This is a genomic window from Paenarthrobacter aurescens (genome assembly GCF_025421775.1).
Lineage (GTDB): Bacteria > Actinomycetota > Actinomycetes > Actinomycetales > Micrococcaceae > Arthrobacter > Arthrobacter aurescens_B.
Genome location: NZ_JAOEFX010000008.1, coordinates 1 through 230,686, shown reverse-complemented (window position 1 = coordinate 230,686; position 230,686 = coordinate 1). Strand labels below are relative to the sequence as shown.

General features: G+C 63.5%; 194 protein-coding genes, 3 tRNA genes and 1 riboswitch (1 of these 198 cut by a window edge). Of the genes, 64 read left to right on the top strand and 133 right to left on the bottom strand.

The window, feature by feature from the left end:
* The 4 genes from hisH to N7568_RS17625 form a co-directional block, all read right to left on the bottom strand.
* Positions 1–402, bottom strand: partial view of an imidazole glycerol phosphate synthase subunit HisH gene (gene hisH / locus N7568_RS17640; protein ID WP_261611076.1) — the 5' portion only. 351 nt of this gene lie to the left of the window's left edge; only the first 402 of its 753 coding nucleotides appear in the window; the start codon lies at positions 400–402; its stop codon lies beyond the left edge, outside the window.
* Positions 399–1,025: an imidazoleglycerol-phosphate dehydratase HisB gene (gene hisB, locus N7568_RS17635; RefSeq protein WP_089594411.1), complete on the bottom strand. Its 627-nt coding sequence runs from the start codon at positions 1,023–1,025 to the stop codon at positions 399–401. The genes hisH and hisB overlap by 4 nt, the downstream gene beginning before the upstream one ends.
* 45 nt (positions 1,026–1,070) lie before the next feature.
* Positions 1,071–2,189 (bottom strand): histidinol-phosphate transaminase, encoded by a 1,119-nt coding sequence (locus N7568_RS17630; RefSeq protein WP_261611075.1) that lies wholly within the window; start codon positions 2,187–2,189, stop codon positions 1,071–1,073.
* Between the two features lie 88 nt (positions 2,190–2,277).
* The gene (locus tag N7568_RS17625) at positions 2,278–2,637 is read right to left on the bottom strand and encodes a LysM peptidoglycan-binding domain-containing protein (protein ID WP_261611074.1); all 360 of its coding nucleotides are present in this window, start codon (positions 2,635–2,637) and stop codon (positions 2,278–2,280) included.
* 348 nt (positions 2,638–2,985) lie between these two features.
* Here N7568_RS17625 and lexA point away from each other — a divergent pair, with 348 nt between their 5' ends.
* Positions 2,986–3,729 carry a transcriptional repressor LexA gene (lexA, locus tag N7568_RS17620; RefSeq protein WP_261611073.1) on the top strand — a complete coding sequence of 248 codons (744 nt, stop codon included), beginning with the start codon at positions 2,986–2,988 and terminating at the stop codon, positions 3,727–3,729.
* A gap of 108 nt (positions 3,730–3,837) precedes the next feature.
* Here lexA and N7568_RS17615 read toward each other — a convergent pair whose 3' ends face one another.
* Together N7568_RS17615 and hflX are read right to left on the bottom strand one after the other, a co-directional pair.
* Complete coding sequence (locus tag N7568_RS17615; RefSeq protein WP_261611072.1) at positions 3,838–5,898, bottom strand: ATP-dependent DNA helicase; 2,061 nt, start codon at positions 5,896–5,898, stop codon at positions 3,838–3,840.
* A complete protein-coding gene (gene hflX / locus N7568_RS17610) occupies positions 5,891–7,453 on the bottom strand; it encodes a GTPase HflX (RefSeq protein WP_261611071.1) in 1,563 nt (520 codons plus the stop codon). The genes N7568_RS17615 and hflX overlap by 8 nt, the downstream gene beginning before the upstream one ends.
* 516 nt (positions 7,454–7,969) lie before the next feature.
* On the opposite strand from hflX, the gene N7568_RS17605 reads away from it, so the two are divergent.
* Positions 7,970–8,584, top strand: a complete 615-nt coding sequence (locus N7568_RS17605; protein WP_261611070.1) for a class I SAM-dependent methyltransferase — start codon at positions 7,970–7,972, stop codon at positions 8,582–8,584.
* On the opposite strand, the gene dapF is transcribed toward N7568_RS17605, so the two are convergent.
* From dapF to N7568_RS17575, 6 genes are all read right to left on the bottom strand, one after another.
* Complete coding sequence (gene dapF / locus N7568_RS17600; protein ID WP_261611069.1) at positions 8,565–9,533, bottom strand: diaminopimelate epimerase; 969 nt, start codon at positions 9,531–9,533, stop codon at positions 8,565–8,567. The genes N7568_RS17605 and dapF overlap by 20 nt on opposite strands.
* Before the next feature lie 37 nt (positions 9,534–9,570).
* On the bottom strand, positions 9,571–10,497 hold the full coding sequence (miaA, locus tag N7568_RS17595; RefSeq protein WP_261611068.1) for a tRNA (adenosine(37)-N6)-dimethylallyltransferase MiaA: 927 nt from the start codon (positions 10,495–10,497) through the stop codon (positions 9,571–9,573).
* An 18-nt stretch (positions 10,498–10,515) separates the two neighbouring features.
* Positions 10,516–12,045: a tRNA (N6-isopentenyl adenosine(37)-C2)-methylthiotransferase MiaB gene (gene miaB, locus N7568_RS17590; RefSeq protein WP_261611067.1), complete on the bottom strand. Its 1,530-nt coding sequence runs from the start codon at positions 12,043–12,045 to the stop codon at positions 10,516–10,518.
* Positions 12,045–12,518: a regulatory protein RecX gene (locus tag N7568_RS17585; RefSeq protein WP_439898995.1), complete on the bottom strand. Its 474-nt coding sequence runs from the start codon at positions 12,516–12,518 to the stop codon at positions 12,045–12,047. Before N7568_RS17585 ends, miaB begins: the two co-directional genes overlap by 1 nt.
* A gap of 58 nt (positions 12,519–12,576) precedes the next feature.
* Positions 12,577–13,617 (bottom strand): recombinase RecA, encoded by a 1,041-nt coding sequence (gene recA / locus N7568_RS17580; protein ID WP_261611065.1) that lies wholly within the window; start codon positions 13,615–13,617, stop codon positions 12,577–12,579.
* A 247-nt stretch (positions 13,618–13,864) separates the two neighbouring features.
* Positions 13,865–14,089: a DUF3046 domain-containing protein gene (locus tag N7568_RS17575; RefSeq protein WP_439898993.1), complete on the bottom strand. Its 225-nt coding sequence runs from the start codon at positions 14,087–14,089 to the stop codon at positions 13,865–13,867.
* Positions 14,090–14,130: 41 nt separating this feature from the next.
* Here N7568_RS17575 and N7568_RS17570 point away from each other — a divergent pair, with 41 nt between their 5' ends.
* Positions 14,131–14,670, top strand: a complete 540-nt coding sequence (locus tag N7568_RS17570) for a MarR family winged helix-turn-helix transcriptional regulator (protein ID WP_261611064.1) — start codon at positions 14,131–14,133, stop codon at positions 14,668–14,670.
* 91 nt (positions 14,671–14,761) lie between these two features.
* Here N7568_RS17570 and N7568_RS17565 read toward each other — a convergent pair whose 3' ends face one another.
* The 8 genes from N7568_RS17565 to N7568_RS17530 form a co-directional block, all read right to left on the bottom strand.
* Positions 14,762–15,196: a helix-turn-helix domain-containing protein gene (locus N7568_RS17565; RefSeq protein ID WP_014921288.1), complete on the bottom strand. Its 435-nt coding sequence runs from the start codon at positions 15,194–15,196 to the stop codon at positions 14,762–14,764.
* A gap of 137 nt (positions 15,197–15,333) precedes the next feature.
* Complete coding sequence (locus N7568_RS17560) at positions 15,334–15,846, bottom strand: CinA family protein (protein WP_261611063.1); 513 nt, start codon at positions 15,844–15,846, stop codon at positions 15,334–15,336.
* Entirely contained in the window at positions 15,843–16,445 is a 603-nt protein-coding gene (pgsA, locus tag N7568_RS17555) for a CDP-diacylglycerol--glycerol-3-phosphate 3-phosphatidyltransferase (RefSeq protein ID WP_261611062.1), read from the bottom strand. Before pgsA ends, N7568_RS17560 begins: the two co-directional genes overlap by 4 nt.
* A 38-nt stretch (positions 16,446–16,483) precedes the next feature.
* Positions 16,484–19,351 carry an FtsK/SpoIIIE family DNA translocase gene (locus N7568_RS17550; protein WP_261611061.1) on the bottom strand — a complete coding sequence of 956 codons (2,868 nt, stop codon included), beginning with the start codon at positions 19,349–19,351 and terminating at the stop codon, positions 16,484–16,486.
* Positions 19,352–19,425: 74 nt separating this feature from the next.
* Entirely contained in the window at positions 19,426–21,117 is a 1,692-nt protein-coding gene (locus N7568_RS17545; RefSeq protein WP_261611060.1) for a ribonuclease J, read from the bottom strand.
* 27 nt (positions 21,118–21,144) lie between these two features.
* Positions 21,145–22,056 carry a 4-hydroxy-tetrahydrodipicolinate synthase gene (gene dapA, locus N7568_RS17540; protein ID WP_261611059.1) on the bottom strand — a complete coding sequence of 304 codons (912 nt, stop codon included), beginning with the start codon at positions 22,054–22,056 and terminating at the stop codon, positions 21,145–21,147.
* Positions 22,057–22,114: 58 nt separating this feature from the next.
* On the bottom strand, positions 22,115–22,975 hold the full coding sequence (locus N7568_RS17535) for a carbon-nitrogen hydrolase family protein (RefSeq protein ID WP_261611058.1): 861 nt from the start codon (positions 22,973–22,975) through the stop codon (positions 22,115–22,117).
* 9 nt (positions 22,976–22,984) lie between these two features.
* The gene (locus N7568_RS17530; RefSeq protein ID WP_261611057.1) at positions 22,985–23,350 is read right to left on the bottom strand and encodes a hypothetical protein; all 366 of its coding nucleotides are present in this window, start codon (positions 23,348–23,350) and stop codon (positions 22,985–22,987) included.
* Positions 23,351–23,542: 192 nt separating this feature from the next.
* On the opposite strand from N7568_RS17530, the gene N7568_RS17525 reads away from it, so the two are divergent.
* A complete protein-coding gene (locus tag N7568_RS17525; RefSeq protein WP_261611056.1) occupies positions 23,543–24,778 on the top strand; it encodes a DUF1624 domain-containing protein in 1,236 nt (411 codons plus the stop codon).
* Here the strand turns inward: N7568_RS17525 and N7568_RS17520 are convergent.
* Genes N7568_RS17520 through N7568_RS17480 form a run of 9 tightly spaced genes read right to left on the bottom strand, consistent with a single transcriptional unit; the run spans position 24,754 to position 32,509 of the window.
* The gene (locus N7568_RS17520; RefSeq protein WP_261611055.1) at positions 24,754–25,242 is read right to left on the bottom strand and encodes a hypothetical protein; all 489 of its coding nucleotides are present in this window, start codon (positions 25,240–25,242) and stop codon (positions 24,754–24,756) included. The two genes, N7568_RS17525 and N7568_RS17520, sit on opposite strands and share 25 nt — an antisense overlap.
* A gap of 3 nt (positions 25,243–25,245) precedes the next feature.
* Positions 25,246–26,004, bottom strand: a complete 759-nt coding sequence (gene dapB / locus N7568_RS17515) for a 4-hydroxy-tetrahydrodipicolinate reductase (RefSeq protein ID WP_261611054.1) — start codon at positions 26,002–26,004, stop codon at positions 25,246–25,248.
* 51 nt (positions 26,005–26,055) lie between these two features.
* Complete coding sequence (locus N7568_RS17510; RefSeq protein ID WP_261611053.1) at positions 26,056–26,511, bottom strand: molybdenum cofactor biosynthesis protein MoaE; 456 nt, start codon at positions 26,509–26,511, stop codon at positions 26,056–26,058.
* Positions 26,501–27,004, bottom strand: a complete 504-nt coding sequence (locus tag N7568_RS17505; RefSeq protein WP_261611052.1) for a MogA/MoaB family molybdenum cofactor biosynthesis protein — start codon at positions 27,002–27,004, stop codon at positions 26,501–26,503. Before N7568_RS17505 ends, N7568_RS17510 begins: the two co-directional genes overlap by 11 nt.
* Positions 27,001–27,534, bottom strand: coding sequence for a cyclic pyranopterin monophosphate synthase MoaC (moaC, locus tag N7568_RS17500; protein ID WP_306422992.1), 534 nt, complete (start codon positions 27,532–27,534; stop codon positions 27,001–27,003). The genes N7568_RS17505 and moaC overlap by 4 nt, the downstream gene beginning before the upstream one ends.
* Positions 27,522–28,748: a molybdopterin molybdotransferase MoeA gene (locus N7568_RS17495; protein ID WP_261611051.1), complete on the bottom strand. Its 1,227-nt coding sequence runs from the start codon at positions 28,746–28,748 to the stop codon at positions 27,522–27,524. The genes moaC and N7568_RS17495 overlap by 13 nt, the downstream gene beginning before the upstream one ends.
* 59 nt (positions 28,749–28,807) lie before the next feature.
* Positions 28,808–30,499, bottom strand: a complete 1,692-nt coding sequence (locus N7568_RS17490) for a molybdopterin-dependent oxidoreductase (protein ID WP_439898992.1) — start codon at positions 30,497–30,499, stop codon at positions 28,808–28,810.
* Complete coding sequence (locus N7568_RS17485; RefSeq protein ID WP_261611050.1) at positions 30,496–31,779, bottom strand: sensor histidine kinase; 1,284 nt, start codon at positions 31,777–31,779, stop codon at positions 30,496–30,498. Before N7568_RS17485 ends, N7568_RS17490 begins: the two co-directional genes overlap by 4 nt.
* On the bottom strand, positions 31,766–32,509 hold the full coding sequence (locus tag N7568_RS17480; protein WP_261611049.1) for a response regulator transcription factor: 744 nt from the start codon (positions 32,507–32,509) through the stop codon (positions 31,766–31,768). Before N7568_RS17480 ends, N7568_RS17485 begins: the two co-directional genes overlap by 14 nt.
* Before the next feature lie 134 nt (positions 32,510–32,643).
* On the opposite strand from N7568_RS17480, the gene moaA reads away from it, so the two are divergent.
* Positions 32,644–33,771 carry a GTP 3',8-cyclase MoaA gene (moaA, locus tag N7568_RS17475; RefSeq protein ID WP_261611048.1) on the top strand — a complete coding sequence of 376 codons (1,128 nt, stop codon included), beginning with the start codon at positions 32,644–32,646 and terminating at the stop codon, positions 33,769–33,771.
* 4 nt (positions 33,772–33,775) lie between these two features.
* Positions 33,776–34,042 carry a MoaD/ThiS family protein gene (locus N7568_RS17470; protein WP_261611047.1) on the top strand — a complete coding sequence of 89 codons (267 nt, stop codon included), beginning with the start codon at positions 33,776–33,778 and terminating at the stop codon, positions 34,040–34,042.
* 13 nt (positions 34,043–34,055) lie between these two features.
* Here N7568_RS17470 and N7568_RS17465 read toward each other — a convergent pair whose 3' ends face one another.
* The 8 genes from N7568_RS17465 to truB form a co-directional block, all read right to left on the bottom strand.
* On the bottom strand, positions 34,056–34,517 hold the full coding sequence (locus tag N7568_RS17465; RefSeq protein WP_261611046.1) for a DUF1579 domain-containing protein: 462 nt from the start codon (positions 34,515–34,517) through the stop codon (positions 34,056–34,058).
* 106 nt (positions 34,518–34,623) lie between these two features.
* Positions 34,624–35,967 (bottom strand): M16 family metallopeptidase, encoded by a 1,344-nt coding sequence (locus N7568_RS17460; RefSeq protein ID WP_261611045.1) that lies wholly within the window; start codon positions 35,965–35,967, stop codon positions 34,624–34,626.
* Positions 35,968–36,056: 89 nt separating this feature from the next.
* Entirely contained in the window at positions 36,057–38,309 is a 2,253-nt protein-coding gene (locus tag N7568_RS17455; RefSeq protein ID WP_261611044.1) for a polyribonucleotide nucleotidyltransferase, read from the bottom strand.
* Between the two features lie 238 nt (positions 38,310–38,547).
* Positions 38,548–38,817: a 30S ribosomal protein S15 gene (gene rpsO / locus N7568_RS17450; RefSeq protein ID WP_261611043.1), complete on the bottom strand. Its 270-nt coding sequence runs from the start codon at positions 38,815–38,817 to the stop codon at positions 38,548–38,550.
* 158 nt (positions 38,818–38,975) lie between these two features.
* Positions 38,976–39,959, bottom strand: a complete 984-nt coding sequence (locus N7568_RS17445) for a bifunctional riboflavin kinase/FAD synthetase (protein WP_261611042.1) — start codon at positions 39,957–39,959, stop codon at positions 38,976–38,978.
* A gap of 88 nt (positions 39,960–40,047) precedes the next feature.
* A complete protein-coding gene (locus tag N7568_RS17440; RefSeq protein ID WP_261611041.1) occupies positions 40,048–40,482 on the bottom strand; it encodes a hypothetical protein in 435 nt (144 codons plus the stop codon).
* A 20-nt stretch (positions 40,483–40,502) separates the two neighbouring features.
* Positions 40,503–40,856, bottom strand: coding sequence for a hypothetical protein (locus N7568_RS17435; protein ID WP_261611040.1), 354 nt, complete (start codon positions 40,854–40,856; stop codon positions 40,503–40,505).
* 2 nt (positions 40,857–40,858) lie between these two features.
* Positions 40,859–41,836, bottom strand: coding sequence for a tRNA pseudouridine(55) synthase TruB (truB, locus tag N7568_RS17430; RefSeq protein ID WP_261611039.1), 978 nt, complete (start codon positions 41,834–41,836; stop codon positions 40,859–40,861).
* A 34-nt stretch (positions 41,837–41,870) separates the two neighbouring features.
* On the opposite strand from truB, the gene N7568_RS17425 reads away from it, so the two are divergent.
* On the top strand, positions 41,871–43,025 hold the full coding sequence (locus tag N7568_RS17425) for a pyridoxal phosphate-dependent aminotransferase (RefSeq protein WP_261611038.1): 1,155 nt from the start codon (positions 41,871–41,873) through the stop codon (positions 43,023–43,025).
* Positions 43,026–43,038: 13 nt separating this feature from the next.
* Here N7568_RS17425 and N7568_RS17420 read toward each other — a convergent pair whose 3' ends face one another.
* The 4 genes from N7568_RS17420 to N7568_RS25970 all read right to left on the bottom strand — a co-directional run bounded on the left by N7568_RS17420 (position 43,039) and on the right by N7568_RS25970 (position 47,458).
* A complete protein-coding gene (locus tag N7568_RS17420; protein WP_261611037.1) occupies positions 43,039–43,521 on the bottom strand; it encodes a nucleoside deaminase in 483 nt (160 codons plus the stop codon).
* Between the two features lie 84 nt (positions 43,522–43,605).
* Positions 43,606–44,109, bottom strand: a complete 504-nt coding sequence (gene rbfA / locus N7568_RS17415; protein ID WP_261611036.1) for a 30S ribosome-binding factor RbfA — start codon at positions 44,107–44,109, stop codon at positions 43,606–43,608.
* 77 nt (positions 44,110–44,186) lie between these two features.
* A complete protein-coding gene (gene infB / locus N7568_RS17410; RefSeq protein ID WP_261611035.1) occupies positions 44,187–47,051 on the bottom strand; it encodes a translation initiation factor IF-2 in 2,865 nt (954 codons plus the stop codon).
* A gap of 152 nt (positions 47,052–47,203) precedes the next feature.
* Positions 47,204–47,458 carry a YlxR family protein gene (locus tag N7568_RS25970; protein WP_261611120.1) on the bottom strand — a complete coding sequence of 85 codons (255 nt, stop codon included), beginning with the start codon at positions 47,456–47,458 and terminating at the stop codon, positions 47,204–47,206.
* Here N7568_RS25970 and N7568_RS25965 point away from each other — a divergent pair.
* Positions 47,378–47,641, top strand: a complete 264-nt coding sequence (locus N7568_RS25965) for a hypothetical protein (protein WP_261611126.1) — start codon at positions 47,378–47,380, stop codon at positions 47,639–47,641. The genes N7568_RS25970 and N7568_RS25965 overlap by 81 nt on opposite strands.
* A gap of 101 nt (positions 47,642–47,742) precedes the next feature.
* Here the strand turns inward: N7568_RS25965 and nusA are convergent, their stop codons facing one another.
* Together nusA and rimP are read right to left on the bottom strand one after the other, a co-directional pair.
* On the bottom strand, positions 47,743–48,723 hold the full coding sequence (nusA, locus tag N7568_RS17395; RefSeq protein ID WP_261611034.1) for a transcription termination factor NusA: 981 nt from the start codon (positions 48,721–48,723) through the stop codon (positions 47,743–47,745).
* Positions 48,723–49,334: a ribosome maturation factor RimP gene (gene rimP / locus N7568_RS17390; RefSeq protein ID WP_261611033.1), complete on the bottom strand. Its 612-nt coding sequence runs from the start codon at positions 49,332–49,334 to the stop codon at positions 48,723–48,725. The genes nusA and rimP overlap by 1 nt, the downstream gene beginning before the upstream one ends.
* Positions 49,335–49,364: 30 nt before the next feature.
* On the opposite strand from rimP, the gene N7568_RS17385 reads away from it, so the two are divergent.
* The 4 genes from N7568_RS17385 to N7568_RS17370 are packed head-to-tail and all read left to right on the top strand — an operon-like array spanning position 49,365 to position 53,121.
* Positions 49,365–50,504: a ferritin-like domain-containing protein gene (locus N7568_RS17385; protein ID WP_261611032.1), complete on the top strand. Its 1,140-nt coding sequence runs from the start codon at positions 49,365–49,367 to the stop codon at positions 50,502–50,504.
* A gap of 51 nt (positions 50,505–50,555) precedes the next feature.
* Positions 50,556–51,284 (top strand): VIT1/CCC1 transporter family protein, encoded by a 729-nt coding sequence (locus N7568_RS17380; protein WP_261611031.1) that lies wholly within the window; start codon positions 50,556–50,558, stop codon positions 51,282–51,284.
* A 34-nt stretch (positions 51,285–51,318) separates the two neighbouring features.
* The gene (locus N7568_RS17375; protein WP_261611030.1) at positions 51,319–52,341 is read left to right on the top strand and encodes an aminoglycoside phosphotransferase family protein; all 1,023 of its coding nucleotides are present in this window, start codon (positions 51,319–51,321) and stop codon (positions 52,339–52,341) included.
* 3 nt (positions 52,342–52,344) lie between these two features.
* Positions 52,345–53,121 (top strand): aspartate dehydrogenase domain-containing protein, encoded by a 777-nt coding sequence (locus tag N7568_RS17370; protein WP_261611029.1) that lies wholly within the window; start codon positions 52,345–52,347, stop codon positions 53,119–53,121.
* Between the two features lie 17 nt (positions 53,122–53,138).
* On the opposite strand, the gene N7568_RS17365 is transcribed toward N7568_RS17370, so the two are convergent.
* Together N7568_RS17365 and N7568_RS17360 are read right to left on the bottom strand one after the other, a co-directional pair.
* Positions 53,139–53,936: a sulfite exporter TauE/SafE family protein gene (locus N7568_RS17365; protein WP_261611028.1), complete on the bottom strand. Its 798-nt coding sequence runs from the start codon at positions 53,934–53,936 to the stop codon at positions 53,139–53,141.
* Complete coding sequence (locus N7568_RS17360; protein ID WP_261611027.1) at positions 53,933–55,744, bottom strand: proline--tRNA ligase; 1,812 nt, start codon at positions 55,742–55,744, stop codon at positions 53,933–53,935. The genes N7568_RS17365 and N7568_RS17360 overlap by 4 nt, the downstream gene beginning before the upstream one ends.
* Before the next feature lie 506 nt (positions 55,745–56,250).
* On the opposite strand from N7568_RS17360, the gene N7568_RS17355 reads away from it, so the two are divergent.
* Genes N7568_RS17355 through N7568_RS17345 form a run of 3 tightly spaced genes read left to right on the top strand, consistent with a single transcriptional unit; the run spans position 56,251 to position 58,360 of the window.
* Positions 56,251–57,000, top strand: coding sequence for an ABC transporter ATP-binding protein (locus N7568_RS17355; RefSeq protein ID WP_261611026.1), 750 nt, complete (start codon positions 56,251–56,253; stop codon positions 56,998–57,000).
* A gap of 8 nt (positions 57,001–57,008) precedes the next feature.
* The gene (locus N7568_RS17350; protein WP_261611119.1) at positions 57,009–57,752 is read left to right on the top strand and encodes an ABC transporter permease; all 744 of its coding nucleotides are present in this window, start codon (positions 57,009–57,011) and stop codon (positions 57,750–57,752) included.
* Complete coding sequence (locus tag N7568_RS17345) at positions 57,749–58,360, top strand: TetR/AcrR family transcriptional regulator (protein WP_261611025.1); 612 nt, start codon at positions 57,749–57,751, stop codon at positions 58,358–58,360. The genes N7568_RS17350 and N7568_RS17345 overlap by 4 nt, the downstream gene beginning before the upstream one ends.
* Before the next feature lie 12 nt (positions 58,361–58,372).
* On the opposite strand, the gene N7568_RS17340 is transcribed toward N7568_RS17345, so the two are convergent.
* The 5 genes from N7568_RS17340 to dxr all read right to left on the bottom strand — a co-directional run bounded on the left by N7568_RS17340 (position 58,373) and on the right by dxr (position 63,334).
* Positions 58,373–59,251, bottom strand: coding sequence for a GNAT family N-acetyltransferase (locus tag N7568_RS17340; protein WP_261611118.1), 879 nt, complete (start codon positions 59,249–59,251; stop codon positions 58,373–58,375).
* Entirely contained in the window at positions 59,214–60,380 is a 1,167-nt protein-coding gene (gene ispG, locus N7568_RS17335; protein WP_011774258.1) for a flavodoxin-dependent (E)-4-hydroxy-3-methylbut-2-enyl-diphosphate synthase, read from the bottom strand. Before ispG ends, N7568_RS17340 begins: the two co-directional genes overlap by 38 nt.
* 46 nt (positions 60,381–60,426) lie before the next feature.
* Positions 60,427–60,720 (bottom strand): YciI family protein, encoded by a 294-nt coding sequence (locus N7568_RS17330; RefSeq protein WP_261611024.1) that lies wholly within the window; start codon positions 60,718–60,720, stop codon positions 60,427–60,429.
* 64 nt (positions 60,721–60,784) lie between these two features.
* A complete protein-coding gene (locus N7568_RS17325) occupies positions 60,785–62,116 on the bottom strand; it encodes a M50 family metallopeptidase (RefSeq protein WP_261611023.1) in 1,332 nt (443 codons plus the stop codon).
* A gap of 33 nt (positions 62,117–62,149) precedes the next feature.
* Positions 62,150–63,334, bottom strand: coding sequence for a 1-deoxy-D-xylulose-5-phosphate reductoisomerase (gene dxr, locus N7568_RS17320; RefSeq protein ID WP_261611022.1), 1,185 nt, complete (start codon positions 63,332–63,334; stop codon positions 62,150–62,152).
* A gap of 103 nt (positions 63,335–63,437) precedes the next feature.
* Here dxr and N7568_RS17315 point away from each other — a divergent pair, with 103 nt between their 5' ends.
* Positions 63,438–64,898: a lipase maturation factor family protein gene (locus N7568_RS17315; RefSeq protein ID WP_261611021.1), complete on the top strand. Its 1,461-nt coding sequence runs from the start codon at positions 63,438–63,440 to the stop codon at positions 64,896–64,898.
* Here N7568_RS17315 and N7568_RS17310 read toward each other — a convergent pair.
* The gene (locus tag N7568_RS17310; RefSeq protein ID WP_261611020.1) at positions 64,870–65,937 is read right to left on the bottom strand and encodes a LacI family DNA-binding transcriptional regulator; all 1,068 of its coding nucleotides are present in this window, start codon (positions 65,935–65,937) and stop codon (positions 64,870–64,872) included. The genes N7568_RS17315 and N7568_RS17310 overlap by 29 nt on opposite strands.
* Before the next feature lie 283 nt (positions 65,938–66,220).
* Here N7568_RS17310 and N7568_RS17305 point away from each other — a divergent pair, with 283 nt between their 5' ends.
* The 7 genes from N7568_RS17305 to N7568_RS17275 are packed head-to-tail and all read left to right on the top strand — an operon-like array spanning position 66,221 to position 73,503.
* Positions 66,221–67,540 (top strand): extracellular solute-binding protein, encoded by a 1,320-nt coding sequence (locus N7568_RS17305; protein WP_261611019.1) that lies wholly within the window; start codon positions 66,221–66,223, stop codon positions 67,538–67,540.
* A gap of 4 nt (positions 67,541–67,544) precedes the next feature.
* Positions 67,545–68,483, top strand: a complete 939-nt coding sequence (locus tag N7568_RS17300; RefSeq protein WP_261611018.1) for a carbohydrate ABC transporter permease — start codon at positions 67,545–67,547, stop codon at positions 68,481–68,483.
* Positions 68,483–69,382, top strand: a complete 900-nt coding sequence (locus tag N7568_RS17295; RefSeq protein ID WP_261611017.1) for a carbohydrate ABC transporter permease — start codon at positions 68,483–68,485, stop codon at positions 69,380–69,382. Before N7568_RS17300 ends, N7568_RS17295 begins: the two co-directional genes overlap by 1 nt.
* A 12-nt stretch (positions 69,383–69,394) precedes the next feature.
* Complete coding sequence (locus N7568_RS17290) at positions 69,395–70,624, top strand: Gfo/Idh/MocA family protein (protein ID WP_261611016.1); 1,230 nt, start codon at positions 69,395–69,397, stop codon at positions 70,622–70,624.
* A 10-nt stretch (positions 70,625–70,634) separates the two neighbouring features.
* Positions 70,635–71,639 (top strand): sugar phosphate isomerase/epimerase family protein, encoded by a 1,005-nt coding sequence (locus N7568_RS17285; RefSeq protein WP_261611015.1) that lies wholly within the window; start codon positions 70,635–70,637, stop codon positions 71,637–71,639.
* A 47-nt stretch (positions 71,640–71,686) separates the two neighbouring features.
* A complete protein-coding gene (locus tag N7568_RS17280; protein ID WP_261611014.1) occupies positions 71,687–72,388 on the top strand; it encodes a ThuA domain-containing protein in 702 nt (233 codons plus the stop codon).
* A gap of 2 nt (positions 72,389–72,390) precedes the next feature.
* Positions 72,391–73,503, top strand: a complete 1,113-nt coding sequence (locus N7568_RS17275) for a Gfo/Idh/MocA family protein (RefSeq protein ID WP_261611117.1) — start codon at positions 72,391–72,393, stop codon at positions 73,501–73,503.
* A gap of 87 nt (positions 73,504–73,590) precedes the next feature.
* Here the strand turns inward: N7568_RS17275 and N7568_RS17270 are convergent, their stop codons facing one another.
* The 7 genes from N7568_RS17270 to N7568_RS17240 are packed head-to-tail and all read right to left on the bottom strand — an operon-like array spanning position 73,591 to position 81,451.
* Positions 73,591–74,448 carry an HpcH/HpaI aldolase/citrate lyase family protein gene (locus tag N7568_RS17270; RefSeq protein ID WP_261611013.1) on the bottom strand — a complete coding sequence of 286 codons (858 nt, stop codon included), beginning with the start codon at positions 74,446–74,448 and terminating at the stop codon, positions 73,591–73,593.
* 39 nt (positions 74,449–74,487) lie between these two features.
* Positions 74,488–74,973, bottom strand: coding sequence for a MaoC family dehydratase (locus N7568_RS17265; RefSeq protein WP_261611012.1), 486 nt, complete (start codon positions 74,971–74,973; stop codon positions 74,488–74,490).
* Positions 74,970–75,722, bottom strand: a complete 753-nt coding sequence (locus N7568_RS17260; RefSeq protein ID WP_261611011.1) for a CoA transferase subunit B — start codon at positions 75,720–75,722, stop codon at positions 74,970–74,972. The genes N7568_RS17265 and N7568_RS17260 overlap by 4 nt, the downstream gene beginning before the upstream one ends.
* A 2-nt stretch (positions 75,723–75,724) precedes the next feature.
* Complete coding sequence (locus N7568_RS17255) at positions 75,725–76,507, bottom strand: CoA transferase subunit A (protein WP_261611010.1); 783 nt, start codon at positions 76,505–76,507, stop codon at positions 75,725–75,727.
* Between the two features lie 20 nt (positions 76,508–76,527).
* Complete coding sequence (locus N7568_RS17250; RefSeq protein WP_261611009.1) at positions 76,528–77,691, bottom strand: acyl-CoA dehydrogenase family protein; 1,164 nt, start codon at positions 77,689–77,691, stop codon at positions 76,528–76,530.
* A complete protein-coding gene (locus tag N7568_RS17245) occupies positions 77,688–79,838 on the bottom strand; it encodes an acetyl/propionyl/methylcrotonyl-CoA carboxylase subunit alpha (protein ID WP_261611008.1) in 2,151 nt (716 codons plus the stop codon). Before N7568_RS17245 ends, N7568_RS17250 begins: the two co-directional genes overlap by 4 nt.
* A 2-nt stretch (positions 79,839–79,840) precedes the next feature.
* A complete protein-coding gene (locus tag N7568_RS17240; RefSeq protein ID WP_261611007.1) occupies positions 79,841–81,451 on the bottom strand; it encodes a carboxyl transferase domain-containing protein in 1,611 nt (536 codons plus the stop codon).
* Between the two features lie 137 nt (positions 81,452–81,588).
* Here N7568_RS17240 and N7568_RS17235 point away from each other — a divergent pair, with 137 nt between their 5' ends.
* The 3 genes from N7568_RS17235 to N7568_RS17225 all read left to right on the top strand — a co-directional run bounded on the left by N7568_RS17235 (position 81,589) and on the right by N7568_RS17225 (position 85,705).
* Positions 81,589–82,221, top strand: a complete 633-nt coding sequence (locus N7568_RS17235; protein ID WP_261611006.1) for an SACE_7040 family transcriptional regulator — start codon at positions 81,589–81,591, stop codon at positions 82,219–82,221.
* Positions 82,222–82,300: 79 nt separating this feature from the next.
* On the top strand, positions 82,301–84,454 hold the full coding sequence (locus tag N7568_RS17230; protein WP_261611005.1) for an HNH endonuclease signature motif containing protein: 2,154 nt from the start codon (positions 82,301–82,303) through the stop codon (positions 84,452–84,454).
* Positions 84,455–84,832: 378 nt separating this feature from the next.
* A complete protein-coding gene (locus N7568_RS17225) occupies positions 84,833–85,705 on the top strand; it encodes an NAD-dependent epimerase/dehydratase family protein (RefSeq protein ID WP_261611004.1) in 873 nt (290 codons plus the stop codon).
* An 84-nt stretch (positions 85,706–85,789) separates the two neighbouring features.
* Here N7568_RS17225 and N7568_RS17220 read toward each other — a convergent pair whose 3' ends face one another.
* From N7568_RS17220 to pdhA, 3 genes are read right to left on the bottom strand one after another with little or no spacing between them, the layout of a single operon-like run.
* Complete coding sequence (locus N7568_RS17220) at positions 85,790–87,190, bottom strand: dihydrolipoamide acetyltransferase family protein (protein ID WP_261611003.1); 1,401 nt, start codon at positions 87,188–87,190, stop codon at positions 85,790–85,792.
* On the bottom strand, positions 87,187–88,197 hold the full coding sequence (locus N7568_RS17215; protein WP_261611002.1) for an alpha-ketoacid dehydrogenase subunit beta: 1,011 nt from the start codon (positions 88,195–88,197) through the stop codon (positions 87,187–87,189). The genes N7568_RS17220 and N7568_RS17215 overlap by 4 nt, the downstream gene beginning before the upstream one ends.
* The gene (pdhA, locus tag N7568_RS17210) at positions 88,197–89,366 is read right to left on the bottom strand and encodes a pyruvate dehydrogenase (acetyl-transferring) E1 component subunit alpha (RefSeq protein ID WP_261611001.1); all 1,170 of its coding nucleotides are present in this window, start codon (positions 89,364–89,366) and stop codon (positions 88,197–88,199) included. Before pdhA ends, N7568_RS17215 begins: the two co-directional genes overlap by 1 nt.
* Positions 89,367–89,561: 195 nt before the next feature.
* On the opposite strand from pdhA, the gene N7568_RS17205 reads away from it, so the two are divergent.
* From N7568_RS17205 to N7568_RS17185, 5 genes are all read left to right on the top strand, one after another.
* Positions 89,562–90,032 carry an Lrp/AsnC family transcriptional regulator gene (locus tag N7568_RS17205; protein WP_261611000.1) on the top strand — a complete coding sequence of 157 codons (471 nt, stop codon included), beginning with the start codon at positions 89,562–89,564 and terminating at the stop codon, positions 90,030–90,032.
* A gap of 146 nt (positions 90,033–90,178) precedes the next feature.
* On the top strand, positions 90,179–90,901 hold the full coding sequence (locus tag N7568_RS17200) for a hypothetical protein (RefSeq protein ID WP_261610999.1): 723 nt from the start codon (positions 90,179–90,181) through the stop codon (positions 90,899–90,901).
* Between the two features lie 128 nt (positions 90,902–91,029).
* Positions 91,030–91,437, top strand: a complete 408-nt coding sequence (locus tag N7568_RS17195; protein ID WP_261610998.1) for a DUF4383 domain-containing protein — start codon at positions 91,030–91,032, stop codon at positions 91,435–91,437.
* Positions 91,438–91,481: 44 nt separating this feature from the next.
* A complete protein-coding gene (locus N7568_RS17190; protein WP_261610997.1) occupies positions 91,482–92,087 on the top strand; it encodes a hypothetical protein in 606 nt (201 codons plus the stop codon).
* A gap of 76 nt (positions 92,088–92,163) precedes the next feature.
* On the top strand, positions 92,164–93,183 hold the full coding sequence (locus N7568_RS17185; protein ID WP_261610996.1) for a PHP domain-containing protein: 1,020 nt from the start codon (positions 92,164–92,166) through the stop codon (positions 93,181–93,183).
* An 82-nt stretch (positions 93,184–93,265) separates the two neighbouring features.
* Here N7568_RS17185 and N7568_RS17180 read toward each other — a convergent pair whose 3' ends face one another.
* Both N7568_RS17180 and N7568_RS17175 read right to left on the bottom strand, forming a co-directional pair.
* The gene (locus N7568_RS17180) at positions 93,266–94,885 is read right to left on the bottom strand and encodes a solute symporter family protein (protein ID WP_261610995.1); all 1,620 of its coding nucleotides are present in this window, start codon (positions 94,883–94,885) and stop codon (positions 93,266–93,268) included.
* The gene (locus N7568_RS17175) at positions 94,882–95,262 is read right to left on the bottom strand and encodes a DUF485 domain-containing protein (RefSeq protein ID WP_261610994.1); all 381 of its coding nucleotides are present in this window, start codon (positions 95,260–95,262) and stop codon (positions 94,882–94,884) included. Before N7568_RS17175 ends, N7568_RS17180 begins: the two co-directional genes overlap by 4 nt.
* 179 nt (positions 95,263–95,441) lie before the next feature.
* Between N7568_RS17175 and N7568_RS17170 the strand changes: the two genes are divergently transcribed.
* From N7568_RS17170 to N7568_RS17150, 5 genes are read left to right on the top strand one after another with little or no spacing between them, the layout of a single operon-like run.
* A complete protein-coding gene (locus tag N7568_RS17170) occupies positions 95,442–96,644 on the top strand; it encodes a sensor histidine kinase (RefSeq protein WP_261610993.1) in 1,203 nt (400 codons plus the stop codon).
* Between the two features lie 21 nt (positions 96,645–96,665).
* A complete protein-coding gene (locus N7568_RS17165; protein ID WP_261610992.1) occupies positions 96,666–97,385 on the top strand; it encodes a LytR/AlgR family response regulator transcription factor in 720 nt (239 codons plus the stop codon).
* Complete coding sequence (locus N7568_RS17160) at positions 97,382–97,744, top strand: hypothetical protein (RefSeq protein WP_261610991.1); 363 nt, start codon at positions 97,382–97,384, stop codon at positions 97,742–97,744. The genes N7568_RS17165 and N7568_RS17160 overlap by 4 nt, the downstream gene beginning before the upstream one ends.
* Positions 97,741–99,207 carry a sodium/solute symporter gene (locus N7568_RS17155; protein WP_261610990.1) on the top strand — a complete coding sequence of 489 codons (1,467 nt, stop codon included), beginning with the start codon at positions 97,741–97,743 and terminating at the stop codon, positions 99,205–99,207. Before N7568_RS17160 ends, N7568_RS17155 begins: the two co-directional genes overlap by 4 nt.
* A 60-nt stretch (positions 99,208–99,267) precedes the next feature.
* Positions 99,268–99,957: a hypothetical protein gene (locus N7568_RS17150; protein ID WP_261610989.1), complete on the top strand. Its 690-nt coding sequence runs from the start codon at positions 99,268–99,270 to the stop codon at positions 99,955–99,957.
* 16 nt (positions 99,958–99,973) lie between these two features.
* Here N7568_RS17150 and N7568_RS17145 read toward each other — a convergent pair whose 3' ends face one another.
* From N7568_RS17145 to rpsB, 6 genes are all read right to left on the bottom strand, one after another.
* Positions 99,974–100,558, bottom strand: coding sequence for a DivIVA domain-containing protein (locus N7568_RS17145; protein ID WP_261610988.1), 585 nt, complete (start codon positions 100,556–100,558; stop codon positions 99,974–99,976).
* Between the two features lie 22 nt (positions 100,559–100,580).
* Positions 100,581–101,516 (bottom strand): phosphatidate cytidylyltransferase, encoded by a 936-nt coding sequence (locus tag N7568_RS17140; RefSeq protein WP_261610987.1) that lies wholly within the window; start codon positions 101,514–101,516, stop codon positions 100,581–100,583.
* Entirely contained in the window at positions 101,516–102,073 is a 558-nt protein-coding gene (frr, locus tag N7568_RS17135) for a ribosome recycling factor (protein ID WP_026541491.1), read from the bottom strand. Before frr ends, N7568_RS17140 begins: the two co-directional genes overlap by 1 nt.
* 101 nt (positions 102,074–102,174) lie before the next feature.
* Positions 102,175–102,912 (bottom strand): UMP kinase, encoded by a 738-nt coding sequence (gene pyrH, locus N7568_RS17130; RefSeq protein ID WP_261610986.1) that lies wholly within the window; start codon positions 102,910–102,912, stop codon positions 102,175–102,177.
* Between the two features lie 121 nt (positions 102,913–103,033).
* Positions 103,034–103,870, bottom strand: a complete 837-nt coding sequence (gene tsf, locus N7568_RS17125) for a translation elongation factor Ts (protein WP_011774217.1) — start codon at positions 103,868–103,870, stop codon at positions 103,034–103,036.
* A 121-nt stretch (positions 103,871–103,991) separates the two neighbouring features.
* The gene (rpsB, locus tag N7568_RS17120; protein ID WP_261610985.1) at positions 103,992–104,846 is read right to left on the bottom strand and encodes a 30S ribosomal protein S2; all 855 of its coding nucleotides are present in this window, start codon (positions 104,844–104,846) and stop codon (positions 103,992–103,994) included.
* A 408-nt stretch (positions 104,847–105,254) separates the two neighbouring features.
* On the opposite strand from rpsB, the gene N7568_RS17115 reads away from it, so the two are divergent.
* Both N7568_RS17115 and N7568_RS17110 read left to right on the top strand, forming a co-directional pair.
* Positions 105,255–105,749, top strand: a complete 495-nt coding sequence (locus N7568_RS17115; RefSeq protein ID WP_261610984.1) for a M23 family metallopeptidase — start codon at positions 105,255–105,257, stop codon at positions 105,747–105,749.
* Positions 105,750–107,023: 1,274 nt separating this feature from the next.
* Complete coding sequence (locus tag N7568_RS17110; RefSeq protein WP_261610983.1) at positions 107,024–107,302, top strand: hypothetical protein; 279 nt, start codon at positions 107,024–107,026, stop codon at positions 107,300–107,302.
* 74 nt (positions 107,303–107,376) lie between these two features.
* Here N7568_RS17110 and N7568_RS17105 read toward each other — a convergent pair whose 3' ends face one another.
* The 6 genes from N7568_RS17105 to N7568_RS17080 all read right to left on the bottom strand — a co-directional run bounded on the left by N7568_RS17105 (position 107,377) and on the right by N7568_RS17080 (position 112,590).
* A complete protein-coding gene (locus N7568_RS17105) occupies positions 107,377–108,567 on the bottom strand; it encodes an acyl-CoA dehydrogenase family protein (protein WP_261610982.1) in 1,191 nt (396 codons plus the stop codon).
* 134 nt (positions 108,568–108,701) lie between these two features.
* A tRNA-Ile gene (locus N7568_RS17100) sits at positions 108,702–108,775 on the bottom strand.
* A gap of 84 nt (positions 108,776–108,859) precedes the next feature.
* A complete protein-coding gene (locus N7568_RS17095) occupies positions 108,860–110,056 on the bottom strand; it encodes a glycosyltransferase (protein WP_261610981.1) in 1,197 nt (398 codons plus the stop codon).
* Between the two features lie 109 nt (positions 110,057–110,165).
* Positions 110,166–111,071 (bottom strand): DMT family transporter, encoded by a 906-nt coding sequence (locus tag N7568_RS17090; RefSeq protein WP_261610980.1) that lies wholly within the window; start codon positions 111,069–111,071, stop codon positions 110,166–110,168.
* Positions 111,071–111,694, bottom strand: coding sequence for a CDP-alcohol phosphatidyltransferase family protein (locus N7568_RS17085; protein WP_261610979.1), 624 nt, complete (start codon positions 111,692–111,694; stop codon positions 111,071–111,073). Before N7568_RS17085 ends, N7568_RS17090 begins: the two co-directional genes overlap by 1 nt.
* Positions 111,695–111,741: 47 nt before the next feature.
* On the bottom strand, positions 111,742–112,590 hold the full coding sequence (locus N7568_RS17080) for a phage holin family protein (RefSeq protein ID WP_261610978.1): 849 nt from the start codon (positions 112,588–112,590) through the stop codon (positions 111,742–111,744).
* A 174-nt stretch (positions 112,591–112,764) separates the two neighbouring features.
* On the opposite strand from N7568_RS17080, the gene N7568_RS17075 reads away from it, so the two are divergent.
* From N7568_RS17075 to N7568_RS17055, 5 genes are all read left to right on the top strand, one after another.
* A complete protein-coding gene (locus N7568_RS17075; RefSeq protein WP_261611116.1) occupies positions 112,765–113,994 on the top strand; it encodes a multidrug effflux MFS transporter in 1,230 nt (409 codons plus the stop codon).
* A gap of 36 nt (positions 113,995–114,030) precedes the next feature.
* Positions 114,031–114,210: a glycine zipper domain-containing protein gene (locus N7568_RS17070; RefSeq protein ID WP_017199401.1), complete on the top strand. Its 180-nt coding sequence runs from the start codon at positions 114,031–114,033 to the stop codon at positions 114,208–114,210.
* A 132-nt stretch (positions 114,211–114,342) separates the two neighbouring features.
* Positions 114,343–116,841 (top strand): bifunctional lysylphosphatidylglycerol flippase/synthetase MprF, encoded by a 2,499-nt coding sequence (locus tag N7568_RS17065; RefSeq protein ID WP_261610977.1) that lies wholly within the window; start codon positions 114,343–114,345, stop codon positions 116,839–116,841.
* Between the two features lie 22 nt (positions 116,842–116,863).
* A complete protein-coding gene (locus tag N7568_RS17060; protein ID WP_261610976.1) occupies positions 116,864–118,147 on the top strand; it encodes an alpha/beta hydrolase in 1,284 nt (427 codons plus the stop codon).
* A 44-nt stretch (positions 118,148–118,191) separates the two neighbouring features.
* Complete coding sequence (locus N7568_RS17055; RefSeq protein ID WP_011774207.1) at positions 118,192–118,599, top strand: hypothetical protein; 408 nt, start codon at positions 118,192–118,194, stop codon at positions 118,597–118,599.
* Positions 118,600–118,646: 47 nt separating this feature from the next.
* On the opposite strand, the gene N7568_RS17050 is transcribed toward N7568_RS17055, so the two are convergent.
* The 9 genes from N7568_RS17050 to N7568_RS17010 all read right to left on the bottom strand — a co-directional run bounded on the left by N7568_RS17050 (position 118,647) and on the right by N7568_RS17010 (position 128,807).
* A tRNA-Asn gene (locus tag N7568_RS17050) sits at positions 118,647–118,719 on the bottom strand.
* Between the two features lie 117 nt (positions 118,720–118,836).
* Positions 118,837–118,909: transfer RNA gene (locus N7568_RS17045), tRNA-Asn, on the bottom strand.
* A 53-nt stretch (positions 118,910–118,962) separates the two neighbouring features.
* On the bottom strand, positions 118,963–120,846 hold the full coding sequence (dnaG, locus tag N7568_RS17040; RefSeq protein ID WP_261610975.1) for a DNA primase: 1,884 nt from the start codon (positions 120,844–120,846) through the stop codon (positions 118,963–118,965).
* Positions 120,847–120,895: 49 nt separating this feature from the next.
* On the bottom strand, positions 120,896–122,212 hold the full coding sequence (locus N7568_RS17035; RefSeq protein WP_261610974.1) for a deoxyguanosinetriphosphate triphosphohydrolase: 1,317 nt from the start codon (positions 122,210–122,212) through the stop codon (positions 120,896–120,898).
* A gap of 64 nt (positions 122,213–122,276) precedes the next feature.
* Positions 122,277–123,458, bottom strand: coding sequence for a tRNA dihydrouridine synthase DusB (gene dusB / locus N7568_RS17030; protein WP_261610973.1), 1,182 nt, complete (start codon positions 123,456–123,458; stop codon positions 122,277–122,279).
* A 113-nt stretch (positions 123,459–123,571) separates the two neighbouring features.
* Entirely contained in the window at positions 123,572–125,077 is a 1,506-nt protein-coding gene (locus N7568_RS17025; protein WP_261611115.1) for a YibE/F family protein, read from the bottom strand.
* 233 nt (positions 125,078–125,310) lie between these two features.
* Positions 125,311–126,273 (bottom strand): GNAT family N-acetyltransferase, encoded by a 963-nt coding sequence (locus N7568_RS17020; protein WP_261610972.1) that lies wholly within the window; start codon positions 126,271–126,273, stop codon positions 125,311–125,313.
* 2 nt (positions 126,274–126,275) lie between these two features.
* Positions 126,276–127,661 (bottom strand): glycine--tRNA ligase, encoded by a 1,386-nt coding sequence (locus N7568_RS17015; RefSeq protein ID WP_261610971.1) that lies wholly within the window; start codon positions 127,659–127,661, stop codon positions 126,276–126,278.
* A gap of 141 nt (positions 127,662–127,802) precedes the next feature.
* Positions 127,803–128,807: a DMT family transporter gene (locus N7568_RS17010; protein WP_261610970.1), complete on the bottom strand. Its 1,005-nt coding sequence runs from the start codon at positions 128,805–128,807 to the stop codon at positions 127,803–127,805.
* 23 nt (positions 128,808–128,830) lie between these two features.
* Here N7568_RS17010 and N7568_RS17005 point away from each other — a divergent pair, with 23 nt between their 5' ends.
* Positions 128,831–129,058, top strand: coding sequence for an RNA-binding S4 domain-containing protein (locus N7568_RS17005; RefSeq protein ID WP_261610969.1), 228 nt, complete (start codon positions 128,831–128,833; stop codon positions 129,056–129,058).
* A gap of 67 nt (positions 129,059–129,125) precedes the next feature.
* Here N7568_RS17005 and N7568_RS17000 read toward each other — a convergent pair whose 3' ends face one another.
* Positions 129,126–129,776, bottom strand: coding sequence for an alpha/beta hydrolase (locus tag N7568_RS17000; protein ID WP_261610968.1), 651 nt, complete (start codon positions 129,774–129,776; stop codon positions 129,126–129,128).
* 70 nt (positions 129,777–129,846) lie between these two features.
* On the opposite strand from N7568_RS17000, the gene N7568_RS16995 reads away from it, so the two are divergent.
* From N7568_RS16995 to N7568_RS16985, 3 genes are all read left to right on the top strand, one after another.
* Complete coding sequence (locus N7568_RS16995) at positions 129,847–130,689, top strand: SGNH/GDSL hydrolase family protein (protein ID WP_261610967.1); 843 nt, start codon at positions 129,847–129,849, stop codon at positions 130,687–130,689.
* A gap of 35 nt (positions 130,690–130,724) precedes the next feature.
* Positions 130,725–131,885 (top strand): winged helix DNA-binding domain-containing protein, encoded by a 1,161-nt coding sequence (locus tag N7568_RS16990; protein WP_261610966.1) that lies wholly within the window; start codon positions 130,725–130,727, stop codon positions 131,883–131,885.
* A gap of 61 nt (positions 131,886–131,946) precedes the next feature.
* The gene (locus tag N7568_RS16985; RefSeq protein ID WP_261610965.1) at positions 131,947–132,441 is read left to right on the top strand and encodes a hypothetical protein; all 495 of its coding nucleotides are present in this window, start codon (positions 131,947–131,949) and stop codon (positions 132,439–132,441) included.
* Between the two features lie 3 nt (positions 132,442–132,444).
* On the opposite strand, the gene metX is transcribed toward N7568_RS16985, so the two are convergent.
* Both metX and N7568_RS16975 read right to left on the bottom strand, forming a co-directional pair.
* Positions 132,445–133,566: a homoserine O-acetyltransferase MetX gene (gene metX, locus N7568_RS16980; RefSeq protein ID WP_261610964.1), complete on the bottom strand. Its 1,122-nt coding sequence runs from the start codon at positions 133,564–133,566 to the stop codon at positions 132,445–132,447.
* A 14-nt stretch (positions 133,567–133,580) separates the two neighbouring features.
* Positions 133,581–133,697, bottom strand: a riboswitch (SAM riboswitch).
* A 185-nt stretch (positions 133,698–133,882) separates the two neighbouring features.
* The gene (locus N7568_RS16975) at positions 133,883–135,223 is read right to left on the bottom strand and encodes a bifunctional o-acetylhomoserine/o-acetylserine sulfhydrylase (RefSeq protein ID WP_261610963.1); all 1,341 of its coding nucleotides are present in this window, start codon (positions 135,221–135,223) and stop codon (positions 133,883–133,885) included.
* Between the two features lie 202 nt (positions 135,224–135,425).
* Here N7568_RS16975 and N7568_RS16970 point away from each other — a divergent pair, with 202 nt between their 5' ends.
* On the top strand, positions 135,426–136,064 hold the full coding sequence (locus N7568_RS16970) for a VOC family protein (RefSeq protein WP_089594306.1): 639 nt from the start codon (positions 135,426–135,428) through the stop codon (positions 136,062–136,064).
* A gap of 139 nt (positions 136,065–136,203) precedes the next feature.
* Here the strand turns inward: N7568_RS16970 and N7568_RS16965 are convergent, their stop codons facing one another.
* Positions 136,204–136,977, bottom strand: coding sequence for a CPBP family intramembrane glutamic endopeptidase (locus N7568_RS16965; protein ID WP_261610962.1), 774 nt, complete (start codon positions 136,975–136,977; stop codon positions 136,204–136,206).
* A 62-nt stretch (positions 136,978–137,039) separates the two neighbouring features.
* Between N7568_RS16965 and N7568_RS16960 the strand changes: the two genes are divergently transcribed.
* A complete protein-coding gene (locus N7568_RS16960) occupies positions 137,040–137,720 on the top strand; it encodes a histidine phosphatase family protein (RefSeq protein WP_261610961.1) in 681 nt (226 codons plus the stop codon).
* A gap of 23 nt (positions 137,721–137,743) precedes the next feature.
* On the opposite strand, the gene N7568_RS16955 is transcribed toward N7568_RS16960, so the two are convergent.
* The 5 genes from N7568_RS16955 to N7568_RS16935 are packed head-to-tail and all read right to left on the bottom strand — an operon-like array spanning position 137,744 to position 142,222.
* Positions 137,744–138,535, bottom strand: a complete 792-nt coding sequence (locus N7568_RS16955; protein ID WP_261610960.1) for a DeoR/GlpR family DNA-binding transcription regulator — start codon at positions 138,533–138,535, stop codon at positions 137,744–137,746.
* Positions 138,536–138,558: 23 nt separating this feature from the next.
* On the bottom strand, positions 138,559–139,413 hold the full coding sequence (locus tag N7568_RS16950) for a class II fructose-bisphosphate aldolase (RefSeq protein WP_261610959.1): 855 nt from the start codon (positions 139,411–139,413) through the stop codon (positions 138,559–138,561).
* Complete coding sequence (locus N7568_RS16945) at positions 139,395–140,363, bottom strand: 1-phosphofructokinase family hexose kinase (RefSeq protein WP_261610958.1); 969 nt, start codon at positions 140,361–140,363, stop codon at positions 139,395–139,397. The genes N7568_RS16950 and N7568_RS16945 overlap by 19 nt, the downstream gene beginning before the upstream one ends.
* Positions 140,360–141,295 carry an ROK family protein gene (locus N7568_RS16940; RefSeq protein ID WP_261610957.1) on the bottom strand — a complete coding sequence of 312 codons (936 nt, stop codon included), beginning with the start codon at positions 141,293–141,295 and terminating at the stop codon, positions 140,360–140,362. The genes N7568_RS16945 and N7568_RS16940 overlap by 4 nt, the downstream gene beginning before the upstream one ends.
* Before the next feature lie 9 nt (positions 141,296–141,304).
* Positions 141,305–142,222: an SIS domain-containing protein gene (locus N7568_RS16935; RefSeq protein ID WP_261610956.1), complete on the bottom strand. Its 918-nt coding sequence runs from the start codon at positions 142,220–142,222 to the stop codon at positions 141,305–141,307.
* Positions 142,223–142,497: 275 nt separating this feature from the next.
* Here N7568_RS16935 and N7568_RS16930 point away from each other — a divergent pair, with 275 nt between their 5' ends.
* Positions 142,498–146,886, top strand: coding sequence for an endo-alpha-N-acetylgalactosaminidase family protein (locus N7568_RS16930; protein ID WP_261610955.1), 4,389 nt, complete (start codon positions 142,498–142,500; stop codon positions 146,884–146,886).
* A gap of 76 nt (positions 146,887–146,962) precedes the next feature.
* Here the strand turns inward: N7568_RS16930 and hutI are convergent, their stop codons facing one another.
* The 4 genes from hutI to tdh all read right to left on the bottom strand — a co-directional run bounded on the left by hutI (position 146,963) and on the right by tdh (position 151,979).
* Entirely contained in the window at positions 146,963–148,201 is a 1,239-nt protein-coding gene (gene hutI, locus N7568_RS16925) for an imidazolonepropionase (protein WP_306422985.1), read from the bottom strand.
* 11 nt (positions 148,202–148,212) lie between these two features.
* A complete protein-coding gene (locus N7568_RS16920; RefSeq protein ID WP_261610954.1) occupies positions 148,213–149,310 on the bottom strand; it encodes an NAD(P)/FAD-dependent oxidoreductase in 1,098 nt (365 codons plus the stop codon).
* A 381-nt stretch (positions 149,311–149,691) separates the two neighbouring features.
* Entirely contained in the window at positions 149,692–150,885 is a 1,194-nt protein-coding gene (locus N7568_RS16915) for a glycine C-acetyltransferase (protein WP_261610953.1), read from the bottom strand.
* Positions 150,886–150,932: 47 nt separating this feature from the next.
* Positions 150,933–151,979, bottom strand: coding sequence for an L-threonine 3-dehydrogenase (tdh, locus tag N7568_RS16910; protein WP_026547146.1), 1,047 nt, complete (start codon positions 151,977–151,979; stop codon positions 150,933–150,935).
* Positions 151,980–152,087: 108 nt separating this feature from the next.
* On the opposite strand from tdh, the gene N7568_RS16905 reads away from it, so the two are divergent.
* Positions 152,088–153,026, top strand: coding sequence for a LysR family transcriptional regulator (locus N7568_RS16905; protein ID WP_261610952.1), 939 nt, complete (start codon positions 152,088–152,090; stop codon positions 153,024–153,026).
* A 10-nt stretch (positions 153,027–153,036) separates the two neighbouring features.
* On the opposite strand, the gene N7568_RS16900 is transcribed toward N7568_RS16905, so the two are convergent.
* From N7568_RS16900 to N7568_RS16880, 5 genes are all read right to left on the bottom strand, one after another.
* Positions 153,037–154,221, bottom strand: coding sequence for a Gfo/Idh/MocA family protein (locus N7568_RS16900; RefSeq protein ID WP_261610951.1), 1,185 nt, complete (start codon positions 154,219–154,221; stop codon positions 153,037–153,039).
* Positions 154,222–154,247: 26 nt separating this feature from the next.
* Positions 154,248–155,300, bottom strand: coding sequence for a LacI family DNA-binding transcriptional regulator (locus N7568_RS16895; protein ID WP_261610950.1), 1,053 nt, complete (start codon positions 155,298–155,300; stop codon positions 154,248–154,250).
* Between the two features lie 104 nt (positions 155,301–155,404).
* The gene (locus tag N7568_RS16890) at positions 155,405–157,063 is read right to left on the bottom strand and encodes a sugar ABC transporter substrate-binding protein (protein ID WP_261610949.1); all 1,659 of its coding nucleotides are present in this window, start codon (positions 157,061–157,063) and stop codon (positions 155,405–155,407) included.
* An 81-nt stretch (positions 157,064–157,144) separates the two neighbouring features.
* Entirely contained in the window at positions 157,145–158,068 is a 924-nt protein-coding gene (locus N7568_RS16885; RefSeq protein WP_231339495.1) for a carbohydrate ABC transporter permease, read from the bottom strand.
* A 42-nt stretch (positions 158,069–158,110) separates the two neighbouring features.
* On the bottom strand, positions 158,111–159,145 hold the full coding sequence (locus tag N7568_RS16880) for an ABC transporter permease (protein ID WP_261610948.1): 1,035 nt from the start codon (positions 159,143–159,145) through the stop codon (positions 158,111–158,113).
* A gap of 316 nt (positions 159,146–159,461) precedes the next feature.
* Between N7568_RS16880 and N7568_RS16875 the strand changes: the two genes are divergently transcribed.
* Entirely contained in the window at positions 159,462–160,475 is a 1,014-nt protein-coding gene (locus N7568_RS16875) for a formylglycine-generating enzyme family protein (RefSeq protein ID WP_261610947.1), read from the top strand.
* A gap of 17 nt (positions 160,476–160,492) precedes the next feature.
* Here the strand turns inward: N7568_RS16875 and N7568_RS16870 are convergent, their stop codons facing one another.
* The 5 genes from N7568_RS16870 to N7568_RS16850 all read right to left on the bottom strand — a co-directional run bounded on the left by N7568_RS16870 (position 160,493) and on the right by N7568_RS16850 (position 166,587).
* The gene (locus N7568_RS16870; RefSeq protein ID WP_261610946.1) at positions 160,493–161,050 is read right to left on the bottom strand and encodes a DUF5666 domain-containing protein; all 558 of its coding nucleotides are present in this window, start codon (positions 161,048–161,050) and stop codon (positions 160,493–160,495) included.
* Between the two features lie 73 nt (positions 161,051–161,123).
* Positions 161,124–162,632 carry an Asp-tRNA(Asn)/Glu-tRNA(Gln) amidotransferase subunit GatB gene (gene gatB, locus N7568_RS16865; RefSeq protein WP_089594286.1) on the bottom strand — a complete coding sequence of 503 codons (1,509 nt, stop codon included), beginning with the start codon at positions 162,630–162,632 and terminating at the stop codon, positions 161,124–161,126.
* Positions 162,632–164,185, bottom strand: coding sequence for an Asp-tRNA(Asn)/Glu-tRNA(Gln) amidotransferase subunit GatA (gene gatA / locus N7568_RS16860; RefSeq protein ID WP_261610945.1), 1,554 nt, complete (start codon positions 164,183–164,185; stop codon positions 162,632–162,634). Before gatA ends, gatB begins: the two co-directional genes overlap by 1 nt.
* Positions 164,186–164,189: 4 nt before the next feature.
* Positions 164,190–164,486 carry an Asp-tRNA(Asn)/Glu-tRNA(Gln) amidotransferase subunit GatC gene (gatC, locus tag N7568_RS16855; protein ID WP_089594284.1) on the bottom strand — a complete coding sequence of 99 codons (297 nt, stop codon included), beginning with the start codon at positions 164,484–164,486 and terminating at the stop codon, positions 164,190–164,192.
* Between the two features lie 598 nt (positions 164,487–165,084).
* Positions 165,085–166,587 (bottom strand): CitMHS family transporter, encoded by a 1,503-nt coding sequence (locus N7568_RS16850; RefSeq protein WP_261610944.1) that lies wholly within the window; start codon positions 166,585–166,587, stop codon positions 165,085–165,087.
* Between the two features lie 198 nt (positions 166,588–166,785).
* Between N7568_RS16850 and N7568_RS16845 the strand changes: the two genes are divergently transcribed.
* Both N7568_RS16845 and N7568_RS16840 read left to right on the top strand, forming a co-directional pair.
* The gene (locus tag N7568_RS16845) at positions 166,786–168,480 is read left to right on the top strand and encodes a sensor histidine kinase (RefSeq protein WP_261610943.1); all 1,695 of its coding nucleotides are present in this window, start codon (positions 166,786–166,788) and stop codon (positions 168,478–168,480) included.
* Positions 168,473–169,132 carry a response regulator gene (locus N7568_RS16840; protein ID WP_261610942.1) on the top strand — a complete coding sequence of 220 codons (660 nt, stop codon included), beginning with the start codon at positions 168,473–168,475 and terminating at the stop codon, positions 169,130–169,132. The genes N7568_RS16845 and N7568_RS16840 overlap by 8 nt, the downstream gene beginning before the upstream one ends.
* A 70-nt stretch (positions 169,133–169,202) precedes the next feature.
* Here N7568_RS16840 and N7568_RS16835 read toward each other — a convergent pair whose 3' ends face one another.
* Together N7568_RS16835 and N7568_RS16830 are read right to left on the bottom strand one after the other, a co-directional pair.
* Positions 169,203–169,595 (bottom strand): RidA family protein, encoded by a 393-nt coding sequence (locus N7568_RS16835; RefSeq protein ID WP_261610941.1) that lies wholly within the window; start codon positions 169,593–169,595, stop codon positions 169,203–169,205.
* A gap of 57 nt (positions 169,596–169,652) precedes the next feature.
* Positions 169,653–170,165 (bottom strand): GNAT family N-acetyltransferase, encoded by a 513-nt coding sequence (locus N7568_RS16830; protein ID WP_261610940.1) that lies wholly within the window; start codon positions 170,163–170,165, stop codon positions 169,653–169,655.
* A 299-nt stretch (positions 170,166–170,464) separates the two neighbouring features.
* Between N7568_RS16830 and N7568_RS16825 the strand changes: the two genes are divergently transcribed.
* Positions 170,465–171,832, top strand: coding sequence for an LLM class flavin-dependent oxidoreductase (locus N7568_RS16825; protein WP_261610939.1), 1,368 nt, complete (start codon positions 170,465–170,467; stop codon positions 171,830–171,832).
* Positions 171,833–171,865: 33 nt separating this feature from the next.
* Here the strand turns inward: N7568_RS16825 and N7568_RS16820 are convergent, their stop codons facing one another.
* The 19 genes from N7568_RS16820 to N7568_RS16730 all read right to left on the bottom strand — a co-directional run bounded on the left by N7568_RS16820 (position 171,866) and on the right by N7568_RS16730 (position 209,762).
* Positions 171,866–173,074, bottom strand: a complete 1,209-nt coding sequence (locus N7568_RS16820; RefSeq protein ID WP_261610938.1) for an AAA family ATPase — start codon at positions 173,072–173,074, stop codon at positions 171,866–171,868.
* A 24-nt stretch (positions 173,075–173,098) separates the two neighbouring features.
* The gene (locus tag N7568_RS16815) at positions 173,099–173,923 is read right to left on the bottom strand and encodes an inositol monophosphatase family protein (RefSeq protein ID WP_261610937.1); all 825 of its coding nucleotides are present in this window, start codon (positions 173,921–173,923) and stop codon (positions 173,099–173,101) included.
* A complete protein-coding gene (ligA, locus tag N7568_RS16810) occupies positions 173,920–176,208 on the bottom strand; it encodes an NAD-dependent DNA ligase LigA (protein WP_261610936.1) in 2,289 nt (762 codons plus the stop codon). The genes N7568_RS16815 and ligA overlap by 4 nt, the downstream gene beginning before the upstream one ends.
* Positions 176,209–176,250: 42 nt before the next feature.
* Positions 176,251–176,847 carry a hypothetical protein gene (locus tag N7568_RS16805; RefSeq protein WP_261610935.1) on the bottom strand — a complete coding sequence of 199 codons (597 nt, stop codon included), beginning with the start codon at positions 176,845–176,847 and terminating at the stop codon, positions 176,251–176,253.
* A 98-nt stretch (positions 176,848–176,945) separates the two neighbouring features.
* A complete protein-coding gene (locus tag N7568_RS16800; RefSeq protein ID WP_261610934.1) occupies positions 176,946–181,400 on the bottom strand; it encodes an FtsK/SpoIIIE domain-containing protein in 4,455 nt (1,484 codons plus the stop codon).
* Positions 181,397–182,101, bottom strand: a complete 705-nt coding sequence (locus tag N7568_RS16795; RefSeq protein ID WP_261610933.1) for a hypothetical protein — start codon at positions 182,099–182,101, stop codon at positions 181,397–181,399. Before N7568_RS16795 ends, N7568_RS16800 begins: the two co-directional genes overlap by 4 nt.
* A gap of 45 nt (positions 182,102–182,146) precedes the next feature.
* Positions 182,147–183,865 (bottom strand): serine/threonine protein kinase, encoded by a 1,719-nt coding sequence (locus N7568_RS16790; protein ID WP_261610932.1) that lies wholly within the window; start codon positions 183,863–183,865, stop codon positions 182,147–182,149.
* Complete coding sequence (locus N7568_RS16785) at positions 183,862–185,811, bottom strand: hypothetical protein (protein ID WP_261610931.1); 1,950 nt, start codon at positions 185,809–185,811, stop codon at positions 183,862–183,864. The genes N7568_RS16790 and N7568_RS16785 overlap by 4 nt, the downstream gene beginning before the upstream one ends.
* Entirely contained in the window at positions 185,798–186,733 is a 936-nt protein-coding gene (locus N7568_RS16780) for a PP2C family protein-serine/threonine phosphatase (protein ID WP_261610930.1), read from the bottom strand. Before N7568_RS16780 ends, N7568_RS16785 begins: the two co-directional genes overlap by 14 nt.
* Positions 186,730–188,316 (bottom strand): RDD family protein, encoded by a 1,587-nt coding sequence (locus tag N7568_RS16775; RefSeq protein WP_261610929.1) that lies wholly within the window; start codon positions 188,314–188,316, stop codon positions 186,730–186,732. Before N7568_RS16775 ends, N7568_RS16780 begins: the two co-directional genes overlap by 4 nt.
* Positions 188,306–190,801: a transglutaminase family protein gene (locus tag N7568_RS16770; protein ID WP_261610928.1), complete on the bottom strand. Its 2,496-nt coding sequence runs from the start codon at positions 190,799–190,801 to the stop codon at positions 188,306–188,308. The genes N7568_RS16775 and N7568_RS16770 overlap by 11 nt, the downstream gene beginning before the upstream one ends.
* Entirely contained in the window at positions 190,798–192,201 is a 1,404-nt protein-coding gene (locus tag N7568_RS16765; RefSeq protein WP_261610927.1) for a DUF58 domain-containing protein, read from the bottom strand. Before N7568_RS16765 ends, N7568_RS16770 begins: the two co-directional genes overlap by 4 nt.
* Positions 192,202–192,283: 82 nt before the next feature.
* Positions 192,284–193,255: an AAA family ATPase gene (locus N7568_RS16760; RefSeq protein ID WP_261610926.1), complete on the bottom strand. Its 972-nt coding sequence runs from the start codon at positions 193,253–193,255 to the stop codon at positions 192,284–192,286.
* Positions 193,256–193,312: 57 nt separating this feature from the next.
* Positions 193,313–199,510: an Ig-like domain-containing protein gene (locus tag N7568_RS16755; protein ID WP_261610925.1), complete on the bottom strand. Its 6,198-nt coding sequence runs from the start codon at positions 199,508–199,510 to the stop codon at positions 193,313–193,315.
* 157 nt (positions 199,511–199,667) lie between these two features.
* Positions 199,668–205,784 carry an Ig-like domain-containing protein gene (locus N7568_RS16750; protein ID WP_261610924.1) on the bottom strand — a complete coding sequence of 2,039 codons (6,117 nt, stop codon included), beginning with the start codon at positions 205,782–205,784 and terminating at the stop codon, positions 199,668–199,670.
* Between the two features lie 354 nt (positions 205,785–206,138).
* Positions 206,139–207,317, bottom strand: a complete 1,179-nt coding sequence (locus tag N7568_RS16745; RefSeq protein WP_261610923.1) for an adenylate/guanylate cyclase domain-containing protein — start codon at positions 207,315–207,317, stop codon at positions 206,139–206,141.
* Positions 207,307–207,900: a PH domain-containing protein gene (locus tag N7568_RS16740; protein WP_261610922.1), complete on the bottom strand. Its 594-nt coding sequence runs from the start codon at positions 207,898–207,900 to the stop codon at positions 207,307–207,309. Before N7568_RS16740 ends, N7568_RS16745 begins: the two co-directional genes overlap by 11 nt.
* Positions 207,893–208,816 carry a biotin--[acetyl-CoA-carboxylase] ligase gene (locus N7568_RS16735; protein WP_261610921.1) on the bottom strand — a complete coding sequence of 308 codons (924 nt, stop codon included), beginning with the start codon at positions 208,814–208,816 and terminating at the stop codon, positions 207,893–207,895. Before N7568_RS16735 ends, N7568_RS16740 begins: the two co-directional genes overlap by 8 nt.
* A gap of 67 nt (positions 208,817–208,883) precedes the next feature.
* Positions 208,884–209,762 carry an SDR family oxidoreductase gene (locus N7568_RS16730; RefSeq protein WP_261610920.1) on the bottom strand — a complete coding sequence of 293 codons (879 nt, stop codon included), beginning with the start codon at positions 209,760–209,762 and terminating at the stop codon, positions 208,884–208,886.
* A gap of 212 nt (positions 209,763–209,974) precedes the next feature.
* Between N7568_RS16730 and N7568_RS16725 the strand changes: the two genes are divergently transcribed.
* The 3 genes from N7568_RS16725 to N7568_RS16715 all read left to right on the top strand — a co-directional run bounded on the left by N7568_RS16725 (position 209,975) and on the right by N7568_RS16715 (position 213,562).
* Positions 209,975–211,558 carry an acyl-CoA carboxylase subunit beta gene (locus N7568_RS16725; RefSeq protein ID WP_105693983.1) on the top strand — a complete coding sequence of 528 codons (1,584 nt, stop codon included), beginning with the start codon at positions 209,975–209,977 and terminating at the stop codon, positions 211,556–211,558.
* The gene (locus tag N7568_RS16720; RefSeq protein WP_261610919.1) at positions 211,555–211,812 is read left to right on the top strand and encodes an acyl-CoA carboxylase subunit epsilon; all 258 of its coding nucleotides are present in this window, start codon (positions 211,555–211,557) and stop codon (positions 211,810–211,812) included. Before N7568_RS16725 ends, N7568_RS16720 begins: the two co-directional genes overlap by 4 nt.
* Before the next feature lie 67 nt (positions 211,813–211,879).
* Positions 211,880–213,562 (top strand): DUF885 domain-containing protein, encoded by a 1,683-nt coding sequence (locus N7568_RS16715; RefSeq protein WP_261610918.1) that lies wholly within the window; start codon positions 211,880–211,882, stop codon positions 213,560–213,562.
* 58 nt (positions 213,563–213,620) lie between these two features.
* Here the strand turns inward: N7568_RS16715 and N7568_RS16710 are convergent, their stop codons facing one another.
* The 5 genes from N7568_RS16710 to N7568_RS16690 form a co-directional block, all read right to left on the bottom strand.
* Positions 213,621–213,956 (bottom strand): hypothetical protein, encoded by a 336-nt coding sequence (locus N7568_RS16710; protein WP_261610917.1) that lies wholly within the window; start codon positions 213,954–213,956, stop codon positions 213,621–213,623.
* 1,012 nt (positions 213,957–214,968) lie between these two features.
* Complete coding sequence (locus tag N7568_RS16705) at positions 214,969–215,535, bottom strand: RNA 2'-phosphotransferase (RefSeq protein ID WP_261610916.1); 567 nt, start codon at positions 215,533–215,535, stop codon at positions 214,969–214,971.
* A 127-nt stretch (positions 215,536–215,662) separates the two neighbouring features.
* Positions 215,663–215,998 (bottom strand): hypothetical protein, encoded by a 336-nt coding sequence (locus tag N7568_RS16700; RefSeq protein ID WP_261610915.1) that lies wholly within the window; start codon positions 215,996–215,998, stop codon positions 215,663–215,665.
* A gap of 21 nt (positions 215,999–216,019) precedes the next feature.
* Positions 216,020–221,701 carry a DUF6531 domain-containing protein gene (locus N7568_RS16695; protein ID WP_261610914.1) on the bottom strand — a complete coding sequence of 1,894 codons (5,682 nt, stop codon included), beginning with the start codon at positions 221,699–221,701 and terminating at the stop codon, positions 216,020–216,022.
* 151 nt (positions 221,702–221,852) lie between these two features.
* Positions 221,853–222,134 carry a hypothetical protein gene (locus tag N7568_RS16690; RefSeq protein ID WP_026547649.1) on the bottom strand — a complete coding sequence of 94 codons (282 nt, stop codon included), beginning with the start codon at positions 222,132–222,134 and terminating at the stop codon, positions 221,853–221,855.
* 255 nt (positions 222,135–222,389) lie between these two features.
* Here N7568_RS16690 and N7568_RS16685 point away from each other — a divergent pair, with 255 nt between their 5' ends.
* The 6 genes from N7568_RS16685 (at position 222,390) to N7568_RS16660 (ending at position 230,555) form a co-directional block, all read left to right on the top strand.
* Positions 222,390–223,823: a dicarboxylate/amino acid:cation symporter gene (locus tag N7568_RS16685; protein ID WP_261610913.1), complete on the top strand. Its 1,434-nt coding sequence runs from the start codon at positions 222,390–222,392 to the stop codon at positions 223,821–223,823.
* A gap of 92 nt (positions 223,824–223,915) precedes the next feature.
* The gene (locus N7568_RS16680; RefSeq protein ID WP_261610912.1) at positions 223,916–224,419 is read left to right on the top strand and encodes a YbjQ family protein; all 504 of its coding nucleotides are present in this window, start codon (positions 223,916–223,918) and stop codon (positions 224,417–224,419) included.
* 137 nt (positions 224,420–224,556) lie between these two features.
* Positions 224,557–225,273, top strand: a complete 717-nt coding sequence (locus tag N7568_RS16675; RefSeq protein WP_261610911.1) for a TetR/AcrR family transcriptional regulator — start codon at positions 224,557–224,559, stop codon at positions 225,271–225,273.
* A gap of 1 nt (position 225,274) precedes the next feature.
* Positions 225,275–227,800, top strand: a complete 2,526-nt coding sequence (locus N7568_RS16670; protein WP_261610910.1) for an MMPL family transporter — start codon at positions 225,275–225,277, stop codon at positions 227,798–227,800.
* Between the two features lie 151 nt (positions 227,801–227,951).
* Positions 227,952–228,623 (top strand): Maf family protein, encoded by a 672-nt coding sequence (locus N7568_RS16665; RefSeq protein WP_261610909.1) that lies wholly within the window; start codon positions 227,952–227,954, stop codon positions 228,621–228,623.
* Between the two features lie 60 nt (positions 228,624–228,683).
* Positions 228,684–230,555, top strand: a complete 1,872-nt coding sequence (locus tag N7568_RS16660) for an acetyl/propionyl/methylcrotonyl-CoA carboxylase subunit alpha (protein WP_261610908.1) — start codon at positions 228,684–228,686, stop codon at positions 230,553–230,555.
* Positions 230,556–230,686 lie beyond the last annotated feature (131 nt).

Genomic DNA, 230,686 nt, shown 5'->3' with positions numbered 1-230,686 from the left:
TTCCACCTTGCCGGGCCACTCAGCCATGCCCTCGGATTCCGTTCCGTGTTCAACACCGGCTTCGAAGAGGACCTGGAGGCCCACGCAAATGGCGAGCACTGGGCGCCCACCGGCAACCCTGCGCCCAATCATGCGGATGGCATCGACGGCCTTGAGTTCCTTCATGACGGTCTCATAGGCGCCGACTCCGGGAACCAGCAGCCCATCGGCGTTGAGCACATCCTCCGGCTTGGCGCTCAGCACCACGTGGGCACCGGCACGCTCAAGTGCGCGGACAGCGGAACGAACGTTGCCCGATCCGTAATCCAGCACCGTCACGGTGGGCTTGCCTTCCGGTGACTCCGGCTTGACCGAAGCGATCGCGTCGACGACCGCCCCTTCTTTCAGGATCTGGCCGCTCACAGTGCCCCCTTGGTGGAGGGAATGCCCTCGACCCGGGGATCGGATTCCACGGCGGCACGAAGCGCCCGGGCAAAGGCCTTGAACTGGGCTTCGACGATGTGGTGCGGATCCCGGCCCGCAAGCACGTTCATGTGCAGGCAGATTCCGGCGTGCAAGGTGATGGCCTCAAAAACGTGACGCGTCAGCGAGCCGGTGAAGTGGCCCCCGATGAGGTGGTACTCCTGGCCGGCAGGCTCTCCACCGTGCACCAGATACGGGCGTCCCGAGACATCCACCACAGCATGGGCCAAGGCTTCATCCAATGGAACTGTGGCTTCACCAAAGCGGCGAATACCGGCCTTGTTGCCCAATGCCGTGCGCAGGACTTCGCCGAAAGTGATCGCCACGTCTTCCACCGTGTGGTGGGCATCGATGTGGGTGTCGCCAGTTGCTTTTACGGTCATGTCAATCAGCGAGTGCTTGCACAAGGCGGTCAGCATGTGGTCGTAGAACGGAACTGAGGTGCTGATGTCCGAGACACCGGAGCCGTCCAGGTTGATCTCCACCAGGACGGAGGATTCGCTGGTGGTGCGCTCCATGCGCGCAGTGCGGGCAGCGGACGGCGTGGCGCCGGTTTCGCTCATTGGGACGTCCTTATACACGGAGGTGGGTTGGGTCTATGGACAAGTTTAGGCGGGCTTCGAGCCTTGGCCGTCCAGCAGCGCTTCAAGAGCCACCAGGAAGGCCGTGGTTTCAGGCTCGGTTCCAGCGGTAACCCGCAAGTGGCCGGGAATGCCGACGTCGCGGATCAGCACACCGGCATCAAGCAGGCCCTGCCAGATTGCGTGCGGGTTTTCGAGGCCGCCAAAAAAGACATAGTTGGAATCCGATGCCGCGGGCTTTAGGCCGAGGCGAAGGAGTTCGGTCACAATGCGGTCGCGCTGGATCTTGATGTCTTCGACGTCGGCCATGAGGGCTTCGCGGTGGTTGAGCGCTGCGAGAGCGGTTGCCTGCGTGACGGCGGACAGGTGATACGGAAGGCGGACCAACCTGATGGCGTCAGCGACCTCCGGAGCTGCGGCCATGTAACCGAGTCGGGCACCCGCGAGGGCGAAGGCTTTGCTCATGGTGCGGGAAACAATCAACCGCTCCCGGCCGGGCAGCAGAGTCAGGGCGCTCGGCGTATTGTCGTGCGCGAACTCGTGGTAGGCCTCGTCCACGATCACTATGGCCTGGCTCGCTTCGCCGGCTTCGTACACGGCTTCGACGACATCCAAGCCAAGCCCTGTACCCGTTGGGTTGTTGGGCGAGCACAGAAAGACGATGTTGGCTCCGGTTTCCCGAACCTGGTCAGCGGCCGACTCAGCGTCCAGCCCGTAGTCGTCCGCCCGCACTCCACGGACATATTCGGTGTCGGTCCCGCTCGCAAGCAACGGGTACATGGAATACGTGGGCGGGAAGCCAAGGGCCTTGCGCCCCGGACCGCCAAAAGCCTGGAGGATCTGCTGCAGGACTTCATTGGATCCGTTGGCCGCCCAGATGTTGTCCGGGGTGAGTCCGTGTCCGAGGTACTCGGCCAGCGACTCGCGAAGTTCGGTGAACTCACGGTCCGGATAGCGGTTCAATCCTGTAGCTGCAGCTGCTACGGCTTCGGTGATGGCGGCCTGAACATCCGCAGGGACACCATGGGTGTTTTCGTTGACGTTGAGCAAAATGGGGACATCAAGCTGCGGTGCGCCGTAGGGGCTCAATCCACGCAGGTTGGTCCGGAGGGGAAGTCGGTCAAGTCGCTCAAGCTGGTCACTCACCACCTCAGTTTAAGGGGCGGTAGGGAATGCCCACTAACTGTGACGCCGGGCCGCGGCATTTCCCCGTAGTTGAATGCCGCCTCGTGCCTCAGTTTGCGGGAACGAACAGCTGCTGGCCGGGCTGGATGCGGCCCCCACGGAGGTCGTTCAACTGGATGATCTCCGCGATGACATCGCGAGGGTCCCGCTCGGGAGCGGCCGCCCCGGCGATACCCCACAGTGACTGGCCAGGCTGGACCGTGACGGTTACCGCTACCGGCGGCTGCATTTGGGCCTGCGAGTCCGAGGCTTTGGCCGGCGAGGTGATGACACCGGCAAGGCTCAGCAACGCGGCCACCAGCAGCATTGCAGGAATGCCGAAGAAGACCATCCGTCCCCGCCTGGTGAGCCGCAGGCGGGAGGGAGCCTGGGTAGTGCGGAAATCAGCGAACGTAGTGATTGCGGACATGAGCTGAGCCCTTCTGAGCTATTGCTTTGCGCCGGAGTGCCCGGCGCTTGGCTGCCAATTCTCTTTGTGTTGCCGTCCGCCGATCCGTATGTTCGAACACTTTCTTCGAACATCCGGCTTCAGCATCAGGTTTTTAGAACACATATTCGAACCTTGCTAAGACATTTTTAGCACTTATCAACGAACGGTGTCGAGACTCGCTAGAACAAATGTTTGATAAACGCCTGTGCCTGCCCTACGTTTGAGTGAAGAAACGGCACTGTTTCAGTGGAACAGGAGGGTCTGACATTTTTCAGGCCTGACATCCCCGGGCACACCTCGGGGCGGAATGGAAAGGCATTGGCGAACATGGCAGCGAAAGCCACCGGCGGCGGGGCACCCCTGCGGAGCCAGCAGCCTCAAAAAAGTCCCAAGAGCCTGACCGTCCGGCAGAAGAAGATCCTGGAGACCATCCAGCGCTCAGTCAATGACAACGGCTACCCGCCCAGCATGCGCGAGATCGGCGACACCGTGGGGCTCGCCAGTTTGTCCAGCGTCACCCATCAGCTTTCCCAACTCGAGAAGCTCGGCTATCTTCGCCGGGATCCCAAGCGGCCGCGAGCCATGGAAGTCCTGATGCCGCTGACCCTCGACGGCGGACCCATCCCTGGCGTGGAGGCCGCTACGACGCTTCGCAGCGCGGGCGGCTTTGCCGTGACAGAACTTGCCAGCGCCAGCGATACCGCGATGGTCCCCTTGGTGGGCCGTATCGCGGCCGGTGGTCCCATCCTGGCTGACCAGACCGTGGAGGACGTACTCCCGCTGCCCCGGCAGCTGGTAGGGCACGGCGAACTGTTCATGCTGAAGGTGGCTGGTGATTCCATGATCGATGCAGCCATTTGCGATGGCGACTGGGTTGTTGTCCGCAGGCAAAACGATGCCATCAACGGTGACATCGTGGCTGCACTTCTGGACGACGAAGCTACGGTGAAGACCTTCCGTCAGCGCGACGGCCATACCTGGCTGCTTCCGCAGAACACCCAGTACGAACCAATCCTCGGCGACCAAGCCACCATCATGGGCAAGGTCGTCTCTGTTCTGCGTTCCCTCTAGGCTTCTGCGTTCCCAACAGGTTCCTGCACCCGACAAGATCTGTGGGCGCAAAGAGGCGCAAAGAAAGGCCCCGCTCCCAGCGGGGCCTTTCCCATGTCAGCCTTACCTCTAAGGCGCTGTGGCAGATCCCAGGCGCTCCAGGACCCCACGCACCACTGCACGGTCCGTGGTGGCCCAGAACGGCGGCAGGGCAGCCCTCAGGAAACCGCCGTAGCGTTCTGTCGACAACCTGGAGTCGAGCACCGCCACAACGCCTTTGTCGCCGGTGGAACGAATGAGTCGTCCAGCGCCCTGTGCCAAGCGGATGGCTGCGTGTGTTGCCGAGACTGCCATGAAGCCATTGCCACCTGACTGCGCGACTGCCCGGGAGCGGGCAGTCATCAGGGGATCATCGGGCCGGGGGAAGGGAATGCGGTCAATGACCACCAGGCGGCACGAACCACCGGGTACGTCCACGCCCTGCCACAAGGACATGGTGCCGAAAAGGCAAGTGTCCGGCTCGTCTGAGAACTGCTTCACCAAAGCCGCCATGGTGGATTCCCCCTGGCAAAGGATGTCCACGTCGAGGCGGAGTCTCATGGCGTCAGCGGCCTCTTCGGCAGCACGCCGTGAGGAGAAGAGACACAGCGCTCCCCCGCCTGATGCCCTGATCAAATCTTCAAGCTCATCGAGAGCCTCAGGTGATGTTCCCCGGCCCGGCTTGGGCAGATGCTTCGCTACGTACAGCACACCCTGTTTGGGGTAATCGAAAGGCGAACCGACGTCGATGCCGGTCCAGCTGGGCGCTCCGTCGCCGATCAGGCCAAGGCCCCCTGCCGCCGGTTCGAAGGCTGAGCCGATGGCAAGCGTGGCAGAGGTGAGCACCACCGTGTGGTCGGCGAACAAGCCCTCACGCAGCCGTCCCGCGACGCTCAGCGGGGCGATGTTGATGAGCGCGGGTGCGGTATCGTCCGGCGGCGAGTAGCCCTGCTGGGGGTCAAAGGTGCTGTTCCGCGAGAACCAGACGACTTCCCGGTTCTCCTTGGCCGCGAGCATCCGTTCACACAGTTCAAGAATGAGCATGAGGCGTGAACGCGCAAGCTGCCTACCGCCGTCGACCGCGTTCGAAGAGTCCGTCTTCGAGTCGGACAGTGCCGCGCGGGTGGCGTCCCGCAGCTGGTCCAGGCAATCGAGTTGTTCGTCGTTGAGCCCGTTGGGCAATAGCCCGTTCGGCACGCCGGCGATGGCCATGTCCAAGCGGTCGGCCGCGGCATTGAGAGCATCCACCGTAATGGCCGTATGTTTTCGTGCGCTCGACGCAGCGGCATGGACCATGGCCACGGACAGCTGACCGGAGACAGCGCCGGTCACACGGTCCTGCAGCTCGTGGGCCTCGTCCACCACCACCACGTCATATTCAGGCAGCACAGCCAACCCCTCGAAGGCGCTGACGGCCAGCATGGCATGGTTGGTGACCACGACGTCGGCCTCGCCCGCGCGGGACCTGGCAAGCTCGCTGAAGCACTCCTCGGCGAGGGGGCACTTCTGGGCGCCGAGGCATTCCATGGATGTCACCGAGACCTGCCTCCATGCCCGGTCCGTGACACCGGGCATCAGTTCGTCACGGTCGCCGGTGGTCGTCTTTTCGGCCCACTCGCGGAGGCGGACCACTTCCTTACCGAGCTGTGATTGCGGTCCGCCCATCGAAGCTGCAAAGTGTGGCACGCTGGTGTCCTCGCCCAGCGAGAACAGCTGTCCTTCAGAGGGCTCTTCGCTGGGGAACCCGCCTTCAAGTTTCTGCAGGCAGACGTAGTTGGCCCGGCCCTTGACGAGCGCCACCTTGACGGGCCGTTCAAGGGCAGGGTTGATGGTTTCCAGCAGGCGGGGAAGGTCCCGGCCAACAATCTGCGTTTGGAGTGCCAAAGTGGCGGTGGAGACGAGAGTCGGTTTGTCACTGTCCATGGAATGTGCGATCAACGGAATCAGGTACGCCAAAGACTTACCTGTTCCCGTGCCGGCCTGGACCAGCAAGTGTTCCCCGGTCTCGATGGCCCGGGTGACATGCTTGGCCATTTCGTGCTGGCCAACACGGCTTTGGCCGCCCATGCCGGCAACAGCCCGGTCCAACAGCTCAAGGGTGGCCTTCTCCCCCACCGACTCGACGGCGTCCGCCGCCACTTTCTCAACCATTGCTGACGAAAGACTCCAGTTCGGCCGCCAGTCCTTCGCGGACCATGACAACCACCCGCGTCCCGTTTTCCTCATGGTCAAGGCTGAGGATCTCCGAATCGGAGCTGTGCAGCTTGCTGATCATTTCACCGCGGTCATACGGAATGAGCAGCTCAAGGCGCACACCCGGCCGGGGAATGGACTGGCTGATGTCCTCCAGCAACTCCGCGATGCCTTGGCCTGTGCGCGTGGAAACAACCGCATGACGCGGTTCCTTCTGCTTGAGGCGCTCCACAACAAAAGGATCCGCCACATCGACCTTGTTCAGGACGATGATCTCGGGAACCTTGCGTGCATCGACTTCAGTAAAGACAGCCCGGACAGCGGCGATCTGGCCCTCTGGATCAGGGTGCGAAGCATCCACGACATGGAGGATCAGGTCCGCGTCGGCAACTTCCTCCAGCGTGGACCGGAACGCCTCGATCAGCTGCGTTGGCAATGAACGGACGAATCCAACCGTGTCCGCCAGTGTGTACCCAATGCCATCTGGAGTTTGGGCCTTACGGACAGTGGGATCCAACGTGGCGAACAGTGCGTTCTCCACCAGGACACCGGCGTCAGTGAGGCGGTTCAGCAGCGACGACTTGCCGGCGTTCGTGTAGCCGGCGATTGCCACTGAAGGAACAGCATTACGACGGCGGTTGGCGCGCTTGGTTTCGCGTGCCGGCTTCATTGCGGCGATTTCACGCCGGAGCTTTGCCATGCGCGTGCGGATGCGTCGGCGGTCCAGCTCGATCTTGGTTTCGCCGGGACCACGCGAGCCCATGCCGGCACCGGCCCCACCCACCTGGCCACCGGCCTGGCGGGACATGGAGTCACCCCAACCACGGAGGCGCGGGAGCAGGTATTCGAGCTGGGCGAGCTCTACCTGGGCTTTGCCTTCACGGCTCTTGGCGTGCTGGGCAAAGATATCGAGGATCAACGTGGTGCGATCCACGACCTTGACTTTCACGATGTCTTCAAGGCCACGACGCTGGGAAGGTGCCAGCTCGGTGTCCACCACTACGGTGTCCGCCCCCGTGGCAGCAACGATTTCCTTGAGCTCCTGTGCCTTGCCCGATCCCAGGAATGTCCCGGGGTCCGGCTTCATGCGCCGCTGGACCAAGCCGTCAAGAACCTCCGAACCGGCGGTCTCTGCCAGTGCTGCGAGCTCCCGGAGCGAGTTCTCCGCATCGGCAAGAGTTCCCTCGGTCCACAGCCCCGCCAGGACAACACGCTCAAGGCGCAGTTGCCGGTATTCGACCTCAGTGACATCTTCAAGCTCAGTGGAAAGCCCTGCAGTACGGCGAAGGGCACGACGTTCGGCCAGGTCTTCCTGGTCGCCGTCGTAGATGCTGTGCTCCTGGTCAAGCGTGGAAATCGCCTGCGCCTTGCCGAACACACCGTTGGCATCGTTGTCATCAGATGCCTGCGTGGGTACATCCTTGGAAAGAATCCGGTCGATGACGGCCTGGATTTGTTCAGGACTCATGTCCTGGGCGTCGGAATCGGATCCGGAGTGCTTCTGGGTGGTCATGGTCTCCTTAGACTGTTCGGCTATTCCAGAATAGTGCTGTTTGCTGCTCAATGGGGCGCTATTCGCGCTGGGCTGACGGGCTTGGGCCAAAAGGGGCCTCCTGTGCTGAACGGCCACCCCTGATATGGGCGGCGGTTGCTGTGATCTGGTGTGGTTGGATCCGCGGGGAGGTTCCTGGGCATCTGGAGAGTGCACTGCCAGCCCGGCCCTGAACCGCACAGTAGCTGGCGTTACAGGACTCTTGCTGGGTGATGTGATCTTCAAAGCGTCCGTGGCGGAAAGCGAAACAACGGACTGTGCCGGTGGTACCTGCCTGGCGGAAAGACCTGGCTTGGCTGATATGCCAAGGGCGGGCCTGCATCGCGGGCGGTGCCGTGCAACGCCTGATGACTCAGGCGGTTTCGGCTGATTACTCGAAGATCAAGAACATGCGTTCCACATTATCATCCGGTGTCAAACCGCCCCTTCGCGGGGGCAGTTTCCCATGACGTCAATAGCCAACTAATCTGGCAAATTATGGAGTCTGCACACTATTTCACTGCCCAACCAGCTGGACCGTTCACCAGAAAGCCCTTGACGGTGGAACTCGCTGGAGCAACACGCCATCTGCAGACCTCCTCCGGAATCTTCAGCCCCGACGGTGTGGACAAAGGCACAGCGATACTTCTCTCGGAAGTTCCGCCACCGTCGCCCAAGGGAAACCTGCTGGACATCGGCTGCGGCTGGGGCCCCATTGCCTTGACCCTGGGGTTGATGGCGCCGAACGCCCAAGTCCATGCGGTGGACGTCAACGAACGGTGCGTCACGCTGACGAACGAAAACGCGGTGGCGCTGGGCTTGGACAACGTGACGGCCAGCCTCCCGCACGAGGTGGATCCCGCCGTCGAGTTCGACACGATCTGGTCCAACCCGCCCATCCGGATCGGCAAGGACGAACTTCACTCGCTGCTTTTGACGTGGCTGCCGCGCCTCGCGCCAGGCGGCAACGCCTGGCTGGTGGTCCAAAAGAACCTTGGCTCGGACTCCCTGCAGCGGTGGCTCGCCAATGAGCTGGACAAAACCTACACGGTCTCCCGCGAAAGTACGTCCAAGTCCTTCCGGATCATCCGCGTCAGGAAAGCGTCCCAGTAGCCACAATGACGGCCGGGCCGCTCAGCTCTACATGCTCGCGGCCACCCGCACCGGGGAAGAACTTAACATCCACGACGCCGCCCGGCACGTTGACGTGCCAATCGTTGGGAGCCGTGGTGCCGGCCCAGTGGCGGATGGCGACTGCGGCGGCGCAGGCTCCTGTACCGCATGACTGGGTTTCCCCCACGCCGCGTTCGTGGACGCGCATGGTGATGGATCCGACACCGTCTTCAACCAAAGGCTCCGCAGGGACAACGAATTCGACGTTGGTTCCGTTGGCGGGTTTGGGATCAACCACGGGCGCCTTGAACAGTTGCGTGGCCGAAAGCTCGCTCAGTTCGGCGAGGGCGACCACTGTGTGCGGGTTGCCCATGCTGACAGAGAGGCCCGGTCGTGCCACTTCAAGACCTTCTGCACTGACCAGGGCATCCATGGCCTTGCTGGTGGCTTCCTGCGGGAAGATGAACTCCCACGGACCCATGTCCACGGCATAGCCGTTGGCCGTGCGGACTACTTTCTTAATGCCGCCGCGTGTGCCGATGGTCAATGTTTCGCCGGGACCAAGGTCCACCAATTTCTCTGCAATGAGAAAGTGCACGAAGACGCGCACACCGTTACCGCACATCTCCGACAGGGAACCGTCACCGTTGCGGTAGTCCATGAACCATTCAGCATCCGGATCCTGCTCGAGCAGATCGCGGCCCTCCGGAAGGAACCGTGAAGGGACGGCACGGATGAGGCCGTCTCCCCCAATCCCTACATGGCGGTCGCACAGCTGGGCAACCTGCTCCGGCGTGATCTCGTGGGCGTCCCCGGGATCAGCGATGAGGACAAAGTCATTGCCCGTTCCATGGCCCTTGGAAAATGCAAGCCCGGCAAGGCTCGAAGCGGGCACGGGAGCGCCGGCGGCTGCGGACTGCCGGGCGGGAACTGAGGCGGTTTCATCCATGGATCTAGGCTACCTGCCACGCCTGTTTGGCCTGAAATTACGCGGGCAGTTTCATTGCTGCGGCCACTGCCTTGGCCACCAGTTCAGGATCTTTCCAGTCAAGCCAGGTGATGCGGGGATCCGCCCGGAACCAGGTGAGCTGGCGCCTGGCGAACTGCCTGGTGGCGACGATGGTTTCTTCAGCAGCTGTAGCAACATCAGCTTGGTGGTCCAACACTTTCAGGAACTGCGCATAGCCCAGGGCTCGGGAGGCCGTTTTGCCGTTCCGCAACCCTACGGCGTCGAGCCGTTCAACTTCGTCCAGGAGTCCGGATTCAACCATCCGATGCACCCTCAGCGCCAGGCGTTCCCTCAGTTCCTCCCGGTCCACCGCCAGCCCGATCTGCGAGGCAGGCTGGAAATAGTCGCGCTGCGGCATGAACGAGCTGAAAGCTCTTCCCGTGAGCTGGTGCACCTCAAGCGCACGGATCACTCGACGCGCGTCTCCCAGACGGGCGGCCGACACAGGATCAACTTCCTCAAGGCGGGCCCGCAGGGGTGCGAGGCCCCGCACTTCACACTCCTCTTCCAGCGCCTTTCGGATCATGGGATCGGTGCCGGGGAATTCAAGGACATCGAGCGCTGCGCGTACATACAGGCCGGAGCCGCCCACAAGAATGGCGCGCTTGCCCCTTGAATGGATTTCCCGGATGGCAGCGCGGCATGCTTCCTGGAAGTCCGCCACGCTGGCTTCCTGTGTGACGTCCATGATGTCCAGCAAGTGGTGTGGCACACCCCTGCGCTCGTCCGCGCTGATCTTGGCTGTTCCTATGTCCATGCCGCGGTAGAACTGCAGGGCATCTGCGTTGATGACCTCGCCGTCCAAGGCCAACGCGAGGTTTACACCCAAATCCGACTTGCCGGAGCCCGTAGGGCCAACCACGGCAACTACAGGCTGGGGAACTTCCTGGCTGGAGATCGACATGTGATCCTGGGCCCGGCGTTACGCGCGGCGAACCGGCAAAGATGGCATGCCCAATGACACGCCGGCTTTGCTGGATGCTGTTCCTGGTGCGGGTGCACCACAGGAATCAGCCTGCGAACGATCCCACGCATCTCCCGCACGGGAGCGGCGCAGATGGTAGTCCTCTACGCTGGCTGGATCAGCAACAAGGTGGAAGGCTGCGGCCTCGGTGATGATCACGGTGACAAAATCGCCGGGGCGGGGAGTCTCAGCACCGACGGGCACGGAGAAGTGGACCAGCCTTTGGTCCTTGGACCGACCCGACAACCGATGGGTTTCATCGGCCTTTCGTCCGGATTGGGCGGTGACAAGGATTTCCACCTGACGGCCGAGTTGGTTGGCGTTCTCCTCCGCCGCAATGCGGTCCTGGAGTGCTGTCAGCCTTTCGAAACGCTCCTGCACCACAGCTTTGGGAAGCTGCTCAGGTAAATCCGCCGCAGGTGTCCCTGGACGTTTGGAGTACTGGAAAGTGAACGCCGACGCGAAACGGGATTTCTCCACGACATCAAGGGTCGCCTGGAAATCCTCCTCGGTCTCGCCGGGAAATCCAACGATGATGTCTGTAGTGATGGCCGCATTCGGAATCCGGGCACGCACCTTGTCCAGAATCCCCAGAAACTTGCTGGAGCGGTATGAGCGCCGCATGTCCTTGAGGATTTTGTCCGAGCCTGACTGCAGCGGCATGTGCAGCTGTGGCATCACATTGGAAGTCTCAGCCATGGCATCGATGACATCGTCTGTGAAGGCTGCAGGATGGGGGCTGGTGAAGCGGACCCGCTCCAGGCCCTCGATTTCGCCGCAGGCGCGCAGGAGTTTCGAGAACGCCTGGCGGTCGCCGAATTCCACGCCATAGGAGTTCACGTTCTGGCCGAGCAGCGTCACCTCCACCGCGCCATCGTCTACCAGCGCCTGGATTTCGGCGAGGATCTCGCCCGGGCGCCGGTCCTTTTCCTTGCCGCGGAGCGAGGGCACAATGCAGAAGGTGCAGGTATTGTTACAGCCCACCGAGATGGACACCCATCCCGAATAGACCGAGTCCCGCTTGGTGGGAAGCGTGGAGGGGAACACATCCAAGGACTCGAGGATCTCAAGTTGTGCCTCATTGTTGTGCCGGGCACGGTTCAGCAGCGCAGGCAAAGCCCCGACATTGTGGGTGCCAAACACGGCGTCTACCCACGGCGCCTTCTTCACGATGGTCTCGCGATCCTTTTGGGCCAGACACCCGCCCACCGCGATCTGCATGCCAGGATTGGCGGCCTTGACCTGCCTGAGCTGGCCAAGGTTTCCGTAGAGCTTGTTGTCCGCATTCTCCCGAACAGCACAGGTGTTAAAAACCACCACATCGGCGAGCTCGCCATCGGCCGGCACGTAGCCGGCATCCTCGAGGAGTCCCGCCATGCGCTCTGAATCGTGGACATTCATCTGGCAGCCGAAAGTCCGGACCTGATAGGTCCTGGGCTCAGCCGAAGAAGGGGTGGCAGCTGTTGGGGAAGGAATGGTCAAACTCACTACTCAAGGGTACCGGCTTCTGCCAGTACCTCACCGACGATCCTGAAGGCCATGGATGGCGCGTAGCCCTTGCGTGCGAGCATGGACGCAAGCCGGCGCGTGTACTTGTCCCGCTCCGCGCGGTCGCTGAGGTCGACGCCCGGCCGGAGCTTGCGCTGAACGAGCTCTCGCGCCGCGAGTTCTTCATCCTCATCGCTCAGCTGCGACAGCGCGTCCTCGGCTGCGTCCAGCTCTATGCCCTTGTCCGTCAATTCCCGCCGCAGCGCACCCTTGGCAAGCTTCTTGCTTTGCGAGCGACTGCGGACCCACATCCTGGCGAACTCTGCATCGTCGATCAGCTGAACCTCTTCAAAGCGGTCCAGGACCGCTTCGGCCACGTCCTCGGGAACATGACGTTCCGCCAGCTTGCGGGACAGCTGCAGCCGGCTCCGTGGCGCCATGGTCAACTGCCTCAGGACGATGGCACGCGCCACAGACTCGGGATCGGGCTCTGGGTCGGCGGCTACTGACGAGCCCGGGTCCGGCCCTCTCCTAGCCGTCAACGGCCTTCAACTTTGGGGAGTCTTCATCCGGCTTGACGCCAACGCCAAGCTTCTCCTTGATCAGGCGCTCCAGTTCCTGGGCGAGCTCCGGGTTGTCCCGCAGGAATCGCCGCGAGTTCTCCATGCCTTGTCCAAGCTGATCGCCGTCATATGTGAACCACGAGCCGGACTTCTTGATGATGCCGTGCTCGACACCCATGTCAATGATGCCGCCCTCGCGGGAGATGCCCTGGCCGTAGATGATGTCGAATTCAGCGATCTTGAAGGGCGGGGCCATCTTGTTCTTGACGATCTTTGCCTTGGTGCGGTTGCCAACGGAGTCCGCACCTTCCTTCAGGGTCTGGATGCGTCGGACATCAATACGCACTGAGGCGTAGAACTTCAAGGCCTTGCCACCAGTGGTGGTTTCCGGTGACCCGAAGAAGACGCCGATCTTTTCACGCAGCTGGTTGATGAAGATCGCGGTGGTCTTGGTCTGGCTCAAGCGGCCGGTGATCTTACGCAGGGCCTGGCTCATGAGGCGCGCCTGCAGACCAACGTGGGAGTCACCCATTTCGCCTTCGATTTCGGCGCGGGGAACCAAAGCCGCGACGGAGTCAATGACGACGATGTCCAATGAGCCGGAACCCACCAGCATGTCCATGATTTCCAGCGCCTGCTCACCGGTATCAGGCTGGGATACCAAGAGGGCATCGGTGTCCACACCGAGCTTGGCGGCGTAGTCGGGATCGAGGGCGTGCTCGGCGTCAATAAAGGCGGCGATGCCGCCGGCCCGCTGTGCGTTGGCTACAGCGTGGAGCGCCACGGTGGTCTTACCCGACGATTCCGGGCCATAGATTTCCACCACACGGCCACGGGGCAGGCCGCCAATGCCAAGGGCGACGTCCAAGGCAATGGAGCCGGTCGGAATGACCTCAATGGGTGCGCGGGTGTCGTCACCCAAGCGCATGATGGAGCCTTTGCCGAACTGCTTGTCGATCTGGGCTAGCGCTGCTTCAAGCGCCTTCTCACGATCCGGGGTTGCCGCCATGGTTCACACCTCTGATGCTTTCTCGCTGTGGAGTGGCCCTTAGGGCCGCTTTCCTGTCATGTCAGACGCTATTACGGTGCTGTGACATTTTTAGAAGCCGGTTCCGGCTATGTGGATAACCGTGGCTGCCGGATGCTCTGGAATGCGTCCTTCGGGATCAATTTTCCTCTCACAGGAGCATATCCCCATCCGAACAGATATTCGAACAATGGCGCGGCGTGTCACCGCCCTGCCGGCCGTAGCCGGGTCAATTGGAGGCTGGCTTGATGTCCCGGCCCAACCTGCGTTCCGGCGGAACGTCCTGGACCTCGCACATGGCCAACCACACCTCGCGGGGCTGATAACCGGAGGCCAGGGCTTCCACCGCTGTCCGCCCGCCCACTCCGGCAAGTACCAAGGAGTTGGCCAGGACCCGGGAATAGCCTGCCCCGAATTCGTCGTCCATCAATCGCCAAAAGTCACTTGCCCTCACGGATAGAGTCTCTCATGGAGCCGGACTCTAGAATGGTTGCCATGAGCAATCCTCTTCCGAGCACGCCAGGTCAGGCCGTGCCAGGCGACGCCGTGGACGACGCCCTCCAGCAGGTGGAACACCAGCTGAGCCTGCTCTGGCGCCGCGCCCGTTCGATCTCCCATCAGTTGTCACGCCAGGTCCACCCTGACATGGAGCCAGCCGCCTACGGGCTGCTCACTGTGATCCGCAGGGAAGGGCCCATCCGCCTCACCGAGCTCGCGACCTGCATCGGGGTGGGCAAGCCGTCCGTTAGCCGCCAGATCGCCTTCCTGGAGAGCATCGGCCTCGTCTACAAAGAGGCGGATCCACAGGACGGACGGGCACAATCCATTCGCCTGACGGACAAGGGCGAAGAAAAGATGCACCAGGTCCAGGACGCCCGCAGGCAGGTATTCCGTGAACGCTTGGGCGAGTGGCCCCTGGAAGACGTTCAGACGCTGGCCGACTACATGGGCCGGCTCAACGCCATCTACGGCGATGGCGTACTCAACGTGAGGGAGCCAGAGGTCGACGCCCAGGACAAGCCGGCAGGCGTCTGAGCGGGTTCCGGGGCTATCCCTACTCATTCGACGACAAAGAAGGTCCCCAGCCTTGGGCTGGGGACCTTCTTCATAATCCTTATGGAACGGTTTAGCGGGCTCCGGAGAGCATCCCTTGCGGGAAGTCGTCCGTGAGGTCCAGATCGCGACCGTAACGCTGGGAGAATTCCTGCGGAACGGTGTCGGGTACGGCCACGCCCTCGGCAACCGCTACGCGGTCGCTGACTTCGCGCAGCATGTGGGACAACGGAACATCCAGGGCTGTGCAGATAGAAGACAGAAGCTCGGAAGAAGCTTCCTTCTGGCCGCGTTCAACTTCACTCAAATAACCAAGTGAGACACGGGCGCTGTGCGAAACCTCGCGGAGGGTACGGCCCTGACGCTGGCGGACATCGCGCAGTACATCACCGATCTCGTGGCGTAGTACGACCATTTTGCGCTCCTTCTGTTCGCTCTGTGCCTGATCAGCCAAGCCCACATCCTTCCAGCGGACAACGCCGTTTACGGATACGGGCTGCTTTACCATCTGTATCGCCTTGCTCCCTCGTTCATCCGGTTCGCTGGCTGGCGGACCGGGTTGGTTTCTACATCCTAGGCGCCCCGGCTCTTCCGAAGCGACACAATGACACAACTATTGGCAATCAGTTTTTGTTCCCGGCTACTTTACGAACGGTAACCAATGCCACCCAGCGCGGCAAGAAGACGCGCCAAAGCGGCCTCGCAGGCCTGCTCCCGGACTGACTGCCGGTCCCCCTCAAAGCTGTATTCAAACGCTTCGGTTCCAGCGTCCGCAGCGATGCCAACGAACACGGTTCCTACGGCTTTGCCGTCGTGGGGATCAGGTCCGGCCACTCCGGTTGTGGATACTCCAATGCTGGCACCGCAAGCGCGCCGGGCACCGTCGGCCATGGCTTCCGCAACAGCACCGTCAACGGAGCCGACGTCGGCAAGCAGCTGTTCCGATACCCCCAGGACTCCGGCCTTGACGGAGTTTTGATACGCAACAACTCCGCCCTGAAGCATCCCTGAAGCGCCAGGAGTATTGGCCAGGGTGGCCGCTACCATTCCAGCGGTGAGCGACTCAGCCGTGGCCACCGTGAGCTTCCTTGCGATCGCCGCGGCGACCACCGCCGTCGACGTCTCTGCTGCGGCGGTGACGGCGTCACCGGACGTCATGCGCGACGCCCCGCTGCCCGCAGCTTAAGGGCTTGGATGACGTATTCGACGCCGGTCCACAGGGTGATGGCAAGCGCCAGCATCATGACCCAGAAGGCGACGTCGCCCAGCCAGGGGGCGATCGCCTTGAGGGGAAGGATGTACAGGAAAATAGCCACGGTCTGGACCACCGTCTTCAGCTTTCCGCCCCTGGAGGCCGGCATGACGCCGTACCGGATCACGACGAACCGAAGCGCGGTAATCCCCCACTCGCGGACGAGGATGAGGATGGTGACCCACCACGGCAGTTCCCCCAGGATGGACAGGAGCACCAGCGCGGAGCCGATCAGCAATTTGTCGGCAATGGGATCGGCGATCTTGCCGAAGTTGGTGATGAGGCCGCGCGCCCTGGCGATGTCGCCGTCGAGCTTGTCCGTGTAGATGGCTATCGCGAAGGCCACCACGGCTGCCCAGCGCCACAGGCCGTACTCGCCGTTGTCGGCGAGCAGGAACCAGACGAAAAACGGAACCAGGACGATGCGGAGCATCGTGAGGATGTTGGGCAGGTTCCAGACATCGGAGTTGCTGGACGTCGCGTTATCACCCTCGGCTGTAGTCACCCCTCTAGGCTACCGTCTTTGGGCTGACGCCTTTGAAGCTAGCGCCCCGTCAGCGACCAGGCGTCTTCGCCGCCTTCGTCGTCGTCATCCGGGCCGTCAGCGCCATCGTGATACTCAATGGCCTGCGTCCGGTTATCCAGGTCCGCCTGGACCAGGTCTTCCGCGTAGCCGCCGACGGCGATATTCGAGTTCGCGTTATCGCTCAGTGCCGCGGTATGAGCGTCGGGCGCAGCGGGTGATTCCTGGCCCTTCATCGCGGCAAGTACGGCAGCGAGGTCATCGGGCTTGACCAGGACATCGCGCGCCTTGGAACCCTCCGAGGGACCCACAACTCCACGGGATTCGAGGAGGTCCATGAGGCGGCCGGCCTTCGCGAAGCCCACACGCAGCTTGCGCTGAAGCATGGAAGTTGAGCCGAACTGCGTGGTGACAACGAGCTCAGTAGCCTGCAGCAGGACTTCGAGGTCGTCTCCAATATCATCGTCGATCTGCTTCTTGGGCGCCTCTGCGGCGACATCGTCCCGGTAGACGGCCTGGAGCTGGCCCTTGACGTGCTCCACCACCTTGTGGATCTCGGACTCCGTCACCCAGGCACCCTGGACACGCATGGCCTTGGAGGCGCCCATGGGCAGGAACAACGCGTCACCTTGGCCAATGAGCTTTTCGGCGCCCGGCTGGTCCAGAACGACGCGGGAGTCCGTCACGGAGGACGTTGCGAACGCCATGCGGGATGGGACGTTGGCCTTGATCAGGCCCGTGACGACGTCCACGGATGGACGCTGCGTCGCCAGGACCAGGTGGATACCGGCGGCACGGGCCAGCTGGGTGATGCGGACAATAGAGTCTTCGACGTCCCGGGGAGCGACCATCATGAGGTCGGCGAGCTCGTCCACGATGACCAACAAGTACGGGTACGGCTTGATGACGCGCTTGGAATCAACAGGTGGCACCACTTTGCCTGCCCGGACGGCCTTGTTGAAGTCGTCAATGTGCTTGTAACCGTAGTTGGCGAGGTCGTCGTAGCGCGCGTCCATCTCGCGAACCACCCATTGCAGGGCCTCCGCGGCCTTCTTCGGGTTGGTGATGATGGGTGTGATGAGGTGCGGGACACCCTCGTATGCCGTGAGCTCCACACGCTTGGGGTCAACCATGACCATGCGGACCTCGTCAGGCGTGGCGCGCATGAGGATGGACGTGATCATGGAGTTCACGAAGCTCGACTTACCAGCACCGGTGGCGCCGGCCACGAGCAAGTGGGGCATCTTGGCGAGGTTTGCCACCACGTAGCCACCCTCAACGTCCTTGCCGACACCCATGACCATGGGGTGGTCGGTACGGCGGGCATTCTGGCTCCGCAGCACGTCTCCCAAGGAGACGGTTTCGCGGTCCGTGTTGGGAATCTCGATGCCGATTGCGGACTTACCGGGAATGGGGCTGAGGATACGAACATCGCTCGACGCCACCGCGTAGGAAATGTTCTTCGACAGAGCAGTAACCCGCTCAACCTTGGTGCCGGGCGAGAGCTCGATCTCGTAGCGCGTCACAGTGGGACCACGGCTGAAGCCAGTCACAGCGGCCTCGACGTTGAACTGCGTCAACGTGTCCGTCAGGGCGGCGACGACGGCGTCGTTCGCTTCCGTGCGCTCCTTCGGAATGGAGCCCGGCGTCAGGTAGTCCGAGGCCGGGAGGGTGTAGGTGACATCCCCGGCCAACGACAACTGCTCCGTGCGCTGCGGAATCGGCGCCTGCGGGAGCGGCGCACCAGCCGGCTTCGCGGGAACCTGGGCGATAGTGGGTGCGGGAGCGCTCACTTCCGGGATGATGACCGGAATAGCCTCGGTGGGGTTGTCGATGCCGGGAGCAGCCCCCAGACCTTGGGCGGCCTTGATCTTACCGACGGCAATCTCAGCCTGGGTGGGGCGCCGTACGCCCGGCGGAACGCGCGGTGCCGACGCGCCGGGAGTTTCGTCGTCGTCCACTATTGCGTGTTCAAAAGCTTCGTCCCCCACATAGCCTTCAAGACCGGCGTCGGGTTCCTCGTCCTTGCCAAAGAAGCGCATGCGCTTTTTCTTTTTGGGCTTTTCTGTTCCGTCGTTTTCGTAGAGGTAGCTGCGGTCGTGGGCGTCCTTGCCCGACTCGTCCAAAAGGTCAACACCCATGAGGTGCTCATAGGCGCCCCGGATCCGGGCCGGAATGGCACCGAACGGTGTTGCAGTGACGATCAGGAAAGAGATGAACGCCAACAGACTGTAAAGGACCACCGGAACAGCCACATGGATCGCGGCCAGGGGCGCAGCGGCAAGGAAGCCCAGCATGCCCCCTGCCCGGCGCAAGCCGTCGAAGCCGTCCGCCACTGTGGGCAGCCCGCCAATAACATGCGCCAGACCGGAACCGGCCAAGGTCATGATCATGAAACCAATGCCCACCCGGTTGTTTCCGCGGCCATCCTGCGGCTTACGGAACAAGCGGAAAGCGCAGACAAAAAGCATGAAGGGCAGGAGCAATGACATCCACCCAAAGGTTCCATTGACCACGCCGTAAACGATGTCGGGAAGCCAGCCCGTGAGACCCCACCAGGCAAAGGTGGCGATCGCGATGCCCAACACGAGGTTGAACAAGGCCGCGCCGTCCCTGCGCTCTGCGGGGTCGAGGTCGCTGACGTCGTAACCGATTCGCCGGACTCCGGCGCCGACCACATGTCCGATCCCCTGCCAGAAACCGGACAGCATGCGCAGCGGCAGCGGAGCCTGGGTCTCGACGACGGCTGCTTGCTTGGTGCGGGCAGTGCTTCCGCGACCATTCCTGGCTGCGGCCGAGCTGCTTTTGGATGCAGCTGCGCCCCGGCCTGTGCCGCCGGATTTACTGCTGGAGCTGCCTCGTGGCGTGGAGGTAGTACGGGTCGCCATAAGTGCCACGGTACCGCAAGGGGGCCCGAAATCCGCGGATTTCAGGCCCCCTTGGGATGCATGTTGCCTCGAGGCTACGCCTCCAGGACCACCGGGATGATCATGGGACGGCGGCGGAGCTTGCGGTTGACCCACGTGCCGATGATTCTGCGCACCACCTGCTGCAGCTGGTGATTGGTGTGGTCTGCGTGATTCAGCACAGCATCTTCCAGCGCGGCGTTGATCTTGGGAATGATCTCGTCGAAGACGGAGTCGTCCTCTGCTACACCGCGGGCATGGATCTCCGGTCCGGAGACGATCTTCCCGGTAGTGCGGTTAATGACAGTGATGATGGAGATAAAGCCCTCATCACCGAGGATGCGGCGGTCCTTGAGGTCCGCGTCCGTAATTTCGCCCACGCTGGAACCGTCCACATAGACAAATCCAACCTCCACCTGCCCAACGATATTGGCCTTGTGGTCCTTGAGGTCGATCACGGTGCCGTTGTCGCTGAGGATAATGCCATCGGACGGCACACCGGATTCCAGCGCGATGTTGCCGTTGGCGATCAGGTGGCGGGTTTCGCCATGCACAGGCATCGCGTTCAGGGGCTCGAGGATGTTGTAGCAGTACAGCAGCTCGCCAGCCGCTGCGTGCCCGGACACGTGAACCTTCGCAGTGCCCTTGTGAATCACGTCTGCGCCCAGCTTGAGGAGCCCGTTGATAATGCGGAATACGGCGTTCTCGTTGCCCGGAATAAGGCTGGAGGCCAGGATGACTGTGTCACCCTGTCCAACTACCACCCGGTGGTCGCCGTTGGCCATCCGGGAAAGGGCAGCCATGGGCTCGCCCTGGGAACCAGTGGACATGAGGACCACACGGTCGTCCGGCATGTTGTCGATGTTCTTGATGTCCACCAGGATGCCGTCCGGCACATCCAGGTACCCCAGCTTGGCCGCGATGGCCATGTTGCGCACCATGGACCGGCCCACGAAGGCCACCTTGCGGCCATGCTTGGCTGCGGCGTCAAGGACTTGCTGGACCCGGTGAACGTGGGACGAGAAGGAAGCCACGATGATGCGCTTCTTGGCCTGCCCAAACAGCCGGTCCAATGTTGGACCGATTTCCTTCTCTGCCGTGGTGAAACCTGGAACGTCAGCGTTGGTGGAATCGGCCATAAAAAGGTCGACGCCCTCTTCACCCAGTCGCGCGAAGTGGCGGAGGTCGGTGATGCGGCCATCCAGCGGCAACTGGTCCATCTTGAAGTCGCCAGTGTGGAGTACCGTGCCGCCCTCCGTCCGGATGAAGACTGCCAACGCATCCGGGATGGAGTGGTTTACGGCTATGAATTCGCACTCGAACGGGCCAAACTGCTCCACCTGGCCCTCAGTAACGGTGAGGGTGTACGGCTTGATCCGGTGTTCCTGGAGCTTTGCTTCCACCAAGGCCAGGGTGAGCTGTGATCCGATCAGGGGAATATCGGCTTTGAGACGCAACAGGTAAGGAACGGCACCGATGTGGTCCTCGTGACCGTGTGTCAGCACGACGCCTACTACATCCTGGAGACGGTCCTCGATGTACGAGAAATCGGGCAGGATCAGGTCGACGCCGGGCTGGGTCTCTTCGGGGAAGAGTACGCCACAGTCAACGACCAGCAATTTGCCGTCGATTTCGAAGACCGCCATGTTGCGGCCGATCTCTCCCAGGCCACCGAGCGGAACAATCCGCAGTGTGCCTTTCGGCAGTTTCGGCGGAGTAACCAGTCCGGGAAGGGCGGTTTGGGTCATATTGTGCTACTTTCCGGCGGTACCGGCCTAGACGTTGAAGTCCATTCCGGCTTCCGCCAAATCCCCGCGGATGATTTCGATCTCGGCCGCGTCCGGCTCCACGAGGGGCAAACGGACAACCGAGTTGGGCAGGACTCCCTGCCACTTGAGAATCTGCTTGGCGGCTACTGCGCCCTGGACCCGCGTCATGGTTCCACGAACCACCGGTTCCAGTTCAAAGTTGATGGTCCTCGCTGTAGCGAGGTCGCTGGCGTTCACGGCGTCGATCAGGTCACGGAAGCGACGAGTGGCCACGTGGGTGGTGACGCCCACCAGGCCGACGGCGCCGAGGGCCATCCACTGGAGGGTCAGCCCATCATCGCCGGAGTAGAAGACCAGGTCCGTTTCAGCCATGACCCGGGTTGCGGCGGCGAAGTCCGCCTTGGCGTCCTTTACGGCCACGATGTTCTGGTGCTTCGCGAGGCCGATCATGGTTTCGGGAGCGATTGCGATGGAGGAACGGCCCGGGATGTCGTAGAGCATGACCGGCAGGTCCGTGGACGAGGCAATGGTCTCGAAGTGCGCCTTGACACCTGCCTGGCTGGGCTTGTTGTAGTAGGGGGTGACGATCAGGAGACCATCGACGCCTACCTCGGCCGCACGCTGCGAAAGGTGCACTGAGTGGGCGGTGTCATTGGTGCCGGTCCCGGCAATGATGGCAGCCTTGCCGCCGACGGCTTCTTTGACCGCCCGGAACATGCCAAGGTTTTCATCGTCCGTGAGGGTTGAAGTCTCTCCAGTGGTGCCGGTGACCACGAGTCCGTCGCAACCATCCTGGACAAGCTTCTCTGCAAGTGCGGCGGCTTGGTCGTAGTCCACCTTGCCGTCCTCGGTGAACGGGGTGACCATGGCGGTCAGCAGGGTACCAAGGGCGGGAACAGGGGCGCGCAAGTCAGACATAAGAAAAACGTTACCCTGTCGCGGGCTTGTTACAAGAATGGGTACCGCGTGATGGTCCTCATGCGCGGGGTCCGGACCTGTAACCATCGAGGCGGGACCGGTCCAGCGTCACCATCACGACCTCCGTTCCAGTGCCGGCCGCCTGGGCCAGCGCTGCACCGTCCGGACCCCAGGCTCCGCTGAACCCGCACGAGGCGCCCAACGGAGTGGCCCCGCCAAGGTTGGCCAGGAGCCCATACATCCGGTGGTCCATGGAACGGGCCCCCAAATGCAAGCCAAGCCGCAGTTCCTCGCCGCGTGAGTACAGCGCAGACACTGCATAGACATCGGCTCCCGCCTCGGCAGCAGCGCCGGCGTGGGTAGGATGAGCCGCGTCGGCGCAGACAGCGATCGCGACCCGCCATCCGTCAACATCGACTGCTTCAGGGCCGTCTCCGGGGACGAACAGTTGACGCTCCGCACCATGCAAATGCGTTTTGAAGACCGGCGTTACGGAACCGTCCGGGTCGATGACGAGCGAAGCAAGCCGGGGAGTCCGGCCGGACTCCCGCCATGCCGCTCCGATAATGGTGGTCGTTTTGGTGCGGACGCAGGCCTCTTGAAGTGGCTTGAGCCTCGTGTCACCGTCGCTCAGCCACGGAGTCGGCTGACCGGATGCGCCAAGCCCTTCGAAGGCTCCGAGGTCGTAGCCTGTCAGCGAGAGTTCGGGAAACAGCACCAACCGTGCACCAAGGGCATGGGCTTGCTCCACCAACACCACGTGGGCCACGACGTTCGCCTCTACGGCCACTCCCCCACCACCGGGCGTCAGGGCTTCGTATTGAACGACGGCGGCCCGCAAAGTTGCCGCGACCGTCGCCTCTTCGGCTGGTCCCGGCATGGTCACGGGGGCATGGGCTTGCAGCTGCGTCCAAGTCACCCGACCATCCTATTCCGCCGGGGGCTGCCTCCCATGAAGCTGGGCGATACCGGGGGTCCGCGCCGGCTGCTCTGAGCAGTACTGCGCCACCGCCCGCTCTTTGAGTTGCTCAGCCCACGAAACCAATCGCTGGGAGGCGCGAACATATTCGAACAGTTCCAGCGGTGTCAGGGATTCCAGGTCAGTCTCCGACAAGCGCCGGGCAAGTTCAGCTCCCGGCGGTTGCTCGGCCAGGACCGTGCCCTCGCGGCGCCACTGGGTGTCTTCGGGAGGTTCGCCCGCGACGAGTTGCCTGAACAGAAAGTCGACCACGCCGGGACTCATTGCTTTCATGGGTCCGGAAAGGCCTTCCGGCGACTTGGGAAGATCATTCATCCCGCTATGTTATTCGAACATATATTCGAAGACAAGGGCGTCGAAGCCCCAAGACCGGCGGCACGGTCAATTTCGTGCGTTTGGCGCCCGCCACCAACGCCTGCCATGCCCCGGGTGGAACATCGGCCTGTCACGGAATCCTGCGGTGGAACTTTACCGTTGCTTCCCAGCGGGCCATGAGACGATCGCTGCATGACTTCGCAAGAGACGGCGCCTCCGCGGAAAGCACCAGGCGGCGGCTCGGTTTCCGCCCGTCTCACGGGGATCGATGCAGCCAGGGGTGCGGCATTGCTGGGCATGATGTCCACGCACCTGATGCCGACATTCGGTCCCTCACCTCAGTGGGAGCCAACGTTCGTGGGCCTGGTGTTCTCCGGCCGGTCCGCGGCACTGTTTGCTGTCCTTGCCGGCATTGGACTGGCGCTGAGCACGGGAAAACAGGAGCCCCGCAGAGATGCCGAACTATGGGCGGCCAGAGGCGGCGTGGCCATGCGCGCCTTGGTGATCGCCGTCGTCGGCCTCACCCTGGGAGGCCTGGACGTCAACGTCGCCGTGATCCTGGTGCACTACGCCGTACTGTTCCTGTGCGTCCTGCCGTTCCTCGGCTTGCGGCTCAAGTCGCTCTGCGTCTGGGCGCTCGGGTGGATCCTTGTCTCGCCGGTACTGGCCTACTTGGTCCGGCCTTTGCTGCTCGATGCAGACCCGCCCCTGCAGTTGGGGCACAACCCGAACACCGAAGATCTTGGGACACCCGGACGCCTCTTGGCCGACCTGTTCTTCACGGGTTACTATCCCGTATTCCAGTGGATCTCATATCTCCTGATCGGACTGGTGATCGGGCGTTTGGCTTTAACCAAGGCCAAGGTGCAGCTCCTGCTGCTGGCCTGCGGATCCGTAGTGGCAATCCTGGCGAAACTCGTTGGCGTCCTCGCCATGAAGGTGTGGGGCGGGCAGGCCGCCCTGGAGGCACTCCCAGCCACGCGGGGGTACCCTCTGGACAGCATGCTCCAAGTGAATCTGACCGGCCTCCAGCAGGTGGACTCGTGGTGGTGGTTGGCCACGGCCGCCCCGCATGCCGGTACCACCCTTGACCTGCTGCACACCGGGGGTGTCGCCGCTGGAGTGGTAGGTCTCTTCCTCCTGCTCGGGAACTTGGCCGAACGCCTGAAAGTCAATTTCCTGATAGTGCTCAGCGGCCCGGGCGCCATGACGCTGACCCTCTACTCAGCCCACGTCTGGGTGATATCCGGGTTCACCAACCGGCCGCTGCCTCCCGGCTGGACCGACGAGGGCATGTATTGGGCACAGGCCTTCACTGCCATCGCCATTGGGGTCTGCTTTGCGTTGCTTCGGCGCCGCGGGCCACTTGAGTGGGTGGCCCACACGGCGTCGAGGCTGGGCAGCTACCGGCCCGCGGCTGTGGGCTGAGAACGGAAGAGCTTCACAGCGTCACGCATGGAGGCGCGGGCACGCTTGCGGTCTCCTGAAGCGTCATAGGCACAGCTCAGGCGGAACCAAGAGCGCCAATCCTCCGGCGCGGCTTCGGCTTCGGCACGGTACTTCTCGAACTCGGCGTCAGCGGCAGCGCGGACAATCCGCCCGCCGGGAGTGCGGGGCAGGGTGTCCTCGGGAAGCCCGCCTTCGGCCTCCAGAACCTTGGCCATTTGTTCGGTCCGGGCGCCGAAAAGCAATTCGCGGATGAGGGCCCACGCGCCGACGATGGGCAGGACCAAGTAAGCCGCTCCGATGCCCTTGGCCACCAGGTTGGGATCACCAAGCAGCAGGAAGGAACGCTGTACCGAGACCACCAGATACAGCACCAGCAGCAAGGTGATGGCGCCAACCCAGATTTTGGTGCGGTTCTTCTTCAGTGACGTCCAGAAGTTAGCCATGGCCTAGAGCCCCAGGTCCAAGTAGCCGTCCAAGCCCACAGTGAGGCCCGGGTTGGCTGCGACCTTGCGCAGACCCAGCAGAACGCCGGGCATGAAAGAGGCACGGTCAAAGGAATCGTGGCGCAGCGTCAGTTGTTCGCCAGGACCGCCGAAAAGCACTTCCTGGTGGGCAACCAGACCGCGGAGGCGGACGCTGTGCACACGGATCCCCTCCACGTCACAGCCTCGCGCGCCGTCCAACGACGTTTCGGTGGCGTCCGGGCTGGCCGGGACACCGGCTTCCTGCCTCGCTTCGGCAATCAACTGTGCCGTGCGTACTGCCGTGCCGGAGGGCGCATCCACCTTATTGGGGTGGTGCAGTTCGATGATTTCCACGGACTCGAAATACTGCGAAGCCTTGGCCGCGAACGCAGACGCCAGTACTGATCCAAGGGCAAAGTTCGGGGCGATCAGGACACCAGTGTCAGGCTTCTGCTCCAACAGCACACGCAGGGAATCCAGTCTGCCGGCGTCCCAACCAGTGGTGCCCACGACAGCGTGGATACCGTGCTCCACAGCGAAGCGGACGTTGGTCTCCGTGATGTCCGGGACGGTGAGGTCAACAACGTACTGCGCGCCGGCGTCGAGCAGGGTTTCCAAGGAATCGCCGCGGCCCAAAGCGGCCACGAGCTTCATGTCGGCAGCTGCTTCCACAGCCTTCACGGCTTCGATTCCCATGCGCCCGTTGGCGCCCAGCACTGCAACAGCAAGTTGTTCGGTCATGACATTAACCCTACCGCCGGGCCGGAGCCCGGCAGGAACCGTTACTCCGGCCTACTCCCCCGCGCCAACCCACTCCACGGTGCCGTCGGCGAAGAACTGTTCCTTCCAAATGGGGACCTGCTCTTTGACCCTGTCCACCAGTTCGGAGCAGACGGCGAACGCCTGTCCGCGGTGGGCAGCCGCTACGGCACACACCAGTGCGGGATCGCCGATTTCCAGCGTCCCGATACGGTGGGCCGCCCAGATGCGGACGGGTTGGTCGGCTTCGCCTGAGTGCTCGGCGACCAACTGCGCCACGACGTCGGACATGACCTGGTGTGCCGTGGGATGGGCGCTATAGCTGAGCCGGTCCACGGCCTTGCCGCCATCGTGGTTCCTTACGACGCCGCTGAAACTGACCACAGCACCGGCAGTATCCGATTCGACAGCCTTGATGGCTTGGTCAACGGAGATGGGCTCGGCGCTGAGGACGGCGCTGACTACTTCGAAGTCCGTTTCAATGCCCATGGCTTCCTTCCAATTGCTCGCACAGGTGCCCGATGACCGGGTCAAGGACGGCCAAACCGTCCATGACGCCTTTCGGAGATCCCGGCAGGTTGATGATAAACGTCTTTCCCGCGGCGCCGGCATGGCCCCGGCTCAGCATGGCCATGGGGGTCTTCACAGTGCCTGCGCGCCGGATCCCCTCCATGATGCCTGGAATCTCGCGGTCCAGGAGTGGAAGCGTCATCTCCGGGGTACGGTCGTCCGGGCTGAGGCCCGTGCCACCGCTGGTGATGACTACCGCTGGTTCCTGTGTCAGGAGTGCCCTCAGGGCAGCTCCCACCGGTTCACCGTCCGGCACCACCATGGTGGGAAACGTGTCGAAGCCGTGTTCGTTGAGCCAATCCAGGATGATTGGGCCCGTCTCATCGGCGTAGACCCCTGCTGCTGCCCGCGTAGACGCAATGACGATGCCGGCCTTACGCGGCCCGTGCGCGTTCGGCTCGCACGCGCTCATGCGCCGGCCTCCCCTTGTGCGCTCCCGGCGACGGCCCAATCGCCACTCTTTCCGCCGCTCTTGGCAAGCACCCGGATATCCGTCAACACGGCATGCTTGTCCACGGCTTTGATCATGTCGTAGACGCTCAAGGCCGCTACCGATGCCGCAGTCAACGCTTCCATTTCGACGCCGGTCACGCCCCGCGTCTTGACGGTCGCCAGAATTCCAACGGAGTCAGCCCCCAGTTCGAAATCCACGGTGACCTTTGAGATCGGCAACGGATGGCACAAGGGGATCAGCTCCGGGGTCTTCTTCGCAGCCATGATCCCCGCAACACGTGCCACGGCGAGCGCATCGCCCTTGGGCAACTCACCCGCACCCAGCAGGGCCAGCACTTCGGCTGTGCTGCGGACCGTGGCCGATGCTGTGGCTTCACGCGTGGTGACGGCTTTCCCAGATACGTCCACCATCTGCGCGGTGCCGTCCTGCCGGAGGTGGGTCAGGCCGTTGTGTTCTGTGGTCCCGGAAGTTTCATTCACAGCATCCATACTTCCACTTCGGCTCCTGCGGCGAGTTCCGTGACGCCGACGGGGATCTGGACCAACGCATTGGCTCGGGCCAAGGCATGGACCAGGTGCGAACCCGCACCACCTTCCATGCGCAGCATGCCGTCCGCGCCGACGCTGCCGCGTCGGACCTGGTGCTTGCCCTCGGGCGAGGTCAGTGGTTCGGCCAGGATCGCCGTCCGGACGGCCCGCAGCGCAGGCGTACCCATCACCTGTGAAAGGGCTGGCCGGAGGAACATTTCGAAGGACACCAGGCAACTGACGGGGTTCCCGGGAAAGCCAAGGAAGGGAACACCGTTGAACGTCCCCAGACCCTGCGGTCCGCCGGGCTGCATGGCCACAGGCAGGAAATCAACGGGATGGCCGGCCATGGCCTGGCGGACTACTTCGTAGGCACCCTTGCTGACGCCCCCGGTGGTGACCACGAGGTCAACGGGGTTGTCAGTATTACGGGTGTGGCGGTGAAGTTCGGTCAGCAGGCTTGCGGGATCGTCGTCGGAAATGCCTGTACGAACCACCCTCAGGCCAGCCTGCCGCATGGAGGCTTCGAGCAGTGTTCCGTTGGAGTCATAGATCTTCCCTGCCGAGAGTTCTTCTCCCGGCTCCACCACTTCGTCTCCAGTGGTAACCAGGAGGACCAGCAGCGGCTCACGGACGTCAACGGCCGTCAGGCCCAAGGCCGCCAATAAGCCAAGCTGCGCCGGTCCCAGCAGGGTACCGGCGGGCAGGGCAAGCGCACCCTTCTCGATGTCACTGCCCCGGTTCCGCACGTATGTACCGGGAGCGACGGCAGGAAGGTCCACGACCGCGTCCCTGGCTGTCGCGTCAGGAAATGCGTTCGGCGTCGCCTTCTCGATAGGTACGACGGCGTCAGCCCCGTCAGGGATCATCGCCCCGGTCATGATGGGGGCCGCGAAGCCGGACTTCAGAGCTGCCGGTTCGGCACCTGCCGGGACGGGCGCCGCTACCCAGAGCTCCGCGCCGTCGTCGGGAATATCCGCTGAACGGACGGCAAAGCCGTCCATCTGGGAATTGGCGAACGGCGGCAGCGAAAGCGGCGCATGGACATCGGCGGCGAGCGCCTTTCCCAGCGCTTCCAGCAACGGCAATCGGAGGCGGCCGTTGCTGGTGGTCGCGCCGGTCAGCAGTTCCACCACTGCCTGGCGGTGGGCTGCAACTGATCTGGGCACGGACATCCTCCTGTGTGGGCACGCTGGCAAACGGGGAATTCCCCGGACGTACCCAGACTAGGGCCTCAGCCCACCTTCACGCTGATGGTGTGGTACCCCGTGGCGCCGTCGGGAGCCACGGGGGCTTTGTCTTCAGTCTGGGGTTCGCCGGTGGAATCGGTGGCCCGCACTTGTACTTCATAGTCGCCTGGGGTGAGATCCATGCCGAGTTGCCACTGGCACCACGTGTCGGTGGATATGGAGCCCGCCAGGTTTGCCTGTTGCCAAGGACCGCGGTTGACCCGGAGCTCTACGCGGTTGACGCCCCGGTGTTGGGCCCAGGCAACACCACCGAATTGCACCTTGCCCGGTTGGACCGTCCGGCCGCTTCGGGGAACGTCGATGCGCGACTGCGTCTTGATGGGTCCGTGATCACTCCAGCCCCGGGGAGTCCAGTAGGCCGTGTCGTCGGCAAAGCGTGTGACTTTCAGTTCGGTCAACCACTTTGTGGCCGAGACGAATCCGTAAAGTCCTGGCACGATCATCCGCACAGGGAAGCCGTGCTCCAGCGGCAGTGGCTCACCGTTCATGCCGACGGCCAGCAGTGCGTCCCGGTCGTCAGTGAGTGCCTCCAAGGGGGTGCTGGCCGTCCAACCGTCATTACTGGTGGACAGCACCATGTCCGCGCCGGGCTTTGGGCCGGCCATCGCCAGCAGTTCGCGGACAGGCCAGCCGAGCCACAGGGCGTTGCCGATGAGGTCGCCGCCTACGTTGTTGGACACGCAGGCGATGGTGATGTGGCGCTCGGTCATCGGTTTGGCGAGAAGCGTGGCGAAGTCCAGTTCGATTTCCCGCTCCACCAAACCGGTGACCTTCAGCTTCCAGGCAGGTGGGTCGATGGCGGGAACCGTCAGGGCCGTGTCAATCCTGTAGAAGTCGGTATTCGGGGTCACCAAGGGGCTGATGCCGTCTACAGGGAGGGTCGCGCCTGCGGGGACGGGTTGGGGTGCTGTGGCGGGCTCAGGAAGCGTCATCGAACCGCGGAATCCTGAAGCCACGGCCGTCGCCCGGGTGAGGATGGCGGTAACGGTTCCTGCCACGACTGCGGCGATGGAAGTTCCGGCGAGCGCGTTCAGGAAGCTCCGCCGGGCAAGGGGCGCAGGATCATCGTCCTGTCGCGCCGGCCGTTCATCGGTCGGGGCCCAGGTTGCGAGCCGCCGGATCATAGCCCGCAACAACAGCATCGTGACAACTGCCGCGACGATCGGAGCAAGGGCGGCCTGCGGGCTTGCCTGCGCACGCGTCACGACGGCGGTCAGCCCCGCCGCTCCAGCCAGTCCTGCCAGTGCCAGCCCCCACCCGGTGCGGCGATGCTCCAGGACACCCGCGAGGGCCGCCAGAATCCCTGCGACCAACCCGATGGTCGCTACCAACACGATCTTGTCGGCCGTACCAAACAGTTGAACTGCCAGATCCTTCACACCCGGCGGCACGGCATCGATCACGGCTCCGCCAAGGGCCGTGACCGGCGAGACCAAAGGGCTCAGGAGACCGGCGGTCAGCTCTCCTGCGGCGATTCCGGCACCGCCCGATGCCACTCCAGCGGCTGCAGCCCAAAGTGTGGACCTCTTCAGAACCCGTCGCGGTCTGGCAACTCCGGGTCCCGGAGTGGCCAAGCCGGGATCCGGAGTGGCCAAGCCGGGATCCGGAGTGGCGAAGCCGGGATCCGGAGTGGCGAAGCCGGGATCCGACTTGTTCGTGCTGCCGGGAATGCTCATGATGCGCCTCCTGGGCGTTTGTCAGCTGAAGTCATGGGGGTGGGCGGCAGGGATGCTGCCGGAGGAAGGCTGGCTGGAGGCACCACGGCCGCGGGCACCACGGCCGAGGGCACCACGGCCGGGAGCGAACCTGCCGGAAGTGACAGGGCAAAACGGCAGCCGCCGTCGACGTTGTCCACGGCGACCGATCCCCCATGTGCCTTGACGATGCCCGCCACCATGCTCAGCCCGATGCCGGCGCCACTGTAGCTGCCCGGCAGCGCTTCGGCAGTGCCGCGGGCAGGGTCCTTCTGCCAGCCTGTCTCAAACAAGTGCGGACGGTCTTCGTCCGGGATGCCGCCGCACTGGTCCTGCACGGCAACCACGGCGTTTCCGTTATCCCTTCCCACGCTGACATGCACCTCGGTGCCAGGCCGGCTGTAGATGATGGCGTTGAGGAGTATGTTCCGCACAGCCCGGGCAACACTGGGGCCATCAGCGACGGCCATGCACTCACGGTCTCCGCCGCCGTCGAGTCTGATGCCGCGTTGAGCGGCCACGGGAGCCAGGTCCGAGAGCGCATCGCTGACGAGGTCATAAAGGTCCAGGGGTTCAGCGCGCAGACGGAGTGTGCCGGCCTGGATCTTGGACAGTTCCAGGAGGTCGTTGACCATGGCGGTCATTTGCTCGGTCTGCCCGATGATCTTCCGGTAATAGCCCGGCACATCGGATGCCATGCCATCTTCCAGTGCTTCGGTCATGGCACGCATGCTGGCCAAGGGGGTTCGGAGGTCGTGCGAAATCCACGACACAAGTTCACGCCGGGCAGTTTCGATGGCTGCTTCCCGCTCCCGGGACTCTGCAAGGCTCCGGCTGCTGGCCTCAAGTTCCTGGGCAAGTTCAGCGAGTTCGGACGTCATGGCTGGAGCGGTCCCCCGCCCCTCGCCCGTGGTGTGGTCCAGGGTTTCACCACGCCCGAGTCGACGGGCGGCGTCCACCAGGCGGGCAGCGTTACGGGAGACCCCGGCACCAAGCATGAGCGACAGTGCAACGGCTACGGCCGATGCCATGGCAAGGATGTACCACATGACCTCGAGGTCCCGCGCGGAGATGAACATCGCGTTGAAGGCACTGACCATGCCCGCCACAAGAACAGCAACAGTGGCCACCACGACCAGGCAGATCTGGGCGAGCACCGAGACCCTGCGAAGCAGGCGCAGGAGCACCAACGTGGCGGCACCGATGAGCACGGCCCAAAACAGGACCCAGGCGAGGATGGTCCAGAGCTCACTCCCCTCCACGGGCACTCTCCTTGGCATCGGCGAGGGCATCGAACCGGTAGCCGACACCCCACACGGTTTTGAGAAGCTCCGGCTTGGTGGGGTTGGCTTCGATCTTCTCCCGCAAACGGCGAACATGGACCGTCACCGTGGAAAGATCGCCGAAGTCCCATCCCCACACGGCCTTGATGAGTTCCTCCCGGCTGAAGACCTGGTTGGGCCTGCGCATCAGGAACGCCAGGAGATCGAATTCACGGACCGTGAGCGCCAAGGCCGCACCGTCATGGGCGACCGTCCGGGAGGCGGGGTCGAGCCAGAGGCCTGCGGCTTCCACAGGGGGCTCCGGCGCGAATTCCTTGACACTCCGGCGCAGCACAGACTTCACCCGAAGTACCAGCTCCCGCGGCGAGAAGGGTTTGGTGACGTAATCGTCCGCTCCCATCTCCAAGCCCAGGATCCGGTCATCTTCGGTTCCCAGCGCCGTGACCATGATGACTGGCACGCTCATGGTTTGGCGGAGCCGGCGGCACACCTCTACTCCGTCCAGTCCGGGCAACATCCGGTCCAGGATCACCAGGTCGGGTTGGCGCGACTCTGCGACCTTGAGGGCGGTGAAGCCATCCCCGGCCATATCCACCTGGAAACCTGCCTTCATCAGGTAGTCGCGGACAACGTCGGCGATGGTCTGCTCGTCCTCGACCAGGAGGATGCGACGATTGCCCGGCTCCGCTGGCGAAGTATTTGTGGTCACGCCTTCAGCATAGGTTTGCCGGCGGCGCCCGGCACCCGATCCGGGCCGCTGGAGCGCAAGTGTATGGAATCCGTAAGAACTGTGTGACTGTAATCGGTGTCACTGATCGAGCCATGGTGGCGTAGCCTGAATTCATGAGTGTTCAGCTTGGAATGCCGGTACCCCCTTCGGGCGGCGCCGTGGGGGGCGTCGCAGTACCGCCCCCGCGTCCGGCAGGGACGCCCGCAGGTTTGTGGGACCGTTATGGTCGCCGCGCAACGGACATGCGTCTGTCCCTCACGGACAAGTGCAATCTGCGCTGCACCTATTGCATGCCTGCCGAGGGGCTGGAATGGCTGTCGAAACAGGCAGTCATGACCAGGGACGAAATCATCCGCATCGTGCGTATCGGGGTCACCTCACTCGGCGTGCGGGAACTCCGCCTCACCGGTGGCGAACCGTTGGTCCGCGCGGACTTGGTGGACATCATTTCCGGCATTCGAAACAATCACCCGGACCTCCCCATCTCCATGACCACCAACGGCGTGGGACTGGACAAGAAGGCCGCAGCGCTGAAGGCCGCGGGCCTCACCCGGATCAACGTCTCCCTGGATTCCCTGCACGAAGAGACGTTCACCAAGCTCACGCGCCGCCCCTTCCTGGACCGCGTCCTGGCAGGCGTTGATGCCGCTTGGGCTGCCGGGCTGGGTCCGGTAAAACTGAACGCTGTCCTGATGCGTGGCATCAACGATGCCGAATCGCCGGACCTCTTGGCCTGGGCGTTGGGACGCGGCTACGAACTTCGCTTCATCGAGCAGATGCCCTTGGACGCCGATCACGGCTGGACCAGGCGCAACATGATCACTGCGGCAGAGATCCGGGAACTGCTCTCCCGCGACTTCGTGTTGGGCCACGACCCCCGCGAACGGGACGGCGCTCCTGCGGAGCGCTTTGAAGTACGACGCCGTGACGCGGCAACAGGAGTAGCCGCGGGGCCGGTCCTCGGTACAGTGGGCATCATCGCCTCCGTCACAGAGCCGTTCTGCTCCGATTGCCGCCGTACCCGCATCACCGCAGAGGGCAAGATCATGAGCTGTCTTTTCTCCCGCGAAGAATTCGATCTCCTGGGCCTCCTGCGGGAGGGTGCCACCGACGACGAACTGGCTTCGCGGTGGCAGGACGCCATGTGGGTCAAACCCAAAGCCCACGGCATGGACCACACCGGTCTTGGTGCAGCGGACTTCGTCCAGCCGGACCGCAGCATGAGCGCAATCGGAGGCTGAATCCTTGCTTGTCCGTTACTTCGCTGCCGCACGCTCTGCCGCAGGAGTTGAAGAGGAAAACCACCCACTGCCGGAAGGGACCAGCCTGGAAGCTCTGCTGGAAGCCGCCCTCGCCGTCGAACGCCCCCTGCCTCCCGAAGGAACCCCGACGCTGGCCCGGATCGTGGCGCGGAGCAGTTTCCTTCGCAATGAAGTGGCCGTGCGTGACCGTTCAGCTCCGCTCGGTGCGCAGGACGTCATCGACGTCCTGCCTCCCTTCGCCGGGGGCTAGGACCGCTCCAGGTTCAGGTCTTACGGAAGACGCTCTTCAGCAGCGGACTGAAATCGGACGTGCCTTCGAGTCTCAAATCGGCTGTGTGCACCAAAACGCCATCTTCCACCCTGAACGTGTGCCTGGCTACGCCGTCGGCCGTTAGCCGATCCAAAGTGAGCGTGCCTGCATTCCATGATCCACGGACCGGGCTGGCGGGTGGCCTGCCCATGCTGTCCACGTAATACCACAGCGTGTCACCGTGGTCGCGGTCGACGGTGAACATGCCGTGCCCCTCGAAATGTGCCCCGTCGGCTTCACGGTGCCTGTAGCTCTGGACCACCGCATAGCCACCGGCGGCCTTGGTGAACACCACCTCAGCCTCAGCTGTCCTGGCACTCCCCCACGGCGAAGCGGCTATCTCCGTGATGCCCCTCCAATGACCTATGAAGTCCCGCAGCATCTCCGCAGCATGGCCGCTCGAGGGCTGATCCATCACGTCTCCAAAGTAGTCAGGGCAGCATCATCATTGTGTGATCATGCTGCCCTGTTGACAGTGCCCGAGTCCAGAGGTCCGTGGACGGACTTGGTCTCCGGAGATATCAGAGGCCGAACGTCTCGGTTTCCTCGAATGGACCGACCACCGTGATGGTGCGGGGCGCTGCCGCAAGTTCCTTGGCGAGTGCCTGTACTTCATCCACCGTGACAGCCTGGATCCGGGCGAGGGTCTCGTCAATATCCTGGAACTCACCTGACACGAGCTCGGCCCGGCCCAAGCGGGACATCCGCGAGCCGGTGTCCTCAAGCGCCAGGACAATTCCACCGCTGAGCTGACCCACTGCCTTACGGAGTTCTTCCCCCGTGATGCCATCCTTCGCGAGCTTTTCCAGTTCCGCACCAAGGAGTTCGAGCACCTGGCGGACCTTGGACGGCGTGCACCCGGCATACATGCCGAAGTATCCCGCGTCAGCGTAAGCGGCAGTGAAAGAGTACGTGGAGTACACCAGGCCGCGCTTCTCGCGGATCTCCTGGAACAGCCTGGAGGACATTCCACCGCCCAGAACGGCATTCAGTACGCTCATGACGAAGCGGCGATCGTCCGTGGCAACGATGGTCGGGCAACCCATGATGATGTTGGCCTGCTCCACGGGGCGCTTGACCACGTGAAGGCCCGACGTGCCGGTGATGACGGCCCTGTCGGTTCCGCGGCGATCCACCGGCGCTGCTTCGGGATCGAGCCGCCAACCGGCGGCGGTGAGGGCATCGAGGACGAGTTCGCACACGACATCGTGGTCAAGTCCGCCGGCAGCGGTGATGACCAGCTCCTCCGGACGGTAATAGCGCTGGTAATGCTCCCAGACGGAATCCCGGGCCACGGCTTTGATGGCGGCCGGCGTCCCCCCGATGGGGCGGGCCAAGGGGTGGTTGCCGAGCACGGCTGCCACGAATTTTTCGTGGGCGACGTCCGTGGGGTCGTCGCTGTCCATGGCGATTTCCTCCAGGATGACGTCGCGTTCCTGCTCCAGTTCCGCAGGATCGAGGACCGCTCCGGTAATCATGTCGGCAATGACATCAATGGCCATGGGAAGGTCTGTGTCCAGGACCCGTGCAAAGTAGCAGGTACTTTCCTTGGCCGTCGCCGCGTTGGATTCGCCGCCTACCTCGTCAAAGGCGGACGCGATCTCCAAGGCTGTACGCCTCTTGGTGCCCTTGAACAGCAGGTGCTCAAGGAAGTGTGTGGAACCGTGCTGGCCGTCCGCTTCATCGCGCGAACCTACTGCCACCCAGAACCCTATGGTGGCCGAACGCTGACCGGGCATTGCCTCAGTCAGGACGCGCACGCCGCCGGGAAGGACTGAGCGCCTGACGACAGAACCGCCCTCGGCACCATGGATCAATTCGCCACCAGGAAGTGTCTGCTCCAGCGGCAAGGGTACGACAGTCATTAAGACCTTTCAGGTTTTCGGGTTAAGGCCGGAAGGGCCGGTGGAGCTTTTTCAAGCCCACCGGCCCTAACGGGTGTACTGCTTACAGACTACTCTGCGGACTCTTCAGCAACCTCGGCCGGAGCGTCCTCGGAAGCGGCGCCCTCTTCCTCGGCAACAACCGGGGACAGGGAGAGCTTTCCGCGGTCGTCGATCTTGGTGATCTCGACCTGGACCTTCTGGCCCACGGAGACCACGTCATCAACGTTATCCACGCGCTTGCCATTGGCCAGCTTGCGGAGTTCGGAGATGTGCAGCAGTCCGTCCTTGCCCGGGGTAAGGGAAACGAAGGCACCGAAGGTGGTGGTCTTGACGACCGTACCCAGGTAGCGCTCACCGATTTCCGGCACCTGCGGGTTGGCGATGGCGTTGATGGCGGAGCGTGCTGCATCGGCAGACGGACCGTTGGTGGCACCAATGTAGACCGTGCCGTCATCTTCGATGGAGATGTCCGCGCCAGTGTCTTCCTGGATCTGGTTGATCATCTTGCCCTTGGGGCCGATGACCTCGCCGATCTTGTCCACGGGGATCTTGACGGCGATGACGCGCGGAGCGAACTCGGAGAGCTCATCCGGGGTGTCGATCGCTGCGTTGATGACCTCGAGGATGTGGAGGCGGGCTTCGCGGGCCTGCTTCAGTGCTGCAGCCAGCACGGAAGCCGGGATGCCGTCGAGCTTGGTGTCCAGCTGGATGGCCGTGACGAACTCGGACGTACCGGCAACCTTGAAGTCCATGTCACCGAAAGCGTCTTCGGCACCGAGGATATCGGTCAGCGCTGCGTAGCGGGTCTGACCGTCAACCTGGTCGGAAACCAGGCCCATGGCGATACCGGCAACAGCTGCCTTCAGCGGCACACCCGCGTTGAGCATGGAAAGCGTCGAAGCACAGACCGAGCCCATGGACGTGGAACCGTTGGAGCTGAGGGCCTCGGATACCTGGCGGATGGCGTACGGGAACTCTTCACGCGTCGGCAGAACCGGAACCAGGGCGCGCTCTGCGAGTGCACCGTGGCCGATTTCGCGGCGCTTCGGGGAACCGACGCGGCCGGTCTCACCGGTGGAGTACGGCGGGAAGTTGTAGTTGTGCATGTAGCGCTTGCGCGTTACCGGCGACAACGAGTCGATCTGCTGCTCCATCTTGAGCATGTTCAGCGTGGTGACACCCATGATCTGGGTCTCGCCGCGCTCGAAGATGGCCGAACCGTGGACGCGGGGCAGAACCTCTACCTCGGCGGTCAGCTGGCGGATGTCCGTCAGGCCACGGCCATCGATGCGGATCTGGTCCTTGAGGATGCGCTGGCGCACAACCTGCTTGGTGACCGAGCGGAAAGCTGCGGACAGTTCCTTCTCGCGGCCTTCGAAGGTACCGGCAAGTGCGCCCAGGACTTCGTCCTTGAGCTCGTCGGAGGCGTTGTCGCGCTCCTGCTTGTCAGCGATCTGGAAGACAGCAGCCAGTTTGTCGGCAGCTGCAGCTTCAACAGCGGCGTAAACATCGTCCTGGTAGTCCAGGAACACGGGGAACTCGACAGTGGGCTTGGCAGCGCGTGCAGCAAGGTCCGCCTGTGCTTCACAGAGTGCCTTGATGAACGGCTTTGCAGCCTCGAGGCCCTCGGAGACAACCTCCTCGGTGGGAGCCGTGGCGCCCTGTTCCTTGATGAGGTTCCAGGAGTTGTCCGTGGCTTCGGCTTCAACCATCATGATGGCGACGTCGTCACCCGTGATGCGGCCGGCTACCACCATGTTGAACACGGCGTTCTCAAGCTGGGAGTGCTTGGGGAAAGCAACCCACTGCGAACCCTGTTCGTCGGCGATGAGGGCGACGCGGACGCCACCGATCGGGCCGGAGAACGGCAGGCCGGAGAGCTGCGTGGACATCGAGGATGCGTTGATGGCGACGACGTCGTAGAGCTCATCGGGGTTGATCGCCAGAACGGTGACCACGATCTGGACCTCGTTGCGGAGGCCCTTGACGAAGGCGGGGCGCAGCGGGCGGTCCATGAGGCGGCAAGCCAGGATGGCTTCCGTGGAAGGACGGCCTTCGCGGCGGAAGAACGATCCCGGGATACGGCCGGCAGCGTACATGCGCTCTTCGACGTCAACCGTCAGCGGGAAGAAGTCGAAACCTTCACGCGGCTGCTTGCCTGCGGTGGTTGCGGACAGCAGCGCGGTGTCTTCGTCGATGTAAACCATCGAAGCGCCGGCTGCCTGCTTGGCGAGGCGGCCGGTTTCGAAGCGAATGACGCGCTTGCCGAAACGACCGTTGTCGATAATGGCTTCGGAGAACTGGATTTCGGGACCCTCCATAGAGAGTCACCTCCGTTTCTGTTAGCGGAAGTCCGCCGCATCAACCCAGGCCTCTTCTTTTTTCCTGGCCTGTACTACACCCGGTCATCGATCGAGATCCACGGGCCAATCGTCACCGATTGTTCCCGGGAATCACTACCGAGGACCGCGAATGCGCGATGCGGTTGATTCCTGTTTTTAGTTGTTTTTGAAGAAGGCGGCCCGTTCCGCAAGGGACCGGGCCGCCCCTAAAGGCAGACTAGCGGCGCAGGCCGAGGCGCTCGATGAGCGAACGGTAGCGGGCAATGTCAGTGTTCTTCAGGTAGGTCAGCATGCGCTTGCGACGACCAACCATGGCCAGCAGACCGCGCTGGGTGTGGAAGTCGTGCTTGTGCTCCTTCATGTGCTCAGTCAGATCCTTGATCCGCTGGGTCAGGACCGCAACCTGCACCTCGGGCGAACCGGTGTCGCCTTCAGAGGTTGCGTATTCCTTGATGATGGACTGCTTTACAGCGGCTTCAAGTGCCACGTGAACTCCTAGAGTTGTGCCGTGCCTCCCGGTGCAGCGCCTCGCTGACGGGTTGTCTCAAGTGCGTTGCCGCACACAAAACAGGTCCAGCCGCCACGGACTGCAGCCGGATCCACTCACCAGTTTACCGGCAGGTAAGCAGTGTTGTCGAAACCCGCCTAGCGCTTGGCCAGTAACTCGTGCGCCTGGGCCACGTCGAGGCACATTTGTTCCACCAGCGCTTCGGGTCCGCGGTACGCCACCATGCCACGCAGGCGCTGGGTGAATTCCACGGCAACAGTCTGCCCGTAGAGGTCGAAGTCCTCCACGTTTTCCTCCGGACGGTCGATCACATGTGCCTCCACCTGACGGCTGACGCCATCGAAAGTGGGGTTGGAGCCAACCGAGATTGCGGCCGGCCATCGCGTACCGGACTGGTCGATCAGCCAGCCCGCGTAGATGCCGTCCGCGGGGATATACCCCGTGGAATCGTGGGAAAGGTTCGCAGTGGGGAATCCGAGGTCACGGCCACGGGCAGCACCGTGGACCACTTCGCCGCGCATGCGGTGTGGCCGGCCCAACACTGCGGCAGCAGTGACGACGTCGCCCTCGGCCAAGGCTTCCCTCACCCAGGTGGAGGAGCAGCGGCGGTCGGTGTCGCCGTCGTCGTGGACCGGGAAGCCGCCGGCGCCGAACTCGTTGACCACCTGGACCCCAAATCCGAGCTGTTCGCCCAACTCCTGCATGGTGACAACGTCTCCGACGTTCCCGGCACCGAACCGGAGGTCGTGACCCACAACAAGGTGCGCGGCGTGCAGCCCGTCCAGGAGGATGTCGCGGACAAACTCGATGGGCGTCATCGCAGCGAGATCCAAGGTGTACTTCATGACCAGCACCGCATCAACGCCGGCATCGCCCAGGGCCTCCAGTTTGTCCTGGAGCCCCATGATCAGCTCCGGAGCAGAATCGGGCCTGTGGACCTGGGCGGGGTGGGGATCAAAGGTCACGGCAACAGACGGGAAATTGTGCCGCTTGGCGGTATCGGTCAGTTGAGACAGAACATGCTGGTGTCCACGATGGACACCGTCAAAGTTCCCGATGGTAACGACAGTAGGTCCGAAGTCCTTGGGGACTTCAGTGGGATCGTTCCAGATGTGGACCATCAACCTCGCCTTTTACTGCAGATATTCGTTCCGTCCGGCAACCTCCCGGCGCCGGAACATTCTAAGGTTACCCGCAAGGGCAGGTGGCTCAGGACGGCCGTCGCTTGTTGAGCCAGAGGAGCCCAAGGATTGGCAGGACCAGTGGAACGAATCCGTAACCGCGACCGAACAGCGACCACACAGTGTCGTGTGGGAAGGCGACCGGATCGAAGAGGCTGATTGCTCCCACGACCAATACACCCACGAGCTCCGTCAGCACGGCAGCCAGCGATACCTTGAACCACGTGCGGCCCGGCTTGGCCAACGAGACAGTCGCCACGATATAGACGACGGCGGCGAACGCCGAAAGGATGTGCGCCAACGGAGCTTCGCCGAACTTGGTGGCGATCTGGTAACCCGCACGGGCCGTCGCTGACAACGCGAACACGGCGTACACCGCGATCAGCAGGCGGCCTGGGCCCGTGTTGCGGGTGTCCTTCTGCTGTGGCTGCTGACTCGCAGGGTTTGTCTCGGTTCCAGTCACGTTGTGTTCTTCCTTCAAGGTCAGTACCAGATCTGGTTCATACGGGCAGCCATCACCAGCACGGTAACGCCCACTGCCGCAAGGACGAAGTTGCTCCAGCGGGTTCGTTCAAGGATGGCCCAATAGACGGCCCCCAACGGAATCATCAGGGCAACGATGAGGTAGCCCCAGAACTCCCACGCTTCACCGGCCATCTGCTCGCCCATGGCTACCCGCACGATCGAACCCACCAGATACACCAGGAGCATCAGCTCAACGGCGAGCACAGAGAAAATGGTGGGATCGTTCGGTGCTTTCTTCATCAGGCCGGCCACGATGCACATGATCGTGGACACCAATCCGATGATCAGGATGGCGTAAAAGTATCCGTCCATGACTACTTTTCCTGCCCTGTTTTTTCGTGTCCTGTCTTTTCCTGCCCTGTTCCAGCACCAGTGACCGAACCCGGTCCTGTTCCCGGCGCAAAGACCAGCACAGGTTTGGCGAAACTCCCGGTATCGGCCAGCAGCGCTACCAACTCCCCCGACGGCGCGAACGCTGCTGCGGGCTTCTCGGCAGTGGCGGCATCCGCGGTGCCCGCTCCCGGGCCGGCAGCAATACGCCGGCCAAACGAGATCTCGGTTGTTTCTTCGTCGCTCAATTCCCTGTTGGGCATCAACGAGCGTGCCGCCAGGGACATTTCCAGGACCTCAAGCTCTTCTGCAAGTTCCTCCAGCGTCCGGGCCTGCTCGAGCGTGTACGGACCTACCTGTGTCCTGCGAAGGGCCGTGAGGTGTCCCCCAACCCCCAAAGCGGACCCCAGGTCGCGGGCCAGGGCCCTGATGTACGTGCCCGATGAACATTCCACGGTGACGTCGACGTCCACTACCCTGCCGCCGTCGATCCTCCTGGTGGAGTGGATATCGAAGCGGTGGATGGTGACCGGACGGGCCGCGAGCTTGACTTCCTCACCTGAGCGGACGCGGGCATAGGAACGTTCGCCGTTGACTTTGATGGCACTGACGCTGCTGGGCACCTGCTGGATGGAACCGGTCAAGGCGGCAACGCCGGCAGCTATGGCAGGGTCGGTGACGTCCGCAGCGCTGCGGGCCTCGGTGACTTCGCCCTCAGCGTCGTCGGTAATGGTGGTTTCGCCGAGCCTGATGGTGGCGGTGTACGTCTTGGACGTTCCCACGATGTAGGTCAGCAGGCGGGTCGCTTTATTGATGCCGAGCACCAGCACGCCGGTTGCCATGGGATCAAGCGTCCCTGCGTGCCCCACTTTCCGGGTACCAGCCAGCCGCCGCATCCGGCCAACCACATCATGGCTGGTCCATCCCTGCGGTTTGTCAACGATTACCAGTCCAGAAAGCACGCTTACCAGTATATGGGTGGCTAGGATGGCTCCCATGCCTGAGCTTGCCCCGCACGTGCGCGACGTCCCCGTGAACCAGATCCGCGAAATCACTGAAGCCGCCTGGGCCACCCCAGGAGCGATCGTCCTCAGCATCGGCGAACCGGGCTTTGCACTGCCCCGCCATGTCCTCGACGCGGGCATTGCCTGCCTGGACCGGGATGAGACCAACTACACACCGAACGCCGGGATTCCCGCACTCCGCGAAGCCTTCGCAGCACGCTTCCGCGAACAGCAGCGAGTGCAGATCGGCGCGGAACGGGTCTACGTGGTGGACGGTGCGCAGCAAGGCCTGCACTTCGCCATGAGCCTTCTGCTCTCCCCCGGCGATGAGATCCTCATCCCCAACCCCGGCTATCCCACCTTTGCCATGACGAGCCGTCTCCTGCACGCAGTCCCGGTGCAGTATCCCCTGTACCCCCACAACGACTTCCAGCCGCACATTGAGGATATCGAGGCCCTCATCACGCCACGGACCAAGGTCTTGATACTGAACTCGCCCTCCAACCCGCTGGGCGCGGTCATCAGTGAAGAAGCCACGCGCCAACTGATGGAGCTGGCAGTCCGGCACGACCTCTGGATCATCTCGGACGAGTGCTATGAAGCCTTCACTTTCGATGTCCCCCACGTCAGTCCCGCCCGGTTCGACAGTGAAGTCCCCGGCGAAGCCCGGGTTTTCACGTCCCTAACGTTGTCCAAGACCTACGGACTCACAGGCCTTCGGATCGGGGCGCTGATGTGCCCGCCAGGGTTGGAACAGAAGATGAACAACGTGATGGAGTCCATCGTGTCCTGCGTAGCGTCGCCTTCGCAGTATGCTGCCCTGGCGGCGCTGACGGGCCCACAGGACTACGTTTCCCAGGCACGCGATCACTACCGAAGTAACCGGGACGCAGCGTCCGCCCTGCTGGCGGAGAAGGGAATCCCGTTCCTGGGCGCACAGGGTGCGTTCTATTTGTGGGCCGACGTGTCCCATGTCAGCAACGGAGACGTCCGCACTTGGGTGCGTAAGTTCCTGGCGGAATCGGGCGTGTCCTTCGCGCCCGGCACGGCGTTCGGGTCGATTGGCGAGGGTTGGATCAGGATCGCCCTCTGCGGTGGGCAGCAAGACCTGCTCGACGGCGTCGGCCGGCTCCCAGCCAAGCTCTAGTTTTCGCGAGTTTTCAGTACGCCGTCCGGTGGACATGATGACGCCAGGCCTCGAAGGGTTCCTCTGAGGCGGCCAACGCGGCGTGCTCCACTGGCAGTAGTTCCGGCCTGGTGCCTGCGAAGTATTCATAGAACACGGCGTCGTCGAAGCCGGCTTTTGCCGCACCGTGCCGGTCTGCCGCGAAGTAGACGCGCCCGATCCTCGCCCAGAGCGTGGCTGACAAGCAGAGCGGGCACGGCTCGCAGCTCGCGTAGAGAACGGAACCCGTCAGGTCGAAGCTCTTGGTGGCAGCCGCGGCGCGACGAATCGCCACCACTTCCGCATGTGCCGTGGGATCGTGGTCCCGCGTTACACGGTTCACTCCCTCATGGACAGTTCCGTCCGGGGTGACCACAACGGCACCGAACGGGCCGCCGCCGTCGGAAACGTTCTGCACGGCCAGTTTGATGGCCTGGTTCAGGTATTCATCACGTTGCTGAGGACTGTGCGCCGACATGCACTGATCCTAACGAGTTTGAGTACAGCTAATGCCCCTAAAACGCAGTCTTAGGGGCATTAGCTGTACAAAAACGCTGAACTTCTAGCGGTTGGCGTCTTCGTCGAGTTCGTTGTCGCCGGAGAGGTCAGTGTCCTCTTCGTCGAAGTCGTCCTCGTCGATGTCCTCCGGGGAATCGCCCTTGTAGGGGTCTGCTTCGCCTGCGTGCTTGGCGCTGGCAGCCAAAGCAGCTACTTCGGCGTCACGACGCTTGGCTTCACGCAGCAGCTCCTCCAGGTTGGAGGCGTTGACCGGGATCTGGTCAGCGACGAATTCGAGCGTCGGAGTGAGACGGACCGTGATGTTGCGGCCAACTTCCTGCCGCAACACACCCTTCGCCTTCTCCAATGCCCTGGCAGCATCTGCGTGGGCTACTTCGTCACCAAACACGGTGTAGTAGATGGTGGCGTGCTGAAGGTCGTTGGTGACGCGGGCGTCGGTGACCGTGATGGACTCTACGCGCGGATCTTTGACGCGACGTCCGAGGGCTTCCGCGACGACGACCTTAATCCGCTGTGCCAATTTGGCAGCGCGTGCGGGATCAGCCATGACTTCCTCCTGGAAAGTAGAAACGGGGACGGAACGGGCCCGCCGGGGTTACCCGACGGACCCGTTCCAAACGGAACCTAGACGCGCGGCTTTTCGCGCATTTCGAAGGTCTCGATGATGTCGCCTTCATTGATGTCGTTGAAGGAGCCAAGACCGATACCACACTCGAAGTCTGTACGGACTTCGGTGGCGTCATCCTTGAAGCGCTTGAGCGTCTCAACGGTGAGGTTGTCACCGATGACCTTGCCGTCGCGGCTGACACGTGCCTTGCTGTTACGGCGGATGATGCCCGAGCGGACGATCGAGCCTGCGATGTTGCCGAACTTGGAGGAACGGAAGACTTCGCGGACCTCGGCAGTGCCGAGCTGGACTTCTTCGTATTCCGGCTTGAGCATGCCCTTGAGAGCCATCTCAATGTCATCGATTGCTGCGTAGATGACCGAGTAGAAGCGCATGTCAACGCCTTCACGGTCAGCCAGTTCAGCAACGCGCTCGGCCGGCTTGACGTTGAAGCCGATGATGATGGCGTTGTCCACCGTAGCGAGGTTGACGTCGTTCTGCGTGATGGCACCCACACCGCGGTGGATGACACGGAGCTGAACGTCGTCGTCTCCGACGTCGATCTTGAGCAAGGCGTCTTCGAGGGCTTCAACGGCACCGGACACGTCACCCTTGAGGATGAGGTTGAGGGTATCGATCTTGCCTTCGGCGACGGCCTGGTCGAAGTCTTCCAGGCTGATGCGCTTGCGGCGCTTGGCAAGTGCGGCGTTGCGGTCGGCAGCTTCACGCTTCTCAGCGATCTGGCGCGCCGTACGCTCGTCCGGGGTCACCAGGAAGGTGTCACCTGCACGCGGCACGTTGGACAGGCCGAGGACCTGGACCGGGCGGGACGGCAGTGCGACATCAAGTGCCTCGCCGTTCTCGTCAAACATGGCGCGAACGCGGCCGTGAGCCGTACCGGCCACGATCGTGTCGCCCACGGCCAGGGTACCGGACTGAACCAGGACGGTAGCAACAGCACCGCGGCCCTTGTCGAGGTTCGCTTCGATGGCAATGCCTCGAGCGTCCTTGTCCGGGTTGGCACGCAAGTCCAGGGCAGCGTCGGCCGTCAGCAGGACGGCGTCGATCAGTTCGTCGATATTGAGGTTCTGGCGGGCAGAGACCTCAACGAACATGGTGTCGCCACCGTACTCTTCGGGAACCAGGCCGTACTCGGTCAGCTGGCCCTTGACCTTGTCAGGGTTGGCGCCTTCCTTGTCGATCTTGTTCACCGCGACGACGATCGGCACGTTTGCTGCCTGTGCGTGGTTGAGTGCTTCCACCGTCTGCGGCATGACGCCGTCGTCGGCTGCGACAACCAGGATCGCGATATCGGTGACCTTGGCACCACGTGCACGCATGGCCGTGAAGGCCTCGTGACCGGGGGTGTCAATGAAGGTGATGTCGCGGGCAGTGCCCTCGTGGACGTGGCTGATCTGGTAAGCACCGATGTGCTGGGTGATGCCACCGTGCTCGCCGGCCACAACGTTGGAGTTGCGGATGGCGTCCAACAGGCGGGTCTTACCGTGGTCAACGTGACCCATGACCGTGACAACCGGTGCGCGGGCCTCAAGGACGTCGTCGCCTTCGGCGTCGAGTTCGTCCTGGATGTTGATGTCGAACTGGTCGAGCAGCTCGCGCTCTTCGTCTTCCGGCGAAACAACCTGGAGCTTGTAGCCAAGTTCGGCGCCAAGCAGGCCAAAGGTGTCCTCGTCGAGGGACTGCGTAGCCGTAGCCATCTCACCAAGGTGGAACAGCACGGTTACCAGCGATGCGGGGTTCGCGTCGATCTTCTCGGCGAAGTCCGTGATGGACGAGCCACGACGCAAGCGGATGATGGTCTCGCCATCACCGCGGGGTACCGATACGCCGCCCAGCGACGGAGCACTCATCTGCTCCAGTTCCTGGCGCTTTGCACGCTTCGACTTGCGCTGCTTGCCACGACCGGCGCCGCCCTTGCCGAAGGCACCCTGGGTGCCACCGCGACCGCGGCCACCCTTGCCAAAGCCACCGCCGGCGGGAGCTCCGCCACCGGTACCTGCACCTGGTGCGCCACCGGGACGACCCGGTCCGCCACCCGGACGGCCTGCGCCACCGGGACGGCCTGCGCCACCCGGAGCCGGACGCTCAGTGCGGTTGGGCATCATGCCCGGAGTAGGACGGTTTCCGCCACCGGGACCGCCGGCAGGACGCGGAGCGCCCGGACGGGGTGCGCCTGGACGCGGAGCGCCCGGACGGGGACCACCGGTACCGGCTGCGGGACGGGGTCCGCCTGCGCCGGCCGCGGGACGTGGACCACCGGGGCGTTCGCCGTCGTTGCGGCGTTCGCCTCGGGGCATGCCCTGGGACGGTGCGAACGGGTTGTTGCCCGGACGCGGCGGACGGTCTCCGTCGCCTCCACGGCCACGGGGCATGCCCTGGGACGTAGCGAACGGGTTATTGCCCGGACGGGGACCGCCCGGACGCGGAGCCTGGCCACCTTGACGTGCCGGAGCCGGGGTCTCTGCCTTGGGAGCAGGACGGGCGCCAGGCTTCGCGGAAACCGGGGTGGACGCGGCGGGAGCAGCCGGCGCCGCAGGTGCGGCAGGTGCTGCCGGTGCCTGTGCTGCGGGAGCCGGAGCTGCCGGAGCGGGTGCTGCAGGTGCCGGGGCCGGAGCCTTCGGTGCTGCAGGTCCGGGAGCCGGAGCTGCCGGACGGGATGCTGCGGGGCGGGTTGCCGCGGGAGCGGCAGCCTTGGCAGCGCCTGCGCCCGGGTAGGCGTCGCGAAGCTTCTTCACGACGGGGGCCTCAATGGTGGAAGAGGCGGAGCGAACGAATTCGCCCAATTCCTGCAGTTTTGTTACTGCATCTTTGGAAGTAATACCGAGCTCTTTGGCGAGCTCATGTACGCGGACCTTGGCCACATTTCTCCTGTCTCGGTCCGCACCGAGCCAGGCACGAACCGTCTACTTCTTACTGCGGGCCCCTGCCGCTAGCGCGACTGAAAGGCCCATTGCAGAGCGCAACAAAGTTGTCATCGTTACGCACTCATCGCTGGGAACTCATCGGGTTTCCATCAGTTTTCTGACCCGCTTTCAGGTTTGGACGGTTTTCCTGCGGTGGCCTGGGCCTCCACAAGTGGCGTGCCTGGCATCAGGTAGCGTTCAACGGCGCCCGTATCGGTAACGCCCGCAAGGGCCCTTCCAAATGCGCGCCGCTTGATTGCCAATGCCAAGCACTTTTCGCTGGGGTGCAGCCACGCACCCCTGCCGGCCATCCGGCGTCGTTCATCCACCAGGACAGCGGAGGAACCGCTGCCTTGGGCGACCAGCCGGACAAGCTCGGACCGGGAGCCTTGCTTCCGGCATCCGATGCACGTGCGAACAGGCCCGTGGCCATGTTCAAGCAGTTCAGCCACGACGTGTCCAACCTGCCTTACGTTACTGGCGCCCGACGGGCCCCGGTCCTGCAGATGCAGCTGAGGCACGCCAAAGCGCGCGGATACCGGACGTAAGCCCGGTTCCATCTAGTCTAGCCCCCCGGCCCCGCACTCCCGAAACCAGGTACGCCGCCAGCGTGGCGCGAAACCGGCGGCATACACCGCCGGCTGAACGGCTAATCGACCTTGGCCGGAGCGGCGTCGGAGACGATATCAATGCGCCAACCGGTCAGCTTGGCCGCGAGCCGGGCGTTCTGGCCTTCCTTGCCGATCGCCAGAGAAAGCTGGTAATCGGGCACCACGACGCGGGCCGAGCGGGTTGCTTCGTCAGTGATAGTGACGGAATTCACCCGCGACGGCGACAACGAGTTGGCAATGAAGGTTGCGGGGTCGTCACTGAAGTCGACGATGTCGATCTTTTCGTCGTTGAGTTCAGTCATGACTGCACGCACCCGCGAACCCATTTCACCGATGCAGGCGCCCTTGGCGTTGACGCCGGGAGTGTTCGCCTTGACTGCGATCTTGGTGCGGTGGCCGGCTTCACGGGCGAGTGCAACAATCTCCACGGAGTGGTCCGCGATCTCCGGAACTTCCATTTCGAACAGCTTGCGGACCAGACCGGGGTGCGAACGGGACAGCGTGATGGACGGCCCTTTGGCTCCACGGTGGACATCCACAACAAAGGCGCGAAGACGGCTTCCGTGGAGATACTTCTCGCCGGGAACCTGCTCGGGCGGCGGCAGCAACGCTTCAACGGATCCCAGGTTGACCTGGATCATGTGGGGGTTGTTGCCCTGCTGGATCATGCCGGCAACAAGCTCGCCCTCACGGCCCTTGAACTCGCCCAGCACATTGTCGTCCTCAACGTCGCGAAGGCGCTGGAGGATGATCTGGCGTGCGGTGCTGGCGGCGATACGGCCGAAACCGGCAGGGGTGTCCTCGAACTCGCCGATGGGCTCGCCGTCGTCGTCGATTTCCGTTGCCCAGATAGTCACGTGACCGCTCTTGCGGTCCAGCTCCGCGCGGGCCTTCTCGAAGGCACCGGGCGTCTTGTGGTACGCCACCAGCAGGGCTTGCTCGATGGTGGGAATCAGGAGATCCAGCGGGATTTCACGCTCACGCTCCAGGAGTCTCAGTGCGCTCATGTCAATATCCATTAGGCCTCCTCAGAAGGTCCGTTGTGCTCGTCTTCCAGCGCAGCCTCGGGGAGGTGGCTGAATTCAATCTCGACTTTTCCTTGGCGGATCCTGTCGAAAGGAATAGTAATGGGGTCGCCTTGCTTGGGCTTCATGCCCTTCTTGACCTCGTGTTCGGGGATCAACGTCACTGCGTCTTCCTCCACGGAGGCGATCCGGCCCAGGAGGTTGTCCCCCTGGATGACGTTGACCCTGACCATACGGCCCCGGGCGCGGTGCCAGTGACGCGGTTCGGTCAGGGGGCGGCTTACTCCCGGGGAAGAGACCTCGAGGTCATATGGACGCCCATCGTCGTGCGGATCGTTGTCCAGAATATCGGACAGCCCACGCGAGACGTCCGCAATGGCGTCGAGGCTGACGCCGCCGGTTTCCTCCTGCGGCAGATCCACGACGACGTGGACCGTGCGGTGTGAACCGGCTACGTGGATGGAAACATCCTCGAGGTAGAGCCTGCTGGCAAGGACAGCCGGTTCGAGCAGCGCCTTAAGCCTGCTCTCTTCCGGGTTGTGGATGGTGGCCGTTGAGTTCGATTCAGAACGGTCTGTTGAAGTCGTGGCTTCCGAGTCACTCACGTTGCCCGCCGCCTCCCGATAGATGTTGTTGTGACTACTAGCCTAACGATTTTCCCGGGAACATGGTGCACGGAGTTCGCCGCGCACGTGACACCATGGTCTGTTGTGAACGGGCAGACAAGCGAAAAACGACGAACACCACCCTGGGGCCGGGTTTTGCTCGTTGCCGTGGTGGCACTGCTCGTGGCGGGCACCGGGATAGTGCTTATTCCGCGTGATTCCGGGACTCCCCCGCCTGTCCCCTTCTCCGAGTCCGCCCGCCTTTCGGCACTGGAGGACGCCTTGCTGCTCCATGAATCAGCCTCCGGGCTCGCGGAGGCGGCCGGTCCTGGTGCCGGAGAGCCCGCGCTCGGGGCCGCTGTGACTTTGCTGACAACGCATGCGCGTGCCCTCTTGGATCCGGCCGGCTCGACGTCCACAGCCACCACCAAGGCACCATCGCCGGACACCACCCGCGCATCCTTCGTTGCAGCTTTGTCCGGGAGCGGACTGAGGCGGCTGGAGGACGCACGCGAGGCCGACGGCGGGATCTCCCGCCTGTTGGCGGCTGTCGGATCCGCCCAACTGCTGCAAGCTGAAAAGCTGGCCATTGCATGGCAACTGCCAGCGCCGAAGCGGCCGTCCGTACCGGACACCGAAGTGCCTGCGGCAACGCCATCGGCGGCAGCTTGCCCCTCTGTGAGTCCGACCCCCGCAGCGGCCTCCGCAACCACGGACGCAGCCCTGGCAGCCATGGTCCGCTCCCAGCAGGAAGCCATCTACGCATACCAGGTGGCACTCAAACGGCTGGACAGTCCGGCCGCGGCTACCGCGGCCAAGGACCTGCAAACGCATGAGCTGGCGCTCCAGCACTCAGAGGCGCTGACCCGCGCCAATTGCGGCGACGTGCCTGCCAGCGAAGCCGGTTACCGGCTGCCGGCGCAGTTCGCGAAAGACCCCGCCGCTTCCTTGGCCGCACTCGAGTTGTCCTCCTTGCCGGTATTCGGGGACCTTATTGCCTTGTCCACAGGTGAAGCCCGGACGTGGGCCGTGGACGGGCTCCTGGCCGCCGCGCGCAGGAGCATGGCCTGGGGCGCAGACTTGCCAGCGCTACCAGGACTAGAGGTCGACGCCGGCGGGTTGCCTCCCCTGCCGACGCCCGGCGCATCGTCCCCTTCCGCTGGCGGATAGGCCAGCCTAGCCATGCTGGCCCTGACAGCCTGCCAGTGATTGGCTTGATGCATGGCTTCCACGGACACTGCCACCACGCATGAGAACGAACCCCACCGGGATGATCTGGCCCACCGGTTGAACTGGTTGCGGGCCGGAGTCCTGGGCGCCAATGACGGCATTGTGTCCGTCGCTGCCATCGTGGTGGGCGTGGCGGGTGCCACCACCAGCACGGGCAGCATCCTGGCCGCAGGCACCGCCGGCCTGGTGGGTGGCGCGATCTCCATGGCTTTGGGTGAGTATGTGTCCGTCAGCAGCCAGAGCGACACCCAAAAAGCCCTGATCGAAAAGGAAAGGCGCGAGCTTGCGGAGCAACCTGAGGATGAGCTTAACGAGCTGGCCGCGATCTACGAATCCAAAGGGCTCAGCGCCAAAACGGCCCGGACCGTTGCACAGGAGTTGACCGAGCACGACGCCCTGGCCGCCCATCTTTCGGCAGAGCTGAATATCCATGAAGATGACATTGTCAGCCCGTGGAACGCAGCTTTGGCTTCCGCCGTGGCCTTCACCTTGGGAGCGATACTGCCGATGCTGGCCATCCTGCTGCCTCCCACGGAACTGCGGGTGCCCCTGACATTCGTTGCAGTCCTGCTCGCACTGGCGATAACCGGGGCTGTAGGTGCGTGGATAGGCGGCGCTTCCCGCATCCGTGCGGCCGCCCGGGTGGTGCTCGGCGGGGCCTTGGCACTGGCCGCGACGTTCTGGATCGGAACCCTGTTGGGAGCCAGCGGCGTTTTCTAAGGGGCACGCGTTGACGCGGAGTTAGGCTGTTGGCGTGACCCTTCACGCGATGATTCCCATTCCGGGCGACCTCCACGCCCGGTACAACCGCGACTCCGCCGGGCGTGACTGGCTGGCCAGCCTCCCGGGCCTTATCTCAGACTCCCTTGACCGCTGGGAACTCTCAGTTGATCTGGTTCCCGGAACAGAGCCGTGGAACGGCCATGGCGCCCTGGTGGTGCCCGTCCTGCAGGACGGCATGCCGGCTGCCCTGAAAATCGCCTTCCCCCACGACGAAGCGCTGGTGGAGCGCCACGCCCTCGCGCTCTGGGAGGGCCACGGAGCGGTCCGTCTTTTGGCAGCGGATGCCCCCAGCTGCTCAATGCTCCTCGAACGGCTGGATGCTTCACGCTGGCTCCACAGCGCCCCGATGGACGAGGCCCGGGACGCCTGGGGTGCCATTATGCGCCAGCTCTCCATCACGCCCGATGAGCGGCTCGAGTGGAGGGCATTCGAGCATATTGCAGCCACAGCCGAACGGTGGAGTGACGAAATCCCCGCGGAATGGGAGCGGTTGGAGCACCCCTTCCCCCGGTGGTTGCTGGAGGCCGCACTGGAAGTGTGCCAAACGCGCGGAGCTGTGGGCCGCCGGTCCGGCACCGATGTGCTGGTGCACACGGACCTGCATTTCATGAACATCCTCGCCACCACGGCTGAAAGCCGCCCCCGCCGTGGCGGCTACCTGGCTATCGATCCGCAACCACAGATAGGCGAGGCAGAGTTCGCTTTGGCACCGGTCCTCTGGAACCGTATCCATGAGCTTTCCCGAACAGACCCGGAAGCCGCCTTGCGTGAGCGCTGCAACGATTTCAGCCTCGCCGCTGGACTTGATCCTGAGGCCGCCCGGCAATGGAGCATCGCCCGGGAGGTGGAGAACGCCTTGTGGTACGCCGCGAAGCCCGGGCACGGCGGAGACCTTGCCCGCTCACTGTGGGTGGCCAGCACCCTCGCCGGAAAAACCTTGGACAACCTGCCGCATGCGCACCAACTCCCTGCGCCCGGGGATGCGGTTCAATAGGCCATGGCCCTTACAGTCGCGCTGATTGGCTCAGGCGCCATCGGCTCACGGATCGCACAACTGCTCGACGCCGGAACTGCACCTGGCGTCCAGCTCGCCGGAGTGGTGCCCCACGGAGACGCCCGCACGGGCTTCAGCTTCGACGATGCTGTCGGCGTGGCGGACGTGGTGGTTGAGTGCGCCGGGGTGGCGGCCGTTGCAGAATTCGGCCCCCGGACTGTCAATGCCGGACGGGACCTGCTTGTCACCTCGATCGGCGCCTTATGTGACAGCTCCTTGCGGGACACACTGCTCGACGGCGGTCCAGGCCGGACATTCCTGACCACCGGCGCGTTGGGCGGATTGGACGCAATCACTGCGGCCTGCGCGGGCGGAAGCATTCACCGCATCACCGTCGAATCACGGAAACTGCCTGCCACCCTGCTTCAGCCCTGGATGGACGGCGAAACGAAGGCGGCGCTGCTTGCGGCCACCCAGCCCGTGGAGCTCTTGCGGGGTGGCCCGGCGGAGCTGATCAGGGCCTTCCCAAAGTCCACCAACGTGGTGTCCGCGCTCGCCCTGGCCGCGGGCAACTGGGAGGTGGTGGAAGCTGTGCTCATCGCCGACCCTGCGGCCAAGCACACAACCCACCATGTGGTGGCGGAGACCAGCCTGGGTACGTTTGATATCCGCGTGACGAACGAGGCGTCCCCCGGGAACCCGGCATCAAGCGCTTTGGTGCCCCACGCCGTCGTGCGTGGCTTGAAGACGCTGGCCAATGCCAGTGGCAGCTTTATCTGACGCCTGCCGCCGCAGCCCTACGCTGCGAAGTTCTCGTTCCACACATCCATGCCGAGCTTGATGATCAGGGCGGCCACCACGATCAGGAAAACGATCCGCACAAAACTGCTTCCCCTGGCGACGGCAGTCCTGGCACCGAGGTAGCCACCAGCCATGTTGGCCAGTCCGAGAACCAAGCCCACGCCCCAGAGCAGGGAGCCGTGCGGGAGGAAGAAGATCAACGCCCCCGCGTTCGTGGCCATGTTGACGATCTTGGCCTTGGCACTGGCTTCGAGGAAGGCATAGCCCATCGCCGACACGAGGGCGATCACCAGAAAGGAGCCGGTCCCGGGGCCGATCAGGCCGTCATAGAAACCGATGACCCCGCCGATCAGGCAGGCCACCACATAGTGCCTGTGACCATCATGGCGGAGTGCCGTCAGTTCACCGGCGCGGGGGCGCAGGGCAGTAAAAGTGGCCACGGCGATCAACGCCACCACGATGATCGGCTTGAACACACTGGCGGGAAGCGAAGCAGCCAGGATGGCCCCTCCGAAGCTCCCCGCCAACGCGATGACGGCCATGGGAATGGCCGTTTTGAGATCTGGCCCAACACGCCGGTAATACGTGACGGCGCTGGTGGTGGTGCCGAAAATAGACCCCATTTTGTTGGTGGCCAAGGCCTGCACCGGGGTGATTCCAGGAACCAACAGCAGCACAGGGAGCTGGATCAAGCCACCGCCCCCAACCACGGCGTCAACCCAGCCAGCAGCGAATCCAGCCACCACAATCAGGATGAGAGTGGTGAGCTGGATCGACTCAAAGCCGGATATCACCGGTTTCGTACGGCGTTGACCACGTAATCCACGGCCTTGTCCACCGCGATGTTCTCAGCTTCGCCGCTGCGACGGTCCTTGATTTCCACGACGCCGTCCACCAGTCCGCGGCCAACGGCAAGGATGGTGGGAACGCCGACCAGCTCGGCATCGCCGAACTTGACGCCGGGGGAAACCTTGGGGCGGTCATCCAAGATGACGTCCAGGCCGGCAGCTTCCAACTCAGCCGAGAGCTTCTCAGCCGCTTCGAAGATTTCGTCGCCACGGCCCACAGCCACCACATGGACGTCCGCCGGAGCCACGGAGCGCGGCCAGACGATGCCACGGTCATCGTGGTTGGCTTCAGCCAGGGCGGCCACGGCACGCGTAACGCCAACGCCGTAGGAGCCCATGGTGACAACTACCTGCTTGCCGTTCTGGTCCAGGACCTTCAGGTCGAGGGCTTCGGCGTACTTACGTCCGAGCTGGAAAATGTGGCCCATTTCGATGCCACGCGCAGTTTCCAGGGGGCCCGAGCCGTCCGGAGCGGGGTCGCCCGCACGCACTTCGGTACTCTCGATGACGCCATCCCATGCAAAGTCGCGCCCTGCCACCAACCCGAAGACGTGCTTGCCCTCGGCGTTGGCGCCGGTGACCCAGCTGGTGCCGGCAACAATCCGGGGGTCGACAAGGAAGAGCACCTTGGAGGAGCCCTCAAGCCCCAGCACGGGTTGGTCCAGGGACAGGCCGGGGCCAATGTAGCCCTTGACCAGCCACGGCAGCTTCTTGAGGTCTTCCTCGTTTGCAGCTTCGAGGCCGATTTCGCCGGCAATCGGCAGGTGGGAGCCGATGTTGGCTTCCACGCGCTTAAGGTCCACGGCGCGATCGCCCGGCACTCCGATGACCACGATCTGGCGCTCACCGGTGGGCAGCGTGACGGCGAGGACAACGTTCTTGAGCGTGTCAGCGGCGGCCCAGGCACCGCCGTCGGACTCGCTGCGGGGCGCCAGCTGGTTGGCGGCGTCCACAAGAGTGTCGATGGTGGGGGTGTTCGGGGTGTCCAGGACCTGGGCGGCCGGGGCGTTGCTGTAGTCGATCTCGTCGGGAACCACGGTGGTCACGGCTTCGACGTTGGCGTAGTAGCCTCCGGCCGAGCGAACGAAGGTGTCCTCGCCGATTTCGGTGGGGAACAGGAATTCCTCGCTCTTGGAACCGCCCATGGCACCGGCAGTCGCAGCGACAGGGATGACCTCCAGGCCCAGGCGCTCAAAGATCTTCAGGTACGCGGCACGGTGGGCGGCGTAGCTGGCGTCCAGGCCGGCGTCGTCAACGTCGAAGGAGTAGGAGTCCTTCATGATGAACTCGCGGCCGCGGAGGAGGCCAGCCCGGGGACGGGCTTCATCGCGGTACTTGTTCTGGATCTGGTACAGGCTCAAGGGCAGGTCCTTGTACGAGGAGTACAGGTCCTTGACCAGGAGCGTGAACATTTCCTCGTGGGTGGGGGCAAGCAGGTAGTCCGCACCCTTGCGGTCCTGAAGGCGGAACAGGCCTTCGCCGTATTCCGTCCAGCGATTGGTGGCCTCGTATGGTTCGCGGGGAAGCAGCGCAGGGAAGTGGACTTCCTGGGCCCCGATGGCAGACATTTCCTGGCGGATGATGTCCTCCACCTTACGCAGGACGCTCAGTCCCAGCGGCAGCCACGTGTAGATGCCTGGTGCGGCGCGGCGGATGTAGCCGGCACGGACCAGGAGCTTGTGGCTGGCGACCTCAGCGTCGACGGGATCTTCACGCAGAGTGCGCAGGAACAACTGGGAAAGGCGAAGGACCACGGGTACGTATCCGTTTCTATGGCAGATGTGGCAAAAACAACTGCCTACTAATCTACCGGCTGACTGCCGTTCGCCTTGAACGGGTATTGGAGCGGCGGTGAGGCTGTGCTCGCAGAAGAGCCACGCCGTCGCGTTCGGAAGCCCCTGGCCGCAAGCGGCTGGTCATCCTGCGATGGCGTGGCTCAGCGGCCGGCCGGCCGCAGACTCTGTCCGGGGACTAGTTCCCCGTTCCCTCCAGCGGAACGGGTTTGCCTGCGGCTGGGAAGAATTGCTCATTGCCGAACTCACGGATGATGTGGGCGCCCATGGCGCCCTTCAAGGTCATTGTCACGATTCCCCCTCAACCATCCGCACCCCAACGACACGGCTTGGGTAGAACCTATGTGATCGCAGACACATTTTCAAGGATCTTGCGCCCCTGCGTTGCTGCACCCTTGACCACCATTGGCGACAGTCCTACTTTTAATTCATCAGTCGGTGAATTATTTGAACCTTCGGAGGCCCGCATGCCACCCCTTCCAGCGGCCATCGAAGCGACTGGACTTCGTGTCTCCCGTTCACGGACCGAGATCCTGCGGGGCCTCGACTTCACCGTGGACTCCGGCCGCATTACCGGCTTGCTGGGCCCTTCCGGAAGCGGCAAGACAACGCTCATGCGCGCAATAGTCGGTGTCCAACGGCTAACGCAGGGACACCTCACCATCCTCGGCCGTCCGGCGGGCAGCGCGACACTCAGGCACGACGTCGGATACGTCACCCAAGGTGCCAGCGTCTACGCGGACCTCACCGTCGAAGCGAACGTCCGCTACTTCGGCGCCATGCATGGAGCGGCGGCGGCAGACGCCGCTGAGGCGATCGCCGCCGTCGGGCTTGAACCATTTGCACGTCAGAAGGCGGCGGACCTGTCCGGTGGACAGTTCAGCCGCGTGTCCTTGGCCTGCGCGCTGGTGGCCCATCCAAAGCTCCTGGTCCTGGACGAGCCCACTGTTGGGCTTGATCCGGTGCTCCGCGCCGAATTGTGGGAGCGTTTCGCCGCCATGGCCGCCGCTGGAACAACGCTGCTCGTATCCAGCCACGTCATGGAGGAAGCCTCCCACTGCTCGTCGCTCCTCCTGCTGCGCGACGGACAGTTGCTCGCACAGCTGTCTCCCGGCGAGCTGGCTGAGCGTGGCCGCAGCAGCGATCTGGAGCGGGCTTTCCTGACCATCATCAGAGCCGCTGATGATGGTCAGGAAGAACGTCAGGTGGCCTCATGAACCTCCGCATGACCCTCGCCACGACCACCCGCGTCCTGGGTCAGCTCCGGCACGACCACCGCAGCGTCGCATTGATACTGGTGGTCCCCGCACTGCTGCTGGCAGCCGTCTATTTCCTCTTCGAGAACGAGTCACTTCCACCGGGATTTCCGCGCACGTTCGATCGCGTGGGCCTGATGATGCTGGCCATCTTCCCGTTCGTGGTGATGTTCCTGGTCACGTCCGTCACCATGCTGCGGGAACGGACATCGGGGACTTTGGAACGCCTCCTGACAACTCCCATCCACAAAGCCGATCTTCTGTTCGGCTATGCGCTGGCTTTCTCCATCATGGCCGCACTGCAATCCTTGGTGGCGACGGCTGTCGCCTACTGGGTTTTCGATCTCGACATCAAGGGAAGCCCAGGATTCGTGGTGATGGTTGCCGTCATCAACGCCGTCCTGGGTGTAGCACTGGGCCTGTTGTGCTCAGCCTTTGCCCGCACCGAGTTCCAGGCCGTGCAGTTCATGCCCGTGGTGGTGGTGCCCCAGATCCTGTTGTGCGGCCTGTTCGTGGCCCGGGAGGACATGAACCAGGTCCTTGAATCCATCTCGGGAGCCCTCCCGCTGACATTTTCGGTAGATGCGTTGAAGGAAATCGCCGGGAATGCAGAAGCCACGGCAATGATGTGGCAGGACACCTTGGTGATGGGCGGGATCGTGCTCGGGGTCCTGGTCCTGGCATCCCTCACCCTCCGACGGCAAACCCGGTGAGCCTGCCACAGGTCCGCCGTGGCCGTCGAAGTGCCGGCGACCATTCGCGGGAAGCCATCCTCGCATCCGCACGGAAACTGTTCGCCGAGCATGGGTTCGAGGGGACAAGCCTTCGCCAGGTCGCCCGTGAAGCCTCGGTGGACCCGGCCATGGTGCACCACTTCTTCAGGGGCAAGGATGAACTCTTCGCAGCCAGTGTGGAGTTGCCCGCGGATCCGGCCGAGGTTCTGGCCGGCGTCGAAAACACGGACCCCGGGGCCAGGGCTGAAGTGATTGTCCATGCGGTCCTGCGCCTCTGGGAGGGCCCCGCCCAGAATGGCCTGGTGGCATTCGTCCGGGGAACCCTCGGGTCCAGGGCCAAGACGGCCTTGCTCCGGGAAATGGTGAACCGGACCATCCTGTCCAGGGTCATGGCCGGAGTTCCGGGCCCTGCCGGGCAGGTGCGGCTTCGGGGCAACCTGGTCGCGTCACAGGTGATGGGTTTGATGCTGACCCGGTACGTCATCCGGCTTGAGCCTTTGGCATCCGCTACCCAGGACGACGTGGTCCGTTTGGTGGCCCCGAACATCCAGCGCTACCTCACAGGGGACCTGGACTCCCCCACGTAGCTCGCAGTTGGGCTAGAAAAGGACCGTTGCGAACGTGCCAACTTGTTCGAAGCCCACTCTTTCGTAGGTGGCCCGGGCTTTGGCGTTGTAGTCGTTCACGTACAGGCTCGTCACCGGGGCGAAGGTCTTGGAAAGATTCACGACGGCGGCCATGTAACCAGCGCTCTGGCCGCGTCCACGGAGTTCCGGATTCATCCACACGCCCTGCACCTGGGTCACGTCCTGCGTGACGGCACCCAACTCGGCCTTGAAGACCACAGTTCCTGCTGCATCGATATGGACCAGGGAATGCCCTTGCCGAATGAGGCCGGCAACACGCCGGCTGTAGAACTCCTGGCCGCCGAGGAAGGGCGAGTATCCGACTTCTTCCTCGAACATCGCAGCGCAAGCGGGCAGGATGCGGTCGAAGTCCTGCATGGTGCCAAAAGACAGTGCCGGGTTGGCGTCTGTGGCCGGTCCGCCGGAGATGGTGAGGAGGGGTTGGTGCGACCGGACTTCGTGGGCCGCATGGCCCAACTGCTCAAACCGGGAGTAGAGCGCCAGCACAGTGTCGGCCGGTCCAAAAATGGACGCGTAACGGCGTCCGGTTTGATGGGCAGCCGTGGCGACATATCCGGCAAGTCCTGGATCGAGCTGCACGGGAACCAGATTGGCTCCGGCCCAGCACGCGCCAAGGAGGGTATCGCCGTCGAACACGCCGAAAATACTGGCGCCGCCACTGGTGGGCGCTGCCGTACCTGTACTGTCCAAATGGGCCAGGATGAAGACGTTGGCTACTACGTCTTCCCTTGCCAGCGCGCGAAGAGCCAGGGTGTCGGCACTGCCGAGCACCCTGACTCCCAAGCCGTTCTCGTTACGAGACGCTAACCACGGGGCTACCCTTGACAGCATCTTCGCCATCGGCCTCCCCCATCTCTTCGGCGATGCGCATGGCCTCTTCGATCAGTGTCTCAACAATTTCGCTCTCAGGCACAGTCTTGATGACTTCGCCCTTCACGAAAATCTGGCCCTTGCCGTTTCCGGAGGCCACACCGAGGTCCGCTTCGCGGGCCTCACCGGGTCCGTTGACGACGCAACCCATGACGGCAACGCGCAGCGGAATCTCCATGCCTTCGAGCCCGGCGGTGACCTGCTCGGCCAGCGTGTAGACATCCACTTGGGCGCGGCCGCACGACGGGCAGGAGACGATCTCGAGCTTGCGGGGGCGAAGGTTCAGGGATTGCAGGATCTGGTTGCCCACCTTGATTTCCTCTACCGGCGGGGCCGAAAGGGAAACGCGGATGGTGTCGCCAATGCCACGGGACAAGAGCGCACCGAACGCCGTGGCCGACTTGATGGTCCCCTGGAATGCCGGACCGGCCTCGGTCACACCGAGGTGGAGGGGCCAGTCGCCCTTCTCGGCGAGCATCTCGTAAGCGGCCACCATGATGACGGGGTCGTTGTGCTTGACGGAGATCTTGAAGTCGTGGAAGCCGTGCTCTTCGAACAGCGAGGCTTCCCAAACTGCGGACTCAACCAGCGCTTCAGGCGTCGCCTTGCCGTACTTTTTCATGATGCCGGGTTCCAGGGAACCAGCGTTGACGCCGATGCGGATGGACGTGCCGTGGTCCCGGGCCGCTGCTGCGATCTCCTTGACCTGGTCGTCAAACTTGCGGATATTGCCCGGGTTGACGCGGACCGCGGCACATCCCGCCTCAATCGCAGCGAAGACGTACTTCGGCTGGAAATGGATGTCCGCGATAACGGGGATCTGGGACTTGCGGGCAATGATGGGCAACGCTTCGGCATCATCCGCGGAGGGGCAGGCAACACGCACAATGTCGCAGCCGGACGCCGTCAGTTCAGCGATCTGCTGAAGCGTGGCGTTGATGTCCGTAGTGGGCGTGGTGGTCATGGACTGAACGCTGATGGGCGAATCAGAACCAACACCAACGGAGCCAACCTTGATCTGCCGCGTCTTACGGCGCGGGGCAAGGACGGGTGGTGGGGCTGCTGGCATTCCCAGGCTGACCGAGGTCACGTGGACTCCTTGGATTGGGGTGGATCGTAGTGTTTGAGGACGCCGGTTAGGACGCGTGGGCGGCCAGGACGCCGGTGTTGGGGGCCCATTCCGTCGTGCGGATGCCGGCGATAACTCCGGCTTCAGCAAACGGGTCCTGCTTAAGGATTTCATTGAGCCCGGCTTCGTCTGCGGACTTGAAGATGAGCAGCGCGCCGGCTCCGTCTCCATAGGGGCCGCTGGCAAGCAACTTGCCTTCCTCGGCCAGTTCGCCGAGCCAGGCACGGTGTGCTGGGCGGGCTTCGTCGCGGAGGGCGCCGGAATCGGCGACGTATACGTACTCAACAGCGAAAACAGTCATGGAGCTAGCCTATCCCGCCTGCTCCGCCCAAAATGTTCATGGGTCTGCCGAAAACGTCCCCCGATCAGCCAAAGATGTTCACGGGCTTCACGATGTCCGCGTAGATCAGGAGGGCGCCCATGGCCATGAGCAGTGCGGCGACCACGTAGGTGACCGGCAACAGTTTCGCGATGTCGAACGATCCCGGGTCCGGTTTGCCCCGCAACCTGGCCAGCTGGCGTCGTGCTCCTTCGTACAGTGCACCAGCCACATGGCCGCCATCCAGGGGAAGCAGCGGGATGAGGTTGAAGATGGCCAACGCAAAGTTGAGGCCTGCAAGCAGACCGATCAGGGTCCCGACGCGGGCCTGCATCGGCACCTGTTCCATGGCTGCCACTTCGCCCGCAACCCGCCCGACGCCCACCACGCTGATGGGACCGTTCGGGTCCCGGGGCTCCTCGCTGAAGGCTGCTTTCGCCACGCCGGCCACCCTGGCGGGCAGGTTGAAGATCACACCGGAAATCTGTTTGATGTTCTCCCCTGCCATGGGCAGAACAGCCGACGCCGGTTGGGGAACCAACGCACTTTGGGCACCGATTCCCAGGAAGCCAACCTCCTGGTACTTCAATACTCCGCTGGCGTCCTGTTCCTGACGGCCATCAGGGCCTACAACGGGACGGGAGGAGAGCACCGGCGTCACTGTTGCGGAGACCTCTGCTCCGTTCCTCGTCACCGTGATGGGGACATCCTTGCCGGCTGAGGCACGGATCCAGCTGGTCAATTCGTCCCAACTGGTGACCGGCTTTCCGTCGAAGGAAGTGATGGTGTCGTTGGGCTGGAGGCCAGCCGCTGCTGCTGGCGTGAGCTTGCAGTCCGCCGAGTCAGGATCGACGCTTTCCCCGGCCGCCACCTGGCACTTGGACACGTCCGCGATGGTGGTGGTCGCCTGGGCCGTACCGAAGCCCATGAGCAGGACAGCCAGAAGGATGAGCCCGATGATCATGTTCATGGCGGGGCCACCGAGCATGATGATGATCTTTTTCCAGACGGGGAGCTTGTAGAACACCCGGTTTTCGTCCCCGGGCCCCACTTCCTCGTGCGCCATGGAACGCGCCTCAGTGGCGAGTGTCTGGAACATTCCCGTACTGGAGGGGCGTACTGCGCCATCGTCCTTGTTCGGCGGATACATGCCGATCATCGACACGTAGCCACCCAGAGGGAGAGCCTTGAAACCGTACTCGGTCTCGCCCTTCTTCTTGGACCAAAGGGTGGGTCCAAAACCGATCATGTACTTGGTGACGCGCACTTTGAAGAGCTTGGCAGGCACCAAGTGGCCTACTTCATGCAGCGCGATGGAGACGGCTACGCCGATAGCGACGAAGACGACTCCGAGAATGAAGAGAAGGACGGGACTCATGCCGGGGGGACTGCTTCCGTAAGGGTTTGTGAGCTACTGGGCGCTGCTGGCTAAACGATCAAGGGTACGGGCGCGTGCCCACTTCTCAGCATCCAGCACAGACTCCACCGTTAGCTCAGAGGAACCTGAATGTTCGCTGAGGACGGACTCAACGGTATCCACGATGTCCGTGAAGCGGATGCGCCCGGCATGGAACGCCTGGACGGCTTCCTCGTTGGCGGCGTTGAACACGGCAGGGAAGGTACTCCCCTGTTTGGCTGCGTCCTTGGCGAGGTCCACGGCCGGGAAGGCCACGGTATCCAGGGGCTCGAATGTCCAACTGGTGGCCTGGGTCCAGTCGCATGCCTGGGCTGCGCGGGGGACGCGATCGGGCCAACCCAGCCCAAGGGCGATGGGAAGCCGCATATCCGGTGGCGAGGCTTGGGCAATGATGGATCCGTCCACGAACTGGACCATGGAATGGACTACCGACTGGGGGTGGACCACGACGTCGATCCTGTCCAGGGGAACATCGAACAGCAGGTGCGCCTCAATAACCTCCAGGCCCTTGTTCACCAGGCTGGCTGAGTTGGTGGTGACCATGAGGCCCATGTCCCAGGTGGGGTGGGCGAGCGCCTCCCTGGGCGTGACGTCATGCAGCTGTTCGCGCGTGCGGCCCCGGAACGGCCCCCCTGAGGCAGTCAGGATCAGCTTTTCGACTTCCTGCTCAGTGCCGGAACGAAGGCATTGGGCAATGGCGGAATGCTCGGAATCGACGGGAACGATCTGACCGGGGCGGGCGGCCGCTTTCACCATGGCACCACCAACGATCAGGGACTCCTTGTTGGCGAGGGCCAGCGTGGCTCCAGTGCCGAGCGCGGCCAGCGTTGGCGCCAGGCCGATGGACCCTGTGATTCCGTTGAGGACGACATCACATTCGATGGCCGCGATCTGCGTGGATGCGTCGGGTCCGACGAAAATCTCCGGCGCGAAATCCCGCACCCCCGCTGCTGAGGCTGCGGCGTCAATCAGTTGCCGCAGGGTGGCTGGATCTCCCTGCGCGATACCCACGGCTTGCGCCCGCGTGTGGACGGCCTGCTGCGCCATGAGCTGGAGGTTCCCTCCACCGGCGCTCAGCGCCACCACCTCGAAACGATGCGGAGCGGCATCAACGACCTCAATCGCTTGCGTGCCGATGGAACCGGTGGACCCGAGGATGACGATCTTGCGCGGCTGCATTGCTTAAGTATCCCAGCCAGTAAAGAGCGCCGCGAACGGAGGAGGGCGTCAGGGGAAAACCCGGACTGCTTGACCACCGACCTGCCGCGCGTACGGTGGAATCGTGGAATGGCTGTCCTGGTTCGATGCGCGGGACTATGAATTGGCCCGGCAGGTGTTGCAGCGCGGAACAGCTGCGCTCTTTGCGGTTGCCTTCCTCTCAACGTTGAACCAGTTCCCGGCCCTCCTCGGCGAGCGGGGGCTGTTGCCCGTACCGGACTTCCTGGATCTGGCCCGTCGATTGGGACGGCCCACCCTCTTCCGGTGGCACTATTCCGATGCGCTCCTCAAGGCCGTCTGCTGGGCGGGTATCACCATCGCCGTCCTGCTGGTCGCAGGACTCCCCCAAACTGGCCCCCCATGGCTGCCCATGGTGGCATTCCTCGCCCTGTGGCTCCTCTACATGTCCATCGTCAACGTCGGCCAGACGTTCTATGGGTTCGGCTGGGAAATACTTCTCCTCGAAGCTGGATTCACGGTGGCGTTCCTCGGCTCGAACCAGACTCCGCCGCCTACGACCATCCTTATCCTGATCGCGTGGCTGGTGTTCCGGCTCGAATTCGGTGCGGGCATGATCAAGATCCGCGGTGGTCGCGAATGGCGCGACATGACGGCAATGTTTTATCACCACGAGACCCAGCCGATGCCCGGGCCGCTCAGCAGGCAAGCGCACCTCCTGCCCCGCCCGTTTCACAAAGCGGAAGTGGTGGGCAACCATTTCGCGCAGCTGGTGGTTCCGTTTTTCCTGTTCGCTCCGCAGCCCCTGGCCAGCATTGCCGCGGGGATCATCATCGTGACCCAGCTGTGGCTGGTGGCGACCGGAAACTTCGCATGGCTGAACTGGGTGGCCATCGTCCTGGCTTTCGCGGCCGTCAGCGACCCCGTGGCGCATGCCGTTTTCCCGTTCATCCCGCTCGAGTGGCACGCAGGTGCCGAAACCCCGGTCTGGTGGCTCGCCGTCGTCGGCCTTGTCACCGTTCCATTGCTGGTGCTGAGCTACCGGCCGTTGCTCAACCTGTTCTCGCGCCAGCAGCTCATGAACGCCAGTTTCAACCGTTGGCGCCTGGTCAATGCCTACGGAGCCTTCGGGACGGTGACGAAGCAGCGGATCGAGATCGTGGTGGAGGGGACGCTGGTCGAGGATCCTGACGCTCCGGATGACCGCTGGCTGGAATATGGATTCAAGGGCAAGCCCGGCAACGTCCGGCGACTCCCCCGGCAATGGGCGCCGTACCACCTCCGGCTGGATTGGCTCATGTGGTTCCTGCCTCTCCGGACGGTCCACGAGGACTGGTTCTACGCTTTTCTGGACAGGCTGCTGGAGGCCGACCAGCCAACGCTTCGGCTGCTTCGCCAGGACCCGTTCGACGGCGAACGCCCGCGTTGGGTGCGTGCGCGCAGCTACCTTTACCGTTTCGCGAGCCGCGCGGAGTTCCGCGAAACAGGCGACCGGTGGGTGCGGGTGTTCCTGTATGACGCCATTCCGCCGGTGTCACTTAATCCTCGACGGCGGCGACTCCCCTGACGCTCGACGCCCGTGGTGGAGCTGTGGACTCGCGGACAACGAGGTGCGTGGCCAGTTCCACTCTTCGCGAGTCTATTTCTTCGCCATTTTTTTGGCGCAGGATGAAGCGCAGCGCAGAACGACCCATCTCCTGCAGCGGCTGCGACACGGACGTGAGCGGCGGCACGGATTCCTCAGCCTGGTGGGTACCGTCGAAACCCACCAGGCTCATTTCCTCGGGAATTCGAACATCCTGCCGCCGCGCTTCTGCGAGGACCCCCAACGCGATGCTGTCGCTGCCGGCAAAGATCGCCGTAGGAGGATCGTCGAGTGCCAGCAAGGCTTTCATGGCGCGCACACCGTTTTCCGGTTTGAAAGGACCCGAGGAAATGTACTCGTCGTCCACGGCGACTCCTTCTGCCATCAAGGCGGCCATGTAACCGTGCAAGCGGGCTTGGCTGCACTCCGCGGTGGAGGGGCCGCCTATATAGGCGATTCTCCGATGCCCCAACTCCAGCAGGTGGGATGCGGCGGCCTTGGCGCCGGCCCAATTGCTGGCGCCAACACTGAAGACGTCGGCGGGCGGCGGATTCAGTGGATCAACCACCACGATGGGAATCTGGCGACGCTTGAACGCCTCCAATTGGGCGGATCCGAACGCAGACGTCACCACGATCATGCCGGCACGGCCTTCGTCGATCATGCGCTGTGCCCGTTCCTCAGGTCCGAGCGGCGACGCTGCCTGTCGCCCGGTGATGGAGAGGATGACTTCCATTTCGGACACTGCCGCGTGCTCCATCACCCCGTTGAGGACTTCCACCCCGTAGGCCGAATTCAAGGAATCAAAGACAACTTCCACCGCACGGTGCTCCGGGATGCTCTTGCGCTGGAGCGGCGATTTGTAGCCAGTGCGCTGCAGTGCTGCCAGGACCCTGGCCCGGGTGGCTTCTGCCACGTCCTCGCGGCCATTGACCACTTTGGAAACGGTGGGCGCCGAGACACCCACCTCTGCGGCAACCGCGGCCAGAGTGAGCTTGGACGGGCGGAGATGACGTTCCACAACGCTCCTGCTTTCGAAATATTTCGGACGAGACCAGTGTGCTTGATGCGAAGCAGGTTCGTCAACGAAAGTTCAAAATCCTTGAAATTAGCCCATATTGGGTCTTGACGGTGATGCGGCTCACGGCTAAATTTGGTGGGCACTTCCGAAAGGACCTTCGAAATATTTCGAAAAATCAACATGTTTGGATGATCGCAGTCGATCTCCTCATCGCGAAGTGTGGCTTTTTACACGAACAACCGGGCCATCAGCGTCGAGCCCGAAGGACGAATGGAAACTGCACATGAAAAACCTTAAGTTGCGTACCGCCGGAATGGCCGTTTCTGCAGCCGCACTCTCGATCGCGCTCGCAGCCTGTGGGTCCTCCGGCCCGGCCGGAACGGGAGCCTCGGCGGATTCTGCAACCATGTGGGGACTTACAGGCGGCGACCAGCCCGTGTTCCAAGCATCCATAGACTCCTGGAACAAGGCGCACCCGGACTCTGCCATCAAGCTCGACTTCTTCGCCAACGATGCCTATAAGACCAAGGTCCGCACCGCCGTCGGCGCGGGCCAGGGGCCCACCCTCGTCTACGGCTGGGGTGGCGGCGTCCTCAAGTCCTACGTCGACGCCGGCCAGGTGGATGACTTGACGGGATTCCTCAAGGAGAACCCCGATGTCCAGAGCCGCTACCTTCCGTCCATTCTTGAAAGCGGCGTCATCGACGGAAAGACCTATGCACTGCCCAACAACAAAGTGCAGCCCGTCGTGCTCTATTACAACAAGGAAGTCTTCGACAAGATCGGCGCCGAAGCCCCCAAGACCTGGGATGAGCTCATGGCCCTGGTGCCCAAGTTCAAGGCGGCCGGCGTGGCACCTTTCTCCTTGGGCGGGCAGTCGAAATGGCCTGACCTGATGTGGCTCGAATACTTGGTGGACCGCATTGGCGGCCCTGAGGTCTTCGCCAATATCGCTGCCAACAAGCCGGACGCCTGGTCGGATCCCGCCGTGATCGAGGCCCTGACCAAAATCCAGGAACTGGTGGATGCCGGCGGTTTCATCAACGGTTTCTCCTCCATCGCCGCTGACAGCAACGCCGACCAGGCCCTGCTCTACACAGGCAAAGCCGCCATGATCCTGCAGGGCAGCTGGATCTACCAGGGCATGAAGAAGGACGCAGCCGACTTCGTCTCAAGCGGCAAGCTTGGTTACACACCGTTCCCCACCGTCGAGGGTGGCAAGGGTGATCCGGCGAACGTCGTAGGCAACCCGTCGAACTTCTGGTCTGTGTCTTCCAAAGCCACCGAGGAGCAGAAGAAGACAGCACTGGAGTACGTCAAGGACGGAATGTTCAATGATGAGAACGTCCAAGGCCTGATCGACTCCGGCGCCGTACCTGTGGTCACCGGCATCGAAGACAAGCTGGCAGCATCCCCGGACAAAGACTTCCTGACCTACGTCTATGGAATGGCCAAGGATGCTCCAGACTTCACGCTTTCCTGGGACCAGGCATTGACTCCGGCGCAGGGCGATGCGATGTTGGCAAACCTGGACCAGATCTTCCTCAAGAAGATCACCCCCGAACAATTCGCTTCCACCATGAACGCGACGATCGGGAAGTAATCCAGTGTCTTCAACCACGACGTCCCCGCAACGGGCATTGGGCGTTGAACACGCTCCAGGCACCCGACGGACCCTGGAAAAGGGTCCGTCGGGGTGGCTGGCCGTCCCCGCGCTCGCTTTCTTCATGCTTTTCGCCATCCTCCCGCTCTTGGGAGTTCTGTTCCTCAGCTTCACCCGGTGGGACGGACTTGGTGAGATCAAACTCGACGGCCTGTCGAGTTGGAACACGGTCCTGGCCGATCCCGTCACAGGCAACGCACTGTTGGTCACGGCAAAGATCATGTTCTTCTCGTTCATCGTCCAGGCCCCCATCAGCCTGCTGCTCGGCGTCTTCACCGCAGCCAGCCAGAAGTATCGCGCCGCGTTGGCCGTCCTCTACTTCGTGCCACTCCTCCTTTCCTCGGCTGCCGTGGCAATCGCTTTCAAGGCGCTGCTCGACCCGAACTTCGGGCTTGGCCCTGGCCTGGGACTGCCCTTCCTCGCGCAGGATTGGCTGGGAAACTCGGATCTGGTGCTCTTTGTGGTGGTCTTTGTCATCGCATGGCAGTTCGTGCCATTCCACACCCTGATCTACCAAGGCGGCGTACGGCAGATCCCTGCCTCGCTGTATGAAGCTGCACAGATTGACGGTGCCGGCCGTGTCCAGCAGTTCTTCAACATCACCCTCCCGCAGCTGAAGTACACCATGATCACCTCCTCCACCCTCATGGTGGTGGGTTCCCTGGCGTACTTCGACCTTGTCTTCGTGCTGACCGCCGGTGGGCCTGGCTACTCCACCAGGCTGCTTCCGCTCCACATGTACCTCACAGGTTTCAAGGCCAACGACATGGGAGCGGCGAGCGCCCTGGGCGTGATCCTGGTGGTCATCGGCCTGGCACTGGCACTGTTCCTGCAACGACTCGGCGGCAAGAACCGCAACGCCAGCCAATTGGAAGGTGCGTAATGGCTTCCACCACCCAACTCCCCACAGCCCCCTCCCCGCTTCCGGCGCCGGTGACCACCCGCCGTCGGCCCCAAAAACTTGGCCGCTCACGGCCAAACTTCCTGGGCGGCCTGGGCGGCTGGCTCTGGCTGGCGGTCATCATCGTGCCCGTCTACTACGTGGTGATCACCAGCCTCAAGAACCAGGCGGGGTTCTTCACGTCCAACCCGATGCTGCCACCGGCCGAGCCAACCCTGGACAACTACAAGCTTGTCCTGGAGAACGACTTTGCCAAGTACTTCACCAACAGCCTTATCGTCACCGTTGGCAGCGTGGTTCCTGCACTGTTCGTGGCGTTCATGGCCGCTTACGCCATTGTCCGCGGCAAGGGAAGGTTCCTCAGCTGGACCAACAATGTGTTCTTGCTCGGCTTGGCCATCCCCCTGCACGCAACGATCATCCCGATCTACTGGATGATCACTAAAGCCCACATGTATGACACCTTGTTGGCCTTGATCCTGCCGTCCATTGCGTTCGCAATCCCCGTATCTGTGCTCATCCTGTCCAACTTCATGCGGGACGTGCCCAACGAACTGTTCGAGTCGATGCGGCTGGACGGATGCTCGGACTGGGCCATGATGTGGCGCCTTGCACTGCCCATGACCAAGCCCGCTGTCATCACGGTCGGCATCTACAACGCACTGCATGTGTGGAACGGATTCCTGTTCCCGCTGATTCTTACGCAAAGCCCGGACACCCGGGTTCTGCCCCTTTCGCTGTGGACCTTCCAAGGTGAGTTCAGCGTCAATATCCCTGCCGTGCTCGCATCCGTTGTCCTGGCAACACTGCCCCTGCTGGTGATTTACATTGTGGCCCGTCGGCAGCTGCTCAGCGGCCTGACCGCCGGCTTCAGCAAGTAGAAAGGAATACTCATGACCACACCGAAACCACTGCGCGTGGGCATGGTGGGCTACGCATTCATGGGTGCCGCGCACTCCCACGCCTGGCGCACGGCGCCGCGGTTCTTTGACCTTCCGCTCGCCCCGGAACTTGCCGCCGTGGCGGGCCGAAACCCCGAGGGTGTACGGGCAGCAGCCAGGAAGTACGGCTGGGACTCTGTCGAAACCGACTGGCGTCGCTTGATGGAACGCGACGACATCGACCTCATCGACATCTGTACTCCCGGCAACACCCACGCCGAGATCGCCATTGCCGCCCTTGAAGCCGGTAAGCACGTCCTCTGCGAAAAACCCCTGGCCAATTCCGTGGAAGAGGCGGAGAAGATGACCGCCGTGGCCGAGGCTGCCGCCGAGCGGGGTGTGCTGTCCATGTGCGGCTTCAGCTACCGACGGACACCTGCGCTGGCCCTTGCCAAGCGCATGGTGGACGACGGCCGTTTGGGCGGGCTTCGCCACGTCCGCGCACAGTACCTGCAGGACTGGCTCAGCGACGCCGATGCCCCGCTGACCTGGCGGTTGGACAAGTCCAAGTCCGGGTCCGGCTCACTTGGTGACATCGGCGCGCACAGCATCGACGCCGCCCAATGGATCACAGGGCTCAACATCACCGGCGTCTCCGCGCTCCTGGAAACCTTCGTGAAAGAGCGTCCGGTGGGCGGCGACTTTGTGGGGTTGGGTGGCCACGGTGGTACGGACGGCCCGCGCGGTCCAGTGACCGTGGATGACGCAGCACTGTTCACGGCCCGTTTTGAGGCCCGGCACGACGACGGCGCTGACGCCGGCTCAGGCGGCTCCGGTCATGGGGCTCCTGCCGGCCCGATCGGTATTTTCGAAGCCACCCGATTTGCCCTGGGACGCAAGAACGCCATGCGCCTGGAACTGAACGGCACCAAAGGGTCCATCGCTTTCGACTTCGAAGACATGAACTCCCTCCAGTTCTACGACTCCGCATTGGAACCGGACGCCGGTTTCCGGAAGATCATGGTCACTGAACCGTCCCACCCCTACACCGCAAACTGGTGGCCCACCGGGCACGGTCTCGGCTATGAGCACGGCTTCACGCATCAGGTAGTGGATCTCGTGAATGCCATTGGCGCAGGCGAGCAGCCATCGCCGTCGTTTGCTGATGCGCTACAGGTGCAGAAGGTACTGGCAGCAGTCGAGGCGAGCGCGGATAACTCAAGCCGCTGGCAGAACGTCTGAAAGGAAGATCATGACCCGACCCATTACCCTCTTCACCGGTCAGTGGGCTGACCTGCCCTTTGAGGAAGTGGCGCGGCTGGCCGGCGAGTGGGGCTTTGACGGCTTGGAGATTGCCTGTTGGGGCGATCACCTGGATCCGCAGCGCATTGTGGAGGACGACGCCTACTTGCAGGGCAAGCTGGACGTTTTGGAAAAGCACCAGCTGAGCGTCCACGCGATCGCCAACCACCTCACCGGACAAGCGGTGTGCGACGACCCCATCGATGAGCGGCACAGGGATATCCTTGCTCCGGCAGTGTGGGGCGATGGTGAACCGGAAGGCGTGAGGCAGCGGGCCGCCGAAGCCATGAAGACCACAGCCCGGGCAGCTGCGAGGCTTGGGGTCAAGACCGTCACGGGATTCACCGGCTCTTCCATCTGGAAATGCGTTGCGATGTTCCCACCTGCCTCGGACGCCATGATCGAGCGCGGGTACCAGGACTTTGCCGACCGCTGGAATCCCATCATGGACGTATTCGACGAAGCAGGGGTCCGTTTCGCCCTCGAAGTCCACCCGTCGGAAATTGCCTATGACTACTGGACGGCCAAGCGCACGCTGGACGCGATCGGGCACAGGGAAGGCTTCGGCCTGAACTTCGATCCCTCCCATTTCATCTGGCAGGACCTGGACCCGGTGATGTTCCTGCAGGACTTTGCGGACAAGATCTTCCACGTCCATGTAAAGGAATCCGTCCGGCAGCTCAATGGCCGGAACGGCCGTCTTGGATCCCACCTGCCGTGGGCAGATCCCCGCCGCGGTTGGGATTTCGTCACGGCCGGCCACGGCGACGTGAACTGGGAGCCGATCTTTCGCACGCTGAACGCCATTGGTTATGAAGGACCCACCAGCATTGAGTGGGAGGACGCTGGCATGGACCGGCTGGTCGGCGCTCCCCAGGCATTGGACATGGTCCGCAAACTGGCCGCCATCCGCCCCCCGGCTGCCGCTTTCGATGCCGCTTTTGCGACGCGCTGAACGCAACAAACCCTGACTCCAACAAACGCCCCGAAACGAAGGAAACCATGACAAGCAACAACAAGACAGCGCTGGTGGTTCGCGGCGGCTGGGACGGACACCAGCCGGTGGAAGCCACCGAACTGTTCCTCCCCTACCTGAAGGACAACGGCTACGACGTTCGAGTGGAGGAATCCCCCAAGCTCTACGCCGATTCCGACTACATGGCCGGCGTGGACCTGATCGTGCAGTGCATGACCATGTCCACCATCGAGAAGGACGAGTTCGAGGGGCTCCGCACCGCCGTCGAAAATGGCACAGGCTTGGCTGGCTGGCACGGTGGCATCGCCGATTCCTACCGCAACAACTCCGACTACCTGCACCTGATCGGTGGACAGTTTGCCTGCCACCCGGGTAAGCACGCTGACGAACGGATCGGCGAGCAGCCAGACAATTACGTGCCCTACACGGTGAACATGCTCCCCCATGCGGCCGCGCATCCCATCACCGAGGGCATCAGTGATTTCGACCTCGTCACGGAGCAGTACTGGGTCCTCAGCGACGACTACATCGATGTCCTTGCGACCACCACCCAGAAGGTCCGTGAATGGGACCCATGGAACCGCGAAGTCACCTCACCTGCCATCTGGACCCGCCAGTGGGGCAAGGGGAAGATCTTCGTCTGCACTCCCGGGCACCGCGTGGAAATACTCCAGGACAGCAACGTCCGCACCATCATCGAAAGGGGCATGCTGTGGGCAACCCGCTAGGCATCGAAGAGCCACTGAGGGTAGGGATCATTGGCTGTGGTGCCATCATCGCCCAGTACCTGACCAACTTCCGCCGGCTGGATTCCATCAACCTCGTAGCGGTGGCGGACCTGGATCCGGCGCGGGCACAGGCGGTGGCCGACTCGTACGACGGCGTTCGGGCCCTGACTGTGGACGAACTGCTGGCCGCAGAAGACGTAGACCTTGTCCTGAACCTGACCATCCCTGCAGCCCACGCGGACATCGCGCTCAAGGCCATCGCAGCCGGTAAGTCGGTCTACGGCGAGAAGCCGCTCGCTGCCACCACAGCGGAGGCGCAGGAGGTCCTCGACGCGGCCTCAGCTGCCGGAGTAGTGGTGGGATGCGCCCCGGACACGGTGCTGGGAACCGGCATCCAAACGGCCCGCAAAGCGATCGACGACGGCCTGATCGGCGCTCCCATTTCGGCTACGGCCACCATGGCCACTCCAGGCCACGAGCGCTGGCACCCGAACCCCGACTTCTACTACCAGCCCGGCGGCGGACCGCTCCTGGACATGGGCCCGTATTATGTTTCGGCTCTGGTCACCCTGCTCGGACCCGTAGCGTCAGTGATGGGCGCGGCGAGCCACACGCGCAGCGAACGCACCATCGGTTCCGGCCCGCGGGAGGGCCAAAAAGTCCCGGTGGGCATCGACTCCCATGTCACCGGTGTCCTGGTGCACGCGTCCGGAGCCCTTTCCACGCTGTTCATGAGCTTCGACGCGGTGAAGACGAAGAGTCCCAACATTGAGATCCACGGTGAGACGGGTTCTCTCATCGTGCCGGACCCCAACCATTTCGACGGCGACGTGCAGCATTTCGCGCTGGGCGCCGACAACTGGGAGACCCTCCCTGTTTCGGCTGGCTACGTGGACTCGGGCCGCGGCTTTGGCATTGCCGACCTGGCGGCCACACCCGCAGGACAGGAACCCCGCGCCGGTGGCCGGCTGGCGTTCCATGCGCTGGAGGTCATGGAATCGGTGCTGGAATCAGCCCGGAGCGGGCAGGCGGTGGCCATCAAGAGCACGGCCGAACGGCCCGCCACTGTTGAGCTGACGGAACTCGCGGAACACTCGACGGCGGTTCGCGCCTAGCGCTCAGGCCGCTCCAACGAATCCGGCCCCTGTTTGCTCATCCCACCGTTCTACGGTGTGTGGGGCGAACAAGGGCCGGATTGGTCGTTAGCGCCGTGCCCGGCGAAGTGTCGCTTCCGCGTGCTTGAGGATGGGGCCGTCGATCATTTTGCCCTTGAACTGGAACACTCCCGTGCCCGCGGCGGCCGCTGCGTCCAGAAGTTCGGTCGCTTGGGCTACGGCTTCGGGGGTAGGCGCGTAGGCTTCCCTGACCACGGCAACCTGGTTCGGGTGGATGCAGGCCTTCGCACCGAAGCCACTGGCCACCGCATCCCGGGACTCCACGCCCAGGCCTTCAAGGTCCGGGATGTTCACATACACGGAGTCGATGGCTTCCTTGCCCGCGGCCTTCGCGGCGAGCAGTACAGCGGAACGCGAGTGCAGTGCGACAGCCCGGTACCCGCCGTCGTCGTTCCGGCTGGAGAGCCCGCCCAGGGAAGCCAGCAGGTCTTCGGCACCCCACATGAGTCCCACGACGTTGGGTTCGGCGGCGATCGAGGCAGCATTAACGATGCCGGCCGCCGTCTCGCAGAGCGCGATGACCTGATAACCCGCCAATGACCTGAGCTGCTCTGCGCTCTCCGCCTTGGCCAGCATGACGGTTCGGTACTGCGTGTTCGCCAAGGCCTGGAGATCCAGGTCGAACTCCGGTGTTCCCACGGGGTTTACCCGAATAATGGTGCGGCTTGGCTCCAGTCCACCACTGCCGGGCTGCTCGAGGATCGCCTCCCGGGCCGCCGGCTTGTCTGCGGGAGCGACGGCGTCTTCCAGGTCCAGGATGACGGCGTCAGACCGGTCAGCTGCCTTTCCGAAGCGCTCCGGCCTGTCCGCGGGGCAGAACAGGAGAGCTGGACCCATGGTGAACGGCAAAGCCGCTGTGGTGGAGGACAAGTCGGGAGAAGGCATGCGGATTCCTTGCTGGTGAAGTGCTGACACGAACAGAAACTAGGACTGCGCGGCGTGCGCTTCCTTGGTCCACATCAAGCAGGTCCGGGTGGCCAACGCCACCACAGATCCGTCCTGGTTGCGGCCGGTGTGCTGCATGGTCACCACGCCCTGTCCTGGACGGGATGACGACAACCGTTTTTCGGTGATCACCGTTTCCGTGTACAGGGTATCCCCGTGATACAGCGGGTGCGGAAAGGTGACGTCGGTCAGCCCCAGCTGCGCGATGATGGTCCCTTGCGTCAGTTGGGCCACGGACTGCCCCACCATGGTGGACAGGGTGAACATCGAGTTCATGAGACGCTGCCCGAACGGCTGCCCGGCACTCCAGGCCGCGTCCAGGTGCAGCGCCTGGGTGTTCATGGTCATGGTGGTGAAGAGGACATTGTCCGACTCGGTGACGGTGCGTCCGGGCCTGTGCGCATAAATCACGCCCTCTTCAAGTTCATCGAAATACAACCCTCGCTGTTCCACCACCCGCGTCATACGGTGAGTTCCTGGTCTTCTTCGAACAGCTCGGCGCCGGTTGCTGCCACGACATCGTCGAGGGTGACATTGGGGGCCAGTTCACGGAGGACAAGGCGCGGGTCCCCTTCGTCCTTGACGACGTCGATCACTGCAAGGTCCGTGATGATACGGTCCACGCATCCCTTTCCCGTGAGCGGCAGGGAACAGTCCTGGACGATCTTCGGCCTGCCGTTGCGGTCCACATGTTCCATCATGACGATGACCTTCTTGGCACCGAACACCAGGTCCATGGCGCCACCCATGCCCTTCACCATCTTGCCGGGGATCATCCAGTTGGCCAGATCGCCGTTCGCGGCCACTTCCATAGCGCCGAGGACAGCAACGTCTACGTGCCCACCGCGGATCATGCCGAAGGACGACGCCGAGTCGAAGAACGCGGCGCCGGCATTGACCGTGACCGTTTCCTTGCCCGCATTGATGAGGTCCGGATCCACCTTGTCTTCCGCCGGATAAGGTCCAACGCCCAGGATGCCGTTCTCGGAGTGAAGAATGACCTCCACGCCGTCGGGGATGTAGTTGGGAATCAGGGTGGGCATGCCGATACCGAGGTTTACATACTGGCCATTGGTCAGTTCCTGGGCCACGCGGGCGGCCAGTTCGTTGCGGGTCCAGCCCTTTGATTCGTGATGTTCGACGTCGGCGCGACGGTATTCGTGCCGCACGGCTTCGGGGCGGGGCGGCAGGTCCTGGAGGCTGTTTGATTCCATGGCTAGGCTCCTGCCTGTTGGCTGCTTGCCGATCCGGATAACGCCACCGTGCGCTTCTCGATCCGCTTCTCGTTGGACGGTGCCACCACTACGCGCTGCACGAAAATGCCGGGTGTGTGGATGTGTTCCGGGTCCAGCTCACCGGGTTCCACGAGCTCCTCCACCTCGGCGATGGTGGTTTTGGCGGCCATGGCGCAGAGCGGGTTGAAGTTCATGGCCGTCGCGTGAAAGACAAGGTTCCCGTGGCGATCGCCTTTCCAGGCATGGACCAGCCCGAAGTCCGGCGTCAGGGACTCTTCAAGGACGTAGTCGGAATCATTGAAGGTGCGCACCTCCTTCGGAGACGAGGCGAGCGCAACGTTACCGTCGGCGTCGTACTTTTGCGGAAGGCCGCCGTCGGACACCTGGGTTCCCACACCCGCCTTGGTGTAAAAGGCCGGGATGCCCGCACCGCCGGCGCGCAGTTTCTCGGCCAAGGTGCCCTGCGGCGTGAGAACCACCTCCAACTCCCCCGCCAGATACTGCCGGGCAAACTCTTTGTTCTCGCCCACGTACGAGCTGATGGTCCGGCGGATGCGTCCGTCCCTGAGGAGGATCCCCAACCCCCAGTCATCCACGCCGCAGTTGTTGCTGACTGTCTCAAGATCGGTGGTGCCTTGGCCGTGGAGCGCGTCAATCAGCGAGACAGGGATACCGCACAAGCCAAAACCACCAACGGCCAGCGAAGCTCCGTCCGGGATGTCCTTCACCGCTTCAGCGGCGCTGGCAACAACCTTGTCAATCATCCTTGATCCTTCCCGTACGGTTACAGACCCAGCTCGCGGGCGATGAGCATCAACTGGACCTCGGTGGTGCCCTCCCCGATTTCAAGGATCTTGGAGTCGCGGTAATGCCGTGCCACCGTGAATTCGTTGATGAAGCCGTAGCCGCCGAACACCTGGGTGGCGTCCCGCGCGTTATCCATGGCTGCCTCGCCTGCGACCATCTTAGCGATGGCCGCTTCGGTCTTGAACGGCTTGCCGGCGAGCATCCTGGAAGCGGCGTCGTAGTACGCCAAACGGGCTGTGTGGGCCCTGGCCTGCATCCGTGCGATCTTGAACTGGATGGCCTGGTACTTGCCGATGTTCTGGCCAAAGGCGCTGCGTTCCTTGGCATACTTCACGGACAAATCCACGCATCCCTGGGCCGCACCGGTGGCCAGCGCAGCGATCGCGATGCGGCCTTCATCCAGGATGGACAGGAAGTTCGCGTAGCCCCGGCCGCGCTCGCCCAGCAGGTTCGCTTCAGGGACGCGGACGTTGTCCAGGGTGAGCGGGTGGGTGTCGGAGGCGTTCCACCCCACCTTGTTGTACGGCTTTTCCGCAGTGAACCCGGGCGTGTCCGTGGGCACCAGGATGGTGGAGATTTCCTTCTTGGTGCTGCCGTCAGCGTTTTCCTTCCGGCCCGTGACTGCCGTGACGGTGACCAGCGTGGTGATGTCAGTACCGGAGTTGGTGATGAACTCCTTGTTGCCGTTGATCACCCATTCGCCGTTTTCCAGGTGGGCGTTGGTCTTGGTGCCGCCGGCATCAGAACCGGCCTCGCGCTCGGTCAAACCGAAGCCAGCCAGCGAACGCCCGGACGCCAGCTGCGGCAGCCACTCTTCTTTTTGCGCGTCCGTCCCGAAGCGGTACACCGGCATGGCACCCAAGGAAACCCCGGCTTCCAGGGTGATGGCCACCGACTGGTCAACACGGCCCAGCTGTTCCAGTGCCAGGGCCAGCGCGAAGTAGTCTCCGCCCATGCCGCCGAACTCCTCTGGGAACGGCAGGCCGAACAGGCCCATCTCCCCCATCTGCTTCACCACTTCGTAGGGGAAGCTGTGCTCTTCGTCGTGCTTGGCGGAAACCGGAGCCACTACCTCGTCGGCGAACTCGCGGACGGAGTCGCTGAGGTCCTGGTATTCCTCATTAAGTTCGAAGGTGCTCATGGCTGGATTTCCTTGTCTGTGTTCTTGCCGGCCGTGTCTTCGGGGGCGGCTACGTGAATGGTGGCGAGTACCTGGTCTGCTTTGACCAGGTCCCCGGGTTTGCTGGTGAGGCGGACAGTGCCGGATACAGAGGCCAGAAGTTGGTGCTCCATCTTCATGGCCTCCACGGACAGGAGCGCCTGCCCTTCATCAACGGTGTCTCCGTCGGCCACGGATACCGACACCACGGTTCCAGGCATCGGCGAGCGCACTTCCGGATCCGCTTGCCCTTCTTCGCGCTGGATGCCGGCGAGCAAGCGGCGCAGGCGCTCCGTCCGGTCCAGGACTTCCAGCCGGCAGGACCAGCCATCGTTGCCCAGATGGACGGCGTCGCCGGCCACGCCCACCGCGAAGGTGGCGGGACCGTCGTCGAACTCAACCACAATGGTGTCCGCAGTGCGGTCCAATACCTTGACGCGTGCAGCGGCGCCGGCACCGTCGTCGACGGTGGCTGTCACGGTACCGTCCGCCTCGGTGATGGACACTGTGGCGAGTCCGCCGCCCGGGACGCCGAGTGTGATAGTCCACGCCCCGCGGCCACTGACGCGCCAGGAATCAGGCTTCCTCCACGCGTCACCCGCGAGCGCCGGGCCCGTGCGTTCAAGCCACAAAGTGAGGCCGGCGGCGATCAGTTCGCGGGGGCCGGCATGCCTGAATTCCATGGCCGGCAGCTTGCGCTCAATCAGCCCGGTGTCCAGGTGCCCTGCCCGGACGTCCGGATCGTTGATCAGCAGGCGCAGGTACTCGACATTCGTATCAACACCCAGCAGGGTGTACCGACCAAGGGCAGCGTCCAAGGTATCCAGCGCCGCTGCCCTGTCCACCCCCCACGAAATGACCTTGGCGAGCATGGGATCGTAGTCGCCCGTGATCTGCAGGTTGTCCCGCATGGCAGAGTCGATCCGCACATTGGCGTGGGTCCGCTGCTGACCGGACACGGTTGCATCGGCCGCGCCTTGCTCGGCGAGCGCCACGATGCGCCCCATCGATGGCATGAAATTCCGCTCGGGCACCTCTGCGTAGACCCGCGCCTCCACAGCGTGGCCGTCAAGCACGACGTCGGACTGCGCCACGGTGAGCACCTCACCGGCGGCGATCCTCACCTGCCAGGCAACGAGGTCGATGCCCGTGACCATCTCGGTGACCGGGTGCTCCACCTGCAGCCGGGTGTTCATCTCCATGAAAAAGAACTCGTCCGGGTGTTCATCAGATACCAGGAACTCGACGGTGCCCGCGCCGCTGTAGTTGACGGAGCGAGCGGCATTGCAGGCTGCCTCACCGATCCGTGCCCGCTGGGCGGCACCGTCCGGCAGTGATTCGAAGAGAGCGGATGGGGCTTCCTCAATGACCTTCTGGTGCCGGCGTTGGAGTGAGCACTCGCGCTCGCCGAGGTGGATGACATTGCCGTGGTTGTCGGCCAGGACCTGGACCTCGATGTGCCGGGGAGCGCGGATAAGCCGCTCCAGGAAAAGGGTGTCGTCTCCAAAAGCGGATGCAGCCACACGCCGTGCGGTGACCAGCGTGGAGGCCAGGTCTTCGGCCCGTTCCACCACATGCATGCCTTTGCCACCGCCACCTGCAGAGGGTTTGATCAGCAAGGGGAAGCCGACTTCGGGCGCCGCCGCGATCAATTCCTGGTCGGTGAGTCCGGGCTTGGCAATGCCGGGAACGCACGGGACGTCGTAGGCCATCACGTGGTTCTTGGAGCGGATTTTGTCTCCCATCACTTCAATGGCCCCAATACCGGGCCCGATGAAGGTGATGCCCGCGGCGTCCAGTGCTTTGGCAAACTCCACATTCTCGGAAAGGAAGCCGTATCCCGGGTGCACGGCCTCGGCCCCACTGCGGCGGCATGCATCGATGATGGCGTCGATCTTCAGGTAGCTCTCAGAGGGCGCCGTGCCACCAATCGCAACGGCGGTATCAGCGAGGGCCACGTGCCTGGCATCTTTGTCCGCGTCCGAGTACACCGCGACGGAGCGGATACCCATCTCCTTCAGGGTCCTGATGACCCGGCAGGCGATCTCACCGCGGTTGGCAACAAGGACGGCACTGAAGTTTCGGACTGCCGCCTGGGGAGGGGCTGTGGCTGTTGTTGGCAGGGTCATGGTCACATCCTGAAGAGGCCGAAGGAGGTCTCGGGCAGTTGTTGGCGGGAGACGATGTCCAGGGCCATGCCCAGGACCCGCCGGGTGTCGGCGGGGTCGATAATGCCGTCGTCCCAGAGCCGGGCCGTGGAGTAGTAGGGGCTCCCTTGGTCCTCGTACTGCTGCTTGATGGGAGCCTTGAAAGCTTCTTCGTCCTCGGCGGACCATTCCTGGCCAGCCGCCTCATACTGGTCCCTTTTGACGGTGGCCAGGACGCTGGAAGCTTGGTTTCCGCCCATGACCGAGATGCGGGCAGCCGGCCACATCCACAGGAAGCGCGGCGAGTACGCCCGGCCGCACATGGAGTAGTTGCCGGCACCGAACGATCCACCGATCACCACTGTCAGTTTGGGCACTCGCGCTGTGGCCACCGCGGTGACCATCTTGGCCCCGTTCTTGGCGATGCCGCCCTGCTCATAGTCCTTGCCCACCATGAACCCGGAGAGGTTCTGCAGGAAGATCAGCGGAATACCGCGCTGATCGCAGAGCTCAATGAAGTGCGCGCCTTTGAGCGAGGATTCGCTGAAGAGGACGCCGTTGTTGGCTACGATGCCCACAGGATGGCCATGCAGGTGCGCGAAGCCGGTCACCAGGGTGGTGCCGTAGTTCTTCTTGAACTCGTGGAATTCGGAGCCGTCCACCAGCCTGGCAATAACTTCGCGGACGTCGTATTGCGCGTTGACGTCCGTGGGAACTACACCGTAGATCTCTGAAGGGTCGACGACAGGCGGCAGGACGACGTCGGACACGTCCCAGGCCGGCTGGGCCGGCTTCGGCAACGTCGCGACGATGTCCCGGACGATTTCCAGCGCGTGTTGGTCGTTCTCGGCCAGATGGTCGGTGACACCGGAAATCCGGGAGTGAACGTCGCCGCCACCCAGTTCCTCGGCAGTGACGATCTCGCCAATGGCTGCTTTGACCAACGGCGGGCCACCCAGGAAGATGGTGCCCTGGTTCCTGACGATGACCGTCTCGTCGCTCATGGCCGGCACATAGGCGCCACCCGCGGTGCAGGAACCCATCACTGAAGCAATCTGCGGAATCTTGGCAGCAGACATCCTGGCCTGGTTGTAAAAGATCCGGCCGAAGTGTTCCTTATCCGGGAAAACCTCGTCCTGTTTGGGCAGGAACGCTCCCCCGGAATCCACCAGGTAGATGCAGGGAAGCTTGTTCTCCAGGGCGATTTCCTGCGCCCGGAGGTGCTTCTTCACCGTCATGGGATAGTAGGTGCCGCCCTTGACCGTAGCGTCATTGGAGATCACCAGGACGGGCCGACCATGGACCAAGCCAATGCCTGCAATCACACCGGCCCCTGGGGAATCGTCGTTGTACATGCCGTTCGCGGCCAAGGGTGCGATCTCGAGGAACGGGCTGCCGTCATCCAGCAGGTAATCGATGCGTTCCCTCGGAAGAAGCTTTCCGCGGGCGATATGCCGCTCCCTGGACTTTGCCGGGCCACCGAGGGCCGCCGTCGCCAGGCGCTCCTTCAGTTCCTCCACCAACGCCAGTTGTGCCGATTGGTTGGCATCAAAGGTGCCGCTGGCGGCTCCCGTCAGGCTGGCAATTGTCTCCATCGACCCCTGTTCCATTCCCGGCCACAGGCCATTTCGGTTAGTGCCACGTAACTGAAATTTAGGTTAGTCTTTATTAACTGTGATGTCCAGCACAGCGGAGCGCCCGCCGCGCCGGGACTGGCGCCTAGGAGGAGAACGTGACCGGAGGCCCGGAAACAAGCATTGATGGCAACCGCCCTGCCGCCACGCAGCGGGGGCAGGCCAAGGAGCTCCGACGCCTCGCTTTGTTGTCGGCTGCTGCAGCACTCTTTGCGGAGAATGGCTTCACCAGGGTGTCGCTCGAAGACCTCGGTGCTGCCGCGGGAGTCAGCGGTCCCGCCGTCTACCGTCACTTTCCCGGGAAGCAAGCGGTCCTGGGCGAACTTCTGCTCAGCGTCAGCCGCGACCTCCTGGACGGCGGATTGCGGGTGGTATCGGAATCGGACGATCCCCGGTCCGCGCTCAAGGGGCTCATCCAGTTCCAGGTCGATTTCGCCCTTAGCAATCCCGATGTCATCCGGGTCCAGGACCGGGACTTCGGAAGTCTCAGCGACGCAGACCAGGCAGAGGTCAGATCCCTCCAGCGCAGTTACGTCGAAACGTGGGTTGACGTCCTGGCCCGCATTCATACGGATGCAGATGTCCCCGGCCTCCGGGTCCGCGCACACGCCGCCTTTGGGTTGATCAACTCCACACCCCACTCCGTGCGCCACCACGGCAGGAAGATCGCAGTGAAGTCGGCCCGCCCGATCCTGGAACAGATGGCCTTGGCGGCTCTGACTTCAGAATAATTCCGGGGTTGTTCGGGAGGTTGGAGCGGTCATTCAACGTCCCGCTAAAAATGTCAGACCCCGATGAAAAGATTTATTCATGGAGAAACCGGCGGAGTGGACGGCATCGTGGGCGGAATCGTCCCCTGCTGTGGCTGCCCTGGCCAGGGTTCGTTCACAGCGCATTCTGAGCATGCCGGACTTGCTCAAGGCCGGGTTTAAGGATTCGACGGCGCCCATCACCGTGATCGGACAGTTCCATGGCTCTGGACTGGCCAAAAGTACTCGCCGGTTCTACGGCGACTGGCCACACAAAGACGCTGGGCGACTCAACGGTACTGGCCTATTCAAGGGTGCTGGCGGGTTCAACAGCCCAAAGCAGCTCAACGGCAAGGCCAAGTCAGCCCGGGCTTCAGAGTCCACCGACGCCAACCCCGCAGATACCGGGCACAACGGCGCCCCGAGGGTTGGCACGGCGGCAGACAACGCCGAATCGACGCCCGTCCCCCGGCGGGAAACCTGGACCGGCTCCAGCGAGGACTATGATCAGCCGATCCGACGTTTCGACACTCAGCGTCCTGGTCCCAAGGCATCTGGCGGGCTGAACCTGACAGAGCTTCTTAACGACAGCGCTGTACTTCTGGACTCCGCACGCTTGTCCGCCTCGGATGAGGCTTCTCTGTTGGGGTTTGTTGAGGCTGCTGATTTTGCCGGCCGGGTGGAGGAGATCTCCCGGTGTGTGGAGTACTTGCAGGTTGTTGCGGCGCAGGCGGTGGAACGGTCCCGGACGGAAGCTCAGCAAACGAAGCCGGGGTCCTCGGCTGCCGCTCCGGAATGGCGGACGGGCTGGAGTGAAGCACCGGAAGAGCCAACGAATGGAACCGACACGGGCGCAACGGTTCCGGGGGCAACAGTTCCGGGGGCGGCCAGTGTTTTGGATGATGGGTACCGGAACGCGGCCGAGTTCCTGCGGGCACGGTTGCGGATCGGCATTGGCGAGGCCCGGCGCAGGCTTGCCCTCGCCCCCGACATCCTCCCCCAGACGGGCATGACCGGACAGGAAATCCCGGCCCGCCGCGAAGTCCTCGCCGCAGCCCTCTCCTCAGCGCTGGTGCCGTCCCGGTCCGCGACCATCATCAGCACCGCCCTGGACAAAGTCCGGAACCTCACCGACCAGGACACCATCGCCCGGATGGAACACGCCCTCACCACCACCGCCATCGAAACCGACCCGGACTTCGTCACCAAAATGGCCAAACGCTGGGCCGACAGGATCGACCAAGACGGCCCCGAACCCACCGAAGAAACCCTCCGCCAATTCCAAGGCGCGTTCCTCCGCCGCCGACGCCGCCACGGACTCCACCACCTCGAAATCTTCGCCACCGACGAACAATACGAAACCCTCGCCACCGCCATGAACGCCGCCACCAACCCCCGCCTCACCACCCACCAGCACGAGGCGAACACCGTAACCGGGACTGCCAGCCCGGACCTGGACCGCCGCACCCGGCCCCAGAAACACCTCAACGGCCTCACCGGCGCCTGCAGCGTCGCGATGAGCACCGGGAAACTGCCCTCCAACGGCGGACTCCGACCCCAACTCACCGTCACCATCGACCACCGCGACCTCTTCGAACGAGTCCAAGACCACCAACAGCACAACCAGCACGAAAGCACCGGAACGGCACCGAAACAGCCCGGCACCAGGACACACACAGACACAGACACAGACACAGACACAGGCACAGGGACAGGGACAGGGACAGGAGCCGCAACGTTCACCGGCCCCGTCCACCCGGACACGGACACAACCCGGGACCCCCTCAGCACAGGAACAGCGACGTTCACCGGCCCGATCCACCCTGACACCATCCGCAAAATCGCCTGCGACGCCGACATCATCCCCGTCCTGCTCGGCAGCGACTCCCGGATCCTGGACATCGGCCGGACCACCCGGATCTTCCCACCCCACATCCGCAAAGCCATCACCGCCCGCGACGGCGGCTGCGCCTTCCCCGACTGCACCATCCCCGCCCCCTGGTGCGAAGCACACCACACCACCTACTGGTCCCACGGCGGCACCACCTCAACCAACAACGGCACCCTGCTCTGCAGCCACCACCACCACCTCATCCACAAAGAACAATGGCGCATCAACATGACCACAGGCGTCCCCTGGTTCATCCCCCCACCCCACATCGACCCAAACCAAACACCCCGACGCAACCACCACCACACACCCCACAGAACATAAACCCGCCCGACGAGGGTGGGGGGACTGTCTGAATAACGGTGTGTGGGGTCCAGACCTGACGCAGGGTGCGTCCGGTTCTGTGCTGCGAAGGTGAAAGTTGTGTCTGTGCTGTGCTGTGCAGGTGAAAGTTGTGCCAGGGCAAAAGAAGCTGCCCCGTGAAAACTGCCGAGCGAGAGGCAACCCTTTTGGTGTACTCGAATTGGTGTACTCGAATTCCCTTGGGTCGGTCGTGTCTTCCTAGGACTCGCAGGGCCAGCCTGTGAGGCTGTTTTCTGCCGCCTCCCCGCCTAGGCTGAAACTCGAACCTTGCTGACTCTACTCAGCAGCTGAATCGACAGGGCACAGGGTCAAGGTCCAGCCACAATCAAGGAGCACACAATGAGGATTGCCGTCACCGGCGGAAGCGGAAAACTGGGTAGGAGCGTGGTCCGGCGACTCACGCAGGATGGCCACCAAGTGCTCAACATTGACCGTGCCGGCACCCGTGGCAAGGGCTATGTCAACGTGGATCTCCGCAACTACGGGCAGGTCCTTGACGTCATCATGGGCCTGGACGACCAACATGACGGCCTGGACGCAATAGTTCACCTAGCTGCCATCCCGGCACCAGGGCTGGCCCCCGACGCCGCGATTTTCGAGAACAACATGGTCTCCACCTACAACGTCTTCCAAGCGGCACGACGCGCGGGTATCAAGAAGGTGGTCTATGCCTCCAGCGAGACCGTACTGGGCCTCCCCTTCGATATCGACCCTCCATACATTCCCGTGGACGAGGAGTATGCAGCGCGCCCGGAAAGCACTTACTCACTTGTCAAGCACCTCGAGGAGCAGATGGCCATCCAGCTCACCCGCTGGGACCCGAAGCTGAGCATCACGGCACTGCGGTTCTCCAACGTCATGGACCCCGAAGACTACGAGGCTTTCCCGTCCTTCGACACCGATGCCACACTGCGCAAATGGAATCTGTGGGGTTACATTGATGCCCGGGACGGTGCCCTCGCAGTAGTACGTGCCCTTGAACACGGGGAACCGGGCTTCGAGACGTTTATCATCGCCGCCGCCGACACCGTGATGAGCCGAAGCAGCGCCAAACTGGCCGCGGAAGTGTTTCCCGGCGTCGAGGTCCTCAAGGAACTGGGCGAGCACGAAACCATGCTGTCCATCGACAAGGCGCGCAGGCTGTTGGGCTTCGAACCGGAGCACAGCTGGCGCAACGTTCACTCCAACCGCACCACGCCAACCGAGGATTGACACCTGACGCGCGACGGCCCATCCCCTAACCGCAGTTTCCTGCAAGCACTCGTAAAGGGATGGGCCGGCGCAGCTTGGGACGCGTCAGATCATGGTCATGACCATGGCGGGGTCGGACAAGATGGCGCCCAGATCCGCAAGGAACCGCGAGCCCTGTTCGCCATCCACCAGGCGGTGGTCAAAGGACAAGCTGAGAGACATGACCTGCCGTACCGCCAGCTCATCATTGACCACCCACGGTGCCTTCCGCACGGCGCCGAGGGCCACAATGGCGGCCTCGCCCGGATTGAGGATGGGCGTCCCGGCGTCGATACCGAAAACACCGATGTTCGTGATGGAAACAGTGCCGCCCGACAACTCCGACGGCGACGTCTTGCCTGCACGTGCGGTATCAGTCAGATCAGTCAGCGCCGTGGAGAGCTCCCGCAGCGACAAACGGTCCGCGTCCTTAATGTTTGGAACGGTCAGGCCACGTGGCGTTGCTGCGGCGATGCCCAGGTTCACGTAATTGAACTGAACAATCTCCTGGTTGGCTTCGTCCCACCGTGAGTTCAATGTGGGATGGTTCCGCAGCGCTACCAGGACAGCTTTGGCCGCGATGGTCAGCGGAGTCAGCTTGTAGCCTTCGAACGACTTGTTGCCTTTTAGCCTGGCCAGCAAGTCCATGGTCGCTGTGACGTCCACCGTGAGGAACTCCGTCACATGCGGCGCCGTGAAGGCACTCTGCACCATGGCCGCGGCCGTGAATTTCCGAACACCCTTGATGGGTGTGCGCGTTTCACGCCCGCCCTGCGTCGCTGGAGCCTCGATGGCCGGTTTCGGTGCGCCGGAGAAGTTCTGGACATCTTCCCGGGTAATGAGTCCCCCAGGCCCGGTCCCGGGAACCGACTGAAGGTCCACCCCCAGGTCTCGGGCCAGCTTGCGGACAGGTGGCGTAGAGCGGGGTCGCTCTGCGACGTCAGCCTCAGGCGTGGCAACCGCTGCCGACTCAGGAATCACCGAAGTCTCCGGGGCCACCGTTGCGGACCCAAGTTCCTGAACCTGGCCGCGGGCGCGCCGGGTGGGACGGCCGGTATGTTCGACGACGGCGCCATACCCCACCAGGTTCGGCTCACGTTTTGCAGGCGCCCCCACCGCTTCAACCCCGCCGGCGGCAGGCGCGCTTTTCGCAGAAGTCTCGACGGCGGACCCGTCACCAGTGGAAGGGGCGCTGCCTCCGTTGGTTGATCCGGCGTCGTCCACTTCGAACGAAACGATCGGCTTACCAACCTCAACCACGGTTCCTGGCTGTTCGTGAAGGGCTGCCACCGTCCCGGCGAACGGCGACGGCAACTCGACGACGGCTTTGGCTGTTTCCACCTCGGCGATGACCTGGTTGAGCGTGACGGTGTCCCCCACCGCCACTTTCCAGCTCAGGATCTCCGATTCGGTCAGGCCTTCGCCAAGGTCCGGCAACCTGAATTCCTTGATCATGGTGGCGGTCATCCTTCCAGTCCACTCAGCGAGTTGGGGCGGCCCAAGGCGCGGTCGACGCCGTCGAGAATCCTGTCCAGATCCGGCAAGTGGTGCATTTCGAGCTTCGAGTAAGGGTACGGAACATCGAAGCCGGTAATGCGGACGGGAGCGGACTCCAAGTAGTGGAAGCAGCGTTCGGTGATGCTGGCGGCAATTTCAGCGCCGAGGCCACCGGATTGGCCGGCCTCGTGGGTGATGACCAGCCGGCCGGTCTTGCGGACCGAGGCTTCCACGACGGGATAGTCCACGGGGGCCAGGGAACGGAGGTCGATAACCTCCACTGAAATGCCTTCGTCGGCCGCGGCCATGGCAGCATCCTTCGCGGTTTTTACCAGGGGACCGTACGCAACCAGGGTGACATCCGAGCCGGAGTTCACCACGGCGGCTTTGTCCAAGGGAAGGGCAGCGGACAAATCGATGGTCTCGTCCACGTCGCCCTTGTCGTGATAGCGGCGCTTGGGCTCGAAGTAGAGCACGGGATCATCGGAGGCAATGGCCTGCTGGATCATCGTGTAGGCGTCTTGCGGGTTCGACACCGCCACGACACGGAGACCGGAGGTGTGCGTGAAGTACGCCTCCGGTGATTCGGAGTGGTGTTCCGGCGATCCGATGCCGCCGCCGAAGGGAACCCGGATGGTGATGGGCATCTTGACGCGTCCCTGGGTGCGGTAATGCATTTTGGCCACTTGGCTGACGATCTGGTCGAACGCAGGGTAGATAAAGCCGTCGAATTGGATCTCGCACACCGGACGGTAGCCGCGATAGGCCAACCCAACGGCGGTGCCGATAATTCCGGATTCAGCCAGCGGAGAATCGATCACCCGGTGTTTCCCAAAATCTTTCTGCAGACCGTCCGTAACGCGGAAGACGCCACCGAGCGAACCAATGTCCTCGCCCATGAGGACCACCTTGGGATCGTTTTCGAGCGACTTCCGGAGTCCGGCGTTGATGGCCCGGGCAAAAGTAAGCTTGGACATCAGAGAGCACCTTCCTCGACGGGCTGGTTGAAATTGTTCAGGTAGCGGGAATAGTGATCCTTCTGGCGTTCAATCCAGGAGTTGGGCGTGCTGTAGACGTGGTTGAAGACGTCCAGTGGCTGGGGATCCGGCATGTCGATGCAACTGGCCCGGAGTTCCGCCGCCACGGCGTCGGCTTTGGCCTTGACGCGCCCTTCCACGTCCTCGGTCAGCAGGCCCTTTGCCTCCAGGAGCTTGCGGAGCCTGAGGATGGGATCCTTGGCGGCCCAATCTTCCAACTCGATGGGATCACGGTAGCGGGTGGGGTCATCTGCCGTGGTGTGTGGGCCCATGCGGTAAGTGACCGCCTCGATGAAGGTAGGTCCCCCACCCTTGCGTGCCCGGTCCAGCGCTACACGCGTTGCCGCCATGACAGCCAGGACGTCGTTGCCGTCCACCCGCATGCTGGGGATTCCGAACCCGGTAGGCCTGTCGGCCAACTGGACATGCGACTGTATGCGGACGGGCTCGGAAATTGCCCAATGGTTGTTCTGGCAGAAGAACACCACGGGAGCCTGGTAACTCGCGGCGAACACCATGGCCTCGTTCACGTCGCCTTCACTCGTGGCGCCATCTCCAAAGTACGCAAGGACCGCGGTGTTGGCACCATCCAACTGGACACCCATGGCGTAACCGGTGGCGTGCAGGCTCTGGGAACCAATGATGATCTGGGGCGTTGCCAAGTTGATGCGCAGGGGATCCCACCCGTAGGAGGCGTTTCCACGCCACACCCTGGCAATCTCGGAGAGGTGGGCTCCCCGGACGTATGCCACGCCGCTTTCCCGGTAGCTGGGGAACACAAAGTCATCGTCCCGCAGCGAGCGGCTCGAGCCAATCTGGGCCGCTTCCTGCCCCAGGAGCGGCGGCCACAATGCCAGTTCCCCCTGGCGCTGGAGCGCCGTTGCCTCGGCATCAATGCGACGGATAACCGTCATGTCCTCATACAGGGAGCACAATTGCTCGTCGCCGATGTCTTTAACCCAGACGTCGAATTCGGGATGGCTGATGCGCTCGCCTTCCGGCGATACCAGCTGGAGCAGATTGCCGCCAGTCCTCAGGGAATTTTGTGCACTATGTCCTGGGCCCGGAGTGTCATGGTGCACTCCTTTGCCCGCCTGATCCGTCAACACAGGTGATCGCAACCTTCCGGCTCGTTTTCGTCGGCGCTGGCGGGACTTGTGATCCTGCCGCAGACCGGCCCTCCGGCACCTTCGCCGGAGTTAATTGTGACCCTACTCACAACAGGCATCGGGTACAACTACCCCCGCAGAAGTTGAGCATTCTGCCCTGTTTCCTTGGTGTGGGCCGTGCTAATCTTGCGCATTATGCAACCCTTGGATGGCACTGACACCAGGCTCCTTTCCGCCATGGCGAAGGACCCCCGCGGGACTGTGGTGGCACTCGCCCAAAAGCTGGGGTTGTCCCGAAACACTGTCCAGGCGCGGATGGCCCAACTCGAGAAGAAACACGCCTTCCTCTCCTTCGAGCGGAGGATCAACCCCGCGGCCCTCGGCTATCCGTTGACTGCATTCATCACTGTCCACGTACAGCAGCAAAAACTTGCCTCGCTTGCCCAGGACCTGGCCGACATTCCCGAAATCCTGGAAGGATTTGGCCTGACAGGTTCAGCGGACTTGCTGTTGCGCGTCGTTGCCCTGGATGCGGAGGACCTCTACCGCATCAACGGAAAGATCCTGGGCTGCGACGGAGTGGAACGGACCGATACTGCGCTGGCGATGCGGGAGATGATCCCCTACCGCGTCCAACCCCTGCTGGGACGCCGCTCCGAGGCCTGAATTCCCTTTTCACCTGCGGCTATTCCCGGCGCGGCACTTGCCCGTGGAACCTGCATGCGATTTGATGCAAGTGGACGAATCAGGGGCCGGCCAGAGGTCCCCGGCCATGTGGTGGCGCTGCGAAGGCTACCGAGAGGGGCACAACTGTGAGCAACCCGCAAGAACCGCACCAGCCCAACCAGAACCAACCCAACCAGAACCCGCCTGGCCAGAACCCGCCACCGGTTCCGCCCGGGCCAGGCTACCCGCCGCAGCCTGGTGCCTCACCGCAGTGGCAGCAGCCGCCGTCGTCCGCTTCCCCCCAGACGGGCGGCCCGCAGTACGCCGCACCGGGCCAGGAACCGTACGTCCAGAACCCGTACCCGCAAGGGCAGAACCCCTATCCACAGGGTCAGCACCAACCCAGCCAATACCCGCCAGGTCAGTATGGCCAACAGGCACCCAGGAAGAGCCGAAAAGTCCTGTGGATCGTCCTGAGCATCGTTGCGGGAGTGATCGTCTTGGCGGTGGTGGGTGTCCTTTTGCTGGTCAACCTCGTGGGCAACGCGACGTCCAAGGCCAGGTCGCTGGCGGACGAATTCACCAATCTGGTGGTGTCCGGGCAAACAGAACAGGCATACGACAATTACCTGAGCCAGCCATTGAAGGACGAGCTGGACAAACAATCCTTCGTGGATGGCATTGCCAGCCTGCAGCTGGACAGCTCATGCAAGCCGAACTATAACTCCGTGAACGTGAACTCCAACAACGGCAACAACAAAGCCGACCTCGCGGGCACGTTGCAATGCGACGGCAAGACCATCGACCTTCAGTACGTCTTCGAGGGAACCAACGACCTCAAAATGAGCAGCATCCGCCTCCGCCCATAGCCACCAAAAGAAATTCCAGGCTCACACCCATCCACACCCGCGCATGGTCCGAATCACTGCTTGAGAGCCCCACCCGGGGCTCAGCAGGACGGCCGGGACACCCGGCCATCACCGGAAGGTTCGGACCAATGCGTACTTCGCCCAATCGCTTGATCGCCACCATTTTCGGAGCCGTCTACCTCTTGGTAGGCGTGCTCGGATTCTTCGTCACCTCGGGAATCGGCTTCTTCGCCACCGAGGGTGCCAACTTGATCATCTTCGCGGTGAACCCTCTTCACAACATCATCCACTTGGCCATTGGCGCCGCACTTCTTTACGCCGGCATGAACGGTGTCACGCTCTCCAAGTCCGTCAACACGGCTGTCGGAGGCGTCTACCTGCTGGTCGGCATTCTGGGGCTTTTCCTGGTTGGCTCCTCGCTGAACATCATCGCCCTCAACGGCGCGGACAACGTGCTGCACCTTGCCAGCGCCGTCGTCCTGCTGGGCGTAGCACTGTCCCAGGACAAGGCAGCCGTAGCTTCCGCCCGCGCCTGATCCGCCTGATCACCGAGTAAAGCAGCGAGAGGACGGCAAGGACCATGGAAAGCAAACACCACCCCACACTGAACGCAGCGACCCTCCTGTTCGTGTACTTCGCAGCAATGGCCGCTGGGATGGTTGAGCTTTCCCTTGCCGCCGGATATCTCACCGGAACGGCGTCAGCGACACCCGGAATGGTGGTCGCCGGCGTCGCAACCCTCGCGGCGGGCTTGGCCTTTTTGGCCTGGTCCCTGCGGGGGTTGCACCGCAACGCCCTGGTCGTCGCACGATTCGCGCTTCCTGTCCTCGCCGTTGCTGCTGCTGCGCACCTCGCAGTCACAGTCACCGGGATCAGCTCCCTGCGCTCACTGGACGTGAGCCACTTCGCCGCTCTCGGCCTGACGCTCATGGCACTTGCCGGAGCTGGCTGGCTGAGGCGGCAGCACAAGACCAACGACGGCGGCACCCACGGCCAGCCAAGGACCGGGCGGCTTCTGGCAGCCGCGTTCGGAGCCGCCGTCGTTGTTGCAACAATTGCTACACCCGGACTGGCCGCATCGATGGCCGGACAGCATGCAGTCCCGCACGGAGAGCACGGCCAGGCACCCAGCGGAGAAGACGGCCAGGGCTCCAATCCCGCCCTGGACCCGGGTCGCCACCACTAGCTGACGGCGACCGAACCGGCGCACCATTGACACTGCCCACTGTTGATGGTGCGCCTGGTTCGTGGATCATGGAGCCATGGATCCCGTAGAGGCGCTCGACGAAATCTCCTTCTGGTTGGAACGCAGCCAGGCCCCCACCTTCAAGGTCCAGGCTTTCCGGAAAGCTGCCGACGCCGTTCGGCAGCTTTCGCCCGAAGAGCTGCCGAAACTGATCCGGGCCGGACGGCTGACCAGCATCAAAGGCGTAGGCAACCGAAGCGCTGAAGTCGTTACCCAGGCCCTGGAAGAGAAAGTCCCGGACTATCTGGCCGATCTCCGGGAGCGGGGCACAGAATCTTTGGCCTCCGGCGGTGACACCCTGAGGGCCGCACTGCGCGGAGACCTTCACAGCCACAGCAACTGGTCCGACGGCGGCTCCCCCATCGAATCCATGGTGGCCGCCGCACGCACACTCGGCCGCGAATACCTGGCCCTCACAGACCACTCCCCCAATCTCACTATCGCCAATGGCCTCAGCGTGGAACGCCTCGAGAAACAACTCGACGTAGTGGACGGGATCAACGCGGCCCGTGACGGCTTCCGGTTGCTCAAGGGCATAGAGGTGGACATTCTTGAGGACGGAACCCTGGACCAGACTCCCACCATGCTGGACAGGCTGGATGTAGTGGTGGCCAGCGTCCACTCGAAGCTCCGGTCAGACGCAAAGACCATGACCAAGCGAATGCTCGGCGGGATCAGCGATCCCCACACCAACGTCCTGGGGCATTGCACCGGTCGGCTCGTCCAAGGATCACGGGGTACCCGGCCCGAGTCCGAGTTCGATGCCGCGAGGGTCTTCAAGGAGTGTGCGGAGTGGGGAGTCGCCGTCGAAATCAACTCCCGGCCCGAACGGCAGGACCCACCGGACAACCTCATCACGCTGGCCCTGGACGCCGGCTGCCTCTTCAGCATCGACAGCGACGCCCATGCTCCGGGCCAGCTCGACTTCCTGCAGTACGGCGCAGAGAGGGCCGAAGCCCTCGGAGTGCCGAAGGAACGGATCGTCACCACGTGGCCGCTGGAACAGCTGCAGGAATGGCTGAGCCTGAAGAAGTAATGCAGACACACAGAGCGGCTCCTCCTGCGGTTCGCAGGAGGAGCCGCCCTTGGCATGTGCTGCTCGGCAGGCGCTGCGGACTCTAGTGATCGACCGCCTTCTCGGCACCGACACCGGTCAGCGAGCGCACCTCCATCTCCGCCTGCTTGGCCGGATCCTCGCGCCGCTTGTCCAGCACCGTTCCGAGCCAGCCCAGGAAGAAGGCCAACGGAATGGACACGATGCCGGGGTTGCTCAGCGGGAAGAGGGCAAAGTTTGCCCCGGGGATCATGGACGTCTTGGCGCCGGAGACCACGGGCGAGAAGGTGATCAGCAAGATGGCCGCAGCGAGGCCGCCGTACATGCTCCAGACCGCGCCCTGGGTGGTGAACTTCTTCCAGAACAGGGAGTAGACAATGGTGGGCAGGTTCGCCGATGCTGCAACTGCGAAGGCCAGTGCCACCAGGAAGGCAACGTTCTGCCCGTTGGCGAAAATTCCGCCCAGAATAGCCAGGACACCGATCACCACGACCGTGCGTCGGGCGACCTTCACCTCGGTGGTTGCGTCGGCCTTGCCCTTGGAAATGACGTTGGCGTAAATGTCGTGGGCGAAGGAAGCGGCTGCGGTGATGGTCAGGCCGGCCACCACAGCCAGGATGGTTGCGAACGCGACGGCCGAAATGAAGCCCAGGAGCAGCGGGCCACCCAGGTGGAACGCGAGCAGCGGGGCCGCGGAATTGACCCCACCGGGGGCGGACTTGATGGTTTCAGCGCCCACCAGGGCCGCTGCGCCATACCCCAGCACCAGGGTGAAGAGGTAGAACAGGCCGATCAGCCAGATGGCCCATACGACGGACTTGCGTGCTTCCTTGGCCGTAGGGACAGTGTAGAAGCGCATCAGCACGTGGGGCAGTGCTGCTGTACCGAGGACCAGGGCAAGGCCGAGGGACATGAAGTCGAGCTTGGACGTTTCGGTCTTTCCATATTGGAGCCCGGGGTTCAGGATGGCCGGGTTGTTGGCGGCTTCAGCTGCAGAGCCCAGCAGGCTGGACAGGTTGAAACCGTAGATCGCAAGCACCATTGCTGTCATTACACCTGCACCGGCAATGAGCAGGATGGCTTTGATGATCTGTACCCAGGTGGTGCCCTTCATGCCGCCGATCAGTACGTACATGATCATCAAGGCCCCGACGACGATGATCACCAAGGCCTGACCGCCCCAGTCGCTGATGCCCAGCAGGAGCGAAATCAGGCTGCCTGCTCCTGCCATCTGGGCGAGGAGGTAGAAGAAGCAGACGGCCAAGGTGGAGAGGGCGGCCGCAATGCGGACAGGGCGCTGACGCAAGCGGAAGGACAGGACGTCAGCCATGGTGAACTTGCCCGTATTGCGGAGCAATTCAGCCACCAGGAGCAAAGCGACGAGCCAGGCGACGAGGAAGCCGATGGAGTACAGGAAGCCGTCGTAGCCGTTGATGGCGATGGCGCCGGTAATGCCGAGGAAGGATGCTGCCGACAGGTAGTCTCCGGCGATGGCCGTGCCGTTCTGCGAACCAGTAAACGACCGGCCAGCTGCGTAGTAATCTGCTGCGGTCTTGTTGTTCCGGCTGGCCCGGAAGACGATCACCATGGTGACCGCCACGAAGAGGGCGAAAATGCCCATGTTGAGCAGGGTGGTGTCTTTCAGCGCTGCGACGTTGACTGCTGCCGGGACCATGGTGTTCATTTGACTCCCCCGCTGATCACATTGCCGTCCTTATCAAATTCGTGGCCCTCGATCTCGTTGCGGATCTCCGCCGCGATGGGGTCCAGTTTCCTGTTGGAGTAGCTCACGTACCAAGCCGTGATGCCGAAGGTAGTGACGAACTGGAGCAGGCCGAGAATCAGGCCGACGTTGATGTTGCCCCAAACCTTGATGGACATGAAGCCAACCGCATAGTCAGCCAAAAGAACGTACGCGAAATACCAAAGCAGGAATACGACTGCCATCGGGAAGACAAAGCTGCGGTGCCGCTTCCGCAGTGTCTTGAACCGTTCCGTTTGTTGGACTTCCCGGAAGTCCACGGACGCTGTTGCGTCCTGGTTTTGGGCCTCATTACCCATGGTTCCTCCTGATTGTGATGTGTCCACATCGGCTCCGCACGCATTGCCCATGTGACTGCAATCACTATCGAACGCCGTCGGGGGTCGGTTCCAGAGAATCCGCTGGTGCCGTCGCTCAACGGTTGCGACCCTGCGCCAAACGGCAAGGACAGCGCCGGCAAATTGGCTACGCTGGCCTTATGCCCGACTCTCCGCTCCTCACCGTTGCCGCGATCGCCGTGATCGTGCTGGCTGTCGCCGTCGTGGTGGGTGTTGGCCTGAGGGTGATGCGCTCTTTCCGGGACCTGGGCACGGATGCCGAGCGCGCCACTTACAACACGCTGCACGCGGCCTCCCGGGCCGGTCAGCACCTCCGTGGCGGGCTCCAACCTGCCGGCGCAGCCAAGGCCAGCAAGCAGCTGCGGGTGCTGCTGGGCTGCGATGCCCTGGCCATCACGGACACCCATTCGGTGCTCGCATGGGATGGTGCAGCCGAGGAACTCCGGCCATTACTTATGCGCCTCGCTGCCGAGGTCCTTGCCACCGGTCGAACAGCCGTCGTGCCTCACGCCGGACATTCGCCGGCCGCGAAAGCCGAGCACGGGAGCCACGATTTCAGCGCCGTCATAGCTCCGATCCGGGCAGGCTCCAAAGTAGTGGGCTCAGTTGCCGCCCTTGCCCCAGCGGCGGGGGCGGGATTGGTGCGAGCCACCAGCGAGGTTGCTGACTGGATTGCTGCCCAACTGGAACTGACCGAACTCGAAGCTTCCCGCACCCTGCTGATGGAAGCGGAAGTCAGGGCTTTGCGCGCACAGATCAGCCCGCACTTCATCTACAACTCGCTGAATGCGATCGCGTCTTTCATCAACACGGACCCGGCACGGGCGCGGGAGTTGGTGGTGGAGTTCGCCGACTTCACCAGATACTCGTTCCGGCGGCATGGAGACTTCACCACAGTCGCCGAGGAACTGCGATGCATCGACCGCTACCTCTTGCTGGAACGGGCACGCTTTGGCGAGCGCGTCCAGGTAAGCCTTAGGATCGCGCCCGAGGTCTTGAGCACGGTTATTCCGTTCCTCAGCCTTCAACCGCTGGTGGAGAACGCGGTCCGGCACGGTTTGGAAGCCAAGGAAGGCCCGGGACACATCACCATCTGCGCCAACGATTCCGGAGCGTTCGCTGAAGTTACCATCGAGGACGACGGCGTGGGCATGGATCCCGAGCACCTGCGGTCAGTGCTCGCCGGGCATACGGACGGCATCCATGTGGGGCTGCGCAATGTTGACGCCCGTTTGCGTCAGGTCTACGGGGACGAACACGGTCTCGTCATCGACACGGCTCCCGGGGAAGGAACCCTGATCACCATGCGGGTGCCCAAATCGCAGCCCGACCACGACGCATGATGTGCCGGTTAGTCTTTAATCATGATCAACGTGCTCGTCGCTGATGACGAACTACCCGCCGTGGAAGAGCTGGCCTTCCTGCTGGGCCGGGATGAGCGGATTGGCGCCATCCACCGGGCGTCGTCGGGCGCCGAGGCGCTGCGGACCTTGGAAACAGAGTCGGTCGACGCCGTCTTCCTCGACATCCATATGCCGGCTCTGTCCGGCCTGGACATCGCGCGGGCGATATCCCGCAGCAGCAACCCACCCGCCGTCGTGTTCGTCACCGCTGATGAAGACTGCGCATTGGAAGCCTTCGACCTCGCCGCCATCGATTACTTGCTGAAGCCGCTGCGCGCGGAACGGCTATCCCGTTCGGTGGACCGGATCAGCGATCTGATCAAGGAAGGCACGCCCGCCCCTGAAATGATCACAGTGGACCTCGGCAGCACCACCCGCATGATCCGCCGTGACGATGTCACCTATGTGCAGGCCCAAGGCGATTACGCCAGGCTGCACACGTCCGAGGCCAGCTTCCTCATCCGGGTTCCGCTGAGTGATCTTGAACAGAAATGGGCTGACGCGGGGTTTATCCGGATCCACCGCTCGTATTTGATCGCACTGAAGCATGTGCAGCACCTGAAGCTGACAGCAACGGGCCCGAGCGTGGCTGTGGCAGGCGCTGAACTGCCGATCAGCCGACGACACTTGCCCTCCGTCCGGGACAAGCTGCAGTCCACGCGTATCCGGCCACAGGGATGACGCGCGTCCGTGTCACGGCTCCCCGCCAGTCGGCCACGGCGGCTCCGGGACAGTTGCCGTACCCCCGCGAGGCGGCCGAGGACTCCGATGCCGGCAAGATCTTCATCCGTTCCCTGATCCGCTCACAGTTGCGCCTGGCACTGGTGGTGGCCTGCGGATTCCTGGTCATTCTCGCTGTGTTCGCGCTGTTCCTTGTGTATGGGCCAGGCGTGGCCGAGACCCGGATCCTGGGCATTCCGCTTGACTGGCTGGTGCTGGGCGTCGGCATTTACCCAGTGATTGGCTTGAGCGCCTGGCTCTACAACCGCGCGGCCGCCCGCAATGAGGCCCGATACCGGGACCTTGTGGAGGACAAGTGAACCCTGCCGTCGGCCTGTTCGCGTTTCTTGCCGTCACCCTCGCGACGGCGGTCATAGGCTTCTACGGTCTGCGCATCTCCCGGACAACGGGCGACTTCTACGTAGCCTCGCGCACGGTTCCGCCGTGGTGGAACGCCTCGGCGATCGGTGGCGAGTACTTGTCCGCCGCCAGCTTCCTGGGAGTTGCCGGCCTGATTCTCCTATCAGGAACGGATGCGCTGTGGTTCCCCGTGGGCTACACGGCCGGCTACCTGATGCTCCTGCTCTTCGTGGCTGCTCCCCTCCGGCGCTCAGGCGCCTACACCATCCCCGATTTCACCGAAGCCCGGTTGGATTCCAAACTGGTCCGCCGGGTGACAAGCCTGGTTGTGGTTGCCGTGGGCTGGTTGTACATCGTGCCGCAACTCCATGGGGCCGCCCTCACCATCCGGATCACCACAGGCCTGCCGTCGTGGGTAGGTTCGACGGCGGTGGTGGTGGTTGTGTGCCTCACGGTAGTGGCAGGTGGCATGCGTTCAATAACCTTTGTCCAGGCGTTCCAGTACTGGCTGAAACTGACCGCCTTGGCAGTGCCTGTGGTCTTCGTTGCCATGGTGCTGGCCGGCAACGGTGTGGAACCGTCCGCGCCTCTGCCCATCAACCCCACGGGCCAGGCTTCCGCGGGGGCCTATAACCACATATCCCTGTTGGTGGCTTTGCTGTTCGGAACCTTGGGCCTCCCGCATGTGCTGGTGAGGTTCTACACCAACCCGGACGGGCAATCCGCGCGCCGGACCACGTTGATTGTGCTGGGGCTGCTCTCGGTCTTCTACCTGTTCCCCACCATCTCCGGCGCTTTGGGCAGGATGTTCGCGCCGGAGCTGGCCCAGTCCGGCCAAGCCGATGCCCTGGTGCTTTTGCTGCCGGGCAAGCTCGTGGGCGGCACGGCCGGTGATCTGTTGTCTGCCTTGGTGGTTGCCGGGGCCTTCGCCGCGTTCCTGTCCACCACGTCCGGCCTGGTGGTTTCGCTGTCCGGCGTCATCAGCCAGGACCTCTTCGGCGGAAGCGTCAGGGGCTTCCGCCTCGCAGCGGTGATTGCCGCCGTCGTACCTTTGGGTTTTGCCTTCATGACCGACACCTTGGCCCTGGCCGGAAGTGTTGGACTGGTTTTCGCCTTCACGGCGTCCACCATCTGCCCGGTACTGCTCTTGGGCATTTGGTGGCGTGGTTTGACCGATGCCGGGGCGATTGCCGGCATGCTGACCGGTGCGCTGCTGTGCGGTGGCGCCATGGTGGCGGGCACCCTCATGGGGACGGGCAACGCACCCGCGTGGCTTGCGCAGCCCGCTGCGTGGAGCGTACCGGCAGCGTTCGCCGTGACAGTGGTGGTCTCGGTGTTGACCAAGAACCGCGTGCCGGCTTCCGTGAACCGCGTGATGTCCCGCCTGCACGTACCGGAGCGGCCCGTGGCGACCGAACGGTAACAGCCGCAAAGGCACCCACACCCTGTTGTCCGCACAACAGCGAGGGTGGACAATGACGCCATGTCCGAGGAACCGGGTGCCGCCGGACCAGAACCGCCGGTAAGCACGCAGGAGTTATCGCCAAGCGTCCGAGCGCAATTGTTGGCCACAGAACACTGGAGCCTGCTCGCCTCGCGCAGCACCACACAAGGCGAAGTCCTCACCCGCATCAGCATGTTCCTGACGTTCACGTCGGCCAGCCTGCTGAGCGTGGCGCTGGTGGGTAACGCCACCCAGTTTTCGGATGCGTTCAGGGCCTTCGCCCTGACTGTCCTGAGTATCGATCTGGTGGTTGGCCTGCTCACCCATGTCCGCGTCATGAGCGTGGGCATGGAAGACCTGATGTACGTCCTTGCCATGAACCGCCTGCGTGCGGCCTACCTAGACCTGGACCCCGGCATCAGGCCGTACCTCATGGCCGGCTTTCACGACGATGAGGAAGGTGCCAAGCGGACGTACTACTTCCTTGGCGGGCGGAAAGACTTCAGCCAGGTGGCAGGCAGCAGCATGGTCTTCATGGGGTTCGTTAACGCAGCCCTGATCGCCTTGCTGCTGGGGTCAGCAATGCTGGCAGCCGGGCTTCCCACAGTGGCAGCAGTTCCTGTGGCGGTTCTGGCCGCCTTGGCGTTCTTCGGTACCTCGCTGGCGCGCGGTCACCGACGCTACTTGGACGTGTGGAGGAACAACACGGCCATCTCCCCCAGCGCCTGACGAGCGTTGGACGGAACTAGTCGATGGCCGCCATAAGCTCTACGACTCGCGCGAGGAACGCATCCACCTGAGCTTCTTCGTAACCTTCGTCGCCCTTTGCTGCACGGAAAACAGCGCGGCGAACGGTGTCCACGCTGAGGACCTGATCGTGTTCAAGGTACCCGACCAGCTCAGCACACAGGGCGTCAACGTCCTGGATGTTGTAGCTGCGTGCCCTCTTCCTGGACGGACGACGGAACCGTTCCCCGTCTGGGCGGTGAAGCCGTCCACGCAGGATGCCGGAGAGCTTGCCGATCTGGCGCAACCAGGCTTCTTCACCCTGCTGGCTGATGAGGTCGTCCCGCTCACGGCGGGCAAAGGCATCCTCCAGCCGGTCCAGGGCGGCGTCAACGCTGTGGGCGTCATAGCCGCCCTTGACGGGGTCAAAGGCCACGTCCCGGACGTCAACGCTGGCCACCTGGTCGGCCGTGCCGACCGGGTTTTCAAACGATGTCCTGGCGCGCTGGAGGAACTCGTCCACTTGCTTGGCGTTGTAGCCGTATTTGCTACGCTCCACGCGGTCGAACGTTGCGGGAATCTGGCGTCGAATATCCACTGACACTAATTTTCCTTCATTGGGTTTGTCAGACGCCGCTTAGCAGCGCGAACAAAACATAGGCTACAGGGGCCGCGAACACGATGGAGTCCAATCGATCCATCACGCCGCCATGACCGGGCAGGATGCTGCTCATGTCCTTGACGCCAAGTTCGCGTTTGACCATGGACTCGGCGAGGTCCCCGGCTGTTGATGCCGCCACCATGCCAACGGCCAGCACCAGCCCCACCCACCACGGTTTGTCCAGCAGGAAGATACAGGCGAGGACACCAATTACCATGGCCCCACCGACGGATCCCGCGAAGCCCTCCCAGGACTTCTTGGGACTGATCTTGGGGGCCATGGGGTGCTTCCCGAAGGAAGCCCCAACGATGTAGCCGAACGTGTCATTCGAGACAACCAACAGCAACATCGAAGCGATCTGCCATGCGCCGTCAGGAATCCCGTCCGGCCAGAAGCCGACGGGGGTGGCACCACCCGTGGCGTGGAGCGGCAGGGCCGCGAAACTGATGAGGAACGGAATCCAGGCCAGGGTGAAAACACCGGCAAACACGCTGCGCGGCGCGCCTGCAGCACTCTCGATGGAGCGCCACAGAAGAACAGCCACGGAGCTGGCCGTCATCGTGAACAACAAACCTTCGAGTCCGCCAAAGTAGGCAGAAACCGGCATCACCAGGCTGCCAATCATCACAGGAACGATCGGCATCCTGGTGCCCTGGGCTTCAAGTGCCCGGAAGACTTCCCAGACACCCAGCACCGCGAAGGCGGTGGTGAGCAGGACGAATCCCAACGGGAGGAAAAGCAATCCACCCAGAACGGCCAAAAGCATGGAAAGCCCGACGCCGATGGCAGCAGGAAGATTACGGCCGGCCTTGGGTGTGGGGTTCTCCCGAACACGCCTGGCGCGTTTGGGGGTGTCGCGTGTCGGGACCCGCTCAGCGGGTGCCGGCTCAGCCTGGTTCATCAGACCTCGAGCAGCTCGGCTTCCTTGCGCTTGAGCAGTTCGTCGATGCTGTCGACATGCTGCTTGGTGAGGGCGTCAAGTTCCTTCTCAGCGCGTGCGCCTTCGTCCTCGCCGGCTTCGCCGTCCTTGACGAGCTTGTCCAGCGTGTCCTTGGCCTTGCGGCGGATGCTGCGGATGGAGACCTTGGCGTCTTCACCTTTGCCCTTGACGATCTTCACGTATTCCTTGCGACGCTCTTTGGTGAGCTCCGGGATGGTCACGCGGATGACGTTGCCGTCGTTGGAGGGGTTGGCGCCGACTTCCGAGTCACTCAGGGCCTTCTCGATGTCACGCAGTGCGGTCTTGTCGTACGGCGTGATGAGGATAGTGCGGGCATCAGGAACACCAAAGGAGGCCAGCTGCTGGAGGGGTGTGGGGGTGCCGTAGTACTCGACGATCACCTTGTTGTAGAGACCGGGGTTTGCCCGGCCCGTACGGATCGTGGCGAAATCGTCCTTGGCTACCTCAACCGCCTTGTCCATCTTCTCGCCGGCTTCGAGTAAGGTCTCTTCGATCACGGGTTTCTCCTCAGAAAATAGTTGCTGCCTAACTACAGGCGGCAATGCACAGTAAAGATCCGCCACAAGGGCGGACGGTCCTAGAAATATCCTAGCCCTTGCTAGGGAGTAACCAGGGTTCCCAGCGTTTCGCCGAGGATGGCGCGGGTAACGTTGCCCTCGCCTTCCATGCCGAAGACCACCATGGAAAGGTTGTTGTCCTTGCACATGGTCATAGCAGTCTGGTCCATGACCCTGATGTCACGGCGCAGGGCGTCGTCGTAGCTGAGGACATCGAGCTTCTCGGCGGCCGGATCCTTCTTGGGGTCGGCGGTGTAGACGCCGTCCACCCCACTCTTGGCCATGAGGACCACGTCCGCGTGCACTTCGAGGGCACGCTGCGCGGCAACGGTATCTGTGGAGAAGTACGGCAGGCCTGCGCCTGCACCGAAGATGACCACGCGCCCCTTTTCCATATGGCGGATGGCGCGGCGGGGAATGTAGGCCTCGGCAACCTGGCCCATGGTGATGGCGCTCTGGACGCGGGTTTCAACACCGGCCTGCTCCAGGAAGTCCTGCAGGGCGAGGCAGTTCATCACTGTCCCCAGCATGCCCATGTAGTCAGCGCGGGAGCGGTCCATGCCGCTCTGGGACAACTCGGCGCCGCGGAAGAAGTTACCGCCACCGACAACGATGGCTACCTCGACGTCGGAGACTGCCGCCGCGATCTGCTTGGCAATGGCCCGGACGGTTTCAGGATCGACGCCGAGCTTGCCTCCGCCGATGACCTCACCGGAAAGTTTCAGAAGTACACGTCGGCGGGTCTTCTCGGGCTGGATTGCAGTGTTGACGGTTTCCATGGTGCCTCCCGTTGGTGGACTCTGGCTAGATTATCGTGCTGTGGGTCCGCGCAGGTACTGCCCCGGACGGGTGCATGAAAAAGGGGCGGCCACCGAAGTGACCACCCCTTTTCATGAATTACTAGTTTCCGACGCGGAAACGGGTTACTGCGGTTGCCTTGACGCCGGCTTCTTCGAGGACCTGTGCAACAGTCTTCTTGGAATCCTTGGCGAATGCCTGGTCAACCAGAACTTCACCCTTGTAGAAGCCCGTCACACGGCCTTCGACGATCTTCGAAAGAGCAGCTTCGGGCTTGCCTTCAGCCTTGGCGGTCTCTTCGGCGATGCGGCGCTCGGACTCGACCAGTTCGGCCGGGACGTCCTCGCGGGTCAGGTAGTTCGGAGCCATGGCTGCAACGTGGACAGCGATGTCGTGTGCGGCGGTGGCAGCGGCTTCGCCTTCACCGTCAACAGCGAACAGGACGCCGACCTGGGCCGGGAGGTCCTTGGACGTCTTGTGCAGGTATGCGTCAACCGTGGTGCCCTCAACGCGGGAGATGCGGCGGACAACAACCTTTTCGCCGAGGACAGCGCCCTCTTCGACGACAACCTCGGACAACGGCTTGCCGTCGACCTCGGTGGCCAGCAGGGTCTCGAGGTCGGCTGCGCCGGACTCGACTGCAACGTTGAGGACCTTGTCGGCCAGCTGGATGAACTTGTCAGCCTTGGCCACGAAGTCGGTCTCGCAGTTGACCTCGATCATTACGCCAACGCCGCCGTTGACCTTGGCAGCAACCAGGCCTTCAGCGGTGGAGCGGCCTTCGCGCTTGGTAGCGCCCTTGAGGCCCTTGATGCGGATGATCTCGATGGCCTTCTCGGCGTCACCGTTGGCTTCGTCAAGAGCCTTCTTGACGTCCATCATGCCGGCGCCGGTGCGCTCGCGCAGGGCCTTGATGTCAGCAGCAGTGTAGTTCGCCATGTGAACCCCTCTGTCTAGAAATTTGTGTGTTTACGGACTGACAGGACGGCAGCCCACCGTGTGAGCCGCCATCCTGTCAGTTGCCCCCGACGCCGTTTCCGGCATCAAGGAAGGTCCAGATTTACTTGGCTTCAGCTTCGCCGGCTGCAGCTTCAGTTGCCTCGGGAGCCTCAGCTGCCGGAGCCTCGGTTGCCGCTGCTTCTTCGGCCTTGCTGCCTTCGAGGAGCTCGCGCTCCCACTCGGCCAGCGGCTCTTCCGGAGCTTCGGTGGTGCCGGTTGCGCGCTGGTTGCGGGCGATGAGGCCCTCAGCTACGGCGTCGGCAACAACGCGGGTGAGCAGGTTGACGGAGCGGATGGCGTCGTCGTTGCCCGGGATCGGGAAGTCAACTTCGTCGGGGTCGCAGTTGGTGTCCAGGATGGCAACAACCGGGATGTTCAGCTTCTTGGCTTCGTCAACAGCAAGGTGTTCCTTCTTGGTGTCAACAACCCAGAGAACCGAGGGAGCCTTGGTCAGGTTGCGGATACCACCGAGGTTGGACTCAAGCTTGGTGAGTTCGCGCTTGAGGAGCAGGAGCTCCTTCTTGGTGTAAGCGGAGCCTGCGACGTCGTCGAAGTTGATCTCTTCGAGTTCCTTCATGCGCTGGATACGCTTGGCGACGGTCTGGAAGTTGGTGAGCATACCGCCCAACCAACGCTGGTTGACGTACGGCTGGCCAACGCGGGTAGCCTGTTCGGCAATTGCTTCCTGAGCCTGCTTCTTGGTGCCGACGAACAGGACGGTGCCGCCGTGGGCGACAGTAGCCTTGACGAACTCGTAGGCGCGGTCGATGTAGGACAGCGACTGCTGGAGGTCAATGATGTAGATGCCGTTGCGTTCCGTGAAGATGAAGCGCTTCATCTTCGGGTTCCAACGACGGGTCTGGTGTCCAAAGTGGACGCCGCTGTCAAGCAGCTGGCGCATAGTTACGACGGGCATGCCGACGCTCCTTCCGGCAGGTCATTCATGAGAGAGCCCATGGGGCTGCTCTTACCCTGCCAATAGTTGACGGTTGTTTAGCCTTTGCCCGGACGGGCGCGGCTCCTGGCATCCATTGCGCTTCTCATCCGGCGTGGAGCCATGGGCTCAGCCGGACCGCAAGAGGCACAATCCTCCGCAGCCTAAAGCCAAGAGGCTTCGCTGGTGGAGGGCTGGATACGCGTAGTCAGCCTGGGACCCCCGCATATCTGAATGAGACATGCTCCTGAACAAGCTTGAGGGCACAGCAAACTGCTCCACCAAGTGTACTACAGCGGCCCCACCAGTTTGACCGCGCATGACAAGCGGTTGTCCACATACGGAAGCCCGGGGATCGCTCCGACCCGGCCTTCCGGGAAGGCTGTTTCCATGGCCCTTTTGAAGATCCCGATTGCCACTGTTGTTGTTGCCGCCGTTCTTGCGGGCACGGCCGGCGCCCCGTCGCGGGCGGACCCGCGGTGGAGCTGGCCCCTCTCCCCCAAGCCCTCCGTCCTGCGGACGTTCGACCCGCCGGACAAGCCGTGGCTAAGCGGGCATCGCGGCGTGGATCTGGGACCAGCGCCCGACGGCGGCCCGGTCACCGCACCGTCGGACGGCGTGGTGACCTTTGCCGGCGTCGTCGTCGACCGCCCAGTGATCACCATCGATCAAGGCGATGGCCTCAAGAGCAGCTTCGAACCCGTGTCCAGCGAACTGAAGCCCGGAGATGTTGTCACCAGGGGGCAACCCATCGGCTCTTTGGAGACGGGCCACTGCGGCAGCACCACCTGCTTGCATTGGGGCGTCCGCCGCGGCGGGGACTACGTCAATCCCCTGGGCTTCGTGGAGGATATGAGGCCCTCCGTCCTGCTGCCACTGGACTAAGTTGCCGGACGAATCATCCGCCAATCCTTCATTGTCCGGGGGTGCTGACAGACTCAGACACTCATCGAGGAGAAGAGGGGGAATTTGCGATGGATATAGCCTTCGTGCTGGGAATACTGGGAACGCTGGCAGGCAATGTGCTTGATCTGCTGGCTTGGCCGGCGGTCAGCGCGTGCTCTTTGTTGAACGCGCAGAACGTCGAAGAGAGGTTCCTGACGGCATTCCTGGCAACTGCCTTAGCCTGGGTCGCTGTGGCCTCCACCGCGCATTGGACATTGAGGACCCTATTGGTTTCACTCCGATACTCGCTGCTCCCGCTCGCGTGCAGCACCGGTTCCATCTCCACTCTTCGTTCTACCGTGCGCGGGTCTTACCGGCTGCACGGTGCCATCAGCTACATCGCGTCAATCTTTGGAGCCGTGGGTACAGGCCCGCGAGGTGACACCGAACAGATGGATCAGTTGCGCGCCAAATGGCCTACGGCTCCCGGACTATGGTTGATCCGTCTGATACTTCGCCTACCAAACGCCGCGGTCGTCGCTGCCATGCATCTCGCCCGGATGGCCTCGAGGCCCCCTGGCCTCCTCTTCCTGGCAACCGTGACATGGGCAACCGTGAGGCCGCCGACGACTTTTTGGGCGCCAGGGGTTGACGTGTCTCGCGCGATTCTGGATCTTCTTGCTCAAGCGACTTTCATAGCGTGGGTACCAGTGGCCCTGCTGCTCTTCGCGGTTGTCTCATCAGCGCGCGTCCGGGGCGCCTATGCCTGGCGAACCGAGAAGTTCAAACAAGCGCACTCAGCGTTGGACTCCCTTGCCCACAAAGCCGAACCCCTCTTACAGAGCCTCCATGATGCCATCGATGACACGGCGCGGTTTTGTTCGCACACTGCCATCCGAAAGGCCACGGAAAGACTCACCTCTGGACACGGGAGCTGGCGGGACGGACAGCTGGTCTTTCAATCGCCTCCGGGGCGCTCCCCGTCTGTCGAGCGCTGGCAGGAGCCATCCCTTTCATCTGTCGATCGTCCATGGAACTGGCAAGCAAACCAGAAAACAGCCGCCAGGGGTGGCGAACTCATCAAAACCGCTGGCGATTTGCTGACCGAGTACAAGCGCGTATGCGTCAGAGGCAGCCTGGTTAGCGAAGTTCACAACATCGCGCCCCGGAAGATACGCGTCCTCCTCTCCTACCTCAGGCCCATCAGTCCCAATGTTGCAACCGGTGCCCGCAGGTCAGACTCGCTGCCCTACCTCGGGGTAAATATGCGAATCTTGACACTGGATGGACTCGAAAGCTTCATAGCTCACTGGACCACCCAGCACGATCATCTCCGTGCCCAATTTCTGCAGCTCGAACACGGTGCCCCCTGCAGCCCCCGGCTCATGGCCGACGCTACGAAGGCCATCGAGGGTCTTATCCGCGAACTTCGCGAGTGCTTGGTCGAAGCCTGCTGGCTGGAGGCGCAGGTCAAAGACCTCAGGGACATTGGCTGGCGAAACAGATATCCGGGCAGCGTCAAAGCCGCATGGCAGTCCATCAAAGCGCGATAACTCCAGCCAGCTTGACCCCTGGGGGCCGTGAGCCCTTCAACGCGCTGAGGCCGCCCCGACGCATCGGTTGGTCGCTAGACGATTGCGGATACCCCAGTGATGGCACGGCCCGTCACGAGCGTGTTGATCTCGTGGGTTCCTTCATAGGAATAGATGGCCTCGGCATCGGAGAAGATCTTCGCCATGCCATAGTCGGTGACAATACCGTTGCCACCCAGGATGCTGCGGCCCAAGGCGACACTTTCGCGCATGCGCGCAGTGGTGAAGGCCTTGGCAAGGGCTGACTGCTCGTCCTTGGCCGCTCCGGCATCTTCAAGCTGGGCCAGGCGGACCATCATCCCCATGGAGGCGACGGTGTTGCCCAGGATCTGGACCAGCTGGTTCTGCACAAGCTGGAAGGCCGCCAGGGGCCGTCCGAACTGCTGGCGTTCCACTGCGTAACTGCGGGCGACATCGAAGGCTGCCATCTGCAAACCCACCGCCTGCCAGGCGACGGCCAAGCGGGTGACCTTGAGGACCTTGTTGGTATCGCGGAAGCTGTTGCCGTTGGCCAGCTTGAAGAAGTCGGGCACCACGACGTTATCCAGCGTGATGTCCGCGTTCTGCACTGTTCGCAAGGAGATCTTGTTCTCGATCTTGCTGGCGGAGTAGCCCGGCAGCTTGGTGTCCACCAGGAACGCTTTCACCTGGTTGTCCGCCACATCCTTGGCGTAGATGACTACCCAGTCGGAGAAAGTGGCATTGCCGATCCACCGTTTGGCACCGTTGAGGATCCAGGTGTCGCCGTCGCGGCGGGCCGTGGTCCGCGTACCGCCGGCGACGTCGGAACCGCCCAGCGGCTCGGTCAGGCCGAACGCACCGATCTTCTTCAAGGAGTAGATATCCGGCAGCCAGGCGTCCTTCTGCTCCTGGGAAGCAAGGGCCTCGATGGATCCCGTGAAGAGACCGTCGTGGACACCCATGAAGGTTGCAATCGAGGCATCCGCCCGGGTCACCTCCGCATGGAGCATGCCCGCGAACAGGTTGGAATAACCCTGGCGGCGCACCGGGCTGACGAGGTCCAGTTCGCCGAGCTTGGGGATGAGGTCCATGGGGAATTCACCACGGTTCCAGCAGTCCACGGCGATGGGCTTGACCTCGCGGGCCAGGAATTCGCGGACCTCAGCCAGGCGATCCTGCTCTTTGCCGGTCAGCATCTGCTCAAAGGCGTAAAAGTCACCATCCGCATAGGGAAGGGTGGTGGCGTCGAATGCAGCGTTGGACATGCTCGCTCCTTCAAGGGTGGTCACCTGCGACCAAGACTAAGTTACTGATGAGTAACATACCGCACCATAGTGGGAACGCAAAAGAGCCGTGGCCGACGAAGATGAATCGTCGGCCACGGCTCCCGTGTGAAAAGTAGGGCTACTCGGACTTGAACCGAGGACCTTAGGATTATGAGTCCCGCGCTCTAACCAGCTGAGCTATAGCCCCGTGACGCCCGGAAAAGCCACCGCAAAGCAGCTGTTCCGGGCAAAGCACTCTAGCAATACTAATAGCTAAAGAGGAGTGCTCTGGTCACACTACTTTGTCCTCGTAGGAAGCTCCGCGGTAGAGGTCCTCGAACGTCTGGAGTGTGCCGTTGATGCTGTGCGGCCCAACCATCTCCCGGCTCAACTTGCCCATGGCTTCCAACTCGTCCTTGGGAAGCTCCACCAGCTTGGTGATCTTAGCGGCGAGCTCGTTGCTGTCATTGGGTGTGAACAGGTAACCATTCTCGCCATCACGAACCAGGTGGGGCAGCGCCATGGCGTTGGCCAGAAGTACGGGAGTGGAAGCGGACATGGCCTCCAACGTCACCAGTGACTGCAGCTCGGCTGTCCCGGGCATGCAGAAAATGTCGGCCTTGATGTAGGCCTCACGCAGATCTTCGTCGCTTGCGAGTCCAAGGAACTTGACCCTGTCCCCCAGCCCAAGCCTTGCAACCTGCGCCTCCAGGGCAGGACGAACTTCGCCCCCGCCAACAATCTCCAGGTGGACATTCAGCGCGCGGGGAGTCTTGGCAACGGCATCGATGAGGACATTGATGTGCTTCTCTTCGGCCAGGCGTCCCACGAAAAGTACTGTGGGGTGGCTGTGCGGCTCGATGGTTTCGCCCGGCTGGAGCTCGTAGGCAGCAGAGTCAATGCCGTTGGACAAGGGCAGGACTTTGCGCAGGAAGGCGTGCTGGTGCATGGCCTTGGCAGCCAGCGGCGTGGGTGTGGTCACCACGTCTGCCTGGCCCATGACCTTGCCCATGTCCTTCCATGAGATACGGCCCACGATGTCCTTGAACCACTGCGGGAACGGCAGGAACGGGTTCAGGTTCTCAGGCATGAAGTGGTTGGTGGCAACAATCCTGATGCCACGCTTCACGGCTTCGTAAAGGACGTGCTCGCCGATCATGTAGTGGCTCTGGATGTGGACAACGTCCGGCTGGACCTTGTCGAACAGGAGGCTGATTTCCTTCTTGATTTCCCATGGGAAACAGATCCGGAAGTACTCATGGGTGAAGACACCGTGCGAACGAAGCCGGTGGACGGTGGCTTCGTCGCGGAATTCCGTGTAGCTCTTGCCCGAGTCCGGACGGCAGGCCAACACATGCACGTTGTGTCCACGTGCCGTCATCCCCTTGGCCAGGCGGTAGCCGAACTGCGCGGCGCCGTTGACGTGCGGCGGGTAGGTGTCCGCGGCAATCAAAACAGTGAGGGGTTTATTGGTGTCGGGAATGGTCACGTGGAGAACTCCTGATGGTCACGGTGCGGACAGCGTTGATCGTGGCAATGCTGCGGTGTCGCCGGGTTGCCGGGCCGCTTACAGCGTCGGCGCAAGGTAAAGCCCTGCCCTAAGCCTTCCTGCTGGCAGCCGCCTTCGCGTCCTTCTTGCGTTTGGTGACTTCCGGGTGGTGCCGGCTCAGGGCAATAACCCCCACGATAGCAAGCGTAGCGGCCGCGGCCATGGCGATCGCCATCACGGCGTGGACATCGGGACGAAGCTCACCAAGGATCACGATGCCGATGGCGATGCCCACCATGGGGTCAATCACGGTCAGGCCGGCGATCACGAGGTCGGGCGGGCCTCCTGAGTAGGCGCTCTGCACGAACCAGGAACCCAGGCCACCCGCGGCCGCGATGGCGATCAGGGTGTACCACTGGACATTGAGCAGGAACAGGCCGTTGGGATCGAGCAGGTGCTTGCCGATGATGCGCGTCAAGACGGCCACGAAACCGAACAGGACGCCCGCGCCCAAAATGTACACAAAGGCGCTCATACGGTGCCTGAAAAGAACCGCCAACGTTCCGAAGATTCCTACTGCAAGGGCCAGCAGGAGGACGATGGTGAGCTCGTCCTCAGCGTTGACGTGATGGTTCTCCTGGGTGACATTGACTGCCAGCAAGACGAACAACGCTGAACCTGTGACGCAGGCGCTGATGGCCACCACTGTCGCCCGGTTGATGCTCAGGCCCTGGTCCTTGGCGTTGACCACGGTGGTGATAACCAGCGCAATGGCGCCGATCGGTTGCACTACGGTCAAAGGCGCGGACACCAGCGCGATGGCATTCAGCACCATTCCGAGGGTCAGGAACAGCAGGCCAAGCATCCACCGCGGGTTGCGCAGGAGACGCAGGAAACCGTTGGAACTCAGCGCAAGGCCACCCGTGTCGGCTTTGACCGCGCTGCCCTGCCGTTGAGCGCCGATGGCGAGGAAAAATGCGCCCAACAGCGCGAGAAAAACTGCCAGCCAGACCATCAGCCGTGTCCGCCGTCGTCGTTCTTCAGTTCTTTCCCCTTACGCAAGATGGCCCAGAAGTAGTTGTAGGCCGCAATCCAATGTCCCAGCAAGCCGAAACCAAGGAACGTCCACGCGGCCACGAAGTAGACCTCGGTAAATGGGATAGGCAGCTTTGACAGCACCAACAAGGGGGTGCCGACCAGCAGCAACGCCGTACGGATTTTTCCGATAATGCTCACCGGAAGGTCGGGATGGCTGCGGAAGTAGAGCAGCGAAGCAATAGCCAGGATCGCATCCGGCACCAACAACGCAGCCAAGTACCACCACTGCACGACGCCGGCAATCGCCAAAGTGAACGCCACGGCCAGAAGCGCCGCCCGGTCAGCCATTGGATCCAGGATCCGGCCCAGCTTGGACGTCTGATCGAAGCGCCTGGCAATGTAGCCATCCACCCAGTCGGTACTGCCCATGATGACGAGCACCAGCACCGCGAAGCCGTACTCCTGTTCCGACAAGACGAGCCACACAAACAGCGGCACACCCATGAAGCGGAGGACTGTGAGGATATTGGGGACAGTGAAGATCAGGTCGTGGTCAACCTGCGGCCGGTCGGGATGCGAACCAGCACCGATCAATCTCATGTCTGTCCCCCTTCCTCGCATTCAGTGTTTGGTGCCGCCGGTAACCGCTATTTCTTCAGCAGCTTCCTCAGCGCAACCACGAAGACCACGGCAGCCGTGGCGAAAGCTGCGAGGTCCTTCCAGCGGGCAGCAAGCCGTTCGGAAAGGCTGTCAGGCACAGAGTCTCCGAGGTCGGCAAGCTTGGCCGCAGCGAATTCTTTCCCTTCCTGGAACTTGCCGTTGGCGCCGTCCAGCAAAGCCTGGCCCTGCTTCTTGACGTCCAACTGTTCGCCGAGCTCATCACGGACACCGGTCAGGTGTTCACGGCGCCTCTTCAGGCGCGAACGAAGTTCAGCTTCGGTGGGGGCCTTGACGGCATCGGCTTCCTTGGCTGCTTCCTTGGCAGCCTTCTCGGCCTTTGCCTTCTCTGCCGCGGCTTCCTTCTCTGCCTTGGCTGCCTTGGCAGCAGGCGAATTCGGGTCAAGGATCGACTCGTCGAAAGCGGACCCCTCCTTCGCTATGCCGAGATCGTGCTTAATGCCCCGGATGGTGTCCTCCGGGACCAAGGGCATGGCCTTCTTGAACTTGGCGATGCCTATCAGCGCGGCAATCGCGACAATCAGGAGGAAGAACGCCGCCACGATGAGGGCTGCGAGCCAGCCGGGCATGATGGTGGCCAGTCCCAGGATCGCCGCCACAACCAGCGCAATCACGAGGAGTGCAAGGAAGACCAGCGCCACGCCAAAGAAGGCGCCCGCTATTCCAACCTGGGTGGCTTTGCGCTTGAGCTCCACCTTGGCCAAGGCGATTTCGTCGTTGATTTGGCGTGGAGCCAACCGTGCAACGAGCTTGAGGGTCTTCGGCAAAGTACGAATAGCTGGTCCTTGACTGGTCCGGCCGGTGTGACGTCCACTCATGGGTTCCGCCTAACTGCTTTCCTCTGGGCATCGTGTCGGGCGAGCGCGGCCTGAAATCCATAGCCGCGGACGCCTGTCCTCAAAGCTATCATTCAGGTTCCTGCTGAACTTTCGGGATCACATCGCGGCGCGCCCGTCATACGTCCAATAAATATGATCCGGGCCATAGGATTGATAATCGTGACCTCTCCCCTTGCTCCGGGCGATTCTCTGAGCCGACGCGAAAAACTTGTCTACATTCTCCTGCTGGGTGCCCTGACTGCGCTGGGTCCTTTCACCATCGATCTTTACCTCCCCGCGTTCCCCGCTTTGGAGGAAAGTTTTGATGTATCGGCAGCGGCGATCCAACTCACCCTGACCGGAACCACCGTCGGCTTCGGCCTCGGCCAGTTGGTGGTGGGACCGTTCAGCGACAAGGTAGGACGCCGGCTACCCCTGATCCTGGCCACTGCGGTTCACATCGGTTCCTCGCTTGGTGCCGCGCTCGCCACAGACATCGGGATGCTGTCACTGTTCCGTGTCCTCATGGGAATCGGTGCTGCCGGTGGTGGCGTCGTGGCCATGGCCATGGTCCGGGACCTCTTCCACGGCTACTCCATGGTCCGGATGTTCTCACGGATGTCACTGGTCAACGGCTTGGCACCCATCCTGGCGCCGGTCATCGGCTCACAGCTGCTTCTGGCCTTCCCCTGGCCCGGCATTTTCTACTTCCTCGCCGGCTACGGCCTGCTGGTAATCCTCGCGTCCATCTTCTTCATCAGGGAGACACTCCCCGCTGAACAGAGGGGCAAGTCCACCGTCACGGTCCGGCAACGCTACAAAACGGTCCTCACGGACCGGATCTTCGTCGGCATGGTGTTGGTAGGCAGCCTCAATTTCGGCGGCCTTTTCGCGTATCTCTCTGCCTCCACGTTCTTGTTCCAGAACATCTACGGCTTTTCACCGCAGGAGTACGGCATTCTGTTCGGCATCAACTCGCTGGGCATCGTGGCCGGCGTGCAGATCAGCTCGCGCCTGATCCGACGCGTGGCACCGCAGTGGATTGTGGCCGGGGCAACGGTCTTCATGCTGTTCATGGCCATCCTGATTATCGTCCTTGACCTGTTCCATGTGGGGTTGTGGGGAATCCTGGTTCCGTTGTGGTTCTACATCTGTGCAACCGGCTTCATGTTCCCCTGCGTCCAGGTCCTGTCCCTGGCAAAGCACGGAGCACAAGCAGGCACGGCAGCATCGCTGCTGGGCGCGTCCCAGTTCATGATGGCTGGAATTGTCCCGCCCGTCGTCGGATGGCTGGGGGTCAGTTCCGCCGTCCCCATGGGCGCCGTCATGGCCGCCTGCATCACCGGCGCTATCGCCGCGCTCTGGCTGGTTGTCCGGCCCCGGTCTGTTCCGTCCATCCATTAGGACCCCCCATGAGAAGCCGCCCCGTAGGCTGTGACCATGACTAACAAACCGCACCGCAACGGCAGGGGCCTGTTTCTGGGTGCCTTGCTGGGCGCCGTCGCCGGAGCCCTTCTTGGACGCGCCGCAGGCAGCGCGCTGTTCGGGGCGATTCTTGGTGCCGTGATCGGCGCCGCCGTGCTGTACCGGGTAAATCCCGGCCCGTGGAAGCGGGACTAGGCCCACCCCGACAAACCTCCTGCCGCCGTCGAGCCCTGACACGGTTCCCCCCTCTCCCCTTACGGCGTCCCGCAGGGCAGAATGGTGGCCAGCCGGGGTAACCGGTGCTTGAACCGGTGAAGGGGACATCACATGAGCACGGCTGTTGGATTTCGGGGTACCGCGCGCGGCCTGGCAGCGGTGCGGAGGATGCCCCTGACGCTGGCCGTGGTGGTCCTCCTATGGGTCCTGGGTGCCGCAACAGGCGGCCTCCTCAACGGCCCCAGCGAAGCATTGCTGGATCAGGTCGGCATTGGCCTGGCGGTTGAGCCCGGGCCGTGGTGGTCTGTCGTCACGTCCGCATTCTTCGCTTCTTCCCTGCTCGACTATGTGGCCTGCACCGTGGCCATCCTGGTGGGCGTCGGCATCGCTGAGCGGGTCATGGGACCATGGCTGGCCCTGACCGCTTTCGTTGCGGGCACGGCCCTTAGCGCGCTGGTTCTGGTGGCGCTGGTGACCTTCGGAACGGACAACAGCGACCAGTGGCTCAGCTTCCTGGGTGGCGAATACGTGGTAGGCGCCTATGGCGGCGCTGCGGCGGCCTTGGGATGTGCGACGGCGGCGCTTGAGGCACTGTGGCGTCGTCGCTTGAGGACGTGGTTGCTGGCCGCAACGCTGATGTTTGCCCTGTTCGTAGGGGTTGCCCAAACGTTGCAGGCACTTGCCGGGGCCGTGATCGGCATCGTGGCTGGGTGGGCCATCCAGTCGCTGGCGCTCCGGCGCCGGGCCGGATCACTGCACTCCTCAAGCCTTCGCGAGACACGATTCCTGGTGGGCACCGTGGTTGGTGTCTTCGCTGTCGGGCCTTTGCTCACGCAATTGACCGGAACGTGGGAGATCGGCCCCCTTTCCGTAGTCTCCGAAGTCATGCTCCAGGCCAGTCCCGACGCCGATGAAGTCAAGGAAGCGTGCAACAACGACACCAACTGTGTCAGCTTGCAGGGCATCGTCGGTGTGCAGAGCTTCGGCGCGGCCATCCTGACGCTGATTCCCGTCCTCCTGCTGCTGGTCTGCGCCGAAGGGCTGCGACGTGGCCGCCGCCTCGCCTATCGCCTGACGCTGGTCATCCAGGTCTACCTGGCAGCGGTGACGGTCTTGTCCATCCTTCAGTACGTCACTGATCCCGACGTGACATTGGGCGAGGATGACTTCGCGTACCTGCTGCTGTATGCAGTCCCCGCCGTGCTCGCCCCGGTCATCATCGTGGCGCTGCTGCTGGTCAACCGGCACAAGTTCCGCGTGGAATCGAGTGACGCCGGCTACCGCGCCCTTGGCAGGACTTCCCTCCTCCTGGCCGTCGCCGCAGTGGTCCTCTATGTGGCGTTCTGGTTCATTGAAGGCAACCCGGGCCGCTCCACGCTGGGGGACCTCGCCGGCCAACTGACCCACATCCTGGTGCCCTTCCCCGTTCCCTTCGTTGTAGCCCTCCCCCAGGGCCTGGTGAGCACCGTCCTCTACGGCCTGGGCGGGGACGTCATCTGGCTCTGCATCCTGGTGCTGGTCCTGAAGAACTTCCGTCGGTTCAGGATGCTCGCCACGGACCCGGCAGCAGACCTTGGCCACGCCCGCGAGCTGCTGCACCAGGGTGGGGGCACCCTGTCCTGGATGGCCCTGTGGGACAACAACCAATACTGGTTTACGCCAGACAGGAAGGCCGGAGTTGCGTACCAGGTCCACAACGGTGTGGCACTGACGGTTGCAGGGCCCTTCGGCGCGGAGGAGCACCATGCCGACGCGGCCACTGGCTTCGTGAAGCATTGCAACGGCCTGGGACTCATTCCCTGCTTCTATTCGGCCACCGCAGAGCTCGATGCACCCCTCCTCTCCCAAGGCTTCAGGAAGCTGGAAGTGGCGGAGGAGACGCTTCTCAACGTCCAGGCCATGACCTTCAAAGGCAAAGAATGGCAAAACGTCCGCACGGCCCTGAACCGTGCAGACAAGCTGTCCATCAAAGACCAGTGGTACTCCTACCCGGAGATGCCGCCGGGAATCAGGGCGCAGTTGGCAGAGATTTCCGAGGAATGGGTGGCTGACAAAGCGCTCCCCGAGATGGGCTTTACCCTTGGCGGCCTGAACGAATTGAAGGACCCCGAAGTCCTGTGCTGTGTGGCCGTGGACGACGACGGTTTGGTTCACGGCGTCACGAGTTGGCTGCCCGTCTTCGGCAACGGCGTCATCTCCGGATGGACCCTGGACTTCATGCGCCGCCGCACCACAGGGTTCAAGGGAGTCATGGAATTCCTCATCGCCTCGGCCGTGACCCACTTCAAGGAACAGGTCCCCCGGATTTCGTTGTCCGGTTCCCCTCTGGCCAACGCCGGGTCCGACGCTGCCGAGGGAGACCACAGCGCACTGGACCGCGTCCTGGCTCTTCTGGGAAACGCCCTGGAACCCATGTACGGTTTCAAGTCGCTGGCCGCCTTCAAGTCCCGGTTCCAGCCGGAGCACCGGACTTTGTACATGTTCTACCAGGACCCGTTGGCTCTGCCGTCCATCGGCATTGCCGTGGGCTCTGCCTACCTGCCGGGACTCTCCCCGGCGCAGAGCGCGGGGCTATTGCGGCAAATGGTAGCCAAGGAGCCTGCCGCATGACGCAGGAGCGGACTTCCCAGCCATGAACGATTTCCTGAAGCTTGAGATCAGCGGTCCTGTGGTCATGACGATTGCCGGAGTGATCGGGATCGGGTTCTTCCTGCTGCTGTTCCTCAGGCCATCAGCCCGCTGGGCCGTCACCGCGCTCACGGCCGTCGCGGCTGCAGCCCTGCTGGGCTGGCTGACCGTGTGGATCGTGGAGGACGTGATGGACGTCTTCCACGTGGGCCTCACGCCCCGCGTGTGGTTCTGGGCGATCACCTGCTTCGCCGCCGTGGGGCTGGCCACAGTCAGCTTCCGCCATAGCCGGCCGTGGCGGAAGGTAGTGGCAGCAGTATCCATCCCTGTGTTCCTCCTGGTTGCTGCACTCGGCATCAACACTGAGTTCGGACTCAATAAGACGTTGGGCTCGGCGTTGGGGATCTCCACAGAGGGAGCCATCCAGTTGAACAAGCCAAACCCGGACACATCCATTCCGGCCGGTCCGCTCTGGCAAAACTGGAAACCCCCGGCCACCATGCCCGCCAAGGGCGAGGTTGGCACCCAGGTGATCCCAGCCACGGCCTCTGGTTTCAACGCCAGGCCAGCCGGCATTTACCTGCCCCCTGCGGCCCTGACCGACAATCCGCCAAAGCTGCCCCTGTACGTCCTGATGATGGGCCAACCAGGCCTTCCCGACCCGCAATATGTCTCGGCCGCCCTGGACGAATTCGCGGCAAAGAACAACGGACTGGCCCCCATCGCCATAGTCGCGGACCAGATCGGCCCGGACCAGGACGACACCCTCTGCCTGGACACTGCCAAGTACGGCAACGTGGAGAAGTACATCAATGAGGACGTGGTGAACTGGGCCAAGGCCAATTTGAACATCCTCCCGGACCGGGAGCATTGGACTATCGCCGGATACTCCAACGGAGGCCAGTGCGCCATCTCCTTTGCGGTCAAATACCCCGCGATGTGGGGCAATGTGGTGGACATCTCAGGTGAAGAATTCCCCGGAGCCGAGGATCCGGCAGGCAACCTTGCTGCGATCTTCGGTGGCAACCAAGAGGACTACGACGCCCAGAAACCCATCAACATCATGAAGGGGAAGCAGTTCCCGGACACTACGGCCATCTTCACCGTGGGCTCCGACGACGTGGCGTATGTGGCAGCCGCGAAAACGGTCTCCGCGGCGGCTCGGGCGGCAGGAATGAAGGTGACCTATTACGAGGTTCCCAACGGCGGACACGTGGGCATAGCGCTCAACGCCGGCCTGACCAAGGGTTTCGAGGTGCTCTACCCGGCGCTTGGCCTGTCCCGGTAGCTCATCCCCTTTTGCGCGCCACGCACCGGAGATAAAGTTGAGATGTGCCACATTGGCAAGAGCTGCAGCCGCTTCCGGCGCCGTGGCAGCGTCGGGATGAACGCATCCTGCCGCTGTGGTGGGACCGGCTGTGCTCAGTGACCAGCCCACAGTCGGCTGCCCTCTACGCCGCCGGACTGTTCACGGACGACCGGCGCCGGCCCATTGCCCAGTGGTACAACCCCGAAACGGACGCCGCGCTGCTGGTTGCGCCGGAAACCTCGCCTGAATGGCCGGTTCAGCGATTTGGCATCTTCTATGCCCCACCCGGGGGCGGCTTCACCCGCGTCTACTCAGCCCCGCACGAGTGGCACCCGCGGGAACCCAGGACCCCACCCACGGAACAGGACTCGTTCCTGGCGGCCGTGGCCGAGGCCGCGCGGTTCCTTCAAGTGGAGATGGATTTCGTGTGAAAAAGACGGACCCCGCACCGGCGGGAAGCCGGTACGGGGTCCTTGTGCTCCTCCGACTGGACTTGAACCAGTAACCCTTCGATTAACAGTCGAATGCTCTGCCAATTGAGCTACGGAGGAATGAAGCGGTTATGACTTTAGCAAAGGTTCTGCCGGAATGCGAAATCGGCTGCCCATACCCCCTGGGGGTATAAAAAATACCCCCGATCCGGAAGCCCGGAACGGGGGTATTGCGCGCTCCTCCGACTGGACTTGAACCAGTAACCCTTCGATTAACAGTCGAATGCTCTGCCAATTGAGCTACGGAGGAATGAAGCGGTTACTAGCTTAACAAAGGCCTGCCGGAAAACGAAATCGGCGCTTTCAGCCGTCCGAACGCAGCGCCCTGCGCTCCATTTCGAGCTGCATCAGCTCACGGTTCAGCCGCTGGAATTCCTCCGGATTGGCCCCTGCGTCCAGACGCTGCAACTGCCCCATCTTGTCCGCTTTGATACGGGTGATCTGCAGTTCGAAGAGGCGGGCCAGGATGTCGCGGCAGTACCTCTGCATGGCTTCGGGTGTACTGGCCGGCAAGGGAGTCACTGCGAGCTCCGACACCAGCGACCGCAGGGGTTCCGGTACTTCCTGGCGAATCTGTTCCACCCACGCCACGGGATCAGCCGCATGGGCGAGCCCGGTGGCGCGAATGGCAGCGTGGACGGCCGAATAGGCAGGGGTGGCAAAGTGGGACGCTTCGAAGCGCTCCCATGCCACCCCACCCAGTACGGCAGGATCCTGAATGACCACCTCCAGCGCCTGACGCTCCATACCCGCCACGGGGTCGCGGGGGTCGGGACGGTGGAAAACCAGGCTGTTCGACGGCGGTGCTGCCGCCGTCGTGGGTTGTTCACCGGCGCCGGACGTACCACTTCCGGGTGCGGCACGTTTGGCGGCTGCCCCAACGAATCGGCTGACTTCCTCAATGGGCATGCCCAGCCACCCGGCAAGTTCGCGGGTGTAGCCGGGCCTGGCAGCGGAGTCCCTGATCTGGGCCACCACGGGGGCGGCTTCCCGCAGGGCCGCCACACGGCCTTCCACGGTGTCCAGGTTGTGCCTCCGGAGGGAGGCCTTGATAGCGAATTCAAAGAGCGGCTTCCGGCTGCCAATCAGGTCACGCACAGCAGAGTCGCCCTTGAGTTGGCGAAGATCACAGGGATCGGCGCCGCTGGGTTCTACCGCGACGTACGTTTGGGCCTGGAACCGCTGGTCTTCCTCGAAAGCCCTTAAAGCTGCCTTCTGGCCGGCGGCGTCCCCATCGAAGGTGAAGATGACCTCTCCCCCGCTGCCGTCGTCGGAAAGCAAACGCCGCGCAACCTTGATGTGCTCGGTACCGAACGCCGTACCGCAGGTGGCTACCGCCGTCGTGACTCCTGCGAGGTGGCAGGCCATCACGTCGGTGTACCCCTCCACCACCACCAGTTGGCGCTCCTTGGCGATGTTCCGCTTGGCGATGTCGATGCCGTAAAGGACCTGGGATTTCTTGTAAAGCGTGGTCTCAGGGGTATTCAGGTATTTGGGGCCCTGATCGTCCTCGTAGAGCTTGCGGGCGCCGAAGCCGATGGTGTCGCCGGCGATATCGCGGATGGGCCAGATGAGTCTTCCCCGGAAGCGGTCGTAGATGCCCCGGTTCCCCTCGGAAAACATCCCTGTGAGTTTCAACTCAGCGTCAGTGAACCCACGGCCGCGAAGGTGCTTCAGGAGCGCGTCCCAACCCTGCGGGGCATAGCCCACACCGAAATGCTCAGCGGCCGCGCGGTCAAAGCCGCGGCCGTCCAGGAAGTTGCGCCCTTCCGCTGCCCCGGGGGTCAACAGCTGGGCACGGAAGAACTCATCAGCGATCTTGTGGGCATCCAGCAGGCGCTGGCGCTTGCCAACTTCCTCGCGGCTGGGGCCAGTGCCGCCGTCCTCGTAGCGCAGTTCGTAGCCGATCCTTGCGGCCAGCTTTTCGACGGCCTCATGGAAGGAGCTGTGGTCCATTTTCTGGACGAAGGAGATGGCATCGCCGTCCTCGCCGCAGCCGAAGCAGTGATACCTGCCCACTTGCGGGCGGACAGTGAAGGAGGGCGAGCGTTCGTCGTGGAAGGGGCACAGGCCCTTGAAACTGCCCAGCCCGGCGCCCTTGAGCGTGACGTAGCCGTCAACGACTTCCTTGATATCCGTGCGCTGGCGTACTTCGTCGATATCTTCACGTTTGATCAGGCCAGCCACGTGACCATCCTAGTCGCTCCGGCCAAATGGACCGGCCCTGCCGGGCGGCCTACCAAAGGGACGGCAGGCTCCCTACGAGGCGCTCGTACATGGCCAGCGCGGAGACATCCGTCAGCGATGCCACTTGGTCGATCACCACGCGCAGCCGCGCACCGTCATCGACGGCGTCACGCCAGTCCGCCGCAAACATCGGCTCCAGGTGGCGGTCCCCCGTGGCGTTCAGAACACCCACGAGCGCGTGGAGTACTTCGCGCTGGCGTTCGTACACCGGCTGGCGGTGGTCCGTGGAGATGACGAACGTGGTGGCCAGGCCCTTGAGCACTGCGATTTCGGTGACCGTCTCCTCGGGGACCATGAGCTCGGCGTCGTAGCGGGTCAGATGGGCGGGCCCGAAGTGATCCCGGGTGGTTTCCATGGCGCTCTGGCAGAACCGGCCGATCAATTGGCTGGTCATGTCCTTCAGCGCGGCCATCGACTTACGGCTGCCATCAGCCTCACGGACCCAGACTGTGGTTGCCTCAAGCCGGGCCAGGGCGGCATCGATTTCGGCGGGGTCGTTATGCGGCAGGTACCACTGCTTGGTATAGCCCACAACCCGTGCCCGGTGGTCCGGGTTCTCCATCCATTTCAGCTGGAAGTGGCCCGCGACGATCGCGTCCTCGACATCGTGAACCGAGTATGAAATGTCGTCGGCGAGATCCATGACTTGGGCCTCGATGCAGGAGCGGTTTCCGGGGGCGCCTTCACGCAGCCACTCGAACACGGGAAGGTCGTCTTCGTAGGCGCCGAACTTGCTGGTGCGGTGGCCATGGATGACGGGGGCGTCGACGGCGGACCACGGGTATTTGGACGCAGCGTCCAGGCTGGCGCGGGTCAGGTTGAGCCCGGCCGGCCGGCCGTCCCCGGAGAGAACCTTTGGTTCGAGCCGGGTCAGCAAGCGCAGCGTCTGCGCGTTTCCCTCGAAACCGCCGATGGTGTGGGCTACCTCGTTCAGGGCGGACTCGCCATTGTGCCCGAAGGGCGGGTGGCCGAGGTCGTGGCTCAAGCACGCGGTGTCCACTACGTCCGGATCACAGCCCAGGGAACGGCCAAGCTCACGGCCTACCTGGGCTACTTCCAAGCTATGGGTGAGCCGGGTGCGGACAAAGTCGTCTGTGTCGGGCGCAACTACCTGCGTCTTTGCACCCAGCCTGCGCAAGGCCGACGAATGCAGGACCCTGGCCCTGTCCCGTTCAAAGTCCGAGCGGTACGTGGTCTTGCGGGACTCTTCGACCCACCGCGCCGAATCCGCCTCGGCGTATCCGGGGATGGCCAACACATAATCGTGACTGGTTCCGTTGTGGCCAAGCACTGCTTCGGTTCCCAAGGGTATCTGCCTCCTTCAAGCGCCGGGATGTGGAGCTTCTTGAGCCAGTCTTACACGTGTGAGGCTAGCCGCCCGAAACGTCCAGCTCCGCCGCCGAGATATCCGCGCTCTGTTCAGCGTTCAGCTGACGGCTGACCAGCCAATCCTTGGGCAGGGCAGGCTTCTTGGGCGAGCCGGCACGGCCGCGCGGACCTTCGGAATCGTTGCCCGGGTAGGGAAGGTCCATGTCCAGCTCGTCGAGAAGTTCGCGCAGCACCTCAAGGGTGGGGACCTGGGCCAGTTTGGCGCGGAGCTCACCGCCCACAACGTAACCCTTGAAATACCAGGCCATGTGCTTGCGGATCTCGCGGAGGGCCTTGTATTCGTCGTTGCCGAAGGTTTCCACCATGAGCTCGGCATGCCGGTAAACGCCCTCGGCCACTTCACGAAGTCCGGGGCGGTGGCGCTGGTCGCTGCCTTCAAAGGCGGCCTGCAGGTCACCGAACAGCCACGGACGGCCCTGGCAGCCGCGGCCCACCACAACGCCGTCCACGCCGGTTTCCCGGACCATGCGGACTGCGTCTTCGGCGGACCAGATATCGCCGTTGCCCAGCACAGGGATATCGGGGAGCGCCTCGCGGAGACGGGCGATGGCGGACCAGTCGGCCTGGCCGGAATAGAACTGGGCTGCCGTGCGTCCGTGGAGGGCCACAGCTGCCACGCCGGAGTCACGGGCGATGCGTCCTGCGTCGAGGTACGTCAGGTGGTCCTCGTCGATGCCTTTGCGCATCTTGATGGTCAGCGGAATGCCGCCCTTGGACGCTTCCTTGACCGCGGTCTGAACGATGGACGTAAAGAGGTCGATCTTCCACGGCAGCGCCGAACCGCCTCCGCGACGGGTGACCTTGGGTACCGGGCAGCCGAAGTTGAGGTCGATGTGATCAGCGCGGTCCTCTTCGACGAGCATGCGCACGGCGGCGCCCACCGTCACAGGATCAACGCCATAAAGCTGCACGGAACGGACTTTTTCGTCCTCATCGTGGGAAATGATGCGCAAGGATTCCGGCGTTCGCTCCACCAAGGCACGCGACGTCACCATCTCGGCCACATACAGGCCGCCACCGTACTCACGGCAGAGCCTTCGGAAGGCCGAGTTGGTGATGCCCGCCATCGGGGCAAGGATTACCGGGGTGTCCACGGTAATACCACCGAGCTTCAATGGCGGGAGCTCAAGCTTTGGTGCAGGGGGCGTTGCTACTACAGTCACCCATCCATTGTTGCAAATGCGGGCAAATCGGCGGACAGCTTGTCGATACCCAGGCTTGTTTACGCAGCCCGACGGAGTCCGGCGGGCCAAACGAACAAGAGCAGAGGCGGGCGTCAGGTGGCGTCGTCGGTACTGGGACCCCGCCGCTCCGCTTCGCGCTGGGCGCGACGGCTCCCCGGCCGCGCCGGCTTGCCGGGAGCGTCAAGCCGGGTACCGGCGTCGTGGTTGTCTTGCGAACCGGAACCCACGACGGCGGCGGCTGCTGCCAGCGCGCCGGTGTCGTTGAGCTCATCCGCGCTGACGGACGGGGCTGCCCCTGTGGCAAGGCGCTTCATTCCCGTCGCCTTGACCACCAGGACGGCAATCAGCGTGGTGACGGGGATTGCGAGTACAAGGCCGATGGAGCCCACCAAAGTGCGGATGACTTCCTCGGACAATTCGGCGCTGGTGAGCGCTTCATCGAGCGGGCGGTCATAGAGCATCACGATGATGAGGATCGGAAGGGCCGCACCGGCATAGGCGAACGCGATGGTGTAAACGGTGGAGGCAATGTGGTCCCGGCCGATCCTCATGGCGGAGGAAAACAGTTTGCGCGCGCTGGTGTTGGGCGCCAGCTCGTACAGCTCCCACACAGCAGAGGACTGGGTAATGGTGACGTCGTTGAGGACGCCGAGGCCGGAAATAATCAGGCCGCAAAGGATGATCCCGGAGATCGAGATCTGGGGTGACATGTTCACCAGGGTGGAGGCGTCGTGGTTTCCCACGCCGGCCAGATTTGCCGCATCTGTGGCCCAGGCCGCCAGAAGCGCCGTGATGCTGAGGCCAAAAATAGTGCCCAGCAAGGCCGTGGACGTTCTGGCCGAGAACCCGTGCGCGAAGTAGAGAACCCCGATCATGATCACGGTGGACCCCACCAACGCCAGCAACAAAGGCGGCTTCCCCTCCACCAAACCGGGCAGGATGAAGCTGACCAGGACAAAGTAGGCGCCCACCAAGCCCAGGAGCGCCCGGAAGCCCCGCCAGCGGGCAACCGCGATCACCACTGCTGCGTACAGGACAGCCAGGAGGGCGATGGGGATGCTTCGGACGAAGTCGACGAAAACGTAGGCCGGAGCGCCGCTTCCGGCGTTTGCGCCTTGGACCGCGGACAGGTTGAGGTACCGGATGGAGTCCCCCACGTCCACGCCGTGGGACATGGCAACGTCAGGGTTGATGACTACCTTGACCACGTCCCCGCCCTTGTCCGGCTCGGTAAAGGCGAAGGTGCACTGGGAGCCGCCGGACTGGTTGTTTTGGCCGGTGTCAGTTTGGCCGGTGTCTGTTTGGCCAGTGCCCGGCTGGCCGGTGTCAGTTTGGCCCGTTTGTGTGCAGCTTTCCACCACCACACTCTGAATGCGGCCGGTATCAAAGGTCACCCCTGGGGCAGCCTGGTAGGGACTCGAGAACGTGATTCCCTCCCGGCTGCCCGAAGGCCACATGACCATCATGGCCACCAGGGTCAGGACGCCCAGCGGAACAAGTATGGCCGCCAGAATCCAGTTGGCCCGCTTCCGCGAGGCAAGAGCCTGCGGGGTTGGCTCGGAACTTTCAGAATGACCGTGGGAGTGACCGTGGCCCATCAGCAGCAAAACCTCATGCCTTAACCCTACGCGGGCACCGGACACCCCACGACTCAGGACGCCCACATTCCCTGACGCCACCAAGACCGGCTTTGGACGCGCGGATTCAGATGTCACCGCCCGCCGCGTTGGCCCAAGCGAATACGGGCGTCCCACGGCGAAGCTTTAACGCGGGATCCCACGCTGTCCCATGGTTACGGACAGCGTGGGATCCTGACGTGCGGGAACAGCGGTCAGTCGCTCACAATCAACGTATCCGCACCGCGAACGTGGGCCTTGCCGGATTCCAGCAGTGGCTCGAGGACCTTACGCAGGGCAGTCATCGACTCGTCAACTTCGAGCAGCACCGGGTGCTGGTAGGCGATGAGCGCCAACAGGTCCCGTACGGCAGCCGCAGCGTCTTCGGCGGACAATTGGGGATCGTGCCCCAGGAAGACATCCGACGGCTCATCGGAGTTACCCTGTGCGTAGCTGATGGCGAACGCCTGGATTTTGCCCTTGCGGCTCGCCGGAACACCCTCGCCGAAAGCGCTTGCTTTGGGTGCACGCAGGACGATAGCGCCATGCGCACCGGTCAGGTCATGCAGGAACAAGCGTTGCACCGTGGCGATGCTGAGCTCCCCCGGGCTGTCCCAGTGGTGGACATGCGAGTAGTACTTACCCACCACTTCGCTCAGCTCAACAGAACCTGTTGCCAGGTCCTCCACACGCTCTGACGCGGCTTCCTCGGAACCGTCCCCGAAACGGGGCAACCTCAGCGGCTCAGGCTCCACGACGACCAACTGGGAACGCTGGATGGGAGCAAGACCTGCGGCCTCGGCAAATGCCGCACCCGCGGTGTCCGGTTCCACTTTGCTGCGGAGCTTGGAAACGCCCGACGGCGAGTCCCCGGCTTCGCGGCGAAGCATGGTCAGCAGGGTGGCGCCTACGCCGCTGCGGCGGTGGTCCTTGGCGACCTCGATGTACGCCCAGAGGCGTTCCGGGTGCAGCGAAGCCTCATGAACCACGCCTGCTGCAACGGGAATCCGCCCGCCGTCCACGACGTCCTCGGCCACGATGCAACGGCGCCATGGTTGATTGCTGGACGGCGCCAGGGCGGCACGGAACTGCTCCGCGGGAAGGGTCTCCGGGCCACCCCAGATTTCGAGGAGGGTGAGGTCATCGCCTTCCTTCCACTCGCGGTATTCCAATGCCACGATCAGGCGCCGATCAGGCGTGCTGCCAAGTAGCCCTCAACCTTGTCCAGGGAAACGCGTTCCTGGCTCATGGTGTCGCGCTCACGAATGGTCACGGCCTGGTCTTCGAGGGTGTCGAAGTCCACGGTGATGCAGAACGGGGTACCGATCTCGTCCTGGCGGCGGTAGCGGCGGCCGATGGCGCCGGCGTCGTCGAAGTCGATGTTCCAGTTCTTACGCAGCTGGGCGCCCAATGCCTTGGCCTTCGGGGACAGGTCCTCGTTGCGGCTGAGCGGCAGGACGGCTGCCTTGACCGGGGCCAGGCGCGGATCCAGCTTGAGCACCGTACGGACGTCGACGCCGCCCTTTGCGTTGGGTGCCTCATCTTCGGTGTAGGCGTCGATCAAGAAGGCCATGAAGGAGCGGGTCAAGCCGGCGGCGGGCTCGATCACGTACGGGGTGTAGCGCTCATTGGTGGCTTGGTTGAAGTAGCTCAGGTCCGTGCCGGAAGCCTTGGCGTGCGTGGAGAGGTCGAAGTCCGTGCGGTTGGCGATGCCCTCCAGCTCGCCCCACTCGGAGCCCTGGAAACCGAAGCGGTACTCGATGTCCGTGGTGCCCTTGGAGTAGTGGCTCAGCTTCTCCAGCGGGTGCTCGAAGAAGCGCAGGTTGTCCTCACGGATGCCCAGGCCGGTGTACCAGGACATGCGTTCCTTCATCCAGTACTGGTGCCACTCTTCATCCGTGCCGGGCTCGACGAAGAATTCCATCTCCATCTGTTCAAATTCACGGGTACGGAAGATGAAGTTGCCCGGTGTGATCTCGTTACGGAAGGACTTGCCGATCTGGCCAATGCCGAACGGCGGCTTCTTCCGGGACGTGGTGAGGACGTTGTTAAAGTTCACGAAGATGCCCTGGGCGGTTTCCGGGCGGAGGTAGTGCATGCCTTCCTCGCTGGCCACGGGGCCCAGGAAGGTCTTCAGGAGGCCCGAGAATTCCTGGGGTTCAGTCCACTGGCCGCGGGTGCCGCAGTTGGCGCAGACAATGTCTGCGAGGCCGTTTTCTGCCGGGCGGCCCTTCTTTTCCTCGTACTCTTCCTCGAGGTGGTCAGCGCGGTAGCGCTTGTGGCAGGAGAGGCATTCCACCAGGGGGTCGGAGAAGACCTCCACGTGGCCGGATGCTTCCCATACCTGGCGGGGAAGGATGACAGAGGAGTCCAGGCCTACAACGTCTTCGCGGCCGCGGACCATGCTCTGCCACCATTGGCGCTTGATGTTTTCCTTCAGTTCCGCACCGAGGGGACCGTAGTCCCACGCAGAACGGGAGCCACCATAGATTTCACCGGCCTGAAAGACAAAGCCCCTCCGCTTGGAGAGGGAAATGACCTGGTCAAGGACGGATTTTGCTGCCATGGGTAACTCCATTTGTTCTACAGGGCCGCTGGGTGCGGTCCGCGGTGGGCCCCGGAAATCCGGACGAGGTTGTCCGGCGGGGTGCTGGGGAAAGTTTGTTGCAAGTACCCGAAGATACCTGAAAGTCGTGCGCCTTCTACCCTACCGGCCTTTGGCCGTACCTCTCCGTGCAAAGGCTCCCTTGGGCCACGGCAAGGTAGCCACGATGATCGCGGCAAGCGTCAGTACCGTACCCAGCACCGTGGGCAAGGCGACCACCGCACCGGGACTGGGGATCACGACGTCGAGCACCAACGATCCCACCAACTGACCGGCGATCATGCCCAGACCGGTGATCAGCACGCCAAGGCTCCTGACCAGCAAAGCCGCCAGGCCGATGAACAGGCAGCCCATGGGACCGCCAAGGTAGTACCACCATTCACCGGGAAGCGCGTTTCCCGGCCCTGCCACCGCCAGCTTGATGATCCATGCGATCCACAGAATGACCGACCCCGCAATGAAGTTGACCAAGGTGGCTGCGATGGGCGTCCCGTAGTGGACAGTGGCTGTACCGTTCATGGCCTGCTGGAAGCTCATGAAAAATCCGGCTGCCAACGGCAGCAGGATGGGCAGCACGAGCGAAGCGACATCAGCGTCGCCGCCGAACCTTGGCGACACAGCCCAGGCGACGGCGGCCACGGTGAGGACACTGCCGAGGACCCGGACTCCCGTGATGGCACGCTTGCCGCCCGGGCCGATACCCATACGGTCAACCAGCAGTCCGCTCAGCGTCTGCCCCGTTACGGCCGCGACAGTGAACAGCGCGACACCCAGCAGGGCAACGGTGAACGACTGGGCAAACACGAACAATGCACCGATGGCACCGGCCATGACATAAAAGCGGGGAAAGCTGCGGTTCCGGACGGCGGGGATGATGCGTTGGAGGCCGGCCCTGCCTTTGGGCGTTGCGAAGGAAATTGCACTGATGAGCAGGAGGCCTGTGGTGAAGCTCACCACCGCGGCGGCAATACCGTCGTCGAGCCGGGCCCCGAGTGCTCCGTTGATCCTTCCTTGGAGCGGAATGACCAAGCCTGTTGCGACGGCAATGGGGAGGCCAACGGCGAGGGGAAGGACGGGACGGGGAGAAGGCTGTGGCACCGTCACCACACTACTTCAGGCATCATTGCTGTATGAGCAATCCGGAAATCGAAGAGATCCCCATCCGCGACGACATGATCCGCCTTGGCCAACTGCTGAAGCTTGCCAACCTCGTGGAAGACGGCGTCGAAGCCACGGAGCTCATCAAGAACGGCTTGGTCAAAGTCAACGACGAGATCGATGACCGCCGCGGCCGCCAACTCCACGTGGGCGATACCGTCACCGTCAACGGCCAGACAGTGCGGATCGCCGCCGCCTGACGCACTGGGATTTTGTACAGATAACGCCCTCCAGAACGGCTCTTGGGGGCGTTATCTGTACAAAAACTCAATCGGTGAGGACTTTGTGGGTCAGGAATTCACCCACGTGTCCGATCTCCTGCTGGTTGATGCCGTGCCACATCCCGGTGTAGAGCACCTTGGTGAGGTCTACATGCTTGCGCACCCAGCCCATGGTGTATTCGATCTTGTCCTGGGTGATGACCGGATCCTGCTGGTCCCGGCCCCAGAACATGGGCATCGAGCCGTCCAGTTCGTCATCCCTGAAGGCGGCGTCAGCGCCGGCGTCGATCACAAAACCTGAAAGTCCCACGACGGCGGCAAAGTCCGCGGGACGGTACCGGAGCATGGTGGTGGCCATCGCCATGCCCATGGAGAAGCCAAGCAACGTCACGGAAGAGTGGTTCGCCTTGACCGTATCCAGCCACTCCAACGCGTATTCCGCGGCGAGCTTCACGGCATCCAGCGAATAATCGATGGAAGCCGTGAGCGGGAACCATGTGAAGCCCGGACCCATGGGCATCGGCGCCCGGAGTGCCGCCACCACGAAGCCCTCAGGCAGCAGCCCGGCCAGGCTGAAGAGATCGTCTTCGTTGGAGCCGTAGCCGTGCAGCAGGACCAGGAGTGGCTTGCCGGCACGCTCGGCTTCGTCGTGGGACCACAGGACAACGGGCGCGGGGAATGCGGGGGCTTCAGTCATGGTTCCATTCTTACAGTTACCCGCAAGTAACAACCTACGGTGGCGTAGGTTCGCGGTCCCGGGGCAGGATATGAACGTGAGTGAGAACAATCCATTGTTAAATCCAGGCGGACCTGGCCAAAAACACCCTTGGGGCCGTTATGTGGCCTTGGGCGATTCGTTCACGGAGGGCATCGGCGACCCCGAACCCATGAACCCCGGAGGTTACCGCGGGTGGGCGGACCGCGTTGCCGAGGAGCTTGGCCGGGGACACGAGGATTTCGCCTACGCCAACCTCGCCATCAGGGGCCGCCTGCTGCAGCAGATCATTGACGAACAAGTGGGCCCATGCCTTGAGTTGCAGCCGGACCTGGTATCCATCTCTGCCGGCGGCAACGATCTCATCCGGCCTGGCGGCGACCCCGACCTGCTGGCAGAGAAACTCGATGTCGCAGTAGGCGAACTGGGCTCCACCGGAGCCACTGTGGTGCTTTTCAACGGCCCGGACACGGCCGCCTCGGTCCTGGGGCGCATTCGCGGCAAGGTGGCTATCTACAACGAGAACCTCCGTACGGTAGCGGCACGCCACGACGCCGTGGTTGCCGACATGTGGTCGCTGCGGCAGTTGGCTGATCCGCAAATGTGGGATGTCGACCGCCTGCACTTCTCCCCGTTGGGCCACCACACCATCGCAACCATGGTCCTGGAGGCGCTGAACGTAGAACATACGCTGGAGCCCTTGATGCCCAAACCATTACCCCCGCGTACATGGCGCGAGGCCCGATCGTCCGACCTCGTCTGGGCGCGCGAGTACTTCGTCCCGTGGGTCATCCGCCGCCTAAGGCACCAATCCTCAGGTGACGGCATCACCGCCAAGCGTCCGACGCCGGGACCTGTCTTCGGCCCCAGCGGCACTTTGCTGCCGCGCCGCTAGGGTGACGGTGACGGCAAGGTGTTTCGAGGACCGCAGTGACGGCTGACGGGTCCAGCCTTGGGGACAATGTCCGGCGGCTGCGCCTGCGAAGGCAACAGCTGCGATCTCCCGTCGCCGGGAATGCCGCAGACGTGGTCCGCAACCTCCTGGCCGTGCAATCCCAGGAGTTTCCCTATGCCCGGTGGACGCTTGCGCAAAGGGCCACAGCCACGACTTCCTCCGATGTGGAGCAGGCTGTAGGCGACGGAACAATCCTGCGGACGCACATCCTCCGGCCCACCTGGCATTTTGTGCACCGGGACGACCTCCGCTGGCTGATGGGGCTTTCCGCGGACCGCCTGCATCAGGGCAACAAGGGCATGTACCGCCAGACCGGGGTGGACCAGGAAACAGCCGCGCTCAGTGGCCGGATGCTCGCCAACGCCGTGGCCGACGGCGCCCACAAGACCCGCGAAGAGCTGGCCGGGGTACTGGGACTAGCAGGCCTGCCCAGTAAGGGGCTGGGGTTTATCTACCACCTCATGCACGCGGAAATCAGCCGGATCCTGGTGAGTGGCTCCCCCGTCCGCTCGGCCGGCGGGGCGTTGAAGCAGACGTATGCACTGTTCGATGAGCGCGTTCCGGGCCACACGGCCGGGCCGCTTACCGGCGAGGACCGCGAACAGTCGTTGGGTCAGTTGGCACTCCGGTACTTCAGCAGCCGCGGACCCGCCACGGTGAAGGATTGCGCGGCGTGGTCAGGTCTCACCATGAAGGACGTGAAACTCGGGATCCACGTGGCTGGTGAACTGTCCCCGGGGGCCCTGGAATCAGTTCACTTTGACGACCTCGAATTTCATCTGGCCTCGGAGGAAGTGGAGGCTCTCTCGAGCGGTGGCGATCCTTCGCTTGCCGAGGACTCCGGGCTTACCCGCATCGACCTCATCCAGTGCTACGACGAGTACGTCATGGGCTATTCCCAGAGCCGGCATTACCTCGGCGGAACAGCGCCGTTCTTCCCCGAGGACAACGGGCCCATGCATGTAGTTCTCCTGAACGGGAGATTGGCCGGATGGTGGCGTCACGGATTCTCCGGCGGGGCTTGTGAGTTGGATGTCCGCATGAACCGGCCGGCAACGGCAGAGCAGCAAGCCGCGCTTGAAGCCGAGGTGGAGCGCTACGGCCGGTTCCTGGGGATGGCGACCAAGCTGGTGTGACGTCGCCGAGTCGATTTCAGCAGCAGGGCTAAGCTGGGAGAAGACCTAGGAGGCCTGCACCGTGAACAATCTGATCTTCTGGATCATCGTCTGCTCGTGGCTGATTCCGCTCGGGATCCGCATGTATAACCGCTCCCGGGCGCGCCGGATCCAGCATGGCGACTTCCGCGGCCCCGGCTACCCGCAGCAGAATCTGCCCGGCCCCGGCTACCCGCAGCAAGAATACCCGCAGCAGAATTACCCTGGGCAGCCGCATCCCGGCCCCGGCTACCCGCCCCGGAATTACCCTGCACAGGGCTACCCTGCACAGAACTACCCTGCACAGAACGGTCCCGGGTACCCATCCGAGCCAGTCGTCATCCGCCCCGCAGACGCTGCACCGCAGTCGGTACCGCCGTCGGGCCCTTCATCCCCGGAACAGTTCCCCACCGCCGGCAGCTCCGAGCCGCAAGGTTACCGGGCGAGGAAGCTGGCCGAGCTGGATGCGAAATTCAGCAACGGTGAGATCGCCATGGAGGACTACATGAAGCAGCGCGGCGACATCATGAACGGTTGAGGGCTAAGCGAAGAAGGCCTCGCGAAGCTGTGCCGAAAGCTGTCCGATTTCCGTCAGGAAGCCGTCGTGGCCGATCGGCGCCTCAATGACATGGACGGGCACGTCGCCCGGAAGGGCTGCTGCCAATTCCCGCGACTGGGCCGGGAAGTAAAGCCTGTCGCTGTCCACGGCCGCCACGAAAAATTCCGCGGTGGTGCGGGACAGTGAGTCCGGGAGCGATCCACGGCCCCGAGTGACGTCGTGGGACATCAAGGCCTCGGTGATGGCAATGTAGCTGTTGGCATCGAAGCGTCGGACCAGCTTGGTGCCTTGGTGGTCAAGGTAGCTTTCCACTTGGTAGCGGCCGCGCTCCCCCAACACTGCAGCGGCGAGCGGGGTCTCCTGATGCTGGGCTGCCCTGCCGAAACGGAAGTCCAACTCCAGCGCCGAACGGTAGGTGATGTGGGCGATCCGCCTGGCCAATGCCAGGCCGTGCTCGGGTGCCGGGCCGCCGTAATAGTCACCGTTATTGAAATTCGGATCCTGCCGGATGGCCAGGGTCTGGGCTTGGGCGAAAGCAATCTGCTCTGCCGTGCTGTAGGCCCCCACCGAAATAACGGCGCAACGTTTAACGCGTTCAGGGAACGTCACGGCCCACTCAAGCGCCCTGGCTCCTCCCATGGAACCACCCAGCACCGCATGCCAGGCCTTAATACCCAGGGCGTCGGCCAGCCGCGCTTCGGCCTCCGTGCTGTCCCGCAGGGTGACCAGCGGAAACCGCGAGCCCCACGGCCTGCCGTCCGGTGCTTCAGAGGACGGGCCGGTGCTTCCGTAACAGCCGCCCACGATGTTGATGGAGACCACGAAGAACCGGTCAGTGTCGATGGTTGCACCTGGTCCCACGAGTTGCTCCCACCACCCCTCTTCGTCCGTGGCTCCACGGGCTACATGAGTGCTGCCGGTGAGGGCATGCTGAATAAGCACCGCGTTGGAAGCGTCCGCATTCAACTGGCCCCAGGTTTCATAACCCAGCACAACATTCGGCAGGAATCCGCCGGCCTCAAGTTCCAGCGGCCCAATGCCGGCGTACTTGACCGTTCCGTCTTGTTCTTCCGATGTGGAAATGGCTGTAGCAGTAATGGTCATTCCTTTGACACCTAACCTCGCGCTTGCCCGTCGCCTTGCGTGCGAACAGGCCAGGTCTTCACCCGGGGCACCCCACCGCGGAGGAGGGTTGCCGGCCAGCAAGCCGGGGCTGTGTGCTGGCACTCATGACCTAATACGAAGAGTCTAGGAAAAACAGGGCGCTTCTGGCGAAGAATGTGACAACAGTGTGACGATTTGGGGCGTTTTCGTTCAGGAAGCAGCACTACGGAATGCCACCCGGCGAATAATCGTCGGCCCGGGTGGCATTCCGGAAACAGTGCCAGGCGCGGTTGAGCCGCGGCTTTCAGGACTGGGTTCAGGCTCCCTTGGCGGCCCGGAATCCGGCTTCGAGGTCGGCGATGATGTCATCCACGTGCTCAATCCCCACGGACAAGCGCACCAAGCCGGGGTTCACGCCAGCCACCAACTGCTGTTCAACCGTCAGCTGGCTGTGCGTAGTGGACGCCGGGTGGATAACCAGAGAGCGGACATCACCAATGTTGGCCACGTGTGAATGAAGCTCCAATCCGTCCACAAAGCGCTTGCCCGCATCGACGCCACCCTTGATGTTGAAGGCAACAATGGCGCCAGTGCCCTTGGGGCCATACTTCCGGCCGCGGTCGTACCACGGGCTGGAGGGCAGGCCCGCATAGGCGACCGATTCGACGTCGTCGTGGCTTTCAAGCCATTCAGCAACCTTGGCGGCGTTGGCCACGTGGCGTTCCACCCGCAGGCTCAGCGTCTCCAGCCCCTGGGCGATCAGGAAGGCGTTGAACGGGGACACCGCGGAGCCGAGGTCGCGAAGCAGTTGGACGCGGGCCTTGAGGATGTAGGAGAGGTTGGCACCCAGCGCACCGTCCTTGCCCAGGTCCCGGGCATAAACCAGCCCGTTGTAGCTCGGATCCGGGGTGTTGAAGCCCGGGAATCGTTCCGGGTCCTTGCCGAAGTCGAAGTTGCCGGAGTCCACGATCACGCCGGCGATGGCAGAACCGTGACCGCCGAGGTACTTGGTAGCGGAGTGCACCACGATATCGGCGCCCCACTCGATGGGACGGATGAGGTACGGCGTGGACAGGGTGTTGTCCACGATGAGGGGCACGCCGGCCTCGTGGGCGGTGCGGGCGACACCCTCGATGTCCAGCACGTCCTGGCGTGGGTTGGAAACCACCTCGCCGAAGAACAACTTGGTGTTCGGCTGGACAGCATCACGCCACTGGTCCAGATTGTCCGGGTCCTCCACGAACGTCACCGAAATCCCGAACTTCTTCAGCGTGTGCGCCAGCAGGTTGTACGTACCGCCATAGAGGCTGGGGCTGGCCACAATGTGGTCGCCGGCCTCGGCAATGTTGAGGATGGCGAAGGTTTCCGCAGCCTGCCCCGAGCTGAGCAGGAGTGCCCCCAAACCGCCTTCGAGGCTCGCAACGCGCTGCTCGACGGCGTCCTGGGTCGGGTTTCCGATTCGGGTGTAGATCGGTGCGAGTTCGGCCAGCGCGAAGCGGTTGGCTGCGCTCTCGGCGCTGGGGAACACGAAGGACGTGGTCTGGTAAATCGGCAGCGACCGTGCTCCCGTGGCGGAGTCAGGCTCCTGGCCAGCGTGGATCTGGCGGGTTTCGAAAGACCATCCTTGGGACATGGAGTTCTCCTGTTCGTGGCGCATGGGTTCTGGGGGAAACGCAGTAGGTGTGAGCTGGGGCCAGTCTAGGAAGTGTTCCGGGGCTAAGGCAGCTTTGTGACGCCGGCAGAATCCATCGGACGTCGAAAGTCCCTTCATGACGTAAACCCACGCCCGCCCAACACATCCCACCTTGGTTAGGCTTGACTTAGCTGAGACCCCGATCACAAAGTGCCAAGATGAAGCCATGCGCATGGATCACGTCTCTTACGCCTGTGAACGAGATGGCCTCTTGGCCACTACCGAACGAATTTCCGCGGCATTGGGAGTGGACGCTGTCCGGGGCGGAGTGCACCCGCGCTTCGGCACCCGGAACATGATCATTCCCCTCGCGGATAACAAATACCTGGAGGTTGTGGAGGTCCTGGACCACCCGGCTTCCGACAAGGCACCTTTTGGCCAGGCCGTCCGTGCACGTTCGGCCGCCGGTGGCGGTTGGATGGGCTGGTGCGTGGCCGTTGACGACCTCGCCCCCTTCGAAGACCGCCTCGGCCGCTCCGCTGTTCCGGGCAACCGCAAGTTTCCTGACGGCCGCGAATTGGTGTGGCAGCAGATCGGTATCCTGGGCTTGATCGCCGATCCCCAGGTCCCGTACTTGCTCAAGTGGGAGGGCGACCCCTCACTGCACCCGTCCAGGATCTACGAGAGCGACGTCAAGATGTCCAGCCTCACCATTGCGGGCTCGGCGGAACGCGTCACCGAATGGCTGGGCGAACCGGTGGAAAAGCCACTTGAGGACGTCGCTGTCCAGTGGATGGCTCCGCACGGTACGCCGGGCATCATGTCAGTAACCTTCGAAACGGCCTCCGGGGCCGTGACCATCTGACCGTCCCATCCATCGGGAGCAGTCCCGTACCGGTCAACCATGCCCGGGAAAGCTTCGGCCGCCATCCGCGGGTGCCAATGACGTCACCCACGGATGGCGGCCGGATACGTTTAACGGGGTTCTGACCCAACTGACCGGCTCAGCCGAGGCCCATCGCCTTTCCGAACAGGCTGAATCCAACGAACGCCACGATGTCCAACAACGCGTGGGCGATAACCAAAGGCATCACCCTCTTGGTTTTGGTGTAGATCCAGGCGAACACCAGCCCCATGACCACATTGCCAATGAATGGTCCGAAGCCTTGGTACAGGTGGTAGCTGCCGCGCAGGACGGCACTGACCACGATGGCTACCGGCATGCTCCATCCAAACTTGCCGAAGCGGTCCATGAGGTACCCCACCACGATCACCTCTTCGACGATCGCGTGGCGCATGGCCGAGAGGATCAACACCGGCACTGTCCACCAGTAGGCGTCCAGTCCGCTGGGGACAATCGCAGTGGTGATTCCGAGGGCACGACCGGCCGCGTACAGGCCGAGCGAGGGAATGCCTATCGCGGCAGCCAGTCCCACGCCTTGGAGAAGGTCCTTGCCGGGCCGGGCAAAGTTAAAGCCGAGCCGGGCGAACGCCGAGCCTCCCCCGCCGTCGCGACCACCGGGAGCGTTGGTGGACAGGAAATAGAACACGAGGGCCACCGGCACCAGGGCGAAGACGATGTCCAACAACTGGTAGGTGAGGTCAAAGTATTCGCGGGTGCTTTGGGACCTGTTCAGGGTTGACGTTGCATCGGCCAGGGGTGCCCGCGTCATCTTGTCCAGCAGTTGCACCACGGAGTAAACGGCCGACTGGCCCAGGGACAGGCCCAGCACAATAAGCACTTCGGCGCGCAGCCGGCGACGGGAAGCAAGGAACATGTACCTATCTTGCCCGCAGTTCCTGCCTCTTTGCCGGGAACCGCCACCCTATGCTTGGTGGGATGGGTGCCCCAGAGAGAATCTTCATGATCCGGCACGGCCAGTCAGCCGCTAATGCCGACACGTCCATCTACAACCGCGTGCCGGACTATCGGATCCCGCTGACCGAACTGGGAGTGGAGCAAGCCCGGATCGCGGGCGAAGACCTTCGCAGGAAACTGGACGGCGAGCAAGTCTGCGTCTATGTGTCGCCGTATCTTCGCGCCTACCAGACACTTGAGGCGATGAACCTGGGCCCGCTGATCGAACGTGTCATCGAGGAACCGCGGCTGCGGGAGCAGGACTGGGCGAACTTCCAAATTGCGGGGGAAATCGAAGATCAGAAAGAACTTCGCAATCTCTACGGACACTTCTTCTACAGGTTCCGTGAGGGCGAGTCCGGCTCGGATGTGTATGACCGCGTGTCTTCGTTCATGGAGACGCTGTACCGCCACTGGCAAAAGCCCACCTACGCGCCGAACACGCTCCTGGTGACGCACGGCCTGACCATGCGCCTGTTCTGCATGCGCTGGTTCCACTGGACAGTGGAATACTTCGAATCGCTCAATAACCCGGATAACGCCGAGCTGCGGACACTGATCAAGAACGACGGCGACCAGTACAGTCTGGACTTGCCGTTCAGCCAGTGGGTGCCCAGGGATGTGGACGACTCGGTGCTGCACGCGCCAAGGATGCGGTTCTAGAAAGCAAACCCGGCTGGCAGACCCTAGCTGGCAGGAGCGACGATGACGTCGGTGCCCTTGGCTTCGAAGGCGGCTTTGTCCTCGGCGCTGATGCCGGAATCGGTGATGAGGTGCCTGAAGTCGTAGCCTGCCATGGCAGCAAAGGACCGGCGGCCCACCTTGGAAGAGTCCGCCACAACGTAGGATTCAGTGGCCCGGCGTGCCATCACGGTGTTGACCATGGCTTCGCCTTCGTCGGTGATGGTGGGGCCGAGGTCCGGGTCCACGCCATTGACGCCAATGAACGCGATGTCCAAGGCAACTTTCTGCATGATGACATCGGTGTAGGGGCCCACGAGTTCGTAGGAGCGCGGGTTCAGGATGCCGCCGGTGACCATGATCTTGATGTTGGGACGCACTGCCAGCTGCGAGGCAATGTTGATGGCATTGGTCACCACGGTCAGGGTGGGCGTGTGGGAAGGAGCGTTGAGGTCCTCACGGGTGGAAAGGAGCTGTGCCAGCGCTGTGTTGGTGGTTCCACCGCTGAGCCCAATCACAGCACCGGGCCGGATCAACGCAGACGCTGCCAGGGCGATTTCCTGTTTGGCCACAGCGTGATCGTCACGGTTGTACCGGCCCGGAAGGTCGTAGGCCACTGATCCAGTGGTGGCGCCACCCCGGGTGCGGCTGAGCAAGCGCTGCTTGGCGAGGCTATCGAGGTCCCGTCGGGCCGTGGCTGGTGACACGCCAAGACGCGTCACGATGTCCTCGACTTCCACATGGCCGGACTCGGCCAGGAGATCGAGGATGGCGGTCAGCCGATCGGTGCGGGTCATGACGAGCCTTTCGCGGGTTCCGGCTATTTCGCTTTGGCGAACAGCGTCAGCATACGTGCGGACTCCAGCACAAGGGCATCACGACCGGCCTTGAGGTACTTCCGGGAATCCACCACTGCAGGGTTGGCATCGAGGTACTCACGGACGGCGCGGGTAAAGAACCCGTTTAAATGTGTGGATACGTTGATTTTAGTCATACCCGCGCCAATAGCAGCTACGAGCATCTCGTCTGTGACGCCTGAAGAGCCGTGGAGGACCAGCGGTTTTCCGACGGCGGACTTCAGCCGGGTGATCAGGTGAAGGTCCAATGAGGCACTTCGTTCCGTCATGGCATGCGAGGATCCAACGGCAACGGCGAGGGCGTCCACGCCTGTGGCTTCTACAAATGCCCGGGCCTCGGCGGGGTCCGTCCGGACTCCCGGAGCATGGGCACCATCTTTGCCTCCCACTTTGCCGAGCTCAGCCTCGACATAAACGCCGCGCTCGTGGGCGTACTTCGCTACGCGCTGGGTAACCTCCACGTTCCACTCGTAGGGCAGATGCGCGCCGTCGTACATGACCGAACCGAAGCCGAGATCCACCGCAGCGAGCGCGAGGTCTTCGGACTCTGCGTGGTCCAGGTGGAGTGCCACAGGCACAGCGGCGGATCGGGCTATCGCCAAAGCAGCTGATGCGATCGGCTCCAGCCCGCCGTGGTATTTGGCGCAGTTCTCGGAGATCTGCAGGATCAGTGGGACACCTGCCGCTTCGGCTCCCGCCACCAGCCCTTCGGCGGTTTCGATGTGGATGATGTTGAACGCGCCTTGGCCGGTGCCTGAGGCGGCGGCCCCGTCCATGAGTTCCCGCGTGTTGACCAGGGTCACCGGGTCTCCTTCCATGTCACGATCAGTTGGTCTTGAAGTTCCTGGTACCGGGGCGAAACTTCGCCCGCGGCGGGCATCAGCACGGCCGCGGCCGACCACGCTGTAGCCCGGCGAAGTATCTCGCGGGGCTCTGTGATGCCTTCGGCGAGTGCGACGGCGGCAGCCGCCACACCGGCGTCGCCCGCTCCCGTGGGGTTGCCACTGAGCGCTTCCGGCAAGCGGGCGCTCCAGTAGCCGCCGGGGGCGGCGTGGTCGAAGGCGAGCATGCCATCTGCTCCGGCGCTGACCAGTACCGTGCGGGCACCCATGTCGATCAGCGACAGGGCCGCCGCTTCAAGGCTGGTCTCGCCGGTCGCTTCGGCCAGCTCGTGGTGGTTCGGTTTAAGAACATCGGCGCCCGCTTTTGCTGCGGCGATGATTCCGGGACCGGAGGTGTCAATGATGGCCGGGATGCCGGCGTCGTGGGCCAGCCGAACCAGTTCCGGGTAAAAATCCGCCGGAGCGCCCGGAGGCAGGCTTCCTGAGCCCACCAGGACGGAGGCCGGCAGGTTGCGGTTGCCGCTCACGGCCTCCACCACGGCGATCCGGAGCGAGCGCCAGTCGTCGGGCAGGAGCGCTTGGCCCTCCTCGTTGAAGATGGACGTTTCGCCTGCCACCGTGTCCACCAGCGCGATGCTGCGGCGGGTCTCAGCGGCGACGCCCACCAGGGTGTGCGGCACTCCGCTGGTCCAGAGTTCAGCAGCGAGCGTCTGTCCTGCCGCGCCTCCGGTGGGGGCAATGGCGAGGACGGGATAGCCGAGCTGGTGCGTGACGCGGGCTACGTTGATGCCTTTGCCGCCTGCGCGGCTCAAAGGGGTGGGCACCCGGTGGCTTGCGCCCTCGGTGATCCCTTGCACTGCGTAGGTCATGTCTATGGCCGGATTGGCGGTGACGGTGATGATTCGGTTCACGGCGGCGCGCTTCATTGTGTGGCTCCCAAGAGTGCACGGGCGTTCAAGGCCGCACCAAGCAGGCCTGCGTCTTGCCCCAGCTCGGCCCGTATCAGTTGTGGGCGGCGCTGGAAGTCGAGGATGTGGTCCACGCGCGTGCGGAGAGGCTCCAGGAGCTCGTCCCCGGCCTCAGCCAGGCCGCCACCGATGACCACCGCTTCGGTCCCGATGATGTTGACGCACTGGCAGATGGTGAAAGCGAGGGCATCCACGGCATCCGCCCAAACCCGTGCGGCCAGCGCATCGCCGGAGTTTGCCCTGAGGAGGACGCCACGGGCACCGTTTACCCTGTTTCCTGACAAGCGGTGGTAACGCTTGGCTATGGCGCCGGCCGAACCCACGGATTCCAGGATGGTGGAGCCCGCGGCGCCAGGCGCGGCATCCGGGTCCGGGACCTGCGCGTGGCCGAGTTCGCCGGCAAAGCCTCCCGCCGTAACCGCCTTACCGCCTGAGAAGACGGCAGCGGCGATGCCGGTGCCCACCACCATCACCACAACGTCGTTGAACTCTTTCGAACCGCCGAAAGTGTGTTCAACGGCAGCTGCGGAACGGACATCGTGGTCGAACGCCACCGGGATCCCGAGCCGTTTTTCCGCTTCGGCCGTAAACGGGAAATTGCGCCATCCGAGATTGGCGGAGTAGATACCCACGCCGGCCACGGAGTCCACGATTCCGGGAACGATGATGCCGGCTGCCCGGGCGGGTGAGCCCGGGAACTCGGCAGCGAGCTCGTCGGCCAGCTCAGCGAGCCGGTCCAGGACTGCATCCCCTGGCCTCAAGGAGTCCAGGGGCGTTGGAACGCGGCGCATGCCCAGCACAGTCCCCCGGGCATCCACCAGACCAGCTTTGATGTCGGTCCCGCCAACGTCGAAGGAGAGGACCGGTGATTCTGCGGCTCCGAGAACCATGTCGGTTGCCTAGGCGGAGGCGTCGAGAATGACGGAACGCGTCAGGTTGCGGGGCAGGTCCGGATTCAGTCCACGGACGCGTGCGCGCTCCAGGGTTACCTTGTGAACACGCGCGAGTTCCGCCAAAGGGTGCTTGTCTGTGTGGATGTAGAGGGCACCAGTGACTGCCATATCGTTGTCGAGGCCTTCGGGCTGGGCGCCGAACAACCAGGTGACACGGCCCGGAGCAGCGATGGAAATGGGACCGTGGCGGTACTCCATGGCCGGGTAGGACTCGGTCCAACCCTGGACAGCTTCGCGCATTTTCAAGCCGGCCTCGTGGGCCAGGCCCACCGTCCAGCCGGTGCCAAGGAAAGTGAACTGCTCGGCGTCCAGGAGTTCCTGGGAGACCGGAGACGTCACGGCGTCGCGTGCATCCGCGATGGCTTGCTGCACATCGATACCAAGGCTTGTCAGCATGTACACCAATGCCGTGGTGGCGAAGCGCGTCTGCACGACGGAACGCTCATCCGCGTACGGAAGTCCGATCACGGCGTCTGCCAACGGGACGATCGGTGAGGAGGTGTCGCCGATGATCGCTACCGTCGGGACGATCCCCTGAAGCTCAGCCAGGATCTCCAGCACCTCAGTGGTGGTGCCCGACCGCGTAATTGCCACAACGGCGTCGTACTGGCGATCGGCACTGTTGCTGTTCAGGAAGGCCTCTGAAGCAGCGAAAGCATCCGTGACTCCCTTCCCGGCGGATTCCCGGGCGGCGGCGTAGCTTTGGGCCATGAACCAGGACGTCCCGCAACCAATGACGGCGATGCGCTTGCCGTCCGCAGGAAGCAGCTGTTCAGAACGTGCCTGCCCGACGGCGCGCTGCCAGACTTCGGGCTGGGAGACCAGCTCTTCGTCCATGAAGGCACCCAGTGTGTTCTCGCTCATCGTGTGTTTCGCTCCCGCTCAGCTTAATGACGTTTTCTGATCTATAGAAACACTAAACGATCATTTTCGATCTCACAAGGATCATCCACTCGAGAAGACTGCTCATTCCCTGCGCGCCATCCCGCGTCCGTCCGTTGCGGGGAAAGCGTGTGCCGAGATGTGCAGTTAAGTTAACTGACTGTTAACTCTTGTCAACTTCTGTCCTATAGAGCAGGCTTAGACGAGTCCGCAAGAACATGACTGTTACTAGCTCGGAATAATCAAGAAGGAGCATAATGCCCCGCTTGTCACCCCCAAGACGCCTCGCCTCGTTGAGCTTGGCCTGCGTCGTCGCCTCATCCTCGTTGGGACTGCTGGCCATTCCACCGGCAACTGCAGCCCCGTCCACCCCACCTGCAGACATCGTCAGCGCCGCCGACACTGCCACCATCACATCCGGCGACCTACGCGTTGACGTCGCCACCACTTTTCCGCAGGTCCTCGGCTACACCCATACCGCTACCAAGGCCCGCCTTGACGGCACTACAACCCGCCTCAGCACCATCACGCTCAACGGTGTGGAGTACACGGTCACCGGTACATCCGCCGCCTCCGGAAAGGACACAAGGGACTACGTCCTGACCGTCCCGGAATTCGGCAACACCCTGATCAAGGCCCGGCTGTCCGTGAAGAAGAACGTCGTCTCGTTCAATGTCACTGAGATCAAGGACTCTGCGGAGCACCAGGTCAGGACCCTGCAACTCCCCCGGCTGAACCTGGTGTCCGTGGGCTCCGCACAGCCAGGAGCCCAGGTATCCACGGCCAACCTCTCCGTGGACCGGAGCGTCACAGGTGACGAATTCACGCCGATTACCGCGTCGACTCCTTTGGATGCCGCAGCCAAGAGCTCGGCCTATGCACTGGCCAACACCGCAGCCCTGGGTGCCGCCGTCGAATCAAACGCCCTCTACGACACGTCCTCCGGTCCAGGCGCCAAGGACCGGGGCAGGTTCTGGCGCCAAGCTGTCAGCGACGGTGCCGGCGGAGTGACCATGGGGCTCGCCAGCGGCCAATGGCTCTACCGTGCGGAAGGCTCAACAGCCACCGAGGAACTTCCCTGGACACGCGTGGCCATCACCCCTGACGCGAACGCCGACGGCGGTGTGGACTGGCAGGACGCTGCGATTGCCATGAGGTCCATCCAGGTCAGCGCCAACAAGGGCGAACAGACACCGGACAACGTGATCACCCACATCCCGTTCAACTTTGCGTCCCAGGCAACCCACCCGTTCCTGCGCACCTTGGACGACGTCAAACGCATCTCCCTGGCCACAGACGGCCTGGGCCAGGTGGCCATGCTCAAGGGCTACACCAGCGAGGGCCACGACTCCGCCAACACGGATTACGGCAACAACTTCAACACCCGGGCCGGTGGCCTCGAGGACCTCAACAAGCTGGTCAAGGAAGGCAAAGACTGGAACGCCAGCTTTGGCGTCCACATCAATGCCACCGAAATCTATCCCGAAGCCAAGTCCTTCAGCGAGGACCTGCTGCGCGCCGACAAGGGCTTGGGCTGGAATTGGCTGGACCAGTCCTACTACATGAACCAGCGTGAGGACATCAACTCCGGCAAACTCGCCCAGCGCATCAAGGAACTACGCGAAGCCACGGACAAGAACCTGGACTTCGTCTACGTGGACGTCTACTACGAGTTCGGCTGGCTCGCCGAGCGCCTGCAGCAGGAACTGGTCAAGAACGGCTTCCGGGTGGGCTCCGAATGGGCAGACCACCTTTCCCGGAACAACACGTGGTCCCACTGGGCCAACGATGAGAAGTACGGCGGCTCCACCAACAAGGGCATCAACTCGCAGATCCTGCGTTTCATCAACAACACCCAGTCGGACGTCTGGAACCCCGATCCCAAACTCGGCGTGAGCCATATTGTGGAGTTCGAAGGCTGGACCGGGCAGAACGACTTCAATGCTTTCAGCGAGAACGTGTGGACGGCCAACCTGCCGGCCAAGTTCCTGCAGCACCACCAGATCACCAAGTGGACGGCTGACCGGATCGACCTCGCCGATGGCGTGTCCGTCACCGGAAACACGGCTGCAGAACGCAACATCACCGTAGGCGGCGCCTCCGTCCTGCAGGGTGGAACCTACTTGCTCCCGTGGTCCTCCAAGGAAAACGGCAAGGCCGACAAGCTCTACCACTACAACCCGGCGGGGGGTGCCAGCACGTGGACGCTCACAGCGCCCTTCGCCAAGTCCAGCTCACTCGAACTGTTCAGACTGACTGACAACGGACGCGTGAAGGTCGCCGACGTCCCGGTGGTCAACGGACAGGTCACCGTCACGGCGGACGCCAAGCAGGCCTACGTCCTTGCCCCGAAGAACAACAAGGCCGATCTGCCCAAGAAGGCCGACTTCGGCGCAGGAACGGCATTCAGCGATCCCGGCTTCAACGGAGCAGACCTTGCGCCCTGGAACCCCACCGGCAGCGTCACCCAGGTCCGCGACGACAAAGGCCGCCGCTTGGCCGAGCTGGGGGCAACGCCGTCGTCGATCAGCCAGGAAGTAAAGCTGGACGCCGGAACCCAATCCGTCAGCGCGTGGGTTGAAATCCAACCCGGCAAGACCCGGCCCACCACGCTCTCCGTGGACATCAACGGCAAGACTGAAAGCGTCACTATCGATTCGTCCAACGCCGAAAACTACGTGGCCGGCGACGAGAAGCATGGCACAGCCTTCCAGCGGATCCGCGTGCTGGTGGACGTGCCCCACAACAACACCAAGGCCACGGTCACCATGACAGCGGCCGACGGCGACGCAACAGTGCGCGTCGACGACTTCCGGGCGGCGAAGACCGCCCGGGTTGCCACCACCGGAGTTCTCAGCGAGGACTTCGAGCACGTAGACCAAGGCTGGGGACCGTTCGTCAAGGGCAACGCCGGCGGCTCCACGGACCCGCGAACGCACATCACCGAGCGCAACGAACCCTTCACCCAAAAAGGCTGGGATGCCAACGTGATCGACGAAGTACTGGACGGCACCTGGTCGCTGATCGCCCACGATGAAAACCTCGCCCCCAACGGCGGACCGGGCATGGTCTACCGCACCACCGAGGCGACCGTGCCGTTCCAGGCGGGCCACAAGTACAAGGTGTCCTTCGACTACCAGAACTCCAAGGCCGGGCAATACGCGTGGGTTTCCGGCTACGACTCCCAGGCAGGTCCCGCAGTGACGGGCAGCCAGGCGATCGACGCCAAAACGTCCACCGCCCGGTTTGAGCAAATCCTCGATACCGGCTTCTGCGGAGACTACTTTGTGGGGCTGCAGCGAACCGGCAGCTCGAATGGTTCGGACTTCACCCTGGACAACTTCCTGGTGGAGGATCTCGGCGCCTCCGAAGCTGTCCCTGCCTGTGCCCAACTCTCAGCGTCGCTCCAAGGCGATGTGGTTCAGCAGGGCAAGGCCCAGGACTTCGTCACCACGTTTGTCTCCGACGAACCGGCCGCCATCAATGACCTGGCCGTGTCGTTGGAGCTGCCCGAGGGGTGGACGGCAACACCATCCACGCCCGCAACGGCCTCGACGCTGCCCGCTGGTGGCACCTTGACCACCACGTGGAAGATCACCGCACCGGCATCGGCTGACGGCGACTACCCCATCACGGCAACGGCTTCCTATAGCACCACTTCTTCGCCCGCAGGCAGCCGTACCATCAGCACCACCACCACCGTCCGCACCCTGCCCAAGCCACCGCAGGCCACAGTGTTCGCCAGCGACCACCCGTGGGTCAGCGCAACCAACGGTTGGGGGCCGGTGGAGAAGGACCAGTCCAACGGCGGGACCGGGGCCGGTGACGGCACACCCCTTACGCTGAACGGCACGGTCTACGCCAAGGGCCTGGGAGCCCATGCCAACGGAACCGTCCGGTACTACCTTGGCGGATACTGCACGGCCTTCACCGCGACCGTGGGCATCGACGACGCCCAGCCGACGCGTGGCAGCGTGAAGTTCTCCGTGGTGGCTGACGGCACCACCAAGGTCACCACCCCTGTCCTGGGCGCCACCAGCGCTCCCCTGCCGCTGACTGTGGACGTCACCGGAGCCCAGTACGTGGAGCTGGTGGCCAACGATGCCGGCGACTCCAACGGCAACGACCACGCAGACTGGGCCGACGCCAAGTTCACCTGCTCCACAACGTCGCAGGAACCACCGGCTCCCGTCCTGTCGGGGACGGTCTTCGCCTCCGACCTGCCCTGGATCGGCAGCACCAACGGCTGGGGACCGGCGGAACGGGACCGGGCCAACGGTGAGCAGAACGCCGGCGACGGACCCGCACTGCGGCTCGACGGCGTCGTGTATCCCAAGGGCATCGGCGTCCACGCCGACTCGAAGATCAGCATCGCCACCGAGGCCAAGTGCAACGCGTTCACTGCCGTGGTGGGAGTGGACGACGCGAAGCTGAACAAGGGCCTGCATGGTTCGGTGGTGTTCATTGTGAAGGGCGACGGTCGCGAGCTGCAGCGGACACCTGTCCTCAGTGCCGACTCGTCCGCACTTCCCCTCAACGTGGACATCACAGGTGTCCAGAACGTCGAGCTGATCGCTGACAAAAACGGCGACGACGCTGGCGACGACTGGGGCGATTGGGCCGACGCGAAGTTCACCTGCGCGTAGGTCCTTCCCAACGAAGAGGGGCTGTGTTCCAACCGGAACACAGCCCCTTTTTTGTGTATCAGACGGCGCTTATGAATCAGACGGCACGCACGCCGGCCCGCCACACGGAATGTGTCAGCGGGATTCCGGGGCGGTACGCCAGGTGCGTGGCCGACGGCGCCTTCAGCATGTGCAGGTCCGCCCGATGGCCGACGCCGAGCGAACCCACCGCCCGTTCGCCGTCGACGTCGTTCCCGGACTCCCGGCCCAACGCCAAGGCGCCGCCGTACGTCGCCGCCCGGACGGCCTCGTGCACGCTCAAACGCATCTGGAGCACAGCCGTTGTGACGCAGAACGCCATGGAACTGGTGTAGGAGGTGCCCGGGTTGCAGTTGGCTGCCAGCGCGATCTGCACGCCCGCGTCGATCAGTTCACGGCCGGGCGCCAGCGGCTGCCGGGTTGAAAGGTCGCAAGCGGGAAGGCAGGTTGCCACGGTGCCTTTGGTGCCCACGCCCGTTGTTGGGTCCCAGGCGGTCCAGGTTTCCGCGAGCGCCGCGACGTCCTGATCCGAAAGGTAGTTCACGTGGTCCACACTTGCAGCTGCGAACTCCACGGCCAACGCTACGCCGGGCCCCTCGCCCAACTGGTTTCCATGGACCCTCAGCCCCAAGCCGGCGTCCCGGGCCGCCGTCAGGACACGACGGGACTGGTCCTCCGTAAAGGCGCCCCGCTCGCAGAACACGTCGGCCCAGCGGACGTACGGAAGCACGGCGTCGAGCATGGCACCGCAGACCAGGTCGGTGTATTCCTCGGGATCAGAGCCTGCCGGGACCAGGTGCGCGCCCAAGTAGGTGACCTCGTCCACTTCGGCTGCGGCGATGCGGGCGCTGCGGGCCTCGTTCTCGACGTCCAGGCCGTAACCGGTCTTGCTCTCCAAGTACGTGGTTCCTTGCGAGACCGCCTCGGCCACGCGGTCCCGTACGAGGCGGGTGAGTTCGTCGTCGCTGACGCTGCGGGTTGCACCCGTCGTGACGGCGATTCCGCCGGCGCTGTAGCTTTCGCCGGCCATGCGGGCCTCGAACTCCGCGGTGCGATCCCCCGCGAAAACAAGGTGGGAGTGTGAATCCACCCAACCAGGCAGGATGGCGCGGCCTTCGGCGTCGACCATGTGGTCAGCAGCAGGAGCGTCTTTGGCAGCGCCGATCCATGAAATCCGTTCGCCTTCGATCACGATGGCGGCATCCTTCAGCACTCGACGCTCGAGGTCCTGGGTCATCAGTTCGCCAATGTTGGTGATGACTGTGCTGCCGTTGTTCCCGTTCCTGATTCCGCTCATGACCCTATTGTTCAGCGCCGGATGGACCAACGCACGGCCGCTAACTGCTCCGCTGTCCGGGATTCCGGACTGTCTGCTGTGACGTGGCCGAGGATCAGCGCGGCGGCCAGCTCCGCAATGGCCGACGACGTCTGGAATCCGTAGCCGCCTTGTCCGGCCAGCCAGAAGAAACCGGGTGCCTCGGCGTCGAATCCCACCACCGGTACCCCGTCTGCAGCTTCTGTCCGGAGGCCGGTCCATGCCCGGTCCACTGAATGGATTCCCAGCGTTGTCACATCGTTGAGCTTATTGATGAGTTTCTCCACGTCGCCGGCGTAGGGCTTTGCGTCCTCCGCTCCGCTCGGCACAGTTTCCGACGGCGAGATCAGCACCTGGTGGCCCTCAGCGCGGAAGTAGAACGTGTCATCGGCCGCGCACACCATGGGCGTTTCCGACGATAACGGGTTCTCGACATTAACAATCGCCGCGGTCCGCCGGTACGGCTGCAGCCCCAGCTTCTCCACACCACTGATGACGGCCAGCTCATCTGCCCACGCCCCAGCGGCGTTAACCACGACGCCGGACTGGAACCCTTCGGTGCCTGCGCCCACCTGCCAGCCGCTCCCCAGACGCTGGGCCGAGTGCACCTTGGCTCCGGTGATGATGTCCACGCCTGCGGCTTCGGCCGTCCGGCGGTGTTCCTCGAGCAACAGCGGGGCGTTGCAGCCGAAGGAGCCGTTATCCAGTCCAGCAGCCGTAAAGGACTCGGGATTTAGCGCGGGGCACAGCTGCATGGCTTTTTCATGGGTGATCGGGTGCATATTGCCGCTGGCCTCTGCACGTACCGTGTCCTCGTCCCCCACCAACATAAAACCGCGGGGTGTCAGGATCGGCTCCGCTGCCTGGGCATCCCGCGCAGCCAACATCTTCAGGGTTCGAATGGTCAGATCCTGCACCACTGCCGGACCGTAACTGGGGATCAGTTGCCGGGCGGAACGCGACGACGTGTGGAAGGCCAGGGACTGCTCGGCCTCAACAAGGGCAACAGTGCACTTGCCCGCGAGGGCCGCCGCCAAGGACAGTCCCCCAATGCCGCCGCCTACGATTACCACGTCATAATTCGAAGCCATGGCTCCATCCTGTCAGACCCGTGTCGCCACTGCGACAGGCTTCCACCCGAGTCACCCACAGACGCTCTCTCACCTAACAACCGCTAAACGCACACCCTCTCTCGCTTGCCACAAGAAAGTGAGAGAGGATCGGCCGAAAACAAGCGGGAGGTGAGAGAGCGTGTGACCAAAACGAGCGGAAGGTGAGAGAGCGTTAGGCGACGGCGGCGGGACTCTTCACGAACGCCTGAACACACGCTCCGACGTCGTCCGCGCTGTACCTCGCGCGCAACGAGCTGAAGACGCTCTCTCATAAAGCAGCCCTTTAACGCACACGCTCTCTCACTTTCGTGAAGAAAGTGAGAGAGCGTGCGACCAAAACGAGCGGGAGGTGAGAGAGGGTCAGGCGACCGCGGCGCGACTCTTCACGAACGCCTGAACGCAGGCTTCGACGTCGTCCGCGCTGTGAGCGGCGGAAAGCTGGACGCGGATCCGGGCTGCACCTCTGGGGACCACGGGGAAGCTGAAGGCCGTGACGAAAACGCCGTTGTTGAGCATCTCGTCGGCAACCTTGGCAGCTACCACGGCATCACCGAACATCACGGGGATGATGGCGTGTTCGCCGTCGAGGAGCTCGAATCCTTCCTCGCTCATGCGGCGACGGAACAGTGCTGCGTTCTCAAAGAGGCGGGTACGGAGTTCACCGGATTCCTGGACCAGTTCGATCGCCTTGATGGTGGCAGCAACAATGGCCGGCGCGAGGGAGTTGGAGAACAGGTACGGGCGCGCCTTCTGGCGAAGCATGGCGACGATCTCGCCGCGGCCGGAAACGTAGCCACCCGAGGCACCTCCGAGGGCCTTGCCAAAGGTGCCGGTGTAGATGTCCACGCGCTCCGAAACACCCGCGTGCTCAGGGGTTCCGGCACCGGTGGGGCCCATGAAACCGACTGCGTGGGAGTCGTCCACCATGACCAGGGCGTCGTGCTTTTCCGCGAGGTCGCAGATAGCTTCGAGTGGCGCAAGGTAGCCGTCCATGGAGAAGACGCCGTCCGTGACGATGATCTTCCGGCGGGAACCCTCAGCCTCCACCAGCTTGGCCTCAAGGTCTGCCATGTCCTGGTTGGCGTAGCGGAAGCGCTTGGCCTTGCTGAGGCGGATGCCGTCAATGATGGACGCGTGGTTGAGGGAGTCCGAGATGATGGCGTCCTCAGGGCCGAACAGGGATTCGAACACGCCGCCGTTGGCATCGAAGCAGCTGGAGAACAAGATGGTGTCCTCGGTGCCCAGGAACGTGGAGACACGCGTCTCGAGTTCCAGGTGCAGGTCCTGCGTGCCACAGATGAACCGCACGGAAGCCATGCCGAAGCCGCGCTCATCCATGGCGGACTTGGCTGCGGCGATGATGTCCGGGTGATCGGCCAGGCCCAGGTAGTTATTGGCGCAGAAGTTCAGGACCTTGTTGGCGGGCTGGCCGAGCTGGCCCGCGGCGATGTGGCTTGCCTGCGGTGAATCGATGTGCCGTTCGGTCTTGAAGAGGCCGGCGCTGCGGATCTCGTCGAGTTCGCCCTGCAGCTGGTCTTTGATGGCTGAGTACATAAGGGGTGCTCCTAAGGTTGAGGGGGCCGGGTGCAGTTCAGGTCCGGCTACAGTTCAGTCCAGTCGAGGACCACTTTGCCGCCGGTACCGTTCCGGGCGATTTCGAAGCCCTTCTCCCAGTCCTTGGCAGAGAGCTTGTCGGTGACTACCGCGGAGATGTTGCGGTGCAGGACGGGGTTGGAGGACAGCATGGCGCTCATGGCGTACCAGGTCTCAAACATCTCACGGCCGTAAATGCCCTTGAGCGTGAGCATGTGCGTGACCACCTTGCCCCAGTCGATGTCGATGGACTGGCTGGGAAGGCCGAGCATGGCGATGCGTCCGCCGTGGTTCATGTTGTCGATCATCTCAGGCAGGGCGGTGGGGTGTCCCGACATTTCCAGGCCGATATCGAACCCTTCGCGCATCCCCAGTTCCTGCTGGGCGTCGCGGACGCGCATCTTGGAGACGTCGACGGCCAGGTCAACGCCCATCTGGCGGGCCAGCTCGAGTCGCGGAGCAGAGACGTCCGTGATGGCGATCTTGCGGGCGCCTGCGTGGCGGGCGACGGCGATGGCCATGAGTCCGATGGGACCGGCACCGGTGATCAGGACGTCTTCGCCAACCAGCGGGAAGCTCAGTGCGGTGTGGACGGCGTTGCCGAAGGGATCGAAGATGGCACCGAGTTCCGGGGTGACGGATTCATCGTGGTGGACCCAGACGTTGGTTTCCGGAATGACGACGTATTCAGCGAAAGCACCATCGCGCTGCACGCCGACGGAGACGGTGTGGATGCACATCTGGCGGCGGCCGGCACGGCAGTTACGGCAGATTCCGCAGACAACGTGGCCTTCGCCGGAGACCCGGTCCCCCACCTTGACGTCGCGGACGTCCTCGCCGATTTCCACTACTTCGCCGTAGAACTCGTGGCCTGCGATGAGTGGCGTTTCGATGATGCCTTGGGCCCAGGCATCCCAGCTTTGGATGTGGAGGTCGGTACCGCAGATACCCGTGGTCATCACTCGGATCTTGACGTCGCTGGGGCCTGCTTCCGGCTCGGGACGTTCGACGAGTTCGAACCCTGCGTGCGGACCGGATTTGTAGAGAGCCTTCATGGGATTCCTCACTGGCTGGGGCTGCTTCAATGCTGCTGAGTCCATTGAAGCCCCGCCCACGATTTAGCACAACTAGAATCTTCTCAATCAACGATTTAGTATTTGCTAATGGAAATTCATCAGTTGCAGATGCTTCGGGAACTGGGCGACCTGGGCAGCGTCAAGGCTGTGGCCGAAACGCTGATGGTCACGCCTTCCGCCGTTTCCCAACAGCTCGCACTGCTCCAGAAGTCCGTGGACGTGCCGTTGACGCGCAAGGAAGGCCGGGCGTTGGTGCTGACCGACGCCGGCCGCGTACTCGCCGAGGCTGGCGCCGCCGTCGTGAATGCCATGGCAGATGCGCGGGCAGCGATCGGCGCGTACCACGATGCTCCCGACGCGCCGGTCAGCGTGAGCGCTTTCCACAGTGCGGGACAGGCGCTGTTCGCGCCGTTGGCAGCGTTGTTGGCATCCGGGACAGCGTCCGACGGCGGAAAGTCGCCGCGTCTGCGCCTCTCCGATGAGGACGTGGCCCAGGAGGATTTCCCGGGGTTGGCTGCCCGGTACGACCTTGTTTTGGCGCACCGGATGGACAACAGCCCACAGTGGCCTGAAGACAAAGTGGCGGTTATTCCGCTTGCCGACGAGCCGTTGGACATCGCCTTGCCAGCCAAGCACCCGCTGGCATCCCGGCGCGAACTGGAGCCATCCGACGTCGTGGGTGAATCCTGGGTGACCAGCCGCGATGGCTACTCCCCCGCGGACGTGTTGGCCGCCGTCGTTGCCGTCAGCGGACGGCCGGCCGAGGTGCTGCACCGGATCAACGACTATTCGACCGTTGCGGCGTTGGTTTCCGCGGGCGGGGCGATCGGGCTGCTGCCGCGGTTCACAGCGCGCCGCGTGTTGGATGCCGGAGTGGTGTTGCGTCCGCTGTCCGGCGTGAATTCCGTGCGCAAGATCGACATCCTGGCCCGGCCGGAGACCCTTAAAAGGAAATCGGTCATGACGGTTTGCGAGTCACTTCAAACCGTCATGACCGAGCTTATCGAGCTATCCAGCCCCCGCTAACCGCGGACGGTCAGTCGCGGACCAAGGCGGGCTGGCCCGCATCGAAGTACGCCACCAGCTCCTCAGGGAGTTCCGGAACCTCGCGGGCCGAGCCGTCCCCGCGCAGCGATTCGGCTGCGAGGATGCCGGCCACTACTGCTTGGCGCGCGGCGATGGGGCTGGTCTGGGTCTGGCCGCCTTCGGAGGCGAACCGCAGGAATTCCTCGATCAGGCGGGGATCCGCGCCGCCGTGGCCGCCTTCGCCGTCCTGGATGGTAATGACCTCGTCGGGCACTGCATAGCCTGACGTCCGGCTGGTCCACACGTTGATGGTTTCGCCGGGACCGTCGCCGAGGTTCTCGATCCGGCCCTTGGTGCCGATCACCGTGTAGTTGCGCCAATAATCAGGCGTGAAGTGGCACTGCTGGTAAGAGGCCAGGACGCCGTTGTCGAGGACCATGTTCATCATGGAGATGTCCTCGACGTCGATCACCTCCGCGAGGTCCTTCTGCTCAGTGGGCGGCCAGTTGTCCATGGAGAACCAATCCCCCATGCGCTTGCCGGCATTGTTGCTCCGGTTGGCGACGTCACCGTAGACAGCAAGATCGCCGACGGCGGCAACCCGCTTGGTGTAGCCACCGGCAAGCCAGTGGATCACATCGATGTCGTGCGCACCTTTTTGGAGCAGCAGAGAGGTGACATTGGCGCGCTGCGCATGCCAGTCCTTGAAGTAGTAGTCACCGCCGTGACCGACGAAGTGGCGGCACCACACGGCCTTAACATCTCCAATGCGGCCTTCCTCGATGAGCTGGCGCATCTGGACGACCACCGGCATGTGCCGCATATTGTGGCCGACGTACAAGCGAGTGCCGGTTTCGTAGGCCGTCTTAAGGATCAAGTCCGCAGCCTCCACAGTGATGTCGAGCGGCTTCTCGCAGAAGGTGGGGATGCCCGCCTTGAGCGTACGGACCGCGACGGCGGCGTGCTGGTTATCGGGGGTCAGGACCAGGACGGCGTCCAGGCCGCTGGCCAGCAGTTCCTCAAGATCGTCCGTGACCCGGGCCGTAGGAATGCGCTCTGCCGCGTCCGCCCGGCCTCGTTCACTGAGGTCGCAAACAATGGTGACCTCGGAGCCCTGGCCCGGCTTATGGGCGTGTTTCCAAAGCCCTGAACGCAGGCCGAAACCTACGATGCCGACCTTCAAATCCTTTTCCATGGTGTGCTATTTCCTTCTTCTGGTTCCTAGTAAAGTCTGGTTGCGGCGCTGCGGTGCGGCGCCGATTCGCGCACGAACAAGTGCCAGGGAAAGTCGAGGACGCCGGGTTGCTCCGTCGCAGCCGTGCCGGCCGGACCTGTGGCCCGCCTCAAGAGAACCCGGGCGAGTTTGTCGAAGAAATCGACGGGACCCACGGTGCTCAGCGATGGTGACATCCGCTCACCTTCCACGGTGTTGCCCACGCCGATGATGTCCACGTCGGTGCCAACGGCCAGGCCCAGGCGCTGGGCGGCATTAATGGCGCTGACAGCCGCGTAATCGGTGGTGGCGTAGATGGCGGTAGGCCGGTCCGGAAGGCTGAGCAGCCGGGTTGCCGCCGCGTACGCCCCGGCGCTGGTGCCATCAAACAACCCCACGTAGTCGTCCCGTTCCGGGATCCCCGCATCCGCCAAAGCCTCCGAGTACGCGCGGTAACGGGTACCGCCGGAAGTGCCCGCTGCCGTTGCAGGCGTCAAACAAGCGATCCTCGCGTGGCCGTGGAGCAGGTGCTCCACGGCCATGCGGCAGCCTGGCCCCGCAATGGACCGGATGACGTCGAAGCCCTCCGCTTTTACCTCTTCGTCAAAGACCACCAGCGTGGTCCCATGCTCTGCCAGCTGGCGCAGTGCGTCCCGCTGGTCGGGCCGGACTGCGTCCACGAAGACGGCGTCGGCGTTGTGCGTTCCGAGCACTTTCACCCAATCGGCGTCGCCCAGGATCATTGGCGTGATCCCCAACGGGACGGCCGCCCTCTGCACTGCTTCAATGACGGACAACGACCAAGGATCGGACAACATGGTCAGCGACAGGATGACCGTATTGGTCCGGCCGGTCCGGATGGCGCGGGCCGCCTGGTTGGGGCGGTACCCGAGCCGTTCCGCAGCCGCCTTGACCTTCTCCGCCGTCGGATCCGACACCCCGGGTCCGCCATCGCCGCGGCGCCCCGACAGCACATAGGAAACCGTGGCCGTGGAAACTCCCGCCAACTCGGCCACCATACGTATGGTGGGCCGGATTCCGGTGGTGCTCGCTTTTGCCATGGTTCCCCCTGCTGGTGTTCTTTGTGTTGACGCGTTGGTTCGTTGTTGGACTGGTCCGGTGTTGGTTTGGTCCGTTGTTGGTTTGGTCCGTTGTTGGTTTGAGGCTAGCTCCTGAATACCGGTACGTTGGGGTCCAACGCGGCCTGGTACTCGTCGCGCATCTTGTCGCCGCCTTCGCTCTTCCAGCGTTTGACCGCATCCTTGAGCTCGTCGATCTTGGCGCGGCCGGTGATGATGTCCACCACCTTGTCGCGCAGCTGCTTGGTGATCTTGGCGCCCACCTTGGCGTTGGTGTCCGAGTAAGAACCGTTGGTGGGGTTGCGCCATGCGAACTCGAGGAGCTTCTCCTCCTGCTGGCTCACGTAGCGGGTGTCGTCGTCGAAACCGGGGTTGAAGATGACGTTTTCCGGGCTGGACATGATGTTCAACGCCGACACCAGTCCGGGGGCGTTGGTGGTTCCCGTTTCGGTACGCGCCGGGTTCCCGGAGCCGTCGATTGTGTAGTCCTGGCCGAGCTCGCCGAAGTTCTTCTGCATGTACTCCACCGTGCCGAACGGCGCCGACAGGTAGTTGATGAGCGAGAGCAGTTCGCGGATCTTGCCCTCATCGGCCTTCTTGAACGGGGTGAAGCCCACCGTTCCGTAGCCCATGTCGTATACGGGCTTGACCTTGCCGTCGGCACTGAACGGAATGAGGACGTCGAACTGGGCGGTCTTGTTCAGGGCACGGTAGCTGCGGATGTCATGCGGGCCAACCACAACCTGGGCGGCCACGCTGCCGTTGGCGACGCGCGAGCGGATGTCGGTTGCTTTGGAGTCCGGATAGAACACGCCGGCTGCGAACATCTTGGCCGTGAACTCCACGCCGGCCATGTATTCATCGGTTTCGTACAGGTGGGTCAGGGTCCGGTCCTTGTTGACAGCCCAGCTGTTCGGGGCGCCAAACCATTCGGTGACCATGTGGAGGGCGTTGATGTAGGCCGGTTCCAGCGCGTACTGCTGGTCACCCGGGCGGGTCAGCTCCTTGGCCTTCTCCAGGAATTCGTCAGCACTGCTTGCTTCAAATCCGCCCACCTTGGCCCACATGTCGTGGTTGCCCAGGTACACCTGGCCGAAGGGGGTACTCGGGATGGGAGCTCCCCAGATCTTGCCGTTCACGACGGCGGTCTTCCAGGAATCGGGCTTGAGTGCGGCCAGGTTGGGGTACTCCAGGACGGCGTCACCGGAGAGGTAGGGCGTCAGGTCCTGGAACTTGGCCTCAAGCATGGGTCCGACGTTGGGAATACCCTGGTTCGGCGGAACCCACATCATGTCCGGGAGGTCGTTGCTGGCCAGGACGGTGGCGAACTTGGCCGGGTAGCCGTCTCCGATGTCTTCGGCGATCTGGAGCTCCAGGTCGCCGCCGAGTTTGGCATTGAGCCGCTGCCAGAAGGGGTTGTCCTTCAGGCCGGGGCTCATGGTGTCGAACGTTTCGGTCAGGCCGGTGACCTTGCCCTTGAGCGGCGGGGCCTTCACGGACTGCACAGCGGTGGGCAGCTTGAAGTAGCCGGCTTGGAGGCCTTTGGCGTTGCCCGCGATGTCCGGGGTAACACCAGTGAATTCCTTGTACGTGGGCAGTTTGACCGAAGCGGAGGCAGCGGCGCCTCCGTTGCTTGCGGCTCCGCCACCACCGCAGGCGGACAAGCCTGCAGCGGTCACGGCCAGGCCTGCGAGGCCAAGGAAACCGCGGCGGCTGAATCCAGCCTGAGAGGTAGTGCTCGTCATGGCATAACCCTTTCTGGTTACTTGCTTCATCTCTGGGGGTTTTGGGTGTTTGGGCTTGGGATTGTGGGCTTTGGGGCGGGACTAGCCCTTGACTGCCCCGGTAATGACGCCCTTGGCAAAGTGCTTTTGGAGGAACGGGTAGACCATCAGGATCGGGACGAGCGCCACGACGACCACGGCCATTTGGATGGACTGCGGTGGCGGCGTGGTGGTGATGCCCAGCTGGTCAGCTGCACCACTGCCCTGGACCACGAAGTTGCGGAGCAGCAACTGGATGGGCCATTTGCTGTGATCGTTGATGTAGAGCAGGGCGTTGAAGAATGAGTTCCAGAAACCGACGGCGTAGAACAGCCCGACGACGGCGATCACGGCTTTGGACAGCGGCATCACGATGCGCCACAGGATCTGCCAGTCGTTGGCGCCGTCGATCCTGGCGCTTTCGATCAATTCACCCGGAATGTTCATGAAGAACGAGCGCATCACCACGAAGTTGAATGCTCCGAAGATGCCCGGAAGGATCAGCGACCAGAGGGAGTCAAGCAGTCCGAGCTGGCGGATCATCAGGAAGGACGGGATCAGGCCCGGTGCAAACAGGAGCGTAAACAGGACCGCGAGGATCACCGGACGCCCGAACAAGACGGTGCGGCTGGTGGCATAGGCCATGGTGATGGTCACGAACAGGGCCAGGATGGTGCCCACCGCCGTGACCAACATGCTCACGCCGAGTGACTGCAGCACCATGGGGCCTTTGAAGATGGTGGCGTAGGCCTCCAGCGTGGGACGTTCCGGCCACAGGACAAAACCTCCCGCCTTCACGAGTTGCTCAGTGTCAGCCAGCGACGTTGAGACCACCAGGAGGATGGGCGTCAGAATGGACAGGCTGAACACGATCAGGACCACTGCCTTGACCGTTTGGTACAGGGCGGAAGGCTTTTCCTTCCACACCGGGCGCTTGGGGTTGTACGTCAGTTCCCGGGGTTTTCTAGCGAAAAGTGTTGTTGCCATGGGGTTCTCCTTGTGCGGCAGGCGCGCGGGTCAGCGGGGCTTTCAGCGCACTTGTTTTGCGAAGATTCCGTCTTCGCCGAAGCGGTGGGCAAGTTTGTTGGCGCCGTAGATCAGCAGCGCGCTGACCACGCCCTTCGCAAGGCCGGCTGCGGCACCTGAACTCCAGCCGCCTCCCACTACGCCGGTGTAGTAAGTGAAGGTGTCCAGCACTTCCGCGGCTCCAGCGCCCACAGCGTCACGCTGCAGGATGAACTGCTCAAAGCCAACCGAGAGGATGTCGCCGATGCGCAGGATCAACAGGAGGACAATCACGGGCCTCAGGCCTGGGAGGGTGATGTGCCACATCCGGCGCCAGCGTCCGGCACCGTCAGCCGCTGCAGCTTCGTAGAGCGAGGCGTCGATGCTGGCAAGAGCTGCCAGGAAGATGATCATGGCCCAGCCGGCGTCTTTCCAGATCATCTGGACGACCACCATGACGGGGAAAGTCTCCGGATTGGTCATGAAGGGTATGGGGTCCATCCCCCAGTCCCGGAGCAGGTTGTTGACGAATCCTGCACCGCCCAGCATCTGCTGGAAGAACGCGATCACCAAAACCCAGGACAGGAAGTGCGGGAGGTAAGCGATGCTTTGGAAGATCCGCCGGACCCGGGTACTGATCAGGGAGTCCACAATCAGTGCCAGCACCAGCGGCACCGGGAACAGGAAGACCAACTGCCAGGCGGCCAGGTACAGGGTGTTCCAGAACGCGTGGACGAAGTCCGGATTGCCGAACAGGTCCACGAAGTTCTGCCAGCCGACCCACAGGCTGTCACCGATGCCCAGGTAGGGCTGGTAGTCCTGGAACGCGATGACGTTGCCCAGGATGGGGATGTAGAAGAACAGCAGCAGGAAGGCTACGCCCGGGACCATCATCAGGAGCATCTGCTTGTCGCGTCGCAGACGGGACCGGAAACTCTGCTGCGGGGGCTTGCTTCCCTTCCGCTTCTTCGGACCGGATCCGGCGGCCTTCCCACCCGCCCGGGCCGGGACTCGGCGAGCTTCGGGCAATGCCGGAGCCTGTTCCGTCGTCGAGTTCATGCTGTCTCCTCAAGTGCTGAGCCGAATCACCAATGTGATTCAAGCCACGCTCGTTAACCGTTTAACAAACCATAAGTGACCCGGATCTCTTTTTGCAAGATCATGATCGAAACTGGCCGCAGAAATCAGCTTTCATCACTTCCATGGGGTTGCCAGCCCCGTAGGATGTGGATCTGGAGGTCATTTCGGACGATTGGCTCGGGACTACGCGAGCGGCACGGCACAATTAATGCAGGGTTTGGAACACACAACGTGGAACGAACAAGCTGGAACGAACAAGCTGGAACGACCTGGCTGGAACGAAAAAGGGGTCTACGTGGCAGATTGCTGTAGCCCGGGCGCCGGCGCCCGGGAACACGCGACGTCGGGGATGACGCTCCCCCTGCGCGCGGTGGGCGGACACGCGGAGGGGAGCACCGGCGTCGAGCCTTCCGGGAAGGGGGCCGCACAAGCAGTTCAGCACAACGACGTCGAGATCCCCGCCGGGACCTTCGCGATGGGCGACCCCTTCGGCGAGGGCTATGAAGCTGACGGCGAGTCTCCAGTGCACCACGTGTCCATTTCAGGTTTCCGGATCAGCGCCACCACCGTCAGCAACGCGGATTTCGCGGCGTTCGTGGACGCCACCGGCTACCGCACCGAGTCGGAACTCTTCGGAACGTCAGCTGTGTTCCATCTGGCCGTCAAAGCCGCCAAGCAGGACATCCTCAACCGTGTCAACAACGTGCCGTGGTGGCTCAACGTCCGTGGAGCAGACTGGGCACACCCTGCAGGACCGCTCTCCCACTGGACGGACATCCCGGACCACCCCGTAACCCATGTGTCGCACAACGATGCCCTGGCCTACTGCGAGTGGGCCGGCCGTCGGCTCCCCACTGAAGCCGAATGGGAATATGCGGCCCGGGGCGGACTACCCGGCCAGAGGTACCCCTGGGGCAACGAACTGCACAACGATGAGCCAGGCGAGGCTGCCCACAACTGCAACATCTGGCAAGGCGAATTCCCGGTCCGGAACGATCTGGGCGACGGCTACCTCACCACGGCACCCACGCGTTCCTTTACCCTCAATGGCTACGGCCTGTACCAGACCAGCGGGAACGTGTGGGAATGGTGCAGCGACTGGTTCCTGCCCAAGTACTACAAAACGTGCCTGGCAGCAGGAACCGTCGAAGACCCCCAGGGGCCCACGATTGGCCGCGGCAGGGTGATGCGCGGCGGCTCGTACCTGTGCCACGACTCCTATTGCAACCGCTACCGCCTCGCAGCACGCAGCTCCAACACACCGGACTCGGCCAGCGGCAACCTCGGATTCAGGACTGTGGCCCTCTGACTGATTGGCGCTGCAGCTTACTTGGGCCCGTGGCCCCTGTGCCCGTGGCCGCCTTTGAGGCCCGCAGGTAACTCGCCCGATACCACCCTGGTAGCCGTGACGGTATCGCCGTCCTTCGTCCCACTGATGCGCACCGTGTCGCCAGGCTTGAGGTCGGCAGCCGTGGCAGACGGCAGCGTGGGCCGGCCCCTGCCATTCCTCAGATCCGATGTATCAGCAGGCACCTTGGCGATCCGCGTCTCCGCATTGACCACATACCGCTGGGCAAAGCCGTCCTCGCTCTTCACTGTCACTTCGGAGTCGCTGACGGACTCGATGGTTCCGACTTGCGTGACGACTGTTCGGTAGTTCCCGTCCTGTTGCTTGACGACGTGCTCGCCATGGATTGCCCGGCCACGGCCCTCGGTGGATGGGGCCTTCGCGGACTCGGACGGGCCGGTTGAAGCGGAAGGGCTCGACGGCGAGGGGCTGGGTTGGGTGCCCGCCCACACAGCAGCGGCCCCGCCGCCGGTCAGTGCGACGGCGATCCCGCCGGCAAGGAGGCCCTTACGAAGGCCTGGTTTGAGAGTGGCCATGCATCCATTGTGCGCCCAAAGCACAGTAGGCCGCAGTAAAAACTGCGGCCTACTGTGATGCTTGAAGCGGGACTTAGCCTTCTACGCCGAGCTTCTCCAGGATCAGCTCGCGGACGCGGCCTGCGTCTGCCTGGCCACGGGTGGCCTTCATGACGCCGCCAACAATCGCACCGATGGCCTGGACCTTGCCGCCACGGATCTTCTCCGCGACGTCCGGCTGCGCTGCGAGTGCGGCGTCGATGGCTTCCAGGAGGGGACCGTCGTCGGACACAACCGCAAGGCCGCGCTTCTCGACGATCTCCGCCGGGGTTCCTTCGCCGGCGAGGACGCCGTCCAGGACCTGGGTGGCCATCTTGTTGTTGATCTTGCCGTCTTCGACGAGCTTGTTCAGCTCGACGATGACCTGCGGAGTGACGCCCAGCTCGGAAGGATCGACGTCGGCCACCTTGGCGCGGCCAACGATCTCACCCATCCACCACTTACGGGCAACATCTGCGGACGCTCCTGCTGCAATGGTCTCCTCAATGGAGTCCATGACACCGGCGTTCACCACGTCACGGAACTCCAAGTCCGAGTAGCCCCAAGCTTCCTTGAGGCGCTTCCGGCGCTCGGCCGGCGGCTCGGGAAGGGTAGCGCGGAGCTCCTCCACCCACTCACGGGACGCGACGACGGGAACCAGGTCCGGCTCCGGGAAGTAGCGGTAATCGTCAGCATCGGACTTGGGCCGGCCCGACGTCGTCGAACGCGTGTCCTCGTGCCAGTGGCGTGTCTCCTGGATGACCGGCTCGCCGGAATCCAGGACGGCAGCGTGGCGCTGGATTTCATAGCGGACGGCGTGCTCGACGGCGCGCAACGAGTTCACGTTCTTGGTTTCCGAACGGATGCCGAAGCGCTCACGGCCGTGCGGGCGCAAGGAAACGTTGGCGTCGCAACGGACGTTTCCGCGCTCCATCTTGGCATCGGAAACACCAAGGTTCTTCACGATCTCGCGAACAGCAGCGACGTACGCTTTGGCCAGCTCAGGCGCACGGCTGCCCGCGCCCTCAATCGGCTTGGTGACGATCTCCACAAGCGGCACACCCGAACGGTTGTAGTCCACCAGCGAGTAGTCGGCACCCTGGATGCGGCCCGCGGCGCCACCCATGTGGGTCAGCTTGCCGGCGTCTTCCTCCATGTGGGCGCGTTCGATCTCCACGCGGAAGACCGTGCCGTCCTCCAGCTCGATGTCGAGGTAACCGTCGTAGGCGATCGGCTCGTCGTACTGCGAGGTCTGGAAGTTCTTGGGGGTGTCCGGGTAGAAGTAGTTCTTCCGGGCAAAGCGGCAGGATTCGGCGATCTTGCAGTTCAGGGCAAGGCCGATCTTGATGGAAGACTCCACAGCCGTCTTGTTCACCACCGGAAGAACGCCGGGCATGCCCAGGTCAACCTCGTTGACGTTGGTGTTCGGCTCGTCACCAAACACGTTCGGCGCGGAGGAGAACATCTTGGTCTTGGTGTTGAGCTCCACGTGGACCTCAAACCCCAGGACGGGATCGTACTTCTCCATGGCCTCTTCGAAGCTCAGGGTTGCGTCGACGGACATTAGTTGGAACCTCCGGCGGTGGTTGAAGCTGATGAAAGCTCAGGCGCCTGCGCAAGCATCGGGCCACCCCACTTCTCTTCAAGCATGGTTTCGAGGACCGCACCCACGCGGTACAGGCGGGCATCCTGGCGGGCCGGAGCCAGCAACTGGATCCCAACGGGCAACCCATCCTCGTCAGCGAGTCCGCCCGGGAGGGACAGACCAGGGATACCAGCCAGGTTGGCCGGGATGGTTGCGACGTCGTTCAAGTACATTGCCAGCGGATCGTCCAGCTTCTCCCCCAGCTTGAACGCCGTGGTGGGCGCCGTCGGGGAGATCAGGACATCGGCCTTGGCGAACGCGGCGTCGAAGTCGCGCTGGATCAGAGTGCGGACCTTCTGCGCGGAGCCGTAGTAAGCGTCGTAGTAGCCAGCGCTCAGTGCGTAGGTACCCAGGATGATGCGTCGCTTGACCTCGTCACCGAAGCCGGCGGCGCGGGTAGCACCCATGACGCGCTCGATGGTCATGGGACCATCCTTGGGCAGTACGCGCATGCCGAAGCGGACACCGTCGAACTTGGCCAGGTTGCTGGACACCTCGGACGGCATGATCAGGTAGTACGCACCCAGGGCGTACTTCAGGTTGGGGCAGGAAACCTCGACGATTTCAGCACCGGCATCCTTCAGCAGCTGAAGGGACTCGTTGAAACGGTTCTCGACGCCGGCCTGGTAGCCCTCGCCGTGAAGTTCCTTGACGATTCCGATCTTCATGCCGGCCACGTTGCCCACGCGGGCCGCAGCAACAAGGTCATTGAACGGATCGGTGAGTGACGTGGAGTCAAACGGATCGTGGCCGCCGATGACTTCCTGCAGCAAGGCCGAGTCCAGCACCGTTCGGGAAACCGGGCCGATCTGGTCCAGCGACGACGCCATGGCAATGGCGCCGTAACGGGACACCGCACCGTACGTCGGCTTCACGCCAACGGTTCCGGTGACGGCACCCGGCTGGCGGATGGAGCCACCGGTATCGGTACCGAGCGCCAGCGGCGCTTCAAAAGCGGCGACGGCGGCAGCGGAGCCACCGCCCGAACCACCGGGAATGCGGTCCAGGTCCCACGGGTTGCGGGTGGGCCCGTACGCCGAGTGCTCCGTGGAGGAGCCCATGGCGAATTCATCCAGGTTGGTCTTACCCAGGATCGGCATCTTGGCCGCGCGCAGCTTCTTCACCACAGTGGCGTCGTACGGGCTGTGCCAACCCTCGAGAATCTTCGAACCAGCCGTCGTCGGCTGGCCAATCGTCACGATGAGGTCCTTGACCGCAATCGGCACACCAGCAAGGGCATGCAGTTCTTCAGCAGCAGCGCCGCCGGCAGCACGGGCAGCGTCAACCTCGGCCGCAACAGCCAAAGCCTCTTCGCTGTTGACGTGCAGGAACGCGTTAACCTGGCCGTCAACGTCCGCAATGCGGTCAAGGTGCGCCTGCGTTACCTCAACGGCGGTAACCTCACGGGCAGCAAGCTTCGCAGCGAGATCGGCAGCGGAGTGGCGTATGAGTTCGTTTTTCAGTTCAGTCATGTGATTAGCCCTCATCCAGGATTGCCGGGACCTTGAAACGGTTCTCGTAAGCATCCGGAGCGCCGGACAATGCCTGCTCAGCCGTGAACGTGTGGCCCACAACGTCCTCACGGAACACGTTGGTCAACGGAATCGGGTGCGACGTCGCCGGGACATCATCCCCCGCAGCTTCGCTCACGCTCTTCACCGAATCCACGATGACAGCAAGCTCAACAGCCATCCTGTCCAGTTCTTCGGCACTCATTTCAATGTGAGCCAGACGCGCAAGATGCGCGACGTCGTCACGGTTGATCGCAGCCATGGATCTCCCCTGCAAAGTTCAAATGGTTTTCCGAACCAGTCTACTTGTCTTGGGTGTGCCGCCGTACGCGGGCTGCCGCCCGCCGGGGTGGCTGTGGTCGACTTCGGCGGCTTGCCGCAGACGATCCTTTGGTCGCTCGCTCGTTCCTCGCTTAGACGCGACCGGCAGGATGTCTCCGGCCGCCGCCTATTGCCCATCTCACCTTGCGGTCGGCACCCACCCCACTTCGGGACCCAACCACAAAGACGGCTGAGCGGACCATTTGCACTTTGCTTTCCCGTTGGGTTGGGGACGTGGGCTGGGTGGGCTTGATCGGAACGCGGGATGGGACTTTCTTCGCTGCGCGGAATGAAGCGGGTGGCCCTTCACACGGAACGAACAAGGCATCCGGGTGCTGCGCGGGCTGAAGCGGGTGCCCGGAAGCGTGCGTCTAAGCGAGGGACGAGCGAGCACGCGGAGGGCGGCCGCTTCGGGCCGCCCTCCGGAGGATGTCTGGGTCCTTTTGCTCCCGAGGGCGGCCATTTCAGACCGCCCCCGGGAGGATGCTTGGGCCGGTTTGCGCCTGCGGCGCACCCGGGTTGGGGTGCTGCGCGGCAGGTTAGCCGATGCCGATGGCTCCGGTCAGGACACCGACTGCCAGCATGACGATCGAGACGACTGCCGTGCGCCACAGGACCTTTTTGTGGTGGTCGCCCAGGTCAACCTTGGCCAGGGATACCAGCAGGAGGATGGCCGGGACCAACGGGCTTTGCAGGTGGAAGGGCTGGCCGGTGATGGAGGCGCGGGCCATGTCTGCTGCGTCGACGCCGTAGTGGGCTGCGGTTTCGGACAGGACCGGCAGGACGCCGAAGTAGAAAGCGTCGTTGCTCATGAAGAACGTCATCGGGATGCTGAGCAGGCCGGTGATGACTGCCATGAACGGACCCATGTCGGCGGGGATGATCTGGACGAGCCACTCGGACATTGCCTTGACCATGCCGGTGCCGTTGAGGACGCCGGTGAGGACTGCGGCTGCCATGACCATGCTGACCACCGCGACGATGGACGGTGCGTGCGCGATCAGCTGGGCGCCCTGGTCCTTGACCTTGGGGAAGTTGACCAGCAGGGCGATCGCGGAGCCCACCATGAAGACGAACGGCAGCGGCACGATGTTGGCCACCAGGACGGCCATGACGGCGACGGTCAGGCCAAGGTTGAACCAGAACAGCTGGGGACGCAGGGTGGAGCGGTTGGGGTCCAGTGCGGTGTCCGCCATGGCGGTGTCGTGGTCGTCCACCAGGGTGGCAGGGTCTTCGAGAACTGCGACGCCGGATCCTCCGCCGGTTCCCGGCTTGCCTGCGGTGGAGCCGTTGCGGCCAAAGCCGAAGCGGCCGGCGCCGAAGCCTGAACCCGAGCCCGAGCCCGCGGCGACTGAACCGCCGTGGCCGGTGCCGCCGTCGAACGCTTCTGCAGGATCGGCGACGTCGCCCCAAATTTCGGGGGCAGTGGTGCGGAGGCGGTTGCGTTCCTGCAGGCCGAGCAGCCAGGCGAAGACCAGGACCACGATGAGGCCAACGATGAGGGACGGGACCATGGGGACGAAGACGTCGTTGACATCGAGGTGCAGCGCGGTGGCTGCGCGGGCGGTGGGACCGCCCCAAGGGAGGATGTTCATGGTGCCGTTGGCGAGGCCCGCGACGCAGGTGAGGACCACGGGGCTCATCTTGAGTCGCAGGTACACCGGGAGCATGGCGGCAGTGGTGAGGATGAAGGTGGTGGAGCCGTCGCCGTCCAGGGAGACTGCCGCGGCGAGGATCGCGGTGCCGAGGACAACCTTGGCGGGGTCGTTACCCAGCTTGCGCAGGATGAACTTCACCAGGGGGTCGAACAGTCCGACGTCGATCATCAGGCCGAAGTAGATGATGGCGAACATGAGGAGCGCGGCCGTGGATGTCATGGACTTCATTGAGTCCATCACCATGTCGCCGATTCCGAGGCCTGCCCCGGCGAATAGGCCAAAGACGGTGGGGACGATGATCAGCGCCAGAACGGGCGTCAATTTTTTGGTCATGATCAGGACCATGAATACCGCAATCATTGCGAATCCAAGCAAAACCAGCACGGCCGGCTCCTTACTACTGTGAATGGCGCCACGTCGGTGTGATGCGCACTACAGACGATATGGTGGCGCCCGTCACTGGCCGGGGTTTCCGGGAATTGTTGGGAATACTGCTCGTTGCGAACGTTTTGCGCATTGTGCTCAGTGCTTCAATGGAGCTGGAGGAAAGGAGCAAGGGTGCCACGATTCAGCAGGGTAAGTATGCGTTTCTCCACCCAAACCCTCCTCCTCCAGCTGGGCGTTGTCCTCTTGGTGGTGCTGCTCAGCGGCGTTGTCCACGGCTGGCTGGTCTACGAACGGATCGGCACCGAAGCCGAAAACCAAGCGCTCACACTGGCCAGGACGGTCGCCGCGGATCCGGATATCCGGGCCCGCGTCCAAGAGATCAGCAAGGAAGAGGGAACGCCTCCCCCGGATGTCCTCGCCGCGGGTCCCCTGCAGGCTGCGGCCGAGGCGGTGCGGGTGCGTACCGGCGCCTTGTTTGTGGTCATCACGGACGAAACCGGCCTGCGCCTTGCCCACCCCGAGACCGCACGGCTCGGGGAACGGGTCAGCACGGACCCCTCCGTGGCACTCGGCGGCGAAGAAATCACGACGCGGAACACCGGGACACTGGGACCCTCGGCAGGCGCGAAAGTACCGGTGTACGCGCCGGACAGCTCTGACACGATTGTTGGCGAAGTCAGCGTCGGCTATTCCGTGGAGTCCCTCAGCAAGAGCCTGGCACGTGACATTGTGCCCATTGCACTCACCGCCGGCGGCGCGCTGCTCGCAGGCGTGCTCGCGTCCTTCCTGCTCCGGCACAGGTTGCAGCGGCTAACGCTCGGCTTGGAACCGGAGGAAATCAGCACTCTGGTCCACGACCAAGTGGCAGTACTCCAAGGCGTGGATGACGGAGTGGTCGGCATCGCCGCGGATGGCCGCATCTCGGTCTTCAATGCAGCCGCAGCAAGGCTCCTGGACATGCCCGATGCCACCGGACAGGACTGGGCTTCCGCAGCTGTCCCTGAACAGCTCAAGCAGCTCACGCAGCCGGCAGCCCGTGACGCGGAGGCCGTCGAAATAGTGGCGGGCGGACGCGTTCTGGTGGCCAGCGCGCGCAAGGCGTGGCACCGGCAGGAGGACCTCGGGTGGGTGGTCATGCTGCGCGACCGCACTGAGCTGCAGCAACTGACCCGCCAGCTGGATGCCGTGGGAACCATGTCCACGGCCCTCCGCGCACAACGCCACGAGTTCGCCAACCAGCTCCACACCATCGCCGGTTTCATGAGCATCGGACAGTACGACTCCGCCAAGGAGTACCTGGCCCGGATCTCCGCTACGGGACCATTGAAGTTCCCCGTGGAGCAGGCCGAACTCCTCCAGGACACGTATCTCCAGGCCTTTGTTGGCGCCAAGAGCGTGGAGGCATCGGAGCGCGGCGTCGCCCTCCGCATCGGGCCCGAAACACTGGTCCGGGGACACGTGGCCGATCCGCAGGACGTCACCACAGTGCTCGGCAACCTCATAGACAACGCGGTGAGTGCCGCCGTCGCCGGTTCCGCCACGGAACGGTGGGTGGAAGTTGAGCTGCTGGACGACTTCACTGACCACAACGGCGGCACCCTGCACATCGTGGTGGGCGACTCCGGCGACGGTTTGGGGAGACTGGAACCCGAGGAGGTCTTCGCCGAGGGATTCACGACGTCGGAACAACCGGTACGCTCGGGGGCTGGGCAAGGTTTGGGGCTGGCTTTGGTAAGGCAGCTTGCGCGGCGCCGGGGTGGAGATGTCCGCCTCCTGGAGCCAGGCAGCGAAGGCGGGCCGGGCGCCGTATTCATGGCGACCATCCCGGGCGTCATGGATTCAGCCGATGCAGATGCCCGCTCTACATCGAGAGAGGACCACAGTGGCTGAAGACTTGAGGGTATTGATCGTGGATGACGATTTCCACGTGGCAAGACTGCATGCTGCCTATGTGGATTCAGTGGCCGGTTTCATGGCCTTGGCTCCGGCAGGCTCGGTCTCCCAGGCGTTGCAGGCGATCCACAGCCTGCGCCCGGACCTGGTGTTGCTTGATGTGTACTTGCCGGACGGTTCCGGCCTGGACTTGCTGGGTCAGCTGGACGTCGATGCCGTCATGCTGACTGCTGCCTCCGACGCGCAGTCCATCAAGGTAGCCCTGCGCCGCGGCGCCCTGGGGTACATGCTCAAGCCCTTCACCGCGGAGTCCTTGTCCCAGCAACTGAGGTCTTATGCGCGATATCGCCGGATCCTCGGACAGCAAACCGCCGTGGACCAGACAACCATTGAACGCGCCAAGCGCTCCTTGATTCCAGGCGATGTCACTCCCTCCGCCAAACCCCGGTCCGCCACGGAAGCGGCTGTCCTGGAATCGTTGCTCCCCGGCGAGCAATACTCCGCGGCCGAGGTCGCGGAGAGGGTGGGCGTTTCCCGCGCCACAGCGCAACGGTACCTGTCCTCGCTCGCGGACGATGGCGCCGTCGAGATCCAACTGCGCTACGGAAGCACGGGTCGCCCGGAACACCGCTACGGCGTCCCGGGCTAGCCCAAGCAGATCGCATTTGGGCGCGTTCTGACGACTCCCAACGCGCACAAATGCGACTCAGTTGGGTGCGCTACGCGGACTTCTGGGCTACGAGTTCGATCTCTACGAGCATTTCGGGATCCAGGAACGGCAAGACGTGAACCAGGGCCAGGGTGGGACGGATTTCGCCGAACACCTCACCGTGCGCGCGGCCGGCGTCTTCCCACTTGCTGATGTCCGTCAGGTACAGCTTGGACTGGACCACGTCCTCGTAGGAGAAGCCCGCTTCTTCGAGGACAGCGCCGAGCTTCTCGAGGATGTACTTGGTCTGCGAGTAGAAGTCGTCGCCGACAATCCCCGGTTGACCGTCAACGACCCCGCTGGCTGCCGTAGCTGAAATGAAGAGGGTGTTGTCCACCTGGACTGCGCGGGAGTATCCAAGGGTCTGCTCCCAGACCGAACCCGTGCCGAATGTCTTGCGCATGCCGCGCCTTTCCTGTCGCTTCGCGCGGTCCGGTGACCGGCGTTTACGAAGGAAACTTTAGGACTGCGGAAGGTCCAGGCGGTAAACGAACAGCTTTATGTCGGTGCCGGGGACAAACCAGTCGCGGTGCGGCGCGCGGTCAAAGCCAGTCCGTGCGTACAGGGCGTTGGCGCTTTCCCACGTGGCGCCCGTAGTCAGGGACACAGCTTTGATGCCGTCCATGGCCTTGGCCTGATCGACGACGGCCTGCACCAACGCACGGCCCGCCCCGGAGCGCTGGACTGCCGGATCCACCACCAGGGTACGCAGTTCCAGTTCGTCGTCAAGGCCAATGTCCGAGAAGCCGCCGCCGGCAGGTGCTGCCGTCACAGATCCGATGACTTCCCCGTTGCGCTCCGCCACCAGGATCTCCGCGTGCTCTGCGCGACCCGCCACGTCCTGGAGCTTCTGCAGGTACGGGTGGTCGGCGTCGCCGTAGTACCCCGCGGTGACGTAGGAGTCCTGCGTAATGCGGGCAACGGCGTCGTAGTCTTCGGGCAGGGCGGGACGGACGGTAATCGGCGAAAGCACCTACCAATGGTAGTCGCGCCCCACAGGCGATCAGCGCCAAATACGGTTTTCCGTGATGAAACTATCAGTCACGTTGGGAAGGCACGACGCCGGATGGTTGCCCTGCGCTGCTCACGTACGGTGCCGGCGGGCTGCTTTTTGTGTTGCCTCCCGTGGCGTCGGATGGAGCCGCGTTGCTTGGGGTGAACCCCGGTTTCGTGCTGTTGCGGGGACATGTCGAAAGGCTGGCGGAGGGCTTTGGACCCGTGCTTGAGTTGCCACACAGCGCCCCAAAACCCGTCCTGACCCGAGGAGAAACCATGACCCCGCCAGACCGCCAATTGCACCTCAACGCGTTCCTGATGAGCACAGGGCACCACGAAGCATCATGGCGCCTGCCCGAGAGCGACCCCCTTGCCTCTACCAAGGTGGAGCACTACCAGCACCTGGCCCGCACAGCCGAGCGCGGAAAGCTCGATTCCATCTTCTTCGCTGACTCCCCCGTCCTCTTTGGCGAGGTGGGCCGCCGCCCTGCCGGCAAGCTTGAGCCCACAGTGCTGCTGACGGCCATCGCCGCGGCCACGCAGAAAATCGGGCTGATCGCCACGGCCTCCACCACCTACAACGACCCCTACAACCTGGCACGCCGTTTCGCGTCGGTGGACTGGGTCAGTGGTGGACGTGCAGGCTGGAACGTCGTCACGACGGCGGGACCGGACGCGGCGCGCAATTTCGGCGTGGATGACCAGCCGGCCCATGCCGTCCGGTACGAGCGGGCCGCCGAGTTCATTGAGGTGGCCCGGAAACTCTGGGACAGCTGGGAAGACGACGCCATCCTCGCGGACAAGGCCGAGGGCGTCTGGGGCGATGACAACAAGATCCGGGTCATCGAGCATGAGGGCAAACACTTCCGCGTCCGTGGCCCGCTCAATGTTCCCCGTTCACCGCAGGGCCACCCGCTGATCGTGCAGGCCGGCTCTTCCGAAAACGGCAAGAAGCTGGCGGCGCAGTATGCCGAAGCCGTCTTCACCGCCCACCAGACCCTGGCCGACGCCCAAGCCTTCTACGCTGACTTGAAGTCCCGCACCGCAGCTGTGGGCCGCAACCCGGAAGGCATCAAGATCCTGCCGGGGATCGTCCCGGTCATCGGTTCCACTGAAGCCGAAGCCCTGAAGCTTGAGCGTGAACTGGACGAGCTCATCAAGCCCGAATACGCCCGGGAGCAGCTGGCCAAGACGTTGCGCCTGAAGCCTGAGGACCTCCCCCTGGACCGCCAACTTCCTGCCGACCTGCCCTCCGAGGACGACATTGAGGGTGCCAAGAGCCGCTACACCCTGATCGTGGAGCTGGCCCGCCGGGAGCAGCTCACCGTGCGCCAGCTGATCGGCCGGCTGGGTGGAGGACGCGGGCACCGCACCTTCTCCGGAACACCTGAACAGGTTGCCGATGCCATCCAGGACTGGTTCTTTGCCGGCGCCGCGGATGGCTTCAACATCATGCCGCCGGTCCTCCCCTCCGGTTTGGAAATTTTTGTGGACCAGGTGGTGCCGATCCTCCAGCAACGAGGCCTTTTCCGCACGGAGTACACGGCCTCCACCTTGCGGGGGCACTACGGACTGGCCCGGCCGGAGAACCGTTACGCAGGCGCCTCCGCGCAGCAGCTCACGTCCATCGGCTCTGCGTTCTAAGCCTGGTCCAACGCATGACGTCCGGAGACGGCCTCAGCGCTTGGGCCAACTCCACAACGGACCTTCCAGCGAGCCCAGGCCCTTGATCCTTGTCTCGCCAAGGTCCTTATAAAGTTCATGCTCATGGGCGGCACCGCTCTCGCGGAGGGAACTGAGCAGGGCCTCGGAGTGGGTCACCACGATCATCTGGCTGTTGGCACTGGCCTGGACAATCAGTCCGGCCAGTGCCGGCATCAGGTCAACGTGGAGGCTGGTCTCGGGTTCGTTCAAGACCATGAGTTCCGGTGGGCGCGGCGTCAGCATCGCGGCGGTCAGCAGGAGGAACCGCAGCGTCCCATCCGAGAGCTCGGCAGCCTTCATGGGCCGCAGCATGCCAGGCTGCCGCAATTCGACACTGAAGCGGCCGTCGTTGACCGCGATCTCCAGCCGGCTCCCGGGAAAAGCATGATCGACGGCGGCATCCAACTGCCGTTCGAAGCCCACCTCGCGCAGTGTTTGCAGAGCGGCCGCGAGGTCCTTGCCGCTGTGGTGCAGTACGGGTGTGCGTGTTCCGAGCTGCGCCTGGCGTGCGGGAGCGTCGGCATCCGTGCGGAAGTGATCGTAGAACCGCCATGAACGGACCGAGTCACGAACCCGCAGAACCTCCGGCGCCCTGTCCTGGTCCGAAACCTCCGTCAGCATGCTCTGGAAGGTGTCCAGCCTCCTGGATAACTCTGTCCACTCGCTGCCCGGTCCGCGCAGCTTGGCCAGGCTTCCTTTCCGGTCCACCAACAGTGAGCCTGGCCGTGCTACAGGGCCGGAGAAGATCTGCTCCCGTTTTATTTCGGGATCCAAGCTGAAGGCGGACGGCCGGGGCCTGCCGGTTTCCTGGTCGAATCCAGCACCGCCGGGCGTTGGCATCCCCAGGTCCACCAAGTATCCAAAGTCGTCCCCGGAGTAACCCAATTTCAAGCTGACGGACTCACGCCGGACCGTTCCCTGGACAGGGACCTCACCACGGCGCATGGCCTCGCTGATGGACTCGGGCCCAGCCCACAGCGTGGAAGCCAGACCACCGTCCCGGGCCAATGAGCCCACCACATTGCCGGAATCGCCCCCTGCACACTCCGCCAGCAGCCTCAAGGCCCGGTAGAGCGAGGACTTGCCGCTGCCGTTAGCCCCGGTTACGACGTCCAGCCCATGCAATTCCATGGAGAGGTCCCGGATGGACCGGTAGTTGGCGATGGCGAGTGTTGTGATCACGGGCTGATGGTCAAAAGCTGATGGTCACAGAGGGAATTTGCCGGACAATTCCAGGGTGCCGGCACACATCCACGACGCAAGGCGGTCCTCGGTGCTGGGACCTCCGTCCAGTGGACTTGCCAGGCGCGGCCGGCGTACCCAGCAACCAGCCTCTTCGGCGATCAGTGCACCCGCGGAGAAATCGTGCTCGTTAAGTCCGCGTTCGCCGTAGGCATCAAAGGTTCCATCTGCCACCAGGCAGAGATCCAGCGCAGCGGACCCAAGGCGCCGAACATCGGCAAAGCCTTCCATGAGCTCGGCCAAGCCGGCAGATTGGCTCGCCCGGGTCCCGGGGTCATAGCTGAAGCCCGTGGCCAGGATGAGTCCTTTGCGACCCGGGACTGGCCCGGCCAGCCGGGTTGTCTCTCCACCCACCTCAAGCCAGGCTCCTTGGCCGCGGGCCGCCGAGTAGACCCGTCCCAAGGCAGGTGCGTGGACCACGCCGGCCAACCAGACGCCGTCGGAATCCGCTACCGCAACAGAGGTGGCGTAGTAGACGATGTTTCGGATGAAATTGGTGGTCCCGTCAAGGGGATCGATGGACCAGCGGTACCCCGAAGGCTGTTCGGGCCGCGTAGTGCCGTGCTCCTCCCCCGTAATCGTGTCTTGGGGGCGTTCGGCAAGGATGGCTTCGCGGACCGCATTCTCGGCAGCCACATCAAAAGCCGTGACCCAATCTCCGGCCTCGCCCTTGTTGGTGGTTTCCAGGCCATCGCCGCCCGTGCCGCTGACGGAACGCTGCGCGAGCACGGCAGCGCCCGCTGCAGCGGCACGTTTGGCTACCGCAAGCAGCCCATTGACGTCACTCATTCGGAGACTGCTTCCGCTGATGCCTCGTCCTGCGGCACGTCAGCCTCTGTCCCCGGCTCTGCGGGCCCGTTGGCGAGGAGCTCACGGAAGCCATCCTCATCCAGCACTGCAACGCCCAGCTGCTCCGCCTTGTCCAGCTTGGTTCCGGCGCTTTCGCCGGCCACCAGGTAGCTGGTCTTCTTGGAAACAGATCCCGAGGCCTTCCCACCACGGATGATGATGGCTTCCTTGGCTTCGTCGCGGCTGAAGTTGGGCAACGTACCGGTAACGACGATCGTCAGGCCTTCAAGGGTTCGCGGCATGGAAGTGTCCCGTTCGTCCTCCATCCGCACACCGGCTGCGGCCCAGCTGTCCACGATCTCGTTGTGCCAGTCCACGGCGAACCACTCTTTAAGGGCCACGGCAATGGTGGGACCAACGCCATCAACGTGGGCCATTTGCTCTTCCGTGGCATTGCGGATTGCCTCCATGCTGCCGAATGCGGTGGCCAGCGCCCGCGAAGCTGTGGGGCCGACGTGCCTGATGGAGAGTGCCACGAGCACACGCCAGAGCGGCTGCTTCTTGGCTTTCTCCAGCTCCACAAACAGTTTCTCCGTGGTTGCCGTTGGCTTGGACGGAGATTTGGCCGTGCCCTTGGTGTAGAAGTACGGAACAAGTTCGTACTCTCCCGTGCCCACACCCTTGGAGCGCTTCTCCCTGCGGATCAGGACGTCAGCCAGGTCCTCGCGTGTCAGGCTGAACAGACCGGCCTCACTGGTCAGAGGGGGCGTCGGTGGCTCTGCCGGCTGAGTGAGTGCGATGGCCGCTTCCCAACCCAGAGCCTCAATATCGAAAGCACCACGCCCCGCAAGGTGGAACACGCGCTCCCGCAGCTGCGAGGGGCACGACTTCGCGTTGGGGCAGCGGATGTCGACGTCGCCGTCCTTGGCCGGCGCCAGCGGGGTACCGCAGGACGGGCATTCGGTGGGCATCACGAATTCGCGGACGGGCGGATCCTGTTTGTCCCTCAGTGCCAGCACGGGGCCCACGATTTCGGGGATGACATCGCCGGCCTTACGAAGGATCACGATGTCCCCGATCATGACGCCCTTGGCTTTCACCACATCCTGGTTATGCAGCGTAGCCATGCCCACCGTGGAGCCGGCCACCTTCACGGGCTCCATCAAACCGAAAGGAGTCACCCGGCCGGTGCGGCCAACGTTGACGGCGATGTCCAGGAGCTTGGTGTGGACTTCTTCCGGCGGGTACTTGTACGCAGCAGCCCATCTGGGGACCCGGGAGGTGTAGCCGAGGGCTCGTTGGGTGGCGAAGTCGTCGATCTTGACCACAATGCCGTCGATCTCATGCGCGAGGTCGTGCCGGTGCTCTCCGTAGTGCGCGATGAACTCAAGGACCTCTTCAAAGGAGTCCAGGACCTTGAGGTACGGGCTGGTCGGCAGCCCCCATGCTTCCAGGAGCTTGTATGTTTCAGACTGGCTCTTGGCCTCGAGTCCTTCGCGGGCGCCGATGCCGTGAACGTACATGCTCAACGGCCGCTTGGCAGTTTCTGCCGGGTCCTTCTGGCGCAGCGATCCGGCGGCGGCATTGCGGGGGTTGGCGAGTGGGGCTTTGCCTGCGGCCACGAGGGTCTCGTTGAACTCGACGAATGCCTTGGAGGGGATGAACACCTCGCCCCGGATTTCGACTTCCGACGGATATCCGGATCCGCTGAGTTCCCGTGGGATTTCCTTGATGGTCAGGACGTTGTGGGTGATGTCTTCACCAGTGGTGCCATCGCCGCGAGTGGCCGCACGGACGAGCTTGCCGTCCCGGTAAAGCAGGTTCACGGCCAGGCCGTCGATCTTCAACTCGGTCAGCCAGGCGATGGGCGGTACGGAGTCGCCCAGCTTCGCCACGGATGCTTCTGCCTTCCGGACCCAGGCTTCGAGCTCGTCCAATGAAAAGACGTCATCCAGGCTGTACATCCGCTGCAAGTGCTCCACTGCAGCGAACGCCGAGGAGACTTCGCCGCCTACTTCCTGCGTAGGAGAGTCATTCGAGACAAGTTCCGGGTGAAGCGCTTCCAGCTCCTCCAGACGCCGATACAGTTCATCAAATTCGGCATCGGATACCGTGGGTGAGTCTTCCTGGTAATAGGCATACCGGTACTTGCGGACGAGGTCGGCCAGTTGCTCGTACTCATCGCGCAACGCCTCCGAGGGAGGAGTGCCCTCTGCTTCCACGACGGCGGCAGCCGCCTCTTCACCTGTGGTTTCTACCGGATTCGCAGTTTCTGGTGTGCTCACACGTCTATCTTGCCGCAAGCCAACGACATTATTGCGGTGGGGCTAGTGCGACGAGAGCCGGTTCTTACTCCACAGCGCGAACGCCAGGCCTCCCAGGCCCACGATCAGGACGCCGCCCAGAATGCCGAACAGGCCCAGCATGTTGGGGCCCTCGATGGAATTGCCGGCCAACACGGCGGCCTGTGTTTCCTTGCCCTTGTCCACCGGGGTGTTCCAGTTGGAGGACTTCGACGGACTTGGGCTGGCGGAGGTGGCACTGGCGCTCGGAGTAGCCGACGGCGTCGCTGACGCCACGGTGGCCTCGGGGGTCGGCGCTGCTTCGGACGGGCTCGACGCCGGACTGGCCGGTTGGGGTGCCACCTTCACCGGGGCCTGGGTCACCACTGGGCGTGGCGCCTCCACTGTTGGCGCCGGTGCAGGCGCATTCTTGGTTTCCCGGACACGGGTTGGCTCCGGCTTGGCTGTTGGCTTCTTGTCCGCTTCAGGAGCCAACGCAGGCTGGGTGGGCGACGGGTCGTCGGTACCCTCGCTGGGAGCGCAGGAAGACGTCCCCTCGCACGGAGCAGCTTGCGCGGCGGCAGCCGGTGCCAGGAGCAGGCCAGCAGTCAACAGAACGGCAGGGACAACGGAGTGTCGCATGAAAGTAACCTCAGCTGGGGCGTTTGGGGCGTCCCAGTAATCAGGAAGTTCGGGTGTTTCGTGAAATCCTCCTACATCCCCCCACGCTGCGGCAAATCCTAGCTCCGGTTTTCGGGTGGCATCGCAATTTGGAGCTTGCGTACCTTTCCACGTCCCACGATGTATCCGCGACCCGGAATAAAGTCGGTGCTGATGCGGCCCAAGGAGGTGTTGAGCAGGCTGTCGCCCTCCACGTCCCCGGGGTTGAGCAACAGCCCACGGCGGCCGGATTTGAACGGCTGCGCGAGGGACCATGCCTGGGACCACGTCGACGTTTCAGACTCGCCCACTACCCACTGATCGGCCTTGATGGCCGCCGTGACCAACCTGCCCACGCCCGATTCTGCAAGCGTGTCAGTGAACTCCGTCAAGCCTTCGATGAAGATGGCCATGCTGCCGGGGTTGTCCGAGGCCTTGTCGATCAGGTCGTCCACTACATCCGAGACTTCGTCCGGCCCCACCAGCGACCTGCTCCAGATGTTCAGCGATGCAACAGCCGAGCGGCGTGAACCGATGTAGATCAGGTCCGTGCGCGGGTTGGAGCGGCGCAAGGCGTAGGCCAGGGTAACCAAGGCCACCGTGCGTCCGGCACCCGGAGGGCCAGCGAGGAGGAGCGACCCCTTGGCGGCGATGGCCGCCGAACCCAGAGTCTCGTCGTCCACACCAATAACGGGGTTATCGGGTGCGCCGGAGGGCAGGATGTCCAGGTCCACCAGCTCCGGAAGGCGCTGGATCTGCGGCGCCTGCTCGAGGCCCTGGCGCACCATTGCCTGGCTGAGCTTGGCCACTTCGCGTGCCTGCAGTGCCAGGTTCGAGTTTCCACCCAACACGGCGAGCTGGACTTCGAGTCCATCCAGCAAGCCTCGCCCGGGAGGTGACGCGGCGTTGAGGACGTCCTTGGGGACATCCAGTGTCATGTAGTCGTCTTCCGAACTGAGGCGCAGGACCAGCCGCTTCTGGATGGAAGCAAGGAGCGATGCCGGAACGGAGTTGGTGCGGTCACCGCTGACCACCAAGTGGATGCCCAGGGGACGTCCGTCCGTGGCCAGGGTCAGGAAGATATCCCACAGCGCAGACAGCTTGCTGTACTCGTAGCCTTCGCGGAAGGAAGACATACCGTCCACCAGGATGAAGATGCGCTTCTCGTCGGGCCGGTTTGCCAGCTGGCGGTATTCAACGATGGTGGAGGCCCGGACTTCGGCGAACCGCGCTGCGCGATCGTCGGCTACTTCCTTGAGCCAGCGCAGCAATCGGCCCACACGCTCTACGTCGTCGCCATTGATGATTTCGCCAACATGCGGAAGTCCGTCCAGCATCTTCAGGCCGGACGAACCGCAGTCGATGCCATACACGTGCACGGGACCACCGCGGGGCGTGACCGCAGCGGCGATGGCGATACTGCGCAACGCAGCGGACTTTCCGGATCCACCCGTACCGTACACGGCCATGTTGCCGTCCTTGTCCGGCTCATAGAACACGGTGGGCTGGTCCTGGTGTGCGGGATCGTCAGCGACGCCCAGCAGGAGCCGCTCGTCCGTCCGCGGGTTGGGGAGCTTGGAGAAGTCATACGTTGTTGCGAGCTCGTTGAGCCATGGCTTCCGCGGAGGTTCGATCGACAGGACATCGGCTGCGCGGATGATGTTTCCGGTCATCCGGGCAATATCGTTCGGTCCTGCCGGCTCTTCTTCCACCTGTGACACGAGCGGCGGTTCCCATGTGGGACCGGATCCGAACGCCATCTCCACAATGTCGATCCGCGGACGCTGCGGCTTTTCCGTCGTCCAGCCGCCGGCGTATCCGGTCTGGAAGCCCTGGATCCGCCCGGGGCCGGTCTTCGCGGCACCGCGGCCGGGAATGGAGGGATCAAAGTAGGCAGCGGTGGGAACGCCCAGGATGTCGGTTGCGTCCACTTCGTCGGCCATGCGGAGGGCGACGCGAAGGTTGGTATTGGCGCGCAGGTTGTCTTTGATGACGCCAGCGGGCCGTTGCGTGGCCAGGATCAGGTGCAGGCCCAAAGAACGTCCACGGGCTGCGACGTCCACCACGCCGTCAACGAACTCGGGAACCTCGGTTGCCAGGGCCGCAAACTCGTCCACGATAATAATCAGGTACGGCGGCGCTTCGGGATCGGCTTCGCGTTGCAGCGCCAGCAGGTCCTTGGCCTTCTTACGGTTCAAGAGCCGTTCACGGTAGTGCAGTTCCGCGCGCAGGGATGTCAGTGCCCGGCGAACCAGGTGCGGGGACAAGTCCGTCACAAGGCCCACTGTGTGTGGCAGGTGCAGGCAGTCGGCGAACGCAGCGCCGCCCTTGTAGTCCACGAAGAGGAAGCTGACACGGTCCGGGCTGTACGCGGCAGCCATGCCCATCACCCAGGACTGAAGGAACTCGGACTTACCGGCACCAGTGGTTCCGCCCACCAGTGCGTGCGGCCCCTCGTTCTTCAGGTCGAGATAGAACGGTTCCACGCCCTTTGAACCAACCAGGGCCCGGAGGCTGCCGTTGTCCTTGCGGTTGGGCACTGCGGTTGCGTGGACCGAGTTGTTTTCCTGCCACCGCTCGGCCACGGCCTGTGGATTGTCCATCAGCTCCTTGCCGATCAGCGTGGCGTAGGAGACGGCGCGCGGGAGGTCGGAGTCGTCGTCGAGCGGGTTTCCGACGTCCACCAGCGGCGACATCATGCGCGCCAGTTGCGTGGCGAGGTCCGCGTCGAGGCTTTCGCAGCTCACCGGGTAGGTGTGGCGGCCCAGGCGGACCTGGCCGGTAGTGGTGCCGTGGTCGCCGTCGACGGAAAGGAAGTCGCGGCATGCCGCAGGGAGGGATTGCACATTGGCGGCCACCCACATGACGTGCACGCCGTAGTCGGGACCGCGTTCCACCAAGCGGGTCAGGCGTCCACGGTCCACGGGAGCGTCATCCTCAACGATGACCAGGACAGCGGGCACCACCGGTCCGGGAACCTCTTCGTTCTCGTCCTTGAGCCCCGGACGCGGCTGCGGCCCAGGCTCCTTGGCCATGGATTCGCGCTCTTCCACGAGGCTTTCCAGGCGGGACAGCAGCGCGGCACCTGCGCCGGGGCCGGCTGCGAGGTGGTCTCCGGCGAGCGGGCTGTGGCCTGACCCAACATGGGGCAGCCACTGAAGCCAGTCCCAGCGTTCCCGGGATCGTGCCGACGTGAGCGACGTCAGGACAACCTCGGCCGGCGAGTGGAGACCCACCAGCTGGAGCACCATGCCCCTTGCGACGTCGTCCACCACGCTGCGGTCCCCCGCCACGCCGAACGAGCCCGAGGTGCGCAACTGAGACACGATCGGAACGCCGCCAATGACGCGGACCTCCCGCAGGCAGTCCTGGATTTCGCGCATGTACTGTGGTTCGGTCTCGTTGGCGCCAGGCTCGTCAAACGGGATGCGCGACGGTGCGGAGCCAAGGCCAAAACGGACGCCCAGGAAGTGCTGGTGTTCCGGACGGTTGGTCCAAAGGAGCGGGCCGAGCTTGTAGATCGCGTCCACGGTATCGCTGACCGAGGGCGCTTCCTGGAGCCTGACCGCGCGCTCAATGTTCTGTTGCCGGTCAATATCTTCGCGGAACGCCAGCATCGCGGCCTTGAACTGCTTGTGGCCTTCCTTGGCCTGGCGCTTACCCTGCATCTTGTGGTCCACATAATGGCCCACGATGAACAGCGGCATCATGGCCATGAAGAGCACGGAAAGCAGGTTCTGGGTGACGGCGAAGAGCACGCCGCCCATCAGCAGCGGCGCTACCAGCATGATGTATGGGAACGGCTGGTGTTCGGGGCGCTTGGGACCCGCTGGCGGCACCCTCTTGGGCGACTCGAACCGCGGCAGCACCCGCGGCGAACGGTTGAAGTCCACCAACGGCGACGACGGGCCGCCGCTGTGGTTCCGTGACAAGGCAACCACCCCCACAGTGGTGTCGCCCAGCGTGACCGTGTCCGAGGATTGCAGCGTTGCCCGTGTTACGGGCAGCCCGTCCATGAGGAGGCCGTTTGCGGAGTTCGTATCCACGATCTCCACTGTTTCGCCCACCGTGACCCGCGCATGGCGCTTGGACGTCAGTGGGTCGGAGAGACGGATGTCGGCGTCCCGGTCCCGGCCGATGTAGCTGGTGCCGAAAGGCAGCGAAAATTCGCGTCCGACGTCGGGCCCTGACATGACGCGCAACGTCGCCGCCGCCGGTCCCCTGTTACCGCCGTTGGCGTGACCGTTCGAGGCAAACTGTTCGCTGACCTGCGCGAGCGAGACCTTGGAACCGGGCCGCAACCCGGACTCCAGCAAGTTGTCGGTGGGCCTCAGGACGTGGCCGGACAGGCCTCCGCCAACAAACGCTTCGTCCACGCTGATGGACAGGTTCGACGGCGGTTCGGTCCCCTTGCGTACGGGGTCGGCAGCCCAGAGTTCCGTGGCAATATCCCCAACGGTGGCACGGCCGTCCACCGTCACGGCGAGGTCCTTTGCTTCCGCAGGGTCGCGCCGCAAGGTCAGGCGAAACTTCATCCTTCGTCGACTCCAGTCATTTTCTCAAGGAGGTGCAGGTCGGCCGGGGTCACCAGATGCGAGGTCACGGCATGCTCCACCAGGCGGGCGCGCCGATTGGTGGCGAGCTTTCCGGCGCCACCGCGCAGGCCAACCACTCCAACGCGGTCCAGTTTGTCGCATACGTTGTCCAGCTTGCGGTTGAAGCGCGTCAGCGCCCAACCGAGCCGCTTTGCGGCCTCCGCAGAGGACGGAATGGCGCTGAAGCCTGTGCCTTCGCGTCGCAGCATGGGCTCAGCCAAAGCGACAATGAGTGCCTTCTGGGAGTCAGTAAAGACCACGGGGCCGATGGTGGTGTCGCCGGCTTGGTCCTCTTCCCGCGCCTCGTGCCGGAACGACGGCGTCTTCAAGTGGACTGCGAACTCATACGTGGTGGGTCCGGCAGTGAAGATCACGTTGGTGTGGCTGAACACCAGCGGGATCCTGGCCCCCGGCGCAAGCCAGGCCTGCATGCCGCCGGAGCCGTCCGCGATGGTGGCAGACAACATGCTGCCGACGTTGCTGAGCCACCACATGCCGTCGTAGCGGGCAATCTGCAGGAAGCGCCGGTGCAGGTACGGGTTGTCGTCAACCTCCAAGTCACCTTCACGTCCAATATCGAAGATGTCCTCGTCGGATGGTTCGTACCATTCCCCACAGAAATCTATTGCTAGATCCCCCATGATCTGTGCCTCCTCAGTCGGCGGTAATTAAGTTTCATGTGCCGGCTACCCGTCCAGGCAAGCGATGGAATCCGGGCCCTCAGGCGAAGCGCTGCCATCCGACCGGACGATGATCACCTGGACGCAAATGGGCGGCTCGCCAAAACCGGAGACAAAAGCCTTTTCGGTCCGCGTTGTTTCATAGGCACCGTCAGCTTTGGCCGACTTGGTGCGCCACTTGTAGGTATCGCCCTCTTTTGGCTGCGGGTTCTTCCACGAGAAGACGATGATGTTCGGATCCTTGGTGTCCCGCGCTGCGGCCAGCGCTTCGACGTCAGGGACGCTGCCGCTGTCCAAGGGGTCAGCCGGGGGCTTGCTCGCCGATTCCGTCGGGGCAACCTTTGGCTGCGCCGACGAGCCCAGGACAACGCCGACCACGACGGCGACCACCAGGACCGCTGCACCGGTTGCGGCCAGCCACAGGTTGCGTTTGCTGTGTCCGGCGGGCGAGGCGTCATCTTCCTCTGTAGTCGATGCTCCTGCGGCCGCCGACGAGCGGCTGACGGTTGCGTCAATCCCGTCATGGGCCGGCGACCCTTGCCAGCCGCGCAGGACCGTGGACTCCGCGACGTCCGGTTCGTCGGGAACCTGGTTCAGGTCCCGAACGGGCGCTTGGAATTGCGGAGGAGCCTGCTGGGCCAGGGGCTTCGGCTGGATCGTTTGCGGCGGAACGGCAGCCTGCGGAGGTGCTTGGGTAACTCCGGGAACAGTGGAGGGGAAGGTCCGCGCCGGGAACGTGGGCGCCGAACCCGTGGTGGCCGTCCCCGAAGCATCCGGATCGATGGCGGCGATGCTGCGGACCCGGGTTTCCTCGAAGTTGTCGTCCGGATGGTGATCGTCGCCTTGCCCGGGCTCTTCAAGCACCTCAAAGGGCGTCACGGACAGGTTCAGCTCTGTCTGGATGCGCTGGAGCGCCAGCGCGAAAGCGTGGGCTGACGAATAACGGGACTCCGGCGACTTCGCCATGGCAGTGGCCAGGACAAGCTCCAGCGACTCGGGGACGTCGGCGCGGCCAAGCCTGGGAAGGGACGAGTTGGTGATGCGCGAAATCAGTTCGCGCTGTGAGTTGTCCTGTCCTGGCAGAACGAACGGCGAACGGCCGGCCAAGAGCGTGTAGAGGGTGGCGCCCAGCGCCCAGATGTCCACGGGAACACCGTCAACTGCGCCACCACGGAACTGCTCCGGCGGTGACCACGGGATGGACATGCCGGCGTCGTCCTCGGTATCCGCGCCGATGGTGCCCGAGATACCAAAGTCCGTCAGGGCGGGCCGGTTGTAGTCGGTAACCAGGATGTTGGCCGGTTTGATGTCGCGGTGGACGATGCCGGCCCGGTGCGCGGTCTCGACGGCGGACGCCACCTGGATGCCGACGGCCAGGACCTCGTCCACGCTGAAGCGCTGGCGGCGGTAGCGGACGTCAAGGCTCGGCCTGGAGCAGTACTCCATGGCGAGGTAGGAGTGGCCGTTCTCCGTAATCTCGGCTTCGAAGATCGTGACGATATAGGGGTGCGACGACAACTGCGCCATCAGGTTCGCTTCGGACTCGAAGCGCCGGCGTGCGCCTTCGGTCTTCAGGTCTGACAGCAGCACCTTGACGGCTACCTTGCGGCGCGGCCTGTCCTGTTCGTAAAGATACACATCGGAGAAACCGCCGGAGCCGAGCGGGCTGATGTACTTGAAACCCGGGATGGGTGGAGGCGGCGCGGGGGGCCTCTTGGAACTCAAAGAATCTCCTCGAAACGCAACGAAATGTCGTCGCCCAGTTCGGCGATGTCGCCGTCCAACAGGATGGCCATTTCATTCTGGGCGAGCCGGCGGGGTGCCTGGCCTTCCCTGATGAGCACTGTGCCGTTGGTTGCTTTCAGGTCGCACAGCATGACATGCCAACCCTCCAGCCGGACCTCGACGTGGGAACGGGAGATGTCCCCTCCGGGACTCTCCACCTGGACCAGGCGGGGCATGGTTCCGCCTTGGACCCGGGAAACCGAGGGCTGCCGGCCGATGATCAACGACTGGTCAAGATCAATCAGTTCCCCGGTGGAAACGCGCATGCGGCCAAGGCGCGGACGCGGTACCTGCTCTGCATCGCCGGCCAGGGCCGTGCCGCACACGGAGCACTGCGGGTACGTGGGCGGGTTCGCATGCCCTTGGGAGCACACCCTTGCCAAAACGCTCGGCCCGTTGGCGGCGACCACCTCAGGGGCAGCCGGCGAAGCTTTTGCCGAGTCCCCGTTCCCTGCAGCAAGGCTGCTCTTCATGATGGTCTGGCCGTCATGGTCTGAATCTTCGTCCACAGGGGCCGGGGACGGAGCAGGTGGCCAGCCTGAGGGCAGCTGTGGTGCGGGATCGCCACCAGGCCTGGACGGAGAAGTGGGCTTGCCCGGAACAGCGGGGGCGGCAGAAGCCGCTTCGGGAGCGGCCGAACCGCTGCGCAGCCAAGGCACGGACTCAATCAAAGCTGTAGCTTGAGCTGCTGCCGGGGTTGGCCCGGAGGGTTCACTGGGCGTCGGCTCCTGCACCAGTGGTTCCGCGGCAGGTGCAGGAGGCATCGGAGCTCCCGGCGCTTTGGAGACAGGAGCATCGTGGTCATCGGATTCGTCGTCCACCCGGACCGCGGCGTCTTCAATGTTGCGCATCACCGTCTTGTCCCACAAGTGGTCGTAGTTGGTGGTGTTTTCCAGCGCCGGAACCATGGGATCGGTGGTGCTGGTGTGGACAGGAGCCCCGGACTCCCCAGGGGCCTCCTGCGTGGCTGGTTCCGGCACAGCTGCTGGTTCCGCGTCAGGTTCCCGGTGCGACGCAGGTTCCGCGGCAGCCGGTTCATGTACTGCGGCAGGTTCTGCCGCAGGTTCTTGGGCTGGGGCGGATTCCCCGGCAGCGGCCGGCTCTTTGGGAGAGGGCTCTTTGCGAGAGGGCTCTTTGGGCGAGGGCTCTTCCTCCACGGCAGGTTCATCGGCCGCAGGTTCATCGGCCGCGGGTTCATCGGCAGCGTCATCTGCGGCAGGCAGTTCTGCCGCAAGCCCCAGGTGGCCGGGCGCGATGGTCAAGCCAAGGTCCGCCTCGGTATAGCCGATCATGGTTTCATCCGAAACCCTGTCCGGAACGGCGTGCTGGACTTCCTGGTCTGTGGCCGGTTCCTGTACTGGAGCGATCGCGGCATGGGTGGCGGGCACGGCTTCGCGCCCAAGCCCGCTGGCGGCAACTTCAAGTACTGACAGCAGCACCACCCCCTCGGTCAGGGGAAGACTGTTCAATGGGAGGCTGCTCAACGGCGCCTCAGGGCCCGAACCGCCACCAATGCGGAGGCTGTAGGAGGTAGCGCCGGTGATCCGACGCTCGGTCCACGTGGTGACGTCACGGCCGGTGAGCTGTTCCGGGCCTGATGCCAACTGGACCAGCAGTTCCAGATCGCCTCGGAGGAACACCCGGAGTGCTTCTTTGGAGTCGATGATCCCGAACGGAGGGATACGGCTCAGGGAAACACCGAAGGCATCCGTCACCTCGTGGAGGACCTCGTGGGCCTCGGGGGCGGATGCCAGCAACTCCCAGACGGTATCTAACAGGGCGTGTGGCGTGTCCGGTCCCAGCAGCACCACGGTTCCGTTGCGCACAACACCAAACCATTCGCCGTGCTGGTAAAGGACACGTGAAAGGCGGTCACTGCTTGCCATCGATGCCTTCCTCCTGACCGTTGCGGTGATCGGTGCCAGCAGCGTCGACGCCAGTCACCCAGGCCCTCGGGAGGGTATCTTCTTCGACTTCGGATTCTGCTTCCGGGCGGGGCGCGGTGGTGGCGATGCCGGCGTCGTTCAGTACGTTCTTGGCGTCCACCACAATCACGGTGACGTTGTCGCGGCCGCCGCTCCGCAGCGCGGCCTGGATCAGCGCGTCCACTGCGTCCTGCGGGTGGGCCACGGTGCTGAGGATGCGGAACATGTGGTCATCGCCCAGCTCGCCGTTAAGGCCATCCGAGCACACCATCATCCGGTCGCCTTCCTGGATGGGAAGCAACCAAAAATCGGCCTCGGTTTCGTCGCCGGTGCCCAAAGCGCGGGTGACCACATGGCGACGGGGATGAACGGCGGCTTGTTCCGCGGTGATGTCTCCGGAATCCACCAACTCCTGCACTTCCGAGTGGTCCACGCTGACCTGGGTGAACTCGCCTTGGCTGAGGCGGTAGGTGCGTGAATCGCCGATGTTCATCACCAGCCAGTAAGGCAGGCCCATCTGCTCAACCACCACAACCCCGGACAGCGTGGTTCCCGCACGGGCTCCGGTGGCCTTTCGGATGGCGGCGTCGGCCCTCAACAGGCAAGCCTGCAAATCCGCTGCAGATGCGGTCCGCACACCAGCAGCAAGTTCGGGAGCACTGCCCAAGGCCCGGACACACATGCCGCTGGCAATTTCCCCCGCCTCATGCCCGCCCATGCCGTCGGCCACGGCGAAGACGGGGTCCGATGCGATGAAGGAATCCTCATTGAGCTCGCGGCGCAGGCCGCGGTCCGTCCCGTACCCGTAGCTCAGGCCAAAGGATGATCCGGCGACGGAGGCACCGGCTTCGGCGTTGGCAGGGGTGGCCGGCTGTGAATTCATGCTTGTCCTAGGTGGAAGGAGCGGTCCCCAAAGTGAACGGTGGAACCGGGACGGACCAAGACTGGCTGGCCCGGATGGAGCCGTGTCTGGAGTCCGTCGGGCGTGGTGACGGCGCTGCCGTTGGTTGAGTTGCGGTCAGTCACCCAGACGCCATCGCCGTCAACCCGAAGATGCAAGTGGGTTTTGGAGATGGAACGGCCAGGATCGGAGACGGGCAACAGTTGTTCCACGGCTTCCCCGGGCTGCGGGGCCGGGTTCCGTCCCAAAAGGACAGACCCACCGAGCTGGACGTCTTGGCCGTCATCGACCTGGATTCGGAGAACGGCCTGCGCCCTTATCGCGCCCGGACGCATTTGGGTGCGCTCCACGTCGTCGTCGGGGTGGGCCGAAGCCACGGCGGCAGGCGGAATGACGGCCGCGGGCGGAATTATGGCTGCTGGCTGCTGCGCCTCGGGAGCCTGCTGCGATGCAACCGTTGTCGGCCGGGGTGCTGCCGGAGGGCGCCACTGGTTGGGATCGTGTGAGGGCTGTGGCGCGGCAGCCGCAGGACTGACCTGGGCGGGCACCACCTGCCCGGCGCTGGACGGAAGGGCCACCGACGGAGTCGCCATGGACGCAGTGGCCACGGAAGAAGCGCCCGCTGCGCCGGACGGGACCGGTGACGCGACGGGTTGCACCGGCGGGAGGTCCACTGGAGCAAAACTGTATGGGCCCTGGATGCCGCCGGTAGCCACGGGGTTGCGTCCATTGTTGACATCGAACACCAAGGACTTCGCGGCTTTGTCCTGCCAGCCGCGCAACTTGCCGTTCTTGTCCCAGGCGTTGGATACCACCACGAGGATGGCCCACACGACGCCGAGGAACATCAGCGGCAGGCCAATAAACAGGACCAGGTCAATCAAGCCGAGGGCAGAAAGAATGACTGAGGCAATTCCGCCGAGGAGCAGGACGCCACCGGTAATGATGCCACGGACGAATACGGCCCCGGCCCCGGGAGCGTAGCCGTCAGCATCTGAACTGCGGATTCCCATGAGCTGGTTGCCAATGGTGTTTCCTGACTTGGCCTCAAGCGCAAGCAGCACGAAGATGTACACCACTGTCACGCCCAGGCCAATGCTGCCCAAGAGGACCAGCAGGCCAGTGTCGTAGACGATGAAGCCGTTCTTGCGGGTTTGCGTAATGCCGGCAATTCCGATGGCGAACGTGGTGGCAAGCACTGCGATGGGACCCAGCCAGTCCAGGACGGCTGCACCGAGCCGCTTCCCGGCAGACGCGGGCACCAATTCTAGCTTCGTGGTCATAGTGGTCCCTCCCCCTGGCCCAGTCATTCTGTCCGGCGTAGTGGTCGGTCCCGGAGTCACGGGGCGTGTTGGCGACGCCGGCGCCGACACTACCGAGATACTACCGGGATCGGGCAGGCCCTGCCGGGTTGCGAACTCCAAGGCGGCCTTCCGGGCGTGGTTGATGTTCCCTTCCTTGCGCGCTCCGCGGTTGGTCAGCGGTGAACCGCATTGGGTACAAAACGCTGCCCCCGGACGGACCGCATGCCTGCAGGCCGGGCAAAGTTCTGCCTCATTGTTCATCCGTGGTGTCCTTCTTGAACGGCAACCTGAAGCGGCGGCGGGTATTTGGATCAACGGTTGCCTGATCCCGGCGGCGCAGGGCTGCCCTGCCGTCCGAGAGCAGCGACCGCGGCGAGAACCGTGCCTGCTGCCGTTTCCAGAAACCGACGCTTCCCGTGATGTCCGTCAATGACGAATCCACGATCTCCCAGTAGTGCTTGACCTCGTCCTCGCTCGGCTGGCCGGCACCGAATACTGCGGCGTCGGCCCGGTGCGCGAGCATCGTGGTGGTGGTGCCGGCAGTCGGGAAAGCGTCGGCGATAACCGTGGCCGATTCACGCCGCGTGGACTTGGTGTCGATCGAGGCACCCATGTCGGTGGCCAGGCTGATCACTTCATTCCAACCACCGCCGACCCGCTGGGCGGGGTGGCCGTCACGGAAACGTGCCTTCCGGCGTCGTGCTTTCAACAGGAGGATCAGCAACAGCGGCAAGGCGAGGATCCCGAGCGGAATCAGCGCCACGCCGATGGCCGCCAACAGCGGACCCCAGAAAAGCCAGGGGTTGTTTTTCTTCTCATCAGCGTCCAGGGCATCCGGTGTGGAGTCGGGCGGCAGGTCCGCCGGTTCCTGCGGCGGGGGCGGCGGCTGAAGTACCTGCGGCTTGGGCTTGGACTTGTTGATCGGGTCCGGCGGGATGGGCACGTTGTCCTTGGGCGGCGTGGGATCGAACGGCACCCAACCGACGCGGTCAAAGGCCACCTCAACCCAGGCGTGGACGTCCTTGCCGGTGATCTTGACATCGCCGGCGCCGTTTTCGGGGCTCTTGGGATCCGGGTAGAAGCCCATCACCACGCGCGACGGAATGCCGAGGTGGCGGAGCATAAGGGACATGGAGACGGCGTACTGTTCGTCGTCGCCAAGCATCTGCTTGGCCGAGAGCATGTTGCGGACACGTGCGGCGCTGTGGCCGGGCAGGCTGGGAAGCTGTCCGTCAGCCACCAGGCCATTACTGAACGCACCACTCTTCTGGAAGTGTGCCTCGATCTGCCGGACGCGGTCGATGGCCGTGGGCGCATCCGCGGAGATCTCGTTGGCCTGGGAAGCCACAATCGGCGGCACTTCCTCGGCCTCAGGCAACGTCAGCTTCGCGAAGTCATACTGGGTCAGCTGGCCGTGCTCCAGAGTACCGGGATCAGCGACCTGGACTGTGTAGTTCTCCCCCTTGGCGAGGCCCTTGGTGGTGACTGCGGTGTCCGTACCCGCGTTGAAGTAGAGCCCCGACGCCGCACCGGAGGTGTCTGCGAAGCTCATGCCGGTGGTGTGCCGGCCGCCCGGGACGAAGTAGCCCTGATAATCCTCAATGGTGATGTCCAAGGTGTAGTTGGTGCCCTTTACCGGGCTCCCGGTGTCAGCCAGCGTATTGAGCGAGCGGGCGTCGCCGACCTTGCTGAAGTTGCCGGAGCTGTTGGGATCCATGGTGTAGTTCAGGCCGTTGAAGGCATCCAGCGCGGCGAGGCGCACGCGAGCGTCCTTGGGCAAGCCCTTGACGGTGAACAGCGTGCTGTCCTTCTCGTCCTTGACGAAGTTCCGGAAGCTGGCCAGTGGCGTGATGTAGTCGCGGGGATCGAAGGGCGGGACGATGGTGTTGCGCAGCACCTTCCGGTCGTCGCTGGCGGTGACAATCGGCGAGGCGATGGCAGTGACGCCGACAGCGACGGCGATGACGGCAGCAGCAGTCCCCAACCGGCGGAGTTGGCCACGACGGGCAGCACCGGCGTCGGAATCCGGCCTGTTGGCCGAAACCGTCTTGGTGCTCCGCTGGCGGAGTACGTCCCGGCGAAAAGTCGCCCAGACGATCGAGATGATGGTCAGTGAGACGCCGCGCTCCACGTTGAGGAAACCGGCGCTGGTGCTGAAGGCGATACCCGTCACGAACAACACCAACACAGGCAACAAAGGCCAGTATGGGCTCTTCAGGCGCCACGTCAGCAGGCCCGCGGCCAGGGCGGTCACCAACGAGCTGAGGAACGGCACAATGAGCATGCCGTTGGCCGTGCCCACGGGAACGCCAACAGTCAGCATGTCCTTCCAGGAGAACACCACGCCCAACAGCAGCGTCCGCAGAGAATCGAGGCTTGGCAGGAAGCCGAACACCGCTGAATCGGGTACGGCCAGTGCGGATCCGAAGAGCATGTAGGCGCCGAAGGCCAGGGCGGCAGTGATCAGCAGCCCCAGGCGAAGGTGGGCGTTCAGGACTGCAATACCCAATCCCAGCAGTACGCCGCCCAAGCCTGCGATCAGATAGTGAGGGTCTCCCCCGAAACTCAGGCTGAAGCCGAGGACGCCCAGGAACAGCAGCACCACCAGGGCACCGCAGTCAACGGCGAAGTGCCACAACGGGCGGCCGTCGGCAAAGATCGATCCCCCGCCGCGGTTGGCGCGGCCTGTTGACCTGGATCCTTTGGCGGCGCGGGGACGCTCGCGTTGGTTCGGCGCGGTGCTCATGCTGCCGCCTTTCGAAGAACAATGGCCAGATCGTCCAGGTCACCAACGGTGAGGACCGTCAGGTCCGCGATGTTGGCCCTCGACGGCGCCGCACCGGGTTGCACGCGCACTGCCAGGCTGCGGACCCCGGGAGGCACAGAGGCGGCGCAGGTACGGAGCTGGGTTGCTGTCACGTGACTGCCCACCACGAAGAAGACAACGGAGGCGTTCGGGACGGCGTCGGACAGGTTCCGGGCGAGATCGACGGCGGTCTTCCGCATCGGCGCCCCGACAATCCGGGTGGCGTCGTCCAGTAAGTTGCGGCCGGTTTCGCAGCGGAGCGGCCCCTTTTGGGTCAAGACGTCAAGGTCGCGCTGTTCACTGATGGCCTGGCGCCCGATGGATGCTGCCACGGAGATGGCCATCTCGAACTCCGGCTCGGAGTCGTATTCATCGGTGTTGATGGACAGCGCAATGGCGAGGTGCGCGCGGCGGGTTTCCTCGAATTGGCGGACCATGAGCTTGTTGGTGCGTGCGGTGGTTTTCCAGTGGATGTGGCGGCGATCGTCCCCGGGAACGTAATCGCGCAGTGCGTGGAAGGACACGTCGGCACTGGAAAGCTCCGTGGTGGGCATGCCTTCAAGGTCGCGGATGAAGCCCGCGGCCGAGCTGCCCAGCGAAACCGTGCGGGGATGGACGTACAAGTCCACGGGCTCTGTCCACATCACGCGGCGTCGGAGAAGGTGGAGGGGGTCTGCCCGAACGGAACGAACCGGACCCACTACGATCACGGCACGCCGGGCCGTAGGAATGGTGAAGAGGTCCTCATGCACCTGGGCCGGCTTCATGCGGGGCAGGTGGAACACCGCCGTGTTGGCACCGACCGGCAGTTCCAGTGATGCGGGCAGCAGCGGCCTGGTGGATACGTTGGAAACCGCAATGCTGCCTACGGCGTCGTCTCCCACAGCAACACGCGTGCGGGCGAGGTCCAGGACCACGCCGTACGCCGAGCGGCCCACGATGAACGCAATGGCCAGGACGAACAGCAGGAAAGCGACCATCGCCGCGGACTTGGCCTCTTGCCAGCCCCAGGCCTGCCCGGCCCACCACAGCCCGATCGCAGCGGCCAGGACCACCCAGCCCAGCAGGCTCACCACCGCCAGGACCGGCCACACGAACTTCAGCCACACTCCGCGCACGTTGTTCCAGGCCGGTGAGAGGAACTGGCCGGCTGTTCCCGCGGCTTCGGCCCACACGGCGGCCGGGTGCAGGGAGCTGGACTTGCCCGGTTTTCCTGGGCGGACGGGACGCTTTCCTGCGTCGACGCCGGTGCCACGCAGGCTGCGCAGCTTGCCGCCAAGCGCTGACGTAGCGCGCTTGAGCGAGTCAGCAGCCCTGTTCAGGGGTGTGCTGGAGGACATGTAGGGACCTTTGTTAGGGCTGGGGTGCAGGTGGGGAGGCGATACGCCAGGTTGGTGGGCCGGCTTGGTGTGCCGGCTCGGCCTATGCGGTGGCGCGTTGCTGCGGGGCGGCGACGTCGGCCAGGACGCGGGTGAGGACAACGTCAGGCGTTGCACCGGAGAATTCCGCCTCAGGATCCATCACCAAACGGTGGGTCCACACCACAGGGGCGAGTTCCTTGATGTCATCCGGAAGCACGAAGTTGCGGCCCTGGCCCGCAGCCCACACCTTGGCGGCACGAACCATAGCCAGTGCACCACGAACCGAAACGCCGAGGCGTGTCTCTGACGCGTTGCGGGTCTCCTCGCACAGACGCGAAATGTACTCCAGGACAGCCGTGTCCACGTGGGTGGTGGCCGCAAGGTCTGCCATATCGGCCACAGCCTGGGTGGTGATGAGCGGGGTCAGTTCCTTCGACCGGTCCTTCAGGTTGGCACCACCCAACAGGCGCACCGTGGAGGCGTGGTCCGGGTAGCCGATGGATGTCTTGATCAGGAAGCGGTCCAGCTGCGCTTCCGGCAGGCGGTAGGTGCCGGCCTGCTCGATCGGGTTCTGGGTTGCCAGCACCATGAATGGGCGGCCTGCCTCATACGTGGTTCCATCCACGGTCACGCGCGACTCTTCCATGACCTCCAGCAACGCGGACTGGGTCTTCGGCGAGGCACGGTTGATTTCGTCGGCCAGGACGATGTTGTTGAACACCGGCCCCTTGTGGAACTCGAACTTCTGGGTCTTCTGGTCGTAGATGGTCACACCCGTCACGTCGGACGGCAGGAGGTCCGGCGTGAACTGGATGCGGTTGTGCGAGCCCTGAACAGTTGCTGCCAAGGCACGGGCCAGCGAGGTCTTGCCTGTACCCGGCGCATCTTCAAACAGGACGTGGCCCTCGGCCAGCATCGCGGTGAAGGTCAGCCGGATGACGTGCTCTTTGCCGAGGACAGCCTTGCCCACGTTGGCCACGAGCTTCTCGAACGTTTCTGCAAACCATACGGCCTGCTCGTTTGTCATGGTCATCGGTTGATCCTGTTCCTTATGTTTCGGTGGGGGGTTGACGTTGTAGTTGCCATGGGCCTAGCAGCCGCCGGGACGGGGGCCGTAGAGGTCCACCGTGGTGGACTTCACGTACCAGCCATCCTTGGGTGACCCCTGGAGCCGGTACCACGGGGTGCCGTTTCCGTAGATGTCCTTGGTGCAGTTGACGGTGATCTTGCCCCAGGAGCGTTCCACCCAGCCCACGCCACACTTCGCAGGGCTGCCAGGGGTGTAACTGTCCGTCTGACCGGGCTTACCGGGGCAGGTCCGCACGCTGCCGGCATCCACCTGTATCTGTGAAGTCGGCTCCGGGGGCGGCGGCGCAGATCCGCTGCGGGACGTATCGCTTCCGACGTTGCCCGCCTGGCCGCCGCTGATGGCACGGACACGCAGGGTGTGCGTTTCGCTGAAGCCCACACTCGTGGAGAAACTCCGCTGCCCGGTGTCAGTCCATCCGCCGCCGTCAAGGCTGTACTGGTAGCCGGTGACCGGCCTGCCGTTGCCGCTGGGCTGGTTCCACGTCCAGGACACCGTCTTGTCGCCGACGCCGCTGCTCTTGCTGCCGGTAACAGTCGGTGCGGCTGCAAGCCCGTAGGGGTTCACGGTGTTCGACGCCGGACTCCTGTCGCCAGGTGTGGGATTGCGCGAGGAGACTGCCCACACCACCACGGCCGTGTCCTGGCCATTCGGTGCCGCTATGACGCCGCCGCCGGCGGGGATGGCTCCACTGCTGGCGCCGGACGTCAGGGCATACCTATAGCTGATCTCGTTGGCGGTGGCTCCGTTGCGATCCTTCTGTGACAGTGGGTTGAAGGCCACACGGATCTTGCCACCGGCCGCGTTGGTTTCCACCAGTGCTGCCGTAGGCGCGGCTACCATCCCGGGCTTGCCCGCAGCACGGATTGCCGCTGACTGCTGGCTGACCCCGCTGACGCCGGCCTTGTTGGTTGCTGAAACAGTGAAGGTGTAGTCAGCTTCGCTGTTGGTCACGGTGACATTTTGCGAGGTCGCCCCCACTGACTGCGTGGTCACTACGGCACCGCCCCGGTACGTGGTCAACGTGTAGGCGGACACGGCGTCACCGTTGTTGTTCGGCGCGGCCCAGCTGACCTGGAGTTGGCTTTGTTCGCCAAGAGACCCAGCGCCGGACACCGAAGGTGCAGCAGGCGTGGCCGGCACGCCAGCGGGAGTTTCCGCGGCGGAGTAGGGGCTCCACTCGGACGGTTCCTTGGCGTCGTTCCGGGCCAGGACGCGGACCTTGTAGGCCACGCCGTTCGTAAGCCCGGTCCACACGTGGCTGTTCCCCGTAAGATTCTGGATCTGGGGATTCTGCCCGGCCGGAGCCGGCGAGATTTCAAGATCGTAGGACTTGATGGGCGAGCCCTTGCTGGCCGGGGGAACCCAGGCAACCGAAAGTTGCTTGTCACCAAACTTCAGTGTGGGAGCAATCGGGGTATCAGGCTTGACATCCGGACGGACCTCGGCAGACACCGGAGAGCGCTCGGATTCATTGATCGCATTGGTGGCGGTGACGGCAAAGTGGTACTTCACGTTGTTGGTCAGCCCGGTCAACGTACACGTATTCGCGGGGCAGTCCTGCTTGAAGCCGTTCTCCCCGTACACCGTGTACTTGGTGATGGGTGAGCCACGATCAGCCGGCGCGTTCCATGTCAGCAACGCTGTCTGGTCGCCCACGCTTTGAGCCAGAGGCGTGGTGGGCGGGGCCGGCTTGTCCTTGACGGTGAGGCGGATGCGGGCCGTGGCGTAACGGGAGGTTTCGCCCGTCTTGTCGCCCACGACGTAGGCAACAACCATGGTCCCTGTGAAGCCCGACGACGGCGTGACGGTGACGTTTCCGCCGCTGGCCTCTGCCGTGCCATCGCCTGTCTCGGTGACCGCTGAGATGATCTTCAGCGGCGTATCCGGGAATGGGTTGGAGTCGTTCGCCAACGCATTGACCGTGACGGACTTCCCGGATTGTGCATCCGGTTCAACGTCGTCGTTGGCTACTGGTTTGGGGCGGTTGGAAGCAGTCAATGACAGTTTGTACGTCGCGACCGCTTCAAGGCCCCGAGGGTCCTTCGCCTTCACCTGGACCGTGCCGCTTTGACCGATCTGCACCGAGTCTTCGGCGGAGACCTTCAGGGTCTTGCCATCGATGCTCACCCTGAATCCACCTGGGGCTGCACCGGCCAACTCGTACTTCATGTTCTGAACGTCGTCGGAATCGGGATCGGACGTGAGCTTGCCCAAGTCCAGGCTGGCCGAGTCACCCTTGGGAACATCCACGTCGCTGCCCAGCAGCACCGGTGGGTTGTTCTTGTTCGGATCCGGCAGCACCTTGGTGCGGATGCTCAGTGTCGACTTCAAGCCGTTGGGATCATCCGGACCGCTTCCGTCAGTGACTTCGAAGCTGATGGAACCGGGACCAACGTATTCAGCGCCGGCCGTGTATTTCAGGGCCGTTCCATTGCCGGCTACGGGGTCGCTGCCGTCGGCACCGATGAGTTTGATGCGGTCCGCCTGGGTCAGCCGCGGTGACTTACCCTCGCGGACCTTGACCCATTCGGCCAGGTTAACGGTGACGGACTGGCCTGAAACCATCTCCACCACTTCATCCTTGGCAAGGGTCGGGACCTGCTGGCCGATGCCAGGAACCCAGATGACGGCCGTGGACTTCTGGCCGTCCACATCCTCAACTGTGTAAGGCACCAATTGCGGCTGCTCGGTGAGGTCCACCACCACATTGCCTTCAGAGCCCGGACGGGCGGTCTCCAAGCCTGTGGTGACCTTGAGGTTCTCCCCCACGCCGTCCGGATCCTCGTCGTTTTTGAGCACCGGAACGTCCACGGCGGTCTTGCCCAGCGTTTGGGCTGACGTGACGCGGTCATCGCGGGCGATGGGAGCTTGCAGCGGAATGTCGTTCTTGACGATCACCCTGATGCTGGCATTGCCCACGGCATCCCGGTCGTCAGCCACGGAGTAGCGGACGTTGACGGTTCCCTCGGCGGCCGGAGCGGTGACCAGAACGCGGCCGCTGGTCTTGCTGACCTGGGCTTCGAGGCCTGCGTCAGCTTCGATGCTGTCCGTCAGGATGCGGATGATGTCGCCGTCGGGATCGGTGTCGTTGGCGGTGGCATCCACGGCGATCTGACGTCCAGGACGGACCTGCACTTCGTCGTCCACCGGGGCAGGCTTCTGGTTGTCTTCACCACGGGGCGCGACGCCGACAGTCACCGTTCCGGTGTTGACCGCACCTTGGCGGTCGATCACCTTGTAGCGGAACGAGTCGGTTCCCGCGCCATCACCAGCGGCGACAAAATCGATGAAGCTGCTGCCCGCCGTCGCGGTTCCCATGGTGGGCGTGCTGTCGATGCCGGTGAGCTGGACCGAGTCGCCGTCGGGGTCGATACCGTCCAGCGGCACCGGGATCCGGACGCTCCCGCCGGCGACCACGCGTGCGGTCAGGTTCTGCGGCTGCGGACGTGAGTTCTGCGCGCCTTCCAGCGGCAGGATGTGGATGGTGACGGCCGCGGCACTCTTCTGGCCCTGGGGGTCCACTGCGTTGTAGATGGCACGCACGGTCTTAGGCGTGGGCCCGGCGATGAAGCGCAGCGTCTTCTCGGAAACGAAGGCCTTGCCGTCTTCTTCAGGGATGCTCTGCGCCAAGACAGGATCTACAGACAGTTCTTCACCCTGCGGGTGCGTGTCGTTGGCCAGGACCGGAATGGTCACGACGTCGTTGACGCGGACGTTGACTTCGTCGGGTTTCGGCTGGGGGGCCTCGACGACGGCGGGGGCCGGCACCGGGACGACGCCCACGGTGCCTGTGGCCGAGCCGCGGCCGTTGGACATGGTGTAGCTGAAAACGAACGGCTCTTTCGCGCCGAGCACGTCGGTAACGCGCAGTACGCTGTGGTCGATCACGCTGACCGAAGCGGACGAGCCGTCCGGGACGGTGACGGACTGGAGGACCAGCACGCCGCCGGATGGATCGGAGTCGTTGGCCAATGGATCAACCAGCACGCTGCCGCCCACTGGAAGGAGTGCGACGTCATGCACGGCAACGGGCGCTCCAGCGTCCTTGCCGGATTCCACGTCCACACGGATCAGACCCTGGCTGCTTTGGGGGCCGTTGCTGGCGATGTACGTCAAGTAGATGGGGCCCGGTGTGGTGCTCCGGAAGGTGAACGTACCGCCGTCGGTCACGGGGCCCAACTCGGCGGGACCTGCGGCCTCGACGTGGGCTACCCGCAGGGCACCGCCGTTGGGGTCGACGTCGTTCTTCAACGGTGCGATGACCAGGTCTTGGCCAACTACCGCGGTGACGTGGTCGGCGTTGACCACCGGCGCCAGGGCCCCCGGGGGCTGAACGTTGACCACAACGCGGCCCGTGGTGGTAGCCCGGCCGTCCCAGACGGTGATGGTGACGGTCTTCTTGCCCGGCGCTGCGCCTGAGTCCTGGTAGGTGAGAAGGCCGTCGCGGCGGACCTTCACCTGATCCTGGTCGTTGTCCGATTTCGCATCGAGGAGGACGAGGTCGTCGCCGTCGGGATCCATCCAGTCGGTCAGGATGTTCTGGCTGACGGACTTGCCCTGCTCCACCAGCATGGTGGTGGGCTCGCCGCGCTTGAAGAACGGAGGCCTGTTTTCCTCCGGAGCCACGACGCGCAGCGTGGCCTGTCCACCGGCAGACAAGCCACGTCCGTCCGAGGCGTTGTAGTCGAAGGTTTCCGTTCCCGGCTTGGCGTCAGCGGGAACCTTGATCTGGAACGCTGAGCCACCGTAGATGTTCTCCAGCGCCCCGGACTTGGGTCCGTTGGCGCCGACCGCTGCGGTGAGGACATCGCCGTCGGGGTCCGAATCATTGTCCAGGACACTGAGAATGGAGGTCCGGCCCGGCCGGACACCAAATTCGTCCGGCTTGGTTTCGGGCGCCCGGTTGGGTTTGGTGCGGTCCGGAAGGACATTGATGGTGTTGTTGTCCGCGGACTCCTGGTCCTGGTCATCGGACTGGTTCTTGGGCGGGACAACATCGTCCCAGTTGTTGACGAGCTGCATGTTCTGGTTGACCAGCCACACACTGCCCGAGTTCACGTCATTGAGGACCACGAGGTCGCGGTTGACGCGGAAAACGTAGCTGGGAGAGGCGCTGGCTTTGGGGACGTCGTTCTTCTTGTCATCGGCGTCGTTGTCGCAGTCGCGGACGTACTTGTTTGCGCCGGACCAGGCGGCGTGGACGCACTTGCTGACCTGCACAGGTGCGGCGGGGACGCCTTCGCCGTCGGCATTGACTGTTGCCGCGGTGGAACCGTCCAAGGGCTGCTTCAGGAGGGCTTTGCGGGTGGCGATGGCAACAAATCCGCTGTCCCCGCTGCTCTGCTGGAGCTTGGCTTCCCGCGCGTCCTGCAGTTGGAGCTTGCGGCCGCCGGGCAGGAACAGGTTCCCGGACCCGGCATCAAGAACTACGGGTTTATCCCCCACGACGGCAATCTGAAGGTCGCCGGCACCTTTGAGCTCATCCACTTTGGTGACCTGGGAGTCTGTCCGCTCGCCATTGGCGTCCACCGTGGTCACAGTGATTTCGCCCTTGCCGGGATCCGCGGTGTAGATGCGGTTATCGGTTCCTACGGCGGACACCAGGCCTTGGTCCCCTGTCAGGACCGGTTCGGTTCCTTCTTCATCGAAACCGTTGACGGTGGAAGGAGACAAAGCCCAGACCTTGCCGCGGGCGGGATCGGTGACTGAGAGGACGGTGGAGCCGTAGCTCACCTGGGACGAGGACGGGAGTTGCTTGTCGCCGCCGAGCTTCAGGTTCGCGGCCGACACCTGGTTGATGGTGGAACCGGATTCGTCGTCCACAAAGACGTTGCCGTCGTGCTGCAGGACGTCGAAGGTGGTGGTTGCCGGAGTCACTGCACCGTCAAGCACACGCGACGGGTAGTTCAACCGCCCCACGGCGTTCTTGGTTTTGCTCACGACCCACACGCCGCCGTCGTTCAAGTCCACTTCGGTGGTCTTGAATCCCGGGTACAGCACTGCCCCGGTGATCAGCAAGGCGCCCGCCGCGGTGGCAGCCGTTCCCGCTATGTATTTTTTGTTTCGACGCTTGTTCAGCCCCAGCTTGCCGAAGAAATTTCTCACAGCCCCAAAATTCCCTTGATATACAGCCGCTCCCCAGCGACGTCCGGGCCAACCGACACATGCCGGCAGCCGTGCATTCCGCAGTACCCCCATACGGCGGCGGAATTTTCAGTCCCTAAGACTATCCCACGCACCCCACGACCAATCGAGGACACCCGAGACCGGGCTATCCATTGGCTTTGACAGACTACGGCCTTAACCACCGAGTGCGCGATGGGGAGATCTGCCCCGCGCTTAACCTTTGCAAGGGTCAGCACGGGGGCGCTCCGATGCCTGCGGGATCTGGAAGGTTGGTGTGACCTGCGATGATGTACCGGCCCACGTTGCGGTAGGAACCCGATTCGATGCGCCACCAGCGGTGCATACCAGTCCAGTTATCTGTTTGATCGATGTAACAACGCACCACAATGGCGCCTTGATCTGCGGAGGCCATCCAGGGTGGAGTGTTGTTACTCTGGCCGTCACACGTCCTTCTATTGGGGTCGTAGTTGGCTCCGCCCAGCGTAAAGCTGCAGGATCTCACCACCGCTCCGGGGTTCATGGTGGTGGTCCACTCCCCTTGGCGTCCGGACTTGGCACTGGCCGAAGCCACGGCGCCGCCGGTTCCCAGCGAGTTGAAGGTCTGGACGGCGATGCTGTGCGTCTCTTCCCAGCCGGCTGTATTGATGGTGCGGCTGCCCGAGGCGCCCACAGTCTCCCAGCCGCCGTTGTCGATGCGGATCTTCGTCGTCTTGACGTCGTTCGTAGCGGTTGACGGTGACGACCAGTTGAAGGTCACAGATTTCTGGTTCACGGCCCCGTTGGACCCCGACGCCGACGGCGTTCCCGGCGCACCAAAAGGCGTGGCGGTGGCAGCTTTGCTGGCGTCGGAACTGGGCGCCACTGTGGAGTGCGCCATGACAGTAACACTGGTGGGCTGGCCGTTGGCAAAGCCTCCTACGGTCTGCCCGGGCTGGATGGCACCGGAGCGCCCGCCAGCGGAGTAGGTGTAGCTGACTTCGTTGGCTTTGGAACCGTTGCGCTGGGTTTCGCCGAGGGCGGTGAAGTTGATGGTGAGCTGGCCACCGGCGGCGCCGGTATTTGCCGGCGTGGCACTGACGTTTTGAACAGTACCCAGCTTTCCCGTTGCCCTGCGCGGCGCTGAGGCCGCGCTGACCAGGCTCTTGCCTGCTTTGTTCTCAGCCTGAACAGTGAACGTGTACGCCGATTGGTCGGTGGCTACCTCGAAGGTGGCTGTTCGGACGTTCCCCGGAATGGTCTGCGTCTGGGTGGTTCCGCTGCCGCCACTCATGGTGACGTAATAGCTCTTGATGGGGTCACCATTGATCCCCGGCTCGGACCAGTCGACGCGGAGCTGGTTCCGGGACCCGAGGGCGGACAGCACCGTGGTGCTCGGCGGCGCCGGTGTTCCGGGGATGCCGGCGGGGTGGTCCTCCGCGGAATACAGCCCCCAGTCAGAGGGGCCAAGGTCATTGACGGCCTGCGCGCGGACCTTGTACTTCACACCGTTGGTCAGGCCGGGCCAGGTGTAGCTGAGCCCGGTGACCTCGTTCTTGACGGCGATGCCGTTGGCCGGCGGCGGAGAGATCTCCAGGTTGTAGTGCTTCACCGGGGAACCCTCGGTTTTGGCGGGGGTCCAAGTGATCGCCAGGTCCTTGTCGCCGGCCTTGACCGTGGGCACGCCCGGGGGCGACGGCTTCTCGTCCGGAGTGATCTCGTTGGACGGGACGGACGGCTGGGATTCGCCTACCTCATTGGTAGCAACAACTGTAAAGACGTACTTGACGTTGTTGGTCAGTCCAGTCAGCGTGCAGGTGGTGGTGGGGCATTCCTGCTGGAATCCGGCCGCTTTCACCGTGTATTTGGTGATGGCTGCGCCATTGTCCGACGGCGGCGCCCACTTGAGCACGGCCGTCTTGCTGCGGACGTCGGTTGCGACGGGCGCCGACGGAGCATCGGGCTTGTCCCGCACCGTGATGCGAACACGACCCACTGCTTGCCGGCTGGGATCATCGGTCTTGTCCTTGATGGTGTACCTGACCACCAGGACCCCCTTGAAACCATCGGCGGGCGTCACGGTAATCGAGTCCCCGGCAATGGCCGGCTCACCTGACGCAGAACCGGTCTCCACCACAGCAGACACCACGGTCAATGGTTCGCTGAAGGGGTTGAAGTCGTTTCCCAGCACGTTGATGGTTTCGGACTTGCCGGCGTTGGCCTTGTCCAAAACGTCGTCGTTGGCTACCGGCTTCGGCCGGTTGGAGGAGACTACCGAGACTGCGACGGCTGCCTTTACTGGCTCCGAGCGCCCGTCAGTGACCTTCAGCGGCACGGTGCCGCGGGCTCCGGGATTGAGCGAACCGCCAGGAGTGATTTTCAGGACAGTGCCCTCCACCCGCGCGTCGAATCCGCCCGGCAGGTCACCGTCCAGGCTGAACGCGAGTTTGCCTTGATCCTGTTCATCAACATCTGCGGCGAGGTTGGCCAGGTCCAGTTCCGTAGTGTCCCCCTTGGGCGCCTCAATCGCAGCACCACTGAAGGTGGGGGTGTGATTGGCATTGGGGTTCGGCAGCACCTTGGTCATGATCGTCAAGGTCGATTTCAAACCCTCGGCGTCGTCCGGACCTGTGCCGTCGGTTACTTCGAAGGTGATGGACCCGGGCCCGACGTACTCAGGCTGGGCCGCATACCTCAGCGCAGTACCGTCACCAGCAATGACGTTGGTGGAGTCACCGCCCAGGACCCGGATCTTGTCCGCCACCGTGATGCGGGGTTGACGGCCGTCCCTGACCTTGACGTGGTCCTGAAGGGCCACAGAGACTTCCTCCCCCGCGGTGACCTCCACGATCTCAGTGGTGGAAAGCGTGGGGTACTGGAGGCCCTGGCCTGGAATCCACATGACGGCGGTGGCTGACTGCCCGTCAATGTCGGTGACGGTGTAAGGAATCAACTGGTCCTGCGGTACCAGCGTCACCACCACGTTTCCGTCTGTCCCTACGCGGGCGTTCGGGTTTCCGTCCGGCAGGGAGATGGTGAGGTCTTCGGCAACCCCGTCGGGATCGGAGTCGTTCTTCAACACCGGAACGTCAACCGCAGTTTTACCCAGGGTCTCGGCCAGCGTGATCCGGTCGTCCACTGCCACGGGGGCATGGAGCGGCGCTGTCGGGCTGGTCTGGACGCGGATGACAGCGGACGCTTCGGCCTTCTTGTCGTCCTGGATCCGGTAGCTGATGCTGTCCGTGCCGGCTGCACCGGGTGCCGTCAGCACTACCTTGCCCGCGGCAGCTTCAACCTGGAGCTCCGGCTTGGCCTCGAACGCCGCCACCAAAGCGATGGGATCGCCGTCGGGGTCCGAGTCGTTTTTCAGGGCATTAACTGCAACCCGTCGTCCGGGCCGGACATCAATGAAGTCGTCCACCGCGATGGGCTTTTGGTTATCAGCTTCCGCAGGCGCAATGCCCACGATCACCGTGCCGGTGTTCTCAGCACCAATACGGTCCCGCACGCGGTAGCTGAAAGTGTCAGTACCGGCGGACGTGCCCCCGGCCGTGAACTCCAGATATCCGTCCCGCAGGATGGCTGTCCCCAGTTCGGGAGCTTTGTCGATTCCGATGAGCTGAACGGAGTCGCCATCGGCGTCGATGCCGTCCAAGGGGACCGGAATCTTCACCGTCATCCCCGCAACCACCCTGGCAGTCAGGTTCCGGGGCTCGGGCCGGGTGTTCGTGGCGTCGTCGCGGGCGCGGATGCGGATGGTGACTTGCTGGGAGTCAGATTGGCCCGAGGCGTTGCTGACCTTGTAGATCGCATAAACAGTGGTGGGCTCCTCGCCGGCGATGTACCGCAGCGTGTTCCCGGCAACGAAGATCCTGCCGGCAGTTTCGTCCGGCTGTTGCGCCAGGACAGGGTCGAGCGTCAACTCTCCGCCGTTGGGATCAGTGTCGTTGTCCAGGACCGGAATGGTCACCACATCACCGGCACGCACGGATACCTCGTCCGGCTTGGCTTGCGGCGCCTGAAGTTTGGTGGGCGCCGGAACAACCTGGACTGAAATGTCCCCCGTTGCCGAGGCCTTGCCATTGGAGATCGTGTATTTGAGGGAGAGCTGGCCTTGGGCCCGGATGTCGGTGATCTTGACCACCGAGTGGTCCAGCACTGCAACGGAAACCGGGAGCCCGTCAGCCGCCGTGACCGACTGGACCACCAGGACGCCTCCGCTGGGGTCCGAGTCATTGCCCAGGACGTCAACCACGGTGCTGCCACCGCTGGGCAGGAGGGCAATGTCGCGGACGGCCACCGGTGCGCCGTCGCTGTTTCCGGACACGACGTCGACGCGCACCAGTTGCTGCGCACTCGCCGGTCCGTTGGTCACCATATACGTCACGTAGTGGGGACCCACGGACGCCGAATTAAAGGTGAACGTTTGCTGGTCCGGCCCGACCACTGCGGTCGACTGCGGATCCGGCTGTGCTTGCGCCAGCCGCAACGTGCCGCCCTGGGGATCGGTATCGTTCTTGAGCGGCGCGATCACCGTGTCCTGGCCCGCCACCGCAACCACATGATCTGCATTGGCGATAGGCGGCAGGGCACCGGGAGCACGGACGTCAACGCTGATCTGCCCCTGGGTGGTCAGGGACCCGTCCGAGACACTCACGGTCAGGGTTTTACGTCCTGGGCCAGCCCCTGCGTCCTGGAAGGTGAGCAAGCCGTCCGGCCTGATCCGGACCTGGTCCGCGGGATCGCTGCTGGAGACGGCGACGGCGAAGATGTCATCGCCGTCGGGGTCCAGCCAATCGGTGAGGACGAACTGGCTGGCGATCTTCCCGGACTGGACCACCAAGGCGTTGTTCCGGTTGGGCTTGGGCTGCGGCGCGTTGTTTTCCTCTGCCGGCACGATGCGCAGGTCAACGTCCGCGGCCCCCGTACCGCCGCGCCCGTCGTCCACCGAATACTTGAACGTTTCCGAACCCGTGGTTCCTGCCGGAACCGCGATCTGGAAGCCGGTGCCACCGTAGACGGCGGACAACGCGCCGGACTTCAAAGGCTCGCTGGTGCTGACCGTGAGGACATCGCCGTCGGCATCGGCGTCGTTGTCCAGGACGGGCAGAACGGTGGTCTTGCCGGCCCTGACACCAAACGAATCAGGCTTGGCCACCGGTACAGTATTGGGTTTGCTGCGGTCCGGAAGGACTGTCTGCTGGACTTCGTCCGCAGAGTCCTTCTCGGCGTCGTCCGAGGTCTGTTGGGGCGGGATGACGTCGTCCCAGTTATTGACCAACTGCATGTTCTGGTTGACCATCCAGACGTTGCCGGAGTTGACGTCGTTCAGCACCACGAGATCGCGGTTGACACGGAATACGTACGACGGCGATGCACTCGCCTTGGGAACGTCGGACCGCCTGTTATCTGCCTCGTTGGTGCAATCGCGGACGTACTTGTTGGCACCGGACCACGCGGCGTACGTGCACGAGCCCACGTGGACGGGCGCAGCCGGAATGCCCTGGCCGTCCGCTTGGACAGTCTTGGCTGTCCCGCCGTCCAGGGGTTGCAGGAGCAATGCCTTCGGTGTGGCAACGGCAATGAAATCGGCGGCCGGACCGCTCTGCTGCAGCTTGGCATCCCGGGCGTCGTCCAGGTGCACCTTGCTGCCGCCGGGGAGCACGATGTCGCCGCTGGTTTCATTGAGCACCACTGCTTTGTCGCCCACCGCTGCCAACTGGACTTCGCCGTCGGCCTTCAATGTGTCGTCTTTGCGGACCTGTGAATCCACGGCCTGACCGTCGACGTCCACCTTGGTTGCCGTCAGTGTGCCCGTTTTTGGGTCGAGGGTGTGGATGGTGTCATCCACACCCACCACGGACACGACGCCCGGGGACTGTTCGAACAAGGGCTCCGACTCTTCGCTGAAGCCGCCAATGGAGGTGGGCGAAACAGCCCAGACCTTGCCCTTGGACTGGTCGGTGACTGCCAGGACCTTGTTTCCGAAGCTCACGTCTGCGGAGCCTGGAAGTTTTTGGTCGCCACCCAATCGCATGTTGGCGGCGCTGACAGGGTTGATGGTCCCGCCATCCGCGTCATCGATGAAGATGTCGCCGGCCTGCTGAAGGATGTCGAAGTTGGTGCTGGCGGGGGTCACTGCGCCATCCAACGACTTGGAGGGATAGTTGAGGCGTCCGGCAGCATTCTTGGTCTTGCTGACTACCCAGACGCCGCCGTCGTTGAGTTCCACCTCGGTGGTCTTGAAGCCTGGGTAAAGGATGGCGCCAGTCACCAGGACAGCTGCAGCCGCCGTGAAGGCAGTGGTTGCGATGGCCTTACGCCGGCGGTTTTTGGCACGGCGTTTTCCGGACCCATCAGGCAGAGCCATCCCACAATCCCCCACAGTCTAGGCAGCATGAAAGCAGCCGGCGCCGACCCCCACGGCGAAACACGATACAAACAACGCAAAGCCTACCGGTTTACTCCATCGATTAGCTAAGTCGCGTCGTTCATCCCCTGAGTACCCACGCGTCAACACCCCTGTCCGGCTCCCCGGTTTACCGCCCGGGCCGCCCCCGATCCCCTATCACCAAACGCCCCCAAAACAGGGACGCTCTCTCACTTTCCTGAAGGAAGTGAGAGAGCGCCGGGCAGAACACGACGGGAGGTGAGAGAGCGTTCGGCTTAAGCCCGAGGGAGGTGAGAGAGCGTGCGCTTTGGAATGCGGGCTGTGAGCAGGCGCCTAGTCCAGCACCAGACCCTTGCCGCGGCCTCGGGCCAGCATCACGGGATGGATTTCGCCGAAGCCACGGACATTCTCCGACTTCTGCGGAACCAGGACAAAGCGGTCATCCTGCCCCAGCGCAGCAGCTGTCATCGCGTCCACCAGGACCGTGCCGGGCTGGGCCAGGGTGGTGAGCCGGGCAGCGAGGTTGACGGTGGGTCCGTAGATGTCGCCCAGCCTGGACAGAATGCGGCCCCAGACCATGGAGACGCGGCATTGCGGCAGAATTTCGTCCTCGGTGAAGGCCTGGGCCAACGCCAGGGAGATCTCGGCCCCGGCAGCGGGGGTCTCGGCGATGTAGAGAACTTCGTCGCCCACGGTCTTGACCAGCCGGCCGCCACCTACGGAAATGATTTCGGCGCACTTGTTCTCAAAGCGCTGTACCAACTGGGCGAGGGTCTTCTCATTCATGCGGCGCGAGAGGCTGGTATAGGAGACGAGGTCGGCGAAGCCCACGGCCCGGGCCAGGGGCAACGGCGAATCGTCTTCGTCGCCCTCGCGGCCTTCCTCGCTGGCCTGCAGCCCTGCCTCAGCCCTTACCGCGAGGCGCTGCACGCCCGCGTTGAGTTGACGGCGGTATGAGTAGACAAGGATTTCTTCGAGGGAATCGACCAAGGCGGGCAACTGACCCACGAGTTGTTTACGGGCCACCGCATCCGGAATCCCCTGCTCGGACACCATGTCCTCCACCAGGGCTTCGATCTGCCAGACCACCATGCGGTCCGTCATCTGCCCGATGGAACGGGTGACGGAGATGGCAGCTTCCTCGGTAAGGATGCCTGCCCGGACGAGGTCCAGAATGGTGGACAGCGCCGCTTGGTCCCGTTCTGTGAAGGCAACGTCTTCGTCGCCGAAGTTCGGGAATCCGAGGGCACGCCAAATTTTGCGGGCGGACAGAATGGACACGCCTGCACCGGCGGCAACTTCACGACGGCGGAGCTTGCGTTCGCCACCCAGCAGCTTTGCTTCCAGCGCCTTGATAGCCAGGCGCTCCGCGGACATCACTCCGGTGGGCGGGCCTGTCTGGACCGCTACCGGAGCAGGCCCGGCCTCGGTATCCTCGTCCACGGAAGGTTCGGGGACGGCGTCGAACTCCTGGTCCAAGTCCTCGCCGGACTGCTGATCCTCAACGCTCATCTCTTCCACCTTCTCTCAATTCCCACGGCAATTCTTCAAAATCCCCCAGCACTTCGCCCTCAAAAACCTCACCTTGCGGGAGTTCGTCCATCGCGTCAAGAATGAATCCCCGGAATTTCCCGGCTTCGGGAACGTCTGCCAGGACGGCAGTTCCGGAGTGCCCGGTATCCAAGGATATATTCCCGGAGTGCAATGCTCGTTGGAGCAAGCTCTGATGGATGCCCACATTGCGGACGGCCATCAGTGACACCTGCCAGTCACGGCGCCGAAACATTCCGTACTTGGCAAGTATCCGCCGGCTCGTCAGGATGTACCGGATGGAACGCCATCGCACAATCCGTTTGACGCTGTAGGCAATTAACAGCCATGCAGCAAGCACCACCGCCGTGCCCATGAGCCACGGCGTCCATTCCACTGTAATGAACGGTGCAAGTCGCTGCGCATTCCCCTTGACCACCCAGGCGCAGGCGTAAGCCGCCAAGGCAGGAACAATAACGAAGGCCAGCACCGGGAAGAAGAGGGAGCGGGCCTGTTGACGCGTGATGGTGATGACCTGCTCCCCCGGAAGCAGCTCCTTACGCATAACCGCTTTCCGTAGCGCGCAAGTGCACCACATCCCCGGCTGTGACGACATGCTCCCTGCCGCCATGGTCCACCACCAGCAACGAGCCATGCTCGTCAAGGCGTGAGGCATGCCCTACAAGTTCGTGATCACCGGGCAAGTGCGCCCGCACTTCGCGGCCCAGCGTGACCATGGCAGACTCAACACGTTTGTGCAGCGACGGTCCTCCGTCCAGACCGGCGGAAGGGTCTCCTTCGGAATTGCAGAAGCTGCGGTAAAGCCGGGCAAATCGCGAAAGGTAGCTTTTCAGCAGCGCGGTGCGGTCCGTCGTCGTGGCGCCTTCCAAAGCCAGGGACGTTGCCGTTGGAACCGGCAACTCATCCTCGGCCAGCGTCACATTGAGCCCCACACCCAGGATCACGGCAGGAACGGATCCATCGCCCAAGGCCGTCATCTGCGCGAGGATGCCTGCGATCTTGCGCCCTTTGACCAGGACGTCGTTGGGCCACTTGATCTTAGCTGTCACACCGGCTGTTTCCTGCAAAGCCTCGCGCAATGCGACGGCGGCCAGGAGAGACAGCCACGAGTAACTTTGCGTTGGAACGGGCATGCCTTCAGCAGTTACGGGACGCAGCACCATGGAAACGGACACAGCGGAGCGCTCCGGTGATTCCCAGTGCCGGTCCAGCCGTCCACGCGCCGCCGTTTGGTGCTCGGCGGTCAACACCGCAAGATCAGCCCACTTTTTGGGCTCAACGGTGACAGCCCGCACCAAGTCCTGGTTGGTGGACCCTGTGGATTCGACGATGGTCAGTTGCGAAATGCCCGCGGCTGAAAGGAAGTCCGGCTGCAGCAAGGCTTCACGATCCAAGGCGGCCCTCTCCGGACCGCTGGTCGGGACGTGGGGTTCGCTGCTCTCGGGCTGTTCGGCATCCATAGCTGAATCCTATCCAGTTGCGGCGTCCCGGGATGGCCCGTGAACAGGAAAGCGGCTGGGAATCCGCTTAGAGAAAGATGTCAGGAACCAAGCGGTCTTCGGGGGCGCCCAGGCTGTATGGCGAAAAGTCCGACACACCAGCCGCGCGGAGGACCTCTTCATCGGTGAAGAACTTCCCCGTTGCCCCCGTACCCGTCAGGACAGCATGCGCGGCGTCGGCCATGATTTCGGGACCGCGTGCGGCCTGGACGATTTGCTGCCCGCCGGGCATGTTGCGGATCGCAGCCGTGTCAATGAGCGTGCAAGGCCAGAGCGAGTTGACTGAGACGCCGTCCTTCTTGAGCTCTTCGGCCAATCCCAGGGTGGTCAGGCTCATTCCGTACTTGGCCATGGTGTAGGCCAGATGCATGCCGGCCCATTTGGGGTCCAGGTTCAGCGGCGGAGACAATGTGAGGATGTGGGCGTGGCTGGATTCCCTCAACGCAGGAAGCGCCAGCTTGGAGAGCAGGAAGGTTCCGCGGACGTTGATGTCCTGCATGAGGTCGTAGCGCTTCATGTCAACGGCATCGGTGCGGGACAGGTCGATCGCCGAGGCGTTGTTAACCACGACGTCGATCCCTCCGAAACGCTCGACGGCGGCGGCTACCGCTGCGGCGACGTCGTCATCGTTGCGGACGTCCCCGACGAGTGGCAATGCCTGGCCGCCGGCCGCGACCAGTTGATCCGCGGCGGTGAAGACTGTGCCTTCGAGTTTGGGATGGGGGTCCCCCGTCTTGGCCATGAGCACGATATTGGCGCCATCGCGGGCCGCGCGGGTGGCGATGGCCAAGCCGATGCCCCGGCTGCCACCGGACATCAGGATGGTCCGGCCCGCGAGCGAACCGGTGGCGACGTAGGGAGTATCAGCCTGCGAAAGTGCGCGGGAAGCGTCATTGCTTGAAGTCATGGGGACACTCTAACGCAACTATGTTACTGACGGGTAACATAGCGATTGCTTTGGCTTGGTCGCGGAAAATTGTAGGGTTTCTACAGCGGTTCGCGGCAAAGGCGTCACTAGACTGGCCTGCGGGGCCTGTTCTTTGTACGGAAGCTACTTAAGCTTCGGGACCAACACCGAACTGCGCCAGCGAAAATCAGCTACAGAGCCGGAGACACTTGATGAGCCACGATCTGACAACGACAGCGGGAAAGATTGCCGACTTCCGCGACCGCCAGGCCCGTGCAGAGCAACCTTCCGGCCCGGAAGCGATTGAGAAGCAGCACGCACGGGGCAAGAACACAGCCCGCGAACGCATTGACCTCTTGGTCGATCCGGGCTCGTTCGTCGAGTTCGACGCCCTGGCAGTGCACCGCTCCACAGCTTTTGGCATGGAGAAGAAGAAGCCGCTCGGCGACGGCGTGGTTTCCGGATACGGCACCGTGGATGGCCGGCTCATCGCGATCTACAGCCAGGACTTCAGCGTCTACGGCGGCTCCCTGAGCCAGGTCAACGGCGAGAAAATCGTCAAGGTCCAGGAATTTGCCCTCCGCAACGGTTGCCCCGTTGTCGGTATCAACGACGGCGGCGGCGCGCGTATCCAGGAAGGCGTGGCCTCCCTGGCCATGTTCGCTGACATCTTCCGCAACAACGTCCACGCATCCGGCGTGGTCCCGCAGATCTCCCTCATCATGGGTCCGTGCGCCGGCGGCGCCGCGTACTCCCCCGCCCTGACCGACTACGTGGTCATGGTGGACAAAACCTCGCACATGTTCATCACCGGCCCGGACGTCATCAAGACTGTCACCGGCGAAGACGTAGACATGGAAACCCTCGGCGGCGCGCGGCAGCACAACGCCACCACCGGCACCTCCACTTATCTCGCTTCCGACGAAGCAGATGCCATTGAGTTCGTCCGCGAACTCCTTGACTTCCTGCCGTCCAACAACCTGTCCGAAGCCCCGGTTGTGGAACACGACCAGGAACTGGAACTCAACGACGACGACCTCGCCTTGGACGGGCTGATTCCCGATTCCGCCAACCAGCCGTACGACATGCGCAAGGTCATTGAGCAGATCGTGGACGACGCGCACTTCCTGGAAATGCAGTCCCTGTACGCCCCCAACGTGATGATCGGCTACGGCCGCGTTGAGGGACACACCGTGGGCATCGTGGCCAACCAGCCCATGCAGTTTGCCGGAACCCTGGACATCTCCGCCTCGGAAAAGGCTGCCCGCTTTGTCCGTCACTGCGACGCGTTCAACGTTCCCATCATCACCCTGGTGGACGTCCCCGGCTTCCTTCCCGGCAAGGACCAGGAGTTCCAAGGCATCATCCGCCGCGGCGCCAAGCTCCTCTACGCCTACGCCGAAGCAACGGTCCCCAAGCTCACGGTGATCACCCGTAAGGCTTACGGAGGAGCGTACATCGTGATGGGCTCCAAGAAGCTCGGCGCAGACCTCAACCTCGCTTGGCCCACAGCCCAGATCGGCGTCATGGGCGCCCAGGGGGCCGTGAATATCCTGTACCGCCGCGACCTTGCTGCCGTTGCCGAAGCCGGTGGCGACGTGGAAGCCAAGCGCGCCGAGATCATCCAGGGCTACGAGGAAGAACTCCTCAACCCGTACCAAGCAGCTCAGCTGGGCTACGTGGACGCCGTCATCGCTCCGTCCGACACGCGCCTCCAGATCATCCGCGGCCTCCGCGCCCTCCGCGACAAGCGCGCCAGCCTCCCCACCAAGAAGCACGGAAACATCCCGCTGTGAGCACGCCGAAGCACCGGGCTGATTCCGCGCCTGATCAGGTACCCGCTGAAGCAGCCGCTGCGCCGCTGTTTTCGGTGGTCAAGGGCGAACCAACGGCCGAAGAGCTCGCGGCGATTGCCGCCGTCGTGGTTTCCCTTGGTGCCCCTGAAGCGACGGCCGCTTCCAAGCCGAATGTCCGGCACTGGGTGCGTCGCCAGCAACTCCGGCTGGACCCCTCCCCGGGTCCTGGCGCGTGGAAGCGCAGCCGCGGCTAGTTTTTCCCGCACATAGAAAAGTTCAACAACCCTTTCACGTAGGCGGCGTCGCGGCTAGGCTCTGTGGGTGACTACTGCAAACACTCCTGTACGCCCGAAGTCCGCCATCGATGCCGTCGCTGACGCGTACACAGAAAAGTTGATCGAACTCAATCCCAGCTTCGCCACCACGCTGGGCTTGCCCGGACACGAAACCGAATACCAGGACTACTCCCCTGCCGGTGCCGAGGCTCATGCGGAAGCCACAAAGTTGGCCTTGGATGCCTTGGCAGGCCTTGAGCCGTCCGATGATGTGGATGCCGTCACCCCCGACGCCATGCGCGAGCGGCTCGGCCTGGAACTGGAGATCCACGAGTCCGGTTGGGACGCCGCCGACCTGAACAACATTGCCTCTCCTGCCCAGGACATTCGCGCCATTTTCGACCTCATGCCCACCGACACCGTGGAGCACTGGGAGCACATCGCCGGCCGCGCGGCCAATGTTCCCGGGGCTGTTGAGGGCTATATTGAGTCGCTTCGCTCCGCTGCTGCCGACGGAAAAGTCGCCGCCGCCCGCCAAGTCCGGATCGTCATCGAGCAGACCGGCCGCTACGCCTCAGAGGACGGCTTCTTCGCCAAAATGGCCACCAACGCTGCTATTGATGGCTCGCCGCTGCCCGCCGAGGTTCAGTCAAGGCTCGACGCCGGGACTGCGGCCGCGCGTTCTGCGTACAGCGCCTTGGGTGGATTCCTTCGGGACGAACTCCTGCCCCTGGCGCCGGAGAAGGACGCAGTCGGGCGCGAACGCTACGCGCTGGCCTCGCGTTCATTCGTTGGCGCCGAAGTAGATCTGGAAGAGACCTACGCTTGGGGCGTCCAGGAACTTGAGCGGCTCATCGGCGAGCAGGAGAAGGTCGCGGCGCAGATCAAGCCCGGCGCCTCCATTGAAGAAGCCAAGGCCATCCTCAATAGCGACCCTGCCCGCCAGATCAAGGGCACCGACGCCTTGAAAGCCTGGATGCAGGAACTCTCCGACCGCGCTGTCTCCGAGCTGGCCGATGTCCACTTCGACATCCCGGACGTCATGAAAACCCTCGAGTGCATGATCGCCCCCACCGACGAGGGCGGCATCTACTACACCGGCCCTTCCGACGACTTCTCCCGGCCCGGACGTATGTGGTGGTCAGTTCCAGCAGGCGAGGACACTTTCACCACATGGTCCGAAACCACCACCGTTTTCCACGAAGGGGTGCCCGGCCACCACCTCCAAGTCGCCACGGCAACCTACCGCCGGGAACTCTTGAACAACTGGCGCCGCAATGTTTGCTGGGTCTCAGGCCACGGTGAAGGCTGGGCGCTCTACGCCGAGCAGCTCATGCTGGAACTGGGCTACCTCAAAGACCCGGGTGACCACATGGGCATGCTGGATGGCCAACGAATGCGGGCAGCCCGCGTAGTGTTCGACATCGGCGTCCACCTGGAGCTCCCCGTCCCCGAACGTTGGGGTACCGGCACCTGGACGCCCGAGAAGGGCTTCGACTTCCTCAAAGCCAACCTCGACATCAGTGAAGGCCAGCTCCAGTTCGAATTCACCCGCTACCTCGGCTGGCCGGGACAAGCTCCGTCCTACAAGGTGGGGCAGCGTCTGTGGGAGCAGATCCGTGCCGAGCTGGAGTCCCGTGAAGGCTTCGATCTCAAGTCCTTCCACAGCAAGGCGCTCAACATCGGCTCGGTCGGTTTGGACGTGTTGCGCAGGGCGCTGCTGGGCTGACTCGGCTCGAGTGCCTCCGGCCAGAGGCTGGGGGCACTCGGTGTGCCGCGACGCTGGTTCAGTCAAACTCCATGAAATCCCGTACTGCCGCAATCAGCCACTCATCCATCGAGTGGTATTCCGCTGCCTGGTGGCGTACGACCGCCCCAGTTGCGTCCCGCATCACGTCGTAGTCATCGACGACCACGACGTTCTTTCCGGTCCAGCAGGCCACATCATCGTTATCGGACCTGCAGGCAAAAGGAATCAGGTTCCAGCCAGGGAAAACCTCGTCTGTGTGTTTCATTCGCTGCGCCTGCTGGGCTCCTCGTAGAAGTTCCCAAGGTTCCAGATCCACCATGCCTCGCTCGATCATGCGGTCATAGAGACCCGGCAATGCAAGATTCTGCGTCAATGGTTTTCCTCCGAGCGGCAGTCGAGCACATCTGAATTCTCGAACAGATTCTACAATTCATTTCATATGGTGAAGGAGCTCCCTCAACTGAGTTTCCGTAGCGTCGACGCGCGAGACAAGTTCCTCATTATCAATGGTCCGCAACACTGCCGATATGGCCGTTCGTAAGACATCAGTTTCTCCGTCGTCGACAGCTACCGGAAACCAGCCTTCCCCATAGCAGTCGAAGAGATCGATGAGTTCTTTTCCGTGCAGTTCCAGTGAACGCCACATCAGTGGTTTCTCGGAACTGAAAGATCCGTGTGGGTTCTCCATCCAGAACGGACCTGCCTGCTCCTGAACGCGTCGAAGCGCATCCCTTGCGACAGCAAACCTGGCCCGGTCCACGGCAGTTGCCGATGCTTCATTCAGGCAGTTTGCGAGAGCAACAATAGTCTGAGGAGATGTTCCGATGAGGAAATGGCCCGGGGGCACTCCTGCAGCACCTCCTCGCGACGGTCTTCGACCTCATATCCTGGCTCTTCAAGAATCCAGCGCATTACCCACCTTAAGAACTCGAAATAAAATATTGGTTTCCCTCATCTGGCCTGAAGAATGTGCCCACCATCGCCAGCCTTCGGGGTTCTTATAACGATTGTATCGTCGCGCGGACCGAAGCTTTTGCGATTTCGTAAGTAACGCGGCCTGCCGCTAAGTATCTATTCTCAATATTGGAAGCAAACTGCTCCCTAGTGGAATTGTCCGCCAACTTGGCTGGGCCCGGGCACGCCAATCTACAAATTGAGCAGACGCCTAGGGAGGAGTTCCGCACGGAGCTTGAGTCCCACCAAGACTTCAACCAGAAGACCCTCCACAGCAACGCGCTGAACAACGGCAGGTAGCTTGAACGTCGCCCGAAGGCCCTCACTCGCGACCTCAGACTCTCCTGTGGCGGAGCGGAGTTGTGGGCACAAGAGGTGCCTCATCCGCTACGCAGCAATTCGTTCCTCGCACTAACCAAATAATGCACACCCTATTCATTGGCGATTAGTATCCCTACCGCGGCAGCTGGTATTGAGTCAGCCAGCCAAATTGCTGAATCAGCCCGGTAGAAGACGACCCCCAGCGATTGGGCAACCTCTGTTGCAATCGTGAGGACTACGGGATGCTTGTCCTTCCTCTTGCCAACTGCTGTGGCTTGTTCGACTGTCTCTGCCAGATGAACATATAGCCGTTGCATAGGTAAGATTCCGGACGCTTTGATCAGAGGAACACTGGCGGGCGCCGTCCCATGGAAAAGGACCTGCGGTGGCTGACTCGGATCCTGCGATGCAGCCACGGGAACAGAGTGGCCATGCAGTGCTCGTATCTGGCCATCCACCATCTGGTGACGCTTCTTCTCCGCGGCTTCCAGCACCTCATGGAGTGTTTTCTCATCGAGAGATTCCCATCCATGCCCTAGCCCGCGCAGGGCATCAAGTAGCTCGCTTACCGAGACCCATCCTTCCGGATCCAGCACCAAGGAATACTCTCCCGGTGCATGACGGAGGGCATGGGACAACACGCGGCTGATTTCTGACGGGCTTGGTCGACTGTTCATCTTTACTCCGAGTCCACGATTGCAGTAACTATGTCCGCCGGCCCTCGTTTGGATCCTCCCGATCGTAGGGTCGGGTTTGGGTGGTTCACCTGTGACACAGGCAGGCTGTCTATGGTGAACGGGCAGTTCAATCGAATTCAATAAAGTCCCGTATTGCCGCGATCAACCATTCATCCATTGAAGCGTATTCCGTTGCCGAGTGACGTACCGCCGCCCCAGTTGCGTCCCTCATAACGTCGTAGTCATCGACAACTACGACGTGTTCGCCAGTCCAGCAGGCCACATCATCATTGTCAGTCCTCCGCGCAATGGGAACCAGGCTCCATCCCGGAAAAACCTTCTCAAGGTGCTGCATACGCTGCCCCTGCTCTCCCCCGCGTAGAAGTTCCCACGGTTCCAGATCGACCATCCCACACTCAATCATCCGATCATAGAGAGCAGGCAACACAACATTCTGCGTCAATGGTTTTCCTCCTAATTGTCATCAATCCCCGGCCCACCCTGTGAACGGTGACCCTTGCGGGTAGGTGCTACGGAAAGCCGCGCCCTGTTTTCCAATCCTGTTTTCAATGGCTTCACCCCAGGTCTCTGCGAGTCGACCTTTATTCGGTCCCCGCGTGGCCGGGAAACGTTCCCTTACAACCGGGTCCTCGATGATGTCCGTGTAGTGATGCACATTAGCTAGCACAGGATTGTCCGTGTAGCCGGCGGCAAGTACCCGCCTGTTGTCGAGGGTTGTGTAAAGACCATCATTCATCATTACAACGTCTGCAGGGTCAAAGCCAGACCAGCCGCGAGCAGCCATGTTATCGATTCGCGGCTGCAGTTCAGTGACACTTCGTTGACTGAAACGTACTTCGGACGCATTGAGCAAGGTCGGGCTAGGGGAAAGGTCGCCAAGGCGGGTCGTTGCCGGCGCCGGGAGGTCGACTCTGTTGGCGGCGCCTCCGATGGGTAGTGCGCCCGTTCCTCCGCCGAGGGCCGTTGCGCCCAGCAACCCGGTTGGGGTGTGAGGCCCGGGTCCGGTGAGGTAGCCACCGGCTCCGCTGATCGCCCCTTCGACACCGTTTTCCACGGCCACCCGGGTGACAGGGTTGTTAACGAGTTTGCCCGCCATCATCCCGACTCCGCCCCCGATCATGCCCAGACCGCCGGAGATCGCGGCTTGGCCCCAGTTGACTTGGCCGGTGGTTGCTTTTTGGATGACGACGTCAGCGCCGAAGCTCATCAATCCCATGCCCGCGACTTGGCCACCGGGGACGAACATCAACGCCGCCCCGCCCACCACGGCAAGGCCACCGACCACGTATTCCCAGTTGTCTCCGAGCCAGTCCCCGGCTGCTGCGAACGCGCCGCGGGAGGAGCCGTCGTAGGCTTTCAGGTCAGCATCTGTCAGGGGACGGAGGCCGGTGGGGTCAGAAGTGTTGAGGGGGTTGTTCCCGGCGTAGGAGTAGGGGTTCCCGTCCCAGCCCGCTCCCAGGACAGGGGCGAGAGGGTCGGTGGAGAGGAAGCCCCGGGTGGCCGGGTCGTAGGCGCGTTTGCCGAGCCATTCGAGCCCGGCGATGTCGATCCCGCCACCGGCCGTCAGGGCGATACCGGTAGGCAACACACCACCGGCACCCAAACCCGCACCAGCACCGGCACCGGCACCGGCCAGCCCGGCACCGTTTGTTGTGGTGGTTCCGGGGGTGGGGTGTGGGGTGGTGGGAATGCCGAGGACGGCCCAAGGGTCGTACTGGTCGGTGGGGCGGGCGGCACGCCACCCGGGCGCGGTCCACGCGTCGCCGATGCCGGTGACTCCGCCGGGCAGGGACAACACCTGGGTGCCGTTGGCACCGGCGAGGGTCGGGACGGGTGCTGCGGTGTCCCACCACAACGGTGTCCCGTCCACGGTGGCGAGTTCACCGAGCGCGTCGACGTGGAGCCGGTGCCGTGATTGTTCGGCCCCGTCCCGATCCTTTTCGATGGTTCCGGTGAGGTAGCCGGTGGGGCCCCAGGCGTATTCGGTCCAGGACCCGTCCGGGTCGATCACCCGGACCCGCCGACCCAACCCGTCATACACAAACTCGGTGACCGAACCATCAGGTTCCGTCACGGACTGTAGCTGGCCTGCGGCGTCGTAGGCGAAGGTTCGTGCCCCGGTGGGGGTGGTTTCGCGGAGAAGCCGCCCACCGGCGTCGTACTCCCACCCCAACACCGACGCCGACGCCGACGCGTTGTGGCTGTCTGTGGTGGTGGCGGCGGAGACCATTTGCCCGGCGGTGTCGTACCCGTACCGGGTCACTAGCCCGCCCCGTGCCAGGGCGGTGATCCGCCCGCCGTCCTCACGGCCGATCAGCGTCACATCAGCCACACCCGGGTTATCGGTGCGGGTGCGGGTGTGCTCTAAAAGTGCCCCGTCCCGGTACGTCCATTCCTGGGTGTACTGGCCCGCGGTCGCAGAGGTGACCCGCCCGGAGGGGTCGTGGGTGAAGGCCGCGTCCCCAAGCAACGGGTTCGACACGGCCGTGACCCGGCCTGCAGGGTCGCGGGTGTATCGGGTGGTGGCGCCGGTGGGGTCGGTGAAGGCGGTCCGGTTCCCGTCACCGTCATACTCCCACCCCAACACCTGACTCCCGGTCCCGGTCCCGTTGGAGCGGCGGGTGAGGAGGCCGCGGGGGTCAAAGCACAGTTCGTGCTCCACCGCATACCCCGCCCCACCCGTATGGTCGGTGATGACCACCCGCCGGCCGGCCACGTCACGTTCGATCGCGGCGATCAGTGCACCGTCCACCGACGTCGACGCTTCCCGGCCCGCGGTGTCGTAGGTCCAGGTGGTGGTGTGCCCGTCCGGGTCCGTTTGGGAGAGCTGCCGGCCCGCCGGGTCATACGTCGCAGTCGTGACCCTCCCCAGCGGGTCCGTGACCGTGTCGACCTGGTCCGTGGCCGTATAGGTGCGGGTGGTCACCCCACCCAAAGGGTCGGTGATGCGGGTGAGGCGGCCGCGGGTGTCGTACTCGAACCGGGTCCGGCCACCCACCCCGTTCGTCGTGGACACTAACTCCCCGGCGAGGTTGTATTCAAAGCGGCGGGTCCCGTACCAGGAATCCTGCGCAAAACTCAGCCGCCCGACCTTGTCGTACCCATACCGGGCCGTCCCCTCCCCCGGCGTATGCCTCGCGGTCAACCTGCCACAGGGATCGTAGGCGAAGGTCTCGACCTCCCCGGTCGGCAGTCTCCTGGCGGTGAGGCGCTGATCGGGGTCGTAGGCCAGTTCCGTGACCGCCCCGACCGGGTCAACACTGCGGAACGGCCGGCCGCAGTGGTCGTACTCGAACCGGGTCACCGCCCCCGTGGGTGAGGTGATCGAGGTGATCTTCCCCGCAGCGTCGCGGCCCAGGACCGTCAACCCGCCCTCACCATCGACCAACTCGACCGGGTTCCCGGCCGCGTCATAGCTGACCAGCTCCGCGGACCCGTCCGCGGACTCGGCCCGGGTGGGGCGGCCGTACTCATCAAAACTGTAGGTATTCGTGGCGAACGCGTCGGTCAAGGACGCGGTGCCGCTGGACCGGTCGGTGACCGCGCCCGTGCGGACACCGGTCGGATCCACCACGGCAGTGAGGGCACCGACCGTGTCGTACTCCCTCACCCAGTCATGCCCGGCCGGGTCCGTCACTGCGATGAGCCGGGAGAGGTTGTCGTGGATGAACCCCCACCTCGCCCCGTCCGGCAGCACAGCGCCGGTGAGGTTCCCGAGCTCGTCAACAACCCGTTCGATACTGCGGCCGAGCGGGTCGGTGGTGCGGGCCAACTCCCCGTTGGGGGCGTACTCGAACACCGTCCGGCCCCCATCAGGGGCAACCACCGCGGTGGTCCGGCCCGCGGCGTCGTGCTCAAAAGCCCACACCGCCCCGTCCGGATCCACCCGACGCACCAACACCCCGGCATCGTCATAACCGAACCGGGTCTCAGCCCCCGACGGGCTCACCGCCGTGACCGGCCTGCCCGCCCGGTCCCGCACAATCCTCGCGGTGTCACCTGCGGCGTTGGACGTTCCGGTCAGGTCCCCGAACTCGTCGTACTCAAACCCGATCGTGACCCCGACCGGGTCCGTGACCTGGGTCAGGAGCCCGTCCCGCCACACCAGCTCGGTCCGGCCACCCAACGGATCCACCACCACAGAGGGGTCCCGGGACAGGTCATCGGCGTACTCATAGGTCACGACGGACCCGGACGCGGTGACCAAGGTGGTGATACGGTCCTGCTCATCCCACCCATACGTGAGGTCAGCGCCTTCCGGGGTCACGGTCCGGATCTTCCGGCCCCGGCCGTCGTAACCATGGACCGTGACCGCACCGTCACGCTCGGTCAAAGACACCAGATTCCCGTGCCCGTCATAGGCCATGGACTGGCGCCGGTCCTCCGCGTCCAACACCCCCACCAAACGGCCCTTGCCATCGGCGACCCACGAGTTGGACCGGGACCCGTCCTCATCGGAGACCACCGTGACCCGGCCCGGCAAATACGCGAACCTCGTCCGCCGCCCATGCTGGGTGACCTGCAAAACCACCCGGCCGGCCTCGTCATACGTGTTTTCGGCTTCCACCACACCCGCAGCAGAAACCACCGAGGCGATCAGGCCCTGCTCGTTCCACCGATACACCCTCGTACCGGTCTCCGTGCCGACGGTGACCAAACGGCCCTCGGCGTCGTACCCGTACTCAACCCGGCGCCCATCCGAACCCCGCACCACCCCGACAACACCATCAACGTAATCGATCTTCACAAACCGGCCCCGCACATGCACCAACCGGTCAACCGCCCCCAACCCACCACCATCGACCGCTTCACTGCGGTGGGCGGAGATGGTCCGGCCGGGCCCTGCCCCGGTCCCGAGCCACACCCCGGACAGGGCGTAAGCCCACCAACCGCCCTGGTTATCGGTCACGACCAACACCTCAACGGTGCCCTCCGGCAAGGAGGACAATTCCGCCAGGAACGGTGTGCTGGCATCTTTGCGGGTGAGCCAGTAGTTCTCGCCAACGGCGCGGGCCCAGCCGGCCCCTTCGCGGGGGAAGTCCACCGCCCGCCCGTCGGCCATCACCCACCGGCACCCCTCATCAGTGATCACCAGGTGCTGGTCCAGCACCGAAGCCCACCCCGGACCAAACACCCCCACACCCTCCAGGCCGGAACCGAGGGAGTTATACATCCTTGTGACCGCCAGGTCCGCGGCCGCCCCGGCGAACCCCAGATCCGTTTCCGGCTCAATGAAGTTCCCCGTGGCCGTGTTCACCGGATCGTTCGCGTACCCGGAGGTGGGCACCGCCCCGGCCGCCGTGGGCGGGTCAATGACCAACCCGGTCCGGGTCCCCGAAACCCCCGCCGCGGCCAACGCCTCGTTCACCGCCGCGTCCGACAGGGTCGAGACCGCACCCTCAGCACCGGCGGCAGCGAACGCGTCCGCGACCACCACAGCCCACGCCGCATCCGCCTCATTGGCCTGCAAATACTGCCGGAACGCGCTCACCACACCCGCGGCGTCGATCCGGCCCCACCCGCACCGGTCCGCGAACGAAGACAACTCCGACTCCAAGGACCCCGGAACCGACGCAATCCCCTCATCCAGGCCACGGGAACCCGCAGCGAAAGTCCGCAACGACTCCGGACGGGCCGAGGAGACCCCGCCCCCGTACCCGCCACCCGGGCCAGGGGTCTCCCGCGACCCCGACGCCGGGGCTTCGGACGGGAACGACGGCGCGTTCCCGGGCTCCATATTCGGACGCGCTTCCTCACCCCAAAGGCTGTCACCAAACTGCTCAAGCCAGTTGCGGTTGTTATGCCGCCGCACCCACTCGTTGTTCTGCCGACGCCGGTCATCCTCGTCCCGCGCCTCGGAAATCATGGTCCCCACATACCCGGCCACCGTGCGTAACGCCGAGGCCAAGGACTCCGCGTCCCGGGACGCCGTCACCGCGTTCGCCGCGAACACCTCCGAAAAATGCCCCCGGAAATCCTCCCCCGCCCCGGTCACCAACGGCGTCCGCGACCCCGAATGCTCCTGGACCCGCGACGCTGCGGACTCAAAAGCACCCTTCACCGACTCAGCAACCCCATACACAAACCGGCCACCATGGGCACCATCGGAATCCGGCAACAACGGCATCTCAACGAACTCGGTCACAACCACAGCCCCCCACAGCACAAGAACGCGAACAAAACCCAACAACCCACAAAAACCCGCACCACAACAACACAGTGCAACGGCCGGGCAACCACACCACGCATCAACGCAGCACGATCACCCGGCCCCCACACTCACACCAAAAAAAGAATCAGGCCCCGCCACCGGCAGAGAAAATATCCTGCGAAATCTTCTGCAACTGACCCCGCAACTGCTCCAGCTCTTCCTTGGCCTTATCCAACGCAGCCTTCGTCTCCGGCCACGTCGAACCACGGAACTCAGCAGCCAACGGACCATCCCACACATTCGGATCCGACAACACACGACCCTGCGCATCCAACGCCGAAATCTGATCCGTAAACCCACCAGTAATAATCGACTGCACCTGACCAATAGCAGCCTTGGCCTGCTCAGTAGACAACACACGCGACATAGAACTTTCCTCCCAATAAGAACAATCGCTTCACAACCAGACCCAAGGCCCGGTAACAGACGCCACCAAACTACCAACCCCAACCAATAAATCCAACAAACTGATAAAAACTTGTGGATAGGTTGGCGTCCCTATCCGCAGTGAGGACTGCCAGCTGAGGCCAACGTCACAGGAGCGGTAGGAATAACTTTTGCGCACGTAACATTTCTCAACGTCCGTTCGCTATGTTATTGGCCATGCACCTAACGTGTTCCGGTGAGCACCTCAACCAACACTTCCCCAGCAGCTGGCACGAGCGGCTTCCGGCTCCCCAAGTGGGCCGGTTCCTTCGGCGTCCAGATCATCGCAGCCCTCATTGTGGGCCTCATCCTCGGCCTCATCGCCAAGTACACGGGCAGCACCAAGACCGCCCCCAACGGTTTGGGGGCTACTCTCCAGACGATCGGCTCCAGCTACGTCTCCTTGCTGCAGACCGCCGTCGTTCCCTTGATTTTCACCGCTGTGGTGAGCTCCATTGCCAACCTGCGCCAGGTCTCCAACGCTGCGCGGCTGGCCTGGAACACCCTGCTGTGGTTCGCGATCACCTCGCTGGTATCGGTGCTGATCGGCATCGGCCTGGGCGTGCTCCTGCAGCCGGGCGCCGCAACCGGCATCACCGAAGAAGCCAAGTACGCCGGCAAGACTGGTGACTGGTGGGCCTTCTTGATCGGTCTCTTCCCCAAGAACTTCCTGGGTCTTGGCGCCAGCTCCACGGTGACCGAGAGCGCCAACGCTGCCACCACCGTCAGCACCGCGGTCAACTTCAACGTGCTGCAGATCCTGGTGATTGCGATCGCGATCGGTGTTGCAGCGCTCAAGGTTGGCAAGCAGGCCGAGGCCTTCCTGACCTTCAACGCTTCGGCGCTGGCCGTCATCCAAAAGGTCCTGTGGTGGATCATCCGCCTCGCTCCGCTGGGCACCATCGGCCTGATCGGTAACGCTGTGGCCATCTACGGCTGGGACACCATCGGATCCTTGGGCAAGTTCACCGCCGCCATCTACATCGGGCTGGCTCTGGTGCTGTTCGTCCTTTACCCCATCCTGGTGCGCATTCACGGGCTCTCCATCAAGCAGTACTTCTCCGGCGTGTGGCCGGCCGTGCAGCTGGCGTTCGTCTCCCGTTCCTCGATCGGCACGCTGCCGCTCACGCAGCGCGTCACTGAACGGAACCTCGGCGTCCCCTCCGGCTACGCTTCCTTCGCCGTGCCGCTGGGCGCCACCACCAAGATGGACGGTTGCGCAGCAATCTACCCGGCCATTGCAGCAATCTTCGTGGCACAGTTCTTCGGCATCAACCTGGACTTCAGCCAGTACCTGCTGATCGTTCTGGTCTCGGTCCTGGGTTCGGCCGCTACGGCAGGTACCACCGGCGCCGTTGTCATGCTCACGCTGACCCTGTCCACGCTGGGACTGCCGCTGGCCGGCGTCGGCCTCCTGCTGGCTATCGACCCCATCCTGGACATGGGCCGCACCGCAGTCAACGTGGCTGGCCAGGCACTGGTCCCGGCCATCGTGGCCAAGCGTCAGGGCATCCTGGATGAGTCGCTGTACAACGCACCCCGCAACGGCGCCGCCTTCGCCGACGAGTACGCCGCCGACAAGGCGGCAGCCGAAAGCAACGAGCGCGAACTGGCCGACACCAAGGCGTAGTCTCAGCGTCTTTGGAAGTGCGCAAATCCCCCGGGGAGTTCTCCCCGGGGGATTTCCCCGTTAAAGGGGCCAACTCTGGATAGGCTCTGACCATGCTGATCGTCACTTCAAATGAAATCCCGGGCCACCGGATCGACGCCGTCTTCGGCGAAGTCATGGGCCTCACCGTCCGCTCACGGGACATCGGCTCGCAAATGCTGGCCGGCTTCCGTTCCCTCGGCGGCGGCGAGCTGCCCGAAATGACCAAGGCACTCTACGAAAGCCGCCAGGAAGTCATGGCACGCATGGTCAACGAAGCGCAGCAGCGAGGGGCCAATGCCATCGTCGCCATGCGGTTCGACACTTCGGAAATGGGCACCAACTGGACCGAAGTGTGCGCCTACGGCACCGCCGTCTACGTCCTGCCGCTCGGAGAGGGCGCGCCCGGAGCTACGGGACAGTCGGTCTACCTGACCAAGACGGCCGCACAACAGCCCGCCCAGCCGGCACAGCCGCAGCAGTCAGCACAGCAGCAGCAGTTCACCCAGCCGCAGCAGCCCGCCCAGCCGCAGCAATTTACCCCACCAACTCCCCCGACCCAGCCTCACCAGTTCTAGTCGGATCAGCCCAAAGGTCCCGCCCTTCTTCGTTCCCTCGCCGCTCAACGGTGAGCTGAGCGAATAAGGGCGGGACTTTTCGCATGCCCACTCGATTCAAATTGCGCAGAGTGCAAACTTGCACTTAGTGTAAGTATGTGACCCAAGCCAGCAACCACGGTGCCGCTGCGGAGTCGCCTGCCCATGCCGACGCCGCAGTCCCCACACGACGCGAACTCAACAAGGCGGCCACCCGCAGCTCCATCGCTTCCGCAGCCCTGGACCTTTTGCGTAGCAACGGGTCCGGCAATTTCACCGTCGAGGACATCGCAGCCAGCGCAGGGGTATCCCGGCGGACTTTCTTCAACTACTTCCCCAGCCTTGAAGCCGCCCTGGCATCAGTAGCCGACGGCTTCATGGACCACGCCTTGGAGCAGTTCCGGCTACGCCCGGCGGACGAGTCAATTCTCGAATCCGCCCAAGCAGCCCTCATGGCGCTGGCCGATCCCATGTCCGTGGCGCCCATGGCCGAGCTGTTCAGCCTGACCCAGGACAACCGCCAGCTGGCCCGCTCCGAGCTTGAAGCGTGGGAACACTGCACCGAGCAGATTATTGACGCCGCCCGCAGCAGGCTCGGCGCCGGCATCAGTGAGCTCTACCTCCATGCCTTGGCGGGCTCAGTGATCTCCTGCGGCAAGGCCGCAATGACCGTCTGGTTCGCCGACCGCGGCCCGGATCTCTCGGCGGAGTCCCTCGCGGTTCTGCGCCAGCACCTCATCGATGCGATGGGCCTCCTGGGCGCCGGCTTCGCGCCGCCGTCGGACGCGCCTGCCCCCACCTCCCCCTCCGTTCCAACCACCACAGATCGGTTCTGACATGGCTTCGTTCCTCTACCGTCTCGGCAAGTTTTCGTATCGGCGCCGCTGGATGGTCATCTCCATCTGGCTGGCCGTCATGGTGGCAGTGGGCGGCTCGGCCGCAGCGTTCCACGGCACCATGTCCAACAACTTCACCATCCCGGGCACCGAAACCCAGCAGATGGCCGACAAGCTCAAGGAAGCCCTTCCCGATTCCTCGGGAGGTTCGGCCAGCGTGGTCTTCGACGCCGGCGACGGCGGATTCGACCAAGCCAAGAAGGACGCAGTGGCCGCTGCCCTGACAAAGCTTGAAGCCATGCCGGACGTGCAAGGAACGGTGAACCCGTTCACCACGCAGGAGCAACTGGATAACTCCGCGGCTGAGATCGCTGCCGGTGAGGCGAAGGCAGCCGAGGGCCAGGCCCAGCTTGATGCTTCCCGCGCCCAGTTGGAAGCGGGCGAGGCCCAACTCGCCGGGGCCGAACAGCAACTGGCCGCCTCTGGCCTCACACCCGCCCAGATTGAAGCCCAGTTGGCACCGCAGCGCGCAGAACTTGTTGCCGGCAAGGAAAAGCTCGACGCCGGAGCCAAGGAAGCTGCCGACGGCGCCGCCGCATTGGCTCTGGGCAAGCGACAGCTCGAGGCCTCTGAAGGCCTCCGCTTTGTGTCCAGCGACAACAAAGCAGCGGTAGCCCAGGTCCAGTTCAAGACCTCCATCAACGCCGTTGACCCCGCCGTCCGCGAAGAGGTCCAGGAGATCGTCCACGGCGTCTCATCGGCCGGCGTCACGGCCTACGCCAGCAAGGAAATCACCGAAGATGTCTCGGAGATCTTCGGTATTGCTGAAATCGTGGGCGTCGCAGTCGCGGCCTTGGTGCTGATCCTCATGCTCGGCACATTGATCGCAGCGGGCTTGCCGCTCCTGATGGCCCTCATCGGTGTTGCCGTTGGCGTCGGCGGAACGTTCGCCCTCACCAGCGTGATCGACATGAGCTCCATCTCCCCCATGCTCGCCCTCATGCTGGGCCTCGCTGTCGGCATCGACTACTCCCTTTTCATCGTCAACCGTCACCGCACCCAGCTTCTGGCCGGCATGGACGCTGAGGAATCCGCGGCACTGGCCACCGGCACCTCAGGTAACGCTGTGTTGTTCGCCGGGCTCACCGTCATCATCGCCCTGGCTGCGCTGGTGGTTCCCGGGCTGCCGTTCCTCGCAGTCATGGGTGTTGCTGCCGCAGCGACAGTCGCCGTGGCCGTCGTCGTCGCCTTGACCCTGACGCCCGCCGTTCTGGCCCTGATCGGCCGCCGACTCATCTCCAAGCGCGCTTGGGCCAAGGCTGCCAAGCACAACGCCGAGCCCGGCCACGAAGCAGCCGACCGTGAACGCGACGAGAAGCGCAGCAGCGGTGGCTGGGGCGGCATGGTCACCCGTCATCCGTGGGTTGCTTTGGTCCTCAGCGTCGTCCTGCTCGGGGCCGTAGCGCTGCCGGCCTCCCAGCTCCGGCTCGCATTGCCCGACGGCGGATCCGAGCCCGTGGATTCGCAGGCCTTCAAGGCGTACGACCTCACCCGCAGCAGCTTCGGCGAAGGCGTGACGGGACCGATCATCGTGGTCGGCGAGTTCCCGGAAGGCCTCAGCGAGAACGACGCCAAAAATAAGCAGTTTGACGTGGCGGACCAGCTTCGCAGTGTTGAGAATGTCGTCGCAGCCGTGCCGATTGCCCTGAGCGAAGACCGCCGCACCACCGTCTTCCAGGTCATTCCGAAGGAAGGCCCGGCCAGCGCCGGCACCGTGCAGGTGGTGTCGGATCTCCGGGCCAAGGGCTCAGCAATTCAGGACGACCTGGACGTGACCATCGGCCTGACCGGGCAAACCGCGGGCAACATTGACGTCTCCAACAAGCTCGGGGCTGCCTTGCCACCGTACTTGGCGATCGTCGTCGGGCTTTCCCTGCTCCTGTTGCTCCTGGTATTCCGTTCAATCGTGGTCCCGCTGCTGGCAACCGGCGGATTCCTGCTCTCCCTGGCCGCTGCGTTCGGCGCCGTGGTTGCTGTGTACCAGTGGGGCTGGCTGGGAGGGATCTTCGACGTCGCCAACCCTGGCGCGGTCCTGAGCTTCCTGCCCATCATCCTGATTGGTGTGCTGTTCGGCCTCGCCATGGACTACCAGGTGTTCATCACGTCCGGCATGAGGGAATCGTTCATGCACGGCGAGTCCGCCAAGCACGCAGTGCGTTCCGGATTCAGCCATGCCGCTGCCGTGGTCACCGCAGCCGCGATCATCATGGTCAGCGTGTTCTCCGGCTTCATCTTCAGCCACCTCACCATGGTCCGTCCGTTGGGCTTCGCGATGGCCTTCGGTGTGCTGATTGACGCCTTTGTAGTGCGCATGACCATCGTTCCGGCTGTCATGTACCTCCTGGGCGAGAAGGCTTGGTGGCTGCCCAAGTGGCTGGAACGCATCCTCCCGGACGTGGACGTTGAAGGCGCCAAGCTGGAGCGCACCGACCGCCGGAAGGCCGACTCCGAGGAACTGGTCCACTAACCGTCTCTCACCTAACAGCCGATATAACCGAACGCTCGCTCACTTGCTTGAGGCAAGTGAGCGAGCGTTCGGTTTAAGCACGCGGAAGGTGATAGAGGGTCGGCGGGATAAGCGCGGGAAGTGAGAGATGGTTGGTATTAGGCTGGGGACCGTGACCCGATTGATTCTCGCCTCCCAGTCCCCCGCCCGCACCAAGCTGCTCACGGAAGCCGGGATCCAGCACGACGTCTTGGTGTCGGACGTTGACGAGGACGCAGTGCAGGCAAAATACGGAGTGACCGACGCGCACGACACCGCGCTCCTCCTCGCCCGGGCCAAGGCCGAGGCAGTTGCCGCGCTTCCCGAGGCCGAGGGCGCATTGGTGATCGGCTGCGATTCGGTGTTCGAGTTCGACGGCGAGTCCCACGGCAAGCCCTACACCGCGGAGGTCGCCCGGGAGCGGATGCTGCGCATGAGCGGCTCGCAGGGAGTACTGCACACCGGACACTGGCTGGTGGACTGCCGGGACACAGCCGACGGCGCGGACGACGACGCAGCAGGGAACGAGACCCCAGAGGGCACCGGCGCCACCGTCGGAGCAGTTTCCTCCGCCGAAGTGCATTTTGCCGAGATGAGCCGGCAGGACATCGACGCCTACGTCGCCACAGGAGAACCCCTTCACTGCGCGGGCTCGTTCACCATCGACGGCCTGGGTGGGGCCTTCATCCGCAAGGTCAACGGTGACCCGCACGCCGTCGTCGGGCTTTCCATCTCCACCCTCCGGGACCTGTTGGTCCACGCGAACGTGGGAATCACCGAGCTCTGGGACACCGACGAGCAGTAGAACACATTTGTAGCAACCCTACAAAGGAACATCGCCTCACACACGGAATCCCCCATCAATATGGGCGGAACCCTCACAATCACGCTAGGCTCCTCAAGGACAGAAGGAGTCAACAACTTGTCAGCTAACCCGGCGCAGCCCATTTCCAGCCCTCTTACCAAGGTCTTGATTGCCAACCGCGGCGAAATCGCGGTCCGCATCATCAGAGCCGCCCGGGACGAAGGCATCGCCTCCGTAGCGGTCTACGCCGACCCTGACCGTGACGCACTCCATGTCCGTCTTGCCGACGAAGCGTATGCGCTGGGTGGCAACACCGCGGCTGAGTCCTACCTTGTGATGGACAAGATCATCGAGGTCGCCAAGCAATCCGGCGCCGACGCGATCCACCCCGGCTACGGTTTCCTCGCCGAGAATGCTGAGTTCGCGGCAAAGGTCATCGAGGCCGGCATCACCTGGATCGGCCCCTCCCCCGAAGCAATCTCCGCCTTGGGCGATAAGGTCCAGGCCCGCCACATCGCCGAAAAGGTTGGCGCCCCCTTGGTCCCCGGTACGGCTGATCCGGTGGAATCCGCAGATGAAATCCTGAAGTTCGCCGAAGAATTCGGGCTCCCGGTCGCCATCAAGGCTGCCTTCGGCGGCGGTGGGCGCGGCATCAAGGTCGCCCGCACCATGGACGAAATCCCCGAGCTCTACGAATCCGCAGTCCGGGAAGCCACCGCTGCTTTCGGTCGTGGTGAGTGCTTCATCGAACGCTTCCTCGATGCCCCGCGCCACGTCGAGACCCAGTGCCTCGCCGACGCTTTCGGCAACGTCGTTGTGGTCTCCACCCGCGACTGCTCACTCCAGCGCCGCAACCAGAAGCTCGTGGAGGAAGCCCCGGCTCCGTACCTGAGCGAAGAGCAGAACAAACGCCTCTACGAGTCCTCCAAGGCCATTTTGAAGGAAGCCAACTACTTGGGCGCCGGCACCTGTGAATTCCTGGTGGGCCAGGACGGCACCATCTCCTTCCTCGAGGTCAACACCCGCCTCCAGGTGGAGCACTGCGTTTCCGAAGAAGTTACGGGCATCGACCTGGTACGCGAGCAGTTCCGCATCGCCCGCGGAGAAGCACTCGGCTACGACGATCCCGAGGTCCGCGGCCACTCCTTCGAGTTCCGCATCACCGGAGAAGATCCGGGCCGCAACTTCATGCCTGCTCCGGGCACCATCAGCACCCTGAAGAACCCTACGGGTCCGGGCATCCGAGTAGACTCCGGCGTCGAGCAGGGCGACGTCATCAGCGGCAACTTCGACTCCATGCTCTCCAAACTGATCGTCACCGGCGCCTCCCGCGAACAAGCGCTCCAGCGTTCACGCCGGGCGCTGGAGGAAATGGTGGTTGAGGGCATCCCCACTGTCATCCCCTTCGACCTCGCTGTGGTCACCGACCCCGCCTTCGCACCGGCAGAAGGCCCGTTCAGCGTCCACACCCGCTGGATCGAAACCGAATTCGTCAACAGCATCCCCGCATGGTCTGCGAACGTAGCCGGCGCTGAGGCGCCCGACGCCGGTGAGCGCCAGCGCGTCGTCGTCGAGGTTGGCGGCAAGCGCCTTGAAGTCGTCCTGCCGTCCGGCCTGGGTGGCGGTGTCGCCGCGGTCTCCAGCGGTTCAGGCGCCAAGTCCGGCAAGTCCAAGAAGCGCTCCCGATCAGCTGGCGCCACGGCCGCCGCAGCAGGTGGCAACGCCCTGACCTCCCCCATGCAGGGCACCATCGTGAAGGTGGCAGCTGCTGAAGGCGACGTGGTGGCTGAAGGCGACCTGATCGTGGTTCTCGAAGCCATGAAGATGGAGCAGCCCCTCACCGCCCACAAGGCAGGTACCGTGCGCGGCCTCGCCGCCACGGCCGGCGAAACCGTTGCGGCCGGCGCAGTCATCGCCACCATCGAGGACTAAGGCGAAATACCCCAAACACGACGGCGGCGCCCCCCCCAAGGGGGGGGGCCGCCGGCGGGTGTGGGGGGGGTGGGGGACCGGGTGTTGGGAGTGCAAGGGCGAGGGGGGGGCCCGCAGGCCGAGCGGGGGGG

Bases quoted from the DNA above. Each gene is read 5' to 3' on its own strand.
- gatA (WP_261610945.1), bottom strand. From the start codon at position 164,185: ATGACTGAACTGAAAAACGAACTCATACGCCACTCCGCTGCCGATCTC.
- nusA (WP_261611034.1), bottom strand. From the start codon at position 48,723: ATGGATATTGACATGAGCGCACTGAGACTCCTGGAGCGTGAGCGTGAA.
- N7568_RS17560 (WP_261611063.1), bottom strand. From the start codon at position 15,846: ATGACGTCCGGTGACGCCGTCACCGCCGCAGCAGAGACGTCGACGGCG.
- N7568_RS17090 (WP_261610980.1), bottom strand. From the start codon at position 111,071: ATGGTCTGGCTGGCAGTTTTTCTCGCGCTGTTGGGCGCATTTTTCCTC.
- N7568_RS17280 (WP_261611014.1), top strand. From the start codon at position 71,687: ATGACAAGCAACAACAAGACAGCGCTGGTGGTTCGCGGCGGCTGGGAC.
- hflX (WP_261611071.1), bottom strand. From the start codon at position 7,453: ATGACCACCCAGAAGCACTCCGGATCCGATTCCGACGCCCAGGACATG.
- N7568_RS16945 (WP_261610958.1), bottom strand. From the start codon at position 140,363: ATGAAGCGCGCCGCCGTGAACCGAATCATCACCGTCACCGCCAATCCG.
- N7568_RS16880 (WP_261610948.1), bottom strand. From the start codon at position 159,145: ATGAACTCGACGACGGAACAGGCTCCGGCATTGCCCGAAGCTCGCCGA.
- N7568_RS16885 (WP_231339495.1), bottom strand. From the start codon at position 158,068: ATGGCAACAACACTTTTCGCTAGAAAACCCCGGGAACTGACGTACAAC.
- N7568_RS17545 (WP_261611060.1), bottom strand. From the start codon at position 21,117: ATGACCCAAACCGCCCTTCCCGGACTGGTTACTCCGCCGAAACTGCCG.
- N7568_RS17245 (WP_261611008.1), bottom strand. From the start codon at position 79,838: ATGACCCTGCCAACAACAGCCACAGCCCCTCCCCAGGCGGCAGTCCGA.
- N7568_RS16795 (WP_261610933.1), bottom strand. From the start codon at position 182,101: ATGGGGGATCTAGCAATAGATTTCTGTGGGGAATGGTACGAACCATCC.
- N7568_RS17550 (WP_261611061.1), bottom strand. From the start codon at position 19,351: ATGGCGACCCGTACTACCTCCACGCCACGAGGCAGCTCCAGCAGTAAA.
- N7568_RS17455 (WP_261611044.1), bottom strand. From the start codon at position 38,309: ATGGAGGGTCCCGAAATCCAGTTCTCCGAAGCCATTATCGACAACGGT.
- miaA (WP_261611068.1), bottom strand. From the start codon at position 10,497: ATGTCGATCTCCAGCCAGGAAGTTCCCCAGCCTGTAGTTGCCGTGGTT.
- N7568_RS17025 (WP_261611115.1), bottom strand. From the start codon at position 125,077: ATGGGCCACGGTCACTCCCACGGTCATTCTGAAAGTTCCGAGCCAACC.
- recA (WP_261611065.1), bottom strand. From the start codon at position 13,617: ATGGCGGCAACCCCGGATCGTGAGAAGGCGCTTGAAGCAGCGCTAGCC.
- N7568_RS17420 (WP_261611037.1), bottom strand. From the start codon at position 43,521: ATGTCGGCGCACAGTCCTCAGCAACGTGATGAATACCTGAACCAGGCC.
- N7568_RS17505 (WP_261611052.1), bottom strand. From the start codon at position 27,004: ATGAGCGCGTGCGAGCCGAACGCGCACGGGCCGCGTAAGGCCGGCATC.
- N7568_RS17565 (WP_014921288.1), bottom strand. From the start codon at position 15,196: ATGGTAAAGCAGCCCGTATCCGTAAACGGCGTTGTCCGCTGGAAGGAT.
- N7568_RS17225 (WP_261611004.1), top strand. From the start codon at position 84,833: ATGAGGATTGCCGTCACCGGCGGAAGCGGAAAACTGGGTAGGAGCGTG.
- N7568_RS17370 (WP_261611029.1), top strand. From the start codon at position 52,345: ATGGCCCTTACAGTCGCGCTGATTGGCTCAGGCGCCATCGGCTCACGG.
- N7568_RS17465 (WP_261611046.1), bottom strand. From the start codon at position 34,517: ATGGATCAGCCCTCGAGCGGCCATGCTGCGGAGATGCTGCGGGACTTC.
- N7568_RS17015 (WP_261610971.1), bottom strand. From the start codon at position 127,661: ATGGCAGCAAAATCCGTCCTTGACCAGGTCATTTCCCTCTCCAAGCGG.
- N7568_RS16680 (WP_261610912.1), top strand. From the start codon at position 223,916: ATGCTGATCGTCACTTCAAATGAAATCCCGGGCCACCGGATCGACGCC.
- N7568_RS17295 (WP_261611017.1), top strand. From the start codon at position 68,483: ATGGCTTCCACCACCCAACTCCCCACAGCCCCCTCCCCGCTTCCGGCG.
- N7568_RS17380 (WP_261611031.1), top strand. From the start codon at position 50,556: ATGGCTTCCACGGACACTGCCACCACGCATGAGAACGAACCCCACCGG.
- N7568_RS17260 (WP_261611011.1), bottom strand. From the start codon at position 75,722: ATGGAATCAAACAGCCTCCAGGACCTGCCGCCCCGCCCCGAAGCCGTG.
- tdh (WP_026547146.1), bottom strand. From the start codon at position 151,979: ATGAAGGCTCTCTACAAATCCGGTCCGCACGCAGGGTTCGAACTCGTC.
- N7568_RS16895 (WP_261610950.1), bottom strand. From the start codon at position 155,300: ATGGCAAAAGCGAGCACCACCGGAATCCGGCCCACCATACGTATGGTG.
- N7568_RS17615 (WP_261611072.1), bottom strand. From the start codon at position 5,898: ATGGTTGAGAAAGTGGCGGCGGACGCCGTCGAGTCGGTGGGGGAGAAG.
- N7568_RS16735 (WP_261610921.1), bottom strand. From the start codon at position 208,816: ATGGATGCCGAACAGCCCGAGAGCAGCGAACCCCACGTCCCGACCAGC.
- N7568_RS16780 (WP_261610930.1), bottom strand. From the start codon at position 186,733: ATGAATTCACAGCCGGCCACCCCTGCCAACGCCGAAGCCGGTGCCTCC.
- N7568_RS17165 (WP_261610992.1), top strand. From the start codon at position 96,666: ATGATCAACGTGCTCGTCGCTGATGACGAACTACCCGCCGTGGAAGAG.
- tsf (WP_011774217.1), bottom strand. From the start codon at position 103,870: ATGGCGAACTACACTGCTGCTGACATCAAGGCCCTGCGCGAGCGCACC.
- N7568_RS17255 (WP_261611010.1), bottom strand. From the start codon at position 76,507: ATGATTGACAAGGTTGTTGCCAGCGCCGCTGAAGCGGTGAAGGACATC.
- N7568_RS16750 (WP_261610924.1), bottom strand. From the start codon at position 205,784: ATGGCTCTGCCTGATGGGTCCGGAAAACGCCGTGCCAAAAACCGCCGG.
- N7568_RS17340 (WP_261611118.1), bottom strand. From the start codon at position 59,251: ATGCTGTCAAGGGTAGCCCCGTGGTTAGCGTCTCGTAACGAGAACGGC.
- N7568_RS17170 (WP_261610993.1), top strand. From the start codon at position 95,442: ATGCCCGACTCTCCGCTCCTCACCGTTGCCGCGATCGCCGTGATCGTG.
- dapF (WP_261611069.1), bottom strand. From the start codon at position 9,533: ATGGATGAAACCGCCTCAGTTCCCGCCCGGCAGTCCGCAGCCGCCGGC.
- N7568_RS16900 (WP_261610951.1), bottom strand. From the start codon at position 154,221: ATGGAAAAGGATTTGAAGGTCGGCATCGTAGGTTTCGGCCTGCGTTCA.
- N7568_RS16870 (WP_261610946.1), bottom strand. From the start codon at position 161,050: ATGGCCACTCTCAAACCAGGCCTTCGTAAGGGCCTCCTTGCCGGCGGG.
- N7568_RS16730 (WP_261610920.1), bottom strand. From the start codon at position 209,762: ATGACTTCAAGCAATGACGCTTCCCGCGCACTTTCGCAGGCTGATACT.
- N7568_RS17460 (WP_261611045.1), bottom strand. From the start codon at position 35,967: ATGACTGTCGTACCCTTGCCGCTGGAGCAGACACTTCCTGGTGGCGAA.
- N7568_RS16935 (WP_261610956.1), bottom strand. From the start codon at position 142,222: ATGAGCGAGAACACACTGGGTGCCTTCATGGACGAAGAGCTGGTCTCC.
- N7568_RS17215 (WP_261611002.1), bottom strand. From the start codon at position 88,197: ATGTCCAAGCTTACTTTTGCCCGGGCCATCAACGCCGGACTCCGGAAG.
- N7568_RS16970 (WP_089594306.1), top strand. From the start codon at position 135,426: ATGCGCATGGATCACGTCTCTTACGCCTGTGAACGAGATGGCCTCTTG.
- N7568_RS16920 (WP_261610954.1), bottom strand. From the start codon at position 149,310: ATGGCTTCGAATTATGACGTGGTAATCGTAGGCGGCGGCATTGGGGGA.
- N7568_RS17525 (WP_261611056.1), top strand. From the start codon at position 23,543: ATGACTTCGCAAGAGACGGCGCCTCCGCGGAAAGCACCAGGCGGCGGC.
- N7568_RS17195 (WP_261610998.1), top strand. From the start codon at position 91,030: ATGCGTACTTCGCCCAATCGCTTGATCGCCACCATTTTCGGAGCCGTC.
- N7568_RS16825 (WP_261610939.1), top strand. From the start codon at position 170,465: ATGACCCCGCCAGACCGCCAATTGCACCTCAACGCGTTCCTGATGAGC.
- N7568_RS17060 (WP_261610976.1), top strand. From the start codon at position 116,864: ATGAACGATTTCCTGAAGCTTGAGATCAGCGGTCCTGTGGTCATGACG.
- N7568_RS17350 (WP_261611119.1), top strand. From the start codon at position 57,009: ATGACCCTCGCCACGACCACCCGCGTCCTGGGTCAGCTCCGGCACGAC.
- N7568_RS16815 (WP_261610937.1), bottom strand. From the start codon at position 173,923: ATGAGTGACGTCAATGGGCTGCTTGCGGTAGCCAAACGTGCCGCTGCA.
- N7568_RS16690 (WP_026547649.1), bottom strand. From the start codon at position 222,134: ATGTCGCGTGTGTTGTCTACTGAGCAGGCCAAGGCTGCTATTGGTCAG.
- pyrH (WP_261610986.1), bottom strand. From the start codon at position 102,912: ATGGAAACCGTCAACACTGCAATCCAGCCCGAGAAGACCCGCCGACGT.
- metX (WP_261610964.1), bottom strand. From the start codon at position 133,566: ATGACCATTACTGCTACAGCCATTTCCACATCGGAAGAACAAGACGGA.
- dxr (WP_261611022.1), bottom strand. From the start codon at position 63,334: ATGCAGCCGCGCAAGATCGTCATCCTCGGGTCCACCGGTTCCATCGGC.
- N7568_RS16995 (WP_261610967.1), top strand. From the start codon at position 129,847: ATGAACGTGAGTGAGAACAATCCATTGTTAAATCCAGGCGGACCTGGC.
- N7568_RS17240 (WP_261611007.1), bottom strand. From the start codon at position 81,451: ATGGAGACAATTGCCAGCCTGACGGGAGCCGCCAGCGGCACCTTTGAT.
- N7568_RS16975 (WP_261610963.1), bottom strand. From the start codon at position 135,223: ATGCGCCACGAACAGGAGAACTCCATGTCCCAAGGATGGTCTTTCGAA.
- N7568_RS16905 (WP_261610952.1), top strand. From the start codon at position 152,088: ATGGAAATTCATCAGTTGCAGATGCTTCGGGAACTGGGCGACCTGGGC.
- N7568_RS17115 (WP_261610984.1), top strand. From the start codon at position 105,255: ATGGCCCTTTTGAAGATCCCGATTGCCACTGTTGTTGTTGCCGCCGTT.
- N7568_RS16785 (WP_261610931.1), bottom strand. From the start codon at position 185,811: ATGGCAAGCAGTGACCGCCTTTCACGTGTCCTTTACCAGCACGGCGAA.
- gatB (WP_089594286.1), bottom strand. From the start codon at position 162,632: ATGTCCGTCGACGCAACCCTGAGCTTCGAAGAGGCCATGGAGAAGTAC.
- N7568_RS17250 (WP_261611009.1), bottom strand. From the start codon at position 77,691: ATGAGCACCTTCGAACTTAATGAGGAATACCAGGACCTCAGCGACTCC.
- N7568_RS16670 (WP_261610910.1), top strand. From the start codon at position 225,275: ATGGCTTCGTTCCTCTACCGTCTCGGCAAGTTTTCGTATCGGCGCCGC.
- N7568_RS16915 (WP_261610953.1), bottom strand. From the start codon at position 150,885: ATGTACTCAGCCATCAAAGACCAGCTGCAGGGCGAACTCGACGAGATC.
- N7568_RS17605 (WP_261611070.1), top strand. From the start codon at position 7,970: ATGGAGTCTGCACACTATTTCACTGCCCAACCAGCTGGACCGTTCACC.
- N7568_RS17205 (WP_261611000.1), top strand. From the start codon at position 89,562: ATGCAACCCTTGGATGGCACTGACACCAGGCTCCTTTCCGCCATGGCG.
- N7568_RS17005 (WP_261610969.1), top strand. From the start codon at position 128,831: ATGAGCAATCCGGAAATCGAAGAGATCCCCATCCGCGACGACATGATC.
- N7568_RS16770 (WP_261610928.1), bottom strand. From the start codon at position 190,801: ATGAGCACCGCGCCGAACCAACGCGAGCGTCCCCGCGCCGCCAAAGGA.
- dapA (WP_261611059.1), bottom strand. From the start codon at position 22,056: ATGTCTGACTTGCGCGCCCCTGTTCCCGCCCTTGGTACCCTGCTGACC.
- N7568_RS16950 (WP_261610959.1), bottom strand. From the start codon at position 139,413: ATGGAAGGAGACCCGGTGACCCTGGTCAACACGCGGGAACTCATGGAC.
- N7568_RS17425 (WP_261611038.1), top strand. From the start codon at position 41,871: ATGCCTGAGCTTGCCCCGCACGTGCGCGACGTCCCCGTGAACCAGATC.
- N7568_RS17325 (WP_261611023.1), bottom strand. From the start codon at position 62,116: ATGAGTCCCGTCCTTCTCTTCATTCTCGGAGTCGTCTTCGTCGCTATC.
- N7568_RS17510 (WP_261611053.1), bottom strand. From the start codon at position 26,511: ATGGGCATTGAAACGGACTTCGAAGTAGTCAGCGCCGTCCTCAGCGCC.
- N7568_RS16890 (WP_261610949.1), bottom strand. From the start codon at position 157,063: ATGACGAGCACTACCTCTCAGGCTGGATTCAGCCGCCGCGGTTTCCTT.
- N7568_RS16775 (WP_261610929.1), bottom strand. From the start codon at position 188,316: ATGAACAATGAGGCAGAACTTTGCCCGGCCTGCAGGCATGCGGTCCGT.
- N7568_RS16760 (WP_261610926.1), bottom strand. From the start codon at position 193,255: ATGACCATGACAAACGAGCAGGCCGTATGGTTTGCAGAAACGTTCGAG.
- N7568_RS17070 (WP_017199401.1), top strand. From the start codon at position 114,031: ATGACTAACAAACCGCACCGCAACGGCAGGGGCCTGTTTCTGGGTGCC.
- N7568_RS17185 (WP_261610996.1), top strand. From the start codon at position 92,164: ATGGATCCCGTAGAGGCGCTCGACGAAATCTCCTTCTGGTTGGAACGC.
- rbfA (WP_261611036.1), bottom strand. From the start codon at position 44,109: ATGGCTGATCCCGCACGCGCTGCCAAATTGGCACAGCGGATTAAGGTC.
- N7568_RS16930 (WP_261610955.1), top strand. From the start codon at position 142,498: ATGCCCCGCTTGTCACCCCCAAGACGCCTCGCCTCGTTGAGCTTGGCC.
- N7568_RS16955 (WP_261610960.1), bottom strand. From the start codon at position 138,535: ATGACCCGCACCGATCGGCTGACCGCCATCCTCGATCTCCTGGCCGAG.
- N7568_RS17490 (WP_439898992.1), bottom strand. From the start codon at position 30,499: ATGAGCATTCCCGGCAGCACGAACAAGTCGGATCCCGGCTTCGCCACT.
- N7568_RS17150 (WP_261610989.1), top strand. From the start codon at position 99,268: ATGTCCGAGGAACCGGGTGCCGCCGGACCAGAACCGCCGGTAAGCACG.
- N7568_RS16835 (WP_261610941.1), bottom strand. From the start codon at position 169,595: ATGCGCAAGACATTCGGCACGGGTTCGGTCTGGGAGCAGACCCTTGGA.
- N7568_RS16805 (WP_261610935.1), bottom strand. From the start codon at position 176,847: ATGCGACACTCCGTTGTCCCTGCCGTTCTGTTGACTGCTGGCCTGCTC.
- N7568_RS17065 (WP_261610977.1), top strand. From the start codon at position 114,343: ATGAGCACGGCTGTTGGATTTCGGGGTACCGCGCGCGGCCTGGCAGCG.
- N7568_RS16725 (WP_105693983.1), top strand. From the start codon at position 209,975: ATGAGCCACGATCTGACAACGACAGCGGGAAAGATTGCCGACTTCCGC.
- rpsB (WP_261610985.1), bottom strand. From the start codon at position 104,846: ATGCCCGTCGTAACTATGCGCCAGCTGCTTGACAGCGGCGTCCACTTT.
- N7568_RS17175 (WP_261610994.1), bottom strand. From the start codon at position 95,262: ATGGGTAATGAGGCCCAAAACCAGGACGCAACAGCGTCCGTGGACTTC.
- N7568_RS17230 (WP_261611005.1), top strand. From the start codon at position 82,301: ATGGAGAAACCGGCGGAGTGGACGGCATCGTGGGCGGAATCGTCCCCT.
- N7568_RS17080 (WP_261610978.1), bottom strand. From the start codon at position 112,590: ATGAGTGGACGTCACACCGGCCGGACCAGTCAAGGACCAGCTATTCGT.
- moaA (WP_261611048.1), top strand. From the start codon at position 32,644: ATGAGTGTTCAGCTTGGAATGCCGGTACCCCCTTCGGGCGGCGCCGTG.
- hutI (WP_306422985.1), bottom strand. From the start codon at position 148,201: ATGAGCGGAATCAGGAACGGGAACAACGGCAGCACAGTCATCACCAAC.
- N7568_RS17520 (WP_261611055.1), bottom strand. From the start codon at position 25,242: ATGGCTAACTTCTGGACGTCACTGAAGAAGAACCGCACCAAAATCTGG.
- N7568_RS17140 (WP_261610987.1), bottom strand. From the start codon at position 101,516: ATGAACCAGGCTGAGCCGGCACCCGCTGAGCGGGTCCCGACACGCGAC.
- N7568_RS17305 (WP_261611019.1), top strand. From the start codon at position 66,221: ATGAAAAACCTTAAGTTGCGTACCGCCGGAATGGCCGTTTCTGCAGCC.
- N7568_RS16965 (WP_261610962.1), bottom strand. From the start codon at position 136,977: ATGTTCCTTGCTTCCCGTCGCCGGCTGCGCGCCGAAGTGCTTATTGTG.
- N7568_RS17495 (WP_261611051.1), bottom strand. From the start codon at position 28,748: ATGTCCGTGCCCAGATCAGTTGCAGCCCACCGCCAGGCAGTGGTGGAA.
- N7568_RS17530 (WP_261611057.1), bottom strand. From the start codon at position 23,350: ATGAATGATCTTCCCAAGTCGCCGGAAGGCCTTTCCGGACCCATGAAA.
- N7568_RS16755 (WP_261610925.1), bottom strand. From the start codon at position 199,510: ATGGGGGTACTGCGGAATGCACGGCTGCCGGCATGTGTCGGTTGGCCC.
- N7568_RS16660 (WP_261610908.1), top strand. From the start codon at position 228,684: ATGGGCGGAACCCTCACAATCACGCTAGGCTCCTCAAGGACAGAAGGA.
- N7568_RS16845 (WP_261610943.1), top strand. From the start codon at position 166,786: ATGCGTTTCTCCACCCAAACCCTCCTCCTCCAGCTGGGCGTTGTCCTC.
- N7568_RS17355 (WP_261611026.1), top strand. From the start codon at position 56,251: ATGCCACCCCTTCCAGCGGCCATCGAAGCGACTGGACTTCGTGTCTCC.
- N7568_RS17270 (WP_261611013.1), bottom strand. From the start codon at position 74,448: ATGCCTTCTCCCGACTTGTCCTCCACCACAGCGGCTTTGCCGTTCACC.
- N7568_RS16765 (WP_261610927.1), bottom strand. From the start codon at position 192,201: ATGTCCTCCAGCACACCCCTGAACAGGGCTGCTGACTCGCTCAAGCGC.
- N7568_RS16940 (WP_261610957.1), bottom strand. From the start codon at position 141,295: ATGGTTCTCGGAGCCGCAGAATCACCGGTCCTCTCCTTCGACGTTGGC.
- N7568_RS17290 (WP_261611016.1), top strand. From the start codon at position 69,395: ATGACCACACCGAAACCACTGCGCGTGGGCATGGTGGGCTACGCATTC.
- dapB (WP_261611054.1), bottom strand. From the start codon at position 26,004: ATGACCGAACAACTTGCTGTTGCAGTGCTGGGCGCCAACGGGCGCATG.
- N7568_RS16740 (WP_261610922.1), bottom strand. From the start codon at position 207,900: ATGCGTAAGGAGCTGCTTCCGGGGGAGCAGGTCATCACCATCACGCGT.
- N7568_RS17570 (WP_261611064.1), top strand. From the start codon at position 14,131: ATGAGCAATCCTCTTCCGAGCACGCCAGGTCAGGCCGTGCCAGGCGAC.
- N7568_RS17000 (WP_261610968.1), bottom strand. From the start codon at position 129,776: ATGACTGAAGCCCCCGCATTCCCCGCGCCCGTTGTCCTGTGGTCCCAC.
- N7568_RS16800 (WP_261610934.1), bottom strand. From the start codon at position 181,400: ATGAAGTTTCGCCTGACCTTGCGGCGCGACCCTGCGGAAGCAAAGGAC.
- N7568_RS17330 (WP_261611024.1), bottom strand. From the start codon at position 60,720: ATGACTGTTTTCGCTGTTGAGTACGTATACGTCGCCGATTCCGGCGCC.
- N7568_RS17435 (WP_261611040.1), bottom strand. From the start codon at position 40,856: ATGGACGGATACTTTTACGCCATCCTGATCATCGGATTGGTGTCCACG.
- N7568_RS17220 (WP_261611003.1), bottom strand. From the start codon at position 87,190: ATGACCGCCACCATGATCAAGGAATTCAGGTTGCCGGACCTTGGCGAA.
- lexA (WP_261611073.1), top strand. From the start codon at position 2,986: ATGGCAGCGAAAGCCACCGGCGGCGGGGCACCCCTGCGGAGCCAGCAG.
- N7568_RS17180 (WP_261610995.1), bottom strand. From the start codon at position 94,885: ATGAACACCATGGTCCCGGCAGCAGTCAACGTCGCAGCGCTGAAAGAC.
- N7568_RS16745 (WP_261610923.1), bottom strand. From the start codon at position 207,317: ATGAGCGTTGAGGATCAGCAGTCCGGCGAGGACTTGGACCAGGAGTTC.
- N7568_RS17160 (WP_261610991.1), top strand. From the start codon at position 97,382: ATGACGCGCGTCCGTGTCACGGCTCCCCGCCAGTCGGCCACGGCGGCT.
- N7568_RS17445 (WP_261611042.1), bottom strand. From the start codon at position 39,959: ATGGTCCACATCTGGAACGATCCCACTGAAGTCCCCAAGGACTTCGGA.
- N7568_RS17190 (WP_261610997.1), top strand. From the start codon at position 91,482: ATGGAAAGCAAACACCACCCCACACTGAACGCAGCGACCCTCCTGTTC.
- N7568_RS17285 (WP_261611015.1), top strand. From the start codon at position 70,635: ATGACCCGACCCATTACCCTCTTCACCGGTCAGTGGGCTGACCTGCCC.
- N7568_RS17625 (WP_261611074.1), bottom strand. From the start codon at position 2,637: ATGTCCGCAATCACTACGTTCGCTGATTTCCGCACTACCCAGGCTCCC.
- N7568_RS17085 (WP_261610979.1), bottom strand. From the start codon at position 111,694: ATGAGATTGATCGGTGCTGGTTCGCATCCCGACCGGCCGCAGGTTGAC.
- N7568_RS17265 (WP_261611012.1), bottom strand. From the start codon at position 74,973: ATGACGCGGGTGGTGGAACAGCGAGGGTTGTATTTCGATGAACTTGAA.
- N7568_RS17105 (WP_261610982.1), bottom strand. From the start codon at position 108,567: ATGTCCAACGCTGCATTCGACGCCACCACCCTTCCCTATGCGGATGGT.
- moaC (WP_306422992.1), bottom strand. From the start codon at position 27,534: ATGGATGCTGTGAATGAAACTTCCGGGACCACAGAACACAACGGCCTG.
- N7568_RS16960 (WP_261610961.1), top strand. From the start codon at position 137,040: ATGGGTGCCCCAGAGAGAATCTTCATGATCCGGCACGGCCAGTCAGCC.
- N7568_RS16705 (WP_261610916.1), bottom strand. From the start codon at position 215,535: ATGAACAGTCGACCAAGCCCGTCAGAAATCAGCCGCGTGTTGTCCCAT.
- hisB (WP_089594411.1), bottom strand. From the start codon at position 1,025: ATGAGCGAAACCGGCGCCACGCCGTCCGCTGCCCGCACTGCGCGCATG.
- gatC (WP_089594284.1), bottom strand. From the start codon at position 164,486: ATGGCTGCGATCAACCGTGACGACGTCGCGCATCTTGCGCGTCTGGCT.